At 69.7% G+C, this 221,649-nt stretch carries 218 protein-coding genes, 1 tRNA gene, 2 pseudogenes and 1 riboswitch (1 of these 222 cut by a window edge); of the genes and pseudogenes, 111 read left to right on the top strand and 110 right to left on the bottom strand.

Translation table 11 applies throughout. From position 1 onward, the window contains the following. From KOD61_RS02655 to KOD61_RS02630, 6 genes are all read right to left on the bottom strand, one after another. On the bottom strand, window positions 1-1,160 hold the 5' portion of the coding sequence (locus tag KOD61_RS02655; RefSeq protein ID WP_215219531.1) for an O-antigen ligase family protein. Its footprint begins 193 nt before the window's first position; 1,160 of the gene's 1,353 nt are visible here — the first part of the coding sequence; it begins with the start codon at window positions 1,158-1,160; its stop codon lies off the left edge, out of view. Continuing rightward, window positions 1,141-2,277, bottom strand: coding sequence for a glycosyltransferase (locus tag KOD61_RS02650; RefSeq protein WP_215219530.1), 1,137 nt, complete (start codon window positions 2,275-2,277; stop codon window positions 1,141-1,143). Before KOD61_RS02650 ends, KOD61_RS02655 begins: the two co-directional genes overlap by 20 nt. A 19-nt stretch (window positions 2,278-2,296) precedes the next feature. After that, complete coding sequence (locus tag KOD61_RS02645; RefSeq protein ID WP_215219529.1) at window positions 2,297-2,494, bottom strand: zinc-finger domain-containing protein; 198 nt, start codon at window positions 2,492-2,494, stop codon at window positions 2,297-2,299. Between the two features lie 95 nt (window positions 2,495-2,589). Further along, window positions 2,590-3,294, bottom strand: coding sequence for a pirin family protein (locus KOD61_RS02640; protein WP_215219528.1), 705 nt, complete (start codon window positions 3,292-3,294; stop codon window positions 2,590-2,592). A gap of 7 nt (window positions 3,295-3,301) precedes the next feature. Further along, window positions 3,302-3,883 carry a YceI family protein gene (locus KOD61_RS02635; RefSeq protein WP_215219527.1) on the bottom strand — a complete coding sequence of 194 codons (582 nt, stop codon included), beginning with the start codon at window positions 3,881-3,883 and terminating at the stop codon, window positions 3,302-3,304. Between the two features lie 30 nt (window positions 3,884-3,913). After that, window positions 3,914-4,522, bottom strand: coding sequence for a malonic semialdehyde reductase (locus tag KOD61_RS02630; RefSeq protein WP_215219526.1), 609 nt, complete (start codon window positions 4,520-4,522; stop codon window positions 3,914-3,916). A 107-nt stretch (window positions 4,523-4,629) separates the two neighbouring features. Here KOD61_RS02630 and KOD61_RS02625 point away from each other — a divergent pair, with 107 nt between their 5' ends. Next, window positions 4,630-5,592 carry a mitochondrial fission ELM1 family protein gene (locus KOD61_RS02625; protein ID WP_215219525.1) on the top strand — a complete coding sequence of 321 codons (963 nt, stop codon included), beginning with the start codon at window positions 4,630-4,632 and terminating at the stop codon, window positions 5,590-5,592. Between the two features lie 8 nt (window positions 5,593-5,600). On the opposite strand, the gene glnE is transcribed toward KOD61_RS02625, so the two are convergent. The 4 genes from glnE to groES form a co-directional block, all read right to left on the bottom strand. Next, window positions 5,601-8,441 (bottom strand): bifunctional [glutamate--ammonia ligase]-adenylyl-L-tyrosine phosphorylase/[glutamate--ammonia-ligase] adenylyltransferase, encoded by a 2,841-nt coding sequence (gene glnE, locus KOD61_RS02620; protein WP_251370631.1) that lies wholly within the window; start codon window positions 8,439-8,441, stop codon window positions 5,601-5,603. A 79-nt stretch (window positions 8,442-8,520) separates the two neighbouring features. Further along, complete coding sequence (locus KOD61_RS02615) at window positions 8,521-9,867, bottom strand: S8 family peptidase (RefSeq protein ID WP_215219523.1); 1,347 nt, start codon at window positions 9,865-9,867, stop codon at window positions 8,521-8,523. Window positions 9,868-10,245: 378 nt separating this feature from the next. Further along, the gene (groL, locus tag KOD61_RS02610; RefSeq protein ID WP_215219522.1) at window positions 10,246-11,886 is read right to left on the bottom strand and encodes a chaperonin GroEL; all 1,641 of its coding nucleotides are present in this window, start codon (window positions 11,884-11,886) and stop codon (window positions 10,246-10,248) included. Window positions 11,887-11,946: 60 nt separating this feature from the next. Further along, window positions 11,947-12,234, bottom strand: a complete 288-nt coding sequence (gene groES, locus KOD61_RS02605; RefSeq protein WP_036210755.1) for a co-chaperone GroES — start codon at window positions 12,232-12,234, stop codon at window positions 11,947-11,949. Between the two features lie 516 nt (window positions 12,235-12,750). On the opposite strand from groES, the gene KOD61_RS02600 reads away from it, so the two are divergent. The 11 genes from KOD61_RS02600 to purH all read left to right on the top strand — a co-directional run bounded on the left by KOD61_RS02600 (window position 12,751) and on the right by purH (window position 22,909). Then, window positions 12,751-13,140 carry a helix-turn-helix transcriptional regulator gene (locus KOD61_RS02600; RefSeq protein WP_215219521.1) on the top strand — a complete coding sequence of 130 codons (390 nt, stop codon included), beginning with the start codon at window positions 12,751-12,753 and terminating at the stop codon, window positions 13,138-13,140. A gap of 69 nt (window positions 13,141-13,209) precedes the next feature. Continuing rightward, the gene (gene cutA / locus KOD61_RS02595; protein ID WP_215219520.1) at window positions 13,210-13,533 is read left to right on the top strand and encodes a divalent-cation tolerance protein CutA; all 324 of its coding nucleotides are present in this window, start codon (window positions 13,210-13,212) and stop codon (window positions 13,531-13,533) included. Beyond that, window positions 13,526-15,994 (top strand): protein-disulfide reductase DsbD, encoded by a 2,469-nt coding sequence (gene dsbD, locus KOD61_RS02590; protein WP_215219519.1) that lies wholly within the window; start codon window positions 13,526-13,528, stop codon window positions 15,992-15,994. The genes cutA and dsbD overlap by 8 nt, the downstream gene beginning before the upstream one ends. Next, window positions 15,991-16,587 (top strand): TlpA family protein disulfide reductase, encoded by a 597-nt coding sequence (locus KOD61_RS02585; RefSeq protein WP_251370630.1) that lies wholly within the window; start codon window positions 15,991-15,993, stop codon window positions 16,585-16,587. Before dsbD ends, KOD61_RS02585 begins: the two co-directional genes overlap by 4 nt. A 117-nt stretch (window positions 16,588-16,704) precedes the next feature. Beyond that, window positions 16,705-17,154 (top strand): type II 3-dehydroquinate dehydratase, encoded by a 450-nt coding sequence (gene aroQ / locus KOD61_RS02580; protein WP_215219518.1) that lies wholly within the window; start codon window positions 16,705-16,707, stop codon window positions 17,152-17,154. Window positions 17,155-17,211: 57 nt separating this feature from the next. Continuing rightward, a complete protein-coding gene (gene accB / locus KOD61_RS02575; RefSeq protein WP_215219517.1) occupies window positions 17,212-17,691 on the top strand; it encodes an acetyl-CoA carboxylase biotin carboxyl carrier protein in 480 nt (159 codons plus the stop codon). Between the two features lie 3 nt (window positions 17,692-17,694). Then, a complete protein-coding gene (gene accC / locus KOD61_RS02570) occupies window positions 17,695-19,062 on the top strand; it encodes an acetyl-CoA carboxylase biotin carboxylase subunit (protein ID WP_215219516.1) in 1,368 nt (455 codons plus the stop codon). Window positions 19,063-19,072: 10 nt separating this feature from the next. Further along, window positions 19,073-20,002, top strand: a complete 930-nt coding sequence (gene prmA, locus KOD61_RS02565; RefSeq protein WP_215219515.1) for a 50S ribosomal protein L11 methyltransferase — start codon at window positions 19,073-19,075, stop codon at window positions 20,000-20,002. A gap of 83 nt (window positions 20,003-20,085) precedes the next feature. Then, entirely contained in the window at window positions 20,086-20,868 is a 783-nt protein-coding gene (locus KOD61_RS02560; protein WP_215219514.1) for a DUF3426 domain-containing protein, read from the top strand. A gap of 122 nt (window positions 20,869-20,990) precedes the next feature. After that, complete coding sequence (gene fis / locus KOD61_RS02555) at window positions 20,991-21,263, top strand: DNA-binding transcriptional regulator Fis (RefSeq protein ID WP_215219513.1); 273 nt, start codon at window positions 20,991-20,993, stop codon at window positions 21,261-21,263. 65 nt (window positions 21,264-21,328) lie between these two features. After that, the gene (purH, locus tag KOD61_RS02550; RefSeq protein WP_215219512.1) at window positions 21,329-22,909 is read left to right on the top strand and encodes a bifunctional phosphoribosylaminoimidazolecarboxamide formyltransferase/IMP cyclohydrolase; all 1,581 of its coding nucleotides are present in this window, start codon (window positions 21,329-21,331) and stop codon (window positions 22,907-22,909) included. A 264-nt stretch (window positions 22,910-23,173) separates the two neighbouring features. Here purH and KOD61_RS02545 read toward each other — a convergent pair whose 3' ends face one another. After that, the gene (locus KOD61_RS02545; protein WP_215219511.1) at window positions 23,174-24,619 is read right to left on the bottom strand and encodes an alanine/glycine:cation symporter family protein; all 1,446 of its coding nucleotides are present in this window, start codon (window positions 24,617-24,619) and stop codon (window positions 23,174-23,176) included. Between the two features lie 175 nt (window positions 24,620-24,794). On the opposite strand from KOD61_RS02545, the gene purD reads away from it, so the two are divergent. The 3 genes from purD (at window position 24,795) to KOD61_RS02530 (ending at window position 29,156) form a co-directional block, all read left to right on the top strand. After that, the gene (purD, locus tag KOD61_RS02540; protein ID WP_215219510.1) at window positions 24,795-26,108 is read left to right on the top strand and encodes a phosphoribosylamine--glycine ligase; all 1,314 of its coding nucleotides are present in this window, start codon (window positions 24,795-24,797) and stop codon (window positions 26,106-26,108) included. A gap of 78 nt (window positions 26,109-26,186) precedes the next feature. Continuing rightward, window positions 26,187-27,188 (top strand): LLM class flavin-dependent oxidoreductase, encoded by a 1,002-nt coding sequence (locus KOD61_RS02535; RefSeq protein WP_215219509.1) that lies wholly within the window; start codon window positions 26,187-26,189, stop codon window positions 27,186-27,188. 69 nt (window positions 27,189-27,257) lie between these two features. Further along, window positions 27,258-29,156, top strand: a complete 1,899-nt coding sequence (locus KOD61_RS02530) for an MFS transporter (RefSeq protein ID WP_215219508.1) — start codon at window positions 27,258-27,260, stop codon at window positions 29,154-29,156. Window positions 29,157-29,199: 43 nt separating this feature from the next. Here the strand turns inward: KOD61_RS02530 and KOD61_RS02525 are convergent, their stop codons facing one another. The 6 genes from KOD61_RS02525 to KOD61_RS02500 form a co-directional block, all read right to left on the bottom strand. Continuing rightward, on the bottom strand, window positions 29,200-30,090 hold the full coding sequence (locus tag KOD61_RS02525) for a cobalamin biosynthesis protein (protein ID WP_215219507.1): 891 nt from the start codon (window positions 30,088-30,090) through the stop codon (window positions 29,200-29,202). 91 nt (window positions 30,091-30,181) lie between these two features. Further along, the gene (nudC, locus tag KOD61_RS02520) at window positions 30,182-31,132 is read right to left on the bottom strand and encodes an NAD(+) diphosphatase (protein ID WP_215220250.1); all 951 of its coding nucleotides are present in this window, start codon (window positions 31,130-31,132) and stop codon (window positions 30,182-30,184) included. A gap of 50 nt (window positions 31,133-31,182) precedes the next feature. Then, window positions 31,183-31,572 (bottom strand): iron-sulfur cluster insertion protein ErpA, encoded by a 390-nt coding sequence (gene erpA, locus KOD61_RS02515; protein ID WP_215219506.1) that lies wholly within the window; start codon window positions 31,570-31,572, stop codon window positions 31,183-31,185. 55 nt (window positions 31,573-31,627) lie between these two features. Next, window positions 31,628-32,350 (bottom strand): ATG16 family protein, encoded by a 723-nt coding sequence (locus KOD61_RS02510; protein WP_251370629.1) that lies wholly within the window; start codon window positions 32,348-32,350, stop codon window positions 31,628-31,630. Between the two features lie 54 nt (window positions 32,351-32,404). Beyond that, window positions 32,405-32,830, bottom strand: a complete 426-nt coding sequence (locus KOD61_RS02505; protein ID WP_215219505.1) for a bactofilin family protein — start codon at window positions 32,828-32,830, stop codon at window positions 32,405-32,407. 3 nt (window positions 32,831-32,833) lie between these two features. Then, on the bottom strand, window positions 32,834-33,565 hold the full coding sequence (locus KOD61_RS02500; protein WP_215219504.1) for a DUF6776 family protein: 732 nt from the start codon (window positions 33,563-33,565) through the stop codon (window positions 32,834-32,836). A 67-nt stretch (window positions 33,566-33,632) separates the two neighbouring features. On the opposite strand from KOD61_RS02500, the gene KOD61_RS02495 reads away from it, so the two are divergent. Next, window positions 33,633-34,217 carry a DUF4126 domain-containing protein gene (locus tag KOD61_RS02495; protein ID WP_215219503.1) on the top strand — a complete coding sequence of 195 codons (585 nt, stop codon included), beginning with the start codon at window positions 33,633-33,635 and terminating at the stop codon, window positions 34,215-34,217. A gap of 48 nt (window positions 34,218-34,265) precedes the next feature. Here the strand turns inward: KOD61_RS02495 and bfr are convergent, their stop codons facing one another. Continuing rightward, on the bottom strand, window positions 34,266-34,736 hold the full coding sequence (gene bfr, locus KOD61_RS02490; protein WP_215219502.1) for a bacterioferritin: 471 nt from the start codon (window positions 34,734-34,736) through the stop codon (window positions 34,266-34,268). A gap of 105 nt (window positions 34,737-34,841) precedes the next feature. Then, on the bottom strand, window positions 34,842-35,021 hold the full coding sequence (locus KOD61_RS02485; RefSeq protein ID WP_251370628.1) for a (2Fe-2S)-binding protein: 180 nt from the start codon (window positions 35,019-35,021) through the stop codon (window positions 34,842-34,844). On the opposite strand from KOD61_RS02485, the gene KOD61_RS12950 reads away from it, so the two are divergent. Further along, on the top strand, window positions 34,957-35,100 hold the full coding sequence (locus KOD61_RS12950) for a hypothetical protein (RefSeq protein ID WP_251370737.1): 144 nt from the start codon (window positions 34,957-34,959) through the stop codon (window positions 35,098-35,100). The two genes, KOD61_RS02485 and KOD61_RS12950, sit on opposite strands and share 65 nt — an antisense overlap. Before the next feature lie 9 nt (window positions 35,101-35,109). Here KOD61_RS12950 and KOD61_RS02480 read toward each other — a convergent pair whose 3' ends face one another. Further along, a complete protein-coding gene (locus tag KOD61_RS02480) occupies window positions 35,110-35,706 on the bottom strand; it encodes an RNA pyrophosphohydrolase (RefSeq protein WP_215219500.1) in 597 nt (198 codons plus the stop codon). A 142-nt stretch (window positions 35,707-35,848) separates the two neighbouring features. Between KOD61_RS02480 and KOD61_RS02475 the strand changes: the two genes are divergently transcribed. From KOD61_RS02475 to KOD61_RS02465, 3 genes are all read left to right on the top strand, one after another. Next, window positions 35,849-35,925 (top strand) — tRNA-Met (locus tag KOD61_RS02475). Between the two features lie 174 nt (window positions 35,926-36,099). Next, complete coding sequence (locus KOD61_RS02470; RefSeq protein ID WP_215219499.1) at window positions 36,100-36,510, top strand: low affinity iron permease family protein; 411 nt, start codon at window positions 36,100-36,102, stop codon at window positions 36,508-36,510. Between the two features lie 341 nt (window positions 36,511-36,851). Then, window positions 36,852-37,913 (top strand): L,D-transpeptidase family protein, encoded by a 1,062-nt coding sequence (locus KOD61_RS02465; protein ID WP_215219498.1) that lies wholly within the window; start codon window positions 36,852-36,854, stop codon window positions 37,911-37,913. A gap of 83 nt (window positions 37,914-37,996) precedes the next feature. Here KOD61_RS02465 and KOD61_RS02460 read toward each other — a convergent pair whose 3' ends face one another. Genes KOD61_RS02460 through KOD61_RS02450 form a run of 3 tightly spaced genes read right to left on the bottom strand, consistent with a single transcriptional unit; the run spans window position 37,997 to window position 39,704 of the window. Beyond that, window positions 37,997-38,413, bottom strand: coding sequence for a DUF6691 family protein (locus KOD61_RS02460; RefSeq protein ID WP_215219497.1), 417 nt, complete (start codon window positions 38,411-38,413; stop codon window positions 37,997-37,999). Then, window positions 38,410-38,829 (bottom strand): YeeE/YedE family protein, encoded by a 420-nt coding sequence (locus KOD61_RS02455; RefSeq protein ID WP_407074556.1) that lies wholly within the window; start codon window positions 38,827-38,829, stop codon window positions 38,410-38,412. The genes KOD61_RS02460 and KOD61_RS02455 overlap by 4 nt, the downstream gene beginning before the upstream one ends. A gap of 2 nt (window positions 38,830-38,831) precedes the next feature. After that, window positions 38,832-39,704 (bottom strand): MBL fold metallo-hydrolase, encoded by an 873-nt coding sequence (locus KOD61_RS02450; protein ID WP_215219495.1) that lies wholly within the window; start codon window positions 39,702-39,704, stop codon window positions 38,832-38,834. A 139-nt stretch (window positions 39,705-39,843) separates the two neighbouring features. Between KOD61_RS02450 and KOD61_RS02445 the strand changes: the two genes are divergently transcribed. Genes KOD61_RS02445 through KOD61_RS02430 form a run of 4 tightly spaced genes read left to right on the top strand, consistent with a single transcriptional unit; the run spans window position 39,844 to window position 42,160 of the window. Then, window positions 39,844-40,140 (top strand): ArsR/SmtB family transcription factor, encoded by a 297-nt coding sequence (locus tag KOD61_RS02445; protein WP_251370627.1) that lies wholly within the window; start codon window positions 39,844-39,846, stop codon window positions 40,138-40,140. Between the two features lie 2 nt (window positions 40,141-40,142). Then, entirely contained in the window at window positions 40,143-40,922 is a 780-nt protein-coding gene (locus KOD61_RS02440) for a sulfite exporter TauE/SafE family protein (protein WP_215220249.1), read from the top strand. 36 nt (window positions 40,923-40,958) lie between these two features. Further along, window positions 40,959-41,399, top strand: coding sequence for a fused DSP-PTPase phosphatase/NAD kinase-like protein (locus KOD61_RS02435; RefSeq protein WP_215219493.1), 441 nt, complete (start codon window positions 40,959-40,961; stop codon window positions 41,397-41,399). Beyond that, entirely contained in the window at window positions 41,396-42,160 is a 765-nt protein-coding gene (locus KOD61_RS02430; RefSeq protein ID WP_215219492.1) for an MBL fold metallo-hydrolase, read from the top strand. The genes KOD61_RS02435 and KOD61_RS02430 overlap by 4 nt, the downstream gene beginning before the upstream one ends. Window positions 42,161-42,183: 23 nt before the next feature. Here the strand turns inward: KOD61_RS02430 and fdxA are convergent, their stop codons facing one another. Further along, complete coding sequence (fdxA, locus tag KOD61_RS02425) at window positions 42,184-42,546, bottom strand: ferredoxin FdxA (RefSeq protein ID WP_215219491.1); 363 nt, start codon at window positions 42,544-42,546, stop codon at window positions 42,184-42,186. 142 nt (window positions 42,547-42,688) lie between these two features. On the opposite strand from fdxA, the gene azu reads away from it, so the two are divergent. From azu to KOD61_RS02375, 10 genes are all read left to right on the top strand, one after another. Further along, window positions 42,689-43,159 (top strand): azurin, encoded by a 471-nt coding sequence (gene azu, locus KOD61_RS02420; protein WP_215219490.1) that lies wholly within the window; start codon window positions 42,689-42,691, stop codon window positions 43,157-43,159. 93 nt (window positions 43,160-43,252) lie between these two features. After that, the gene (locus KOD61_RS02415) at window positions 43,253-43,675 is read left to right on the top strand and encodes a group III truncated hemoglobin (RefSeq protein ID WP_215219489.1); all 423 of its coding nucleotides are present in this window, start codon (window positions 43,253-43,255) and stop codon (window positions 43,673-43,675) included. 44 nt (window positions 43,676-43,719) lie between these two features. Beyond that, on the top strand, window positions 43,720-45,123 hold the full coding sequence (hemN, locus tag KOD61_RS02410) for an oxygen-independent coproporphyrinogen III oxidase (RefSeq protein ID WP_215219488.1): 1,404 nt from the start codon (window positions 43,720-43,722) through the stop codon (window positions 45,121-45,123). A gap of 7 nt (window positions 45,124-45,130) precedes the next feature. Further along, a complete protein-coding gene (locus tag KOD61_RS02405; protein WP_215219487.1) occupies window positions 45,131-45,895 on the top strand; it encodes a helix-turn-helix domain-containing protein in 765 nt (254 codons plus the stop codon). A gap of 182 nt (window positions 45,896-46,077) precedes the next feature. After that, a complete protein-coding gene (locus tag KOD61_RS02400; RefSeq protein WP_215219486.1) occupies window positions 46,078-48,426 on the top strand; it encodes a nitric-oxide reductase large subunit in 2,349 nt (782 codons plus the stop codon). 109 nt (window positions 48,427-48,535) lie between these two features. Continuing rightward, window positions 48,536-49,765 carry an NnrS family protein gene (locus tag KOD61_RS02395; RefSeq protein ID WP_215219485.1) on the top strand — a complete coding sequence of 410 codons (1,230 nt, stop codon included), beginning with the start codon at window positions 48,536-48,538 and terminating at the stop codon, window positions 49,763-49,765. Window positions 49,766-49,787: 22 nt separating this feature from the next. Next, window positions 49,788-50,189: a SirB2 family protein gene (locus KOD61_RS02390; RefSeq protein WP_215219484.1), complete on the top strand. Its 402-nt coding sequence runs from the start codon at window positions 49,788-49,790 to the stop codon at window positions 50,187-50,189. Beyond that, window positions 50,173-52,131: a pyridoxal phosphate-dependent decarboxylase family protein gene (locus KOD61_RS02385; RefSeq protein WP_215219483.1), complete on the top strand. Its 1,959-nt coding sequence runs from the start codon at window positions 50,173-50,175 to the stop codon at window positions 52,129-52,131. Before KOD61_RS02390 ends, KOD61_RS02385 begins: the two co-directional genes overlap by 17 nt. Beyond that, window positions 52,128-53,207: a PLP-dependent cysteine synthase family protein gene (locus tag KOD61_RS02380; protein ID WP_215219482.1), complete on the top strand. Its 1,080-nt coding sequence runs from the start codon at window positions 52,128-52,130 to the stop codon at window positions 53,205-53,207. The genes KOD61_RS02385 and KOD61_RS02380 overlap by 4 nt, the downstream gene beginning before the upstream one ends. Window positions 53,208-53,598: 391 nt before the next feature. Beyond that, on the top strand, window positions 53,599-55,119 hold the full coding sequence (locus KOD61_RS02375; protein ID WP_215219481.1) for a UbiD family decarboxylase: 1,521 nt from the start codon (window positions 53,599-53,601) through the stop codon (window positions 55,117-55,119). Here KOD61_RS02375 and KOD61_RS02370 read toward each other — a convergent pair. After that, complete coding sequence (locus tag KOD61_RS02370; protein ID WP_215219480.1) at window positions 55,059-55,598, bottom strand: DnrO protein; 540 nt, start codon at window positions 55,596-55,598, stop codon at window positions 55,059-55,061. The two genes, KOD61_RS02375 and KOD61_RS02370, sit on opposite strands and share 61 nt — an antisense overlap. A gap of 148 nt (window positions 55,599-55,746) precedes the next feature. Here KOD61_RS02370 and ubiU point away from each other — a divergent pair, with 148 nt between their 5' ends. Both ubiU and KOD61_RS02360 read left to right on the top strand, forming a co-directional pair. Then, window positions 55,747-56,745, top strand: a complete 999-nt coding sequence (gene ubiU, locus KOD61_RS02365) for a ubiquinone anaerobic biosynthesis protein UbiU (RefSeq protein WP_215219479.1) — start codon at window positions 55,747-55,749, stop codon at window positions 56,743-56,745. 10 nt (window positions 56,746-56,755) lie between these two features. Continuing rightward, window positions 56,756-57,646 (top strand): U32 family peptidase, encoded by an 891-nt coding sequence (locus KOD61_RS02360; RefSeq protein WP_215219478.1) that lies wholly within the window; start codon window positions 56,756-56,758, stop codon window positions 57,644-57,646. Window positions 57,647-57,692: 46 nt separating this feature from the next. Here the strand turns inward: KOD61_RS02360 and KOD61_RS02355 are convergent, their stop codons facing one another. The 8 genes from KOD61_RS02355 to KOD61_RS02320 form a co-directional block, all read right to left on the bottom strand. Continuing rightward, window positions 57,693-57,992 (bottom strand): DUF2249 domain-containing protein, encoded by a 300-nt coding sequence (locus KOD61_RS02355; protein ID WP_215219477.1) that lies wholly within the window; start codon window positions 57,990-57,992, stop codon window positions 57,693-57,695. An 86-nt stretch (window positions 57,993-58,078) separates the two neighbouring features. After that, entirely contained in the window at window positions 58,079-58,528 is a 450-nt protein-coding gene (locus KOD61_RS02350) for a CopD family copper resistance protein (protein ID WP_215219476.1), read from the bottom strand. A gap of 154 nt (window positions 58,529-58,682) precedes the next feature. Beyond that, the gene (gene fabB, locus KOD61_RS02345) at window positions 58,683-59,936 is read right to left on the bottom strand and encodes a beta-ketoacyl-ACP synthase I (protein WP_215219475.1); all 1,254 of its coding nucleotides are present in this window, start codon (window positions 59,934-59,936) and stop codon (window positions 58,683-58,685) included. A 2-nt stretch (window positions 59,937-59,938) separates the two neighbouring features. Beyond that, window positions 59,939-60,454: a 3-hydroxyacyl-[acyl-carrier-protein] dehydratase FabA gene (gene fabA, locus KOD61_RS02340; protein ID WP_215219474.1), complete on the bottom strand. Its 516-nt coding sequence runs from the start codon at window positions 60,452-60,454 to the stop codon at window positions 59,939-59,941. Window positions 60,455-60,532: 78 nt separating this feature from the next. Beyond that, complete coding sequence (locus tag KOD61_RS02335; RefSeq protein WP_215219473.1) at window positions 60,533-62,020, bottom strand: L-aspartate oxidase; 1,488 nt, start codon at window positions 62,018-62,020, stop codon at window positions 60,533-60,535. Further along, window positions 62,020-63,057: a quinolinate synthase NadA gene (gene nadA, locus KOD61_RS02330; RefSeq protein WP_215219472.1), complete on the bottom strand. Its 1,038-nt coding sequence runs from the start codon at window positions 63,055-63,057 to the stop codon at window positions 62,020-62,022. Before nadA ends, KOD61_RS02335 begins: the two co-directional genes overlap by 1 nt. Before the next feature lie 57 nt (window positions 63,058-63,114). Further along, window positions 63,115-63,969 carry a ubiquinone anaerobic biosynthesis accessory factor UbiT gene (gene ubiT, locus KOD61_RS02325; protein WP_215219471.1) on the bottom strand — a complete coding sequence of 285 codons (855 nt, stop codon included), beginning with the start codon at window positions 63,967-63,969 and terminating at the stop codon, window positions 63,115-63,117. Further along, the gene (locus KOD61_RS02320) at window positions 63,966-64,196 is read right to left on the bottom strand and encodes a hypothetical protein (protein WP_215219470.1); all 231 of its coding nucleotides are present in this window, start codon (window positions 64,194-64,196) and stop codon (window positions 63,966-63,968) included. The genes ubiT and KOD61_RS02320 overlap by 4 nt, the downstream gene beginning before the upstream one ends. 271 nt (window positions 64,197-64,467) lie before the next feature. Here KOD61_RS02320 and nirK point away from each other — a divergent pair, with 271 nt between their 5' ends. Genes nirK through KOD61_RS02305 form a run of 3 tightly spaced genes read left to right on the top strand, consistent with a single transcriptional unit; the run spans window position 64,468 to window position 67,365 of the window. Continuing rightward, a complete protein-coding gene (nirK, locus tag KOD61_RS02315) occupies window positions 64,468-66,003 on the top strand; it encodes a copper-containing nitrite reductase (RefSeq protein ID WP_215219469.1) in 1,536 nt (511 codons plus the stop codon). Between the two features lie 10 nt (window positions 66,004-66,013). Beyond that, window positions 66,014-66,790, top strand: a complete 777-nt coding sequence (locus tag KOD61_RS02310) for a formylglycine-generating enzyme family protein (RefSeq protein ID WP_215220248.1) — start codon at window positions 66,014-66,016, stop codon at window positions 66,788-66,790. Continuing rightward, the gene (locus tag KOD61_RS02305) at window positions 66,787-67,365 is read left to right on the top strand and encodes an SCO family protein (RefSeq protein ID WP_215219468.1); all 579 of its coding nucleotides are present in this window, start codon (window positions 66,787-66,789) and stop codon (window positions 67,363-67,365) included. The genes KOD61_RS02310 and KOD61_RS02305 overlap by 4 nt, the downstream gene beginning before the upstream one ends. 82 nt (window positions 67,366-67,447) lie before the next feature. On the opposite strand, the gene KOD61_RS02300 is transcribed toward KOD61_RS02305, so the two are convergent. The 4 genes from KOD61_RS02300 to KOD61_RS02285 form a co-directional block, all read right to left on the bottom strand. Then, window positions 67,448-68,188 carry a DUF3618 domain-containing protein gene (locus KOD61_RS02300; RefSeq protein ID WP_215219467.1) on the bottom strand — a complete coding sequence of 247 codons (741 nt, stop codon included), beginning with the start codon at window positions 68,186-68,188 and terminating at the stop codon, window positions 67,448-67,450. After that, a complete protein-coding gene (locus KOD61_RS02295) occupies window positions 68,185-68,634 on the bottom strand; it encodes a phage holin family protein (protein ID WP_215219466.1) in 450 nt (149 codons plus the stop codon). Before KOD61_RS02295 ends, KOD61_RS02300 begins: the two co-directional genes overlap by 4 nt. Then, a complete protein-coding gene (locus tag KOD61_RS02290; protein WP_215219465.1) occupies window positions 68,634-69,293 on the bottom strand; it encodes a hypothetical protein in 660 nt (219 codons plus the stop codon). Before KOD61_RS02290 ends, KOD61_RS02295 begins: the two co-directional genes overlap by 1 nt. A gap of 241 nt (window positions 69,294-69,534) precedes the next feature. After that, window positions 69,535-70,953 carry an aminotransferase-like domain-containing protein gene (locus tag KOD61_RS02285; protein WP_215219464.1) on the bottom strand — a complete coding sequence of 473 codons (1,419 nt, stop codon included), beginning with the start codon at window positions 70,951-70,953 and terminating at the stop codon, window positions 69,535-69,537. Window positions 70,954-71,076: 123 nt separating this feature from the next. Here KOD61_RS02285 and KOD61_RS02280 point away from each other — a divergent pair, with 123 nt between their 5' ends. From KOD61_RS02280 to KOD61_RS02225, 12 genes are all read left to right on the top strand, one after another. Further along, the gene (locus KOD61_RS02280; protein ID WP_215219463.1) at window positions 71,077-71,430 is read left to right on the top strand and encodes a hypothetical protein; all 354 of its coding nucleotides are present in this window, start codon (window positions 71,077-71,079) and stop codon (window positions 71,428-71,430) included. Beyond that, window positions 71,427-71,633: a twin transmembrane helix small protein gene (locus tag KOD61_RS02275; protein ID WP_215219462.1), complete on the top strand. Its 207-nt coding sequence runs from the start codon at window positions 71,427-71,429 to the stop codon at window positions 71,631-71,633. Before KOD61_RS02280 ends, KOD61_RS02275 begins: the two co-directional genes overlap by 4 nt. A 239-nt stretch (window positions 71,634-71,872) precedes the next feature. After that, window positions 71,873-73,264: a cytochrome-c oxidase, cbb3-type subunit I gene (gene ccoN / locus KOD61_RS02270; RefSeq protein ID WP_251370681.1), complete on the top strand. Its 1,392-nt coding sequence runs from the start codon at window positions 71,873-71,875 to the stop codon at window positions 73,262-73,264. 10 nt (window positions 73,265-73,274) lie between these two features. Next, entirely contained in the window at window positions 73,275-73,889 is a 615-nt protein-coding gene (ccoO, locus tag KOD61_RS02265) for a cytochrome-c oxidase, cbb3-type subunit II (protein ID WP_215219460.1), read from the top strand. Window positions 73,890-73,892: 3 nt separating this feature from the next. Then, window positions 73,893-74,048: a cbb3-type cytochrome oxidase subunit 3 gene (locus KOD61_RS02260; RefSeq protein WP_215219459.1), complete on the top strand. Its 156-nt coding sequence runs from the start codon at window positions 73,893-73,895 to the stop codon at window positions 74,046-74,048. Then, the gene (gene ccoP, locus KOD61_RS02255; RefSeq protein WP_215219458.1) at window positions 74,045-75,007 is read left to right on the top strand and encodes a cytochrome-c oxidase, cbb3-type subunit III; all 963 of its coding nucleotides are present in this window, start codon (window positions 74,045-74,047) and stop codon (window positions 75,005-75,007) included. Before KOD61_RS02260 ends, ccoP begins: the two co-directional genes overlap by 4 nt. A gap of 41 nt (window positions 75,008-75,048) precedes the next feature. Further along, window positions 75,049-75,300, top strand: coding sequence for a hypothetical protein (locus tag KOD61_RS02250; protein ID WP_215220247.1), 252 nt, complete (start codon window positions 75,049-75,051; stop codon window positions 75,298-75,300). Between the two features lie 10 nt (window positions 75,301-75,310). Beyond that, the gene (locus KOD61_RS02245; RefSeq protein WP_215219457.1) at window positions 75,311-76,864 is read left to right on the top strand and encodes a 4Fe-4S dicluster domain-containing protein; all 1,554 of its coding nucleotides are present in this window, start codon (window positions 75,311-75,313) and stop codon (window positions 76,862-76,864) included. Beyond that, a complete protein-coding gene (locus KOD61_RS02240) occupies window positions 76,864-77,406 on the top strand; it encodes a FixH family protein (protein WP_215219456.1) in 543 nt (180 codons plus the stop codon). Before KOD61_RS02245 ends, KOD61_RS02240 begins: the two co-directional genes overlap by 1 nt. Before the next feature lie 11 nt (window positions 77,407-77,417). After that, complete coding sequence (locus KOD61_RS02235; RefSeq protein WP_251370626.1) at window positions 77,418-79,859, top strand: heavy metal translocating P-type ATPase; 2,442 nt, start codon at window positions 77,418-77,420, stop codon at window positions 79,857-79,859. Beyond that, complete coding sequence (gene ccoS / locus KOD61_RS02230) at window positions 79,856-80,104, top strand: cbb3-type cytochrome oxidase assembly protein CcoS (RefSeq protein WP_215219455.1); 249 nt, start codon at window positions 79,856-79,858, stop codon at window positions 80,102-80,104. The genes KOD61_RS02235 and ccoS overlap by 4 nt, the downstream gene beginning before the upstream one ends. Window positions 80,105-80,107: 3 nt before the next feature. Next, complete coding sequence (locus KOD61_RS02225) at window positions 80,108-80,833, top strand: sulfite exporter TauE/SafE family protein (RefSeq protein ID WP_215219454.1); 726 nt, start codon at window positions 80,108-80,110, stop codon at window positions 80,831-80,833. A 49-nt stretch (window positions 80,834-80,882) separates the two neighbouring features. Here KOD61_RS02225 and fnr read toward each other — a convergent pair whose 3' ends face one another. Further along, window positions 80,883-81,644 (bottom strand): fumarate/nitrate reduction transcriptional regulator Fnr, encoded by a 762-nt coding sequence (fnr, locus tag KOD61_RS02220; RefSeq protein ID WP_215219453.1) that lies wholly within the window; start codon window positions 81,642-81,644, stop codon window positions 80,883-80,885. A gap of 91 nt (window positions 81,645-81,735) precedes the next feature. Between fnr and queD the strand changes: the two genes are divergently transcribed. Both queD and KOD61_RS02210 read left to right on the top strand, forming a co-directional pair. Continuing rightward, entirely contained in the window at window positions 81,736-82,092 is a 357-nt protein-coding gene (queD, locus tag KOD61_RS02215; RefSeq protein ID WP_215219452.1) for a 6-carboxytetrahydropterin synthase QueD, read from the top strand. A gap of 119 nt (window positions 82,093-82,211) precedes the next feature. Continuing rightward, window positions 82,212-82,652 carry a phasin family protein gene (locus KOD61_RS02210; protein WP_215219451.1) on the top strand — a complete coding sequence of 147 codons (441 nt, stop codon included), beginning with the start codon at window positions 82,212-82,214 and terminating at the stop codon, window positions 82,650-82,652. 85 nt (window positions 82,653-82,737) lie between these two features. Here the strand turns inward: KOD61_RS02210 and KOD61_RS02205 are convergent, their stop codons facing one another. The 3 genes from KOD61_RS02205 to bioD all read right to left on the bottom strand — a co-directional run bounded on the left by KOD61_RS02205 (window position 82,738) and on the right by bioD (window position 87,810). Then, window positions 82,738-85,818: an efflux RND transporter permease subunit gene (locus KOD61_RS02205; protein WP_215219450.1), complete on the bottom strand. Its 3,081-nt coding sequence runs from the start codon at window positions 85,816-85,818 to the stop codon at window positions 82,738-82,740. A gap of 12 nt (window positions 85,819-85,830) precedes the next feature. After that, window positions 85,831-86,964: an efflux RND transporter periplasmic adaptor subunit gene (locus KOD61_RS02200; protein ID WP_215219449.1), complete on the bottom strand. Its 1,134-nt coding sequence runs from the start codon at window positions 86,962-86,964 to the stop codon at window positions 85,831-85,833. Window positions 86,965-87,105: 141 nt separating this feature from the next. Further along, entirely contained in the window at window positions 87,106-87,810 is a 705-nt protein-coding gene (gene bioD / locus KOD61_RS02195) for a dethiobiotin synthase (protein ID WP_215219448.1), read from the bottom strand. A 61-nt stretch (window positions 87,811-87,871) separates the two neighbouring features. Between bioD and KOD61_RS02190 the strand changes: the two genes are divergently transcribed. The 3 genes from KOD61_RS02190 to btuB all read left to right on the top strand — a co-directional run bounded on the left by KOD61_RS02190 (window position 87,872) and on the right by btuB (window position 90,988). Continuing rightward, complete coding sequence (locus tag KOD61_RS02190; protein ID WP_215219447.1) at window positions 87,872-88,354, top strand: GAF domain-containing protein; 483 nt, start codon at window positions 87,872-87,874, stop codon at window positions 88,352-88,354. Next, the gene (locus KOD61_RS02185; protein ID WP_215219446.1) at window positions 88,351-88,701 is read left to right on the top strand and encodes a TfoX/Sxy family protein; all 351 of its coding nucleotides are present in this window, start codon (window positions 88,351-88,353) and stop codon (window positions 88,699-88,701) included. The genes KOD61_RS02190 and KOD61_RS02185 overlap by 4 nt, the downstream gene beginning before the upstream one ends. 35 nt (window positions 88,702-88,736) lie before the next feature. Continuing rightward, window positions 88,737-88,982: riboswitch (cobalamin riboswitch) on the top strand. A gap of 137 nt (window positions 88,983-89,119) precedes the next feature. Continuing rightward, complete coding sequence (gene btuB / locus KOD61_RS02180) at window positions 89,120-90,988, top strand: TonB-dependent vitamin B12 receptor (RefSeq protein WP_215219445.1); 1,869 nt, start codon at window positions 89,120-89,122, stop codon at window positions 90,986-90,988. Between the two features lie 83 nt (window positions 90,989-91,071). Here btuB and glmS read toward each other — a convergent pair whose 3' ends face one another. After that, window positions 91,072-92,901, bottom strand: coding sequence for a glutamine--fructose-6-phosphate transaminase (isomerizing) (gene glmS / locus KOD61_RS02175; RefSeq protein ID WP_215219444.1), 1,830 nt, complete (start codon window positions 92,899-92,901; stop codon window positions 91,072-91,074). A gap of 114 nt (window positions 92,902-93,015) precedes the next feature. Continuing rightward, on the bottom strand, window positions 93,016-94,380 hold the full coding sequence (glmU, locus tag KOD61_RS02170; RefSeq protein WP_215219443.1) for a bifunctional UDP-N-acetylglucosamine diphosphorylase/glucosamine-1-phosphate N-acetyltransferase GlmU: 1,365 nt from the start codon (window positions 94,378-94,380) through the stop codon (window positions 93,016-93,018). Between the two features lie 64 nt (window positions 94,381-94,444). Here glmU and KOD61_RS02165 point away from each other — a divergent pair, with 64 nt between their 5' ends. Next, window positions 94,445-96,460: a hypothetical protein gene (locus KOD61_RS02165; protein ID WP_215219442.1), complete on the top strand. Its 2,016-nt coding sequence runs from the start codon at window positions 94,445-94,447 to the stop codon at window positions 96,458-96,460. After that, window positions 96,457-96,840 carry a GtrA family protein gene (locus tag KOD61_RS02160; RefSeq protein WP_215219441.1) on the top strand — a complete coding sequence of 128 codons (384 nt, stop codon included), beginning with the start codon at window positions 96,457-96,459 and terminating at the stop codon, window positions 96,838-96,840. Before KOD61_RS02165 ends, KOD61_RS02160 begins: the two co-directional genes overlap by 4 nt. 60 nt (window positions 96,841-96,900) lie before the next feature. Here the strand turns inward: KOD61_RS02160 and KOD61_RS02155 are convergent, their stop codons facing one another. The 12 genes from KOD61_RS02155 to KOD61_RS02100 all read right to left on the bottom strand — a co-directional run bounded on the left by KOD61_RS02155 (window position 96,901) and on the right by KOD61_RS02100 (window position 108,426). Continuing rightward, a complete protein-coding gene (locus KOD61_RS02155; protein ID WP_215219440.1) occupies window positions 96,901-97,326 on the bottom strand; it encodes a F0F1 ATP synthase subunit epsilon in 426 nt (141 codons plus the stop codon). A gap of 71 nt (window positions 97,327-97,397) precedes the next feature. Further along, window positions 97,398-98,807, bottom strand: coding sequence for a F0F1 ATP synthase subunit beta (gene atpD, locus KOD61_RS02150; protein ID WP_215219439.1), 1,410 nt, complete (start codon window positions 98,805-98,807; stop codon window positions 97,398-97,400). Between the two features lie 63 nt (window positions 98,808-98,870). After that, entirely contained in the window at window positions 98,871-99,734 is an 864-nt protein-coding gene (atpG, locus tag KOD61_RS02145; protein WP_215219438.1) for a F0F1 ATP synthase subunit gamma, read from the bottom strand. Window positions 99,735-99,747: 13 nt separating this feature from the next. Beyond that, on the bottom strand, window positions 99,748-101,298 hold the full coding sequence (gene atpA, locus KOD61_RS02140; RefSeq protein WP_215220245.1) for a F0F1 ATP synthase subunit alpha: 1,551 nt from the start codon (window positions 101,296-101,298) through the stop codon (window positions 99,748-99,750). 73 nt (window positions 101,299-101,371) lie between these two features. Further along, window positions 101,372-101,899 (bottom strand): F0F1 ATP synthase subunit delta, encoded by a 528-nt coding sequence (locus KOD61_RS02135; protein WP_215219437.1) that lies wholly within the window; start codon window positions 101,897-101,899, stop codon window positions 101,372-101,374. Window positions 101,900-101,940: 41 nt separating this feature from the next. Then, a complete protein-coding gene (locus KOD61_RS02130; protein WP_215219436.1) occupies window positions 101,941-102,411 on the bottom strand; it encodes a F0F1 ATP synthase subunit B in 471 nt (156 codons plus the stop codon). A gap of 91 nt (window positions 102,412-102,502) precedes the next feature. Then, window positions 102,503-102,769, bottom strand: coding sequence for a F0F1 ATP synthase subunit C (atpE, locus tag KOD61_RS02125; RefSeq protein WP_215219435.1), 267 nt, complete (start codon window positions 102,767-102,769; stop codon window positions 102,503-102,505). Between the two features lie 79 nt (window positions 102,770-102,848). Next, complete coding sequence (atpB, locus tag KOD61_RS02120; RefSeq protein WP_215219434.1) at window positions 102,849-103,673, bottom strand: F0F1 ATP synthase subunit A; 825 nt, start codon at window positions 103,671-103,673, stop codon at window positions 102,849-102,851. Window positions 103,674-103,683: 10 nt separating this feature from the next. After that, window positions 103,684-104,040: a hypothetical protein gene (locus KOD61_RS02115; protein WP_215219433.1), complete on the bottom strand. Its 357-nt coding sequence runs from the start codon at window positions 104,038-104,040 to the stop codon at window positions 103,684-103,686. Window positions 104,041-104,357: 317 nt separating this feature from the next. Further along, window positions 104,358-106,247 carry a dihydrolipoyl dehydrogenase gene (gene lpdA, locus KOD61_RS02110; RefSeq protein WP_215219432.1) on the bottom strand — a complete coding sequence of 630 codons (1,890 nt, stop codon included), beginning with the start codon at window positions 106,245-106,247 and terminating at the stop codon, window positions 104,358-104,360. Window positions 106,248-106,303: 56 nt separating this feature from the next. After that, window positions 106,304-106,942: a hypothetical protein gene (locus KOD61_RS02105; protein WP_215219431.1), complete on the bottom strand. Its 639-nt coding sequence runs from the start codon at window positions 106,940-106,942 to the stop codon at window positions 106,304-106,306. Then, a complete protein-coding gene (locus tag KOD61_RS02100) occupies window positions 106,939-108,426 on the bottom strand; it encodes a dihydrolipoyllysine-residue acetyltransferase (protein WP_215219430.1) in 1,488 nt (495 codons plus the stop codon). Before KOD61_RS02100 ends, KOD61_RS02105 begins: the two co-directional genes overlap by 4 nt. Before the next feature lie 291 nt (window positions 108,427-108,717). Between KOD61_RS02100 and KOD61_RS02095 the strand changes: the two genes are divergently transcribed. Then, complete coding sequence (locus KOD61_RS02095; protein WP_215219429.1) at window positions 108,718-109,350, top strand: OmpW/AlkL family protein; 633 nt, start codon at window positions 108,718-108,720, stop codon at window positions 109,348-109,350. A 126-nt stretch (window positions 109,351-109,476) separates the two neighbouring features. Further along, window positions 109,477-109,671 carry a hypothetical protein gene (locus KOD61_RS02090; RefSeq protein ID WP_215219428.1) on the top strand — a complete coding sequence of 65 codons (195 nt, stop codon included), beginning with the start codon at window positions 109,477-109,479 and terminating at the stop codon, window positions 109,669-109,671. Window positions 109,672-109,707: 36 nt separating this feature from the next. Here KOD61_RS02090 and KOD61_RS02085 read toward each other — a convergent pair whose 3' ends face one another. Together KOD61_RS02085 and KOD61_RS02080 are read right to left on the bottom strand one after the other, a co-directional pair. Further along, the gene (locus KOD61_RS02085) at window positions 109,708-110,628 is read right to left on the bottom strand and encodes a DMT family transporter (protein WP_251370625.1); all 921 of its coding nucleotides are present in this window, start codon (window positions 110,626-110,628) and stop codon (window positions 109,708-109,710) included. A 7-nt stretch (window positions 110,629-110,635) separates the two neighbouring features. Further along, window positions 110,636-111,217 (bottom strand): DUF1453 domain-containing protein, encoded by a 582-nt coding sequence (locus KOD61_RS02080; protein ID WP_215219427.1) that lies wholly within the window; start codon window positions 111,215-111,217, stop codon window positions 110,636-110,638. Between the two features lie 526 nt (window positions 111,218-111,743). On the opposite strand from KOD61_RS02080, the gene KOD61_RS02075 reads away from it, so the two are divergent. Further along, window positions 111,744-112,226 carry a YajQ family cyclic di-GMP-binding protein gene (locus KOD61_RS02075; protein ID WP_215219426.1) on the top strand — a complete coding sequence of 161 codons (483 nt, stop codon included), beginning with the start codon at window positions 111,744-111,746 and terminating at the stop codon, window positions 112,224-112,226. Window positions 112,227-112,239: 13 nt separating this feature from the next. Continuing rightward, window positions 112,240-112,782 carry a DUF1415 domain-containing protein gene (locus tag KOD61_RS02070; RefSeq protein ID WP_215219425.1) on the top strand — a complete coding sequence of 181 codons (543 nt, stop codon included), beginning with the start codon at window positions 112,240-112,242 and terminating at the stop codon, window positions 112,780-112,782. Here KOD61_RS02070 and KOD61_RS02065 read toward each other — a convergent pair. Continuing rightward, entirely contained in the window at window positions 112,779-113,486 is a 708-nt protein-coding gene (locus tag KOD61_RS02065; RefSeq protein ID WP_215219424.1) for a pseudouridine synthase, read from the bottom strand. The genes KOD61_RS02070 and KOD61_RS02065 overlap by 4 nt on opposite strands. Then, complete coding sequence (locus KOD61_RS02060; protein WP_215219423.1) at window positions 113,483-114,598, bottom strand: class I SAM-dependent methyltransferase; 1,116 nt, start codon at window positions 114,596-114,598, stop codon at window positions 113,483-113,485. Before KOD61_RS02060 ends, KOD61_RS02065 begins: the two co-directional genes overlap by 4 nt. Before the next feature lie 90 nt (window positions 114,599-114,688). On the opposite strand from KOD61_RS02060, the gene KOD61_RS02055 reads away from it, so the two are divergent. Together KOD61_RS02055 and KOD61_RS02050 are read left to right on the top strand one after the other, a co-directional pair. After that, a complete protein-coding gene (locus KOD61_RS02055) occupies window positions 114,689-115,426 on the top strand; it encodes a DNA-formamidopyrimidine glycosylase family protein (RefSeq protein ID WP_215219422.1) in 738 nt (245 codons plus the stop codon). A gap of 119 nt (window positions 115,427-115,545) precedes the next feature. Further along, entirely contained in the window at window positions 115,546-115,812 is a 267-nt protein-coding gene (locus tag KOD61_RS02050) for a hypothetical protein (RefSeq protein WP_215219421.1), read from the top strand. A gap of 40 nt (window positions 115,813-115,852) precedes the next feature. Here the strand turns inward: KOD61_RS02050 and KOD61_RS02045 are convergent, their stop codons facing one another. Both KOD61_RS02045 and KOD61_RS02040 read right to left on the bottom strand, forming a co-directional pair. Continuing rightward, a complete protein-coding gene (locus KOD61_RS02045) occupies window positions 115,853-118,435 on the bottom strand; it encodes an ABC transporter permease (RefSeq protein WP_251370624.1) in 2,583 nt (860 codons plus the stop codon). Then, window positions 118,432-119,211 carry an ABC transporter ATP-binding protein gene (locus KOD61_RS02040; protein WP_215219420.1) on the bottom strand — a complete coding sequence of 260 codons (780 nt, stop codon included), beginning with the start codon at window positions 119,209-119,211 and terminating at the stop codon, window positions 118,432-118,434. Before KOD61_RS02040 ends, KOD61_RS02045 begins: the two co-directional genes overlap by 4 nt. A gap of 125 nt (window positions 119,212-119,336) precedes the next feature. Between KOD61_RS02040 and KOD61_RS02035 the strand changes: the two genes are divergently transcribed. The 3 genes from KOD61_RS02035 (at window position 119,337) to KOD61_RS02025 (ending at window position 121,304) form a co-directional block, all read left to right on the top strand. Continuing rightward, on the top strand, window positions 119,337-119,966 hold the full coding sequence (locus KOD61_RS02035; protein WP_311195421.1) for an arylesterase: 630 nt from the start codon (window positions 119,337-119,339) through the stop codon (window positions 119,964-119,966). A 61-nt stretch (window positions 119,967-120,027) separates the two neighbouring features. Further along, window positions 120,028-120,609 (top strand): RNA polymerase sigma factor, encoded by a 582-nt coding sequence (locus tag KOD61_RS02030; RefSeq protein ID WP_215220242.1) that lies wholly within the window; start codon window positions 120,028-120,030, stop codon window positions 120,607-120,609. After that, complete coding sequence (locus KOD61_RS02025; RefSeq protein WP_215219418.1) at window positions 120,609-121,304, top strand: hypothetical protein; 696 nt, start codon at window positions 120,609-120,611, stop codon at window positions 121,302-121,304. The genes KOD61_RS02030 and KOD61_RS02025 overlap by 1 nt, the downstream gene beginning before the upstream one ends. A gap of 8 nt (window positions 121,305-121,312) precedes the next feature. On the opposite strand, the gene KOD61_RS02020 is transcribed toward KOD61_RS02025, so the two are convergent. From KOD61_RS02020 to ku, 5 genes are all read right to left on the bottom strand, one after another. Beyond that, window positions 121,313-122,047, bottom strand: a complete 735-nt coding sequence (locus tag KOD61_RS02020) for a M23 family metallopeptidase (protein WP_251370735.1) — start codon at window positions 122,045-122,047, stop codon at window positions 121,313-121,315. Window positions 122,048-122,111: 64 nt separating this feature from the next. Further along, window positions 122,112-123,122, bottom strand: a complete 1,011-nt coding sequence (locus KOD61_RS02015; RefSeq protein ID WP_215219417.1) for a L,D-transpeptidase family protein — start codon at window positions 123,120-123,122, stop codon at window positions 122,112-122,114. A 41-nt stretch (window positions 123,123-123,163) separates the two neighbouring features. Further along, a complete protein-coding gene (locus KOD61_RS02010; RefSeq protein WP_215219416.1) occupies window positions 123,164-123,985 on the bottom strand; it encodes a murein L,D-transpeptidase catalytic domain family protein in 822 nt (273 codons plus the stop codon). Window positions 123,986-124,094: 109 nt separating this feature from the next. Beyond that, on the bottom strand, window positions 124,095-126,575 hold the full coding sequence (gene ligD / locus KOD61_RS02005) for a DNA ligase D (RefSeq protein ID WP_215219415.1): 2,481 nt from the start codon (window positions 126,573-126,575) through the stop codon (window positions 124,095-124,097). A 21-nt stretch (window positions 126,576-126,596) separates the two neighbouring features. Further along, complete coding sequence (gene ku / locus KOD61_RS02000) at window positions 126,597-127,556, bottom strand: non-homologous end joining protein Ku (RefSeq protein ID WP_215219414.1); 960 nt, start codon at window positions 127,554-127,556, stop codon at window positions 126,597-126,599. Between the two features lie 162 nt (window positions 127,557-127,718). Here ku and KOD61_RS01995 point away from each other — a divergent pair, with 162 nt between their 5' ends. After that, the gene (locus KOD61_RS01995) at window positions 127,719-128,018 is read left to right on the top strand and encodes a DUF3247 family protein (RefSeq protein WP_215219413.1); all 300 of its coding nucleotides are present in this window, start codon (window positions 127,719-127,721) and stop codon (window positions 128,016-128,018) included. Window positions 128,019-128,021: 3 nt separating this feature from the next. On the opposite strand, the gene KOD61_RS01990 is transcribed toward KOD61_RS01995, so the two are convergent. From KOD61_RS01990 to KOD61_RS01980, 3 genes are all read right to left on the bottom strand, one after another. After that, the gene (locus tag KOD61_RS01990) at window positions 128,022-128,681 is read right to left on the bottom strand and encodes a DsbA family oxidoreductase (protein WP_215219412.1); all 660 of its coding nucleotides are present in this window, start codon (window positions 128,679-128,681) and stop codon (window positions 128,022-128,024) included. A 91-nt stretch (window positions 128,682-128,772) separates the two neighbouring features. Further along, a complete protein-coding gene (locus KOD61_RS01985) occupies window positions 128,773-128,961 on the bottom strand; it encodes a hypothetical protein (protein WP_215219411.1) in 189 nt (62 codons plus the stop codon). A 191-nt stretch (window positions 128,962-129,152) separates the two neighbouring features. Next, on the bottom strand, window positions 129,153-129,362 hold the full coding sequence (locus tag KOD61_RS01980; protein WP_036194962.1) for a cold-shock protein: 210 nt from the start codon (window positions 129,360-129,362) through the stop codon (window positions 129,153-129,155). Window positions 129,363-129,636: 274 nt separating this feature from the next. Here KOD61_RS01980 and KOD61_RS01975 point away from each other — a divergent pair, with 274 nt between their 5' ends. From KOD61_RS01975 to KOD61_RS01960, 4 genes are all read left to right on the top strand, one after another. Beyond that, window positions 129,637-129,903, top strand: a complete 267-nt coding sequence (locus KOD61_RS01975) for a DUF3297 family protein (protein ID WP_215219410.1) — start codon at window positions 129,637-129,639, stop codon at window positions 129,901-129,903. After that, window positions 129,900-131,510, top strand: a complete 1,611-nt coding sequence (locus KOD61_RS01970; protein WP_215219409.1) for an MFS transporter — start codon at window positions 129,900-129,902, stop codon at window positions 131,508-131,510. The genes KOD61_RS01975 and KOD61_RS01970 overlap by 4 nt, the downstream gene beginning before the upstream one ends. 126 nt (window positions 131,511-131,636) lie before the next feature. After that, window positions 131,637-133,199, top strand: a complete 1,563-nt coding sequence (locus KOD61_RS01965; RefSeq protein WP_215220240.1) for an SDR family NAD(P)-dependent oxidoreductase — start codon at window positions 131,637-131,639, stop codon at window positions 133,197-133,199. A 148-nt stretch (window positions 133,200-133,347) separates the two neighbouring features. After that, window positions 133,348-134,247, top strand: a complete 900-nt coding sequence (locus tag KOD61_RS01960) for a manganese catalase family protein (protein WP_215219408.1) — start codon at window positions 133,348-133,350, stop codon at window positions 134,245-134,247. Window positions 134,248-134,277: 30 nt separating this feature from the next. Here the strand turns inward: KOD61_RS01960 and KOD61_RS01955 are convergent, their stop codons facing one another. The 3 genes from KOD61_RS01955 to KOD61_RS01945 all read right to left on the bottom strand — a co-directional run bounded on the left by KOD61_RS01955 (window position 134,278) and on the right by KOD61_RS01945 (window position 136,848). Continuing rightward, window positions 134,278-135,069 carry a ZIP family metal transporter gene (locus KOD61_RS01955; RefSeq protein ID WP_251370623.1) on the bottom strand — a complete coding sequence of 264 codons (792 nt, stop codon included), beginning with the start codon at window positions 135,067-135,069 and terminating at the stop codon, window positions 134,278-134,280. Between the two features lie 82 nt (window positions 135,070-135,151). Further along, entirely contained in the window at window positions 135,152-135,913 is a 762-nt protein-coding gene (locus KOD61_RS01950) for an ABC transporter permease (RefSeq protein ID WP_215219407.1), read from the bottom strand. Then, complete coding sequence (locus KOD61_RS01945; RefSeq protein ID WP_215219406.1) at window positions 135,910-136,848, bottom strand: ABC transporter ATP-binding protein; 939 nt, start codon at window positions 136,846-136,848, stop codon at window positions 135,910-135,912. The genes KOD61_RS01950 and KOD61_RS01945 overlap by 4 nt, the downstream gene beginning before the upstream one ends. Before the next feature lie 161 nt (window positions 136,849-137,009). Here KOD61_RS01945 and KOD61_RS01940 point away from each other — a divergent pair, with 161 nt between their 5' ends. Further along, the gene (locus KOD61_RS01940) at window positions 137,010-137,576 is read left to right on the top strand and encodes an NADPH-dependent FMN reductase (protein ID WP_215219405.1); all 567 of its coding nucleotides are present in this window, start codon (window positions 137,010-137,012) and stop codon (window positions 137,574-137,576) included. Here the strand turns inward: KOD61_RS01940 and KOD61_RS01935 are convergent. Both KOD61_RS01935 and KOD61_RS01930 read right to left on the bottom strand, forming a co-directional pair. Continuing rightward, window positions 137,560-138,852, bottom strand: coding sequence for an RNA polymerase sigma factor (locus tag KOD61_RS01935; RefSeq protein WP_215220238.1), 1,293 nt, complete (start codon window positions 138,850-138,852; stop codon window positions 137,560-137,562). The genes KOD61_RS01940 and KOD61_RS01935 overlap by 17 nt on opposite strands. A gap of 62 nt (window positions 138,853-138,914) precedes the next feature. Next, entirely contained in the window at window positions 138,915-139,337 is a 423-nt protein-coding gene (locus KOD61_RS01930; protein ID WP_215219404.1) for a YciI family protein, read from the bottom strand. A 109-nt stretch (window positions 139,338-139,446) separates the two neighbouring features. On the opposite strand from KOD61_RS01930, the gene KOD61_RS01925 reads away from it, so the two are divergent. Further along, window positions 139,447-139,830, top strand: coding sequence for a YciI family protein (locus tag KOD61_RS01925; RefSeq protein WP_215219403.1), 384 nt, complete (start codon window positions 139,447-139,449; stop codon window positions 139,828-139,830). 15 nt (window positions 139,831-139,845) lie between these two features. Here KOD61_RS01925 and KOD61_RS01920 read toward each other — a convergent pair whose 3' ends face one another. The 4 genes from KOD61_RS01920 to KOD61_RS01905 all read right to left on the bottom strand — a co-directional run bounded on the left by KOD61_RS01920 (window position 139,846) and on the right by KOD61_RS01905 (window position 142,818). Then, a complete protein-coding gene (locus KOD61_RS01920; protein ID WP_215219402.1) occupies window positions 139,846-141,024 on the bottom strand; it encodes an HD-GYP domain-containing protein in 1,179 nt (392 codons plus the stop codon). Window positions 141,025-141,125: 101 nt separating this feature from the next. After that, window positions 141,126-141,395: a hypothetical protein gene (locus KOD61_RS01915; protein ID WP_215219401.1), complete on the bottom strand. Its 270-nt coding sequence runs from the start codon at window positions 141,393-141,395 to the stop codon at window positions 141,126-141,128. A 100-nt stretch (window positions 141,396-141,495) separates the two neighbouring features. Further along, complete coding sequence (locus KOD61_RS01910; RefSeq protein WP_251370622.1) at window positions 141,496-142,122, bottom strand: DUF6630 family protein; 627 nt, start codon at window positions 142,120-142,122, stop codon at window positions 141,496-141,498. A 24-nt stretch (window positions 142,123-142,146) separates the two neighbouring features. Further along, the gene (locus KOD61_RS01905) at window positions 142,147-142,818 is read right to left on the bottom strand and encodes an SDR family oxidoreductase (RefSeq protein WP_215219400.1); all 672 of its coding nucleotides are present in this window, start codon (window positions 142,816-142,818) and stop codon (window positions 142,147-142,149) included. A gap of 144 nt (window positions 142,819-142,962) precedes the next feature. Here KOD61_RS01905 and KOD61_RS01900 point away from each other — a divergent pair, with 144 nt between their 5' ends. After that, entirely contained in the window at window positions 142,963-143,778 is an 816-nt protein-coding gene (locus KOD61_RS01900; RefSeq protein WP_215219399.1) for an alpha/beta hydrolase, read from the top strand. Between the two features lie 54 nt (window positions 143,779-143,832). Here the strand turns inward: KOD61_RS01900 and KOD61_RS01895 are convergent, their stop codons facing one another. Both KOD61_RS01895 and KOD61_RS01890 read right to left on the bottom strand, forming a co-directional pair. Beyond that, window positions 143,833-144,363 carry a DUF3592 domain-containing protein gene (locus tag KOD61_RS01895; RefSeq protein ID WP_215219398.1) on the bottom strand — a complete coding sequence of 177 codons (531 nt, stop codon included), beginning with the start codon at window positions 144,361-144,363 and terminating at the stop codon, window positions 143,833-143,835. A gap of 140 nt (window positions 144,364-144,503) precedes the next feature. Then, entirely contained in the window at window positions 144,504-145,631 is a 1,128-nt protein-coding gene (locus tag KOD61_RS01890; RefSeq protein ID WP_215219397.1) for a DUF5671 domain-containing protein, read from the bottom strand. Window positions 145,632-145,807: 176 nt separating this feature from the next. On the opposite strand from KOD61_RS01890, the gene KOD61_RS01885 reads away from it, so the two are divergent. The 4 genes from KOD61_RS01885 to KOD61_RS01870 are packed head-to-tail and all read left to right on the top strand — an operon-like array spanning window position 145,808 to window position 148,986. Then, the gene (locus KOD61_RS01885) at window positions 145,808-147,064 is read left to right on the top strand and encodes a sensor histidine kinase (protein ID WP_251370621.1); all 1,257 of its coding nucleotides are present in this window, start codon (window positions 145,808-145,810) and stop codon (window positions 147,062-147,064) included. Then, a complete protein-coding gene (locus tag KOD61_RS01880; protein ID WP_215219396.1) occupies window positions 147,057-147,845 on the top strand; it encodes a LytR/AlgR family response regulator transcription factor in 789 nt (262 codons plus the stop codon). Before KOD61_RS01885 ends, KOD61_RS01880 begins: the two co-directional genes overlap by 8 nt. Before the next feature lie 22 nt (window positions 147,846-147,867). Beyond that, window positions 147,868-148,236: a hypothetical protein gene (locus tag KOD61_RS01875; protein WP_215219395.1), complete on the top strand. Its 369-nt coding sequence runs from the start codon at window positions 147,868-147,870 to the stop codon at window positions 148,234-148,236. Window positions 148,237-148,284: 48 nt separating this feature from the next. Further along, window positions 148,285-148,986: an ion channel gene (locus KOD61_RS01870; protein WP_215219394.1), complete on the top strand. Its 702-nt coding sequence runs from the start codon at window positions 148,285-148,287 to the stop codon at window positions 148,984-148,986. Window positions 148,987-148,998: 12 nt separating this feature from the next. On the opposite strand, the gene KOD61_RS01865 is transcribed toward KOD61_RS01870, so the two are convergent. Beyond that, window positions 148,999-149,436 (bottom strand): Lrp/AsnC family transcriptional regulator, encoded by a 438-nt coding sequence (locus KOD61_RS01865; protein ID WP_215219393.1) that lies wholly within the window; start codon window positions 149,434-149,436, stop codon window positions 148,999-149,001. Window positions 149,437-149,535: 99 nt separating this feature from the next. Here KOD61_RS01865 and KOD61_RS01860 point away from each other — a divergent pair, with 99 nt between their 5' ends. Together KOD61_RS01860 and KOD61_RS01855 are read left to right on the top strand one after the other, a co-directional pair. After that, window positions 149,536-150,102, top strand: coding sequence for a cysteine hydrolase family protein (locus KOD61_RS01860; protein WP_215219392.1), 567 nt, complete (start codon window positions 149,536-149,538; stop codon window positions 150,100-150,102). A 68-nt stretch (window positions 150,103-150,170) separates the two neighbouring features. Then, the gene (locus KOD61_RS01855; RefSeq protein WP_215219391.1) at window positions 150,171-150,578 is read left to right on the top strand and encodes an energy transducer TonB; all 408 of its coding nucleotides are present in this window, start codon (window positions 150,171-150,173) and stop codon (window positions 150,576-150,578) included. 17 nt (window positions 150,579-150,595) lie between these two features. On the opposite strand, the gene msrA is transcribed toward KOD61_RS01855, so the two are convergent. Then, window positions 150,596-151,102: a peptide-methionine (S)-S-oxide reductase MsrA gene (gene msrA / locus KOD61_RS01850; RefSeq protein ID WP_215219390.1), complete on the bottom strand. Its 507-nt coding sequence runs from the start codon at window positions 151,100-151,102 to the stop codon at window positions 150,596-150,598. Continuing rightward, complete coding sequence (msrB, locus tag KOD61_RS01845; protein WP_215219389.1) at window positions 151,099-151,551, bottom strand: peptide-methionine (R)-S-oxide reductase MsrB; 453 nt, start codon at window positions 151,549-151,551, stop codon at window positions 151,099-151,101. The genes msrA and msrB overlap by 4 nt, the downstream gene beginning before the upstream one ends. Before the next feature lie 153 nt (window positions 151,552-151,704). Here msrB and KOD61_RS01840 point away from each other — a divergent pair, with 153 nt between their 5' ends. Continuing rightward, window positions 151,705-152,172, top strand: a complete 468-nt coding sequence (locus KOD61_RS01840; RefSeq protein WP_215219388.1) for a DUF1203 domain-containing protein — start codon at window positions 151,705-151,707, stop codon at window positions 152,170-152,172. A gap of 1 nt (window position 152,173) precedes the next feature. Here the strand turns inward: KOD61_RS01840 and KOD61_RS01835 are convergent, their stop codons facing one another. The 6 genes from KOD61_RS01835 to KOD61_RS01810 form a co-directional block, all read right to left on the bottom strand. Next, the gene (locus KOD61_RS01835; RefSeq protein ID WP_215219387.1) at window positions 152,174-152,374 is read right to left on the bottom strand and encodes a hypothetical protein; all 201 of its coding nucleotides are present in this window, start codon (window positions 152,372-152,374) and stop codon (window positions 152,174-152,176) included. Further along, window positions 152,371-153,087, bottom strand: a complete 717-nt coding sequence (locus KOD61_RS01830; RefSeq protein WP_215219386.1) for a hypothetical protein — start codon at window positions 153,085-153,087, stop codon at window positions 152,371-152,373. The genes KOD61_RS01835 and KOD61_RS01830 overlap by 4 nt, the downstream gene beginning before the upstream one ends. Further along, a complete protein-coding gene (locus tag KOD61_RS01825; protein ID WP_215219385.1) occupies window positions 153,084-153,929 on the bottom strand; it encodes a DUF2167 domain-containing protein in 846 nt (281 codons plus the stop codon). The genes KOD61_RS01830 and KOD61_RS01825 overlap by 4 nt, the downstream gene beginning before the upstream one ends. 125 nt (window positions 153,930-154,054) lie before the next feature. Next, a complete protein-coding gene (locus KOD61_RS01820) occupies window positions 154,055-154,972 on the bottom strand; it encodes a DUF808 domain-containing protein (RefSeq protein ID WP_215219384.1) in 918 nt (305 codons plus the stop codon). Window positions 154,973-155,180: 208 nt separating this feature from the next. Next, window positions 155,181-157,214: a S9 family peptidase gene (locus tag KOD61_RS01815; RefSeq protein ID WP_407074601.1), complete on the bottom strand. Its 2,034-nt coding sequence runs from the start codon at window positions 157,212-157,214 to the stop codon at window positions 155,181-155,183. Between the two features lie 212 nt (window positions 157,215-157,426). After that, a complete protein-coding gene (locus tag KOD61_RS01810; RefSeq protein ID WP_215219382.1) occupies window positions 157,427-159,292 on the bottom strand; it encodes a DUF885 domain-containing protein in 1,866 nt (621 codons plus the stop codon). A 120-nt stretch (window positions 159,293-159,412) separates the two neighbouring features. Between KOD61_RS01810 and KOD61_RS01805 the strand changes: the two genes are divergently transcribed. Continuing rightward, the gene (locus KOD61_RS01805) at window positions 159,413-159,658 is read left to right on the top strand and encodes a hypothetical protein (RefSeq protein WP_215219381.1); all 246 of its coding nucleotides are present in this window, start codon (window positions 159,413-159,415) and stop codon (window positions 159,656-159,658) included. Between the two features lie 21 nt (window positions 159,659-159,679). Here KOD61_RS01805 and KOD61_RS01800 read toward each other — a convergent pair whose 3' ends face one another. Both KOD61_RS01800 and KOD61_RS01795 read right to left on the bottom strand, forming a co-directional pair. Next, complete coding sequence (locus KOD61_RS01800) at window positions 159,680-160,468, bottom strand: TSUP family transporter (protein WP_215219380.1); 789 nt, start codon at window positions 160,466-160,468, stop codon at window positions 159,680-159,682. A gap of 101 nt (window positions 160,469-160,569) precedes the next feature. After that, window positions 160,570-161,142, bottom strand: coding sequence for a hypothetical protein (locus KOD61_RS01795; protein WP_215219379.1), 573 nt, complete (start codon window positions 161,140-161,142; stop codon window positions 160,570-160,572). 299 nt (window positions 161,143-161,441) lie between these two features. Here KOD61_RS01795 and KOD61_RS01790 point away from each other — a divergent pair, with 299 nt between their 5' ends. The 5 genes from KOD61_RS01790 (at window position 161,442) to KOD61_RS01770 (ending at window position 166,136) form a co-directional block, all read left to right on the top strand. After that, window positions 161,442-162,392 carry an SOS response-associated peptidase family protein gene (locus tag KOD61_RS01790; protein ID WP_215219378.1) on the top strand — a complete coding sequence of 317 codons (951 nt, stop codon included), beginning with the start codon at window positions 161,442-161,444 and terminating at the stop codon, window positions 162,390-162,392. Window positions 162,393-162,514: 122 nt separating this feature from the next. Beyond that, window positions 162,515-163,219: a glycosyltransferase gene (locus KOD61_RS01785; protein ID WP_215219377.1), complete on the top strand. Its 705-nt coding sequence runs from the start codon at window positions 162,515-162,517 to the stop codon at window positions 163,217-163,219. A gap of 93 nt (window positions 163,220-163,312) precedes the next feature. Next, complete coding sequence (locus KOD61_RS01780; protein ID WP_215219376.1) at window positions 163,313-164,242, top strand: HNH endonuclease; 930 nt, start codon at window positions 163,313-163,315, stop codon at window positions 164,240-164,242. Between the two features lie 88 nt (window positions 164,243-164,330). Further along, window positions 164,331-165,452, top strand: a complete 1,122-nt coding sequence (locus KOD61_RS01775) for a nuclease-related domain-containing protein (RefSeq protein ID WP_215219375.1) — start codon at window positions 164,331-164,333, stop codon at window positions 165,450-165,452. A gap of 210 nt (window positions 165,453-165,662) precedes the next feature. Then, the gene (locus KOD61_RS01770; RefSeq protein WP_215219374.1) at window positions 165,663-166,136 is read left to right on the top strand and encodes a hypothetical protein; all 474 of its coding nucleotides are present in this window, start codon (window positions 165,663-165,665) and stop codon (window positions 166,134-166,136) included. A gap of 382 nt (window positions 166,137-166,518) precedes the next feature. On the opposite strand, the gene aceE is transcribed toward KOD61_RS01770, so the two are convergent. Beyond that, window positions 166,519-169,224 carry a pyruvate dehydrogenase (acetyl-transferring), homodimeric type gene (gene aceE, locus KOD61_RS01765; protein WP_215219373.1) on the bottom strand — a complete coding sequence of 902 codons (2,706 nt, stop codon included), beginning with the start codon at window positions 169,222-169,224 and terminating at the stop codon, window positions 166,519-166,521. Between the two features lie 290 nt (window positions 169,225-169,514). Between aceE and KOD61_RS01760 the strand changes: the two genes are divergently transcribed. Next, window positions 169,515-169,967 carry an REP-associated tyrosine transposase gene (locus KOD61_RS01760; RefSeq protein ID WP_215219372.1) on the top strand — a complete coding sequence of 151 codons (453 nt, stop codon included), beginning with the start codon at window positions 169,515-169,517 and terminating at the stop codon, window positions 169,965-169,967. A gap of 103 nt (window positions 169,968-170,070) precedes the next feature. On the opposite strand, the gene KOD61_RS01755 is transcribed toward KOD61_RS01760, so the two are convergent. The 3 genes from KOD61_RS01755 to rsgA form a co-directional block, all read right to left on the bottom strand. Continuing rightward, complete coding sequence (locus tag KOD61_RS01755; protein WP_215219371.1) at window positions 170,071-172,368, bottom strand: NADP-dependent malic enzyme; 2,298 nt, start codon at window positions 172,366-172,368, stop codon at window positions 170,071-170,073. An 82-nt stretch (window positions 172,369-172,450) separates the two neighbouring features. Further along, window positions 172,451-173,716, bottom strand: a complete 1,266-nt coding sequence (locus KOD61_RS01750; protein WP_215219370.1) for a flavohemoglobin expression-modulating QEGLA motif protein — start codon at window positions 173,714-173,716, stop codon at window positions 172,451-172,453. A gap of 184 nt (window positions 173,717-173,900) precedes the next feature. Beyond that, the gene (gene rsgA / locus KOD61_RS01745; protein WP_215219369.1) at window positions 173,901-175,019 is read right to left on the bottom strand and encodes a ribosome small subunit-dependent GTPase A; all 1,119 of its coding nucleotides are present in this window, start codon (window positions 175,017-175,019) and stop codon (window positions 173,901-173,903) included. A gap of 247 nt (window positions 175,020-175,266) precedes the next feature. Here rsgA and KOD61_RS01740 point away from each other — a divergent pair, with 247 nt between their 5' ends. Genes KOD61_RS01740 through KOD61_RS01730 form a run of 3 tightly spaced genes read left to right on the top strand, consistent with a single transcriptional unit; the run spans window position 175,267 to window position 177,940 of the window. Further along, window positions 175,267-176,517, top strand: coding sequence for a pyridoxal phosphate-dependent aminotransferase (locus KOD61_RS01740; protein ID WP_215219368.1), 1,251 nt, complete (start codon window positions 175,267-175,269; stop codon window positions 176,515-176,517). Between the two features lie 35 nt (window positions 176,518-176,552). Then, the gene (locus KOD61_RS01735) at window positions 176,553-177,185 is read left to right on the top strand and encodes an SGNH/GDSL hydrolase family protein (RefSeq protein WP_215219367.1); all 633 of its coding nucleotides are present in this window, start codon (window positions 176,553-176,555) and stop codon (window positions 177,183-177,185) included. A gap of 17 nt (window positions 177,186-177,202) precedes the next feature. After that, window positions 177,203-177,940, top strand: coding sequence for a methyltransferase domain-containing protein (locus KOD61_RS01730; RefSeq protein ID WP_215220235.1), 738 nt, complete (start codon window positions 177,203-177,205; stop codon window positions 177,938-177,940). Here the strand turns inward: KOD61_RS01730 and hemF are convergent. Both hemF and KOD61_RS01720 read right to left on the bottom strand, forming a co-directional pair. Continuing rightward, window positions 177,904-178,854 carry an oxygen-dependent coproporphyrinogen oxidase gene (gene hemF / locus KOD61_RS01725; protein WP_215219366.1) on the bottom strand — a complete coding sequence of 317 codons (951 nt, stop codon included), beginning with the start codon at window positions 178,852-178,854 and terminating at the stop codon, window positions 177,904-177,906. The genes KOD61_RS01730 and hemF overlap by 37 nt on opposite strands. A 263-nt stretch (window positions 178,855-179,117) precedes the next feature. Next, complete coding sequence (locus tag KOD61_RS01720; protein ID WP_215219365.1) at window positions 179,118-181,541, bottom strand: S9 family peptidase; 2,424 nt, start codon at window positions 181,539-181,541, stop codon at window positions 179,118-179,120. 185 nt (window positions 181,542-181,726) lie between these two features. Here KOD61_RS01720 and KOD61_RS01715 point away from each other — a divergent pair, with 185 nt between their 5' ends. The 5 genes from KOD61_RS01715 (at window position 181,727) to KOD61_RS01695 (ending at window position 188,891) form a co-directional block, all read left to right on the top strand. After that, on the top strand, window positions 181,727-183,193 hold the full coding sequence (locus KOD61_RS01715; protein ID WP_407074554.1) for a cytochrome ubiquinol oxidase subunit I: 1,467 nt from the start codon (window positions 181,727-181,729) through the stop codon (window positions 183,191-183,193). Beyond that, the gene (gene cydB / locus KOD61_RS01710; protein ID WP_215219364.1) at window positions 183,193-184,206 is read left to right on the top strand and encodes a cytochrome d ubiquinol oxidase subunit II; all 1,014 of its coding nucleotides are present in this window, start codon (window positions 183,193-183,195) and stop codon (window positions 184,204-184,206) included. Before KOD61_RS01715 ends, cydB begins: the two co-directional genes overlap by 1 nt. A 111-nt stretch (window positions 184,207-184,317) precedes the next feature. Continuing rightward, window positions 184,318-184,590, top strand: a complete 273-nt coding sequence (locus KOD61_RS01705; RefSeq protein WP_215219363.1) for a YcgL domain-containing protein — start codon at window positions 184,318-184,320, stop codon at window positions 184,588-184,590. A 280-nt stretch (window positions 184,591-184,870) separates the two neighbouring features. Continuing rightward, window positions 184,871-187,969 (top strand): ankyrin repeat domain-containing protein, encoded by a 3,099-nt coding sequence (locus KOD61_RS01700; protein ID WP_407074600.1) that lies wholly within the window; start codon window positions 184,871-184,873, stop codon window positions 187,967-187,969. A gap of 67 nt (window positions 187,970-188,036) precedes the next feature. Continuing rightward, window positions 188,037-188,891 (top strand): energy transducer TonB, encoded by an 855-nt coding sequence (locus tag KOD61_RS01695; protein WP_215219361.1) that lies wholly within the window; start codon window positions 188,037-188,039, stop codon window positions 188,889-188,891. Window positions 188,892-188,944: 53 nt separating this feature from the next. On the opposite strand, the gene KOD61_RS01690 is transcribed toward KOD61_RS01695, so the two are convergent. From KOD61_RS01690 to trxA, 5 genes and pseudogenes are all read right to left on the bottom strand, one after another. Continuing rightward, the gene (locus KOD61_RS01690) at window positions 188,945-190,765 is read right to left on the bottom strand and encodes a monovalent cation:proton antiporter-2 (CPA2) family protein (protein WP_215219360.1); all 1,821 of its coding nucleotides are present in this window, start codon (window positions 190,763-190,765) and stop codon (window positions 188,945-188,947) included. Between the two features lie 118 nt (window positions 190,766-190,883). Further along, window positions 190,884-191,068, bottom strand: a pseudogene (locus KOD61_RS01685) (transcription termination factor Rho); the annotation flags it as partial. A gap of 119 nt (window positions 191,069-191,187) precedes the next feature. After that, window positions 191,188-192,492 (bottom strand): DUF2254 domain-containing protein, encoded by a 1,305-nt coding sequence (locus KOD61_RS01680; RefSeq protein ID WP_215219359.1) that lies wholly within the window; start codon window positions 192,490-192,492, stop codon window positions 191,188-191,190. A 70-nt stretch (window positions 192,493-192,562) separates the two neighbouring features. Next, the gene (gene rho / locus KOD61_RS01675; RefSeq protein ID WP_215219358.1) at window positions 192,563-194,371 is read right to left on the bottom strand and encodes a transcription termination factor Rho; all 1,809 of its coding nucleotides are present in this window, start codon (window positions 194,369-194,371) and stop codon (window positions 192,563-192,565) included. 246 nt (window positions 194,372-194,617) lie between these two features. Next, complete coding sequence (trxA, locus tag KOD61_RS01670) at window positions 194,618-194,944, bottom strand: thioredoxin TrxA (RefSeq protein ID WP_215219357.1); 327 nt, start codon at window positions 194,942-194,944, stop codon at window positions 194,618-194,620. Window positions 194,945-195,186: 242 nt separating this feature from the next. Between trxA and rhlB the strand changes: the two genes are divergently transcribed. The 6 genes from rhlB to rpoH all read left to right on the top strand — a co-directional run bounded on the left by rhlB (window position 195,187) and on the right by rpoH (window position 201,420). Then, window positions 195,187-196,989, top strand: a complete 1,803-nt coding sequence (gene rhlB / locus KOD61_RS01665; RefSeq protein ID WP_215219356.1) for an ATP-dependent RNA helicase RhlB — start codon at window positions 195,187-195,189, stop codon at window positions 196,987-196,989. Window positions 196,990-197,132: 143 nt separating this feature from the next. Continuing rightward, on the top strand, window positions 197,133-197,819 hold the full coding sequence (gene ftsE, locus KOD61_RS01660) for a cell division ATP-binding protein FtsE (RefSeq protein ID WP_215219355.1): 687 nt from the start codon (window positions 197,133-197,135) through the stop codon (window positions 197,817-197,819). Then, window positions 197,816-198,796 (top strand): permease-like cell division protein FtsX, encoded by a 981-nt coding sequence (ftsX, locus tag KOD61_RS01655; RefSeq protein WP_215219354.1) that lies wholly within the window; start codon window positions 197,816-197,818, stop codon window positions 198,794-198,796. Before ftsE ends, ftsX begins: the two co-directional genes overlap by 4 nt. Then, window positions 198,793-199,620, top strand: coding sequence for a response regulator (locus KOD61_RS01650; RefSeq protein WP_215219353.1), 828 nt, complete (start codon window positions 198,793-198,795; stop codon window positions 199,618-199,620). Before ftsX ends, KOD61_RS01650 begins: the two co-directional genes overlap by 4 nt. 32 nt (window positions 199,621-199,652) lie before the next feature. Beyond that, the gene (gene ung / locus KOD61_RS01645) at window positions 199,653-200,345 is read left to right on the top strand and encodes a uracil-DNA glycosylase (RefSeq protein WP_215219352.1); all 693 of its coding nucleotides are present in this window, start codon (window positions 199,653-199,655) and stop codon (window positions 200,343-200,345) included. A gap of 184 nt (window positions 200,346-200,529) precedes the next feature. Continuing rightward, window positions 200,530-201,420: an RNA polymerase sigma factor RpoH gene (gene rpoH, locus KOD61_RS01640; RefSeq protein ID WP_215219351.1), complete on the top strand. Its 891-nt coding sequence runs from the start codon at window positions 200,530-200,532 to the stop codon at window positions 201,418-201,420. Between the two features lie 13 nt (window positions 201,421-201,433). On the opposite strand, the gene KOD61_RS01635 is transcribed toward rpoH, so the two are convergent. Continuing rightward, window positions 201,434-202,288 (bottom strand): polysaccharide deacetylase family protein, encoded by an 855-nt coding sequence (locus KOD61_RS01635; protein WP_215219350.1) that lies wholly within the window; start codon window positions 202,286-202,288, stop codon window positions 201,434-201,436. Between the two features lie 72 nt (window positions 202,289-202,360). On the opposite strand from KOD61_RS01635, the gene grxD reads away from it, so the two are divergent. Further along, entirely contained in the window at window positions 202,361-203,290 is a 930-nt protein-coding gene (gene grxD, locus KOD61_RS01630; protein WP_215219349.1) for a Grx4 family monothiol glutaredoxin, read from the top strand. Here grxD and KOD61_RS01625 read toward each other — a convergent pair whose 3' ends face one another. Together KOD61_RS01625 and KOD61_RS01620 are read right to left on the bottom strand one after the other, a co-directional pair. Beyond that, on the bottom strand, window positions 203,291-203,833 hold the full coding sequence (locus KOD61_RS01625; RefSeq protein ID WP_215219348.1) for a DUF924 family protein: 543 nt from the start codon (window positions 203,831-203,833) through the stop codon (window positions 203,291-203,293). An 82-nt stretch (window positions 203,834-203,915) separates the two neighbouring features. Next, a complete protein-coding gene (locus tag KOD61_RS01620; protein ID WP_215219347.1) occupies window positions 203,916-204,497 on the bottom strand; it encodes a lysozyme inhibitor LprI family protein in 582 nt (193 codons plus the stop codon). A gap of 234 nt (window positions 204,498-204,731) precedes the next feature. Here KOD61_RS01620 and KOD61_RS01615 point away from each other — a divergent pair, with 234 nt between their 5' ends. The 6 genes from KOD61_RS01615 (at window position 204,732) to KOD61_RS01590 (ending at window position 213,358) form a co-directional block, all read left to right on the top strand. Then, complete coding sequence (locus KOD61_RS01615) at window positions 204,732-206,174, top strand: amidohydrolase (RefSeq protein WP_215219346.1); 1,443 nt, start codon at window positions 204,732-204,734, stop codon at window positions 206,172-206,174. Beyond that, window positions 206,171-207,478 (top strand): amidohydrolase family protein, encoded by a 1,308-nt coding sequence (locus tag KOD61_RS01610; protein ID WP_215219345.1) that lies wholly within the window; start codon window positions 206,171-206,173, stop codon window positions 207,476-207,478. Before KOD61_RS01615 ends, KOD61_RS01610 begins: the two co-directional genes overlap by 4 nt. 193 nt (window positions 207,479-207,671) lie before the next feature. Then, the gene (locus tag KOD61_RS01605; protein ID WP_215219344.1) at window positions 207,672-208,619 is read left to right on the top strand and encodes a DegV family protein; all 948 of its coding nucleotides are present in this window, start codon (window positions 207,672-207,674) and stop codon (window positions 208,617-208,619) included. Window positions 208,620-208,717: 98 nt separating this feature from the next. After that, window positions 208,718-212,188, top strand: a complete 3,471-nt coding sequence (locus KOD61_RS01600; RefSeq protein ID WP_215219343.1) for an amidohydrolase family protein — start codon at window positions 208,718-208,720, stop codon at window positions 212,186-212,188. Between the two features lie 81 nt (window positions 212,189-212,269). Beyond that, window positions 212,270-212,614, top strand: a complete 345-nt coding sequence (locus KOD61_RS01595) for a hypothetical protein (RefSeq protein ID WP_215219342.1) — start codon at window positions 212,270-212,272, stop codon at window positions 212,612-212,614. Window positions 212,615-212,683: 69 nt separating this feature from the next. After that, the gene (locus tag KOD61_RS01590) at window positions 212,684-213,358 is read left to right on the top strand and encodes an adenine nucleotide alpha hydrolase (RefSeq protein WP_215219341.1); all 675 of its coding nucleotides are present in this window, start codon (window positions 212,684-212,686) and stop codon (window positions 213,356-213,358) included. A gap of 16 nt (window positions 213,359-213,374) precedes the next feature. Here KOD61_RS01590 and fghA read toward each other — a convergent pair whose 3' ends face one another. The 5 genes from fghA to yihA all read right to left on the bottom strand — a co-directional run bounded on the left by fghA (window position 213,375) and on the right by yihA (window position 220,493). Continuing rightward, window positions 213,375-214,205 carry an S-formylglutathione hydrolase gene (fghA, locus tag KOD61_RS01585; RefSeq protein WP_215219340.1) on the bottom strand — a complete coding sequence of 277 codons (831 nt, stop codon included), beginning with the start codon at window positions 214,203-214,205 and terminating at the stop codon, window positions 213,375-213,377. A gap of 15 nt (window positions 214,206-214,220) precedes the next feature. Next, complete coding sequence (locus tag KOD61_RS01580) at window positions 214,221-215,330, bottom strand: S-(hydroxymethyl)glutathione dehydrogenase/class III alcohol dehydrogenase (RefSeq protein WP_215219339.1); 1,110 nt, start codon at window positions 215,328-215,330, stop codon at window positions 214,221-214,223. 201 nt (window positions 215,331-215,531) lie between these two features. Next, window positions 215,532-218,279, bottom strand: coding sequence for a phosphoenolpyruvate carboxylase (gene ppc, locus KOD61_RS01575; protein WP_215219338.1), 2,748 nt, complete (start codon window positions 218,277-218,279; stop codon window positions 215,532-215,534). 68 nt (window positions 218,280-218,347) lie between these two features. Beyond that, entirely contained in the window at window positions 218,348-219,751 is a 1,404-nt protein-coding gene (locus tag KOD61_RS01570; protein ID WP_215219337.1) for a glutamate--cysteine ligase, read from the bottom strand. Between the two features lie 136 nt (window positions 219,752-219,887). Then, window positions 219,888-220,493 carry a ribosome biogenesis GTP-binding protein YihA/YsxC gene (gene yihA, locus KOD61_RS01565; RefSeq protein WP_215219336.1) on the bottom strand — a complete coding sequence of 202 codons (606 nt, stop codon included), beginning with the start codon at window positions 220,491-220,493 and terminating at the stop codon, window positions 219,888-219,890. Window positions 220,494-220,611: 118 nt separating this feature from the next. Here yihA and KOD61_RS01560 point away from each other — a divergent pair. After that, window positions 220,612-221,424 (top strand): annotated as a pseudogene (locus KOD61_RS01560) (c-type cytochrome); the annotation flags it as partial. Window positions 221,425-221,649 lie beyond the last annotated feature (225 nt).

Genomic DNA, 221,649 nt, shown 5'->3' with positions numbered 1-221,649 from the left:
TCGGCGTAGCGCCACGCGCGCCACGCCAGCGCCGCGCCAGCGAGCCACAGCAGCAGGCCGAACAGACCGGTCTCGCTGACCACCTCCAGCACGATCTGGTGCGCGTGCAGCGCGGGGCCTTCGCCCCACTCCGCCGGCTGGCCACTCTCGGGATCGCAGGCGGGAAACGCCTCGCGGAAGCCGCGCGCACCGACCCCGTTGAATGGATGCCGGCCCGCCATGCACACCGCTGCGCCCCAGATCCGGGTGCGGCCCGATAGCGCCACGTCGACGCCCTCCTCGTTCGCCGTCAGCACGTGGGTCGTGCGTACGATCCGGTCGCGCACCTGCGGCGAGGCGAGCGTCAGCACCGCGAGCATCACCGCGCCGAACGCGAACACGCCGGCAAGCTTCTTCCAGCCGAGCATCCGCCAGCCCGACAGCACCAGCACCAGCGCATAGGTGACCCACGACGCGCGCGAGCCGGCGAGCACGACGACCGCGCCCATCGCCGCCGCGGCCACCAGCCAGCCCGCAATGCGGAACCGCTGCCCGGCCGCGTGCAGGACGAACGGCGAGAGGCTCGCCAGGACGATGCCGAGCTTGAGGTTGCATGGCCCGAGCACGCCGCTGAGCCGGTCGAGCGCGGCGACTTCCTCGGCGCTGCACATGCCGCGGCCGCTGATCGCGTGCTTGATCGAGTCGATCCCGAAGAACAATGGACTCGTGCCGGTGAACGCCTGAAGCAGCGCATCCACCGTCCAGATGCCGATGATCACCGCCAGGCCGGTGAAAGTCGTCCGCCGACCGCGGCCGTTGGCGACCGCGGACGCGACCAGCCAGAGGAACGGCAGGTAGCGCAGGTCCACCGCAGCTTCACGCAGCGCCCGGCCCGGGTCGACCGAGTCGAACGCCGATACCAGTTCGGGCAGCCAGTAGGCGAAGAACAGCACGCTGGTCAGCGCCCAGGCCTGGTGGCTCAGCAACTGGCCGCCACCGCGGAACCGCGAAGTAACCAGCCGGATGATCGCGACCAGCGCCCCAAGCACCAGCACGCCCTCGGCATAGCCGGGTGCGGGCCACAGGGCGACGTAGGCGAGGATCCACGCCGGCGCCCAGCGCCAGCCGGGAACGGCGCCGTTGTGCGGCAGTGCGGTCGGTTCAGTCAGCGAGTTCGGCATAGACGGCCAGGGTGGCTTGCTGCATCGCGTGCAGGGTGTACCGCGCGAGCAGCGGATGGGACGAGACGGGCATCGTACCGGCTGGTACCGACGCGCGTTCGAGCAGCGCACGGCCGCGGACGGCGAGCGCGTCGCCGTCGAACGGCTCGACCGCACCGGCGGGCTGCAGCTCGCGCAGCAATTCGCCGACGCCACCGTGCGACCAGCCCAGCACCGGGCGGCCGCACGACAGCGCCTCGACCACGGTGCGCCCGAACGCCTCGGGCTTGCGCGAGAGTTGCAGGACCAGGTTGCAGGCGGCATAGGCCCGTGCGATCGCGTCGGTCGGCGGCGTGAAGGCGATGACACCCTCGATCCCCAACGCGCATGCATGCGTTTCGAGCTCGGTGATGTACGCCGCGCGACCGGCCTCGCGCGCGCCGGGGAGCCACAGCCGCGCGTCCAGGCCATCGGCACGCAGGCGCGCCAACAGCTCCAGCGCATCGACATGGCCCTTGAGCCGGGTGCCGCGTCCGGGCAGCAGCAGTAGCGGGCCGTCGCCGCCCAGCGCCGGGTGCTGGGCGACGGCCCATGCGCGTGCGGCAGGGTCCGGCGACGGTGCTGGCGGGAAGGACAGCGGGTCGATGCCGCGCGGGATCACGCGCAACTTGCCGGCGTCGGTGGCGGGGTAATGCCGGAGGACGTAATCGCGCACGGTCTCCGACACGCAGACGACGCGTTCGCCACGGGTCATCACCGCGCTGTAGCGCGACGGCGAATTCAGCCCGTGCACCGTGCTCACCAGCCGCGGTCTTGATGCGCCCATTCCGCGCAACGCCAGCACGCCGATCCATGCCGGCAGGCGCGAGCGTACGTGGAGGATGTCGGCGCGTTCGCGCCGCAACAGTGTCCGCAACGTGCTGACGTGGCGCAGGGTCGCCAGCGACTTGCGGCCGATGTCGAGGGTCACGTGCTCGGCCCCCATCGCCTGCAGGCGCGGCACCAGCCGGCCGCCCGCCGAGACCACGACGGCGCGATGGCCGGCCTGGACCAGCGCCTGCGCGATCTCCAGGGTGGAACGCTCGACCCCGCCGGATTCCAGCGCCGGCAGCAACTGGACGACGGTCAGCCGGCGCACCGGACCGGTCCGGCCGTCCTCAGCCTTCCAGCACGAAGTGCGCCCCGCAGTACGGGCAGTCGCACTCGCGCTCGGCCTCGATCGGCAGGTACACGCGCGGGTGCGAGTTCCACAGCGCCATCGAGGGCAGCGGGCAACTCAACGGCAGGTCAGCGCGGGTGACGGTGTAGCGGCGCTCGGTGTTGGCCTGGGTCGGGAGGTCGTGGGCTGCGGTCATGTCGATGGCAAGGCGGTGCGAGGGCCGCAGTCTACCAGTCGCCCGGGCAGCGGCGCCGTGCCTGTCCGGCTTCGGCCCGGCAGGCGTGCGTGTCCTCAGGCGGGCAGGTCGAACAGCAGCACGTCGGCGCCATTGCCCCGTGCGGTGACCTGCAACGGGCCCGACTCGCCTTCGAAACCGAGCGCATCGCCGGCGGCCAGCGCCCGCCCGTTGGCCTCGACCGTGCCCTGGGCCACGTGCAGCCAGTAACGCCGCCCCGGGTCGAGCACCAAGTCCACCGCGGTGTCGGCGGCCGGCCGCGCATTGCGCACCAGCGCGTCCTGCCGGATCGCCAGGCTGCCGTCGCGGCCGTCGGGAGACGCCAGCAGCTGCCAGCCATCGCCGCCGGTGGCGGCGCGCTGCGCGTATGCGGGGGTGGCATTGACCCGGTCCGGTTGCAGCCAGATCTGCAGGAAGTGCACCGGTTCGGTCCGGGAGCCGTTGAACTCGCTGTGGCGCACGCCGTGGCCGGCGCTCATCCACTGCAGCTCGCCCGGACGGATCACGCCGCCGCCTCCGGTGCTGTCCTCATGCGCGAGCGCGCCGTCGAGCACGTAGCTGAGGATCTCCATGTTGGCGTGTCCATGGGTGGGGAAGCCCGCGCCGGGGGCGACGCGGTCCTCGTTGATCACCCGCAGGACACCGAACCCCATCCACGCCGGATCGTAGTAATCGCCGAACGAGAACGTGTGGCGGCTGTCGAGCCAGGCGACGGTCGCGGGGCCGTGGCCCCGGCTGGCGGATGGGCGTTCGATGATCATCCCGGGGTTACTCCGCGCTCTTGGGCACGCCGGCTTCGGTGGTGATGCGGATCCGCACCTCGTCGCTGACCGCCGGCGCGTACATGCCGACGCCGAAGTCGGTGCGCTTGATGGTGGTGGTCGCGTCGAAGCCGATCGTCGGCTGGCCGCCCATGTTCTCGCCGACCTTGTTGAGCGTGACGTCGAGCACCACCGGCTTGCTGTTGTCCTTGATGGTCAGCACGCCGGCGACCTTGAGCTTGCCTTCGCCGACGGCCTCGACGCTGGTGCTCTTGAAGGTGGCGACCGGGAACGCGGCGGCGTCGAAGAAGTCGCTGCTGCGCAGGTGCTCGTCGAACTTGGCGGTGTAGCTGTTCATACCGGCCAGCGGCAGCGTGACTTCGACGCTGGAGGCGGCGACGTCGTCGGCGTCATAGACGATGGTCCCTTCGGCCTGGCCGAAGTGCGCGGTGGGGTTGGAGAAGCCGAAGTGGCTCCACTGGGCGATCACGTCGGTGTGGCTGGGGTCGATCGTGTAGCGGACCGGGTCGGCGAAAGCGGCGGTGCTGGCGGTGGCCAGGGCGGCGGCGAGGATGAGCTTGTTGAACATGGGAAGTACTCCGGAAAGGGGTATGGAGGGTCAGACGATGCGGGCGGCTTCGTCGAACGCGAGCCGCGGGGAACGCGGGAACAGCCTGGCGGGGTCGCCATGGCCAAGGTTGACCAGGAAGTTGGACTTGATCGCGGTGCCGGCGAAGAACAGCTCGTCGACCATGGCGTTGTTGAAGCCCGACATCGGGCCGGTGTCCAGCCCGAGCGCGCGGGCGGCCAGGATCAGGTAGGCCCCCTGCAGGCTGCCGTTGCGGAACGCGGCGACGCTGCGGCCCTCGCGCGGACCCTCGAACCAGCTCTTGGCGTCGGTGTGCGGGAACAGGTATGGCAGCTTCTCGTGGAAGTCCTCGTCATGGCCGACGATCACCGTCACCGGCGCCGCCATGGTCTTGGCGCGGTTGCCCTCGTCCAGCGCCGGCGCCAGCCTGGCCTTGGCTTCGGGCGACTTCACGAACACCAGGCGGGCCGGCCCCATGTTGGCGCTGGTCGGACCCCACTTGAGCAGGTCGTACAGCGCGCGCAGGGTCTCGTCGCTGACCTCGCCGCCCAACTCGTTGTGGGTGCGGGCGGTGCGGAAGAGCTGGTCCAGGGACGCGTCGTCGAGGGCGTGGCCAGGTGCGTGCGGGGTCGAAGGCATTCACTATCTCCGTCGGGAGCCGCGAGGGAGCCGCGGCGGATCGGGCAAGTGTAGAGTCTCGCGTATCCAGCAACACCCGGCCTTTTCGAAACGGATTAACGACACCAGTGGAACGATCACCCGCCACGTCCATCTGGACCGTCACCGACGGGCACGCCGGCAACCTGCGCCAGGCGCAGGCGCTGGCGGCGGCGCTGGGTGGACGTCCGCACCATTGCACGGTGCACCCGCGGGCGCCGTGGCGCTGGCTGGCACCCCGGCGCCTTCCGCTGGCGCGCGCCGGGCTGGGCAATGCACTGGGGCGCTTGCTCGACGAGCCACCGGCGCTGGCGATCGGCTGCGGCCGGCAGGCGGCGCTGGCCACCCGCGTGCTGCGTTCGCGCGGCAGCCGGGCCGTGCAGATCCTGGATCCGCGGCTGTCGACCCGGCACTGGGACCTGGTGATCGCGCCCGAGCACGACGGGCTGGACGGCGACAACGTGATCCGCCTGCTCGGCAGCCTGCACCCGGTGGACGACACCTGGTTGGCCACCGCGCGCGGGCATTTCGCCGCGCTCGGCACCCTGGCGCAGCCGCGCACCGCCCTGCTGCTGGGCGGCATCAGCGCGCACGCCCGGTTCGCACCGGCCATGATCGACGCGCTGGTCGAGCGCCTGCACCGCACGGTCGAGGCCGAGGGCGGGTGCCTGATGGTCACCACCTCGCGTCGAACGCCGGACGAGGTTGTCGCCCGGCTGCGCGGGCGGCTGCAGGGCAAGGCCCACGTGGTGCTCAACGGACCGGGCGACGGCGGCAACCTCTACCCCGGCATGCTCGCGTGGGCGGACCGCATCGTCTGCACCGCCGATTCGGTCAACATGGTGTCGGAGGCCTGCGCGACCCACGCGCCGGTGTTCGTCGCCGGCATCGATGAACTGCGCGGGCGGCCGCGCCGGTTCCTCGACAGCCTGCTCGGACTGGGACGGGTGCGGGGCGTCGACGACGTGCTGGCGCCGTTCGCGGCGACCCCGCTGCGCGAGACCGGGCGGGTCTCGGCCGAGGTGCGGCGAAGGCTCGATCTCGCCGGCTGAGCGCCGCGTCAGGCGCGCGCGTCGAAGACCAGGCCGTGCGCCCGCACCGCCTCGCGGATCGCCTCGCGCGCGGTCTCCACACGCGCGTCCGGCGGCACCCGGCGGGTACGCCGGTCGAGCGTGCATTCCAGCCCCAGCGCGAGCAGGGTCGAATGGGCCGACTGCAAGTCTTCGCGGCGCCGGGCATCGAACATGCCGGCGCGGTGCAGCGCGTCGACCAGCCCCGGCGTATCGCGCGGCTGCAGCAGCAACGGGTGCTCGTCGGCATGGTCCAGCACCAGCGCCTGCAGCAGGAACTCCAGGTCCACCAGCCCGCCCTCGCCCTGCTTGAGGTCGAACGCCGCCGCGTCGCTGCGGTCCAGCTCGGCACGCATGCGCGCGCGCATCTTCGAGACGTCCACGCGGACCTGTGCCGGGTCGCGCGGCCGTGCCAGGGTCTGCTCGCGCACCGCGCCGAAATCCGCGCACAGGCTGTCATCGCCCACCAGGCAGCGGGCGCGCACCAGTGCCTGGTGCTCCCAGTTCCAAGCCCGGTGGCGCTGGTAGTCGGCAAAACTGGCGAGCGATGACACGAGCAGGCCCTTGGCGCCGTCGGGACGCAGGCGCACGTCGACGTCGAACAGCCGGCCGGCCGCCGACGGCGCACCCAGCAGCGCGACGACCTTCTGCGCCAAGCGCGCGAACCAGCGCGAGGCATCAAGCGGCCGCGCACCGTCGGACTGGGCCTCGGCTGGCGCGTCGTAGAGGAAGACGAGGTCCAGGTCGGAACCGAAGCCGAGTTCTTCGCCACCCAGGCTGCCGTAGCCGAGCACCGCGAACCGGGCGTCCGGCACCCGGCCATGCGCGGCGGCGACCTCGCGCGCGGCCAGGGTCAGCACGCGGCGGACCACGCCATCGGCCAGCCAGGCCAGCTGGCGGGCACTGTCGACCGCCGGCTGGCGGCCGTCGCGGGTGGCCATCGCGATGCGGAAGCTCAGTGCCTGGCGCACCTCGTTGAGCGCGTTGAGCACCGCCTCGGTGTCGTCGGGTTCGGTGTCGTCGCGGTCGCTGGCCACCATCACGCACGCCTCGATCAGCGCCTCGCGGTCCGGGAGCGGCCCGGCGACGCGCGAGTCGAGCAGTTCGTCGAGCAACAGCGGGTGCAGCGCGAGCCGCTCCGCCAGCAAGGCGCTCTGGCCGACCACTTCCACCAGCCGCGACAGCGCCGCCGGTTGCTCGTCAAGCAACGCCAGGTAGGCGCTGCGGCGCAGGATGTTGTGGAGCAGCGCGACCATCCGCCGCAGCGCCAGCAGCGGCTGGCTTGAGCGGGCCGCGCCCTGCAGCAATGCCGGCAGCACGCGGTCCAGCCGCGCCCGGGTGCCATCCGACAACCCGCGCACGCCGGGGCTGCGGGCGAAATCCCGCAACAGCGCATCGGCCTCGCGCGACTCGGCGAAGCCGGCCTCGGCAAGCACCTCGCTGTCGGCCTCGCCGGCCGATTCGCCCGACGCGCCGACGTCGCGCCAGTACGCCGCAAGCGCATCGGCCGCCTGTGGTCGCCGGCGCGGTGCCAGCAATGCGGCAAATTCCCCGCTCACCAGCGCGCGGTGCGCATCGAGCGCGCTTCGCAGCGAAGACCAGTCCGCATGGCCCAGTGCCGTCGCGATCCGTGCGCGGTCGACATCGCTGTCGGGCAGCGAGTGGACCTGCGCATCGCGCAGCATCTGCAGCCTGTTTTCCAGCCGTCGCAGGAACCGGTACGCCTCGGCGAGTGCGGCGCCGGCCTCCGGCTCGACCTGGTTCGCCTCGACCAGCAGCGACAGCGCCGCGAGCAGGCCGCGCTCGCGCAGCTCGGGTTCGCGCCCGCCGCGGATCAGCTGCAGCGCCTGCACCAGGAACTCGATCTCGCGGATGCCGCCCGGCCCGCGCTTGATGTCGTCGGCCAGCTCCTTGCGCGCGACCTCGGCAGTGATCGCCGCCTTCATCGCGCGCAGGCCGTCGAGCGCGCCGAAGTCAAGGTAGCGGCGGTAGACGAACGGCCGCAGCACGTCGAGGAAGCGGCCGCCGGCATCGAGGTCGCCGGCCACCGGCCGCGCCTTCTGCCATGCATAGCGCTCCCAGTCGCGCCCCTCGTGCTGGAAGTACTGCTCCATCGCGGCGAATGACCAGGCCACACGGCCGGCGTTGCCGTACGGGCGCAGCCGCAGGTCGACCCGGTGGCAGAAGCCGTCCGCGGTGACTTCGTCCAGCAGTTTGGCCAGGTGCTGCCCGACGCGCGAGAACCACGCCTCGGCCGCGAGTGGCCGCGCGCCGTCGGACTCGCCGCCGTGCTCGTAGCCGTAGACCAGGTCCACGTCGGAGCTGAAGTTCAGTTCGCCGCCGCCGAGCTTGCCGAGACCGAATACGACCAGCCGCTGGGGCATGCCATCCGGATCACAGACGACGCCGTGGCGGCTGGCGACATCGTGTTCGACCGCGTCGAGTGCGAGCCGCAGGCAGGTCTCGGCCAGCGCGGTGCTGCCGGCGAGGGTCGCTTCCACGTCGTCCAGCCCGTGCACGTCGCGCCATATCAGCCGCGTCGAAGCCGCCACCCGGTAGCGGCGCAACAGCATCGGCCACGCATCACGGTTGCCCGGGTCCAGCACGGGGACGGGCAGTGGGGCGGTGCCATCGTCGGCCAGAAGGCGCGCGAGCAAGTCCGGCTGACGCACCAGCACGTCGACTGCGAAGTCGCTCGCCAGTGCGACCGGCCGCAGCCGCCCGGCGTGGCGCGCAGCGTCCGGCACGGATTCGGCCAGGCGGTCAAGCGAGCGCTGCACGGCGTCGGTGGCGACGGCGGGTACGGAGTCGGGTGCGGCGGACTGGGTCATCGCCGCGAATGATGGCATGCAACAAAAAAGCGCCGGCTGCCCGTGGGCCGCCGGCGCCGCGGTCATGTTGCCTGACCGGCTACAGGGACTTGTCGGCGTTCACCCGGCCCCGCCCGTACTGCGCGTCGAGCCCCGCCGCCCCCTTGTCGTCGGCCCCATGGGTCAGCGCCGACAGCACGGCACTCGGACTCATCGAACCGCCATTCGCCCCGATGATCAGCGCCGCCACGCCGGTCACGTGCGGCGCGGCCATGCTCGTACCGCTCGCCCAGCCCCACCCGTTGTTGCTCGTGCTGAACACGTAGTCGAACACCCAGCACGGGCGCAGCTGGCCGGCGATCAGGCAGACCTCGTTGCCTGGATAGTCCCAGTCGCCGCCCGGCGCGGCGAAGTTGACCACCACCTTGCCGAAGCTGCTGTAGTGCGACAGCAGGTCGAGGTCGGTCATCGGGCTCAGCGCCCAGCCTTCCGGCGCCGTGGCCGAAACCCCGATGACACCGTGCAGGCCGCCCGGGAACGCGATCAGCTTGTTGCCGAACCCGTCGGTCGCGGTGTCGAAGTCGATGCCGTCGTTGCCGGCCGAGGCGATCAGGGTGGTGCCGTTCTGGCGCGCGTAGGTCACCGCCCGCAGGACCGCACCGACGAGCGTGTGCGTGTCGGGCGTCACCGGCAGGCCGCCTTGGACGCCCAGGCTCATGTTGACCAGGTCGGCGTCGACGTCGGCCGCGTGCACGATGCCGCCGATGATGCTCGCGAAGCTGCCCGAGCCGGTGTAGGCCGACAGCACCTTGACCGCGACGATCTCCGCTTCCGGCGCGACCCCGATCGTGCCGTAGGCGTTGTCCGCCGCGGCCACCGTACCGGCGACGTGCGTGCCGTGGTTGAAGCCCGCCGGCAGGTCGCACAGCGCCTCGCCATCCACGAACGACGTGCTCAGGGCAAGGTTGAGGTTGGGCGCCAGGTCCGGGTGGTCGCAGTCGATGCCCGAATCCAGCACCGCGACGCGCACCCCTGCACCGCGCTCGCCGGTCCGCTCCCACGCCTCGGGCGCGTCGATCGCGTCGTGGCCCCACTGCAGGTCGAAAAAGAAGTCGTCGTCACCGCTGTCGGGCGGATTGGCGGCTGCCTCGGTCAGGTCGACCGTCGGTCCCGTCCGGGGCAGGCCGAACTCGAGCACGCGGTCCTCGGTCACCGACTGCAACGCCCGCACCCGGCGCGCGCGCGCGGGGAAGCCGGTGTCGGACTCCACGATCGCCACGCCGATCCCGGGATGGCGGGCGACCACCTGTCCGCCCAATGCCTCGACCTGCGCCGCCAGCGCGGCGTCGAAATCCAGGGCCCGGGCCTGCACCACGTAAGTGGCTGCGTGCGCACTGCCTGCCGCCGTCGCCGCGGCGATGGCCAGCACCAAGCTGAAACGTTTCATTAGCGCTCTCTCCGATAACGTGTGACTTGCGTCACGGTTATCCCCCGCGCGCCACGAAGATAGCAGAGCCGGACCGGCCCGCAACGCACGCAATCGGGCGATCGGGCCGGCCACGTCGCGGTGACCGCCGATCGGAAGCGCCCCTGGCTAGGCAAATAAAAAGCCCGCCCCGGACGAACCGGTTGCGGGCCTGCTCCCTCCCCCACGTCGGGATGCGGGTCGATCGTGAAGGAATCGTTACACCGATTGCACGCTGCAGTGCAAAAAAGAACTGGGCAGTCTGCTAATGCCTTCGCCGGGGACGAACGTCCGCGCAAAAGAAAACCCCGCCGTGCGGCGGGGTTTTCGCTTTTGCATCGGTGGAGCGTGATGGCTGGCTCAGAAGCCCATGCCACCCATGTCGCCCATGCCACCGCCCGGCGGCATCGCCGGCTCGTCCTTCTTCGGCAGTTCGCCGACCATCGCTTCGGTCGTGATCATCAGACCGGCGATCGAAGCGGCGTTCTGCAGCGCGGTGCGGGTCACCTTGGTCGGATCCAGGATGCCGGCCTCGAGCATGTCGACGTACTCGCCGGTGGCGGCGTTGTAACCGTAGCTGCCCTTGCCTTCCTTGACCGCGTTGACGATCACCGACGGCTCTTCGCCGGCATTGGTGACGATCTCGCGCAGCGGGGCTTCCATCGCACGGCGGGCGATCTGGATACCGTGGTTCTGGTCCTCGTTGTCGCCCTTAAGGTCGGCAACCGCGGCCAGCGCACGGATCAGGGCGACGCCGCCGCCCGGGACGATGCCCTCTTCGACGGCCGCGCGGGTCGCGTGCAGTGCGTCCTCGACGCGCGCCTTCTTCTCCTTCATCTCGATCTCGGTCGAGGCACCGACCTTGATCACCGCCACGCCGCCGGCCAGCTTGGCCACGCGCTCCTGCAGCTTCTCGCGGTCGTAGTCGGAGGAGGTCTCCTCGATCTGCGCCTTGATCTGCTTGATGCGGGCCTCGATCGAGCCGGTGTCGCCGGCGCCGTCGATGATGGTGGTGTTCTCCTTGGAGACCTGCACCTTCTTCGCGCGGCCGAGGTCGTTGATGGTCGCCTTCTCGAGCTGCAGGCCGACTTCCTCGGAGATCACGGTGCCGCCGGTCAGCACGGCCATGTCTTCCAGCATCGCCTTGCGACGGTCGCCGAAGCCCGGGGCCTTGACGGCGCAGACCTTGACGATCCCGCGGATGGTGTTGACCACCAGGGTGGCCAGGGCCTCGCCCTCGACGTCCTCGGCGACGATCAGCAGCGGCTTGCCGGCCTTGGCCACGCCCTCGAGGACGGGCAGCAGGTCACGCACGTTGGAGATCTTCTTGTCGTAGAGCAGGATGAACGGGTCGTCCAGCTCGGCCTGCATCGACTGCTGGTTGTTGATGAAGTACGGCGACAGGTAGCCGCGGTCGAACTGCATGCCCTCGACCACGTCCAGCTCGTTCTCCAGGCCCGAACCGTCCTCGACGGTGATCACGCCTTCCTTGCCGACCTTGTCCATCGCCTGCGCGATGAGGTCGCCGATCTGGGTGTCGGAGTTGGCCGAGATCGCGCCGACCTGGGCGATTTCCTTGCTCGTCGACGACGGCTTGGAGATGTTCTTCAGCTCGGCGACGGCGCCGGTCACGGCCTTGTCGATGCCGCGCTTGAGGTCCATCGGGTTCATGCCGGCGGCGACCGCCTTCATGCCCTCGCGGATCAGCGCCTGGGCCAGCACGGTCGCGGTGGTGGTGCCGTCACCGGCGTTGTCGGAGGTCCGGGAAGCGACTTCCTTGACCATCTGCGCGCCCATGTTCTCGAACTTGTCGGCCAGCTCGATCTCCTTGGCGACGGACACGCCGTCCTTGGTGATCGTCGGCGCGCCGAAGCTCTTGTCGAGCACGACGTTGCGGCCCTTCGGGCCCAGGGTGGCCTTGACGGCATTGGCGAGCGTGTTGACGCCGCGCAGCATCTTGGAGCGCGCGTCTTCGCCGAAACGGATTTCCTTGGCAGCCATTGCGGATTACCTCAAAAGAAGTTCAAAAAAAGGGAAATGGGGAACTGAAGCGCGCCGCGATCAGCCGAGGATCGCGAAGATGTCGTCTTCCTTCACCACCAGATAGTCGGTGCCGTCGAGCTTGACCTCGGTGCCGGAGTACTTGCCGAACAGGACCTTGTCGCCAGCCTTGACCTTCGGCGCGCGCACGCTGCCGTTGTCCAGGGCCTTGCCCTCGCCGACCGCGATGACCTCGCCCTTGATCGGCTTCTCGGTGGCCGAATCCGGAATGACGATGCCGCCGGCGGACATCTTTTCTTCTTCCATGCGCTTGATGACCACGCGGTCGAACAACGGCTTGATGTTCATGAGCTACAACCTCGTAAGTGGTTGAAAGGGTGGGGAAAGAACGCGAAATTTAGCAGTCGCCCCGCTTGAGTGCCAAGTCCGGGAGCGGCCGTGCCCGGCAAGCCGGGACTGCGCTGGAGATGGGGGGCGCCGGCAGGCTTTCAAGGGGCTGCGTCGGAACGGGCGCCGATGCCGGGCATGCACCGGAGGACACGCGCAAAAAAAGGACGCGCCCCCTGGTGGAGACGCGTCCTTCCGGTTTCGGGATTGGCTTTCCGAGCTCGGCGCGTCCCGCGCCTCTCCCCTGACCTGGACCCCCATGTCAGGTCGACGTCCTGTCGACCAGGGGCGATATTGGTCCAATCCAGTCACCTTGACCACTGTTTTCCATACGGCGAACCGTCTCCATCGGTGGCACAAAGTCGTGACGTGGCTCGAAGCAATCACTGGTTTCGGCGTTCATCGGTGATATTGCTACCGATAGCGCGCAGCTTCATGTTAATTTCGGGCGCTCCGTTACTCCGAGTAGCCACGCCAATGACACCCGCGCTTCGCATCCGTCTCGCCCGCCGCCACGGCGGTCTGTCGCAGGCCGCACTCGCCGCCGCGGTCGGCGTCCAGCGAAGCGCGGTCAGCCATTGGGAGGGCAACCCCGGCAAGTCGCCCAGCGCCGCGCACCTGCGCGAGATCGCGCTGGTCACCGGCGTCCAGTTCGAGTGGCTGGCCACCGGGCGCGGCAAGATGACGCTGACGACCGAGGTCGAGATGGACTCGATCGCGGCCGCGGACGCGCTGCTGGTCGACGACCCGCTCGAGCTTCGGTTGATCGGCGCATTCCGCGACAGCCCGGTACGCGCCCGCGCGCCGCTGGTCGAAGTGGTCGAACAGCTTGCGCAACGCCGGGTCGGGCGTCCGAGGAACACCTGACCGGCCGCTTCCGCCAAGCCCGGGCGACGCCGCTGGGCTAGGCTAATGCGCCCCACCCGAGCCTCCGTGATGCCTGTCCTGGTCTGCCTGTGCACGTGCCCCGACGACGCCAGCGCCCGCGTGATCGCCGACGCGCTGGTCGACGAGCGGCTGGCTGCTTGCGTCAGCCGCCTGCCCGGCCTGCACTCGACCTACCGCTGGGAGGACCGGGTGGAGCACGGCACGGAAGTGCTGTTGCTGATCAAGACCACCGCCGACCGGCTGGCGGCGATGACCGCGCGGGTGCAGGCGCTGCATCCGTATGAACTCCCGGAACTGGTCGCGGTCGAAGCCGCTGGCGGCCTCGCCCCGTACCTGGCCTGGGTGGCCGAGCAGACCCGACACGATGACTGATTCCCGGAAGGCCGGCCGCTGGCTGGCATTGCTGCTCGGCATGCTGGCCGGCACCACGCACGCGGCGATCGACCCGGACGACCTGCTGCCGGTCGACGAGGCCTTCGCGCTGCAGGCCGAAGCGACCCCCGACGGCGCGATCGGGATCCGATGGGACATCGCCGACGGCTACTACCTGTATCGCCACCGCACCAGCGTGGCGGCCGACGCGGGCTTTGCCGCCGGCGAGTTGCGCCTGCCGGCCGGCACGCCGTACGAGGACGAGTTCTTCGGGAAGGTCGAGACCTACCGGGGCCGGCTCATCGCGACGCTGCCGGGGCAGGCGCGCGCGGCCAGCACCACGCTGACCATCAAGTACCAGGGCTGCGCCGACGCGGGCATCTGCTACCCGCCGCAGACACGCAGGATCACCGTGGCCTTGACGGGCGCGCCGGCGGGCCCGGGGGCTGGCACCGGCCTGCTCGGCCGTGGTGGCGGCGCGGCCAACCCGGTCCGTCTGCCCGGCAACCCGCTGCTCGCCGCACCGGCCGGCTTCGACGAACCGCTGCCGCCCGAGCAGGCGTTCGGCTTCGAAGCCATCGCCGACGACGGTGACACCCTCCGGCTGCGCTTCTCACCCGCGCCCGGCTACTACCTGTATCGGGACCAGACCCGGCTGGTGCTGGCGGGCGACGGGGCCGGCGTTGCACTCGGCCGCGCACAATGGCCGCGCGGCCGGCAGCACCGCGACGAGTATTTCGGCGAGGTAGTGGTCTATTTCGACCCGGTCGAGGTCACGGTCCCGCTGCGCCGCGCGGCGGCTGCCGCGACCACGGTGCAGCTACGGGCCACCTTCCAGGGCTGCCAGACCGACGGTATCTGCTATCCGCCGATGACCCGGATGGTCGAGGTCGCCCTGCCGGCGGGCAACGTTTCGTCGCAGCCGACCGCGACCGCGGCGGCGCCTGTGCCCGGGGCGGACACCGCCAAGGCCATCGATTCAGCGATGCCACCGGGTGGCGACGTTGCACCGGCAAGCCCGGCGACTGGCCCAGCCGACACCGCGCAACCCGCCGGCGACGGCATCCCGGTGGCAGGTGGGTTCGATACCTCCCCCGCGGAAGGCGACCTGCCCGCATCGTCCGACATCGACGCCGGCAACCAGGCCGAGGACAGCCGGCTGGCGGCCGCGCTGTCGGGTCCGAACCGCTGGTGGGCACTGCTGAGCTTCTTCGGCTTTGGCCTGCTGCTGGCCTTCACTCCCTGCGTGCTGCCGATGATCCCGATCCTGTCGGGCCTTATCGCGGGTGCTTCGGCCGGCCACGAGCGCGGCCTCGGGGCCGGGCGCGCCCTTGGGCTGTCGTTCGTCTACGTGCTGGCCAATGCACTGGTGTTTACCGTGGCCGGCGTGGTCGCCGGCCTGGTCGGCGCCAACGTGCAGATCGCGTTCCAGAACCCGTGGGTGCTGGCGACGTTCGCTGCGTTGTTCGTGGCACTCGCCCTGTCGAGTTTCGGGTTGTACGAGTTGCAACTCCCGTCTGGCCTGCGCAACCGGCTGGGCGCGCTGAGCGATCGCCAGCGAGGCGGTTCGCTGGCCGGGGTGGCGGTGATGGGCGCGCTGTCGGCGTTGATCGTCGGTCCCTGCGTGGCACCGCCGCTCGCGGCCGCGGTTCTCTATATCGGCCAGACCCAGGACCCGGCGTTTGGCGGGGCGGCGTTGTTCCTGCTGGCGATGGGCATGGGCCTGCCGCTGCTGGCATTCGGCGTGGCCGCCGGCAAGGGGCTGCCCACCAGCGGGCCGTGGATGCTCGCGGTGCAGCGGCTGTTCGGTTTCGTGTTCCTCGGGCTGGCCGTGTGGATGCTTGCGCGGGTGCTGCCCGGCCCGGTGTCGCTGGCGCTGTGGGGTGCGCTGCTGCTCGGCGCGGCGGCAGCGCTGGCGCTGGGCACCGCCCGCTCGCGCTCGCGCGATGGCCTGAGGGTGCTGGGCTGGACCGCGGCCGGCCTGCTGGGCATCACCGGCGGGGTACAGGTGGTCGGGGCGCTGGCCGGCGGCGACGATCCCCTGCGCCCGCTCGCCGGACTGCGAGGAGCTGCCGCCGAACAGCGCGCGCTGCCGTTCCGGATGATCAAGTCGTCGGCCGACCTCGACCGCGAGGTGGCCGCCGCCGCCGCGGCCGGGCGGCCGCTGATGTTCGACTTCTATGCCGACTGGTGCGTGGCCTGCAAGGAAATGGAGAAGTACACCTTCCCCGAACCGGCGGTCCACGACGCCCTCGCCGACTTCGTCCTGCTGAAGGCCGACGTGACCGCCAACGACGCGGTCGACCAGGCCCTGATGAAGCGCCTCGGGATCATCGGCCCGCCGGCCACGCTGTATTACGTCGACGGTGTCGAGCGCCGCGAGCTGCGCCTGTACGGGTTCGAGCAACCGGAGCCTTTCGCCGCGCGCGCGGCCCGTGCGAGCGCGGGGACCGGTCAGTGAAGTCGACCACGAAGGTGCTGCTGGTCGCGCTCGGTGCCGGGCTGCTCGGCGCGGCCGCCGGCGTGCTGATGAACGGCCCCGGGCCGCTGCTGCGCAGCGAGGTCGGGCAACAGGCGCTGCAGCACGCGATGACCGCGACCGCCCCACCGCCGCCCGAGGGCCTGGCCGTGGCATCGCGCGGCGAGCCGATCCCGACCGTGCGCCTGCCCGACCTGCAGGGCCGCGAGGCTACCCTGCCTGCGGACTATGCGGGGCGGCCGGTGCTGGTGAACTTCTGGGCCAGCTGGTGCGGCCCGTGCATCGAGGAAATGCCGGAACTGGACCGGTTCGCCGCCAGCCAGGGCGGCACGGGCGTCCAGGTGGTCGGCATCGCGCTGGACGAGCCCGACGCGGTGCGCGAGTTCCTAACGCATACCCCGGTCGACTACCCGATCCTGCTCGACGTCGCCGGCCCGGCGGACTCGGGCGTGCAATTGGGCAATGTCCGCGGCGTGTTGCCGTTCACCGCCCTGGTCGACGCGCAGGGGCGGCTGGTGAAGCAGAAGATCGGCCCGTTCGAGCACGGTGAGGTCGACGCGTGGGCCGCGGACTGAGCCGAAATTTTCAAACAACCGATTAAATCGCGACAACTTCGGCGAAACAGCCGATAACTTCTGGACAGCGACCCCCTGCTCGGCCACACTGCCGGCCTTTCCACGTCCCGGTCCGCGATGGCGAAGTTGCTGCTCCTGCATGGCCCCAACCTCAACCTGCTCGGCATGCGCGAGCCGGAGGTCTACGGCCACACCACGCTGGAACAGATCGACGCTGCCCTGCGCGCAACCGCCGAGGCCGCCGGGCACACGCTGGAAACGCTGCAGTCGAACGCCGAGCACGTGCTGGTGGACCGCGTCCAGGCCGCCCGCACGGACGGCACCGCGCTGGTGCTGATCAACCCCGCCGCCTTCACCCACACCAGCGTGGCCCTGCGCGACGCCCTGGCGGCGACGGCACTGCCGTTCTACGAAATCCACCTGTCCAACCCGCATGCCCGCGAACCCTTCCGCCGCCAAAGCTATTTCAGCGACCTGGCCGTCGGCGTGGTCGCGGGCTTCGGCGCCGACAGCTACCGCTACGCCCTCGACGCCGCCATCGCGCGGCTCGACACCGCGCCCCGTTGACCTGCCCGGCCGCCGGCCCGGCGGCCTCCGACCACAAGACCACCAAGAGGCCCGCCCATGGACCTGCGCAAGATCAAGAAGCTCATCGACCTGCTCGAGGAATCCAATCTCAACGAGATCGAGATCAAGGAGGGCGAGGAGTCGGTCCGGCTGGCCCGGATGCCCAGCGGGGGCATGGTCGCCGCGCCGATGATGCACGCAGCGCCGGCGCACCCGGCCCCGGCCGCGCCGATGCCGATGCAGTCGCCGGTGGATGCCGCGACCGGCGGCGCGCCCGGCAAGGGCGGCCCGGAGCTGCCCGACGGCCACGTCGTGCGCGCGCCGATGGTCGGCACCTTCTACGCCAGCCCGGCGCCGGACAAGCCTGCGTTCGTCAGCGTCGGCCAGGCGGTCAAGGCCGGTGACACCCTCGGCATCATCGAGGCGATGAAGATGTTCAACCCGATCGAGGCGGACGTCTCCGGCACGGTGCTCAAGGTCGTCGCCGAAAACGGCCAGCCGGTCGAGTTCGACCAGCCGCTGTTCGTGATCGGGTGACCCATGCTCGATAAGGTCGTCATCGCCAACCGGGGCGAGATCGCGCTGCGCATCCTGCGCGCCTGCCACGCCCTCGGCATCCGCACGGTCGCGGTGCACTCCACCGTCGACCGCAACCTCAAGCACGTCGCGATGGCCGACGAGTCTGTCTGCATCGGGCCGGCGCCGTCGACCGACAGCTACCTCAACATGGCCCAGTTGATCGCCGCCGCCGAGGTCACCGACGCCCAGGCGATCCATCCGGGCTACGGCTTCCTCAGCGAGAACGCCGACTTCGCCGAGCGCGTCGAGGAGTCGGGCTTCATCTTCATCGGGCCCAAGGCCGAGACCATCCGCCTGATGGGCGACAAGGTCGAGGCGATCCGCGCGATGAAGGAGGCGGGCGTCCCCTGCGTGCCCGGCAGCGGCGGCCCGCTCGGCGACGACGCCGAGACCAACATCGCCATCGCGCGCGAGATCGGCTACCCGGTCATCGTCAAGGCGGCCGGTGGCGGCGGTGGACGCGGCATGCGCGTGGTCCACACCGAGGCCCACCTGGCCAACGCGGTCCAGACCACCAAGACCGAGGCCAAGGCCGCGTTCGGCAACGACATGGTCTACATGGAGAAGTTCCTGGAGAACCCGCGCCACGTGGAGATCCAGGTGCTCGCCGACGGCCAGGGCAACGCAATCCATCTGGGCGAGCGCGACTGTTCGATGCAGCGTCGCCACCAGAAGGTGGTCGAGGAGGCCCCTGCGCCCGGCATCACCGCCGAGCAGCGCGCGGAGATCGGCAAGGTCTGCACCGAGGCCTGCATCCGCATCGGGTACCGCGGCGCGGGCACGTTCGAGTTCCTGTACGAGAACGGCCGCTTCTACTTCATCGAGATGAACACCCGCATCCAGGTCGAGCATCCGGTCACCGAGATGGTCACCGGCATCGACCTGGTCCGCGAACAGCTCAATATCGCCGCTGGGCAGAAGCTCTCGATCCGGCAGGAGGACGTGGTGCTGGAAGGCCACGCGATCGAGTGCCGCATCAATGCCGAAGACCCGGAGACGTTCATGCCGAGCCCGGGCCTGATCCAGCACTTCCATGCGCCGGGCGGCCCCGGCGTGCGCGTCGACAGCCACATCTACGAGGGCTACCGCGTGCCGCCGAACTACGACTCGATGATCGGCAAGCTGATCGTCCACGGCCCCGACCGCGAGACCGCGATCTGCCGCATGCGCGTGGCGCTCAGCGAGATGGTGGTCGATGGCATCCGCACCAATATCCCGCTGCAGCAGCGGATCCTCGCCGACGTCGGCTTCCAGCAGGGTGGCCAGAACATCCATTACCTCGAGAAGCGGCTGAAGGAACAGAAGGAGAAGTCGCTGTCCATCGTGTAGCGCGCCCGCCATGCCTTTCCTCGAACTGACGATCCCCTGCCGCGAAGCCGACCAGCCGCGCCACGAGCGCGCGCTGGAAAGCGTCGGCGCGCTCGCGGTCACCCTGGCCGACGCCCATGCCGATGCACCCGACGAACAGGCGATCTTCGAGCCGGGGGTCGGCCAGACGCCGCTGTGGGACGAGATGGAACTGACCGCGCTCTTCGAAGGCGGCACTCCGCCGGAGTTGCTCCTGCACGCCCTGACGGCGGCCGACGAAGGCGTGGACTGGTCGCGCGCGCGGTTCCGCGAAGTCGCAGACCAGGACTGGGAACGCGCATGGATGGACCAGTACGAGCCGCTCAAGTTCGGCGAGCGCACCTGGATCGTGCCGTGGAACCACGCACTGCCCGACGGCGCCGACGCCCCGGGTTCGGCCATCGTGCGGCTCGACCCGGGCCTGGCGTTCGGCTCGGGCACCCACCCGACCACCGCGCTGTGCCTGCAATGGCTCGACCGGCTTGCCGGCGATGGCGCGCTGGACGATGTCACCGTGCTCGATTTCGGCTGCGGCTCCGGCATCCTCGCCTTGGCCGCGCTCAAACTGGGCGCGCGCGCCGCGGTCGGCGTCGACAACGATCCGCAGGCGCTGACCGCCACCGCCGACAACGCCGCCCGCAACGACGTCGGCGACCGCCTCGCCGTGTACCTGCCCGAAGACGAGCCGGTTGCCACCTACCCGGTGGTGGTTGCCAACATCCTGGCCTCGGCGCTGGTGGCGCTGGCGGCACCGCTGGCCGCGCGGGTCGCGCCCGGTGGGCGCATCGCGCTGTCGGGCATCCTCGTCGGGCAGGAAGACGAGGTGCTGGCGGCCTACTCCGACGCGTTCGAGGCGCTGGTGGTCGACCGGCTCGACGACTGGATCCGCATTACCGGCACGCGCCGGGCGACCGCCGCCTGACCGCGCGAAGCTTGATCGACGTCACGCGGCAGCGTGCCTCCGCGGCTGGCCGGGCGCCCGACCGGCTCGGCTAAACTGCGGCGATGTTCGTCCCCTGCCCGCACTGTGGCTTCCTGGTCGCGCTCATCGTCTCGCGCGACGGCGCGGCGCAGCACTGTCCGCGGTGCGAAGGGCTCATGCAACTCGACGAGGACGGACAGCTGCTGGACACCGGCGACGACGCCACCCCTGCAGACGTACCGCTTGAACCCGTCAATACAATCGACGCGACACCGGCGTCGACGCCCACTCCTGTGGCAGCACCCACGCCGGCGCCTGCATCCGAACCCGCCGCCGCACCCGCGAAGCCACGTCGACTGGCGCCGGCCTTCGCACGCACGCGTGCCCCGCGGCCGGCAAGCAGGCGGCGCAGGGCCGAATGGCTCGCGATCTGCGCGTTGGCGCTGGTGCTGGTCGTTCAACTGTTGATGTCCCAGCGCGCGGCGCTGGCGGCCAGCGCGTCGTGGCGGCCGGTCATCGTCGGCGCCTGCACCGTGCTCCGCTGCGAGGTGCCGGCCTGGGGCGAGCCGACGGCGTTCACGATGCTCGCGCGCAACGTCGAGCAGGCCGGCGCGCCCGGCGTGCTCGCGGTCACCGCCAGCTTCCGCAACGACGCACGCTGGCCGCAGCCGTGGCCGTCGCTGCGACTCGGGCTGTCGGACGTGGACGGCATCACGGTCGCCGCGCGCGTGTTCGCGCCGGTCGACTACCGTGGCGCGGACGCCGGCGGTGACGCGTTGATTGCGCCCGGGCAGAGCGCGAACGTGCGCTTCGAGGTGGTGGAGCCGGCGCCGGACATCGTGGCGTTCACCTTCGACTTCCGCTGAACCGGTTGGCCGCGGCGGTGTCGCTGTCGGCGCCCACGCGCTAGACTCGTCGCCCGTCGTCGCAGGACGCTTGCGGTGCAATGCCGCTCGACGGCCGTCTTGTGTCCTTGGGGGGACGACTCTTGAATGCTGCAGCCGACCGTACCGAATCCAGCCGCTCCGGACCAAAGGTGCCGTTGCGCGACCACGTCGCGACTTCCATCCGGCGTTACCTGGGCGACCTCGATGGCTGCGACAACGGCGACCTGTACGAGATCGCCCTGCGCGAACTGGAGATCCCGCTGTTCGCCGAGGTGCTGTCCCACTGCGAGGGCAACCAGAGCCGCGCCGCCGGGATGCTCGGCATCCACCGCGCGACGCTGCGCAAGAAGCTGCGCGAGTACGGCCTGGCCTGACCGGCGCGGGGCCGCATCGACGCGGCCGCTATAATCGCGGGCTTCCCCGAAGCCTGGACCACCCCATGACTGCCGCCTCCCTGCCGCCGGTGAAGATCCGCCGCGCGCTGCTGTCCGTCTCCGACAAGACCGGTCTGGTCGAACTGGCCCGGGCGCTGGCCGGGTACGGCGTCGAGCTGCTGTCGACCGGCGGTACCGCGCGCGCACTGCGCGACGCAGGGCTGGACGTGCGCGATGTAAGCGACTTCACCGGTTTCCCGGAAATGATGGACGGCCGGGTCAAGACGCTGCACCCGCTGGTGCACGGCGGCCTGCTCGGGCGCGCGGGCGTCGACGAGGCGGTGATGGAGGCGCACGGCATCGGCGCGATCGACCTGCTGGTACTCAACCTGTACCCGTTCGCTCGGGTCGCGGCCGATCCGTCGAGCAGCTTCGAGGATGTCATCGAGAACATCGACATCGGCGGCCCGGCCATGCTGCGCTCGGCCGCGAAGAATTTTGCCCGCGTCGCCGTCGCCACTGCACCTGCGCAGTACGACGGCCTGGTCGCCGAGCTGGGCGCCAACGACGGCGCGCTGTCGGGCCGCACCCGCTTCGCGCTCGCGGTCGCTGCGTTCAATGACGTCGCCCATTACGACGCGTGCATCAGCAACCACCTGTCCGCCCTGCAGGACGACGGCACCCAGGCGCTGTTCCCGGCGCAGAGCAACAGCAGTTTCGTGAAGATGATGGACCTGCGCTACGGCGAGAACCCGCATCAGCAGGGCGCCTTCTACCGCGACCTGTGGCCGGTGCCGGGCACGCTGGCGACGTTTACCCAGCTGCAGGGGAAGGAGTTGAGCTTCAACAACCTCGCCGACTCCGACGCGGCGTGGGAATGCGTACGCCAGTTCGATGCGCCCGCCTGTGTGATCGTCAAGCATGCCAACCCGTGCGGGGTCGCGGTCGGCGCCGGCAATGGCGAGGCCTACGAGGCGGCCTACGCGACCGACCCGACCTCCGCGTTCGGCGGGATCATTGCGTTCAACCGCCCCCTGGATGCGGCAACCGCCAAGGTCATCCTCGACCGCCAGTTCGTCGAGGTGCTGATCGCGCCCGACTACGAGCCGGCCGCGCTCGAGTACGCCAGGAAGAAAGCCAACGTGCGGGTGCTGAAGATCCCGCACGGCGAGGGCCGCAACAACTTCGACATCAAGCGGGTCGGGTCCGGCCTGCTGATGCAGACCAGCGACAACCGCGAGGTGGGGCGCGACGAGCTGAAGGTGGTGTCGAAGCTGGCCCCGACAGAAGCGCAGCTGTCGGACCTGCTGTTTGCCTGGCGGGTCGGCAAGTTCGTCAAGTCCAATGCGATCGTCTACGCGAAGGACCTGCGCACCATCGGCGTTGGCGCTGGCCAGATGAGCCGGGTGGTGTCTGCGAAGATCGCCGGGCTCAAGGCCGGGGAGGCCGGGCTGGTGGTGCTGGGCTCGGTGATGGCCAGCGACGCGTTCTTTCCGTTCCGCGACGGCATCGACGCCGCCGCCGCCGCCGGCATCAAGGCCGTCATCCAGCCCGGCGGCTCTATGCGCGACAACGAAGTGATCGCCGCCGCCGACGAGCACGGCATCGCGATGGTGTTCACCGGCGTGCGGCACTTCCGGCACTGACCGTTCGGCGCAACGCCAGGTGGTCCGGTGGCGCCGTCGCCGGATCGCGGCTGAAGCCGCTCCTACGGGAAGCCGACGCCCCACTCGGCTGGGATGAGCGACGCAAGTTGCGACCCGCCGAACGGACGGGGCCATGTACAGGTCGCGACTCACGTCGCTCCTACGGGAAGCCGCCCGCGTCCACCCGCCCCGTAGGAGCGGCTTCAGCCGCGATCGGCTACCACCAGCCCGCGCCTGGTCCCGCGCGCGCCGAGTCCCGCCCGCCTAATCGCGTTCGCGCCAGATCTCGTGGTCCACGCCATCCCCCAGCTCGGGGTAGTCGGCGATATGGAACACCGGCCAGCGCCCGGCATCGAGCTGCCGGTCGTAATCGCGGGTCAGCTTAACCACCACCCCCGACAGGCCCAGCAGGGCAGCAAGGTTGAGCGTGGCCATCATCGCCATCGCGGCGTCCGCCGCGCTCCACACCAGTGGCACCTGGGCGTGGACGCCCCAGACGATCACCGCCAGCGCCGCGGCGCGCAGCAGGAACAGGCCAACGTCGCCACCGCCCAGGTACAGCAGGCCGTTCTCGGCGTAGGCGTAGTTGCCCAGGATGGTGGTGAAGGCGAAGAAGAACAGTGCGATCGCGGCGAACCAGCTGCCCCACGGACCGAAGAACACCACCAGCGCGTTCTGGGTGATCACCACGCCGTCGCCGCCGTCGCCGAGCACGCCCGACAGCAGGATCATCAGCCCGGTCGCGGTGCAGATCAGCAGGGTGTCGATAAAGACACCGAGCGACTGCACCAGGCCCTGGCTGGCGGGATGGTGCGGCACCGGCGTGGCCGCCGCGGCGATGTTGGGCGCACTGCCCATGCCGGCCTCGTTGGAATACAGCCCGCGCTTGACGCCGTTGAGCATCGCCGCGGCCAGGCCACCCATCAGGCCACCGGCCGCCGGCTCCAGTCCGAACGCGCTTCGCACCACCAGCGCCAGCACCGCGGGCACCTCGGCGATGTGGGTGACCACCACCCAGACCGCCAGCCCGAGGTAGGCGAGCGCCATGAACGGCACCACCCACTCGGCCACGCGCGCGACCGAGCGCACCCCGCCGAAGATAATCAGCGCGGTCAGCAGCACCAGCGCCGTCGCGATCTGCGCCTCGCTGAAACCGAACGCGAGGTTGAGCGACTGCGCCATCGCGTTGGCGTGCACGCTGCTGAAGATCAACCCGTAGGAGAACACCAGGCAAACCGAGAACGCCACGCCCAGCCACGGCATCTTCAGCCCGCGGGACATGTAGTAGCCCGGTCCGCCGCGGTATTGGCCATCCTCGTCGCGGACCTTGTACAGCTGTGCCAGCGCACTCTCCGCATACGCGGTGGCCATGCCGACCGCGGCCACCACCCACATCCAGAACAGCGCGCCCGGCCCGCCCAGGCTCAGTGCGATCGCCACGCCGGCCAGGTTGCCGGTACCGACACGCGACGCCAGGCTGGTGCACAGCGCCTGGAACGGCGAAATGCCCGCTTCGTCGCCATCGGTGCCGCGGCCGATGACCCGCAGCATGTGCGGGAGCCGACGCACCTGTAGCACTTTCAAACGCACGGTAAAGAACAGGCCCACCGCAATGAGTCCGTACACCAGCACGTAGTCCCACAGCACGCTGTTGACCAGCGCGACGGCCGGGGCCAGGACGGATTCGATGGCTTGCAGCGGTGTTTGCATCGGCGGCGGGCTGGTGGGATGCGGCGATGCTAGCAGCCGGTCGCCCGGCCATCGGCGAGTCCGTAGAATCGTCCCGACACGCGCCTTCCGGGGTTCCGGGAAACCGCACGCCCGCACGCGGGCGCAGCCCCCCGGCGCCTGCCCCGGCTGACCATCAAAATCAGGATCACCCCCAATGAAAGTGCTTGTCATCGGCTCCGGCGGCCGCGAACACGCCCTCGCCTGGAAGCTCGCGCAGTCGCCCCGCACCAGCGAAGTGCTGGTCGCCCCCGGCAACGCTGGCACCGCCAACGAGCGCGGCTGCCGCAACGTCGCGGTCGAGGCGACCGATATCGACGGCCTGTTGGCGCTGGTGCGGCGCGAAGGGATCGCGGTGACCGTGGTCGGCCCGGAGGCGCCGTTGGTGGCGGGCGTGGTCGACCGCTTCCGCGCCGCCGGCCACCGCGTCTTCGGGCCGACCGCGGCGGCGGCCCAGCTGGAAGGCAGCAAGGCGTTCGCCAAGGATTTCCTGGCCCGCCACGGCATCCCCACCGCGCACTACGCGGTGCACACCGACCTGGCGCAGGCGCTCGCCCACGTGCGCACCACGCTCGAGGGCGCCGCCGACCAGCGCATCGTCATCAAGGCCGACGGCCTGGCCGCGGGCAAGGGCGTGATCGTCGCCACCAGCCTGGCCGAGGCCGAAGCGGCGGTCACCGACATGCTGGCGGGCAATGCGTTCGGGGCGGCCGGCGCGCGCGTGGTCATCGAGGAGTTCCTCGACGGCGAGGAGGCGAGCTTCATCTCGGTCGTCGACGGCAAGGTCGCGCTACCGATGGCGACCAGCCAGGACCACAAGCGCGCCTTCGACGGCGACACCGGCCCCAACACCGGCGGCATGGGTGCGTACTCGCCCGCACCGGTGGTGACCCCGGAGGTGCATGCGCGGATCATGCGCGAGGTGGTCGAGCCGACCGTGCGCGGCATGGCCGCCGACGGCGTCCCCTTCACCGGCTTCCTCTACGCCGGCCTGATGATCGACCGCGACGGCGCACCGAAGGTCATCGAGTTCAACGTCCGCTTCGGCGACCCCGAGACGCAGCCGGTGATGATGCGGCTGCAGTCGGACCTGCTCGACCTGGTCGAGGCAGCGATCGCCGGTCGGCTGGCGTCGGTGCAGGCGCGCTGGGACCCGCGGCCGGCGGTCGGCGTGGTGATGGCCGCGGAGAACTACCCCGGGACGCCGCGCACCGGCGACCCGATCGGCAGCTGGGACGTCCCCGAGGTCGGCGACAGCAAGGTCTTCCATGCGGGCACCGGGACGGTTGATGGCCAGGTCGTCACCACCGGCGGTCGCGTGCTGTGCGTGTGCGCGCTTGGCGCGACGGTCGGCGAGGCGCAGCGCCATGCCTACGAGGCGGTGGCCGGCATTTCCTGGCATGGCGAATTCCACCGCCACGACATCGGCTGGCGGGCGATCGAACGCGAGCAGGCCGGCCGGGACGACTGAGCGGCCGCGCACGGCAAGGCCCCGCTCACGCCCGATGGGCGATGCTGGGGCACCGTGTCGACCACAGGAACCGCCACCATGCCCCAGCTGTCCATCCTGGAACTCGGACGCGTCCGCGAAGGCGGCGACCGCCGCACGGCGCTGGATGAAGCCCGTGCACTGGCCCGCCACGCCGAAGGCTGGGGCTATCGGCGGTTCTGGATCGCCGAGCACCACAACATGCCGGCGGTCACCACCGCCGCGACGTCGCTGGTCATCGCCCATGTGGCCGCGGGGACCTCGACCATCCGCGTCGGCGCTGGCGGGATCATGCTGCCCAACCACGCGCCATACATCATCGCCGAGCAGTTCGGCACGCTGGCGACGCTGTTCCCGGGACGCATCGACCTTGGCCTGGGCCGCGCGCCCGGCACCGACCAGGCCACCGTGCGCGCATTGCGGCGCGACCCCGGCAGCGCCGACCGCTTCCCCCAGGACGTGCTCGAACTGCAGGCCTGGCTCGGCCCGGTCGCGCCGGGCCAGCGCATCGAGGCGGTACCCGGGTCGGGCACCGAAGTGCCGCTGTGGATCCTGGGCTCCAGCCTGTTCGGCGCGCAACTGGCGGCGGAACTCGGCCTGCCGTACGGCTTCGCCTCGCACTTCGCGCCGCAGATGCTCGACCAGGCGCTGAGCGTATACCGCTCGCGCTTCAGGCCCTCGGCGCAGCTGGATCGCCCCTACGTCCTGGCCGGCATCAACGTGATCGCCGCGCCGACCGACGACGAGGCGCGGTACCTGGCCACCTCCCAGCAGATGTCGTTCGCGGGCATCTTCCGTGGCGAGCGCAGGCTGACCCAGCCGCCGATCGACGACATCGAGCGCTACTGGACGCCGCAGGAGAAGCAGCAGGCCTCGCAGATGCTCGGCGGCAGCGTCGTCGGCAGCCCCGACACCGTGCGCGCCGGGTTGCGGGCGTTCGCCGAACGCACCGACGCCGACGAGCTGATGGTGGTGTCGGACGTGTTCGACTTCGGCCTGCGGCTGCGCTCGTTCGAGATGATCGCGGCCGCGAACGCTGCCAACACCGCGGACGCCGGCTGACCGGCCGCACCACCGCGCAGGCGGCAAAACCGTTCTGCTAGGCTCGCGCGGTCACCCCGGGGGCCGCGCATGTCGTCCAACCAGTACGCGCTGCTGCGCCAGCGCCGCTTCCTGCCGTTCTTCCTGACCCAGTCGCTGGGCGCGTTCAACGACAACGTCTACCGGCAGGCGATCATCGGCATGCTGTTCTGGCTGGGTGTGTCGAGCGCGGACAAGGCGCTGTACGCGAACCTCGCGCCGGCGCTGTTCATCCTGCCGTACTTCCTGTTCTCCGCGCTGGCGGGGCAGATCGCCGAGCGGACCGAGAAGGCCACGCTGATCCGGATCACCACCGCGATGGAAATCGCGATCATGTCGCTGGCGGCGTTCGGCTTTGCCACCACCAACATGGCCGTGCTGCTGGTCGCGCTGTTCCTGACCGGTGTCCAGTCGACCCTGTTCGGGCCGGTGAAGTATTCAATGCTGCCGGCAGTGCTGCAGCCGCGCGAGTTGACCGGCGGCAACGGCCTGGTCGAGATGGGCACCGCGCTGTCGATCCTGCTGGGCATGGTCGCGGGCGGCTCGGTGTTCGCCATCGCCGGCGACCACGGCCCCTGGGTGGCCGGAGGGGCCGTGGTTGCACTGGCCATCAGCGGCCATCTGGTCAGCCGGGCAATCCCGCCCGCCGGCGCCGGCATGCCGGAATTGCGGATCAACTGGAACCCGATCCCCGAATCGCTCGCGGTGCTGCGGCTGGCCAGGCGCCAGCTGGCGGTGCGCAACGCGGTGCTGGGCGTGTCGTGGTTCTGGTTTGTCGGCACGGTGATGACCAGCCAGCTGCCAGCCTATGCCGAGGTCAACCTGGGCGGCTCGGCGACGCTCTACATCTTCGCGCTGGCGCTGTTCTCGATCGGCACCGGCACGGGCTCGATGCTGTGCGAGCGGCTTTCGGCCCGCACGGTCGAGATAGGCCTGGTGCCGCTGGGCGCGTTTGGCATGAGCGCCTTCATGCTCGACCTGTACGTCGCCCGTCCCGGTGAAGCGCTGGTCTCCGGGCTGGACGTCGCCGGCTTCCTTGCACAGGACGGCAGCTGGCGGATCGTCATGGACTTGGTGGGTATCGGGCTGTTCACCGGCCTGTTTGTCGTGCCGCTGTTCGCCCTGATCCAGAGCCGTACCCCGAAGGCCGAGATGTCGCGCGTGTTCGCCGGCCTCAACATCCAGAACTCCGGCTTCATCGTCGCTGCGGCGCTGCTCGGGCTGGCCGCGCAACGCGTGCTGGGGTGGACGATTCCGCAGGTGTTCCTGGCGCTGGCGGTGGCCAACACGCTGGTGGCCGTATGGATCTTCACGATCGTGCCCGAGTTCCTGATGCGCTTTCTCAGCTGGGTGCTGGTGCGCACGCTCTACCGGCTGCGCGCGCGCGGGATCGACCACATTCCCGAGGAGGGTCCGGCCCTGGTGGTGTGCAACCACGTCAGCTACATGGACGCGCTGATCCTGGCCGCGAGCATTCCGCGGCCGGTGCGCTTCGTCATGTACTACCGGATCTTCGACATCCCGGTGATGCGCTGGATCTTCCGCACCGCCAAGGCGATCCCGATCGCCGGGGCTAGGGAGGATCCCGCGCTGATGCAGCGTGCGTTTGACGAGATCGATGCGGCATTGGCCGACGGCCAGGTCGTCGGAATCTTCCCCGAAGGCCGGCTGACGGCGGACGGCGACATCGCCGCGTTCAAGTCCGGGGTGGAGAAGATCCTGGCGCGTGCCGCCCAGGCGGGCCGGCCGGTGCCGGTGGTGCCGATGGCGCTGCGCGGGATGTGGGCGAGCATGTGGAGCCGGCGCGATTCGCGATTCGGCCGGATGCGGGTGCCGCGCCGGTTCCGGGCCCGTGTCGCGGTGGTGGCCGACGCGCCGGTGGACGGCGCGTCGGTCGATGCGGCGATGCTCGAGGCGCGGGTGCGCACCCTGCGCGGAGACGCCGCCTAGGAACGCGCAGTGGCGCCGGCAGCCAAGCCGCCGGCTATCGGGCTCAACTCACCCAGCCGGCGATCACGAACAGCGCCAGCACCGCCAGCCACACCAGCAGGCACCGCCATACCAGGCTCATGGCATCACGCAGCTCCGGCAACTCGCCGATGGCCACCTGCCCGTCGGCATAGTCGGCGTCCGCCGCGTCGGCCGCCATCTCGCTGCGCACGCTTGCGCGACCGGCCGCGAGCAGGAACCGGTGATCGGCACGGAACGAGGCGCCCCCGGCCTCGCGCCAGGCGCCCAGCACGCTGTCGAAATTGCCAACCAGCGCCAGAGCAAGCGTCATCAGCTGTGCGACCGGCCACTCCAGCACCGCCAGCAGGGTCCGCGCACCGCCGACGGTGCGCTGCGGTAGCGCGCGCGCGGCGTCGCCCGCCACCGACAGCACCAGCAGCCGGTACAGCAGCGCGCCGAACGGCCCGAGCAGCAGGAACCAGAAGAGCACGCCGAACCAGCGCCGCATCGCGTTGCGGAACACCGCCTCGACCAGTGCCGGTCCTTCCGGCACGGTCGCGCCATCGGTCGACAGCCGCGCCGCGGCCTCGCGACGGCTGGCCGGATCGCGCGCCTGCGCGATGGCCTCGACATCGACATCGAGGTCGCGCGGGCCCCAGGTGTAGAACAGCACCGCGACCCCGAACACCAGCTCGGCCAGGCCGAGCATGCGTGCATCCAGTGACAACTGGAACAGGCCGACCGCCACCAGCGGCGGCAGCAGCGCCAGGGCGATGCCCCAGCGGCCGCGCCAGAAGCTGCCATCGGGGAACTGGCCGTTGAGCCAGCCGATCCAGTCGCGGTACCAGCCGTAGCGGCGCACCGAAACGGCCAGCGACGGGGCCAGGTGTCCAAGCACGAGCGCGACGACGGCGGCGATCAGGGTGACTGACATGGGGGATGGTTCCTCCGCGCCCGGCATCGCCCGTGGCGACGCGGTGCCGTGACAGGTGCATGCATGCGGCCGGTCCGCATGCGCCACGATTCTAGCGCGAGCCGCCCCCGGCCCCGCACGCCTGCAGCGCGTCGCGGTCGAACGCGTCGAGCCACTGGCTCACCAACCAGCGCGAGATCGAGATCGACGTCGACAGCAGCGGGCCGCGACCATCGTCATCAGCGTCCCGCGCCATCGCCGCACGGACCTCGTCGGCCTCGAACCATGCCGCCGATTCGAGCTCGTCGCCGGTGACCGGCGTGTCGGGCTCGGCGATCGCGATGAAGCCGAGCATCAACTGCCCCGGGAACGGCCACGGCTGCGAACCCAGGTAGCGGCAGCCACGCACGCGCACGCCGGCTTCTTCCAACACCTCGCGGGCGACCGTCTGCTCGAGCGTTTCACCGGGTTCGACGAACCCCGCCAGCACTGAATGGCGGCGGGCCGGCCAGCCGCGTTGGCGACCCAGCAGCAGCCGCCGGCCGTCGGTCACCGCGACGATCACCGCCGGGTCGGTGCGCGGGTAATGGTCCGATCCGCAATCCTCGCAACGGCCCTGCCAGCCGCCACGGGTGAACGTGACCGCACCGCCGCACGCACCGCAATGGCGGTGACGCTGACGCCAGTGCTGCAGCGCGCGCGCCTGCGCGAAGATCCCGGCCTCGAAGGCCGGCCAGCGCGCGGCGGCGGTGCGCAGGTCCAGCCGACCGGCGCCGCCGGCCGCGGTCAGTTCCGCATCCAGCGCAAACCAGCCGGTACCGGCCGGGTCACGTCCGAGGAAGATCGCCGCGCCAGGGCCGCCCGGGCCCTCGCTCAGCTCGCGTCCGGTCGGGGCAAAGAGCGCACCTTCGTGGCCCACCGACGCGTTGCCCTCGGCGTCCAGCAGCACCACCCGTCCATCCGACCACAGCGCGGCCAGTGCCGCCGGGTCGTCGCGCAATGCGTCGGCGCGGTCGAGCACCCCGTGGCAGGCGGGCTCATCGGCGATCTCGAGCGAGGCCACGCCGGTGGCGTAGGCGCCGGCAGCGACGAACGCGAACGGCGCCCCGGCGCTCACGTGGTGAACGAAGAGCCGCAGCCGCAGGTGGTCTTGGCGTTGGGGTTGCGGATGACGAACTGCGCGCCGTGCAGGCTCTCGGTGTAGTCGACCTCGGCGCCCATCAGGTACTGCAGGCTCAGCGGATCGACCAGCAGTGTGACGCCGTCGGTGCGCACCGCGAGATCGTCTTCGCCCTGCTCCTCGTCGAATTCGAACCCGTACTGGAACCCCGAGCAGCCGCCGCCCTGGATGTACACCCGCAGCTTGAGGGCCGCATTACCCTCCTCCGCAACCAGCTCGCGCACCTTGGCCGCGGCGGCGGAAGTGAACTGCAACGGCCGGTCGAGCGACTGGTAGTCGGGCTCGGCGGGGAGTCCAGGAAGGGGCAGGATCGGATCGGTCATCCGCCCATCATGGGGACTTTGGCCGGGCAATCAAGCCGGCGCCGCACCCCGCCGCCTATTCCGTGGCGGTGGCCGACGGCGTCGACCCCGTCGCCTGCGCCCAGGTGAACGACTGCTCGACCGCGGCGCCCGAACGCGGCTGCAACCGCACCGTCACCCGCACCGGCTCGAACCCTTCCGGCAGGAACACGTCGCCCTGCACCTGCTGGAAATACTTGAACGAGTACTCGATGCCCGGCGCGTCCTCCTGCTGTCGCAGGGCATCCCAGTCGAGCTTCTGCAACCGTCCGCCGCGCGACCCCTCGACCGACAGGCTCAGGCGGCCGGTACTCACCGCGCCTCTGTTGAGATTCTGGGTCAGGGTCGACTGGAAATGCCACGCCGCGTCGCTCTGCGGCTGCAGGGTGATCGCATGCACGCTGAGCCCGCGGCGCTGCGCAGTGGCTCCGACCAGCCGTTCGTAGAAGGCCACGTCGGCCCGCAGGCCGGCGATCTCCTCGTCGCGCTCGGCCAGCGTGCCCTGCAGTTCGCGGTTCGCCTCGCGGCTGATCTGATCTGAGCGCGACAGGGTGGCGACACGCTGCTGCAGTTCCGCATGGTCGGCCTGCAGCGCCTTGCGGGCGTCCTCGCTGGCGGCCAGGCGTTGGTGCGCGTCACCCGGCGCCGGCGCCAACACGCGCCACACGCCCCACGCGCCGAACACCAGCGCCAGTGCCACCACGACGGTGATCGCCCGGCGGGTCCGTTGGGGTGCAGCTGCTGTCTCGGAAAGGGGCATCGCCGTCACCGCAGTAAAGTGGTGCGGCGAGCCTACAACGTCAGGGGTCGACGCTCAGCCAACGACCCGGACCAGGTCGACCCGGGCGTCGTCGTCCGGGAGCTCCGCGGGCTGCGCCACGGACTCCACGTGCAGCAGGCGCCCGCTCAGGCGCGAGCCGGCCGCCATCTCGACCACCTTGTAGTGCACGTTGCCGTCGACCCGGGCCTTGGCGGCCAGTTCGAGCCGCTCGCTGGAATGCACGTCGCCCTCCACCCGGCCGTTGATGACCACCACCGGCGCGCGGATCTCACCCTCGACGCTGCCGCCGTCGGCCAGCGTCATCACCGCCTTGGCGCCGTCCTCGGCATGCACCCGGCCGACTACCCGACCCTCGACGTACAGCCCGCCACTGAAGACCAGGTCGCCGTGGATCACGACCTGCGGGCCGATCAGCGTATCGACCTGCCCCTCGGGCAGGCTCGGCTTGTTCTTGAACATGGTTCAGGTTTCCCCGGTTTCTGAAGGTTGCACCCAGGCGACGGCCTGCTCGAGCGAGGCGTTCTCGCCGCGAAGGGAGACGCGCACGCGCTGCGGGACGAACCCGTCCGGCAGCATCACGCTGCCCTGGAGTTGCTGGAAATAGCGGAAGGAGTACGGCTGGGGCGGCGCGGCGTCGCGCTGGTGCAGGTCGGCCCAGTCGATAACCGCGAGCTTGCCGTCACGCACGCCCTCGATGTCGAACCGCAGCTTGCCGGCGGTTACCGCCCCGCGGTTGAGGCTCTGGGTGAGGACGATCCTGTACTGCCAGGTGCCGGCGGTTTCAGGCATGAAGTCCGCCGAGTGCACGCTCAGACCCTTCGGCTGCTTGGTGGCACCGGCCAGCCGCTCGTAGAAGGCCAGGTTGGCACGCAGGTCGGCAATCTGCCCGTCGCGTTCGGCCAGCGCCTGCTGGACCTCACGGTTGGCCGCGCGGCTGATCTGGTCGGACCGCTCCAGCGTGGCTTGGCGCTGGCGCAGCTCGGCCAGTTCGCGCTCGGCCTTTTGCAGGCGCCCATGAGCACTGTCCAGGGCCGTCGTGAGGTCGGGCAGTTGCGGCGCGGCCACCCGGCTGGCGGCGCTCCAGGCGACGGCCAGGGTCAGCACCCAGCCCAGCCCCAACACCACCCACCACAGGGGGCGGCGGTCGGGCCGACGCGGCACGATGACGTAGCGTGTTTGGGTATTCCGGCTCATTGCGATGCGGCGGTGGCAGGCACCGCCGGTCCCCTATACTCGGCCCGGAGTCTACGGGGATGACGCGATGTCGGATGCGCACCTGTTCGCAATTGGCGTAGTTCTGGCCTGGTTGGCCGGCGTTCGCGTCTACCTGACCGTGTTCGGGGTCGGCATCGCCGGCTTCTTCGGTTGGCTGGACCTGCCGCAGGCGCTGGAGGCGACCAGTTCGCCGTGGGTGCTGGGTGTCTCCGGCGTGCTGGCAGTGGCGGAGTTCTTCGCGGACAAGATCCCCGGGGTCGATTCGGGCTGGGACCTGCTGCATACCCTGCTGCGGGTGCCGACCGGCGCGTTCCTGGCCGCGGCAACGCTGTCACCGGACGGCGAGCTGGGCGCTGGCGCACTGGCGACCGGTGCCGGCGTGGCGCTGGCCAGCCATGCGCTCAAGGCCGGGTCACGCGCACTGCTCAATACCTCGCCCGAGCCCATCAGCAACTGGACCGCGTCGGTGGGCGAGGACGTGGCCGCCGTCGGCGGCCTGGCGCTGGTATTCACCTACCCGTGGATCGCGCTCGGCCTGGTGGTCGCGATCAGCCTCACCATGGCGACCGCGGTCTGGTGGCTGTGGCGGGTGCTGTTCCGGCGCCGACCGAAGCCGGTGCCGCCGCGGTAACAAACGCCCCGCAACCGATCCCCGGTGGGACCGGGGACCCGCGTTGCCTCAGCCTTCTATCTGGCGCGCCAGGTAGTTCTGCTCGCCGATCCGCTCGATCAACGACAGCTGGGTCTCGATCCAGTCGATGTGCTCTTCCTCGGACTCGAGGATCTCGGCGAACAGGTCGCGGCTGACGAAGTCGCTGACCTGCTCGCAATGGATGATCGCGTCGCGCAGCGTCTGCAGCCCTTCCAGCTCCAGCGCCAGGTCGCAGGCCAGCAGCTCGCGCGGGTTCTCGCCGATGCGCAGCTTGCCCAGCGCCTGGAAGTTCGGCAGGCCGTCGAGGAACAGGATGCGCTCCGACAGCTTGTCGGCATGCTTCATCTCGTCGATCGACTCGTGGTACTCGTGGTCGGCCAGTTCCTTCAGGCCCCAGTTCTTCAGCATCTTGGCGTGCAGGAAGTACTGGTTGATCGCGGTCAGCTCGTTGTAGAGCGCCTTGTTGAGGAATTCGATGACCTTGGCGTCGCCCTTCATCGCCATGCTCCTAGTGCGGGGATGGCGGTGACTCTAACGCGGCCGGGGGTGCCGGTGATGGAACGCGAATCAGGTGCATCCGCGGTCGCCGGTGCTGCAACCTGGTCAGGCGGCCTGCTGGAACATCGGCAGTGGCAGCTCGCGGCCCGCGCGGGCCTCGGTGAGCACCTGTGTCGCCAGCTCGACGCAACTACCACAACTGGCCCCGGCGCCGGTGCGCATGGTCAGCTCCGACATCGTCCTGCAGCCGGCCTCAGCCGCCTGGCGGATGTCGTTGTCGGTCACCCCGTTGCAGATGCAGACGTACACGTCGTCGAACCCGGCTGGCAGCCCTTCGCTGCAGGACGGATTCGACTACGAATGAGAATGATTGTCAATTAACAGGAGCCGACCCACCGTCGCCGCGACGTGCGGGGCGCGCCCGCTGGCGATGCCGGTTCCAGCCCCCATGGGCGCGTTGTTCCGGCCCGGGCAGTGGAACGGCCGTGGGCCCGGCGATCCGCTGGGCGAAGGGAGCCAAATGGCGCAGGGCGCGCGCATACACGCCGCGCTTGAACACCACCACGTGTTCCAGCGGATACCAGAAGTCGACCCAACGCCAGTGGTCGAACTCGGGGGTATCGGTCAGGTCCAGCCGCAGGTCGGTCTCGCGGCCGGTCAAGCGCAGCAGGAACCAGACCTGCTTCTGGCCGATGCAAACCAGGTGGTCGTTGCGGCGGATGGCACGCTGCGGCAGGCGGTAACGCAGCCAGCCCGGGGTCGCGCCCAGCACTTCGACGTGCTCGGGCAACAGCCCGGTCTCCTCGCGCAGCTCGCGGTACATCGCCTCCAGCGGTGTCTCGTCGCTGTTCATCCCGCCCTGCGGGAACTGCCAGCCATCACGCCGGACGCGGCGGGCCCAGAACAGGCGGCCGTCGGGATGCATCAGCACGATGCCGACGTTGGGTCTGAAACCGTCCGGATCGATCACGATGCGGACTCCTGAATCGACTGACTTGCGTCACTGTGCCCGACTCTGCCACGCGCCCCGTGGGACGACAAGCTCGACAGGGCCTTGCAGGCGAGGTCATTGACAAGCGAGCCGCGTACAGGAAAAATTCGCGGTTCCCCGAGGCTATGTAGCTCAGCCGGTTAGAGCACGTCACTCATAATGACGGGGTCGGTGGTTCGAGTCCACCCATAGCCACCAAATTCATCAACGTAATCAATGCGTTGCGCCAAAAAATCCCGCCCTTGGAGCGGGTTTTTTTTGTGCCTGTGGCCCGCCCCCGCCCCTGCCGCGCCGCCGCCGGCCTTGGTCGTTGGATCCGCCAGACAAATCGGCTTAACTCGGGTCCTTGACGCCAACCCGGAGGGTCTCGGAATGCGCAACGCATCTTGGTATTCCCGTTTCGCAAAGGCATCTTCGCGCTTTTGCGGTCACCCGCCTGTCTTCACGTTCGCGGTGGCGCTGATCCTCGGCTGGCTTATCACCGGCCCGCTGTTCGGCTTCAGCGACACCTGGCAGTTGGTGATCAACACCACCACCACAATCGTGACATTCCTGATCGTGTTCCTCATCCAGAACACCCAGAACCGGGACACCGAGGCCATCCAGATCAAGCTTGATGAGCTTATCCGCGCGACCCAGGGCGCCCACAATGCACTCCTGGACCTGGAGGACATCGAGGACAAAAACCTGGAAGCGTTTCGCTCGAAGTACCGCGCCCTTGCCGCTACAGCCCGGGCAGACCTGGCCGCGGGCAACCAGGACACGGGTACGCCAGAACCCTGAGTCACGCGGGTGCAGATGCGGTCAGTCCGCGATCAACACGACGTCCGGTCGCATGGCGGCGAACTGCAGGGCATAGGCGAGTTCCCCGCGTGAGTTCGCATGTACCTCGACAGCGGCTGCCCGTTGTCCACGATGTCCCCCGCCCGCAACGTGCACACGATGCCGGCTTCGGCATGCGTCGGCCCGATGCCGCGCCCCACCGGCTCGCTGCCGTCAGACAGGTGGATACCACTCGCAATCCCAGTTCCTCCGCGACGAATCCCAGTCGACGCGCTATGGAATTAGCGGCGGCCTGCGTTCGCATGCTTCGTCCCGGCACTGTGCCGGGAACAGGCGGCGGGATGTTGATCGACGTCAAGCCATGCGTCGGTAGTCAGGTGCATGCTGCAATGATGATGCGCTTCCCACTCCTGCCGACCCTCCTGCTACTGCTCGCTACGCTGGTGGCCAATGCCGCCGTGCCTTTACCAGCATCCGTAGCGGGAAGCGACGGCCTGCAACCCGGCGAGTTCCAATGGAGTCCGCAGCAGACGCCCGTCGGGCCGCTGGTGGTGTTCATCAGCCTCTCCGCCCAACGCGCCTATGTCTACAGCGACGGGGTTCGCATCGGGGTGTCGACGGTCAGCACCGGCAAGGCCGGTCACCAGACGCCGCCGGGGGTTTACACCATTCTGCAAAAGCGCCGCGAGCACTTTTCCAACCTTTACGACGATGCCCCGATGCCCTTCATGCAGCGGTTGTCGTGGGACGGCTTGGCGCTGCATGCAGGTTCCCTCCCGGGTCACCCCGCTTCCCACGGGTGCGTGAGACTGCCCCACGGTTTCGCTGAAATCCTGTTCGGTCAGACCCGCGTAGGCACCGTAGTGGTGATCGCGGAAGGCGGCACGCCACCCTCGGCGGCCGCGGCGCCGGGGGTCCTGGCGGCTTCCGGGATGGATGTGGCTGGCCAGGCGGCTCCGTCCGGCTTTTCATGGTCGCCGGAACGCGCTCCGGTGGGTCCTCTGACCGTAGTGCTCAGCCTCGCCGACAGCGCTGTCGTAGTCCGGCGCAACGCGGTGGAGATCGGCCGCGCCGCGGTCATGCTCGACGACCCTCCGGCCACGGGCACCCGAGCCTATGTCGTACTCGACACCAACGGCAGCGAGCCCGGAGCGGAAGCGCGGGCGGGCGTCGCGCCGCGCTGGCTGTCGGTCTATGCCTCTCCGGCGGCGGTGCCGGATACGACGATCCGCGAGGCGGTCGAATCCGGGCGCATCGCGGTTCCACCCCACTTCGCAGAGCTGGTCAGGAGCCAGTTGCGCCCGGGCAGCACGCTGGTGATCACGGATGGACCGTTGAACTCACCGACGCTTCCATCCGAACAGGTGCTCACCAGCGACCAGCCTGGCACGGACGAACGCTGAATCCCCACGCCGCGGAACTTGATCTCCGTCAATACAAGGCCACATCGTGCTGCCCGCCAACCCGTGAGGCAGTGCCGCCCCGGTCAGGGGCGGTTGACCAGCCGGTACAGCAGCAAGCCCCCGAGCATCGACGGCACGAACCAGAGCGCTTCGGTGGAACCCACGCCCAGCCCGGCCAGCGCCGGGCCCGGACAGTAGCCGGCGATTCCCCAGCCGATGCCGAACAGCGCGGCGCCGCCCAGCAGCCTGCGATCCACCCTGGTGACACCGGGCACCCGGAACGAATCGGCCAGCAACGGGCTACCCCGCCGCAGGACTGGCCGGAACAGCACCAGCGTCGTCATCACCGCGCCACCGAGCACGAACAGCAGCGTCGGGTCGAACTCGCCGGCCACGTCGAGGAAGCCGAGGATGATGCGGGCGTCGGTCATGCCCGACATCGCCAGGCCAAGCCCGAACAGTGCGCCGGACGCCAGCGCGGCGAAGGTGAACTTCTTCATGTCCAGCTCCCGAGGTGGTGCACGACGAAGGTGGTTGCGACGGCAGTGGCCATGAAGGTCACGACCGCCACGATGGAGCGCGTGGACAACCGGCCGATGCCGCACACGCCGTGGCCGCTGGTACAGCCGTTGCCCATGCTCGTGCCGAAGCCGACCAGCAGGCCCGCGGCCACAAGCGCCAGCGGTGGGAAGCCGGCACGCGGCTGCGGGGCGCCGGGTACCAGCGCCATGTACAACCCGGCGGCGAGCACCAGCCCGACCAGGAACGCGGCCCGCCACGCGACGTCGCCGCGGACCCGGAACACCACCCCGCCGATAATGCCGCTGACCCCGGCCACCCGGCCGTTGAGCCACAACAGCAACGTCGCCGACAGGCCGATCAGCACGCCACCCGCAAGGGCAGTCCACCAGGCCATGGTCATTGGGCACCTGCCAGCTGGTTGATTGGCAGTCGCAGGTAGCGGATGCCATTGGCGTCCGGGGGCGGCAGCTCGCCGGCGCGGATGTTGACCTGCAGCGCCGGCAGGATGAGCCTGGGGGCGGCCAGGCCCGCGTCACGCCCGGTGCGCAACTTCACGAAGCTCGCCTCGTCGGCATCGCCGCCGACATGCACGTTCTTCTGGCGCTGTTCGTCCAGCGAACTCTGCGCGCGCGCCTCGCGCTCGGCGGGCGGGTAGTCATGGCACAGGAACAGCCGGGTGTCGGCTGGCAGCTCGAACAAGCGCCGGATCGAACGGTAGAGCTTGCCCGCGTCGCCGCCCGGGAAGTCCGCGCGGGCGGTGCCGGTTTCCGGTGCGAACACGGTGTCGCCCACGAAGGCGGCATCGCCGACCACGTAGGTGAGGCTGTCATCGGTATGACCCGGCGTGGCGACCACCCGCGCCCGCAGCTCGCCGATGGCGAACTCGTCGCCGTCGGCGAAAAGCCGGTCGAACTGGCTGCCGTCGGTAGGGAAATCCGGCTCCAGCCCGAACAGGGTCTTGAAGCGGGCCTGCACCGCGGTGATGCCGCGGCCGATCGCGACCCGCGCGCCGGTTTCGCGCCGCAGCTGCGCGGCGGCCGTGAGGTGGTCGGCATGGGCGTGGGTTTCCAGGATCCAGTCGACCGTCAGCGCGTGCTCACGAACAAAACCGAGCACACGGTCGGCAGAGGCCGTCGAGATGCGAGCGGCCGCCGGATCGAAGTCCAGCACCGGATCGACGATCGCCGCGTGACCACCGTCCCGGTCGTACACCACGTAGGTGAACGTCGACGTGGCCGGGTCGTAGAAGCTTTGGACAAGCGGATTCATGCATGTCTCCTTGCCATTACCTTTAGCTATTGCTAAATTAGTGTCGTCATGATCTCTTGTCAAGCGATACCTAAACTACATGCCGATGAACACCGCCCCCGCATCCGTCCCCCGCCGCAGCCTGCCCTCGATTGAGGAAATGGCGCGTCATGCCGACCAGGCCGCAGCCCTGCTCAAGGCGCTCGCCCACCCCGCGCGCCTGCTCGTGCTGTGCCAGTTGGTCGAGGGCGAGCGCTCGGTCGGCGAGCTGCAGCCGATCACCGGGCTGAGCATGTCCGCGCTGTCGCAACACCTGGCCGTGCTGCGCGAGATGGCACTGGTGACGACCCGGCGCGAGGCACAGACCATCTTCTATTCAATGGCGCCCGGCCCCGCCGCCAGCGTGCTGGACGTGCTGTACGCCGCCTACTGCGGCCAGCAGGAGGTGGCGCAGTGACCATGCTGGAGTTCCTGCTGGGCGCACTGGCCGGCAGCGCGGTGGGTTTCACCCTCGGCCTGGTCGGTGGCGGCGGGTCGATCCTCGCGGTGCCGTTGATGGTCTACCTGGTTGGCGTGCAGGACCCGCACGTGGCGATCGGCACCAGCGCGCTGGCCGTCGCCGCCAATGCGCTCATCGGCCTGACCGGCCATGCCCGCAAGCGCAACGTGAAGTGGCGCTGCGCGGCCGTGTTCGCCACCGCCGGCGTCGTGGGCGCGTGGTTCGGTGCGATGCTCGGCAAGGCGATGGACGGACAGCGGCTGCTGGTGATGTTCGCGCTGCTGATGCTGGTGGTGGCCGGGTTGATGTTCCGCTCGCGCGGCCGCGAGGGCGACCCCGCAGTGGTGCTGAACCGGGGCAACGCGCCGCGGCTGCTCGGCTCGGGCGCGGCGACCGGCTTGTTGTCGGGTTTCTTCGGTATTGGCGGTGGCTTCCTGGTGGTGCCAGGGCTGATCGCCTCGACCGGCATGCCGATCCTGTTCGCGGTCGGCTCGTCGCTGGTCGCGGTCACCGCGTTCGGGCTGACCACCGCACTCAGCTACGCCAGCTCCGGGCTGGTTGCCTGGCCGCTGGCGGCCGTTTTCATCGGCGGCGGCGCAGTCGGGAGCCTGTTCGGCACCCGGCTGGCGACGCGTCTGGCTGACCGCAAGGGCGCGCTCAACACGGTGCTCGCGGCACTGATCGTTGTGGTCGCGCTGTACATGCTCTACCGCACTGCGACCGAACTGGGCTGGCTCTGACCGCCCGCTCCACCCCCCCCCACCAGGAGGCACGACATGTCCCAACCCAAGTGCTATGCCGACGACCATTACTCCGCAGGCCAACCCACGCCCGAGCAGCTGGCCGCACTGGCACGCGAGGGTGTGCGCACGGTGATAAACCTGCGCGCGCCGGACGAGGCGGTCGACTATGACGAGGCGGCCGAAGCCGAACGGCTGGGCCTGCGCTACGTTGCGCTGCCGGTGCGCGGGGCCGATGACCTCGACCGCGAACGCGTGCGCGAGTTCGGCCGCGAGCTGGATGCCGCACGCGCGCGCGGCCCCGTGCTGATCCACTGCGCCAGCGGCAACCGCGTCGGGGCGATGGTGGCCCTCGACGAAGCCCTCAACCGCGGTTGCGACCTCGACAGCGCGCTCGACCAGGGCCGCCGCGCCGGCCTCCAGGGACTGGAGCCGGCAGTGGTGGAACTGGCGGGCCGCGAGGGAGCTGCATCATGAAGACTGCTTCGATGATCTTCCGCCAGTTGTTCGAGCCGGTGTCCTCCACCTACACCTACCTGCTGGGCTGCGAGGAATCCGGCGAAGCGGTGCTGGTCGATCCGGTCATGCCGGCATGGCAACGCGACCTGGAGGCGGTCAGCGCACTCGGGCTGAAGCTGGTGATGACCATCGACACGCACATCCATGCCGACCACATCACCTCTGCATCGATGCTGCGCCGCGAGGCCGGCAGCCGCATCGCGACGCCGGCGCTGGACGGCCTGCCGTGCACGGACGTCGCCATGCATGACGCTGTCCCGCTGCAGGTCGGCGGCTTGCGGATCGACCCCATGCATACGCCCGGCCACACCGACAACCATTTCGCCCTGCTGGCGGGCGACCGCGTGTTCACTGGCGACGCCCTGCTGATCGACGGTTGCGGTCGGACCGACTTCCAGAGCGGTGATTCGCGTGCGCTGTACCACAGCGTGCGGGGCCGCCTGTTCGGGCTGCCCGACGACACACTGGTGTACCCGGCGCACGACTACAACGGCCGCCGCGTTTCCAGCATCGCCCAGGAACGCGCGCGCAACCCGCGGCTGGGCGGCGAGCGCAGCATCGAGGAATTCGTCGACCTGATGGCCAACCTCGACCTGCCGTACCCGAAGTTCATCGATTACGCGGTGCCGGGAAACCGTGCCTGCGGCGAGTGCCCGCAGGACCTGCCGCCGAGCCTCCGCGAGTACTGTCCGGAAATGGCCGAAAGCCCGCAGGGTTGAACCGCTGAAGACGCGCGGCGTGCTCAGGTGGCGTCGGGGTCGCGGGGGCCGGTTACCGTGGCATCGCGGATCAGCAGCGCCAGCTTGCCCGGCACGCCGTCCCATTTCGCGGCATCGGGCATGGCCGGGATGCGCTTGTCGATCACCGGCCACATCGGCGCCAGCTCGGCGTTGATCGCGATGAAGGGTTCCTGCCCGGCGGGGACATCGGCTTCCGGGTAGATCGCGCCCACCGGGCACTCGTCCACGCACAGCGTGCAGTCGATGCACTCGACCGGGTCGATGACGAGGAAATTGGGGCCTTCATGGAAGCAGTCGACCGGGCACACCTCGACACAGTCTGTGTGCTTGCAGTTGATGCAGTTTTCGGTGACGACGTGGGTCATTGGGGGTGTCGTCCTTGCTTGCTGAACGGTGTCCATGGTCGTGCCGGCGACATGGCGCGGCCCTGATCTGGGTCAAGTCGTACCGGCGCGTACGGAGCGAGACTGCGCCCAACGAAACGACCAACCCCCTGGAGCAAGAACCATGATCCGCAAGCTTTCCCTTGTCGCCGTGCTTGGTGCCGTGGCCATCCCGGCGATGTTCCTGGCCGGCCCGGCGGCGGCCGCGACCTGCAGCGCGACGGTCGAGAGCACCGACGCGATGAAGTTCACCACCGCAAGCCTGGTGGTGCCGAGCTCGTGCAAGGAGTTTACCGTCAACCTCAAGCACACCGGCAAGCTGCCCAAGACCGTGATGGGCCACAACTTCGTGGTCGGCAAGGCCTCCGACGTCGCCGGCATCAACACCGATGGCATGAAAGCCGGCGCCGATGCGAACTACGTCAAAGCCGGCGACGCGCGCGTCATCGCCGCCAGCAAGGTCATCGGCGGCGGCGAGTCCACCACCGTCAAGATCCCGGTCGCCAAGCTGAAGGCCGGCGAGCAGTACAACTTCATCTGCACCTTCCCGGGCCACTCGTCCATCATGAAGGGCACGCTGACCCTGGGCAGCTGACCGCTCCCCGACCCGGCCATCCGGCCGGCAGCGGCGGCCTCCGATGCGAACCATCGGCGGCCGCCGCGTTCGTTTTGGAGGTTTGACAGCACGATGGCTGCATCACACACGCTCACCGAGGCCGACCTGGCCGCACTGGTCGACCGCTTCTACGAAAAGGTCCAGCGCGACCCCGAGCTCGGACCGGTGTTCAACCCCGCCGTCCACGACTGGGACGAGCACAAGGCAACGTTGGTGGACTTCTGGTCCTCGGTGGTGCTGCGGACCGGCCGCTACCGCGGCAACCCGATGGCGATGCACCGGCCACACCCGATCGACGCCGCGCACTTCGACCACTGGCTGGCCCTCTGGCGCGAGACCGCCGTGGAGGTCACCGGCGAGGAGAACGCGGCCGTGCTGTGCGACTTTGCCCACCGTATCGCCGGCAGCCTGAAATACGGCCTCGGCCTGGATGGCCAACGTCGTCCGCTCGGCCTGCCCATCGCCGGGGATCCTGAAACCAAGAAGCGGAATTGACGACGGTCAAGGCGGCCGTTCCCGACCGGGCCTAGCCTGTCCCCATGCACACGAACCCATCCTTCGACGCCGACCTGCTGCGTCGCTACGACCGGCCCGGGCCGCGGTACACCTCCTACCCGACCGCGCCGCAGTTCAGCAGCGCATTCGGCGAGGCGCAGCTGCGCGACGCGGCGGCTGCCAGCAACGGCGACCCGATTCCGCGCCGGCTGTCGCTGTACGTGCACGTGCCGTTCTGCATGAGTCCGTGTTTCTACTGCGGCTGCAACCGCATCATCACCCGCGACCTGTCGCGCGGCGAGACCTACCTGGTCCGGCTGTACCGCGAGATCGCGATGATGTCGGAGTTGTTCGACCGCGACCGCGAGGTGATCCAGCTGCACTTCGGCGGCGGCACCCCCAACTTCCTTGCGCCGGCGCAACTGGCCGACGTGGTCGATACCCTTCGCAACCACTTCCGGTTCTCGGAAGCGCGCGAGCGCGACCTGTCGATCGAGCTGGACCCGCGCTTCGTGTCGCCGGCCGACGTGCTCGAGCTGGCCCGGATCGGTTTCAACCGCGCCAGCCTGGGCGTACAGGACTTCGACCCCGCCGTGCAGGCGGCGGTCAACCGCATCCAGTCGGTCGAAGAGACGGTTGCGATCATCGACGCCTGCCGCGAGGGCGGCATGCGCTCGGTCAATGTCGACCTGATCTACGGGCTGCCCAAGCAGAACCACGCCGGCTTCTCGCGCACGCTGGACACGGTGGTGGCCGCGCGCCCGGACCGGCTGGCGGTCTACAGCTATGCCCACCTGCCGGAGATGTTCAAGGCGCAGCGGCAGATCGACGCCGCCGACCTGCCGACGGCCACCGAGAAGCTCGGCCTGCTGCAGCTGGCGATCGAGAAGCTCACCGCCGCCGGTTACGTCTACATCGGCATGGACCACTTCGCGCTGCCCGACGACGAGCTGGCCACCGCCCAGCAGCGCGGCGGCCTGCACCGCAACTTCATGGGCTACACCACCCACGCCGACACCGACCTCGTCGGCCTGGGCGTGAGTGCGATCAGCCATATCGGCGACAGCTTCAGCCAGAACCCGCGCGACCTGCCGAGCTGGCAGATCGCGCTGGACGAGGGGCGCCTGCCGGTGTTCCGTGGGATGCGCCTGACCGAGGACGACCAGCTGCGCGCCGATCTGATCCAGCGCCTGATGTGCCAGGGCGAGATCCCGATCGGTGCGCTGGAGCGGCGCTACCTGATTGATTTCCGCGACTATTTCGCCTCGTCGCTGGAGCGCCTGCAGCCGCTGGTGGACGACGGGCTGGTCCGGATCGAACCCGACCGGATCGTCTCGACCTCGCGCGGACGGCTGCTGCTGCGTAACATTGCCATGTGCTTCGACCATTACCTCGACCAGCCGGCCCACGACCAGCCCGCCACGCCCCGCTTCTCGCGCGCGATCTGAGGGCTGCATGGAAAACCCGGTGAACCCGACCGCGTTCCCGCGGCAGGACACGCGCACGCTCGCCGACGACGGCGACGAGCTGCATTTCTGCTCAACCTGCGCGTTCTCGCAGGCCTGCCTGTCGGAAGGCATGGACAAGAGCGGACTGATGGACCTGCACATGCTGGTCGAGCACGTCGGTCCGTTCCGCGCCGGCGAGCACATCTTCCGCGAGGGCGACCCGTTCGAGGCGATCGCCGCGGTCCGCGCCGGCACGGTCAAGACCTACGTGATCGACCGCGAAGGACGCGAGCACGTGCTCGGCTTCCACCTGCCCGGCGAGGTGATCGGCCTCAACGCAATCGACGGCGAGCACTACCCGTGCAACGCGGTCGCGCTCGACACCGTGATGCTGTGCCGGTTCTCGTTCCCCAAGATCTCGGTGCTGGCCGCGCAACTGCCCGGCCTGCAGCGGCACCTGTTCCGCCTGCTCAGCCGCGACATCGGCCGGGCCGCACTTCTGGCGGGCGACTGGACCGCCGACCAGCGCATGGCGGCGTTCCTGATCGCGCTTTCCCGCCGGCTGGCCGCACGCGGCTTCTCGGCAACGCGCTTCCAGCTGACGATGGCACGCACCGACATCGCCAACTACCTGCGACTGGCGCCGGAAACGGTGAGCCGGGTCCTGCGGCGGTTCCAGCAGGACGGACTGCTGCAGGTCGACCGCCGCGAGCTCGAGCTTGCCGACCGCGACCGCCTCGAAGCCCTGGCCGAGCCCGTCCTGCGCGGTTGAGCGACCGCGTCCGGCACGTTCGGTGCACGGGCGTTCATGAATCGACAACATCCGGGCCGACACCATGGCGCCCGGGGTTCGCATGTGTCCGGCGGCGCGCTGGATCGCGCAGGTTGACCTGAATCAAGGTGCAATACGCTGGCACGGGCGAACATCTCGTCGACTGAATCGGGAGATCGTCAATGAGCAGTACCCGCAAACTATGGATTGCCCTCGCAATCCTGCTGGTCTCGTCGTTCGCCGTACTGCTGTGGTCAGGCTCGGAGATCTTCCGCGCCGCGCCACCGGTGCCCGAACGCGTCGTCACCGAACAGGGTGACGTGATCTACACCAAGGACGACATCCAGCGCGGCCGCCAGGTCTGGCAGTCGATTGGTGGCATGCAACTGGGCTCCATCTGGGGCCACGGCGGCTACGTCGCGCCGGACTGGAGCGCGGACTGGCTCCATCGCGAAGCGGTCGGCGTGCTCGACCTGTGGGCACGCGCCGATGGTGGCGCGGCGACCTACGCGCAGTTGCCGGGCGAGGAGCGCGCGCAGCTGCAGGGTCGCCTGCAGGAAATGATGCGGGCCAACACCTACGACCCGTCGACGCAGACGGTGACGCTTTCGCGCGACCGCGCGCTGGCGATCTCCAACGTGGCCGCGCACTACGAGAGCCTGTTCGGCAACGACCCGGCGACGGCCGAGTTGCGCGAAGCCTACGCGATGAAGAACGACACGATCCCGGACGCCGACCACCGGCGTGCGCTGACCGCGTTCTTCTGGTGGACCGCCTGGGCGGCCGCCACCGAGCGTCCGCTGGCGGAAGGCGAGACCCTCGCGCCCGAGCAGGCCGGCGTGCAGCCGCACCGCGTCACCTACACCAACAACTGGCCGAGCGAGCCGCTGATCGGCAACCGTCCGCCGCCGTCGATGTGGGTGTGGTCGGCCTTCAGCGTGCTGTTCCTCATCCTCGGCATCGCCGTACTGGGCTGGCACCACGCGGTCACCCACGGCCGCGGCGAAGAGGAGCACACGATCCCCGCGCGCGACCCGTTCGCGGCATTGCGCATCACTCCGTCGATGCGTGCCACCGCCAAGTACTTCTGGCTGGTGCTGGCGCTGTTCCTGACCCAGATCCTGCTCGGCGCGATCACCGCGCACTACCAGGTCGAAGGCCAGGAGGCATACGGCTTCGCGTTGTCGGATGTGCTCCCGTACTCGATCACCCGGACCTGGCATACCCAGCTCGCGGTGCTCTGGATCGCGGTGGCGTGGCTGGGCACCGGCCTGTACATCGCACCGGCGCTGTCGGGGCATGAGCCGAAGTTCCAGCGGTTCGGCGTCAACTTCCTCTTCATCAGCCTGATCGTGATCGTGGTCGGCTCGTTCGCCGGCCAGTGGTTCGCGGTGATGCAGAAGATGGGGCTGGAGAACAACTTCTGGTTTGGTCACCAGGGCTGGGAATACGCCGACATGGGTCGGTTCTGGCAGTGGTACCTGTTCATCGGCCTGCTGTTGTGGCTCACCCTGGTCGGGCGGTCGCTGTGGCCGATCCTGCGTGGTGACCGTGGCGCCGACGGCAAGGCCAGCGAGTCGCGGCACATCGTTGCCCTGCTGTTCCTGTCGACCGTCTGCATCGGGTTGTTCTTCGCCTCGGCCCTGATGTGGGGCGAGCACACCCATATCTCCGAGGTCGAGTACTGGCGCTGGTGGCTGGTGCACCTGTGGGTCGAGGGCTTCTTCGAGGTCTTCGCGACGGCGGTGATGGCGCTCATCTTCACCCGCCTGGGCCTGCTCAAGACCTCGACGGCGACGATCGCGGTGCTGTTCGCGACCATCGTGTTCATGGCCGGCGGCGTGCTGGGCACCCTGCACCACCTGTACTTCGTCGGCACGCCGACCTCGGTGGTGGCGCTGGGCGCGAGCTTCAGTGCGCTGGAAGTGGTGCCGCTGGCCTACATCGGCTTCGAGGCCTACCACACCTACAAGCTGGGCAAGGCAACACCGTGGATGGTCCGCTACAAGTGGCCGATCATGTTCTTCCTGTCGGTGTCGTTCTGGAACCTGATCGGTGCGGGCCTGTTCGGCTTCCTGATCAACCCGCCGCTGTCGCTGTACTTCATGCAGGGCCTCAACCTGACCCCGCTCCATGGCCACACCGCGCTGTTCGGCGTGTACGGCATGCTCGGTATCGCACTGGTACTGTTCTGCATGCGCGGCCTGCGCGGGCAGATGGTGTGGAACACCGGCGCGCTCAAGCTGTCGTTCTGGGCACTGAACATCGGCCTGGCACTGATGGCGGCGCTGACGTTGCTGCCGCTGGGCACGATGCAGCTGCTGGCGGCGATCGAGCACGGCTACGCGTACGCACGCTCGGCCGAGTTCATGCAGCAGCCGATTGTCGATCTGCTGGTGTGGATGCGTGTGCCGGGCGACACGATCTTCAGCGTTGGCGCAGTCGCGCTGGCCTGGTTCGTGCTGCGGCTGTGGATCGCGCCACGTCGCGCCGAAGTCGGCGATGCCGTGGTCGAGACGCGCGACCACTGACGGTCGCTATCGCTGGACCTTGGACGGGGCGCCTTGTGCGCCCCGTCCTGTTTGCGCAGTCTGACCTGGATCAATGCGCCCACCACCGCTGGAGCCCACCCTAGCCACCATGGATATTCGACCCACTCCCGCGCCCGGACTCTCGCCCCGCCAACTGGCCGAGGCACCGCACCGGCTGATGTTCTTCATCGGCGCCACCAACCTGCTTCTGGCGATGGCCTGGTGGGCCGCGTGGCTCGCATCGGCGCGCTGGGGCGCGCCATCGATGCCGCAGACCGACCCATACGCCGGCTGGCTGCACGCCTTCGTGATGCAGTACCAGATGCTCCCCAGCTTCTTCTTCGGCTTCCTGCTGACCACGTTCCCTAAGTGGATCGGGCTGCCCGACATCGACCGCTGGCGCTACCTGCCGGTCGGGGCCGGCCTGTTTGGCGGACAACTCGCCACGCTGCTCGGCGCCGCGGGTTGGGAGGCGGGCATCACCGTTGGCCTGCTGATGACCCTGGCCGGCTGGCTGGCCGGCCTGCTGATCCTGGGCCAGTTGCTGCTGCGCGACCGCAGCGGGAACTGGCATGCACGCTCGTGCTTCGCCGCACTTGCCCTCGGGTTCGTCGGCCTGGCGTGCTGGGCCGCATTCGTGCTCGGCGGCTCCCCGCTGCTGGCCTTCGCGAGCATCAAGATAGGCAGTTTCGGCTTGCTGCTGCCGGTGTACCTCACCGTCGCCCACCGGATGTTTCCGTTCTTCGCAAGCCGGGTGGTGCCGGGCTACCAGCCCTGGCGGCCGTTGTGGCTGCTGGCCGCTTTCTGGCCACTGGCGATCGGCCACCTGGTGCTGGAGCTGCTGCACGCGTACGGCTGGCTGTGGCTGGTCGATGCGCCGCTGCTGGTACTGACCGGGCTGATGCTGTGGCGCTGGTGGCCGCGCGGCGACAAGCCCGGGATCCTCTCGGTGCTGTTCATCGGGCTGGCCTGGCTGCCGTTGGCATTCGCGTTGTACCTGGGCCAGAGCATCGCCTACGAGCTCACCGGTGTTTACTGGCTCGGCCGCGGACCGGCACACGCGTTGTTCGTCGGTTTCTTCGGCAGCGTGCTGGTGGCGATGGTCACGCGCGTGACCCAGGGGCACTCGGGGCGGCCGCTGGTGATGCCGCCGGCAGCCTGGTTCGCGTTCATCGCGATCCAGGTGGTCGCGGCCATCCGCGTCGCCGCCGAGGTGCTGCCCGACATGATGACGTGGCATGCCATTGCGGCGATCGGCTGGCTGGTGGCCTTCGCGCCCTGGGTGATCCGGATCGGGCGCATCTACCTCGCTCCCCGTGCCGACGGCAAGCCCGGTTGACCCCCAACAAGGAAGGTTACGAATGATCGAGTTCTACCCCCAGATCAAGGCGGCCCACATCGGCCTTGCACTGCTCAGCGGCGGCCTGTTCGCGCTGCGCGGCGCCGGCGTGCTGGCCAACATGCGCTGGCCGCACTGGACCGTGGTGCGCTGGACCAGCTACACCATCGACACCTCGCTGCTGACCGCGGCGCTGATGCTGCTGACGATCCTGCCGGGCGCGCTGTTCTCCAACGGCTGGCTGACGGTCAAGATCGTGTTGCTCGTGGCCTACGTCGTGCTTGGCGTTTTCGCGATCAAGCGCGCCCGTACACGCATGACCCGGGCGGTGTGCTACGTCGCCGCGCTGGCGACCTTCGGGCTGGTCTATTCGATCGCGCGCGCCCACCACCCACTGGGGTTCCTGTATGGCCTCCTCGCCTGACGGCACGCTGCCAAGCGGCACCGCCGACGACCGGCCGTGGCTGGACGCGCTGTTCCTGGGTCCCTACGGCGAGAACGACGCGCTGCTGGAAAAGCTCGTCGTAGAGTTCCTGCGCGACCACGTCTACTGGCGCCGCAACTTCCACCCCGAGGACCCCCCGGCCATCTCCACCCACGCCGCGCTGCACCCCGAGTACCAGGCACTGGAGGCGCGCCTGCGTGGCGAACTGCACCAGCTGTCGGCCGCGCTCAAGCGCTCGGTGCCGTTCCACAGCCCGCGCTACATCGGCCACATGGCTTCCGACCTGCTGTTGCCGGGCCTGGCCGCGCAGATCCTGACATTGCCGTACAACCCCAACAACGTCAGCGAGGATGCGGCGCCCGTCACCATCGACCTGGAGGTCAAGGCCGGGCTGCAGCTGGCGCGGATGCTCGGCTATCCCGATGATCCGGCGCGGCCGGACTGCGCTTTCGGCCACCTGACTTCCGGTGGCACCGTCGCCAACTACCAGGCGCTGCGGCTGGCGCTGGCACTCAAGGCGTTCCCGGTGGCGTTGCGGGCCGCGGGCGTGCCCGACATCGGCGTGCCCGATGACGACTGGTCCGCGTTCAACCTGGGTCCCGATGCGGGCATCGCGCTGCTCGAACGCGCGAACGCCTGGCTGGCCGCGCAGCCGCCGCGCGAGCAGCGCCGTTGGGTGCGCGCGGTGCAGAAGGAACGCCTCGAGTTCCTCGGGATGATCGACTTCTTCGCCAGGCACCCCGAGCTCAAGGTGCCCAAGGTGCTGGCACCGATCACGGCGCACTACTCGTGGAGCAAGGGCCTGAAGCTGCTCGGTCTGGGGCGCAACCAGCTCGAGCTGCTGCCCGAGCGCGGCATGCGGCTGGACGCCGGGGCACTGGAGGATGTGCTGGCGCGGTTCGAGCGCGAGCGGCAACCGGTGCTGCTGGCCGTCGCCGTGCTGGGCACCACCGAATACGGCACGGTGGACCCGGTCGATGCGGTCGTCGACGCGCGCGAACGGTGGACGGCAAAGGGGATGGGTTTCAGCGTGCACGTCGACGGCGCGTGGGGCGGCTACCTCGCCACCCTGTTCCGCAACGAGGACGGCAGCCTGCGCACGATCGAAGAGGTCGGCGAAGGCTTCGCCCGCTTCCCGCTGCCGGAGGTGCACGCCGCGTTCGCCGCACTCGGCCGGACCGACTCGGTCACCGTCGATCCGCACAAGCTGGGCTACCTGCCCTATGGCGCCGGTGCGTTCATCTGCCGCGACCACCGCGCGGTCGCGCTGCTGGCCGAGGCTGCCGACTACGTCTTCCACGACACTCGCGACGACGACTACCACGCCCGCTATCGCCGGCTCGGCCAGTTCGTGCCCGAAGGCTCCAAGTCCGGCGCCGCCGCCGCCGCGGTGTACGTGACCCACAAGGTGCTGCCGCTCGACCACGCCCACTTCGGGCGGTTGCCGCGACAGACCGTGCTCGCGGCCGAAGCGTTCCACGCCGGCAGCGAGCGGCTGGCCGCGGCGCTGGAGGGCGTCGCCCGGGTGTCGGTGCCGTTCGCTCCCGACAGCAACCTGGTATGCCTGGCGATAAACCCGGCCGGCAACACCGACCTGGGCACGGCCAACGCTTTCGTGCGGCGCCTGCACGATGAACTGCGTGCCGACCCGCGCCAGCCACTCCAGCTCAAGCAGTTCTTCGGCTCGATGACGACGCTGCGGCCCGAGGCCGTCGGCGAGGTGGAGATGGCCCGCATCCTCGCCTCGATCGGCATCGATCCAGCCACGCTCGACGCCGACGGCGACGACAACGACAAGCTGGTGATCCTGCGCCACACCCTGATGAATCCGTACCTGATCGACCACACCAACGGCATCAGCTACATCGAGCGCTACCTGGACCACCTGGGCCGACGCATCGACGCGCTGCTGGCCTCATGAGCACGATCGACCTGCGCGACTGGACCAACGAGGCGCTTGCCAAGCTGCGGCGCGAAGCCGCGCGTTCGGCGGATACCCACCTGCTGCGGCTCGAGTTCGACGGATTCCCCGGGATCGACTTCTACTTCAAGGACGAAGCCGCCCACCCGACCGGCAGCCTGAAGCACCGGCTGGCGCGATCGCTGTACCTTTACGCGCTGTGCAACGGCCGCTTGCGTCCGGGCCAGGCGGTGGTCGACGCGTCGTCCGGCAGCACCGCGATATCGGAAGCCTGGTTTGCGCGCCTCCTCGGGCTCGAGTTCACCGCGGTGATGCCGGCATGCACCGCGCCGCGCAAGATCGCAGACGTGCAGGCGCTCGGTGGCCGCTGCGATCTCGTCGACGAGCCGTCGCAGGTCTACGAGCGGGCCGCCTGGCACGCCGCGCAGGGCGCCTGCCATCTCGACCAGTTCGGCCTGGCCGAGCGCGCGACCGACTGGCGCGGCAACAACAACATCGCCGAGTCGATCATCGGCCAGCTGGCCGGCGAGCCCCACCCGGAACCGGCGTGGGTGGTGTGCGGGGCCGGCACCGGCGGAACCTCGGCCACGATCGGCCGCTATTTGCGGTACCGCGGACTGCACACACGGCTGTGCGTGGCCGACCCGCTCGGCAGCGCGTTCGCCTCGGGCTGGCGCAGCCGTGATCGCACCGCCGTCGCCGACCACTCCACCGTGATCGAGGGCATCGGCCGCGCGCGGGTCGAACCGGGCTTCGTGTTCGAAGTCGTCGACGAGGTGATCGAAGTGCCCGACAGCGCCTCGGTCGCCGCGATGCGGCTGCTGGAAGAGCAGCTCGGCCGCCGCTACGGCGGCTCCTCGGGGACCAACCTGGTCGCCTGCCTGCAACTGGCGGCACGCATGCGCGAGGCCGGCCAGAGGGGCAGCATCGTCAGCCTGCTGTGCGACCCCGGCGAGCGCTACGACCGCACCCTCTACGACCCGCAATGGCTGGCCCGCAGCGGGATCGACCCCGTTCCCGCCGAAGCCGCCCTCCGCGCGACGCTGGCCAGTGGCGAGTGGCACCCGTACGCCTGATCCCGCGCAACAGGTTCTTGTAGGAGCGGCTTCAGCCGCGACCGGTGGCCATCTCGCCCGCGCCAACTCCGGATCGCGGCTGAAGCCGCTCCTACAGGCCGCGGGATGGCGCGGGGCTCCAGCGATCCGTAGGAGCGACGTAAGTCGCGACCGCGCAAACAAGTCGAACCCTCGCAACGACCACTTTTCGGTGTCCTATCGGAGCGGGCGCCACCGAGCGCCACCGCAGCCAGCGTGCATCGCCTCGTGCGACGACTGCGTGGTCGCGACTTACGTCGCTCCTACGGAAACCATGGGGATCGAACGGCTGCCGTGGTGACGCTTGACCGACATCAGGGCCTTGTTGCCTCGCGGGCAGGATGCTGTCGCGTCTCCCCAGCGCGATACCCCGATGGCCGACCACGACCTCCGCGCGTTCCTGTCCCGCCTCGAGCGCGGCGGCCAGCTGGCGCGCGTCGCCGCGCCGGTCGACCCCGACCTCGAATCGACCGCGCTGTGCCTGCGCGCGTTGCGTGAGGGCGGACCGGCGCTGCTGATGGAACACCCGGTCGGCAGTGACCACCCGCTGTTGGGCAACCTGTTCGGCCATCGCGACCGGATCGAGGCGGCGCTCGCGGGGCGACCGCTGGCCAGCCTGCGGGAGCTGGGTGAACTGCTCGCCGCCATCCGGGAACCGCGTTGGCCCTCGAGCCTGCGCCAGGCGCTGTCGAGTTGGCCCGAGCTTGCCCAGCTGGCGCACGTCGCGCCGCGGCGCGAGCCGGTCGCGGCCTTCTCCGACGAGGTGCTGGCCGGCGACGACATCGACCTGGCGCGACTGCCGATACAGCGCTGCTGGCCCGGCGATGCCGGAAGGCTGATCACGCTGGGGCTGGTGATCACCCGCGGCACGCGCAAGCCGAGGCAGAACATCGGCATCTACCGGATGCAGGTGATTGGCCGCGACCGGGTGATCATGCGCTGGCTGCCGCATCGCGGGGGCGCGCTCGACCATGTCGACTTCCGTGCCGCGCACCCGGACCGGCCGTTCCCGGTGCTGGTGGCGATCGGGGTCGACCCCGCCACCACCCTCGCCGCGGTCGCGCCGGTGCCGGACACGCTGTCGGAGTTCGAGTTCGCCGGCCTGCTGCGTGGTGAGCGGACCCGCGTCTGGCACAGCGAACGCACCGGGCTGGATGCACCCGTCGGTTCGGAGATCCTGATCGAGGGCGTGATCCATCCCGGCGACACCGCGCTGGAAGGTCCGTTCGGCGACCACACCGGCTACTACAACGCGGCCGACCATTTCCCGGTGCTGACCATCGAGCGCATGCACCTGCGGCGCGGGGCGATCTACCAGGGCAGTTACATGGGGCGTGCGCCGTTCGACGAGCCATCGGTGCTGGCCATGGCGCTCAACGACATCTTCGTGCCGCTGCTGCGCAAGGTGTTCCCGGAGATCGTGGACTTCTACCTGCCGCCCGAAGCCTGCTCCTACCGCATCGCGGTGGTGTCGATCCGCAAGCAATACCCCGGCCACGCCCGCCGGATGATGATGGGCGTGTGGTCCTACCTGCGGCAGTTCACCTACACCAAGTTCGTGATCGTGGTCGACGAGGACATCGACGCACGCGACTGGTCACAAGTGGTGTGGGCGATCTCGACCCGCGTCGATCCGGCGCGCGACACCATGCTGGTGGAGAACACGCCGATCGACTACCTCGATTTCGCCACGCCGGTAGCCGGCCTGGGCTCCAAGCTCGGGATGGACGCGACCAACAAATGGCCGGGCGAGACCACGCGCACCTGGAGCCGGCCGATCGTCCCCGACCCGGCGGTCGAACGCCGCGTCGATGCGCTGTGGTCGGCGCTGGCTCAGCCGCCCGCGTCGAGCGCGGGCTCCGCGAACTCGGGATCGTCGAACAGGCGGGGATAGTCGGCCAGCGCCTCGCGCATGCCGGTCACCGGGCCGGTGTCGGCCGGGTCGGCCGCCAGCGCGCGTGCGCCGCCGAGCAGGCGCGCCAGCACGCCGTGCAGGGCCGCGTCGGGTTCGGGCGCGAGCGTGCAGTTCTGGAACATGTAGCCGGCGGCGTCCTCGACGTTCTTTGCCAGCCGCTGCACCTGGGCCGGGTCGAGGTGGCCGTGCTCGCCGTGCGACAGCGCGTCCACCGCGGTGCGCATGCGCTGCATGCCCTCACGCAGTGGCGCGTCAGGCTCCCAGCGCTGGTGGTCGGCGGCGATGTCCGCGGCGGCGGCCGGGTGGGCGGCGTGCGCGGCGTGTGCATCGTGCTCGTCGACCTGGGCGTGCGCCACCTTGCGGCCGGCATCACCGTGGTCGATCGGGGTGTGGCCGGCAACCGCCGGGTGGGCGAACGCGAGCAGCGGAACAACGAGCAGGGCGGTCAATCGGGACATGGCGTGGTTCCTCGATGCAGCGCGCGCGGCGGGACGCCGCGGCCGTTGCCACGATGCTAGCCGCGATGGGTAGGCGCGGACCTGATCCAGGTCAACGACCGCGCCGCGCCCGCCGGTGACGATGCGGCTCCCCGTTCAGGAGTGGCCCATGCAACTGGTCTGTCCCGCCGGCAACCTGCCGGCCCTGCAGGCGGCGGTCGACGCCGGCGCCGACGCGGTCTACGCCGGCTTCCGCGACCAGACCAATGCGCGTGCTTTCCCGGGGCTGAATTTCAGCGACGACGAACTGCGCGCGGGCATCCGCTACGCGCATGCCAAGGGCGCCAAGGTCTACCTCGCGCTCAACACCTACCCTGACAGCGCGCGGCTGGCCCAGTGGCACGCCGCGATCGACAAGGCCGCGGAGTTGGGCTGCGACGCGATCATCGCGGCCGAGATGGCGGTGCTGGCCTACGCCGCGCGCCGCTACCCGGCACTGCCGCGGCACCTGTCGGTGCAGGGTTCGGCAACCACCGCCCCTGCGCTGCAGTTCGCCTACGAACGTTTCGGTATCGCCAGAGCGGTGCTGCCGCGGGTGCTGTCGATCCAGCAGGTCGAGCGACTGTGCGACAAGTCGCCGGTCGCGATCGAAGTCTTCGCCTTCGGCAGCCTGTGCATCATGGTCGAAGGCCGCTGCCAGCTGTCGAGCTACGTCACCGGCGCATCGCCCAACCGCCATGGCGTCTGCTCCCCGGCGAAGTTCGTGCGCTGGGACGAGTTCGACGACGGCAGCCGGACCGCCCGCCTCAACGAGGTGCTGATCGACCGCTTCCAGCCCGACGAGCCGGCGGGTTACCCCACCGTCTGCAAGGGCCGCTTCGAGGTCGGCGGGGAGACGTTCCACGCGCTGGAGGAGCCGACCAGCCTCAACACCCTCGAACTGCTGCCGCGATTGGCGCAGGCCGGGGTGGTGGCGCTGAAGATCGAAGGCCGGCAGCGCGGCGTCGCCTACGTGTCGTCGGTTACGCGCACCTGGCGCACGGCGATCGACCGCTACCGCCGTGAGGCAGGCGACTGGCATGTGCGCGCGGACTGGCAGGAAAACCTGTCGGCGCACGCCGAAGGGCACCAGACCACGCTTGGCCCCTACCACCGTGCCTGGCATTGAGGACGCATCGATGAAGCTCAGCCTTGGCCCCCTGCAGTATTTCTGGCCGCGCGAACAGACCTACGCGTTCTACCGCGAAGCCGTGGAATGGCCGCTGGACGTGGTCTACCTGGGCGAGACGGTGTGCAGCAAGCGCCGCGAGCTGGGCACTCGTGACTGGATCGAGTTGGGCCGCGAGCTCGTCGCCGGCGGCAAGCAGGTGGTGCTGTCGAGCCTGGCATTGATCGAGGCCGAATCCGAACTCGGCGTGCTCGCCCGCCTGGTCGAAGAGGGCGGCTGCTGGATCGAGGCCAACGATTTGTCGGCGGTGCAGTTGTGCCGCCAGGCGGGGTTGCCGTTCGTCGCCGGGCCGACGCTCAACGTCTACAACCACGAGGCGATGGCGATGCTGGTCGAGGACGGCCTTCGCCGCTGGGTGCCGGGCGTGGAACAGGGCGAGGTGCTGGTGCGGGAACTGCGCGAGGCGATGCTGGCGGCCGGCCACGCGATGCCCGAGCTGGAGGTGATCGCCTGGGGCCGGTTGCCGCTGGCGCTGTCGGCCCGCTGCTTCACCGCGCGCGCACTGGACGTACCCAAGGACCAGTGCGGTTTCCGCTGCATCGACTATCCCGACGGCATGCCGCTGGCGACGCGCGAGGGGCGGCCGTTCCTGCGCATCAATGGCATCCAGGTGCAGGGCGAGGAAGTGACCGATCTCGGTCCGGAACTGCCGTCGCTGCGGGCGCTCGGGGTCGACCTGCTGAGGATCTACCCGCAGGCCCGGGGTTGCCGCGAGGTGGTCGAACACTTCGACCTGGCACGCCAGTCGATGACACCGCCGCCGCGCATGGGCGCCCGCAACGGCTATTGGCACGGCGAACCCGGCATGCGCCCGGTCGAGCCGCAGGCCATGCCCGCCTGAGCACCCGGACGACAGGCGTCGTCCGGATGCCGTTACCGCACGGGACTCAGCAGCCGCCGCTACCGCAACCGCAACCGCCTTCGTCGCCGGCGACGCCGGTCACCGCGAAATCGATCACGATGGCGCCCGGCTCGCGCTGGCGGTACTCGATCGAGACCTGGTCGCCGTAGCGCTCGCGCAGCTGGCCCAGCAGCGGAAGCGGGTCGTGGTCGTTGACGAAGCGCATCGCCTCGCCGGGACGCAGCGCCTCGAGCGCGCCGAAGATGGCGGCGTGGCGGAAGCGCTTGCCGATGCCGCGGGCATCGAAGGGGTGGACCTGGATCGTCAGCGGGGTAATCGCGCTCATGGTGGACCTGCCTGTTGGGAGGCCCGCAGGATGACGCCCGCCCGCACGCACGCCATTGACCTGGATCAGCCAGGCCGCAGGTCGGGTCACCACTGCAGGTAGAACATCGCCTTGGCCAGCAGCACGATGCCGACCACGTGCGCGAAGACGCTCAGATGGATGTTCCGGAACACGTTCGACACCAACCGGCCGCGCCGCCGCAGCGCCATCGCCAGCAGGAAGTGGCCGAACACGCTGAGCGCCAGGGTGATCTTGAGCGTCAGCAGCAGGCCGAAGCTGCCTTGCAGCGGGTGCGCAAGTGCGGCCCGGTGGTGCCACGCCAGGCCGGCGCCGCTGCCGTACAGCACCAGCAGCACCCACGGGATCACCTGCCGCGCGCGCACGCCGATCCCGCCTTCGACCAGTGTCATCACCCGCGCCGGCACGCGCCGGCGGACGCCTTCCAGGATCAGCACCTCGAAGAAAACGGTGCCGCCGAACGCGATCGCACCGGACAGGTGCAGGAGCAACAGGTACGGGTAGGCGATCGTCGGCATGGAGGCATGGTCGCTGCTTCGAAGCAGCGCGCCCATGATTCACATCAAGGCCACTTGCACGCGAAGGCCAACGTAGGAGCGACGCAAGTCGCGACGATCTTGTCGAACAAGTACAGGTCGCGACCCGCGTCGCTCCTACGGCCGCCGGTATCGATCAGGCTTGCGCGAACACCAGCGTCGCATTGGTGCCGCCGAAGCCGAAGCTGTTGGACATCACGGTCTTGAGCGTTGCCTCGCGGCTCTCGCGCAGGATCGGGAACCCTTCGGCCTTCGGGTCCAGGTGCTCGATGTTGGCCGAGCCGGCGACGAAGCCGCCCTGCATCATCAGCAGGCAGTAGATCGCCTCGTGGACGCTGGCCGCACCAAGCGAGTGGCCGGTCAGCGCCTTGGTCGACGAGAGCGGCGGCACGTCCGTGCCGAACACCTCGCGCACCGCGCCCAGCTCGACCACGTCGCCAACCGGGGTCGAAGTGCCGTGGGTGTTGAGGTAGTCGATCGTGCCGACACCGCGGCCATCGAGGCCGGCCAGCGCCTGCTTCATGCAGCGCACCGCGCCTTCGCCCGACGGCGCCACCATGTCCACGCCGTCGGAAGTGACGCCATAGCCGACCAGCTCGGCGATGATCTCCGCGCCGCGCGCCTTGGCGTGCTCGTATTCCTCCAGCACCAGCATCCCGCCACCGCCGGCGATGACGAAGCCGTCGCGGTCGATGTCGTACGGGCGCGAGGCGGTCTCTGGAGTGTCGTTGTGCTTGGTCGACAGTGCGCCCATCGCGTCGAACTGCGAGGTCATGCCCCAGTGCAGCTCCTCGCCGCCACCGGCGAACATCACGTCCTTGACGCCGTGGCGGATCAGGTCGGCCGCTGCACCGATGCAGTGCGCCGACGTCGCGCATGCAGCGGAGATCGAGTAGCTCAGGCCGCGGATACCGAACGCGGTCGACAGCGCCGCCGACACGGTCGAACCCATCGTGCGCGGCACCATGTAGGGGCCTACCTTGCGCACGCCCTTCTCGCGCATGAGGTCGCCGGTGGCGATCTGCCATTCCGGCGAGCCACCGCCGGAGCCGGCGATCAACCCGCTGCGCTCGCCGCGGACCTGCTCGTCACCCAACCCGGCCTGCGCGATCGCATCGCGCATCGCCACGTAGGCGTAAGCCGCGGCGTCGCCCATGAAGCGCTTGAGCTTGCGGTCGATCTGCTCGACCAGGTCGATCTGCGGCGCGCCGGCGACATGGCTGCGCAGACCCATCTGCGCGTATTCGGGGATGAAGCGGATGCCCGACTTCAGCGCGCGCAGCGACTCGGTGACGCTCGCCGCCGCATTGCCGATGCACGACACCACGCCCATGCCGGTCACCACGATGCGGCGCGGGGCAGCCCCGGCGACGTTGCTTGCTGCGGCCATGTTCAGAAGCCCTCCGTCGAGGTGAACAGCCCGACCCGCAGGTCGGAGGCGGTGTAGATCTCGCGGCCGTCGACCAGCGTGCGGCCGTCGCCGATGACCAGCGCGAGCTTGCCGCGCATCACCCGGCGGATGTCGATCTCGTAGCTGACCACCTTCGCGTCCGGCAGCACCTGCCCGGTGAACTTGACCTGGCCGACGCCCAGCGCGCGACCGCGGCCGGGCTCGCCGAGCCACGGCAGGTAGAAACCGCAGAGCTGCCACATCGCGTCCACGCCGAGGCAGCCGGGCATCACCGGGTCGCCTTCGAAGTGGCACTGGAAGAACCACAGGTCGGGGCGGATATCGAGCTCGGCGCGGATCACGCCCTTGCCGTACTTGCCACCCTCGGTGGAAATCTCGGTGATGCGATCGAACATCAGCATCGGCGGCGCTGGCAGCTTGGCGTTGCCGGGGCCGAACATTTCGCCGCGGGCGCAGGCCAGCAACTGGTCGTAGTCGAAGGAGGAAGGACGGCTCATCGGGTCGGGCACAGGAATTCCGCGGTTTTCACAAACCCCGATTCTGCCGGTTTGTCGCGAAGCCTGCGTTGACAGCGGTCAATACGTGGCGCCGTACGCCAGCGCACGGCTACCCCCGCCGGGGTCAGCGAAGGCCCCGACCGGCTCGTCGTCGCGCCAATGGGCACCAATGCCGACGCGGCGGCGGGCCGCGGCCTCCAGCACCGCCAGGGCCAGCCGCCCTTGCCAGCCCGCAGCGGCCAGTGGGCGCATCGCGGCGATGGCCGCCGCCAGCCCGGGGCCATTGCGCTGGGGCCCGGCGGCCTGCCACATCAGGGTGCGCAGTTGCTGCAAACGCCCGGCCTCGAGCGCCGGCCCGCGTGCGGCCAGCGCGACCGGCCCGCCGCCGGCGATCGGACTCGGGAGGGAGGCCAACCGCGCGCCCAACCGGCGGCCGAACACCACTCCTTCGAGCAGCGAGTTACTGGCCAGCCGGTTGGCGCCGTGGACACCGGTGCATGCGACCTCGCCGACCGCGTGCAGTCCCGGCAAGCTGGTGCGCCCGAGTGCGTCGGTGGCCAGCCCGCCCATGTGGAAATGCGCGGCGGCCGTCACGGGCACCGGTTCGCGCGACGGGTCGATGCCGTGCAACTGGCAGGCCGCCAGCACGGTCGGGAATTCGACCCCCCATTCGATGCCACGCGCGGTGGCATCCAGCCACGCGCCGCCATCGCGGCCGGCCTGCCAGACGCGGCGGGCGACGATGTCGCGCGGGGCCAGGTCGGCCAACGGATGCAGGCCGGCCATCAGCGGCATCCCACGGGCGTCGACCAGCCGCGCGCCGCGCCCGCGCAGTGCTTCGGTGAGCAGCGGCAGCGAATGCGCCGGCAGGTCCAGCGCGGTCGGGTGGAACTGGACGAACTCCAGGTCGCGCGCCCGCGCGCCGGCGGCCATCGCCAGCGCCAGGCCGGAGCCCTCGGCACCGACCGGGTTGGTGGTGCGCGCGAACAGCGCGCCGATGCCGCCGGTGGCCAGCACCACCGCGTCGGTGGCCACGGTCTCCCCACCCCCCGCAGCCCCCAGGCGCACGCCGCAGACACGCTGCCCGCGCAGCTGCAGCGCATCGACGTCGATCCCGCCCCGCCACTGGATGTGCGGTGCCGATGCGGCCGCCGCCGACAGCACCGAGAGCACGTGGGCGCCGGTCGCATCGCCGCCGGCGTGGACGATCCGGCTGGCACGGTGGCCCCCTTCCCGACCCAGTCGCACGCCGGCGGCGTCGCGATCGAACGCCGCGCCAAGCCCCTGCAGCCACGCGATGGCGTCCGGCGCCGCGCCGACCAGCGCGCGCACCGCGGCACCGTCATTGCGGAAGGCACCGGCGACGAGGGTGTCGGTGACATGCGATTCGATGCTGTCGCCCGGCCCGATCGCGGCGGCGATGCCGCCCTGCGCCAGCGACGTCGCGCTGCCCTCCCCCTGGTGCCCACGGCCGAGCAGCAGCACCGGTCGGGGCGCCGCCGCGAGCGCGGTGCAAAGCCCGGCGACGCCGCTGCCCACCACCACCAGCGGCGTGCGATCACCCATCAGACGGTCTCGCGACGCCCCACCGCCAGCATCCGGTCGAGCGCGGCGCGTGCGCGCACGGACACCTCGGGCGAGACGTGCACCTCGTAGCGCAGGTCGCGCAGGCACGCATGGATGTTGGGCAGCGTGATCCGCTTCATGTGCGGGCACAGGTTGCAGGGCTTGATGAACTGCACCTGCGGGAACCTGTTCTTGAGGTTGTCGGCCATCGAGCACTCGGTGATCATCGCCACCCGCGTCGGCTTCTCCTTCTCCAGCCAGCGCCCCATCGCGCTGGTGGACCCGACGAAATCGGCCTCGGCCAGCACTTCCGGCGAGCACTCGGGGTGCGCGACCACCTTGGTGTCGAACTGCTCGCGGGTGTGTCGGACCTGTTGCGCGGTAAACGTCTCGTGCACCTCGCAGGTGCCGGTCCACAGCACCAGCTCGACATCGGTCTGGGTTGCGACCCAGCTGCCCAGATACCGGTCGGGCAGGAAGATCACCTTGCGCGAGCCGCTCTGGGCTGCGATCGCCTCGACCACCTGCACCGCGTTGGCCGAGGTGCAGCAGGCGTCGGAGGCGGCCTTCACCTCGGCCGAGGTGTTGACATAGCTGACCACCGGCACGCCCGGGTGCCTGGCCCGCAGCGCGCGTACGTCGGCGGCGGTGATCGAGGCGGCCAGCGAACAGCCCGCTTCCAGGTCGGGAATCAGCACGGTCTTGTCGGGCGCCAGGATCTTCGCGCTCTCGGCCATGAAGTGCACTCCGCACAACACGATCAGGTCGCTGTCGCAATCGGTCGCGGCCTGCGCGAGCGCGAGCGAATCACCGGTGATGTCGGCCACGCCGTGGAAGATCTCGGGCGACTGGTAACTGTGCGCCATGATCACCGCGCCACGCTGCTTCTTCAGCGTGTTGATCGCATCGATCCACGGCAGGTGCAGCGGCACCTCCATGCAGGGGATGAGTTGTTCGAGCGTCTCCACCAGCGGGGCGTAGTCGGACTCGAGGCCATCGCGCCAGCGCGGCGTGGCAAGGGCGGCGTTTGCAGTCATTCGGGTGTGTGCTTCAAAGGTGGTGGGGTCGTGCCGTGCCCGGTGCGGGACGCCGGGTCAGGCGGCGGCGCGGGCCCGATGGGCGTCTCGTGCGGTACGGGCCAGTCGCGCGCCGCGGTTCAGGCCGATCCGCAGGCCCAACGGCACCGATTCCCACGGCAGGCGTTCGAGCAGGTTGCGGGCGGTCAGCCCGAGCTCGGTATCGCCGGTCAGCACCAGCCGTCGCTGGAAGAACAGGGTGTCGGCGTCCTCCAGCCGGGCCGCCAGCAACAACAGGTCGGTGGCCGTGCCACGGACGCTGGCTTCGGCCGCGCCGTCATCGACATGCAACGCATCGCCACGGCGCTCGATCACCCAGCGCAGGCCCAGGTCGGTCACCTCGACGCCGAGGCGGCGGCCCTGCATGAAATCCAGGTCCCCGCGCGCGATCGACGGTGCCAGCACCCGGGTACAGGCGCGCTGGATGGCGCCGTGGCGGGCCTGGACGGGCATCACCCGCAACCAGCGGGCCAGCCGAACCGGTGGCGGCAGGCGACCCAGCAGGGCGTGGATACGGGAGGACCGCGACGTGGAATTGGGCATGGCGGGCATCGTGCCGGTGGCTGCCCACGCGGCGCCTTGATCCAGGTCAGCCGCCAGCCCCTGCCGGCGACGACCGTCGACGATCGCCACCTCCATCGCCGCCTGCGCGGTGTCGGCCGCCAGGCCCCAGCGGGCGGCCAGGCGCTGCGCGCGCGCGTGCACCTGCGCTTCGCGCGGGCCGTCATGCACGGGCCGGCACTGGCGGCGCTTGCAGCGCCCGGCGGCGGCGGCCAGACGGCCACGCACGGCCAGCAGCGCCAGCGCGCCGCCATCCACCAGGTCGATCGCGCGGCGCAGCTCGGCCAGCGCAACACCCGCCGCAACACTCACCGGCGCGCGCGCCCCAGGGTCCAACCGGGTGGGTCACTGGCCGGGAAGCTGTCATCCAGCGCGGCGTCGATTGCCTGTTCGCGCCGTTCCCGTTCAACGGCCTGGGCGCACTGGCGCGCCTCGGCCTGTCCGGCCAGCAGACTGGTCGGAATGCCGGCCGCATGCATGGCCTCGAACATCGCCGGCTGGGCCAGCTCGAAATCACCGATCTCGAAGTCGCTGCTCATGTCGCACCCTCGGTTCCAGACAACGCCATCAGGCGCCCTGTCGGGTTCGTCGGCATTGACGTGGGTCAAGGGACGGAGGGCTGGCCGCCTGCGGATGGTGCTCGGGCCGGGTTCACCCGATACTGACCGCGCGCTGTACACCATCGACGGGCATCGCCCGCGGCCGGATCCGCGTTTTTTGATCCGGATCAGAACCGCGCAGCCGCAATGCGGCACTCTGCAAACCTGGCCCGGGCATCGGCCAAGCCATCCAAAAAAAGGGGAAGTGCGCATGACCCGTCCCACACGCTACCTGGCCGCCGTACTGGCCTTGGCCGGCCTGCTGCTTGCCGGTTGCGACCGCGACAACGCCAGCAACGCCACCGACACCGACACCCCGCGCGCCAATGCCGGCGAAGGTGAAACCGGCGGCTCGCGCAAGGGCGACTTCGGCCCGCCGCAGGGCAAGCCGATCGACGCGGTGCTGACCAGCCCGCCGCTGGTGCCGCCGGCGACCGGCCGCGACTACCCGGCCAAGGTGGTGGTCTCGCTCGACGTGGTCGAGAAGGTCATGCCGATCTCCGAAGGCGTGGACTACACCTTCTGGACCTTCGGCGGCACCGTGCCCGGCAGCTTCATCCGCGTGCGCCAGGGCGACACGGTGGAATTCCACCTGCGCAACATGCCCGACAGCAAGATGCCCCACAACATCGACCTGCACGGCGTGACCGGCCCCGGCGGCGGCGCCACTTCGAGCTTCACCGCGCCGGGCCACGTCACCCGCTTCACCTTCAAGGCGCTCAACGCCGGCCTGTACGTCTACCACTGCGCGACCGCGCCGGTCGGCATGCACGTGGCCAACGGCATGTACGGCCTGATCCTGGTCGAGCCGCCGGAAGGCCTGCCGCCGGTCGACAAGGAGTACTACGTCATGCAGGGCGACTTCTACACCACCGGCAAGTACCGGGAGAAGGGCCTGCAGGGCTTCGACATGGAGAAGGCGATCGACGAGCACCCGACCTACGTGCTGTTCAACGGCTCGGAAGGCTCGCTGACCGGTGACAAGGTGCTGACCGCCAACACCGGCGAGAACGTGCGCCTGTACGTCGGCAACGGCGGCCCCAACCTGGTGTCGAGCTTCCACGTGATCGGCGAGATCTTCGACAAGGTCTGGTACGAAGGCGGCACCAAGTACCAGGAGAACGTGCAGACCACGCTGATCCCCTCGGGCGGTGCGGCGATGATGGAATTCCACATGGAAGTGCCGGGCAGCTACGTGCTGGTCGACCACAGCCTGTTCCGCGCCTTCAACAAGGGCGCGCTGGGCATCCTCCAGGCCAGTGGCCCGGAGAACAAGGAGATCTACTCCGGCCTTGAAGTCGACGCGGTCTATATCGGCGACCGTGCGCAGGCCAACATGGAAGCGGTGACGGTGGCGGCCGAATCGGCCAGCACCGGCGACCTGACGGTCGAGCAGCAGGTCAAGGCCGGCGAGGCGCTGTTCCTGGGCACCTGCTCCACCTGCCACCAGGCCAACGGCGCCGGCATGGAAGGCGTGTTCCCGCCGCTGGCGAACTCCGACTACATCGCCAAGGATCCGAGCGCGCTGCCGCGCGTGATCCTGCACGGCCTGGAAGGCCCGGTGACGGTCAACGGCACCGACTACAACTCGATCATGCCGCCGATGAGCCAGTTGACCGACGACGAGGTCGCCAACATCTCGACCTACGTGCTCAACAGCTGGGGCAACCCGGGTGGCCGCGTGACCAAGGACGAGGCGGCCGCGATCCGCAAGGTCAAGCCGGCCAACGCGTCCGCCGGTCACTGACGTGACCCGGATGCTGGCAACCGCGCTCGCCTCCGCGCTGCTGCTCGCAACCCCCACCGCCGGCCTGGTCGCCGGCGGTGGGGACTACGCCACCGTTCCGGGCGGCAGCTTCCGCAGCACGCTCAACTACGAGGACGTCGTCGGCAACGTCGACGTCGCGCCCTTCGCGCTGATGAAGCGACCGGTGACCAACGGCGAGTTCCTGGCGTTCGTGAAGTCCAATCCACAGTGGCAGCGCGGCCGCGTGGCGACCGTAATGGCCGAGCCGCGGTACCTGTCGCATTGGGCGGGGCCGACCGACCTCGGGCAGGCCAACCCGGCGCAGCCGGTGGTCCAGGTCAGCTGGTTCGCCGCCTCGGCCTATTGCGAGGCCCAGGGCGCACGGCTGCCGACATGGAACGAATGGGAGTACGCGGCCGCCGCCGACGAAACCCGTCGTGACGCGCGCAAGGACCCGGTGTGGCGCGAACGCATCCTGGCCTGGTACTCGCGCCCCTCCAACAGCGCCCTGCCCCGTGCCGGCCTGCAGACGCCCAACGTGTACGGCGTGCAGGACCTGCACGGTCTCGTGTGGGAATGGACAGACGATTTCTCCTCGCTGCTGGTCGACGCCGACAACCGCAACCAGGGTGACCCGGACAACGCCCGCTTCTGCGGCGCCGGCGCGCTGTCGATGGACGACCGCGACAACTATGCGGTGCTGATGCGGGTGGCGATGCTGTCATCGCTCAACGCCCCCGACACGACCGCCAACCTCGGCTTCCGTTGCGCCAGGGATTTGCCATGAACCGCCTGCTGATCGTCCTCCTCGCCGCCTGCACCATGCTGGTGGCGGGCCTCCCCGTGTCGGCCGCCGATACGCCGCCGCCGCGCGACTCGATCTACCAGCTGCCGGTGCAGCTGACCGACCAGGCCGGCGGCACCTACGGCTGGAAGACCCTGCGCGGCAAGCCGAGGCTGGTGGCGATGTTCTACACGTCGTGCCAGTACATCTGCCCGTTGATTGTCGACAGCGGCAAGGCGATCGAAAAGCAGCTGACCCCGGCCGAACGTAACCGGTTGGGCATCGTGCTGATCAGCATGGACCCTGCGCGCGACGATCCCGCCGCACTGAAGAAGGTGGCGGACCAGCGCAAGCTCGATACCGCCCGCTGGACCCTCGCCAGCCCCAAGGCCGATGACGTGCGCGGCGTGGCCGGTGTGCTCGGTATCCGCTACCGTGCGCTGGCCGACGGCGAGTTCAACCACACCAGCGCGCTGGTACTGGTCGACGCCGAAGGCCGCATTCTCGCGCGGACCGAGCAGATGGGCACCCGGCCGGATCCGGAGTTCGTAGTCGCAGTGAAGCAGGCGCTGCGGTAGCGCGGTCGCTCTGCGGCGCCGACACAGCATGCAAACCCCGGGACGCCACGGCGTGGCGTCCGGGTAATCGCAGGCTCCCCGGCTAGAGACCCGGTTGCGCCGACGGTGACGTGGACGTCGTCGATGCGGTGGATGTCGAACGCACCCCCGCCGTGTCGTGGTCGTGCTCGCCCGCGGTCACTTCGCGACCGGTCTCGGCCACGGCGTCATAACCGCTCCGGGCGGCATGCTTGGCGTCATCGGCAAACCGGTCGCGCACCGGCCCGAGCAATTCGTCCTCCTTGCGCGTAGGCGGGAGCATCGCGCCGAGCAACGCCCCGGCCGCAATCGCCATCGCGCCGATCGCCATCGGGTTGTCGTCGAGCATGTGCTCGAAGCCCTGCTTGCCACGGCGGGCGCGCGAGCGTGCCGAGTCCATCGCATGGTGGGCCGATTCGCCGACACGCTGCTTGGCCGAATGCATCTTGCCGGAAACCTGCTCGCGGGCCTGACCCACGCGCTCGCCGACGCCAGGCTTGTCCGAGGCGTTGGGGTCCGCGGCGCCGTCGTGGGCGCCGTCGTGGCTGCCCGCGTAGAGCCACGTGAGGCCGGCGACCGTGAGCAGCGTCGGCATCGGGTTGTCCTTTACCGTTCGGGCCAGGTTGCCGGCGAACTCGCGGCCATGGCCGTTTCCGAGCACGCGCTCGAACAAATCGCCCGGCGACAGCCGGTTCTCCAGCGCGTGGATGAGCTCGCCGATATGGTCGCGCTGCTGGTCGATCTCGTGCTCCAGCTGGGCGGGGTCCTTCCGGGACTGCGCCCGGACCGTGTCTGCGGTGTTCATGGGGTCCTCCCGCGGATGGTGTCCTTGTCCCGGCGAAGCGAATCGATCGTGCGGTCCGGCCGCAACGACTCGCTCTGCAGCTTTTTCTTGCCGGCCTGCACCATCGCGAAGCCGATCAGGGTCGCGACCGCGCCGACGATCAGTGCCGCCAGCCAGGGTGCAACCACGTTGCTGAGCGCATAGACGCCGGCCAGCAGCAGCATGACGAAGCCACCCATCAGCACCGCGCCGCCGGTGGCGACCGATGCCATGCCGGCCTTGGTCTGCTGCATGTTCTCGCGCATCTCGCTCTTGGCCAGCGCGATCTCGTTGGTGAGCAGCGCCGGCACCTCACGCATGAGCTGCTTCAGGAGGGTGCCGACGGAGGGTTCGATATGTGGGGCGTCCGTGGAAGCGCCCGCCGTGTGGGTTCCGGATGTCCCGGTGGGGTTGGGTTGCGCGCTCATCAGTGGATTCCTCCTCTCGTGCCTTCGGGGCGGGCCTGGCGGTCGCTGGCACCCGACGTGCCGCGGGCTTCCGTCGCGCCCGGGGCGCTGGTGTAGGTTGTGCCGCTGGCACTGGTCGACTGGCGTGACCGGTTGGCCGTGTCGTCAACGGGGACCGGATAATCGTGGGCCGAGTACACGTCCTCGGTGTCCTGCCGCGCACGCCGTTTCTCCGAGGCCCGCGCGAACCGCGCGAGGCCGAAACCAATGGCGACGCCGCCGGTCACGAACAGCGCCGGGTTGTCGCGGGCGAGCCGGCCGACGTCGCGCAGGACTTCGTCGCCGCTCTTTTCCCGCAGGGAGGTCGACAGGCGGGTCATGCTGTCGGCCAGGCTGGCGACGTACTCGGACAGATGGCCGATGTCGTCCTGCTGGAGCCGCGCGGCGGCCGCCTGGGTGCTGTCGGCCAGCGTGTCGACCTTGTCTGCGGCAGTGCGTCGCGCTTCGGCGACGCGTACCTTGCCTTCCGCCTTGGCCTGCTCGCCAAGCTCGTGTGCGGAATGTTTAAGTTTGGTGTCGCCCGCATGCCCGGTGCCGGACGGGGCGCCTGCGGCACCCGGCGTGTTGACGCCTTGGGGTTGTCGCGTGGATGGCGAGGGGGGTTGCTGGGATGTGCTCATGGGCCTCTCCTTTGGGGGATGGGCAGGCGGCCTGGCAACGGAGGTCCTCGCGTCATGCCGCACCGGAAGGTGGGCTTGCGGGGCGGGCGCTTCGACCGCGGGCGCCGCCCTCGGACGAGGGTGCGGCGACCGGGGATATGCGGATACCGCATCGCCGGGCCTTGGCCCGCATCTTCGGCGGTAACGCGTTACCCGGCCGTATAAGAGGCGTCGTGACGACCAACATGCCGGTCGCGCGCATTCAGCCGGCGTGCGCGGTGGCCAATCTCCCCAGCGTTGCAAGCGCCGCCTGCGTGCGCGCATCCAGGGGATGGCCGCAGTTGAGCCGCAGGCAATGGCCGAAGCCGCGGCTGGCCGAGAACATCGGACCGGGCGCGACGCTGATGCCCTGCGCGGCGGCCTGACGCTGGATCGCCAGCGCGTCGGTCCCGGCCGGGAGTTCCAGCCACAGGAAATACCCCCCTGCCGGCCGCGTCACCCGGGTGCCGCTCGGGAAGTACCGACCGACGGCGGCCAGGTATTCGGCCTGCTGCGCCGCTAGCGTCCTGCGCAGGCGCCGCAGGTGGCGGTCGAACCCGCCGCGCTCCAGGTAATGGGCGATCGCCATCTGCGAAGGCACGTTGGTGTTGAGGGTGGTGGTGAGCTTGTGCCGCGCGATCCGCCCGGCGAACCGCCCGCCGGCGACCCAGCCGATGCGGTGCCCCGGGGCCAGGCACTTGGAAAACGACGAGCAGTGCATCACCAGCCCCTCGCGGTCGAACGCCTTGGCCGGCACCGGCCGCTCACTGCCGAAATACAACTCGGCGTACACGTCGTCCTCGATCAGCGGGATCGCATGGCGGGCCAACAGTTCGACCAGCGCGCGCTTGCGCTCGGGCGGCATGCTGGCCCCCAGCGGGTTCTGGAAGGTGCCCATCACCCAGCAGGCCCTGGGCGCGTGGCGCGCGATGGCCGCCTCGACGGCATCCAGGTCGATGCCCTCGCGCGGATGGGTCGGCACCTCGATCGCGCGCAGGTTGCGCCGCTGCAGGATCTGTAGCGCCGCATAGAAGCACGGCGACTCCACCAGCACGGCGTCGCCCGGCGCGGTGACAACGCCGATCGCCAGGTTCAGCGCTTCCAGCGCGCCGTTGGTGACGACGATCGCCTCCGCATCGACCTGCATGCCGCCCAGCAGGTAGCGCAACGCGATCTGACGGCGCAGGCCGGCGTTGCCCGGCGTGAGGTCGTCGACCGTACTCCAGGGATCCAGCTGCGGCGCGGTGGCGGCCAGCGCGCGGCCGAGGCGGTCGAGCGGGAACAGCAACGGGCTGGGGAACGCCGATCCCAGCGGCACCACCTCGCGCGACATCGAGGCCTGCATGACCTCGAACACCAGGTCGCTGACATCGACACTGCGCGACTCGCCGTCCGGGCGCGAGGCCTGCTCGGGCTCGGGCGGCTGGGCGCCGGCCGCGCGGGTGACGTAATAGCCCGAGCGCGGTCGCGACTCGACCAGCCCGCGCGCTTCCAGCAGGTAGTAGGCCTGGAACACGGTCGAGGGGCTGACCCCACGCGCTGCGCTGGCCTGACGGACCGACGGCAACCGGTCGCCGGGCTTGAGCAGGCCGCGCCGGATCGATTCGGCCACTTCCTCGGCAAGGGCTTCGTAGCGCTTCATGGGTGCGTCGGACGCGCCTGAACGGTCCCAACTGATATGGTTTTCTGACGGATTTCTGAGTCTAGGCCGGCTGATCCGGTCGTCCTATCCTGCCAGTCGCCCCAATGGATCACCCGCCCGCCGATGAACCCGCTGGTCGAACTGAACCTCGCACTCATCCTGTTCATTCCCTGGTACGCCATCCTGGCCGTGCTGTTCTGGCTGTTTCCCCGCCAGCCGCGCACCTTTGCCCGCAAGGCGTTCGATACCGCCAGTCTGGTGCTGGCCACGTCGCTATCGGCGCTGGGCATGTACTGGAGCATCGACACCGCCGACCCCCAGCACCACATGTGGCAGCAGGTCCTGGCCACCACGGTGTCGTACGGGGTGTTTCTGGGCGTGATGACGCTCGCGATGGTGGTGCGCTGGCGCTGGCTGCGCGTGCACGCGGCCGCCGCGCGCCCTGCCGCGCTGGCCGCGGGCGAGGCGGCGCGATGAAGACGCTGTTGATCCTCGGATTCCTCGGCCTGATCGTCTACAACCTGGGCGCCGGGCTGTACTACATGCTGGTCGACACCGGCCGCAGCAAACGCACGGTCAACGCGCTGACCCGGCGCATCGTGCTTTCCATCGTGCTGGTCGGGCTGATCGCGGCCGGGATCTTCACGGGGGTGATCGACGCGCACGGCGTCGGTGCCTGACTTTGCTTACCATGGACTCCAAACCTGTCCGCCACCCCCTCCGCTCCCGGTGAATTGATCTGGATCAAGCCGGCGGGCGATGGCGGCCGCGAAAATATCCTCGACCGTAAAACCAAGGCCCTCCCATGACTGCGTTTGAAAGCGCCACGAAGGTCGGTGCGTCGGCACCCACCGTCGCGGGCAACCACGTGCGCGATGCCGCGCATGCCTTCTACAACGACAAGGTGGTCCACCAGTTCATGGTGGCGACCATGTTCTGGGGCATTGCCGGGATGCTGGTCGGGGTGCTCATCGCGGCCCAGCTGTACTGGCCGGCGCTGAACTTCGACACCGCGTGGCTCAGCTACGGCCGGTTGCGGCCGCTGCACACCAACGGCGTGATCTTCGGCTTCGGCGGTACCGCCCTGATCGGCACCAGCCTGTACGTGGTGCAGCGCACCTGCCATGCACGCCTCATCTCGGACCGCCTGTCGGCGTTCGTGTTCTGGGGCTGGCAGGCGGCGATGGTCGGCGCGCTGGTCACCCTGCCGATGGGCCTGACCCAGGGCAAGGAATACGCCGAGCTGGAGTGGCCGCTCGACATCCTGATCGCGATCGTCTGGGTCGCCTACGGCTGGCTGTTCTTCGGCACCGTGACCAAGCGCAAGGTGAAGCACATCTATGTCGCCAACTGGTTCTACGGCGCCTTCATCATCGGCGTCGGCCTGCTGCATATCGTCAACAACCTGGCCATCCCGGCCGGCATGTGGAAGTCCTACCCGGTCTACAGCGGCGCGGTCGATGCGATGGCGCAGTGGTGGTACGGCCACAACGCGGTGGCGTTCTTGCTGACCGTCGGCTTCCTGGCGATGATGTACTACTTCGTCCCCAAGCAGGCGCAGCGGCCGATCTACTCGTACCGCCTGTCGATCGTGCACTTCTGGGCGCTGATCTCGATCTACATGTGGGCCGGCCCGCACCACCTCCACTACACCGCGCTGCCGGACTGGGCGCAGTCGGTCGGCATGGTGTTCTCGGTGATCCTGCTGGCGCCGTCCTGGGGTGGCGCGATGAACGGCATCCTCACGCTCTCGGGCGTGTGGCACAAGCTGCGCACCGACCCGATCCTGAAGTTCCTGATCGTGGCGATCAGTTTCTACATGATCGCGACCTTCGAAGGCCCGCTGCTGTCGATCAAGACGGTCAACTCGCTGAGCCACTACACCGACTGGACCGTCGGCCACGTCCACGCCGGCACCCTGGGCTGGGTGGCGATGATCACCGTCGGCTCGATCTATTCGCTGTACCCGCGGCTGGTCGGCGTGGAGAAGATGTTCTCGACCAAGTGGATCGACGCGCACTTCTGGGTCCACACACTGGGCGTGGTGTTCTACATCGTCTCGATGTGGATCGCCGGCATCACCCAGGGCCTGATGTGGCGTGCCACCAACGCCGACGGCACGCTGACCTACAGCTTCGTCGAGTCGCTGGTCGCGACCTACCCGTACTACCTGGGCCGCCTGCTCGGCGGGCTGATGATCGTCGCCGGCATGTGCCTGATGGCGTGGAACCTGTACCGCACGTGGCAGTCGGCCAAGGAGCCGGTGCTGAATCCGGTGCTGGCACCGCACCCCGAGTCGGCGCGGGCCTGAGGAAAGACAGATGGCATTCGGACACGAAAAAATCGAGAAGAACATCGGCCTGATGGCCGTCCTGGTCGCGGTGGCGGTATCGCTGGGCGGCCTGGCGGAGATCGTCCCGCTGATGTACCAGGCCGAGGCGATCAAGCCGCTGCCGGGCGTCAAGCCGTACCCGGCGCTGGAGCTTGCCGGGCGCGACATCTACGTACGCGAGGGCTGCTACAACTGCCATTCGCAGATGGTCCGGACCCTGCGCTTCGAAACCGAGCGTTACGGCCACTATTCGCTCGCCGGCGAGTCGGTCTACGACCGGCCGTTCCAGTGGGGTTCCAAGCGCACCGGGCCTGACCTGGCCCGCGTGGGCGGCCGCTATTCCGACGACTGGCACCGGGTCCACCTGGTCGACCCGCGCGCGGTCGTCCCGGAATCCAACATGCCGGCCTTCCCGTGGCTGCAGGAAACCGCGGTCGACGCGGCGCAGGTCACCGTGAGCATGAAGGCGCTGCAGCGTCTGGGCGATCCGTACTCGGACGAGGAAATCGCCAGCGCCGCCGGCGATGTCGCCGGCAAGACCGAACTCGATGCCGTGGTCGCCTACCTGCAGGCGCTCGGCAAGCACGCACCGCGCGGGGGCTGAACCATGTTGTCGGGAATCATCACGATCGTACTGACGCTGCTGTTCGTGGCCATCTGGGCCTGGGCCTGGCAGCCGCGCCACAAGCAGAGCTTCGAGGAGACCGCGCGGCTGGCGCTGGACGACGCGCCGGACGCGGGTGAGCGGGAGTCGCGCGCATGAGCATGGGCTGGAACTGGTTCGTCGCCGCGCTGGCGGCGCTCAACATCCTCGGCGTGGCCTGGCTGCTGTGGTGGACGGCCAAGCGCCGCCCGGGCGATCCCAAGCCCGAGGAGACCAGCCACTACTGGGACGAGAACATCACCGAATACAACAAGCCGATGCCGCGCTGGTGGATCAACGGCTTCTACATCGCGATCGCGTTCGGCATCGGCTACCTGGTCTGGTACGGCGGCCTGGGCACGATCCCGGGTACCAGCGACTGGAGTTCGGCGCGCGAGCACGCGCTCGACAAGGCTGCCGCCGACGCACGCCTGGAAGAGACGTTCGCGCCCTACCGCAACGCGTCGCTGCCGGCCCTGGCGGCCGACGAGACCGCCTTGCAGCTGGGTCGCTCGATCTTCTCCAACACCTGCGCCACCTGCCACGGCTCCTCGGCGCAGGGCGCGATCGGCTACCCCAACCTGGCCGACGACATCTGGCACTGGGGCGGCGAGCCCGAGCAGGTCCTGCAGACGGTGCTCGATGGCCGCGACGGCATCATGCCCGAGTGGGGCACGGTGTTGACCGGCATGGGCGGCGAGCACGCGATCGACTACGTCATCGCCTATGTCCGCACCCTTGCACGCCCGGGCCAGTCGCTTGGCAACGACTACATGGCCGCGCGCGGCAAGACGCTGTACGACGGCGTCTGCGTCGCCTGCCACGGGGTCGACGGCAAGGGCAACCAGGCGATGGGCGCGCCGGACCTGACCGATGCGTACTGGATGTACGGCAGCAGCAAGGCCAGCCTGCACGAGACCATCGCCAACGGCCGCCACGGGGTCATGCCGGCCCACCGCGAGCTGCTGGGCGAGACCCGCGCACGGCTGGTGGCGGCCTACGTCTGGTCGCTGTCCAACCCGGCCGGCGCCGGCGGCAGCCCGGCGACCAGCGCCGCGGCGGCGGAGCCTGCCCGTTGAGTGTCCACGTGCCACCGCCGTTCGACCATCCGCCGCGCCCGATGGCGCAGCGGCTTGGCGCGATCCTGTGGCCGAGCTTCTTCGCAGCCGGCGTGGCGACGATGGTGTTCTTCGCCTTCGTCGACCCGCTGGCACTGCGTGACATGACCTTCCCGGAAGTCGCGATCACCCGTTCGATGGGCTACACGATCGGCTTCTTCATGTTCTGGCTGGCGACCGCGTCGGCCAGCCTGTTCACCTGGTTGCTGCTGCGCCCGGCGAGCCGTTTCAACAAATCATTGCCACTGGAGTAATCCCCCCGCGGTGAGCAAGAAGATCGACATCGAGCTGCTGGGTCAAAGCGACACCCCCGGCGGCGACTCGCTTTACGTCAGCGAACGCAAGGTCTACCCCCGCGACGTGTCCGGCCGCTTCGACCGGCTGCGCAAGGTGGCCGTGTTCTGGCTGCTGGGCATGTACTACCTGTTCCCATGGTTGAAGTGGGACGGGCGTCAGGCGGTGCTGTTCGACCTGCCGGCGCGCAAGTTCCACGTCTTCGGCCTGACCTTCTGGCCGCAGGACTTCAGCCTGCTGGCCGTGCTGCTGATCATCCTGGCGCTGACGCTGTTCTTCGTGACCGCGCTGGCCGGACGGCTGTGGTGCGGCTATGCCTGCCCGCAGACGGTCTGGACCGAGGTGTTCCTGTGGATGGAACGCTGGACCGAGGGCGACCGGCCCAAGCGGATGAAGCTCGACGCCGCCCCGTGGACCCGCGAGAAGGTGCTTCGCAAGGGTGCCAAGCACGTGCTGTGGCTGGTCTTCGCGCTGTGGACGGGCTTCACCTTCGTCGGCTTCTTTACCCCCATCACCGGGCTGGGCGCGCGGCTGTGGCCGTTCGACTGGAATGGCTGGGAGATCTTCTGGGTGCTGTTCTACGCGTTGGCCACCTGGGGCAACGCCGGCTTCCTGCGCGAGCAGGTGTGCAAGTACATGTGCCCGTACGCGCGCTTCCAGAGCGCGATGTTCGACCGCAACACGCTGATCATCGCCTACGACCCGATGCGCGGCGAACCGCGCGGCCCGCGCAAGCGAGGCCTGCCGAGCGTGCTGGAGCGGGCGCGCGGCCTGCTGGACGTGCGCAGCGCCTATGACTACGTGTTCCGCGCCAGCCGCCACCCGAGCGCGGCGCAGAACCGGCTGCAGGCGGCCGGCACGATCACCTTCGACGCCGGTGCCGAGGCTGCCCCGCTGCCCAGGTTCGCACCGGAGGAACTCGGCGACTGCATCGACTGCACGATGTGCGTGCAGGTCTGCCCGGTCGGCATCGACATCCGCAACGGCCTGCAGTACGAGTGCATCGCCTGTGGCGCCTGCATCGACGCCTGCGACGACGTGATGGACAAGATGGGCTATCCGCACGGCCTGATCCGCTACTCCACCCAGAACGCGATCGACGGCAAGCCGAGCCGGGTGTTGCGTCCGCGCATGTTCATCTATGGCGCGCTGTTGCTCGTGCTGGTGGCCGGCTGGGCCTGGGGCATCGCCGCGCGCAGCCCGCTGATCGTCGACGTTCTGCGCGACCGCAATGCGCTGTACCGGGTGGTCGAGGACGGCGTGGACAACGGCTATACGATCAAGCTCGTCAACAAGTCGCAGACGGCACAGGTGTATACGGTCGAACTGCAGGCCGACCCGGCGATCACGCTGCGTGGTGGCACGCGCACGGTCGAGGCCGCCGCCGGCGACGTGCTGTCGATCCCGGTGGAGCTCACCGCGCCGGCGACGGTGACCGGACGCCACGAAGTCGGCTTCGTGGTCGAGTCCGCCGACGGCTCGGTGCGCGAAGTCGCCGACAGCACCTTCTTCGGACCCATGTGATGACCCGCGAACCGAACACGCCCCGCACCGAGCCAACCGGCGAAGCCCCGTCGTCGCCGTGGCGGCAGCCGGTGGTGTGGCTGGTGATCGCGCTGGTGGCGGCGGCCGTCGTGGGCGGCATCAGCATGGTGGTCATCGCCAGTGGCGATGGCAGCACCGATGCGGTGCCCGACCAGGTAAGCCGCACCGCCCAGGTCCAGACCGCCGACCTCGGACCGGACGCGCTGGCGCAGGAGCGCAAGCTCAGCGCGATCGTGCGTATCGACGCCGAGCTGGGCATCGTCGAGGTACTGCCGGTCAGCGGCGACTTCGACCGGTCCGCGCCGTTGCGGCTGGACCTGCTGCACCCCACCCTGGCCGGCCAGGACCGCGTGCTCGAACTGCCGCCGACCGACACCGGTTGGCGGGTCGAGGCCGAGGTCACCGGCGACCACGACTGGAACGTGCGACTGGGCCCGGTCGACGGCCAGTGGCGGCTGCAGGGCCGCCTGCCCGGTGGCCAGCAGGCCGCGAGCCTGCGTCCGGCGCTGCAGGCGCCGTAGGTGATGGTCCGGTGGTCTCCCTGACCGATTCGATGGCGGACGCCGGCGGCACCCGCATGCCGGCAACGAGGACAGCAATCGCGGACGGCGCCTGCTACCACTGCGGCGAGGCGCTGCCGTCCGATCCGGTGCGTGTCATGTTCGAAGGCGAGCCGCGCGGCTTCTGCTGCGAAGGCTGCGCCGCCGCCGCGCAATGGATCGATGATGCCGACCTGGGCGACTACTACCGCCTGCGCAGTGAACGCGCGACCCGGGTCGGCACCGAGCCGGTGGACCTGGCGGTCTGGGATCGCGACGAGCTGCTCGCCGAGCACGCCCACGACGTCGACGGCGGGCGCGAGATCACGCTGCTGACCGACGGCATGCGCTGCGCGGCCTGCGCGTGGCTGATAGACCGCGCGCTCGCACGCCAGCCCGGCGTGCTCGAAGCGAGCGCCAACGCCGTGACCGGCCGGATCCGGCTGGCCTGGGATCCCGCCGGCACCGCCCTTTCGGGCGTGCTGCGGCAACTGGTCACCCTGGGTTACCGGCCCTACCTCGCCGGCGGCCAGGCGCGCGAGGCAGAGCGCCGGCGCGAGCGCAACCGCGACCTGATCCGCATCGGCATCGCCGGCCTGGGTTCGATGCAGGCGATGATGCTGGCCGAGGCGCTGTACCTGGATTTCGGCAACACCATGCCGTTGCCCACGCGCGACTTTTTCCGCTGGATCACCTTCCTGGTCTCCACGCCGGTCGTGTTCTACGCCGGCTGGCCGTTCATCGAGGGTGCCTGGCGGGAGCTTCGCCAGCGCCGGCTGGGGATGGACCTGCTGATCGCCGGTTCGACCCTGCTGGCATGGGGCGCGAGCGTGTTCGAGACCATGCGCGGCGGCGACCATGTCTGGTACGACGCGGCGGTCATGTTCGTCTTCCTGCTGCTGGCCGCGCGCATGCTGGAAAAGCGCGCGCGGGGGATCGCCAGCGCGCAGGTCGATGCCCTCGCCCGCGCACGGCCGGCGTTCGCAACGCGCGAGCGAAGCGACGGCAGCCGCGAGTCGGTGCCGCTGGCCGCGCTGGCGGTGGGCGATGTCGCCTGCGTCGCGGTGGGCGAGGTGGTGCCGGCCGACGGCGAGCTGCTGGTGGCTGCGCGGTTCGAGGAAGCACTGCTGACCGGCGAGCCGCACCCGGTGGCCAAGGACATCGGCGCGCCGGTGTATGCCGGCACGGTCTGTCGCGAGCAGCCGGCCCGCCTGCGGGTCACCGGGACAGGCAGCGGGACACGGCTGTCGCAGCTCACCCGGCTGGTCGAGCGCGCCCAGTCCGAGCGTCCGTCGCTGGCGATCGCGGCCGACCGGGTCGCGCACCGCTTCGTCGCCGGCCTGCTGCTGGCGACGCTGGTGGTGTTCATCGGCTGGCGCATCCATGACCCCTCGCGCGCATTCGAGGTCACCCTGGCGTTGCTCATCATCAGTTGCCCGTGCGCGCTGTCGCTCGCGGTCCCAGCCGCGCTGGCCGCCGCGCACGGCGCGCTGGCGCGGATCGGCGTGCTGGCCGTGCGCGACAACGCGCTCGACCGGCTCGCCCAGGCCACCGACGTGGTGTTCGACAAGACCGGGACGCTCAGTGACGGCCAGCCGGCGCTGGTGCGTGTCGAGCCGTTTGCCGGCTATTCGCAGGAACAGGTACTCGGCATCGCGGCGGCGCTCGAGCGCGACAGCGGCCATCCCATCGCACGTGCCTTCGCCGGCGTGGCGGCGGCGCCGGTAGCGAGCCGGCTCAAGGCCATCCCCGGCGAGGGCGTGGTCGGAACGGTCGACGGCGAGCGCTGGCGGCTGGGCCGGCCTGGCTTTGCCGCCAGCACCGGGGACGACGGGCGGCTCTGGCTGGGTGACGGCGAGCGGGCGATCGCTCGCTTCACCCTGCGCGAGTCCGAGCGGCCCGACGCACGCGACACCGTAACCGCCCTGCGCGATGCCGGCCTCACGGTGCACCTGTCCAGCGGCGACGCGGCCGGGCCGGTCGAACGGTTCGCGCAGACGGTCGGCATCGAACGCGCACACGCCCGGCAGAGTCCGGAGGACAAGCTGGCGTTTGCCCGCGGCCTGCAGCGCGACGGCCGGGTGGTGGCGATGGTCGGAGACGGCCTCAACGACGCCCCGGTGCTGGCCGGCGCCGACGTCTCGCTGGCGGTCGCCGATGGCGCGGCGCTGGCGCAGCGCGCCGCCGACCTGGTGCTCACCGGGCATTCGCTGTCGCGGATCCCGCAGGCGGTCGCGGTGGCGCGCCGGACCCGCCGGGTGATCCGCCAGAACCTCGCCTGGGCCGCCGGCTACAACGTCCTCGCGCTGCCGTTGGCCGCGGCCGGGCTGGTAACCCCCTGGATCGCCGCGCTCGGCATGGCGCTGTCCTCGCTGGTCGTCACCGCCAATGCGCTGCGACTGGCACGGGTGCCGGCGACGGGAGAAACCCCATGAACATCCTGCTGGTGATGATCCCGCTGAGCCTGCTGCTGCTTGCCGCAGCGGTGTGGGCCTTCGTGTGGGCCGTGCGACGCGGGCAGTTCGAGGACCTGGACACCCCGGCGATCGACATCCTGCGCGAGGACCCGCAAGAGCGCTCGCAGCGGCTGGACCGCGCCGCGCGCGCCGGTGGGGACACGCGCGAGGGCGAGGTTGATGGCGACGCCCCCGGCCACGACAGTGCCGGCGGCAGGGACTGAGCCGTGCCGGTCGATTGGCTGACCCTGGGGGCCGCGCTGCTCAGCGGCGTGCTGGGTGGCGCGCACTGCGCGGCGATGTGTGGCGGCATCGCCACCGGCTTTTCCGCCGCGGGCGGCCGCACCAGCTGGATCGCCGCGCTCGAGCCCAATGCCGGGCGCGTGCTGGGCTACACGCTGGCGGGCGCGATCGCCGGCGGGCTCGGCCATGGCATCGTCGACCTGGCCAGGCTCGACTGGCTCGCGATCGGCGTGCGCGCCGCCGTCGGCGTGGTCCTGGTCATCGTGGCCCTGCGGCTGCTCGATACGCGCGGCCGACTCGGCTTCCTGCCGCGACCGGGCGCCGGCCTGTGGCGCTGGCTGCGACCATTGCAGCGCCGGCTGTTGCCGGCTGACACGCCGGCCAAGCGAATCGGGCTGGGCATGCTGTGGGGCTGGATGCCGTGCGGGCTGAGCACGACCCTGCTTGCGGCGGCCTGGCTGCAGGCCGACGCGCGCAACGGTGCACTGACGATGGCGGCGTTCGGGCTCGGCACCCTGCCGCTGATGCTGCCGTTGACGTGGTCGGGCGCGCGCCTGGGCCAGCGCCTGCAACGCCGCGGCTGGCGCCACGCGGCGGCCGTGCTGGTCCTGCTGGCGGGCGTACTGACCATCGCCTCGCCGTGGCTGATGCAGGTACCGGCCGTGCACGGCTGGCTGGCCGCACTGGGCTGCCTGCCGCGGACGGTCTAGCCGCGCGGCAAGCGCGCCGGGCGGGAGGCTACCGGGATGGCGCGTTGGATCAGGACCGCGCGCGGCGCTGGACAGGCGGGGCCGGTTCGCCGCCATGCGCAAGGCGCGCGAGTTCGTCGGGCTGCAGGATCTCGATCCGCCGCCCGGTGACGGCGACCACGCCGTCCTCCTGCAGCCGGGTGAAACCGCGGCTCACCGTCTCCAGCGCAAGGCCGAGGTAGCGCGCGATGTCCTCGCGGCTCATCGGCAACCGGTAGCGGCTGCCCGACTCACCGATATTGCGCAATCGCTCGCCGAGGCCGTGCAGGAACAACGCGATGCGCTCATTGGCCTGCCGCCGCACCAGCATCCCCAGGTGGTCCTGGTCGCGACCCACGCTCTGGCCGATCACGCGCAGCAGTTGCTGCTGCAGGCTGGGGACCTGGGCCGCGACGGTGGCCAGCTGTTCGAACGGGACCTCGCAGACATTCGCCGTGGTCAGCGCCACCGCCTCGCAACGGTGGCGGCCGTGGCCCAGCGCATCCAGACCGATCAACTCGCCTGGCAGGTGGAAGCCGACCACCTGCTCGCCGCCGTCCTCGCTCGTGCTGACGGTCTTGAATGCGCCGTCGCGGGCCACGTAGACCGACGTCAGTGCATCGCCCGGGCGGAACAGGCGCTCCCCCGTGGCCACCGGGCGGCGACGCCTGACGATATCGTCGAGTTGCTGCAGATCCTGCTGCCCGATACCCGCGGGCAGGCACAGCTGCTGGAGGGAGCACTGCGCGCAACCGCGACGCAGCTGGGCCAGGTCGACCACGTTGGTTTCCATGCCGCCATCGTGCCACGCGACAGGCCGGCACCGGGGCGTTCCCGGGCCGATCGACCGGTGGTGTACAGCGGGCGGACGATAGAATGCGCGGATGGACATCTTCAAGATCTTCACCCTCGAAGCCGCGCACCGCCTGCCCAACGTCCCCGAGGGGCACAAGTGCGCGCGGCTGCACGGCCACTCGTTCCGGGTGGAGATCCACCTCAGCGGCGCGATCGGCGCCGACAGCGGCTGGGTGATGGACTTCGCCGACGTCAAGCAGGCGTTCCAGCCGCTGTACGAGCGCCTTGACCACCATTACCTCAACGACGTCGAGGGGCTGGAGAACCCGACCAGCGAGCGGCTTGCGGTGTGGATCTGGGAGCGGCTCAAGCCGGCCCTGCCGCTATTGAGCGAGGTGGTGGTGCATGAGACCTGCACCTCGGGGTGCCGCTACCGGGGTCAATGACCCCCGGGCGGCCGCCTGAACGGCCCCGAGCGCGGGATGTTGCATTGCAACAAAAACGGGTTTATGCTGCATCGCACAAACCGGCAAACCCTTTGTCGGCGCAGCAGCAGGAGCCCACCATGTACCAGCAGTTCAACGAACAGTTCGCCGCCGCGACGCGCCAGTTCGCCGAGACCGCGGCACAGGTCAACCGCCTCGCCCTCGACAACGCCGGGGCCGTGTTCGGCCTGCAGCTGGCGGCCATCGAGGACCGCGCCAACGCCACGTTTGCCTTCCTCGGCGAAGCCACCCAGGTCCGTGACGCCGAAGGCCTGAAGGACCTGTGGCCGAAGGCCGCGCAGGTCGCCCGCGAGAACATCGAGCGCGGCGTCGCCACCGGCCAGGAAGTGATTGGCCGCACGGTCAGCACCAACGAGCAGATCGCCAGCATCGCCAAGGCGCAGCTGGAGTCGACGGCCCGCACCACGCAGGCCAACGTCGAGCAGGCCGCCCGCAACGCGACGCAGAAGGCCGAAGCCTACGTCGACAGCGCGACCAAGGGCAGCAAGCCGGCGAAGTAAGCGCAGCCGCCACCGTCTCTCTCTCCGGCTTCGGCAGGAACACGAAACCCGGCAGCCCGCGCTGCCGGGTTTTTTGTGCGCGCGATCAGCCCGCGGGGTCGGCCGGCGCGGGTTCGGCTTCGCGCCGCGCCTGGCGGGCGGCAACCTTCTGGTGGTCGCGACCGATTAGCAGGTACATGACCGGCACCACGAACAGGGTGAAGAAGGTGCCGATGCCCATGCCGCCGACAACCACCCAGCCGATCTGGTTGCGTGCCTCGGCACCGGCACCACTGGCGATCGCCAGGGGCAGCGAGCCGAGCACCATCGCGCCGGTGGTCATCAGGATCGGGCGCAACCGCAGCGCCGCCGCCTCGACCACCGCGTCGAACTTCGTCCGGCCCTGCTCCTGCAACTGGTTGGAGAACTCCACGATCAGGATGCCGTGCTTGGCGATCAGGCCCACCAGTGTCACCAGTCCGATCTGCGAGTAGATGTTCCAGCTGCCGCCACTCAGCGTGAGCGCGAGGAACGCGCCGAACGCCGCCAGTGGCACCGCCAGCAGGATCACCATGGGGTCGACCCAGCTTTCGAACTGGGCGGCCAGCACCAGGAAGATGAATACCACCGCGAGCCCGAAGATCATCGCGAAGTCGCTGGACGACTCGCGGAACTCGCGGCTTTGCCCGGACAGGTCGTAGGTGGCCTCCGGCGCGACTTCCGCCAGCGCCGCCTCCATCCAGTCGAGCGCCTCGCCCATCGGGTAGCCCGGCGCGAGACCGGCACTGATGGTCGCCGCGCGCAGCTTGTTGAAGTGGTTGAGCTCCTTGGCCGCGACCGTCTCGCGCACGTCGACCAGGTTCGACAGTTGCACCATCTGGCCGTCGCCGCCGCGTACGTAGATGTTGGACAGGTCGCCCGGGGTACGGCGGTCGGCGTCCTCGACCTGCACGATCACGTCGTACTGCTCGCTCCCACGCTTGAAGCGGGTCACGTTGCGCCCGCCCAGCAACGACTCGAGCGTGCGCCCGACCGTCGCCACGTCGCTGCCCACCGCCGCCACCTTCTCGCGGTTGACGGTGATGCTCAGTTGCGGCTTGTTGAGTTTGAGGTCGCTGTCGGGGTTGGTGAGGTTCGGGTTCTCGGCCATCCTGGCCATCATCTTCTGCACGATGACGCCAAGCTCCTCCCAGGTGCCCGTGCTCTGCACCACGAAGTTGACCGGCTGGCCGAAGCCTTCCTGGCCCAGCGGCGGCGGCAGCGTCGGGAACGCCATGATCCCCGGGATGCCCATGAACTGCGGGAACAGCGCGCCCTGCACCTCCTGCACCGCGGCGTCGCGCTGGTCCCAGTCTTCGAGCATCACGAACCCGATGGTGTTGGTCACCGACGGGAAGCCGACCAGCTGGAAGTAACTCACCACGCCGGGCGCGCTCGCGAAGCCCTGCTCCATCATCCGCGCGTAGCGGTCGGTGTAGCCGACGGTCGAACCCTCCGGCGCCTGGCCGAAGCCGATGATGACGCCCTGGTCCTCCTGGGGTGCCAGCTCGCGCGGCAGTGTCATGAACAGCACGCCGGCCAGTGCGAACACCACCAGCCCGACGCCCACCACCGCCCAGCGCAGCTTGAGCGCCCGTGTCAGCACGGCGCGGTAACCGTCGTCGAGCCGCCGCAACACGCGCTCGCCGGCCTCGTAGAAGCGCCCATGCTTCTTCTCGTGGCGCAGCAGCTTGGACGACATCATCGGCGACAGCGTCAACGCGGTGAAACCCGAGACCAGCACGGCGCCGGCCAGGGTCATCGCGAACTCGACGAACAGCTTGCCGGTGCGACCGGTCGAGAACGCCAGCGGCACGTACACGGCCGCCAGCGTCAGGGTCATGGCCACGATGGCGAACCCGATCTCCTTGCTGCCCTTGAGCGCCGCCTGGAACGGCGGCATGCCTTCCTCGATGTGCCGGTAGATGTTCTCCAGCATCACGATCGCGTCGTCGACCACCAGGCCGATCGCAAGCACCATCGCCAGCAGCGTCAGCGTGTTGATGGTGAAGCCGAACGCCAGCATCAGCGCGAACGCGCCGATCAGCGAGACCGGGATCGTCACCAGCGGGATCAGCGTGGCGCGCCAGCTGCGAAGGAACAGGAAGATCACCACGACGACCAGCAGCACCGCCTCGATCACGGTCTTGTAGACCTCCTCGATCGACTTCTCGATGAAGATGGTCGAGTCGAACGCGATGTCCAGCTGCAGGCCCTCGGGCAGCGTGCGCTGGATCTGCGGGATCAGCACCTCCAGCGCTTCGGAGATCTCCAGCGGATTGGCCACGGCCTGCTTGGTGATGCCCAGCGGCACCGCGTTGACGCCGTTGTAGCGCGCCCGGAACCGCTCCTGCTGGGCGCCCAGCTCGATCCTGGCGACATCCTTGAGCCGCACCAGGTAGCCGTTGGACTCGCCGAGGATGACGTTGCCGAACTCCTCCGGGGTCTGCAGGTCGGTCTGCGGCAGCACGGTGAACTCGCGGTCGGTCCCTTCCACGCGGCCGGCCGGGATCTCCACGTTCTGGCTGCGCAGCGCCTGCTCGACATCGCCCGGCGTCAGGCCGAAGCCCGCCAGCCGCTGCGGCTGGATCCACACGCGCATCGCATAGGTGCTGGCGAACACCTGGGCCTGGGCGACGCCGGGGATCTGCTGGATGCGGTCCTTGACGAGGCGTTCGGCGTAGTCGGCGATCTCGACCTGCGAGTGCTGGTCGGAGGAGAACGCCAGGAAGATGATCGGCTCGGCGTCGGCCTCCTGCTTCTGCACGATCGGCTCATCGACCTCGTCCGGCAGCCGCTGGCGAGCCTGCGCAACACGGTCGCGGACGTCGCTGGCGGCACCGTCGGGGTCGCGGTCGAGCCGGAACCGGATGGTCACCTGGCTGGACTGCTCGCGGCTGACCGACTGCATGTACTCGATGCCCTCGACCCCGGACAGCGCGTCCTCGATCGGCTGGGTCACCTGCGACTCGATCACCTGCGCGCTCGCGCCGGGGTAGCTGGTGTTGACCGTCACCACCGGCGTGTCGACGTTGGGGATCTGCCGGACGGCCAGGCGGTCGTAGGCGATGATGCCCAGCAGCAGCACCACCAGGTTGATGACGGTGGCGAAGACCGGGCGGCGGATGGAGATGTCGGAGAGGACCATCGCGTGCTCCCGTCAGCCCTGGCCGGCGTCGTCGTCGGGCGCGTTCGCCGGTGCCGCGTCGGGTGCGGCGGGTGCCCCGGCGCCCTCGGCAGACATCACCATCACCGGCATCCCGTCCTGCATCATCGGCTTGCCCTGCCCGGCCACGATCACCACGTCGCCGGCCTGCAGCCCGTCGAGCACCTGCACCTTGCCCGGCACGCGACGCCCGGTGGTGACCTCGGTGCGGACGGCCTTGCCATCGACCACGGTGAACACGAAACGGGTTTCGCCCTCCTGCATCAGGGCCTGTTCGGGCACCAGGATCGCGTCGCCGCCGGTGCTGGTGTCGAGCGTGAGCTTGGCGAACTGGCCCGGGCGCAACCGTGCGTCGGGGTTGGCGATCTGCGCGCGCAGCTGGACGCTGCGGCTGTTGGGGTCGATCACCGGCGCGATCGCGACCACCTTGCCGCCGAACGTCTCGCCGGGGAACGCGTCGACGGTGATGCTGATCGACTGCCCCTGGCGCAGCTGCGGCAGCGCGCCCTCGGGCACGCTGAAGTCGACCTCGATCGGGTCCATCCGCACCAGCGTGACCAGGTCCTGGCCGATGCTGACGTAGTCGCCGACGCTGACCTCGCGCAGGCCGATCCGGCCCGAGAACGGCGCCCGCAGCGTCATCTTGTCGAGCGCGGTGCGGGCCGAGGCCACGCGGGCCTGGTCGACCGCGTAGTTGGCCCGGGTCTGGTCGTAGTCCGAGCGCGCGATCAACTGCTTCTCGGCCAGCTCGGCGGCACGCGCGTTGGCGCGCCGGCTGTTCTCGAGGTTGGCGGCTGCCTCGTTGAGGCTGGCACGCGCCAGGCTCGCGTCCAGGCTGAAGAGCGGCTGCCCGGCACGGACGCTGCCGCCCTCCTCGAAATGGATGCGCTCGATGCGGCCACCCACCTCCGGGCGTACCACGACGGACTCGTCCGCGCGCAGGCTGCCGACGGTCTGCAGCCCGCCCTCGAGCGGCTCGGGTTGCAGGGTCACGGTCTCGACCGGGAGCTGCATGCCGCCCGGCGGACCACCGGCAGCGGCGCCTTCGGCCGCGGGATCGTCGCCACACCCGCCAAGGGCGAGTGCGCCGGCGAGCAACAGTGCGGTGATCAGGGGGTTGCGGCGCATGGGGGCCTCGTCATCCATTTCGTGTACCGCGCAGTTTAGTGATGACGCTTGCCATGTCCCCATGCCGGAAGTCAGCCCGGCCCATGGCGCCCGTCGCAGTGGCGGAACGCTAACGCCGCAGGGTTACGCCGGCGCGAAAGTTCAGACCGCCTGCAGCTGCAGGTGGCAGGCAAGCCGGGCCGGGTCGGGCGTCGGGGCATGCGGCAGCCGCCCCCAGTAAGGTGCGGGCAGGCGCATGCGCAGGATCGCGACGTTTTCGTCCAGCCGCGGCATCGCCGGTTCCACCTCGTTGGCGATCCAGCCGGCAAGCCTGACGCCGTCCTCCGCCAGTGCGCGCACGGTCAGTCGCGCATGGTTGATGCATCCCAGCCGCATCCCGACCACCAGCACCACCGGCAGGTCCAGCGCGCGTACCAGGTCGAGCTGGTCGAGCGTCGCCGACAACGGGGCCATCCAGCCACCGACACCCTCGACCACGACCCGGTCGGCCTGCGCGGCAAGCCGCTCGTAGGCCTGGAGGATCCGCGCCAGCGACAGTTCGATGCCCTCGTCTCGCAGCGCCAGCTCGGGCGCCACCGGCGCACGCAATGCGTACGGGTTGACGTCTGCATACGCCGGCCGCGGGTCGCTGGCCGCCTGCAACAGCAGCGCGTCCTCGTTGCGCCAACCGCCCTCGACAACCTCGCAACCACTGGCGACCGGCTTCATCCCGACCACCCGGCCGCCACGCGCGCGCAGTGCATGCAGTAACGCCGCCGATGCGACCGACTTGCCTACACCCGTGTCGGTGCCGGTGACGTAGAAGCGCGCGGGAAGCCGGGGGGGAGTCGCGGGTGGGGAGATCATCCGCGCATCGTAGGGATTCGCGGGGCCGGAGTCGCGTGTGCACCGCTGCTACACTCGCGCGATGTTCACCGCCAGCGCCCTGTCCGGCAGCAAGCCGGAGCAATACGCCGAGCTCGCCGCGCAGGCCCGCGCGCTGCTGTCCGGCGAATCCGATCGCATCGCCAACGCCGCCAACCTGTCGGCGCTGGTCTACCACGCATTGCCGGACCTCAACTGGGTCGGCTTCTACTTCTTCGACGGCCGGGAGCTCGTCGTCGGGCCGTTCCAGGGGCAGCCGGCGTGCGTGCGGATCCCGCTCGACAAGGGCGTTTGCGGCGCCGCCGCCAGCAGTCGCCAGACCCAGCGCGTGGCCGACGTGGACGCCTTCCCCGGCCACATCGCCTGCGATTCGGCGTCGCGTTCGGAAGTGGTGGTGCCACTGGTGCACGGCGACAGCCTGGTCGGCGTGTTCGATATCGACAGTCCGCGCACCGGTCGCTTCGACGAGGACGACCAGCGCGGCATGGAAGCACTGGCCCGGGTCTACCTGGAGTCGCTCGCATGAACGAGGCCGCCAAGCTGCGCAACATCGGGCCCAAGTCGGCCGCCTGGCTGCGCCAGGTCGGTCTGCGCACGCGCGAGGACATCGCCGAGGCCGGGCCGGTGGAAGCCTTCATGCGGGTCAAGCGCGCGGGCTTCAAACCCACCCTCAACCTGCTGTACGCGATCGAAGGCGCCCTGCAGGACTGCCATTGGCAGGAAGTCCCCGATGCCCGCCGGACCGAGCTGGTGAGCGCGGCGGAAGCTGCGATCGCCGGCTTGCCGGCGCCGCGCCACAAGCCCCCGGCGGGGCCGGTACGCACCACCGTGCTGACCGCCGACACGGTGCCCGAGCGCCCGGACGAGGCGTAACGACCATCCCCGGCCCGCACCCGGTCCGATCGCGTACACTGCCCGCGCTTCGAGGTGACCCGGCGGCGTCCTGCCGGCGGGTTGAAACGGGAAGCCGGTGACGTCGGGTGCACAGCACCCGGACCATTCCGGCACTGCCCCCGCAACGGTAAGCGAGTGGATCCGCGCAGGCGGGTCCGGCCAAGGCTCACCGCCACTGTGCAATCGCATGGGAAGGCGCCACGGCTGTGTCGAACGACACCCTCGCGAGTCCGGAGACCGGCCGCGGAGCTGACTGGTTGCGATGCGGCGGGCATGGCGGCGGCGACGTCGGCGCCTGTCCGCCCTCCGAGTCCGTTCGACCACCCTCTCCACGCGACTTCCCGATACTGCACGGTCGATGCCGGGGACGGCCGCCGTGCGCCTGGAGACCTATCGAATGCGATTCCGCCTTGCCCCGCTCGCCGCCGCCGTGGCGCTGCTCATCCCGGCCCTGTCGGCCGCCCCCGCCCATGCCGAGGCCGCGGCGCCACCGCAGGCGAAGGACCTGGACCAAGTGGTCGTCACCGCCACCCGCACCCTGCTCGATGTCGACGCCGTGCTGGCGCCGGTGGAGGTGATCGACCGCGATGCGATCGAGCGCAGCCAGGCGCGTTCGCTGCCGGACCTGCTCGCCGGCCGCGCCGGCGTATCGCTGGCCAACCAGGGCGGCACCGGCAAGCTGACCACGCTGTTCCTGCGGGGCGCGGAGTCCGACCACATCGTGGTGCTGGTCGACGGCATCCGCGTGGGCTCGCCGACTTCCGGCCTGGTGTCGTTGCAGAACCTGCCGGTCGCGCTGATCGAGCGGATCGAGATTGTCCGCGGGCCGCGCTCGAGCCTGTACGGCAGCGAGGCGATCGGCGGGGTGATCCAGATCTTTACCCGCCGCGACGCCGCCGGCTGGGCGCCGCGCATGCACATCGGTGGCGGCAGCCACGGCGCGCACGAGTACGGCGTCGGCTTCGCCGGCCGCGAAGGGCGTGCCTGGTTCGGCGCCGACTACGCGTTCCAGCGCACCGAAGGATTCAACGCCTGCGACGTCGCCGAGCCCACCCCGTTCTCGGGCGGGTGCTTCATCAGCACCCCCGAACCCGACCTCGACGGCTACGTCCAGCACGCGCTCTCGTTGCGTACGGGCATCGACCTCGGCCATTGGCAACTGTCGGCCCAGGGGCTGCGCAGCGAGGGTGAGAACGACTTCGACGGCGACTACAGCAACCGCTCCGAGACCCTGCAGCAGGTGGTCGGCGGCAGCGTGCGCTGGCGACCATCCGACACCGCCCAGTTCAAGCTCACGGCCGGCCGCAACGTCGATGCCTCCGACCAGTTCAACCACGGCACCTACATCGGCTTCTTCGACACCGACCGCGACAGCGCCGGCCTGCAGGGCGACTTCGGCCTGGCCCGCGACCACCTGCTCAGCGTGGGCGTGGACTGGGTACGCGACCGTGTCGACGGCGACACCGTGTACGTCACCGACGAGCGCGACAACCGCGCCGCCTTCGCCCAGTACCAGGCGCGCGCGGGGCGCCATGGCCTGCAGGCGGCGGTGCGCCGCGATGACAACGAGCAGTTCGGCGGGCACACCACCGGCAGCCTCGCCTGGGGCCTCGATTTCGCCGGCGGTTGGCGGGTCAGTGCGGGCTGGGGGACCGCGTTCAAGGCGCCGACCTTCAACGAGCTGTACTACCCGTTCTTCGGCAACCCGGACCTGCGGCCGGAGGAGTCGGAGACGGCCGAGCTGGGCGTCGGCTGGAAGAACGGCACGGTCGACCTGCGCCTGGATGCATTCGACACGAGGGTCGAGGACCTGATCGCCTTCGACGCGGCGATCGGCTTGCCCAACAATGTCGAGCGTGCGCGCATGCGCGGCGCCGAGCTCGGCATCGCCACCGACGTCGCCGACTGGCAGGTGGCCGCCAGCCTGAGTTGGCTCGACACCCGTAACCGGACCTTCAATACCGACCTGGAACTGCCACGCCGCGCCCGCCACGGCGCGCGGGTCGAGCTCGACCGCGCCTTCGGCGACCTGCGCATTGGACTGACCGGCATCGCTGAAGGGCCGCGCTACGACGACGTCGCCAACACGATGCGGCTGGCCGGGCGTGCCACCCTGGATCTGCGCGCGGAATACGCGTTGACCCGCGCCCTCACCCTGCAGGGCCGCGTCGCCAACGTGTTCGATCGCGACTACGAGACCGTGGCGTTCTACAACCAGCCCGGACGCGAGTGGTTCGTGACCCTGCGATACGCCCCGGCGGACTGACCGGTCGCGGCATCGCAACCGCCATACACGAAGCCCGGCAAATGCCGGGCTTCGTACCTCCGCGGACGCCTGTCGGCCGGCGGCTATTCCACCGTCACCGACTTGGCCAGGTTACGCGGCTTGTCGACGTCGGTTCCGCGGGCCAGCGCCACGTGGTAGGCCAGCAGTTGCACGGGGATGGTGTGCATGATCGGGCTCAGCGCACCGACGTGGCGGGGCGCGCGGATCACGTGCACGCCCTCGGACGGACCGAACTGGCTGTCCTCGTCGGTGAACACGAACAGCTCGCCGCCGCGCGCACGCACTTCCTGCATGTTCGACTTCACCTTCTCCAGCAGGCTGTCGTTGGGGGCGATCACCACCACCGGCATGTCCTCGTCGACCAGCGCCAGCGGGCCGTGCTTGAGCTCGCCAGCCGGATACGCCTCGGCGTGGATGTAGGAGATCTCCTTGAGCTTGAGCGCGCCTTCCAGCGCGATCGGGTAGTGCACCCCGCGGCCCAGGAACAGCGCGTCGTCCTTCAACGCGAACCGCTCGGCCCAGGCCATGATCTGCGGTTCGAGGTTGAGCGCGTGCTGGACGCTGCCCGGCAGGTGGCGCAGCGCCTCCAGGTAATCGGCTTCCCGGGTTTCGTCGAGCCGCCCGTTGAGCTTGGCCAGCGTCGCGGTCAGGGTGAACAGCGCGACCAGCTGGGTGGTGAACGCCTTGGTCGAAGCGACACCGATCTCGGCACCGGCGCGGGTGTAATAGACCAGCCGGCTGGCGCGCGGGATGGCGCTCTCGGGCACGTTGCAGATCGACAGCGTCTTGTCGTGGCCGAGCGACTTGGCGTACTTGAGCGCCTCCATCGTGTCGAGCGTTTCACCCGACTGCGAAATGGTCACGACGAGATGGCGGGGGTTGGCGACCGCCGCGCGGTAGCGGTATTCGCTGGCGATCTCGACCGAACACGGCAGCCCGGCAATGGCTTCGATCCAGTAACGCGCGGTCAGGCCGGCGTAATAGCTGGTGCCGCAGGCCAGGATCTGCACACCTTCGACGCCCCGCAGCACGTCGGCGGCGTCGGCCCCGAACAGCTGTGGGGAGAACCCGGCGTTGTCGATCACCGCCTCGATGGTGTCGGCGATCGCGCGCGGCTGCTCGTGGATCTCCTTCTGCATGAAATGCCGGTACGGGCCGAGCTCGAGCGAGGCCAGCGACACGTCCGAGACGTGCACATCGCGCTCGACCGGGGCACCGGCCTCGTCGAACACGTTCACCGACTCACGGGTGATCTCGGCGGTGTCGCCCTCCTCCAGGAAGATCACCCGGCGCGTGGCCTGGATGATCGCGGAGACGTCACTGGCGACGAAGTTCTCGCCTTCCCCGAGGCCGACCAGCAGCGGGCAACCCATGCGCGCGGCGATCATCCGGCCCGGCTCCTTGCGGCTCACCACCGCCAGCGCATACGCGCCGTGCAGCTCGGCAACCGCGCGCTGGACCGCCGCGAGCAGGTTCAGGCCCTGCGTAAGAAAGGAATGGATCAGGTGCGCGATGACTTCGGTGTCGGTCTGCGACTCGAATGAGTACCCCATCGCGCGGAGTTTCTCGCGCTGCTGATCGTGGTTCTCGATGATGCCGTTGTGCACCAGCGCCACGCCGTGGCTGACGTGCGGGTGCGCGTTGGCTTCGGTCACGCCGCCGTGGGTGGCCCAGCGGGTGTGGCCGATGCCGACCTGCGCGTGGAAGCCTTCCGCCTGCGCCGCGCCCTCCATCTCCGAGACGCGCCCGGTACGGCGCACCCGGCGCACGTCCGCGCCGTCGAGCACGGCGATGCCGGCCGAGTCGTAGCCGCGGTACTCGAGCCGCTTGAGGCCCTCGATCAGGACGGGTACCACGTCGCGATCCGCGATCGCGCCAACGATTCCACACATGGGAAGCAGCTCCTGCAGGTATCCGCGCAGTCTAGCGGCGCAAACCCGCGGGCGCAGTATCGCCGGGGCCTGTGACCCCGCCGCCCGGGCGGGCTGCCAACCGCGGCGGGTGGCCTACTTCTTCTTTGGCCGCTGCCAGCCCTCGACCACGGCCTGCCGCGAGCGCGCCACTGTCAGCCGGCCGGCGGGCGCTTCACGGGTCACCACCGAACCGGCGGCGATGGTCGCTTCCTTACCGATCGTCACTGGCGCCACCAGCGAGCTGTTGGAGCCGATGAAGGCGCCGTCCTCGATGCGCGTGGTCGACTTGTTCACGCCGTCGTAGTTGCAGGTGATCGTGCCCGCACCGACGTTGACGCCGACCCCGATCAGCGCGTCGCCGACATAGCTGAGGTGGTTGATCTTGCTGGTCACGCCGACCTTGGCGTTCTTGGTCTCGACGAAGTTGCCGATGTGCACGCCATCGGCGAGCACCGTGCCGGGCCGGAGCCGTGCGAACGGGCCGATCGTCGCGGCGCCCTCGACCACCGCGCCATCCAGGTCGCAGTGCGCCCGCACCTCGGTCCCCGGGCCCAGCCTGACATTGCGTAACCGGCAGAACGGGCCGATCCGCACCCCGTCGGCGAGTTCCACCCGTCCCTCGAACACCACGTCGACATCGATTTCCACATCGCTGCCGACCGTCACCTCGCCGCGCACGTCGATCCGGGCCGGGTCCGCCAGCCGCGCCCCGGTGACGCACAGGGCGTGTGCGGCGCGGCGCTGGAACGCCCGCTCCAGCTGCGCCAGCTGCCACGCGTCGTTTGCGCCCTCGACTTCGACCGGGTCCTCGACATGCACCATCTCGGCCGCGCTGAACTCCGCCGCGGCGGCGGCGAACACGTCGGTGAGGTAGTACTCGCCCTGCGCGTTGTCGCTGTCCAGATGCGACAGCCAACGCCGCAGCGGTTCGCCGTCGGCGACCAGGATGCCGGTGTTGACCGTGCTGATCTCGCGCTGTTCCTCGTCGGCGTCCTTGTGCTCGACGATGCGGCCGACGTTGCCCTGTGCGTCCCTGACGATACGGCCGTACCCGGTGGGGTCCTCGAGGTCGGCGACGAGCACGGCGATCCGTCCCGGCGCGTCAAGCAGCCGCTGCAACGTATCGGCGGTGATCAATGGCACGTCGCCGTAGAGCACCAGGATGCGGGCGTCCTGTGGCACGTCCGGCATGGCCTGCTGCAACGCGTGGCCGGTGCCGAGCCGCTGGGCCTGCTCGCTCCAGTGCAGGTCGGGCTGGTCTGCAAAGGCATCGCGGACGCGCTCGCCATGGTGGCCGTAGACCACGTGGATCCCCGCCGGCCGCAACGCGCGCGCCGTCGCGATGACGTGGCCGAGCATCGGCTGCCCCGCGATCTTCTGCAGCACCTTGGGGAGCGCGGATTTCATCCGCTTGCCTTCGCCAGCGGCGAGGATGACGACGTGCAGTGGGGCGGGCATCGGAACTCCGGCGCGATCGGCTTCAGCGGCCAATTCTAACGTTGACGCCTGCTAGGATGCCGCGGTGCCGACCCTGTCACCGACCCACGCCACGCGTCGCCACATCCTCCTCGAAGGCCTGATCTGGAGTGGCCCGCTGGCCTGTCTCCTTGGCCTGGTCGCGCACCGGTCATGGCAGGTGCTGCCGTGGGGGCGCTTTGGCGAGAGCCTGTTGCTGGCCGGACTCGTGGCGCTGGTGGCCTGGCCGCTGCGCGCATGGCGGCAATGGCCGTGGGCCTATGCGCTGGCCGCGGTCTGGCTGTTGGTCTTCGTCGCCCTGACCGGACCGGTCCCGGCTCTGGCCGGCGTGCTCCTGTTCGTCGCCGCGATGGCGTTTGGCAGTCGGCTGGCGGGGACCGGCCATCCGGTGCTGGCCGTGTCGAGCGGGCTGGCGGTGCTATCGGCGGTACTCGGGTGGTTGATCTCTTTGCCGGTCCACCGGTGGTGGGTCTACCTGCCCGCCCTGTTGCTGGTCGTCTATCTGGGCCGGGGCGCGCTGCGGCTGCAGGCCGCGCAGTGCGCCGCCGCCTGGCGGGATGCGGTTGCGGCCAGTCCGCGCGCCGCGGGCTGGGCCGTCGTGGCGCTCGGCCTGGGGTCTGCCGCCGCGTGGCTGCCAACGATGCAGTACGACGACCTGGCCTATCACCTCGGCCTGCCGTGGCAGTTGCTGGTCAACGGACGGTACGCGTTGGACCCGACCCATCAGGTCTGGGCATTGGCGCCATGGGCCGGCGATGTCCTGCAGGCGGTCGCGCAGGTGGTGTCCGGCGCCGAGGCGCGCAGCGCGGTCAACCTGGGCTGGCTGCTGGCGACCGCCGCCGGACTGTGGCAGGTAGGCGCCCTGGTCGGGCTGCAGCCTTGGGCACGCTGGGCCACGCTGGCGCTGTTCGCCACGTTGCCGATGACCGCTGGCCTGCTCGGCGGGATGCAGACGGAAGGCCCTGCCACCGCCGCAATGGTGGCGCTCGCGGTCGTGGTGCTGGACCCCACCGTCAAGAGACGACTGCTGGTCGCGTCATTGCTGTTCGGACTGCTGGTCGCGTTGAAGCCGCTTCATGGCATTGCGGCCGCGCCGTTGCTGGCATGGGGCGTGGCGCGCGGAATCGGTCGCGGCGCCGGACCGGGCGGCTGGGCACTCGCGCTGCTTTCGATGCTCGTGGTCGCGTTGCCCAGCTACGCGCAGGCATGGTGGGTCAGCGGCAACCCGGTGCTGCCGCTGTTCAATGGCTGGTTCGAGTCCGGCTATTTCCCCGCGGTGGATTTCGATGATCCCCGCTGGCAGGCCGGGTTGTCGCCGTTGCTGCCGTGGCAACTGACCTTCGACACGGACCGCTACCTGGAAGGCTGGGACGGCGGCGCGGGCTTCGTGCTGATCGCGCTGGCCGGTGCGTGGCTGGCGGGCCTGTTGGAACGCCGCGGGCGCGGGCTGGCGATCTGCGCCGGGTTGGCGGTCGTGCTGCCATTGTTGCCGCTGCAGTACGCCCGCTACGTCCACCCGGGCATGGTGTTGCTCCTGCCGGCCGCCGCTTTGGCGGTGCAGGCGTGGCTCGTCCCCCGCCGGGCGGCCGCGCTGCTGGTCGGCCTGTGCGTGCTCGACCTAGCCTTCCAGGCCAATGCCCAGTGGCTGCTGCACACCGGCGGGGTCAAGCGCAGCCTGCTTGGCCTGGGTAACGACACCGCCCTGTTCGAGGAACGCGCGCCCGAGCGCGTGTTGATCGCGCGCATCCGCGAACAGGCGCCCCCCGATGCCGTGGTCCTGCTGTTGAGCAACCCGTTCCACGCCGAGCTCGCCGGGCGCGGACGCACCGTCGACTGGTACGCGCCCGTGCTGCAGGCCGATGCCGCGCGCGCGGACCAGGACCCGTCGGGCGCGGAGTGGCAGGCGTTGCTGCGACGCCACCGCATATCGGAAGTCGTGCTTGACCCCGCCACGACGTCGCCGGCACGGCACGCCGGCCTGCAACGGGCAGGCGCGGCGCCCAGGGCCAGCGCCGCCCCGCTGGAGTGGTGGCACGTCCCGGCAAGGAGCGGATCGGAATGAGCCTGACCCGGCAAGGCCGCACCTTCGTGCTGGTCGGCGCGCTGCAGTACCTGGTCGACTGGGGCGTGATGGTGTTGCTCAGCCACAACGGCCTGCCGGTTGAACCGGCAAACATCGCCGGCCGCGTCAGTGGGGCGCTGCTGGGGTTCTGGTTGAACGGCCGCTTCACCTTCGCCGGCGACGATACCGCCGTGGGCCGCCGCCAGTTCCTGCGCTTCATCCTCCTGTGGCTGCTGACCACCGCAATCAGCACCTGGTCGATGGGCGTCATCGACGACGTGGCCGGGCTGAAGTGGTCGTGGCTGGCGAAGCCCGCCATCGAGGTGCTGCTCGGGGGGTTCGGCTTCCTGGTGTCCCGGCACTGGATCTACCGGCGCTGACCGCAAAAAGCAAAACGCCGGCACGAAGCCGGCGTTTGCGGTACCCCGGAAAAACGGGGGTCAGTGCTTGACGTTCTTGCGCAGGCGCTCGAGTGCCGACAGCTGTGCCATGACCTCGGCCATCTTGGCCTGGGCTTCGGCGATCTCCATCGGCTCGGCGCGACGCGCGAGCACGCGTTCGGCTTCTTCCTTGGCGGCACGCACGGCCGCTTCGTCGATGTCCTGGGCGCGGATCGCGGTGTCGGCCAGCACGGTCACGACCTGCGGCTGCACCTCGAGGATGCCGCCGGACACCGCGAAGTCCAGCTGCTCGCCGTTGGGCAGGGTCACCACGACCTTGCCCGGCTTCAGGCGGGTGATCAGCGGCGCATGCTTGGGCGCGATGCCGAGCTCGCCGAGCTCGCCGGTGGCGACCAGCAGTACGGCCTCGCCGTGGAAGATCTCTTCCTCGGCACTGACGATGTCGCAACGGAACGTGGATGCCATCTGGTGTCTCGCTTTACTCGTAGGGGAAGACCGCTGCCGGCGTCACGCGGTGGCGCGGCGCCGGCGGGTGATCAGGCGGCTTCGCCGGTGATCTTCTTGCCCTTCTCGACCGCTTCCTCGATCGAACCGACCATGTAGAACGCCTGCTCAGGCAGGTGGTCGTACTCGCCTTCCACGATGCCCTTGAAGCCGCGGATCGTGTCCTTCAGCGGCACGTACTTGCCCGGCGAACCGGTGAACACTTCGGCGACGTGGAAGGGCTGGCTGAAGAAGCGCTCGATCTTGCGCGCGCGCGACACGGCCTGCTTGTCCTCTTCGCTCAGCTCGTCCATGCCGAGGATCGCGATGATGTCCTTCAGTTCCTTGTACTTCTGCAGGGTCGACTGGACCTTGCGGGCGACGTCGTAGTGCTCGTTGCCGATCACGTTCGGGTCGAGCTGGCGCGAGGTCGAATCGAGCGGGTCGACCGCCGGGTAGATACCCAGCGAGGCGATGTTTCGCGACAGCACGACGGTGGCGTCGAGGTGGGCGAAGGTGGTCGCCGGCGACGGGTCGGTCAGGTCGTCTGCGGGCACGTACACGGCCTGGATCGAGGTGATCGAGCCGGTCTTGGTCGAGGTGATGCGCTCCTGCAGCACGCCCATTTCCTCGGCCAGGGTCGGCTGGTAGCCCACCGCCGACGGCATGCGGCCAAGCAGCGCGGACACCTCGGTACCGGCCAGGGTGTAGCGGTAGATGTTGTCGACGAAGAACAGCACGTCGCGGCCCTTGCCCGATGCGTCCTTCTCGTCACGGAAGTACTCGGCCATGGTCAGGCCGGTAAGCGCGACGCGCAGGCGGTTGCCCGGCGGCTCGTTCATCTGGCCGTAGACCATCGCCACCTTGTCGAGGACGTTGGAGTCCTTCATCTCGTGGTAGAAGTCATTGCCCTCGCGGGTGCGCTCACCGACGCCGGCGAACACCGACAGGCCTTCGTGCGCCTTGGCGATGTTGTTGATCAGCTCCATCATGTTGACGGTCTTGCCGACACCGGCGCCGCCGAACAGGCCGACCTTGCCGCCCTTGGCGAACGGGCACATCAGGTCGATGACCTTGATGCCGGTCTCGAGCAGCTCGTTGGTCGCGGCCTGCTCTTCGTAGCTCGGCGCGTCGCGGTGGATTTCCCACTGGTCCTGCGCGTCCACCGGGCCGGCCTCGTCAATCGGGCGGCCAAGCACGTCCATGATGCGGCCCAGCGTGCCCTTGCCGACCGGCACCGAGATGCCGCGGCCGGTGTTGGTCGCCAGCAGGTTGCGCTTGAGGCCGTCGGTGGAACCCAGCGCGATCGCGCGGACCACGCCGTCGCCCAGCTGCTGCTGCACTTCCAGCGTGATGGCGGTGTTCTCGACCTTCAGCGCGTCATACACGTGCGGCACGGACTCGCGCGGGAACTCCACGTCGACGACGGCACCGATGATCTGAACGATCTTGCCCTGGCTCATGATGTTTCCTCGTAGCTCTAATTGCTGCTCTGCGGCCCGCACGGCGCGTCCGCAATGATGGGGTTAGACCGCCGCGGCGCCGCCGACGATTTCCGAGATTTCCTGGGTGATCGCCGCCTGCCGGGCCTTGTTGTAGACCAGCTGCAGGGTGTCGATCAGCTTGTTGGCGTTGTCGGACGCGGCCTTCATCGCGACCATGCGCGCGGCATGCTCGGAGGCGACGTTCTCGAGCACCGCCTGGTACACCAGCGACTCGACGTAGCGGGTCAGCACGTGGTCCAGCACGCCTTCGGCGTCGGGCTCGTAGATGTAATCCCAGTCGTGCCTGGCGATCTGCGCTTCCGGTGCCGGCAGCGGCAGCAACTGGTCGAAGGTGGCCTTCTGCGTCATCGTGTTGACGAAGCCGTTGTAGGCCAGGAACACGCGGTCGATGCCGCCGTTGCTGTACCCGTCCAGCATCACCTTGACCACGCCAACCAGCTGCTCCAGGTGAGGTGCATCGCCCAGGTGGCTGACCGAGCCGAGCATGTTGACCTTGATCCGGCGGAAGAACACCGAGGCCTTCTGGCCGATGGTAACGACGTCGACCTCGACGCCCTGCTCGTTCCACTGCCGGATCTCGCCCAGCAGCTTGCGGAACAGGTTGTTGTTGAGGCCGCCGGCCAACCCGCGGTCGGACGACACGATCAGGTAGCCGACCCGCTTGGGATCCTTGCGCTCGACCATGTACGGGTGCTGGTAATCGGAGTTGGCCTGGGCCAGGTGGCCGATCACCTGCTTCATCACCCGCGCATACGGACGCGAGGTCTTCATCCGATCCTGCGCCTTGCGGATCTTCGAGGCCGAGACCATCTCGAGCGCGCGCGTCACCTTGCGGGTGTTCTGCACGCTCTTGATCTTGGTTTTGATTTCGCGTCCGCCTGCCATCGTCGTGCCCGCCTTACCAGGTGCCGGTCTGCTTGAACTCTTCGATGCCCTTCTTGAACTGGGCCTCGATCTCGTCGTTCCAGTTGCCCGTGCTGTTGATCTTGCTCACCAGCTCGCCCTGGGTGTTGGCGAAGTGGGCGTGCAGGCCTTCCTCGAAGGCCATGATCTTGTTGACCGCGACGTCGTCGAGGTAACCCTCGTTGACGGCGTAGATCGACAGCGCCTGCATCGCGATCGACATCGGCGCGTACTGCTTCTGCTTCATCAGCTCGGTGACGCGCTGGCCGCGCTCGAGCTGCTTGCGGGTCGCTTCGTCCAGGTCCGAGGCGAACTGCGCGAACGCAGCCAGCTCACGGTACTGGGCGAGCGCGATGCGGATGCCGCCCGACAGCTTCTTGATGATCTTGGTCTGGGCCGCGCCACCCACGCGCGACACCGAGATGCCGGCGTTCACGGCCGGGCGGATGCCGGCGTTGAACAGGTCGGTCTCGAGGAAGATCTGGCCATCGGTGATCGAGATCACGTTGGTCGGCACGAACGCGGAGACGTCGCCGGCCTGGGTCTCGATCAGCGGCAGCGCGGTGAGCGAACCGGTCTGGCCCTTGACCTCGCCGTTGGTGAACTTCTCGACGTACTCCTCGGACACGCGCGCGGCGCGCTCGAGCAGGCGGCTGTGCAGGTAGAACACGTCACCCGGGTAGGCTTCGCGGCCCGGCGGGCGTTTGAGCAGCAGCGAGATCTGGCGGTAGGCCACGGCCTGCTTGGACAGGTCGTCGTACACGATCAGCGCGTCCTGGCCGCGGTCCATGAAGTACTCGCCCATGGTGCAGCCCGAGTAGGCGCTGATGTACTGCATCGCGGCCGACTCGGAGGCGGTTGCGGCGACCACGATGGTGTGGTCCAACGCGCCGTTCTGCTCGAGCTTGCGCACGATGTTCGCGACGGTCGAGGCCTTCTGGCCGATCGCGACGTACACGCACTTGATGCCGGTGCCCTTCTGGTTGATCACCGCGTCGATGGCCATCGCGGTCTTGCCGGTCTGGCGGTCGCCGATGATCAGCTCACGCTGGCCGCGACCGATCGGAATCATCGCGTCGACCGACTTGTAGCCGGTCTGAACCGGCTGGTCGACCGACTTGCGCCAGATCACGCCCGGGGCAACGCGCTCCACCGGCGCCGACAGCTTGGCGTCGATCGGACCCTTGCCGTCGATCGGCTCGCCCAGCGCGTTGACCACGCGGCCCAGCAGCTCGGGGCCGACCGGCACTTCGAGGATGCGGCCGGTGGTCTTGGCGACGTCGCCCTCGACCAGGTGCTCGTAGTCACCCAGGACCACGGCGCCGACCGAGTCGCGCTCCAGGTTGAGCGCGAGCGCGAACGTGTTGTTCGGCAGCTCGATCATCTCGCCCTGCATGACGTCGGCGAGGCCGTGGATGCGCACGATACCGTCGGACACGGAAGTGACCGAGCCTTCGTTGCGCGACTCCGCGGACAGCTTGACCTTCTCGATGCGGGTCTTGATCAGTTCGCTGATTTCGGACGGGTTGAGCTGGGTGGTTGCCATCTTCTTTTCCTGGTTGGGCGGGTCGGACCCGCCTTCGCGTTCGGCGGACATCGTCCGCCCACGTGTTGCCTTGTCAGTGGGCCAGTGCGCCCTGGAGCCGCTCGAGCTTGCCCTTGAGCGAACCATCGATCACCACGTCGCCCGCATCGATCACCGCGCCGCCGATCAGCGACGGATCAACCGCCGTCTCGATCTCGACCTCGCGGCCGAAGCGACGCTTGAGGCCGGCGCGGATCGACTCGAGCTCGGCCGCCGGCAGTTCGCTTGCGGCGGTGACGCGCGCCTTGACGATCTGCTCGGCCTCGGCCCGCAGCTGCTCGAACAGGCCCGCGATCTCCGGCAACAGCACCAGGCGGTGGTTGTCGGCGAGCAGGCCGATGAAGCGCTTCAGCTCCTCGTCGGCACCGTCGGTGGCGAGCAGGGCGACCGCGTCGTCGTTGGAGAGCTGCGGGTGCGACAGCAGCGCCTGCACGTGCGGGTCGGCCGCGACCTGCGCGGCGAACGCGAGCGCCTGCGACCACGACGCGGCACGGCCGTCGTTGCGCGAGGCCGCGAACGCGGCGCGCGCATACGGTCGGGCGAGGGTCAGGGACTGGCTCATTGCTTGGGGCTCATCGCTGTGGGCATCGGGTCAGTGCGCGGTCAGAGCTGCGCGGCGAGTTCGTCGAGCAGCGCCTTGTGGGCGTTGGCGTCGATCTCGCGGCGGAGCAGCTTCTCGGCACCGCTGACGGCCAGCACCGACACCTGCTTGCGCAGGTCCTCGCGGGCACGGTTCTGCGCCGCGACGATCTCGGCGTCGGCCATCGCCTTCTGGCGGGTGGCTTCCACCGCGGCATCGGTCTTGGCCTGGTCGACGATCTGATTGGCGCGCTGGTGCGCCTGCTCGATGATCTCGTTGGCCTTGACCCGTGCCTCGCGCAGCGCGGCGTCGGCGCTCTGCTGCGCCTGGGCGAGGTCCTTCTGGCTGCGCTCGGCAGCCGCCAGGCCCTCGGCGATTTTCTTCTGGCGCTCTTCGATGGCCGCATTCAGCGGCGGCCAGATGAACTTCATCGTGAACCAGACAAGGATCGCGAAGGAGATCATCTGACCGAAGAAAGTCATGTTGGGATTCATGACGGGTCCTCGACGTTACTGGCATGGACCGGCCTGGAGGGCCGGCCCGGGGGCACGACCCGTGCCGGGGCACGGGTCGCCGCGCGGATCATCAGCCCTGCAGGGCGCTGATCAGCGGGTTGGCGAAGCCGAAGAACAGGGCGACGGCCAGGCCGATGATGAACGCCGCGTCGATCAGGCCGGCGAGCAGGAACATGCGGCCCTGCAGCATCGGGACCAGCTCAGGCTGGCGGGCGGCCGACTCAAGGAACTTGGCACCCATGATCGCGATGCCGAGGCAGGCGCCGAGCGCGCCGAGGCCGATGATGATGCCGATCGCGATGGCGGTCAGACCCTGAACGTTGGCGATGAACTCCATGGTGCTTCTCCTGGGTAAAGGCTGTTGCTTGAAGTGGATGGAACGAAGGTTGGAACTGGAAACCGGTGTTGCGTCAGGACTAGTGACTCTCGCGGGCGCCGGCGATGTAGACGACCGTGAGGATCATGAAGATGAAGGCCTGCAGCAGGATGATCAGGATATGGAAGATCGCCCACGCCGCGTTGGCGATGATGCCCGGCACGAAGGTGATCCAGCTGGCGAACATGCCGGCGATCAGCATGAAAACGAGCTCGCCGCCGTACATGTTGCCGAACAGTCGCATCGCCAGCGAGATCGGCTTGACCAGCCACTCGATGATGTTCATCAGCAGGTTGACCGGCGCCAGCACGATGGCCATGAAGCCGCTGGCGTGGAACGGGGAGCTCAGCAGCTCCTTGCCGAAGCCGAAGCCACCCTTGGCCGACCAGGCGTGGCCGATCAGGATCAGGAACACCGAGGCGGAGATGCCGAAGGTGGTGTTGAGGTCGGCGGTCGGGACCAGGCGCCAGTAGGTGTGGGCGGCGGCCTCCTCACCGGCGACGGTGTGGATGCCCCAGCCGACCGCGTCCAGCGGGACCAGGTCCATCGTGTTCATGAACACGATCCAGACGAAGATCGTCAGCGCCAGCGGGGTCACCGAGCGGCGGTCGCCGTGGAAGGTGTCCTTGACCTGGCCGTCGACGAACTCGACGATGATCTCGACAAAGGCCTGTCCCTTGCTCGGGACGCCCGGCGTCGCGCGACGCGCGGCGAGTCCGAACCACAGGATGAACACCAACCCCAGCGCCAGGCCGACCAACCACGAATCGAGGTTGAACTGCCCGCCCAGCACCTCGACGGTGTTGTGGCCGAGATGGTGCTGGATGTATTCGTTCAGGCCGCCCGAACCGGTCTGTTCACTCACGAAAGACACCTTATCGTTTCAGAATCTGGGCCAGCACGAAGGCCAGCGTCGCAGCCAGCAAGCCGGCCAGCATCGGCAGCGGGGGCAACCCGAACCCGGCCAGGCCGAGGACGAACACCACAAGCACCACCACCCACTTCAACACCACTCCCGCCAGCAGTCGCGTGATTGCCGCGCCTGCGGGTCCAACCCCGCCACCGAGCGCCACCAGGGCGGCGATCGCACTCCCCGCCACCAGCGCGCCACCGCCGACCAGCGCCCCAAGCGCCGAAGGCAAGCCGTGGGGAAGGAAGGTCAGCGCGACCAGCGCCGTCGCACCCGCCTGGAAGACAGTCGCGCGCAACGCCAGCCGGCGGCCTGCGGACATGGGATCGTGCACGCGGGGTTCGTCGGTCCGGAGGGCTGGGCGACAAGCGCCCGATGGAGCCGCGGAATTATAGGCAGGACGGGCGCTGCGGGCAACCGCCGCGGTGGCTCGGGGGCGGGCGAACCCCGGAGCGGGAGCTGAACGGGACAGGGAGACGGGGAACCTTCCCCGCGGGGGTCGGTCAATGAAGCTGTACGTCCCGCCGCGTCTCTCTCCTCGTCAAGGCAAACAGCAGCGGTGGGAACAAAGAAGCCCCGGCCTGATCCGCCGGGGCTTCACTTTTCCAGGGCCCGCGCGCCGAGCGGGGTGGCCCCGCACTATTTCTTCTTCGGGATGTACAGGTCGGTGATGGTGCCGTCGAACACCTCCGCCGCCATCGCCACCGACTCGCTCAGTGTTGGGTGCGGGTGGATGGTGTGGCCGATGTCGGCGACCTCGCAGCCCATCTCGATGGCGAGTGCGATTTCCGCGACCAGGTCGCCGGCGTGCACGCCGACGATGCCGCCGCCGATGATGCGTTGGGTGGCCTCGTCGAACAGCAGCTTGGTGAAGCCCTCGGTGCGACCGATGCCGATCGCGCGGCCGGAGGCTGCCCACGGGAACCGGCCGACGCCGACCTTCAGGCCCTTCTCCTTAGCCTCGGTCTCGGTGACGCCGACCCAGGCGATCTCGGGGTCGGTATAGGCGACCGACGGGATCACCCGCGCGACCCATTCCTTCTTCTCGCCCGCAGCCACTTCCGCGGCGAGCTTGCCCTCGTGGGTGGCCTTGTGCGCGAGCATCGGCTGACCCACCAGGTCGCCGATGGCGAAGATGTGCGGCGCGCTGGTGCGCATCTGCCGGTCCACCGGGATGAAGCCGCGGTCGGTGACCGCCACGCCGGCTTTTTCCGCATCGAGCTTGCCGCCGTTGGGTGCGCGGCCCACCGCGACCAGCACGCGGTCGAAACGCTTGGTCTCCGGCTCGCTGGCGCCTTCGAACGTGCAGGCGATGCCGTTCTTCTGCGCCTTCGCCTCGACCACCTTGGTCTCCAGGTGCACGGCCACGCCCTGTTTGCGCAGGCGATCGGCAAGCGGCTTGACCAGGTCGCGGTCAGCGCCGGGCATCAGCTGGTCCATGAACTCGACCACCGTGACCTCGCTGCCGAGCGCACGGTAGACCGTCGCCATCTCCAGGCCAATGATGCCGCCGCCGACCACGAGCAGCTTCTTCGGCACTTCAGCCAGCTCGAGCGCGTCGGTGGAATCCATGACCCGCTCGTCATCCCACGGGAAGAACGGCAGCTTCACCGCCTGCGAGCCGGCGGCGATGATGCACTGCTCGAAGCGCAGCAGCTGGGTCTTGCCGTCGTGTTCGACTTCGACCTCGTTGGCGGAAATGAACCTGCCGGTGCCGGTTACCACGCGCACCTTGCGCTGCTTGGCCATGCCGGCCAGGCCCTTGGTCAACTGGCCGACGACCTTGTCCTTGTAGGCGCGCAACGCGTCGAGCGCGATCTTCGGCGCGCCGAAGTCGATGCCGAAGTCGCTGGCGTGCGCGGCTTCGTCGATCACCGCCGCGGCGTGCAGCAGGGCCTTGGAGGGGATGCAGCCCACGTTGAGGCAGACGCCGCCGAGGCTTTCGTATCGTTCCACCAGCACCGTGTCCAGGCCGAGGTCGGCGGCGCGGAACGCGGCGGTGTAGCCGCCCGGGCCGGCTCCAAGCACGAGCATCGCGCATTCAACATCGGGCGTTCGCCCCGACGCCGCTGCAGCATCCGGCGCATTGGCGGCCGGTTTGCGGGGCAGCGCACCCGCGGCAGGTGCAGGCGCGCTGCCGGCCCCGGCTGCCTGTGCGGCCGGCTCGGCCTTCGCGGCGGTCGGCGCCTTGGCATCGGCGGGCCCGGACGTCGATTTCCCGCCGTCCGAGCCCTGCTTGGCTGACGATTTGGCTTCAGCCGCCCCGCCGCCCTCGCCTTCGCCCTCACCCTCCGCTTCGAGGATCGCGATGACCGCGCCCTCGGCGACTTCGTCGCCGACCTTGACCTTCAGCTCGCGCACCACGCCGGCGGCGCTGGAGGGCACCTCCATCGTGGCCTTGTCGGATTCCAGCGTCACCAGACCCTGGTCGACCGCGACGGTGTCGCCGACCGCGACCAGCAGCTCGATCACCGGAACCGCGTCGAAGTCGCCGATGTCGGGAACCTTGATCTCGATGGTGTTGGCCATGTCTGTTCCTTGTTGTTCGTCGTGGATTGCGGCCGGCACTGCCGGCGCGCGCCCGGTCAACCGGCGGTGGCCAGTTCCCGGTCAAGCTCGTCGAGCAGGCGCCACAACGCATTCCACCGCTTGGGGAAATCGTCGGGATCGCGCTCACCCGCCGCGTCGATCAGCGCCTCGGCCTGTTCGATCAGCAACTCGCCCGCGCCACACCGTGGCTCGGGGCCGCTGAAGCGGTCGTCGCCGATCCGGAAACTCAGCACCTCACCGTCGTGGAAGCGGGCTTCCTGGTCGGCCGCCACGCCGGACCGGAGAGTGCGTGTCCAGCCTTCGACCAGGCGGCCGGCCAACGTTTCCGGTATCGGGACTTCGCGCACCTCGGGCTGCTGGTCGGTGAGCAGGACGCGGCGAACGCCGTTGGAGATCGACTCGCGGTGGTCGACACGCTGGGCCGGGGTCGCATGGCGCAACGTCCACGCGCCACCGTTGGCCGGCGGCACCAGCATCAGGGCGCTTTCGACGCCTCGCGTGGGCAACCAGGTGACCTGCAGTGCTGGCGGGGTCCCACTGGCAAGCAGTGCTTCGACCGCGTCGCCGTGGTTGCCGGTGGCCGGCGGCCAGCCGTGCCCGAGCCCGAGTTCGCACTCGGCCGCATGCGCCGCCGGCACCGCCAACAGCAGCAACAGCAGCGCGCGTGCCCTCACAACAGGACCCGGCGCATGTCGCCGAGGATCTGGCCGAGGTAGGTGGTGAAACGCGCCGCGGCTGCGCCGTCGATCACGCGGTGGTCGTAGCTCAGCGACAGCGGCAGCGACAGCCGCGGCTCGAACGCCTTGCCGTTCCAGACCGGCTTCATGTCCGACCGCGAGACGCCGAGGATGGCGACTTCCGGCGCGTTCACGATCGGAGTGAACGCGGTGCCGCCAATGCCGCCCAGCGAGCTGATCGAGAAGCAGCCGCCGCTCATCTGCGCCGGTCCGAGCTTGCCGTCGCGCGCCTTGGCGGCCAGTTCGGCGGTCTCGGCAGCGATCTCCATCACGCCCTTGGTGTCGCAGTCCCGCACGACCGGCACGACCAGACCGTTGGGCGTGTCGGCGGCGAAGCCGATGTGGAAGTACTGCTTGAGCACCAGGTTCTCGCCGGTGGCGTCCAGCGAGGCGTTGAAGTCGGGGAACTTCTTCAGCGCGGCCACCGAGGCCTTCATCAGGAAGGCGAGCATCGTGAGCTTGGTCGCTTTGCCCTTGGCGATCGCCTTCTCGTTTTCCTTGTTGAGCTGCACCCGCAGTGCTTCGAGCTCGGTGATGTCGGCGTCGTCGAACTGGGTGACGTGCGGGATCATCGCCCAGTTGCGCGCGAGGTTGGCGCCGGACAGCTTCTGGATCCGCGACAGCGCGCGGGTCTCGACCGGACCGAACTTGGCGAAGTCGACCTTCGGCCAGGGCAGCAGATCGAGTCCGCCACCGCCACCGCCGGCCTTCGCCGTCGCGCCGCCGCTGGACATCACGCCCTTGACGAACTTCTGCACGTCCTCGCGGCCGATCCGGCCGCCGCGCTGGCTGCCCGTCACGCGCGCCAGGTCGACGCCGAGTTCGCGCGCGAACAGGCGCACCGCCGGGCTCGCGTACGGCACCTTGTCGGGCAGCAGCTCGTCGGCATCGAACACCACCGGCGGCGAGCGCGGCGCGGCGGCGTCGCTGTCGCCGGCATCGGCGCCAGCACCCGCCTGGGCACGCGCGGCTTCGCGCTTTGCCAGGTTGTCGGGTTCACCCACGTTGGCCGGCTCGGTGGCTGTCGCCGTTTCGTTCGTGCGGACCTGCTGCCCGGGCGACGCCGGCTCGGCGCGACGCGCGTCGGCCTTGGCGGCGTCGGTGGCCTTGTCCGCCGCCCCGTCCGTGCCGGCGGAAGCGTCCGCGGCCTGCTTTTCGCCACCCTCGGCCGCCCCGTCGGAGGCCGGTTCGATCATCGCGACCACGGCGCCTTCGCCGATCTCGTCGCCGACCTTGACCTTCAGCTCGCGCACGACACCCGCGAACGGCGCCGGCACTTCCATCGTCGCCTTGTCGGACTCGAGCGTCACCAGCCCCTGGTCGACCGTGACGGTATCGCCCACCGCCACCAGCACCTCGATCACCGGCACGCCGTCGTAGCCGCCGATATCGGGGACGCGTGCTTCCTTCAACTCAGCCATGCTCGGCTCCGACCTGCGCGAAAGACCCTTATTGTGGCCGCAGTGGTGCAGGGGCGCCAATCACGCCGCGCCGGCCCGCCTTGCGGGAATGGCCGGCTCCGCACCCGGCCCGTCCAGCGCTTGTTCAGGAGCGCGGCCCGGCCACGTGCGCCGCGCGATAGCACGACCGCCGATGAAGGTTCCATTGAGGCCGCGTCCGCCGGGCAAGCGCGGTTCATGCGTCCCTCGCTAGGTTGGCCGCGCCTGCCAGGACACCGGCCGGCGCCCCCACAGAACGAGGAGACAACTCCCATGAAACGCATCCACACCTTGACCCTGGCCCTGCTTGCCATCGCCCCCGCCGCCGCGTTCGCACAGGACGCCACCGACACCAGCGACAAGCGCTGGGCCGTGGTCGGCGGCTATGCACTGGCCGAGCCCATCGGCGACACCACGGTCGCCGGCCAGCAGGCCGAGCTGGACGGTGACGGCGCCGCGACGCTCAGCGCGTCCTATTACGTGACCGACAACATCGCCGTCGAGGCCTGGGGCGCGGCTGACAAGTTCAGCCACCGCGTCAATACCGCCAACGGCAAGGCCGGCAGCGTCGAAGCCCAGCCGTATGCGGTCAGCGGCCAGTACCACTTCGGCACCAGCGCGCAAACCGTGCGGCCGTTCGTCGGCCTGGGTTACTACGAGAGCAACTACGACGGCGAGGAGGTCGAGCCGACGGGTGACCTCGCCGGCCAGCGCCTTGGCGTCGAGACCGCCAAGGGCGCCATGGCCACCGCCGGCGTCGACGTCAAGCTGAGCCCGAGCTGGTTCGCCCGGGCCGACCTGCGCTACCTGCATGGCAGCTCCGACGTGATGGTCGACGGCGAGACCGTCGGCGAGGCCGAACCGAGCCCGGTGGTGGTTGGCGTGGGCCTCGGTGCCCGCTTCTGACCGTGCGGGACCGATGACCTGGACGGCGGGCCTGCGGGTCCGCCGTCCGCTTTTCGGGTCACACCCGTTCATGAAACCCCCGACCCCGGCCGTTACGGTGGTCGACACTTGAGCCCGGAGAACGCTATGACGACCAAGCTCGACAAGCCCGTCCGCCGCGAAGTCACCGTCGGTGACGTCGCCTACACCCTCACCATCGATCCCGACGGCCTGAAGCTGGTCCAGAAGGGACACCGGAAGGGCCACGAGTTGCGCTGGCAGGACATCGTCAACGGCGATGCCGCGATTGCGGCCGCCCTCCAGGGCAGCCTGCAGGAATAGCGCACGCGGTGCCGGTCGCCGGGCCAGCGGCGATGGTCAGGGATGTTCGGCCTCGATGTGCACGCGTTCGCGGCGCAGCAGGTAGAGGCCGCTGGCAATGATGATGGCGGCGCCCAGCCAGGTGACCGCGTCAGGCAGTACGCCCCACAGGCTGATGTCGAGCAGCACGCCCCAGATAAGCGCGGTGTACTCGAGCGGGGCGATCTGCGATGCCTCGCCGATGCGGAAGGCCTCGGTAATGGCGTACTGGCCAAGCGCTCCGGCGATGCCGACCCCCAGGATCACCCAGGCGTCCGCCGACCTGATCGGTACCCACTGGGGCCACGCGAGCAGCCCGCCGCCGACGGCCAGCAAGGCCAGTAGCCAGACCATCATCGATGCGGTCGAGTCGGTGCGCCCGAGCACGCGCACGGTGATGGCGCTGACCGCGTAGCCCAGCGCCGCCACCAGCACCGCCAGCGCGGCCCAGCTGCGCAGCCCCTCGCCGGTCGGGCGCAGCAACACCAGCACCCCGAGCAGGCCGATCGCGATCGCCGCCCAGCGCCGCGGGCCGACCTTCTCGCCCAGCAGCGGCACCGACAGTGCGGTGATCAGCAGCGGGGCGACGAAAAAGATCGAATAGGCGGTCGTCAGCGGCAGCGTCTGCAACGCATACGCGAATGCCGCCATCATCCCGATGCCGATGCCACCGCGCAGCAGGTGCAGGGGCCAGCGCACGCGCAGCAATGGTGCCAGCCCGCTGGTGGCCATTACCCAGGCCAGCACGAACGGCAGCGACGCGGCGCCGCGCAGGGTCGCCACCTGCAACGGCGGGTAGGTCGCGGCCAGCGACTTCAGGCCGGCGTCCATCAGCGAGAACGCGGCGACCGCGAATAGCATGATCATCGCCGCCCGCATCGGGGAGCCCGAGGCGGCGGTGCGGGAGGGGTCGGTATCCAGTGGCGTCGTTCCGGTCATCGGGCGGTCAACGCGGCAGGCGCCGGCGCAGGCCCCAGGTATAGGCGAGATAGTGGCCCAGCAGGACCCCGGCGACCGCCAGCAAGCCACCCTGCTGCGCAAGCCACGCGTGCTCCGAACCGTCGACGCGCCAGAGCCGGCCCAGCTGCCAGAGCCCGAGCGCCACGCGGCCGGCCACCAGCAGGGTGAGCCCGAGCACCAGCCACCGGTTGGCGGTGTAGTACAGACGCAGCCCGGCGGGCACCGCCACCCCGCGGGGGAGCGCCCAGCCGGTTCGGACGAACCTGTCCGAGGCCTCGCGGTCGAACCGGGTCAACCAGAGGCCAACGATCCCGAGTGCAACGCCAGCGGCCAAGCCGACGGCCGCATGGGACAAGGCACCCTCTACCCAGAATCCGGCCACCCAGGCACCGGCCACGAACACGACCGTCGATACGAGCAGGGCCCAGGCATTGGCGCGCACCAGCCAGGGCGTGGCCCGCCGGCGCGCCCGGCCGCGCCGGTAGCGCTGCCACAGCGCGACCGGCAGCAGCAACGCCCACACCAGCACCATGACCAGTAGCAGTGCAGGCAGCAGCAGGACGGGCATGGTGGCGGACTCCATGAGGTCGCCGCCTGCATACGCGGGCGACGGCGGGGGACGCGCAGGATAGCCGGCCGTCGCGTCCGGCCCGGAATCCGTCCCCGCAACCCTCCGTTCCGCGTTTGCCCTGTTCAGGCCGATCCGATCTGACCGGCAGGACGTCGCGATGTCCGTTGCCTGCAGCCTCCACGTTCGCCTGCTCCTCCCGGCATGGGTCGCGGCCCTTGCCCTGCTGGTTGCAGGCGGCTGCAGCCCATCGGCCCCGAAACCGGCACTCGCCGCACCGGCAAACGGCCGGCCCGTGCCCACGTTGGGGCCGGACGACGCACTCCCCGGCGGTCTCGGGGCCCCGGCAGGCATGTCCCGCGATGCCCCGGCGAGGCCGGAGCCTGCCGATTCTCCGGTCCACCCCGAAGACCCGCCGCCGCGCGCGACCCGCCCGCGATGACGGGCGAAGGCTTCGCCTCCGCGCCGGGAATGCGTGCGGCGGCTCTGCGTTAACCTTTGACGCCCACGAACCACGGACATCGCCATGCCCTCCTTTGACGTCGTCTCCGAAGTCGACAGCCACGAACTCACCAACGCGGTCGACCAGGCCAACCGCGAGCTGGGCAACCGGTTCGACTTCAAGGGCGTGGATGCGAAGTTCGCGCTCGACGAACAGGTCATCACCCAGTCCGCGCCGAGCGACTTCCAGCTCCAGCAGATGACGGAGATCCTGCGCGCGCGGCTGATCGCGCGTGGCATCGACGTGCGCTGCCTGGAGTTCGGCGAGGTCGAGACCAACGTCGCCGGCGCGCGGCAGAAGGTCACCGTCAAGCAGGGCATCGAGCGCGAGCTCGCCAAGAAGATCCAGTCGTCGCTGAAGGACGCCAAGCTCAAGGTCGACAGCCAGATCAACGGCGACAAGCTGCGCGTCAACGGCAAGAAGCGCGACGACCTGCAGGCCGCGATCGCGCTGCTCAAGGGCGCCGAGTTCGAGTTGCCGCTGCAGTTCGACAACTTCCGCGACTGACCGGCCGGCGGCCATGGGCATGGACGAGGACCCGATCGCCGCCACCCGCCGCTGGCTGGAACGGGCGGTCATCGGCCTCAACCTGTGCCCGTTCGCCAAGGCCGTGCACGTCAAGGACCGCATCCGCTACGTGCTCAGCCCGGCCACCACGCCCGGGGATCTGCTGGAAGAGCTAGCCAGCGAGCTCGCCTGGCTGGCGGAAACCGACCCGGACGTGGTGGACACCACCCTGCTGGTCCATCCGCACGTGCTGCAGGAGTTCGACGACTACAACGACTTCCTCGACCAGGCCGATGCGGCGGTGGACGCACTCGGGCTGGAAGGCGAGATCCAGGTCGCCAGCTTCCACCCCGATTACCGGTTCGCCGGGACGTCCGCGGCGGACCCGGCCAACTGCACCAACCGTTCGCCGTACCCGATGCTCCACCTGCTGCGCGAGGAGAGCGTCGAACGCGCGGTGGAGGCATTCCCCGACCCCGATGCCATCGTCGACCGCAACATCGAGACCATGGAGCGGCTCGGGGTCGACGGGTATCTGAAGCTGCTGGAGCGCTAGGCGCCTGCGCCGAACAGGCGGTCCAGGTCGGTGGCGTCCAGCTGGCGCCACTCGCCCACCGGCAACCCGCCCAGGTCCAGCCCGCCGATCCGGCTGCGATGCAGCGCTTCCACGTGGTTGCCGACCGCGGCGAACATGCGCCGCACCTGGTGGTAGCGACCCTCGGTCAGGGTCAGGCGCGCATGGCGGGGGTCGACCACCTCCAGCGACGCCGGCGCCAGCGGGGTCTTCTCGTTCTCCAGCATCAGCGTCCCGCTGGCGAAGACCGCGCCCTCGTCGCCGCGCAGGTCCTGCGCCAGCGTCGCCTCGTACACCTTGGCGAGGTTGGCGCGGGGCGACACGATCCGGTGCAGCCGCTGGCCATCGTCGGTCATCAGCAGCAGGCCACTGGTATCGCGATCGAGCCGGCCGACCGTCGACAGCAACGGCGAGCGAAGGCGGAAGCGCGGTGGCAGCAGGTCATAGACGATCCGGCCGGGATCGCGGGTCGAGCAGGTATGGCCGACCGGCTTGTGCAGCATCAGCACCAACCCCGACGGCGGGTCGAGTGGTTCGCCATCGATGCGGACCGCGTCGTGCGTGACCTGGTCGTCGGCGTACAGCACCTCGCCTTCGGCATCGGTCACGCGGCCCTCGCGGAACATGAGCGCCACCTGCTTGCGGCTGCCGTAGCCGAGGTTGGCGATCAGCCGGACGAGCTTCATCGCCAATCCTCGCGTCCGCGGCGCGGCGGCCGCGGGGCTTGCACCGGACGAGCCTTCACCGCCTCGATGATCTTGAAGCCGTCGCGCTCGGCGACCGCCCGCGCCTGCCCGAAGCTCTCGACCAGCACCGACTCGTAGGGCAGGTGCCGGTTGGCGACCAGCCACAGGCGCCCACCCGGCTTGAGTGCATCGGCGGCGACGGCGATGAAGCGCCGGCCGATGTCGGGCCGGTTGGCACTGCCCTGGGTATGGAACGGCGGGTTGGTCACGATAACGTCGTACTGCGCCGGCAACCCGGTGGTCACGTCGTGCCAGTGGTAGCCAATCGCCACCTTCGACTCGAACGCCGCCAGGTTGTGCCGCGCCAGGTCGAGCGCGCGGCGGTCCGCCTCGAAAAGATCCAGCGCGGCGATCCCCGGGCAACGCTCGAGCAGTTCCGCCGACAGGTAGCCGAACCCGGCGCCGAGGTCGGCGGCCCGTCCGGCCAGGTCGGCCGGCAACTGCTCGACCAGCAGGGCGGACGCCGGATCGATCCGGTCCCACGCGAATACGCCCGGGCGGCTCCGGAACCGGCCACCGACAATCGCCCGGGGTGCGTCCAGGGCTTCCCATTCGGCCAGCAAGGCGTGGTCGATGACGGCCGCACTGTCGGCCACGTGCAGTGGCGCACTCCAGTAGCAGCGGCTCTTGTGCTTGAGCAGCCCGCCCAGCGGGCCGACCAGGCGACGCAGGTCTGCCTCGCCGGACTTGGCGCCCTCGTTGTTGGCCAGGCAGGCGACCACCCGCCCGCCGGGGGCGACCCGCGATACCGCGTGCGCGTACAGCGCGCGGGCCTCGTCGCGCTGGCGCGGCGGCAACACCAGCACCAGCGGATGGCGACTCCCGGCGGACCCTGCATCCGGGCTGTCCACGACGACCAGCCCGGCCTGCCGCAGCGCATCCGCCTCGGGCTTGAAGCCCTGTTCGCAGACCAGGCCCGGCCACGCGCCCCGGTGCAACGGCGCGCCGTCGCGAGCCCGCAGAAACAGCACGCCACCCGCCTCCGGCCAGGGCAGCAGGCCCTGTTCGAACGGCAGCATCAGCGCCTGCAGCGCGGGATCGTCGTGGGCCATCGGTTGGTTTTCGCGGGGGTCTGGGCGCGCAGTTTAGCGAGCATGGGTGCGTGCACGTCGCCATGACCGGGCCGATCGCAGGCTGCACCCATGCCCGAAGGTCCCTCCCTGGTGATCCTGCGCGAGGAGGCGGCGAAGTTTGCCGGCCGCCGGGTGAAGCACGTGGGTGGCAACAGCCGGCTCGACATCCAGCGGATGGCGGGCCAGCGCGTCCAGGCCCTGCGGACCTGGGGCAAGCACTTCCTGGTCGTGTTCGACGGCTTCACCCTGCGGGTCCACTTCCTGCTGTGGGGCAGTTACCGGATCGACGAACGTCGCGAGGGCAGCGCCGAGCGGCTGGCGCTCGGCTTTCCGAACGGCGAGCTGAACCTGTATTCGAGCTCGTTGAAGTTCCACGAGGGCGACCTCGACGACCTCTATGACTGGGGTGCGGACGTCATGTCCGACGCGTGGGACCCGAAGGCAGCGCGCCGCAAGCTGCGGGCGATGCCGGACACGCTGGTGGCCGACGCGCTGCTCGACCAGGACGTGTTTGCCGGAGTCGGCAACATCATCAAGAACGAGGTGCTGTTCCGGATCCGCGTGCATCCGGAAACGCCGGTGGGCGCGTTGTCGCCGCGAAAGCTCGGCGAACTCGTCACCCAGGCGCGCGAGTACAGCTTCGACTTCTATCGCTGGAAGAAGGACTACGTGCTCAAGAAGCACTACCAGGTCCACACCCGCACCGAGTGCCCGCGATGCGGGCGGCGGCTGGAGTTCCGCGCCAAGCTCGGACGCGCCCAGCGGCGCGCGTTCTTCTGCGGCCACTGCCAGAAGCGCTACGGCTAGCCTCCCGGGTTCATCTACGTGGCTCGCGCCCCAACGCAAAACGGTTGTTGGACGATCACTTCATCGCCTCCCAACACACCGGCGGCCAACCTGCCTGCACACCCGCAACGGAGAACGCCATGCGCGCCCTATTCGTCGGAGGCACGGTCGACAACAGCGAGCTGGACATGGATGGCGCCCCGCCCGCGCACTATCCGGAAAACACCGGCGGTGGGCGCCCCCGGTACCGGCTGCACCATGTCGGGCGCAACGACGGCACCACCGCGTACGCCGTCTATGCCGCACCGGAAACCCCGGACGATGAAGTCGAGCGGATCGCCAGCGAGCGCGACTATGCGCGCCGCTTCGGCGCCACCGAGGTGACCGACCGCCTGACCGCGCCCTGAAGCCAGGCGGGAGCCGTGCGCGGCATCGGCCCGCGCGGGATCAGCTTTGCAGCTCGCGCAGGACCACCGAGGGCGGCGCGTCCAGCACGCGGCGCGTCGCGAACAGGCCAGCCACCAGGGCGGCGACCATGCCGAGCGCGCCACCGGCGGCGGCCATCCCCCAGTTGGGTTCCCATGGCAGGTCGAAGGCCTGTTCGGCGACGACACCAGCCAATACCGACGCCGCGATCGCCGCGACCAGCCCGGACAACAGGCCGATCGCTGCGAACTCCGACGCTTGCGCAAGCCGCAACTGGCGCCGGCTGCCGCCGAGCGTTCGCATGACGCCGCCTTCCAGCAGTCGCTCGTCCTGGCTGGCGCTGACCGCCGCCATCAGCACCAGCACGCCCGCGCCCAGCGAGAACCAGAACACCACTTCGACCACGGTCGAGACCTGGTCGGCGGTCCCACGCACCTGGTCGAGCACCGCATCGATGTCGATCACGGTCAGGTTGGGAAAGCGCCCGACGAGGTCGGCGGTGAATCGCATCTGCTCCGGGGGTACCGTCACCGCCGTGATGTGGCTGGCGGGGAATCCATCGAGTGCCCCGGGCGAGGCGACCACGAAGAAGTTCGGCCGGAAACTCTCCCAGTCGACGTCGCGCAGGCTCGTGAGCGTCGCCACGAAGCGTTGCCCGGCGATGTCGAATGCGACCGTGTCGCCGATCTTCCAGCCCAGCGACTCCGCGTAGCCCTGCTCGACCGAGATCTCCGGTGTCACCGGCGGCGTCGCAGCGCTCCAGAAGTCGCCGGCGACCACCCGGTTGTCCTCGCGCAACGCCGCCGCCATGGACAGGTTGAACTCGCGGTCGGCGCGACGCCGCGCGCGGCGGGCCTCCTCGTCGTCCGCACTTTCGTCGGCGCTTGCGTAGTCGTCGCCGGTGACCGGTTCGCCGTTGTGCTCGACCAGCCGCGCGCGGACCATCGGATACAGCGTCGGCGCATCCAGGCCCTGCGCGGCGATGAAGCCGCGAACGTCGTCGACCTGGTCGTCCTGCACGTTGATGATGAAGCGGTTGGGTGCTTCGGCTGCGAGCTGCAGCTGCCAGCGGTCCAGCAGGTCGGTCCGCACGAAGGTCAGCAGCAGCAACGCCATCAGCCCCAGCCCGAGCGATGACACCTGGGCGATGCTCGTCGCTGGCCGGCGGCTGACGTTGGCCAGCCCGTAGCGCAGGCTCCCGCGCAGACGCGACCGCAGCCGGCGCAACACCACGATCAACCCCCAGGCCAGCGCCGCGAGCACCGCGAAGGTGGCCACGAGCCCGACCAGCATCGCCGTGCCGACCTCGACCGAACCGGACTTCCACCACAGCAGCGCGGCCAGGCCACCGAGTCCCGCCAGCGCCACGAGCCATGCGCTGGGCTCGGTCGGGTCGAGGTCGCGCCGCAGCACCCGCAGCGCCGGCACCCGCCGCAGCGCCAGCACCGGCGGCGCGCCGAACGCGAGCAGGACCAGCAGACCGACCCCGTATCCCTGCACGGCCGGCAGCCACCCCGCCGGCGGGATGGCCATGCCGAGCACCGGTTCCAGCCAGGCGCCGATGCCCCATTGCAGGACGAACGCGACCGCAACGCCGACGGTGCTTGCAAGCAGGCCCAGCAGCACCAGCTCGCCGATGTGGATGCCGGCCAGCGTCGACTGGCTCGCGCCGAGGCAGCGCATCACTGCGGTGCCCGAAAGATGCCGCTCGCTGTGCCGGCGCGCGGCCATCGCCACGGCCACCGCGGCCAGCACCACCGAGACCAGCGCCGCCAGCCCGAGGAACCGGCTGGCGCGGTCGAGTGCGGAGCGGACCTCGGGACGCGCGTCGGCGACCGTCTCCAGCCGCTGGCCCCGCGCGAGTGCCGGCCGGGTGGCGGCGACGAAGCGTTCAACCGATGCCGCCTCGCCCGCGACCACCAGCCGGTAGCGGATCCGGCTGCCTTCCTGCACCAGCCCGGTCGCCGGCAGGTCGTCGAGGTTGACGAACACCTTCGGCGCCACGTTGAAGTAGTCCAGCGCCGCGTCGGGTTCGGCGACCACCAGCGCCGCGAGTTGCAGCTGCAACTCGCCGACGGTGACCAGGTCGCCGATCCGAGCATCGAGCGTGTCCGCGCCGGCGCGGCTCAACCATGCGGTACCCGGCGCAGGCACCCCGCTTGCGACACGCTCAACACCCTGTGCGTCGGCAATCGTGAACGCACCGCGCAATGGGAACCCGTCACCCAGCGCGCGCAGGTCGCCGAGCTGCAGCCGCGGCTCGCCTGCCGCATTACCGGCACCCGCCGCCGCGCGCGCGACGCTGATCATCGTGTTGAGTTCGACCGTGTGCGTGCGCCGCAGCCCGGCCGATGCGGCCGCCTGCTCGATCTCCGCCGCAATCGGCGAGTCGCCACGCACCACCGCGTCGCCGCCGAGCAGGCGATTGGCCTCGATCGCGAGCGCGCGCTCGGCGCGGTCGGTGACGAACCCGACAGCGGTCACCGCCACCACGGCGAGTACCAGCGCGGCGAGGAGGATGCGCACATCGCCGGCCTTGAGGTCGCGGCGCATCTGCCGCCACGCCATCGCCAACACGTTGGCCGGTCCGATCCGCGCGCTCACGCGCCGGCCCGTCCGTCGGCCACCGGATGCATGCGCTCGTCGGCCACCAGCCGTCCGGCGTCGAGACGCAGGCGATGGCTGCAACGTTCGGCCAGGTGGTCATCGTGGGTCACCAGCACCAGCGTCGTGCCGGCCTCGGCATTGAGTGCGAACAGCAGTTCGATGATCGCCTGGCCGGTATGGCTGTCCAGGTTGCCGGTCGGCTCGTCGGCGAACAGCAGGGACGGCTCGGTCACGAATGCGCGCGCGAGGGCGACGCGTTGCTGCTCACCGCCCGACAACTGCCGCGGATAGTGGCCGAGCCGCTCGCCAAGGCCGACCTTGCCGAGGATCGCGCGTGCGGGCGCTTCCACCTCCGCGTCGCCGCGCAGTTCCAGCGGCAGCATCACGTTCTCCAGCGCCGTCAGCGAGGGCAGCAGCTGGAAGTTCTGGAACACGAAGCCGACCTTCTCCCCGCGCACGCGTGCCCGGCCATCTTCGTCGAGCGTCGACAGTGGCTCACCGTGGAGGACGACCCGGCCGTCGCTGGGAATGTCGAGCCCGGCCATCAGCGACAGCAGCGTGCTCTTGCCCGAGCCGGACGCGCCGACGATCGCCACGGTGTCCCCACGCGCGATGGTGAACCCGACGCCTTCGAGGATCGTCAGCGGTCCGGACGGCAGCGACACGCGCTTGCCGAGCGACTCCACCACCAGCGCGGGCGGGTGGGATGCGTTCGGGGCCGGGCGGGCGGCGGCGGAACGGACGTCGACCGGTGCGGTGGCGGAATGGGTCATCATGGATTCTTCGACAGGAAGGGGGTGGTGCCGTCCGGCGCGCCCGCGGATCGGAGCAACAGATGCAGCGGAACGACAACCATTCGGGCAGATATGCGGCATCGTCGCGCCCGGTTCAATGTGCCATTGGCTTGCTGTTGTGGGTGGTGGTCGCGATTCCATCGCTGCACGCCGCGCAACTGCAGTCCACGCCGGCACGCGAAGCGCCCGATGCAACCGTGCTGGTGATGGGCGATTCGCTCTCTGCCGGTTATGGCATGCCGGCGGCGCAGGGCTGGGTGGCGTTGCTCGACGAGCGCCTCGAAAAGCAGGACCCGGGCTGGGAAGTCGTCAATGCGAGCATCAGCGGCGAAACCACCGCCGGTGGCCGCGCGCGCATCGTGGGCGCCCTGGCGCGGCACCGCCCGCGGGTGGTGGTGGTCGCGTTGGGGGCCAACGACGGGCTGCGCGGACTGCCCACCGCCCAGGCCGCAGCCAACCTCGCCTACATGATCGGCGCCGCCCACGGCGCCGGTGCGAAGGTGCTGCTGGTCGGCATGCAGATGCCGCCCAACCTCGGCGCGGCCTATGCCGATGCGTTTGCCGGCAACTATTCCACGCTGGCCTCGCGGTTCGACGTGGCCCTGCTGCCGTTCCTGCTCGAGCCGATCGCGCTGGACCGGGCGGCCTTCCAGGCCGACAACCTGCACCCGGTGGCGGCGGCGCAACCGCGCCTGCTGGACCACGTGTGGACCGCGCTGGAGCCGCTCCTGTAGGAAATCCGCGGTCGCGTGTGATAACCGGCGCGCCCGTGCGAATCACCTTGGCATGGACACCATGACGGACCCTGCCGCCATCGACGCGCTCATCCCCGACGACTCGCTGCAGGCGCGTTTCACCGCCCTGCTCGACCAGCATCGCGGCATCGTCCTGAAGATCGCGCACGGGTACTGCCGGCACCCCGAGGACCGGCACGACCTGGTGCAGGACATCAGCATCCAGGCCTGGCGCGCATTCGGCCGCTTCGACCCGGCGCGCAGCCGATTCTCCACCTGGCTTTACCGGGTGGCGCTGAACGTCGCGATCTCGCACGTCCGCTCGGCCACCCTGCACGAGCGCCACCATGCCGGCCTCGACGACGAGGCCCTCGCCGCACTGCCCGACCCTGCCGCCGACACCGGCCAGGCAGACCGCCTGCGCACGTTGCGCGCCGTCATCGACCGGCTCGGCCCGCTCGACCGCGCATTGATGCTGCTCTACCTGGATGAACGCAGCCATCGCGAGATCGCCGAGGTGCTTGGCATCGGCGAGAGCAACGTAGCGACCCGGCTGCATCGGCTGCGGCAGCGCATCGCCGCGCAGTTCGCAGACGCGCCCGGCGGCACTGATACCCCCACCCCCACTCGCAGGACACGGTGATGGAACTCGACGAACTCAGGGCCGCCTGGCGCCAGCTCGACCGGGAATTGAACGCGGCATGGACGCAGGTCGACCTGCGTGCCGATGGCCTGGAGGCGTTGGCGCTGGAAGAGCGTCGCGCGCGCCGGATCGATCGCAGCCGCATGTCGCTGCGGCGGTTCGGTGTCTGGCAGCTGGTGGAGGCGCTGGTCTGGATTGCGATGGTGGTGGTCGCCGCGACGTTCTGGGTCGACCACCGGGATACTCCGCACCTGCTGGCCGCCGGACTGGTGTTGCACGCGTACGGCATCGCCGCGATCTGGGCCAGCGTCACCCGCGCGTTGCTTGCCGGCGGGGTGTATTACACCGGCCCGGTGCTGGACATCCAGCGTCGGCTGGCCCGCCTACAACGCTTCACGACCGTCAGCACCATCGCCCTCGGCCTCCCGTGGTGGTGCCTGTGGCTGGTTGCCACCCTGGTCGGCGCGAAGCTCTGGCTCGGGGTCGACCTGTACGCCGCCGCGCCGGGTTGGGTGGCGGCAACGCTCGGCTTTGGCGTGGTGGCGATGGCCGCCAGCGTCTGGCTGGCCATGCGCTGGTCACGCCATCCGCCGGCCAGCCCGTGGCTGCGCGGGATGATCGACGACCTGTCGGGCTGCAACCTGCAGCGCGCGCAACGCCAGCTGGGCGAGATCGAGCGCTTCGAACGCGCCTGACGCCGCCGCTACGGCGTCGGGCGGCCGGTGAGGAGCGGATACGGGTTGATCGCGGTGCCCTCCCACCAGCGCTTCTCCGGCCCGAGGGCGAAGATCCCGAAGTGCAGGTGCGGCGCGTCATCGCTGGCGTTGCCGGTGCTGCCGACGTAACCGACCACCTGCCCCTGTCGCAGCCGGTCGCCCTCGGCCAGCCCCGCGGCGTAGCGGTCGAGGTGAGCGTAGTAGTACGCGTAACGGCCGCTCGGCTCGAACTGGTAGATCGTCAGTCCACCCCGGTCGCTGGCGAAAAGCTTCTCGACCGTGCCATCGGCCACGGCGACCACCGGGGTGCCACGCGGCGCCATGATGTCGAGCGCCTCGTGCACCCGCCCTTGGCCGCGGGCGTCGTCGAAGGTGTTGGACAGTTGCGCTGGCGCGATGCCACTCACCGGCACGATCAATCCGCCTGCGCCGGCCGCCGGGACCGCGGTTCGCGGGCGCTCGACCGGCGCCGGTGTTCCGCTCGTGTGACCAGGCTCGGCCGGCAACGGGCCGAAGGCCGGGGCGGGTTTGTCCTGGGGCGGGGCTGGTGCCTCGACGCGCTCGGCGGGCGCCGCCGGGGTGTCGGCCGGCACGGCGTGCTGGCTGCGCTCGCGTTGGAACACCAGCGCCGCATCCGGGTCGGCCTGGCCGCGGGTCATCACGAAATACACCAGGTTTGCGCCCACCAGCAGGCCGGCGAGGAACACCAGCGCAAGCCTCAGCATCGCGGCCCCACGAGACCGCTGGTGCCGAAGCCGACAGCGCGGCGGCTTGGGTCAGGCGCGGTCATTCGCGCAGGACCGCACGCGTGCCCGGGCCGACCGCTTCGGCCAGCGTGCGCGCGCTCCAGTTGGTCATGCGGATGCAGCCGTGCGACTGGGTCTTGCCGATCGTCGACGGCTCCGGCGTCCCGTGGATGCCGTAGTGCTCCTTCGACAGGTCGATCCAGACCACGCCGACCGGATTGTTCGGGCCCGGGGCGATCTTGGCCTTGCTGTGGCTCGGATCCGCATCCCAGAACAAATCCGGGTTGTAGTGGAACACCGGATCGTTGGCCACGCCCTTGATCTCCCACTCGCCAATCGGCAGCGGGTCGTGCGAGCTGCCCATCGTCGCCGGCCACTGGGCGACGGTCGCGCCTTCGGCGTCGACCAGCATCACCACCGCATCGGACTTGTCGACCACCACATGGCCGCCTTCCGGCAAGGATGCTGCGGCGACGTTGGGTACCCGCCAGTTCGCGCCAGCCTCCAGCGCGACATCGGGATTCAGCCGCTTCAGAAGCGCCGGGCTGGCGTGGAACTTTTCGCCCAATGCCTCCAGCGCCGAGGAGTAGCCGAGCCGCTCGAGTTCGGCCTTGGCTTCCATGTCCGCCGGAATGGTGCTGAACGGTCCGGTCACGTCGGCATCGGTCAGGGTGTAGGAGACCAGCACATCGGCGGTGTCCAGGTCGAGCGCCTCCCAGGTCGCCGCGTCGACGGTGCCGGTGACCGGCAGGTCGCGGCTGCGCTGGAAGCCCTCGATCGCGCGGCGGGTGTTGCTGCCGTACGCACCATCAATCTCGCCGGGCGAGAAGTGCGCACGGTCCAGCAGCACCTGCGCGCGCAGCACAGCCGACCCGGAGTCGCCTGCCTCGACGGTGGTCGTCACCGCATCGTTGGCCGTGGCGCGATCGCCGGTGGCGTCCTGCGCCGACACTGCGTACGGGACCAGCGCCAGCGAACAGGCCAGCGCCAGCACGGCGACGCGCGAAGGAATGCCGGACGACGCGGCAGGGCTCGGGATGACAGGCTTCATGCGATCGATTCCATGGGGTTTGGATCGATGCTGCGCGAGGCTCATTCGGCGGCGCGTGAAACCCCGCGCGCAGCCTTGCTGGCGACTGAAGCGACAGCGCCTGCACCCGCGCTGTCGCACCCCAGGAAGCGTGAACCCTCCAGCCACTGGCTGTCCGGGTAGTAGGCGAACAGCAACTGCCCGTCCTTGAGCGTGTCGATCAGTTCCTGCGCGATCTCGCCGCGTACGGCCGGGCAACCGAAGCTGCGCCCCAGCCGGCCCTGCTGCAACGCCTGGCGCGGATCCACGTAGTCGGCGCCATGCATCACGATCAGCCGCTCGCGCGCACGGTCGTTGAAACCCGGCTCCAGCCCGTCCATGCGCAGCGAGTAGCCGTTGCCGCCCACGTAGGTCTCGGCGGTGCGGAACAGACCCAGGCTCGACATCAAGCTGCCCTCGCTATTGGAGAACTCCGTGGTCATGTTCCCGCCGCTGTACTTGCCGTGGGCCACGTGCTCGGAATACAGCAGGTCGGCGGCGGTGAGGTCGAACACCCACAGGCGCTGCTCGGTTGAAGGGCGCGAGTAGTCGATGACCGCCAAGCGCTCGACCGAGCCGATCTGGCCGTCCAGCGTCGCGCAGCGCTGCGCCTCGAGCGCCAACTCGATGACCTGCGGATCGGCGGATGGCGCGGCGAGGGCGAGCCGCTCGGCCAGCGTCGGCGCGTGCGGCCGCGGCACTTCGACAGTGCGGGTGGCCGGTACGGGCGCAGGCCGGACGGCCGCGTCGACCGGGTCAGGGGTGCTGCCGCAGCCGGCGATCGTGGCAACGGCCAGGACGACGGCGGCACGCGACAGGACGCGAAGGGGATGGGTGCGGACCATCCTCACATGTTATTGACACTGGAGCGCCGGCATCTGAATGCGATGAACGACGGCCGGGCCTGCGTTCACGTTGTCGACGGCCACGCCCGCCAGCACAAGGCCTTCCGCGTCAGTCGAAGCCGGCAAGCTTCTGCCGGGTGGCCTTGTCCCAACCCTCCCACGGGTCCTTGCGCAAGCCAGCGGCGCGCCGTAGCGCGCGGGTCAGGTCGTAGTCTGCGCCCGACCTGGTACGGCCAAGCTCGTCCCAGCGGAGCGGCACGGCCACGCCGGCGCCCGCCCGCGCGCGCAGCGACCAGCTGGCGACGCTGGTCGCGCCGCGGCCATTGCGCAGCCAGTCGATGAAGATCACGCCCTTGCGCTTGGCTTTCGACGCCGTGGCGACGTAGCGGTCCGGCGCCTGCGTCGCCAGTGCATCGGCAAAGGCCTCGCAGAAGGCCTTGGCTTCGCTCCAACTGGGCCCCGGCGCGATCGGCACCACCACGTGCAGGCCCTTGCCGCCGGACAGGCGCAGGAACCCGCGCATGCCGATCTCCTCCAGCCGCGCACGGATGTCGCGGGCGGCGGCCTTGAGCGCCGGCCATTCCACGCCCTCGCCCGGGTCCAGGTCGAACACCAGCCGGTCGGGGTGCTCGACGTCCTCCACCCGCGAGCCCCACGGATGCAGCTCGAGCACGTTCATCTGCACCAGGTCGAGCAGGCCCTCGACATCCTCGATGTAGACGTAGTCCTCCAGGCCGCCGACGCCCTTCTCCCGGATCGGCACCGCGTGCACGTTGGGACCGAGCGTGTCGGCATGGTGCTTCTGGAAGAAGCACTGGCCCTTGAGGCCGTCCGGACAACGCAGCATCGACAGCGGCCGCCGCGCCACCTCGGGCAACAGTTGCGGTGCGATCGCGCGGTAGTAGTCGGCGACCTGCTGCTTGGTGATCTTCTCGGCCGGGTAGATCAGCTTGTCCGGGCTGGTCAGCTTGAAAGTGTCCTGCTCGCCCACGTCGCTCGCCTCCTTGTCCTCGCGCAGGCGCTGGAAACTCGCCTGCCGCAAAAGCCCCTCCTTCCCCCAGCCGCGGAACGCCACCTCGGCCACCAGCCGAGGCTCGACCCAGGTCACGTCGCGCGGCGCGAACGGGATGTGCCCCGGCAGCACCAGGGTCGGTTCCTTGCGCGCGAGCTTTTGCAACCGTGTGGTCATCGAGCGCAGCCGCGCATCGTCGAAACCGGTGCCCACCCGACCGACGTACTTCAGGCGCCCGGCCTCCCGCGTGGCCATCAGCAACGCGCCAAAGCCCACCCGCGACCGCTTGGGTGCGGTGAAGCCGACCACGATAAACTCGTCGCTCTCGGCGTGCTTGATCTTCAGCCAGGTCCGCGAGCGCCCCGGGGTGTAGTGCGCGTCGACCGCCTTGCTGATGATCCCTTCCATCTCCTGGCCCTTGCTGGCCGCGAAGACCTGGTCGCCATGCCCGACGATGTGCTGGCTGTAGGCGAGCAAGTCGTCCCGGCCGACGTCGGCCAGCAGCGCTTCCAGCAGCGCCTTGCGCTCGTCGAGCCGGGTGCGCGTCAGGTCGACGCCGGCCAGCGTCGGCAGGTCGAACACGACATAGCGCAGGACCGCGCTCGCACTGCCCTCGATGGTGCGTTGCAGGTCGGCGAAGCTGTTGCGCCCCTTTGCATCGAGTGCGATCAGCTCGCCGTCCAGGCTCGCGTCACCGGCACCAAGCGATTCCAGTGCGGCCACGATATCGGGGTAGTCGGCGGTCCAGTCCAGTCCGTTGCGCGAGCGCAGGGTGGCCTTGCCGTCATCGATCCGCGCCAGCATCCGGTAGCCGTCCCATTTGAGTTCATGCAGCCAGCCCTCGCCGGCCGGCGGCGTCTCGCGCAGGGTGGCGAGCTGCGGGTCCACCTCGGTGGTTCCGCGCAATGGTTTGGCGCCGTCCAGCGCCATCGCCCGGGCCTTCCAGTCGATCCGGCGGCGGCGGGTCCTGGGGGCCGGTGCCGCGGCCTTGCGGGGCTTCGCCCGGGCGGCCGCCTTCTTCGCCGGCCCCGACGGCCGGCGGCCTTTCCATCCTTTCGGCGTGGGGGCATCGGTCAGTTCGTCGGCTTCGGTGTCGGCGGCATGCTCGTCATCGCGCTTGATCAGCAGCCATTGCGGCTTGCTGGCCGGCTTGGCCGTGCGCACCAGCTTCCAGCCACCGCCGAGCCTTTCGCCGTGCAGGACGAAGTCGATCTTGCCCGCGGCAAGTGACTCCAGCGGGTCGCCGTTGCAGCTCCACACCCCGCGGTCGAACAGGTCGACGTGGCCGGCGCCGTAATGGCCCTCGGGGATGTCACCCTCGAAGTCGGCATACGACAGCGGGTGGTCTTCCACCTCGACCGCGAGCCGTTTCTCGCCGACACGCAATGAAGGCCCCTTCGGCACCGACCAGCTCTTGAGCGCGCCGTCCATCTCGAGGCGGAAGTCGTAGTGCCGCACGCTCGCGTGGTGCAACTGGATGACGAAGATCGGCCGGTGCCCACGCCGGCCCGGGCTGTCGCTGGACGGCTCGGGCGTCTGGTCGAAGCGGCGCTTGCGGTCGTACTCGCGCAGGCTCATCGGTCAGTCCGGCGCGCCGCCTCAGGCCGCCTTCTTGCCGCCGGACTTCTTCTTGGCTGCGGCCTTCTTGGCGGGCTTCTTGGCCGCGGCCTTCTTGGCCGTTTTCTTCGCTGTCTTCCTGGGCTTGGCTTCCTTCCCGTCGTCGGCATCGGCCGCCTTGCCGGCCTTCTTGGCCGGGGTTCGCTTCTTCTTGGCGATGCTCTGCTGCAGCAGCTCCATGAAGTCGACCACGTTGGTGGCCGCGTGGTCGTGCACCGCCGGCTCCTCGTCGTCGTGCTTGACCACGCCCTTGTCCTTCATGCGCTTGGTGATGACGTCCTGCAGGCGCTGGCGGAACTCGTCCTGGTAGTTCCCCGGCTCCCACTCGCCCGACATCGTCTGGATCAGCTGTTCGGAGAACTCCAGCTCCTTGTCGGTGATGCGGTAGTCCGCGCTCTTGCCCTCGGGAATGCGGTACTCCTCGATGTCCACCAGCTCCTGGGGATACCGCATCATCATCAGCAGCAGCGCATTGTCCTGCGGCATGACCGCGCAGAGGCTCTCGCGCGTGCGGATGACGACCCGGGCGATGCCGATCTTGCCCGTGCGCGCCAGCGCCTCGCGCAGGAGCACGTAGCCCTTCTCGGCCTTCTTGGCCGGCACCAGCACATAGGGCTTCTCGAAGAACTGCGGACCGATCGACTCCACGTCGACGAAGGCCTCGACCTCGATCGCGTCGTGGCTCTCGGGCGCGGCCGACTTGATGTCGTCGGGCTCGAGCACGACGTAGCTGCCCTTGTCGTACTCGAACGCCTTGACGATGTCCTTCCAGGCGACTTCCTCGCCGGTCTCGGCGTTGACGCGCTCGTAGCGGATGGGCTGGTTGTTGCGCGAATCGAGCATCCGGAACGAGATGTCGGTCTTGCGCTCGCCCGACATCAGCGAGACCGGGATGTTGAGCAGGCCGAACGAGAGGGTGCCGGACCAGATCGGGCGGGCCATGGCGGGCTCCTGCGCAGTGCAGTGCGGGCCGTCGAGTATCAAAAGATGAATGTGACGCGCGCGTTGAATCGCCGGCGTTGCGCCCGCGCGGTCGCCTGCCGGGTTCACCGCGGCTTGCGGCTGCCCGCGCTAGCGTCCGGGCAAGCCACGCAGGAGACCCCCATGACCCGCAATGCCGAGCGCGTGCATACCGACCCGGACGCCATCGCCGCGATCCAGCGCAACATCGAGCGGCTGCCCAACGGCGCCCATGTCCTGCTGGGGCTGGAGGACGGCAGCGAGGTCACCGGCATCGTCGCCGCCCGGCCGATCGCGCAGATGTTCTTCGGCCCCGACGGGCGCGAAGGAATGAACGCGGTGGTGAGGATCGAGCAACCGGCGCTGGACCATCCCGAATCCGCCGGCTGGCGCGACCTGTGGGTCGACCGGATCCGCGAGGTGCGGCGGCTGGACCCGGAGTGACCGTCAACCGTTCGCTGGCCCTTCGGCGGCGATCTGCCGCAGCGCCTGCTCGAACAGTTCCACCGGCTGGCCGCCCTGGATCAGGTGGCGGTCGTTGATGATCACCGACGGCACCGCGCTGATCCCGCGCTGCTGATAGAGCTGCTCGCGCGCCCGCACGTCGTCGGCGTGGCGATCGGAACCGAGCACTTGCAATGCCTCGTCACGGTCCAGCCCGGCGGTGGCGGCCGCGTCGGCCAACACCTCATGCGAAGACACGTCCAGGTCGTCGGTGAAATACGCCCGCAGCAGCGCCTGCTTGAGCGCCAGTTCCTGGCTCCGGCCGAGGGTGCCTGCCCAGTGCAGCAGCCGGTGCGCGTCGAAGGTGTTGTAGACGCGGCTACGCCGGTTGAACTCGAAGCCCAGCGCGGCACCCCGCTGCCGGAGCACCTCGCGGTTCTGTGCGAGTTGCTCCGCGCTTGCGCCGTACTTGAGGGCGAGGTGCTCGTCACTGTCCTCGCCTTCCGGTGGCATCCGGGGGTTGAGCTCGAATGGCTGGAAGTGCAGCTCGACGTCCACCGCATCACCGACGCGGTCGATCGCCTGCTGCAGCGACTTGAGCCCGACTGCGCACCACGGGCAGGAGACGTCCGAGACAAAGTCGATGCGAACCGGCGTGGACATGGCGGGGCTCCCTGGAAGGTCGGTCAGTAGATGCGGCCGGCGGACCCTGTCCGCAATGCCGCCGCGCCACCGGGGCGCGTGGCCGGGCGGTTCACTCCTCGGGGCGTTCGGTTTGCAGCTCCTCCGGCGGCGGCGCGCCGTCGCCACGGCGCTGCTGCCATGCGGGCGTGAGGTTGGCGCCCTGGCCGGGCTGGTCGGCGCGGTCGTCGGGCTTGCGCAGTTCACCCTGGTCGGTGCGGACTTCGTCGGCGGGCGACGCCGGCGGATGGAACTTGCTCATCTCGGCTCCTGCTGATGCGGCGAGGCCGCGGGCACCGAGGTGTACCACTGTTGCCGGCCATGCGCGGTCAACGCGGGCGAAGCCGGGTGCCGGACGGTCACCCCTGGGGTCGGCCAAAAGAAAAGCCCGGCCTAAGCCGGGCTTTCCTGGATCACGTTGCGGCCGCCGAAGCGTCCGCTCCGATCGATGCCTTACAGCGCTTCGACGGCGTCAGCCTGCAGGCCCTTCTGGCCCTGGGTGACGGTGAAGCTGACCTTCTGGCCTTCCTGCAGGGACTTGAAGCCCTGACCCTGGATGGCGCGGAAGTGAACGAACACGTCCTCGCCATTCTCGCGGGAGATGAAGCCAAAGCCCTTGGCATCGTTGAACCACTTGACGGTACCGGTTTCACGGTTCGACATTTTCTTGCTCCTTGGAACAGTTTTTTTGGAATACCGCTTGCGCGGTGGTGTGCTGGTTGCAAGGAGTAAGCGAGGTGCAACGATGTAGCGGATCAGGGATCTACGGCATCGGGCCACGATTCACGGTGACCCTGGCAAGCAGCACGCGCACCCTAGCCCGGCCCGCGCAGGATTGCAACCGCCCCCGTGGAACGACCCCGAGTCCCTGTTCAGCCGGGGCCCGCGCCTTATCCTGTGCGCCCGTGGCCGGCGCCACCCCAACGAGACCCAGCCGATGACCGACACCCCGCCCGACCGCCTCGCCACCGATCCGCGCAGCCCGCATCACGACGCCGCCACCCTGGAACGCGGCATCGGCATCCGCTTCAACGGCGTGGAGCGCCATAACGTCGAGGAGTACTGCGTCAGCGAGGGATGGGTGAAGCTGCCCGTCGGCAAGTCGCTGGACCGCCGCGGCCAGCCGATGACGATGAAGGTCAAGGGCACCGTCGAACCCTATTTCCTCGATACGGCCGGCGACAGCGAAAGTCCCGCCGAGTGAAATCCAACGGCCTGTCATTCCACCACCCCGTCGCCTTCTGGGCCGGGTGCGCACTGCTGGTGGCCGGCGTGTTCTCGCACATGCCGATGTTCATGATGGGCCGGCACACCCACTGGCAGATGGTGGGCATGCCGATGGACGGCTGGATGCTGGCCGGCATGGCAATGATCCCGGCCGGCCTGCTGCTGGCCTTCTACGGGCTGATGCCGCGACTGTCGCAGATGCGGCAGGCGCTGGCCGGCGGCGACCACCTGCACTTCCACGTGGCCGACGGCGTGCCGCTCAACCGCGAGCACTGGAAGCTGGTGCTGGTGCTGGTGGTCGCGCTGACGGTCGACGTGATGAAGCCGGCCACGCTCGGCTTCGTGATCCCGGGGATGACCGACGAGTACGGGATCAGCGAGCGCTCGGCCGGATGGCTGGCGCTGGTCGCGCTGGTCGGCACCGCGATCGGCTCGGTGGTCTGGGGGCGGATGGCCGACCTGTTCGGCCGCCGCGCCGCCATCCTGCTGTCGGCGCTGATGTTCATGGGTACCGCGATTTGCGGGGCGATGCCGGCATTCGAGTGGAACCTGGCGATGTGCTTCCTGATGGGGGCGTCGGCCGGTGGCCTGCTGCCGATCACCTTCACCCTGATGGCCGAGACCATCCCGGCGGCGCAGCGCGGCTGGCTGCTGGTCGCGCTGGGGGGCATCGGCACCTCGGCCGGCTACCTTGCGGCCGCGGGCGCTGCGACGTGGCTGGAGCCGCTGCTGAGCTGGCGGGCGCTGTGGCTGCTCGGCCTGCCGACCGGCGCATTGATCATCGCGCTCAACCGGCTGATCCCCGAATCACCCCGCTTCCTGTCCAACGCCGGGCTGGAGCAGCAGGCGCGCGAGGTGCTGGCGAAGTTTTCCGGCACGGTCGGGGCCCAGCCCGACGATGACGCCCACCCGGGCGCGCCGGTGATCGACGAGCGCCACCCGCTCGCCACCTGGCGCCAGTTGCTGCGCGGCCGCCACGCGGCGATCAGCTGGGGCCTGGCGGCCTGTGGGGTGGGCTGGGGACTGGTGACGTTCGGGTTCGTGCTGTGGCTGCCGGTCAACCTGGTCCAGCTGGGCGTCGATTCCCGGGCAGCCAGTGCGCTGCTGGCCCAGTCGGCGCTGCTGGCACTGCCGGGCATCGGCGTGGTGGTCTGGCTCTACCACCGTTGGAGCACGATCCGCTCGCTGGTGCTGTTCATCGCCTTGACCGTCGTGTCACTGCTCGCATTCGCCGCGATCGAAATGGCGGCGCTGCGCTCGGCCGCCGCGACCACCGCCGCCACCGTCGCCCTGCTGGTGAGCAGCGGCGGGGTGATCGCGATGCTGATTCCCTACGCGGCCGAGATCTATCCGGTGCACCTGCGCGGCACCGGCGCCGGCGTGATCGCGGCCAGCTCGAAGTTCGGCGGCATACTGGGCGCCGGGCTCGGGGTGGCCGGGCTGTTCGCCCACCTGTCGCTGTCGGCCATTTTGATCGCGGTACCGATGGCGATCTCGGCGGCGATGCTGCTGCGCAGCGGCATCGAAACCCGCGGCCACCGGCTGGAGGACATCCAGCACGCGTTGGCCGGGCACTCGCCCTGAGCACGCGCGCCCTGCCCCTCCACTGACCGGAAGCGGACCGTCGCGGCCCGCTCCATTTCCTGACGCAGCCGGCTTGCCCCGCGGCAAACCATCGCACCAAACCCCACGGACCACCTGTTGACCACCATGACCGCCACGCCGCCGCCCGACGCACCGTCGGACACCCCGTTGCTCGACCGCATGCGCGCGGCCGCCGAACTGCTCGAACTGGTCGGGACCGACCACTCGGTGCTCGATGCCTTGCCCAAGGACGACCGCGAACGCCTGCAGCGCGCGATCGCCGGCGCCTACCATCCCGACCGGCAGGCCCGCCGCCAGCGCCAGAAGGCGGCGAAGAAGGAACAGCACGCCGCACGCGTCAGCCGCGAGGAAGCGCTGCTCAACCGCACCGGCATCCGTGAGCTGCGGCGCAAGCCGGTATTCACCACGCCCAACTATTTCCCGCCGCAGGACTTCCAGCCGCGCGACGTGGACGCCGACCAGCCGCCGCACGCGGAGGCGATCGAGCCGCAGCACTGCTACGTGTGCAAGAAGAAGTACAGCGTGATCCATCACTTCTACGACCAGCTGTGCCCGGAGTGCGCGGAGTTCAACTTCCACAAGCGCACCGAGCTGGCCGACCTGCGCGGCCGGGTCGCGCTGCTGACCGGCGGCCGGGTCAAGATCGGCTACCAGGCCGGGCTGAAGCTGCTGCGCGCCGGCGCCGAGCTGATCGTGACCACGCGCTTCCCGCGCGATTCTGCTGCCCGCTACGCCGCCGAGCCCGACTTCGACCAGTGGGGCCACCGGCTGGAGGTGTTCGGCCTGGACCTGCGCCACACCCCGAGTGTCGAGGCGTTCTGCGCGCAGTTGCTCAAGACCCGGTCGCGGCTGGACTTCATCGTCAACAACGCCTGCCAGACCGTGCGTCGCCCACCCGAGTTCTACGCCCACATGATGGAAGGCGAGACCGCGGCACTGGACGCGATGCCGGAGCAGGTGCGCGGCCTGCTTGGAAGCTACGAAGGGCTGCGCAGTGCCGAGATGCTGCCGGGCGATGCCGCGACGCCGGCAACGCGCGATGCCCTTGGCCATGCCCCGGGGCTCACCCGCGCCGCGGAGCTGTCGCAGCTGCCGCTGTTGCCGGAAGAGTTGCTCGCGCAGCAGCACCTGTTCCCGCAAGGCCGGCTCGACCAGGACCTGCAGCAGGTCGACCTGCGCGAGAAGAACTCCTGGCGGCTGCGCATGGCCGAGGTGCCGTCGGTGGAGCTGCTCGAAGTCCAGCTGGTCAACGCGATCGCGCCGTACCTGATCAACGCGCGACTGAAGCCGCTGATGCTGCGCACCCCCGGCCGCGACAAGCACATCGTCAACGTGTCGGCGGTGGAGGGGCAGTTCTACCGCAACTTCAAGACCACCCGGCACCCGCACACCAACATGGCCAAGGCGGCGCTCAACATGATGACGCGCACCGCGGCGGCCGATTACCACGGCGACGGCATCCACATGAACAGCGTCGACACCGGCTGGGTGACCGACGAGGATCCGGCCGGCCTGGCGGCGCGCAAGGTGGTGGAGGAGCGCTTCCACCCGCCGCTGGACATCGTCGACGGCGCCGCGCGGATCGTCGATCCGATCATCGACGGCATCAATACCGGCACCCACGTCTGGGGCCAGTTCCTGAAGGACTACCGCCCGACCGACTGGTAGCGGGCGGTCAGGACGTCGTCACGCGCAGCGCATGGTTCGTTCGCCGGTGCTTAACCGCCCGGCCGGATAGTCGGTGTGGACCGCATCGGCGGCCGGCTTCCCGGTCCCCACGCCGGGAGGCACTTCCAGACCCGCGGAGGAGCCATCCATGTTTGCCCACAACAAGCGCCTGCAGTACTCGGTCCACGTCTCGGAGGCCAATCCGGCCCTCGCCAACCTCATGCTCGAGCAGTTCGGCGGACCGCAGGGCGAGCTCGCCGCGGCGATGCGTTACTTCACCCAGGCCATGGCCGAGGATGATCCGGGCCGGAAGGACATGCTGCTCGATATCGCGACCGAGGAGCTCAGCCACCTGGAGGTGATCGGCACCATCGTGGCGATGCTCAACAAGGGCGCCAAGGGCGAGCTGGCCGAGGCGGTCGACGAGGAAGCCGAGCTGTTCCGGAAGCTGCAGGGCGCGGGCAACAGCTCGCACGTGACCCAGGTGCTGTTCGGCGGTGGCCCCGCGTTGATCAATTCCGGTGGCCAGCTGTGGACGGCGGGCTACGTCGACAGCATCGGCGAGCCGACCGCCGACCTTCGCTCCAACATCGCCGCCGAGGCGCGCGCCAAGATCGTCTACGAGCGCCTGATCAACGTCACCGACGACCCGGGCGTGAAGGATGCGCTGGGCTTCCTGATGACGCGCGAGATCGCCCACCAGCAGTCGTTCGAGAAGGCGCTGTACGCGATCCAGCCGAACTTCCCGCCGGGCAAGCTGCCGGGCAAGCCGGAGTTCGCCGACACCTACGTCAACACGTCCCAGGGCGACGGCGACATGCGCGGCTCGTGGAACAGCGACGAGAACTTCAACTACGTCACCGATCGCGAACAGCACCTGGCGATGGACGGCGGCGACGGCCTGTCCTCGGTGAAGCTGTCGGCAGGGCAGGTCGAAACCCTCAAGCAGATGGCCGCACGTACGAAGTCGGACCCGAAGTCGGACCCCACGACCGGTGCCGACCTGGGCGCCGCAGATGCGGACGCTGCCAAGAAAAAGAAGCGCTGAGGCACCGATGCGGGGATACGGCACCGGCCGTCAGGCCAGTGCCGTGTCCAGCAGCATCATCAGCACGAAGCCGATCATCAGGCCGGTGGTGGCGAACTTCTCGTGACCCTGCCGGTGCGACTCGGGGATGATCTCGTGGCTGACCACGAACAGCATCGCGCCGGCCGCGAACCCGAGCCCGACCGGCAACAGCATCGGCAGTGCCAGCACCACGCTGGCGCCCACCACCGCGCCGACCGGTTCCACCAGCCCCGAAGCCATCCCGACCAGCACCGCCGGCCCCCGCGCCATGCCCGCGGCAATCAGCGCGATGGCGACGACCAGGCCCTCGGGGACGTCCTGGATCGCGATGCCGGTCGCCAGTGCATGGCCCTGGTCGATGCCGGTCGCGTAGGCGACGCCGATCGCCAAGCCTTCGGGCAGGTTGTGCAGGGCGATCGCGAAGACGAACAGCCACGTGCGCCGCAGCCGCGGCGAAAAGAGCCCTTCGGGGCCCTTGATGAAATGCTCGTGCGGCAGCAGCCGGTCCATCGCCATCACCAGCGCCGCGCCAGACAGGATCGCCAGGCCCACCAGCAGGCCGGCGCTCCAGTCGCCGGCGCCCTGTGCGCGGGCCGCCTCGATGCCAGGCAACACCAGCGAGAACGCCGTCGCGGCGAGCATCACGCCGGCGCCAAAGCCCAGCAGGGTGTCCTGGGTACGGCGCTCGATGGTCCGCGCGAACAGGGCCGGCAGGGTCCCCGCCGCGGTCGCCAGGGCCGCCAGCGAGCCGCCCAGCAGCGCGGCCAGCACCGGCGAGGCATCAATCGCGGTCAGTGCCACGCACGGCTCCTGCGTTCATCCTGTCATCCCGGTTCGCCAGCCACGGTGGGGCGCAGTGTGCGGGAGCGCCGTCAACGCGCCGTCAGGCCTTGAGCTTCCAGCCGGTGCGGAAGATCCACCACACCGCCACCAGGCAGGCCAGCAGGAAGCCGACGATGGCCGCCACGCTGATACCGACGTTGACGTCGGACACGCCGTAGAAGCTCCAGCGGAACCCGCTGATCAGGTACACCACCGGATTGAACAGGGTGATCTTCTGCCACACCGGCGGCAGCATGTTGATCGAGTAGAACGCTCCGCCGAGGAACGTCAGCGGGGTGACGATCATCAGCGGGATCACCTGGAGCTTCTGGAAGTCGTCGGCCCACAACCCGATGATGAAACCGAACAGGCTGAAGGTGACCGCGGTCAGCACCAGGAAGCACAGCATCCACACCGGATGGGCGATCTCGTAGGGCACGAACACGCGCGCGGTCGCCAGGATCAGCAGCCCGAGGATCAGGGACTTGGTCGCCGCCGCACCGACGTAACCGACCACCACCTCGATGTACGACACCGGCGCCGACAGCAGCTCGTAGATCGTGCCCGACCACTTGGGCATGTAGATGCCGAACGAGGCGTTGGAGATGCTCTCGTTGAGCAGTGACAGCATGATCAGGCCCGGGATGATGAAGGCGCCGTAGCTGACGCCGTCGATCGCCCCCATGCGCGAGCCGATCGCCGCGCCGAACACCACGAAGTACAGCGACGTCGACAGCACCGGCGAGGCGATCGACTGGGTCAGCGTGCGGAACGTGCGCGCCATCTCGAACCGGTAGATGGCCCTGATGCCGTGGAGGTTCATGCCGCCTCCTCCCGCGCCGTCCGCACCAGGCTGACGAAGATCTCCTCCAGTGAGCTCTCGCTGGAGTGCAGGTCCTTGAAGTCCACGCCGTGGTCGGCCAACTGCCGCAACAGGGTGGCGATGCCGGTGCGCTCGCCCTGCACGTCGTACGTGTAGGTCAGCGCGGTACCGTCCGGCGACAGTTCCAATGGCAGTCCGCGCAGCGCGACCGGCAGGGACCCGAGCGGCTCCTGCAGGGTCAGCACCAGTTGCTTCTTGCCGAGCTTGCGCATCAGTTCGGCCTTGTCCTCCACCAGTACCAGCTCGCCCTTGTTGATCACCCCGATCCGATCGGCCATCTCCTCGGCCTCCTCGATGTAGTGGGTGGTCAGGATGATGGTGACTCCCCGTTCCCTGAGGCGGTGCACCATCTGCCACATGTCGTGGCGCAGTTCGACGTCGACGCCGGCGGTGGGTTCGTCGAGGAACAGGATGGTCGGCTCGTGCGACAGCGCCTTGGCGATCAGCACGCGCCGCTTCATGCCGCCCGACAGCGCGAGGATCTTGCTGTCGCGCTTGTCCCACAGCGACAGGTCGCGCAGCACCTGCTCCAGGTAGGCGTCGTCGGGCGCCTTGCCGAACAGCCCACGGCTGAAGCGCACGGTCGCCCACACGCTTTCGAACGCGTCGGTCGACAGCTCCTGCGGTACCAGCCCGATCTTCGACCGCGCGGCGCGGAACTCGCGCACGATGTCATGGCCATCGGCCAGCACGGTGCCGCTGGTCGCGTTGACGATGCCGCAGATGATGCTGATCAGCGTGGTCTTGCCAGCGCCGTTGGGTCCGAGCAGGGCGAAGATCTCGCCGCGGCGGATGTCCAGGTCGATGCCTTTGAGGGCACGGAAGCCGGAGGCGTAGGTCTTGGTGAGGTTCTGCACGGAGACGACGGGTTGCACGCGGAGATCCTTTTTCCTGGCAGCGGTTCACGCCCTAGCGTGGGGCCTGCGGCGATAGGGATAAAGGCCGCGATGGAGGAGGCAACGTCCCATTGACGGGACAGTAACCCGGGAGCGGCCAAGCTCATCCGTCCCACGCCATCCCTTCACCGGAGCCCTTTATGAGCCAGATCCTGGTTGTCGTCGGCAGCCTCCGCCGCGAATCGTTCAACCGCCAGCTCGCCGAGGCGCTCGTCAAGCTGGCGCCGTCCGACGTCACCTTCAAGTTCGCCGAGATCGCAGACCTGCCGCTGTACAACCAGGACGACGACGCCAACCAGGCCGAACCGGTCAAGCGGCTGAAGGCGGCCATCAGTGCCTCCGACGGCGTGCTGTTCGTGACGCCCGAATACAACCGTTCGGTGCCCGGCGTGCTCAAGAACGCCATCGACCACGCCTCGCGCCCGTACGGCCAGAGCGCATGGGCCGGCAAGCCAGCCGGGGTGATCGGCGCGTCGATCGGCTCGATCGGCAGCGCGCTGGCCCAGCAGCACCTGCGCAACATCCTGGCCTACCTCGACATGCCGACACTGGGGCAGCCGGAGGCCTTCATCCACGTCAAGGACGGGCTGTTCACCGAGGATGGCCAGGTTGGCGAAGGCAGCCGGGAGTTCCTGCAGGGCTGGATGGACGCGTTCCTGGCCTGGGTTAACAAGCACGTCAGCAAGCACGTCAGCAAGCACGGCTGACCGTCCCGTCCCCGCACTCGCGCGCGCGCTGCTCGAGCAGGGTGCGCTCGCGCTCGTTGCGGGTCATCCCCGCGGCGCGCTGGAACTCCCCGCGCGCCTCGTCCTGGCGGCCCAGCCGGTGCAAAAGGTCACCACGTACCGCCGGCAACAGGTGGTAGCCCGCCAGCGCCGGGTCGTCCTGCAACGCCTCCACCAGTGCCAGTCCGGCGGCCGGCCCCTCTGCCATCGACAGCGCCACCGCCCGGTTGAGCTCGACCACCGGTGATCCGGTCACCGCGGCGAGCCGGGCGTACAAAGCGGCGATGCGCGGCCAGTCGGTGTCGGCGGCGCGCAGCGCACGTGCATGGCAGGCCGCGATGGCCGCCTGCAACGCGTAGGGGCCGTCGGTACCCCCCAACTGCTCTGCACGCGCCAGCGATGCCAGTCCGCGGCCGATCAGGAGCCGGTCCCAGTGCGAACGGTCCTGGTCCAGCAGCAGGACTGGGGCGCCGTCCGGACCGGTGCGCGATCGCGCGCGCGAGGCCTGAATCTCCATCAGTGCCAGCAAGCCGTGCACTTCCGGCTCGCCCGGCGCCAGTCCGGCCAGCACCCGGCCCAGCCGCAAGGCCTCGTCGCATAGCGCGGGACGCATGAGGTCGTCGCCCGCGGTCGCGGCATAGCCCTCGTTGAAGACCAGGTAGACCACGCCGAGCACCGCCGCGAGCCGCTCGGGCAACTCCGCGCGGCGCGGCACCTCGTAGGCGACCTGCTTCCGCGCCAGCGTCTTCTTGGCCCGCACGATCCGCTGGGCGACGGTCGGCTCGGGCTGCAGGAACGCGCGCGCGATCTCGGCGGTGGTCAGCCCACCCAGCAGGCGCAAGGTCAGCGCAACCTGCGCCTCGACCGGCAGCGCCGGGTGGCAGGCGGTGAACATGAGCCGCAACAGGTCGTCGCCGATGTCGTCGTCCAGGCGCGCGGTGTTGTCGGGCGTGTCCATGGGGGCCGGCTCAAGCGCTTCGCCGAACTGCTCGTGGCGTTCGCGGACCAGAGTGTCGTGGCGGATGCGATCGATCGCGCGCCGCTGCGCGGTGGTCATCAACCAGGCACCGGGGTTGTCCGGCACCCCGTCGCGCGGCCAGTGCTCCAGCGCCGCCACCAGCGCGTCCTGGGCGAGATCCTCGGCCAGGCCGACGTCGCGCAGCATGCGCGCCAGGCGTGCGATGACCCGCGGCGATTCGATCCGCCAGATCGCGTCGATCGTGCGGTGGACGTCGCGGGATGCCGGGTCGGTTTCCATCGAAACCGATGACACCACCGTCGCCGTCCCGCCACAAGCCGGCGGCGCGACGCACGCCGCCGTCAACGCCGCTCCAGCCGCTCGCGCAGGCGCTGCTCCTGCTCGCGCAGCTCGGGCGTGAACTCGGCGCCGAAGTCCTCTTCCTCGAACACCGGCCGGATCTCGATCTCCGATTCGCCGGCGTGCGGATTGGGGCAGCGGCGCGCCCATTCGATCGCCTCGTCCATCGAGCGCACCTGCCACAGCCAGAATCCGGCGACGAGCTCGCGCGTCTCGGCGAACGGGCCATCGATGACGCTGCGCTCGCGGCCGGAAAAGCGCACCCGCACGCCACGCGAACTCGGGTGCAGGCCTTCACCCGCCAGCATGACCCCGGCGTTGACCAGCTCCTCGTTGAACCGCCCCATGTCGGCCAGCAGCTGCTCGCCGGGCATGACGCCGGCCTCCGAATCCGCCGTAGCCTTGACCATCACCATCACACGCATTTCGTTCTCCCGTTCGTGGCTGTTGACCGTTCGACGGACGGGGGCGTGCCAAATCGACATGCCGGCCGGGCTCGCGCATCATCGCGCCGACCCCACACCGGACACCGCGATGCAATTCCTGTTGCTGGTCTACACCGACGACGCGCTGCTGGACGCCCTGCCGCCGGGCGAGTTCGATACCCGGATGAAGGACTGCTTCGACAAGGCCGACGGGATGGCGCGCGAAGGCCGGCTGCTGCAATCGCAGCAACTCGAGTCCTACCGCAAGGCCCGCGCGGTGCGGGTGCGCGACGGACGCACCCAGGTGCTTGACGGTCCCTTCGCCGAAACCAAGGAAGTGCTGGCCGGCTTCAACCTGATCGAGGCCGACAGCATGGACGAGGCGGTGCGCATCGCCTCGGAGTTCCCGTGGGCGCAGACCGGCTGTATCGAGGTGCGCCCGGTGCGTGACATGCAGGCGGTGCGTGAGCGGGTCGGCGCCGCCGTCGCCTGAGCCGTTGCTGCGACGCTAGCGCCGCGGCATCGCTCGGTCGCTGCTCCACAACTCGCTCGCGCTGGCGACCAGCGCCTGGTACTTGTACGGCGGCACCGTCTCGGTGATCGCATATTCCGGCTGCGCGGTGTCGCGGTGCGCGGCGATCGCGGCGAGCGTGCCGTTGGCGTTGATCAGCCGCGCCACCACCGGCCGCGCTGCGTCACTGCCGCGACGCAGCACCACCCCGACTTCGCGGTTGGCGAGCCGCACCGGCGTACCCGGCGGGAACACGCCGATCTCGCGCACCAGCAGGCTGGCGAGCGGCCCGTCGACCGCCTTGCCACGCTCCAGGAAAAGGCTGCGCAGCGCGTGCCGGGCGTGGATGGCTTCGCGGTAGGCGCGCGGACGGACCATCGCCGAGTAGATGTCGACGATTGCCAGCATGCGCGCGCCCGGGCTGATCGCGTCGCCGTCCAGGCCGGACGGATAGCCGCTGCCGTCGAGCCGCTCATGGTGCTGCAGCACCGCCTCGAGCCAGACCTCGTCGTCCACGCCGGCGGCTTGCAGCAGCTCGACCCCGGCCAGCGGATGGGTGTCGATCATGAGCCGCTGGTCTTCGGTCAGCGCACCGGTCTGGCGATTGAGGACGGCCGCGACCGGGCCCAGCGCGACGTCGTAGGTCAGTGCCGCTGCGACCAGCGAGACACCCTCCTCCGGGTCCAGCTGCTGCGCTTGGACCAGCACCTGGCACAGGGTGGCGGCGTGCAGCACGCGGGCGACATCACCATCGTCGCCGACCTCCAGCTGCATCGCCGCAAGCGCCGCGTCGGCATCGCGCTCGACCAGCGCCTGCAGCCGCAGCGCGAGTTCGCGGGCCTGGCCGCCGAGCTCGTCGGATTCACAGGCCAGCAGGTCGTCGTGCAACTGGCGCAGCTCGCGCCGCAGCAGTTGCATCGCGCGGAACACCGGCACCTCGGGGACCCGCGGGGTGTCGTCGGCTTCTTCAGCCGCATCCGCGCCCTCGGCAAGCGCACCGGACGCGTCGATCACCGCTGCCGGGAGCACGACGCCCCCGCTGCTACGGCTTTCGGGAACCACCAGGCCGCGCTCGAGGATGATGTCCAGATGCGCCTGGCACACCAGCACCATGCCCTGGACGAACAGCAGCTTGCCGGCGCGGTCGTAGACCGACCACGCCAACGGTGCGCCCAACTCGATTTCGTCAGCAGTGACGGCCCGCACAACGCCTCCAGGCGACCAGACGGAAGGCCGCGCTTCCCAGCTATCGGCCGGAGGCGCCGTTCCTGAAGGCGTCAGGTATCACGTGGCGCGCGTGCGACTTCCGCGTCGCTGACCGGTCCGTCGCCGGCCTGCCCGTCGATCGAATCGTCATAACCACCGCGCACGCCGTTGCCGCGCTTGTCGCGCAGGCGGTCCTCGAGCGTGGCCGAACTGTCCTTCAGGCCGATGTTGTCGACCGCGTCCTCGGTGCGGTGGTCCTCGGCCGGCTGGCGCAGGCCCTGGTGCTTGCCGCTGGCCTCGCCGCCACCGGCACCGCCGGTACCTTGATTCGGGTTGTTCATCGCGTTCTCCTCGGGGGGAAGGGGAAGCGCCGGCACCACGGCCGACGCAGGGCCACCGTGGCACAGCCCGCGTTAGCGGTTCGCGAGAGGCCCGCGCGGATCAGGCGCCGGCGGGGCGCAGGTCCAGGCCGAGGGCGGCCGACAGCATCCGCATCCCCTCGTCGTCGCGGCTGAGCGTGATCCAGCCGGCGTAGCCGCCATCGGTCTCGCGGACCCAGACGGTGTAGCCGTACTCGCGCAGGCGGTCGAACGCGGTGTCCAGCAGCCCGGGCACCTCGGCCGCGGCAAGGAACGCCTCGTCGGTCGGGTCCTCCACGCCCCAGTCGATCCGCAGGCTCCAGCGGGCGGCCAGTTCATCCAGCGCCTGCACCATCCCGGCAGCGTCGGTTTCGGCAATCTCGAAGCCGGACCGCCAGTCACTGGCATCGTGCAGCAGGTCGGCCACGTCCGACTCGTCCGCACCCGCCTCGACCCAGGCTTCCTGGAAGACGCGGAACTGCTGCAGCGCAGCGTCCTCGTCGCCCGGATTGGCCAGCAGCAGCAACTGCCAGGCCAGCGCCTCGATCCCGGCGTCGGACTCGCCTTCGGCCGAGGCGTCGTCCGCGTCCTCGCCCCAGGCACCGGCGTCACGTGCATGCGCGAAGTTGTCGTCAGGGTCGTATTCGTCCGGAAGGTGCACAGGTCCTCGATCGGGCGTTGCCCGCAGCAGCGATGGGATGTCGAGCATACGACTCCGTCGGTCCCGTTCGCCCTACCAGGGCAACGGCGTGCCGTTGGCGTGCCAGAAGCTGCCACTGTCGGCGAGGCCGAGGCCGTCGAGCCGCTCGACCAGCTGCGCCGCCGACTCCGCAGGACTGACATCGCCGGTCCCGCCGACCATGTCCGTGGCGACATAGCCCGGGTGCAGCAGGAACACCGCGATGCCGCGTGGCCGCAGGTCGTTGGCCAGCGACTTGCCGATCGCATTGACCGCGGCCTTGGACGCCCGGTAACCGTAGTAGCCGCCCGAGCCGTTGTCGGCCACCGAACCCATCCGGCTGGTCACGATCCCGACCTTCGCGCCTTCGGCGAGGCGGCCTTCCAGGGCCTGCGCGACGCGCAGCGGCCCCAGCGCGTTGACTTCGAACTGCCGGCGCATGCTGTCGAACGCACTGGCATCCAGCGAACCGAATGCCTCGTTGCCAAGGATGCCGGCGTTGAGCACCAGAACGTCGATGCGGATGTCGCCCAGGCGCGCCGCAAGGTCGGCAAGCGCCGCGTCGTCGGTGACGTCGACGCCCGCCTCGACCCGCGCGCCGGTTGCCCGCAGCGCATCGCTGGCCTGTCGGCACACGGCGACAACGGTGTCGCCGCGGTCGGTGTAGTGGCGAGCGAGGGCGAGTCCGATGCCGCGGTTGGCACCGGTGATCAGGACGGTTTTCATGCGTGGTTTCCTCCGGGGGACAGTCCCCTTTCTTGGCGCCGCACCGGGCGACAATCAAGGCGGTGCAACTGCGCACCCCGGCCTCACCACGGCCTCACCACGGCCGATGCCGGACGATCGCGCCAGTCCACCGGCGGCACGCCCATGCAAGAGCGCATCACCAGCCAGCGCAAGCGCGACTACCTCGTCCAGTTGCACGTCCCGCAGGGGGACCCGCCGCGCAACGGTTATCCACTGGTGTGGTTGCTGGACGCGCCGACCACCTGGGCGCCGATGCAGCAGGCGTTGCGCGAGTCCGACGCCGCGCAGGCGGTGATCGTTGGCGTCGGCTGGGATGACACCGGCGGCGTCGACCCGAACCTGCGCCGACGCGACTTCACCCTGCCGGCCCGCACGACGCCGCCGCCACCACGCGGTGGCGGTGACGAGTGGGACGAGGACGGCGACGCCGCTGTGTTCCGCGCGTTCCTGCTCGACGAGCTGCAGCCGCGGATGCTGCGCGAGCTTCCGGCCGATCCCCGCCGCCAGTGCCTGGCCGGCCATTCGCTGAGCGGGCTGTTCGTGCTGCACACCCTGCTCGAGTGCCCGGACCGCTTCGAATGCTTCGTTGCCGCCAGCCCCTCCATCTGGTGGGACGGGGCGCGCATCCGTGACGAAGCCACCCGCAGCGGGCCGGATGCCACGACGGGGGCGCGGGTATTGATCACGGTGGGGTCGCGCGAGCAGAGCGTCGGACCGGAGAAGCCGCCGTCGGTCGCCGGCAACGACGAGCCGGCCCTCCTGGGCGAGGAGCACATGGTCGATAACGCCAGCGCGTTCGCCGCTCTGCTGCAGTCGCAAGGGGTCGATTGCCGATTCGAACTGTTCGAGGACGAAACCCACCATTCGGTGCTGGGGCCCGCGATGGCGGCCGCCCTGGCGTTCGCGGTATCGATCGACGATGCCGCCACGCACGAATGAAAAGCGCCGGGTCGCAGTTGCGCCCGGCGCCATGTGGCACTGCGTGAGCGAGCGTCAGGCCGCGGGTGCGGCTTCAACCGGGCGCGGGACGATGAGCTTGGCGACCAGCAACAGGTGCATCAGGCCGGCCAGAAGCGCCGCACCGGAGATCGCGACCAGCAACCGCATCATCAGGCTGCCGAACCCGGCCTGGCCCTGCAGCCGCTCCAGCCGGTCGAACCGCGACGGGTCGGCGTTGGTGTAGGCGACATCGATCGTCGCCAGGTCGGCAAGGTAGGGGTCCGCGTTGGACTCGGACGTGGTGAAGCTCCCTTCATACTCGCGGCCATCGGCCTCGAAAACGTAGCCGAAGTTGTACATGTTCCTGGTGCGACCCTTGCGTCCGCGTTCCTCGCTGACGTCGACGAGCACGACCGGCACCGTCACCACCGTGTGGTCGGCCAGGATCGAGTTTGCATAGCGGTAGCTTTCGACGCCCTTGTAGGCGAGCAGCGCCGCGCCGACCACGAACACGACCATGAAGAACTTCTTCGACAGGCGCGAAAGCTTCGCGTGGTTCTCGGGTGCCATCTTGAAACTGATCATCTTTCTTCCCCTGGTTCCGTCCTGCTCCGTGGGGCCGGGATGGCCGGCACGCGTGGACGCGGCCGGCGCTTTCCCCGGCGCCGGCCATACGCGAGCGTAGGCAGCCGCCGGCGCGAGCGTCAACAAAGATGAACGGGGCGCTAGTCCGGGCGCACCGCCGGATCGAGGCGACGCTCGAAACAATGCGGACCGGCCGGATGGTTCCAGTCCGCGGAATCCGCCGACGGGGCGCGGCCAATCGGCGCCTGCGGCTGCGCGGTGTCGGTGGAGAAGGTGGCGCACAGGCGGTATTGCCGCTCACCGACGGGTTCGTACCGGTAGGCCTGCCCGGACGCGGGGTCGGCGGTCGCCATCCGCTGTCCGGGTTGCCCGGCCAGGGTCGCGAGGTCGGTCGGCAGGGTGCCGTGCTCGCGCGCGTACAGCTCGACCAGTTGGCCGATCTGCTGCAGCTCGTGCACGCGGCGCTGGTCGATGCGCACCTCGCGTTGGGTTGTCGGCGACCCGATCAGGTACACCGAGACGGCTACCGTTGCCGCCGCCACCGCGACCGCGGCGAGCGCCAGCGTGCGACCGCCCGGGCCGGCCCGTCGCGCGGGCGCGGGCTGCGGCTGCTCCGCCTCGCCCGTACGCACCTGCTCCTCGCGCCGAAGGTCACCCAGGTAGAAGCCGAACACGGTTCCGGCAAGCACCCCGACCACCAGCACCTTCAGCAGGAACCGGACCGTGATCTCGCCACCCAGCACGTTGTAGACCAGCGCGATCAGGTCGCAGATCAGCACCGTCGCGGCCACGAACAGCGTCAGGTAAGTCAGCCAGCGCCGCACCGCCGACAGCCGGCGCGCGGGATTGGCCCGCTCCTCGCGAGCCAGCAGCCGGGCCACGAACAGGAAGACCGGCATCGCGATCACCAGCGACGCCACCGACCAGCGCATCGACTGCATCCGCCCGTCCACCATCCACGCCGCATCGGCCGCGTCGGGGAAGGCATGGTTGATCAGGTCGAACAGCAGGCTGCCCAGGTGCCAGGCCGACAGGTACAGCGCGGCGAACAGCAGCAGGTAGAGGAACGCGTCGCGCGGTGACAGGTACGGCTGCGGGCGTGGCACCGGCACCGGGAAGTCGATGTCCGCGTAGCCGGCGAGCACGCTGCGCACCTGCTCGGGTGCCCAGCCGGCCGAGGCGAGGGCCGCTTCGACCGCCTCGCGGCTGGCGCCACGGCCGAGCGCTTCGCGGACGAACAATTCGAGTTCCTGGGTGGCGGCGGCCATGGCGGTTCCTTCGATGGACTGTCTGTCTGCGGAAGCTAGCAAATCGCGCAGCGGCGGCGTGATTCGTCCGCCAACCTTCCGTTTCGTCGGCGCATCCCACGGTTCGTCACACCAGCCGCCATCCTCGCGTCCCTGCTCGCTATGCTCCGCCGCAATCACTCCCATCGGCCATTCCCGTGATCAAGAGCACCTTCTTCGTCCTGCGCCTTGCCATCGCCTGGATGCTGGCGATCTTCCTGGTCGCCGCGCTGTGGTCCAACCTGCCGCTCATCGGCTGGATCGAATGGCCGATCGTGCTCGCGGGCATGATCACGATGGCGCTGGTGGTGGCGGGCGCACTGTCGCACCTGGGCCGGGTCCGGCTGATCACGGGCCGCATCGACAAGTCGACCCTGGCCAACCGGCAGCGCCGCCAGATCGAGATCCCGTTCGAGGCCGGCGAGGCGTTCGACCTGCTCGACGCCGCCATCCGCGAACTGCCGCGCATCGAACACGTCGAGAGTGCACGCGACAGCCTGCAGGTGCGCGCCCGGGTGGGACGTCCGAAGACCTACGGCGAGCATTCGATGGGGCGTTGGAACCCGTTGCTGTGGTGGTTCGGCATCCCGCGCAACCAGATCCTGGCCACCGTCACCCCGAGCCACGACAGCGGCAGCGTCACCCTGATCTGCGAGCCCGAGAGTCCGGCGTGGAGTGACTGGTTCCTGGTGGACGACGCCACCAACTACGAGAACGCCGAGGCGATCACCCGCGCGATCAGCCGCCGGGTCGCCGAGCGCCGCCGCGGCGAGAAGGCCGACGCCGCGCAGACCGCCACCGAGAAGGAACTCACCGTGGCCCGGCTGAGCCTGCTGCACGCGCAGGTCGAGCCGCACTTCCTCTACAACACGCTGGCCAGCGCCCAGTTGCTGACGCGCAGCGACCCGGCCCGCGCCGACCAGATGCTCGGCCACCTGATCCAGTACCTGCGCCGCTCCCTGCCCAGCGCCGACGAATCCATGTCGACACTGGGCGCGGAGCTCGAGCGCGCGATCGCCTACCTGGAGATCCTCAAGATCCGGATGGGTGCGCGGCTGGCCGTGCAGGTGGACGTGCCTGAGCCGCTGCGCGCCACCCTGCTGCCGCCGATGATGCTGCAGACGCTGGTGGAGAACGCGATCAAGCACGGGCTGGAGCCGCGCACCGGCGGCGGCACCATCTGGATCCGCGCCCGCGCCACCGACGGCGACGTGGCGGTGACCGTGGCCGACGACGGCGACGGCTTCAACACCAAGACCAGCGGCACCGGGATCGGCCTGAAGAACGTGCGCGAGCGCCTGCGGCTGGCGTTCGGGGGCGCCGCCTCGCTGGCGGTGGTGGCCAACTTCCCGACCGGTGTCGCCGCCACGCTCTCGGTGCCGGCCCGCTACGAGCGCGAGGCGTCCCATGTCTGAGCATGTGCCCACCTGCATCGTCGCCGAGGACGAACCGCTGCTGCGGCGGGCCCTGCTCGACCAGCTCGCCGTCGCGTGGCCGCAACTGCAGGTCCTGGCCGAATGCGAGGACGGCGCCAGCGCGGTCGAGGCGCTGGCCGGGCACCGCCCCGACGTCGCTTTCCTCGACATCCGCATGCCCGGCCTGACCGGCCTGGACGTCGCCGCCGCCGCGGTCGATGCCAGCCCGGCGACCCAGATCGTGTTCGTCACCGCCTACGACCAGTACGCGGTGGATGCGTTCGAGCGCGGCGCGGTCGACTACCTGCTCAAGCCGATCAAGCCCGAGCGCCTGGCCGCCACGGTCGAGCGCCTGCAGTCGCGCACCGGCAACAACGAGGCCGCGGCGCTGGCGGGCCTGCTGGAACGCCTGGGCGCGCATGCCGGCATCAACCAGCACAACGACAACGCGGCGCCGCCGCTGACCTGGCTGACCGCGAGCGCCGGCCGCGAGACCCGCCTGATCCTGGTCGACGAGGTCGCGTACTTCCGCGCCGACAACAAGTACACCACCGTCGTGACCGCCGACGGCGAGGCGCTGCTGCGCACGCCGATCAAGGACCTGCTGGCCGCGCTGGACCCGACCACGTTCAAGCAGATCCACCGTTCGACCATCGTCAACCTGCGCGCGGTCGCCGGCGTGGTCCGCGACGACAGCGGCCGCGGCACCGTGCGGCTCAAGTCGCGCCCCGAGACCCTCGCCGTCAGTGCGCCGTTCATGGCGCTGTTCCGGCACATGTGAATCCGCTTTCCCGAGGTGATCCATGAACACGTTGCTTGCGTTGTGCGCTTTCGTGCTGTCCCTGGCCGGTGTCGACCTGGGCGCGGGCACGTTCGTCCACCAATTGCGCGAAGGGGGCGCCGAGATCCTCCACAGCCGTGCGGTGGTGCAGGCCGGCGTGGGCCATTTCGAGTGCGTGCGCAGTGCCAGCGGGCGTTGCCATTACACCGTCTACCCGCGGGGTTGCGAACCTTCGGCCGAGTGCGGCGAGCATCCGCTCCGGCGTTTCGCGCTCGACAGTGGCGACAGCCGGCAGGTGACGGGGTTGGCCCACGTGCGCCTGTGCGTCGGGCCCGACGACCCGGCGCCACAGCGGACCTGCAAGCCGCCACGCGCCCTCGCACAACGCTGACCGCGACCCTACCGCGCGGGTGGCCGCCGGATGCGGCATCCTTGCGCGATGCCACTGCATCCGCTGATCCGCTCGCCCCGGCGCCTGTTCCTCCTGGCCGCGTCGCACCCGTCTGCGATGCTGCTGGCGGCGCAGTTGCTCAGCCTGCTGCTGTACCCGGCCATGGATGCCACGCGCGACGGCCGGGTGGTGTTCGGCGCGGTTGCGCTGGTGGTGGTGCCGCTCACGGTCTGGGTGGTGCGCAGCAGCCGCTCGGTGAACTGGGTCGCCTGGGCGCTGGCGATCCCCGCGATCGTGCTGTCGCTGACGGCGATCGCGCTCGACCGCCCGGGCCTGGTGGCCGGCTCGGCGGCGCTGGAGTCGGCGCTGTACTTCTACGCGGCCGCCGCGCTGATCCGTTACATGCTCGACGACCACCGCGTCAGCGTCGACGAGCTGTTTGCCGCGGCGGCAACGTTCACCCTGCTCGCGTGGGGCTTCGCCTACGCGTTCCTCGTGTGCGAGGCGCTCTACCCCGGCAGCTTCACCGGCATGGTCGAACCCGAGCGGCCGCGCCGCTGGATCGAACTGCTGTTCCTGAGCTTCGCCACGCTGTCGGGGACCGGTAACGGCGACATCCTGCCGATCGGCGCACAGGCCCGGGCGTTGGTGATGCTCGAACAGTTCGCCGGCGTGGGCTACATCGCGGCGGTGGTCGGCCGGGTGATCGGCCTGACCCTGATCCGCGAGCAGCGCCGTCGCGACCGCTAGCGCGGCGCCGCCTTACCCGCCGCGATCCAGGGTCACACGCAGCACGGGCATCGTCGTGACGTCATCGATGCCCTTGAACGCCGCGATGCGCTCGCGCAGGTCGGCCAGCATCGATGGCGTGTCGGCCTGCACCAGCACCAGCATGTCGATCTCCCCGGCGACGCTGTGGCAGGTCCGCACCGCCGGCAGCTCGACCAGCAGCGGCATCACGTCGTCGCAGCTGAAGCCGTCGGCGTAACGCAGCAGCAACCAGGCCTGAAGCGGGTCGCCGCCGCTGCCCAGGCGCACGGTGTACTGCGCGATGACACCGGCCGATTCGAGCCGGTGCACGCGCTCCTGCACCGCGCTGCGCGACAGCCCGACCGCCTTCGCGAGCGCGACCGTCGACAACCGCGCGTTGTCCTGCAGCAATGCGATGAGCTTGCGGTCGGTGGCGTCGAGGGTCTTCATGGGCCGGCAGAGCGGTGGCGTCACCGGCATTCTGCCGGGTTGAGACCGGCGCGCGTAGCCGCGCATCGTGGCGGACCAACCAGAACGCGACTGATCCCGATGACCCTTGTCCTGGACGTACCCACCGCATTGATTCCGATCGACGTGCAACAGGCGTTCGACATGGAGGCCAGCAGCAACCCGGCGATGGAAGCCAACGGCCTGCGGCTGCTATCGGCGTGGCGCGACACCGGCCGGCCGCTGATCCACGTGCGCCATGACTCGGTGCAGCCGGGCTCGCCGTTCCAGCCAGGCCAGCCCGGCAACCGGTTGCGCCCGGGCTTCGAACCACGCGACGACGAGCCACTGGTGAGCAAGTCGGTCAATGCCGCCTTCATCGGCACCGACCTGGACCTGCGGCTGCGTCGCCTGGGCGTGCAGCAGGTCGTGTTGTTCGGCATGACCACCGACATGTGCGTTTCGACCAGCGCGCGCGTGGCCGCGAACCTCGGCTACCGCACCGTCATCGTCGGTGATGCGACCGCGTGCTTCGACCTGGCCGGCCCGGATGGCAGTACCGTTCCGGCGGCCGACCTCCATCGTGCGCACCTGGCCACGCTGCATGCCGAATTCGGCATCGTCGTCACCACCGACGATGTCATCGCGTCGATCACCGCAACCGATTGAGAGGGGCGCACGCCACCGCTGTCGACGCATCTTGTAGGCTTGCCGGTCCGCCATTCGCGAGACATCGCATGCGTCTGACCCGTACCGCCATCGCCGCGGCCGTGCTGGCATTGGCCGGCTGCGCAAGTGCACCGGTCCTGCAAGCACCCCCGGTCGAAATCACCGGAGAGCAGGTGACGGAGTACTGGACCCCGGTCCACGACACGATCATGCGCCCCATGGGCCAGTCCCGGCTGCGGTCGGGCGAAGTGCGGCCGCACGCGGACAAGGTCACGGTCACCTACCTGATCGATTCCAACGGCCGGGTGCACGACGCGCGCGTGGTCTCCGCTGAACCAGCGAACGCCTACGCCGGCTGGGCGGTGGACGCGATCAGTGCGTTCTCCTACCAGCCCGCGCCGGACAACCCGGGGCGGGTGCCGGTGAAGCCAACCCAGACGCTGACCCTGCTGCCTGGGCCGCCGCCGACACCCTGACGCAACAGCCGAAACGCTCAATCGCGCTTGTGCGCGGGCAGTACCCAGTCGGGCCGGATGAAGTGGCAGGTGTACCCCTCGGGGTAACGCTCGAGGTAGTCCTGGTGCTCGGGTTCGGCCTCCCAGAAGTCGCCGGCCGGTGCGAGCTCGGTAACCACCTTGCCCGGCCACAGGCCGGACGCCTCGACGTCGGCGATGGTGTCCTCGGCGATGCGCTGCTGCTCCGGCGAGGTGTAGTAGATCGCCGAGCGGTAGGACATGCCGCGGTCGTTGCCTTGCCGGTCCGGCGTGGTCGGGTCGTGGATCTGGAAGAAGAACTCCAGCAACCGGCGGAAACTCGTCCGCTGCGGGTCGAACACGATCTCGATCGCTTCGGCGTGGGTGCCATGGTTGCGGTAGGTCGCATTGGGCACGTCGCCGCCGCTGTACCCCACGCGCGTGGACACCACGCCTTCCTGCTTGCGGATCAGGTCCTGCATGCCCCAGAAGCATCCCCCGGCCAGCACGGCGCGCTCGGTGTTCATCCCTCGCCCTCCTGCACCTGGTCGAGGTAGGCGCCGTAGCCCTGCGCTTCCATCTCTTCGCGCGGGACGAACCGCAGGGACGCGGAATTGATGCAGTAGCGCAAGCCGCCGCGATCCATCGGGCCGTCCGGGAACACGTGGCCGAGGTGGCTGTCGCCATGGGTCGAGCGCACCTCGGTGCGGATCATCCCGTGCGAGGTGTCGCGGATCTCGTTGACGTGCGCCGGCTCGATCGGCCGGGTGAAGCTCGGCCAGCCGCAGCCGGATTCGAACTTGTCGCTGGAGGCGAACAGCGGCTCGCCCGAAACGATGTCGACATAAATGCCGGGCTTCTTGTTGGCGAGGTACTCGCCGGTGCCGGGGTGTTCGGTGCCACTCTGCTGGGTGACGCGGAATTGCTCCGGCGTCAGCCGGGCGATGGCGTCGGGGTCCTTGCGGTAGTCGGGCATGGCGTGATCCTGCAACGACGGGGGTCCTGGATGGATGGGGACCCGCCGCCGGAACTCAATGTCACCCGCCGGATGCCATGTCCGGAAACGGCGAGAACCACAGGCCCGCCGCGCATACCGTGGTCGCACCCCAACCCACGCGAACCGACGCACATGGACTACCGCATTACCGGTCTCTCCCCTGAACCCTTCGAGCCGCTGTTCGGCCTGTCCGACGCAGCGTTGATCCGGCATGGCGCGCAACGCTGGGTCGCCGGACCCGACTCGCGCCTGCCGGACCGCATCGGGATGCGCGACGCCGAGCCGGGCGAGACGCTGCTGCTGGTCAACCACGTGCACCAGCCGGCCGACACGCCGTACCGCGCCAGCCACGCGATCTTCGTGCGCGAGGGCGCGACGCAGGCCTACGACCGGGTCGGTGTCGTACCCGAGGTGATGCGCAGCCGCATGCTTTCGCTGCGTGCCTTCGACCGCGCGCACCTGATGGTCGATGCCGAACTGGTTGATGGCCGCGAGAGCGAAGCCGCGATCCGGCGCCTGCTGGCCGACGCGCGTGTCGAGTACCTGCAGGCGCACTACGCCACGCGGGGCTGCTACGCCGGGCACATCGCCCGCGCCTGACTCACATTTCCCGGCGGACCGTCGGCTCGTCGCCTTCGGTATCCGCGTCGAGGCCGGGCGCGTCGGCAGCTTCCTCCGACGCGCCGGCATCCTGGTTGCCAGCTTCGTCATCGGTGCGCCCGAGCATTGGCAGGACGACCGCAACGATCCAGTAGCCGACCACCAGTCCGCCGATGACCACGACGATCTCGGTCCCGGTCATGGGGCCGCCTCCAACTGCAGGCGCGCCCGCTGTTCGCCGAGGCGGCCGACCGTCGCGCCGTCCGGCGGCAGGTAGGACAGCATGTCGTCGATGCGGTGCGCCGCGGCCCGGCGCAGACGGCGGTGGCCTTCCTCGCCGAACACCCGCCGGGCATCGTGCAAGCGGACCCGCTCGATCCGCCCGCTCAGCTTGCGGACGATATTGATCGCGAACGGCGCACACAGCGCGCACTCCAGCGCGAGCGACGTGACCGCCGCCGTCGGCAGTTCCAGCACGTGCCGGTACCGCCACAACCGCCACGCGATCGAACCGATCACCGCATACACCGCCACCATCCATGCCAGCAGCTCGGCACCGGTGCCAAAGGTGCGGAGCACCAGCGGCAACCCGGGGAAGAACAGCATCAGCAGCACCGTCGCGCGCCGCCCGAACGGGCGCAGCGCGGCGAGGAAATGCCGGGTGTCGTTGCCGGGCGGCACGCGCTCACAAGCGAGCCGCTCGACCGAAACCGGCAGCAGCGCCCGCCACGGTCGCAGCAGGTCGGGCAGCAGCGGGCGGCGGCCGGAAACCAGCACGGCGGCGCCATCGCGTGCGCGCCACCGGTTGCCCCGGCCTTCCAGCATGAACTCGTCGGCATACAGCAGCCGGCCGGCGTCGAACGCGTACAGCGCGAACGCGCCCGCCACCAGCAGCAGCTCGCCGGCCGGGATCACCGTTGGTCTTTCTTCTTGAACAACGACTTGAGCCAGACGCCCAGCCCAACCAGACCGGCCAGCAGGAGTTTCCAGCTGGCCGCCAGGAACGCCGCGATCGCGCCGAAGAAGCCCTTCTTGCCCGCCACCGCGACCGCGCCGCCGGTGATCAGCGCGGCCAGTCCGTACTCGGCAACGCGGTCGCCGGGAACGTAGTCGGCGTAGCGCTCGCCGGCGTTGTAGGCAAAGCCGTCCATGCTCGACTTGAACTCGGCCAGGCCGGTCTCGAAGTTGTCCGGCCGTGCGACCACCTGCACGCTCATCGTGCCCTTCCGCCCCAGCACGCGCGTGTTGTAGTTGATGGTGACGTTGCCCGACGCCGGCTCGGTCAGCCGCGTCGCCCATTCCAGCGCGCGTGTCTCGGCGTTGTAACGCGGCGGCACCTGCCAGCCGTCGATATGCAGCTCCGGCCAGCCGCGGCTGCGGCGCTCCTCGTTGGAGGCTTCCTGGCCTTCGCGCAGCGTGGCGAGCAGCGCATCGGCATCGAGTGCTTCGGTGTCCTTGACGTAGCCTTCGTCGTAGAACGAAAAGTACGCCTCCCACTCGTCCGTGGTCGGCCCGAACAGGTACTCCTCGCCGGACGGGATGTTCTCGGTCCACTCGACGTAGCGACGCGTCTCGTCGGCATCGAGGAAGACATAGCCCTCCGGGATCTGGATCGCCGCGCGCTTGCCGATGGCACCGGTCGAGGGCCCGCGCTGCCAGTCGAACTCGACCGCCGGCGCGCCCCCTTCCTGCGCCTGCACCGTACCGCCCGTCCACAGCACTGCCAGCAGCCCTGCGGCCGCAAGAAACTTCTTCATTCCCCTTCCCCTGTCAGTCAGTCCGTCGATGTGCGGCGCGCCATCCCCATGGCGCCCGGCCGCACCGGATCATCGCCGCTCGCACCGGCACTTGTCACCTTGCCGCCCCCACGGCAGGCCGATCGTCAGTGCGCGGGCTGCGTGGAGCCGCCGCGCATCCGGCGCACCACGGCGACGATGGCGACCACCAGCGCTCCCACCGCCATGCCGACCACCGCATTGCCCAGCGAGGCAAGCAGGGTGCCGGCCAGCCCTTCGGGCACCAACGCTTCCAGCCAGTGGGCCAGCGCCGGGATCGAGTGGACCAGGATGCCGCCGCCCACCAGGAACATCGCGGCGGTGCCGGCGATGGACAGGAACTTCATCAACCAGGGCGCGCTGTACACCAGTGCCCGGCCAATCACTGCGCGCGCGCCGCCCTTCTCGGTCAAATGCACGCCGGCATCGTCCATCTTGACGATGCCGGCGACCAGTCCGTACACGCCGACGGTAATCGCCAGCGCGATGGCCACCAGCACCAGCGCCTGCTGCAGGAAGGGACGGCCTTCCACCACCCCCAGCGACAGCACGATGATCTCCGCCGAGAGGATGAAATCGGTGCGGATGGCGCCCTTGATCTTGTCCTTCTCGTACGCGACCAGGTCGACCTTCTCATCGGCGACCGCCTTGACCAGCTCGCCGTGCTTCTGGGCGTCCTCTTCCCTGGAGTGCAGGAAGCGGTGCGCCAGCTTTTCCATCCCCTCGTACACCAGGTAGGTGCCGCCGATCATCATCAACGGGGTGATCAGCACCGGCAGCCAGGCGCTGATCGCCAGTGCCGCCGGCACCAGGATCGCCTTGTTCTTGAACGAGCCCTTGGCCACCGCCCACACCACCGGCAACTCACGCGAGGCCTTCACCCCGGTCACCTGCTGGGCATTGAGCGCCAGGTCGTCGCCGAGGACACCCGCGGTCTTCTTGGCGGCGAGCTTGGTCAGGATGGCGACGTCGTCGAGGAGGGTGGCGATGTCGTCGAGAAGCGTGAACAGGGTGGCGCCGGCCATGCGGACTCCGTGGTGCGACGGGGCGGGCATTGTGCCCGGCGCGGGTGTCATCCCGGCGCGATGGCCGGATCAGCCCCGCGGGCAAGACTGTGCTGTAGCCGGCAACGACAAAGCCCGGGCGTCACCCGGGCCTTGTCCGGCAAAGCGGTCGAACCTCGACGGTCAGGCCTTGCCTGCGACCGCGATCCGTTGGCGATCCGGCGTCGGCCTACTTGCGGATCACCTGCTCATGCGCGTCCAGCGCTTCGGCCAGGCCCGGCACGCCATCGGCGCCGGTCGGCACGCTGATGCTGGAACCTTCGAAGTCGCTGCCGATCGGCTGTGCACGGCCGCCGAGGCACTGCGCCAGGAAGCCTTCGGCCACCGCATTGAACGCCTTGCTGTTCTCCGGCCGCGCGAAACCGTGGCCTTCGTCGGGGAACAGCACGTACGTCACCGGGATGTCGTTGGCGGTCATCGCCTTGACGATCTGGTCGGACTCGTCCTGCTTGACCCGCGGATCGTTGGCGCCCTGGCCGATCAGCAGCGGCTTGCTGATCCGGTCGGCCCGGGTCAGCGGCGAACGCTCGGTGAGCCACGCCTTGCCTTCCTCGGTGCGCGGGTCGCCCATGCGCTTGGTCAGCTGCTCGTAGAAGCTTGCCCAGTACGGCGGTACCGTGCCCAACAGGGTGTTGAGGTTGGAGGGGCCGACGATGTCGACGCCGCAAGCGAACGCGTCGGGGGTGAAGGTCAGCCCGGCCAGCGTCGCGTAGCCACCGTAGCTGCCGCCCATGATCGCGACCTGGTCGGCGGTGGTGACGCCGGCATCGACCGCCCATTGCACCGCGTCGATCAGGTCGTCGTGCATCTTGCCGGCCCACTCGCCGTTGCCGGCGTTGGTGAAGTCCTTGCCGAAGCCGGTGGAGCCGCGGAAGTTGACCGACAGCGTGGCGTAGCCGCGGTTGGCCAGCCACTGGTCGTAGCTGCTGTAGCCGTAGCTGTCGCGCGCCCACGGGCCACCGTGGACGAACAGCACCATCGGCACCGGCGCATCGGCCTTGCCGTCGCTGTCGGCGTCGGCGCTGCTGGGCAGCGACAGGTAGCTGACCAGCGTCTTGCCGTCGCGCGAGCGGATCTCCTGCGGCCACATCGGCACCAGCGGCTTGCCTTCCAGCTCGGGGCGCGCGGAGAACAGCTTGGTCAGCGTGCCGCCGGCGCCGCGGTCGTAGCGGTAGTACGACACCGGGTCCTCGGCCGCCGCGTAGGTCACGATCCAGGTGTTGTCGTCGTGGGTGCGGCTGTTGACGCCGATCTCGCCCGGCCCGATCGCCTGCAGCTTCTCCAGGTCGGCCTTGATGGCCGGGTCGACCGCCTGCCACTCCTCGCGCAGGTAGTTGACCGACACCGCCTGCACCTCGCCGGTGCGCGGGTGGGTCAGCGACTGGCCGACGTCGGCGCGCGCATCCTCGCGCACCAGCGTGCGCTCGCCGCTGGCGACGTCGACCGCGTACAGCGCGGCGGTGTCGCGGCCGCGCGAGTCGAGCATGTAGAGGGTGTCGCCGTCGGTGGTCAGGCCGGCCGGCGCGGTGGTGAGCGAGTCCTCGAACGGAATGTCGGACTGCACCTTCCAGCCGCCCTGGCCGTCGGGCTGCAGGATGTCGCTGCCGCCGTCGGGCCGTGCGCGGGTCGCGTAGCGCAGGGTGTAGCTGTCGTCGACGAGGTAGTTGCCGATCCTGTCGTCGTTCTTCTCCAGCAGGGTGCGCTCGCCGGTGGCCAGGTCGACCTTGTACAGGTCGTGCCAGGCCGGGTCGCGGTCGTTCATGCCGACCAGGATCGTGCCGGGCTGCGAGTGGCTGGCCGCCACCACCTGCGCGGTGGTCTTCGGGAACGGCGTGAGGTCGGTCTCCTCGCCGGTGGCGATGTTGACGCTGTAGAGGTGGAAGTCCTCGTCACCGCCGGTGTCGCGCAGGTACAGCAGCGTGTCGGGCTGGTAGGACCAGAAATAGCGGCGGATGCCGCGGGCATCGTCGTCGGTGACCGCACGCGCCTGCGCCGGATTGTCGGCCGGGGCGACCCAGACGTTCATGACGCCGTCGACCGGCGCGATCCAGCTCAGGGTCTTCCCGTCCGGGCTGATCATCACCAGCGCGCGCTCGGGGTTGCCGAACAGGGCATCGCGCGAGATCAGCTCGACATCGGCGACGCGCTCGGCAGCACTCGGCGCCGTCGGCGCGGTCTGGGCAAGCGCGGTGGAGATCGACATCGCCAGGACAAGTCCGGCGATCCGGGGCAATTGCTTTTGCATGTGCGGCTCCATGGGTGCGGCGGTCCCGGGATGGGACCTGTCAGGCAGTAGATACCTATCCCGACCCCGGTTCATCCCCCAGAGGTTGGGGCTCCGGTGGCACCCGGCGGCGCGTGGCATGCAAAAGGCCCGGGCTTCCACCCGGGCCTCCTGGTTCTGCTGAAGGCGGATCAGGCCTTCTTTTCGTCCGCGATCCACTGGTCGATCTTGCGCTCCAGCAGGGTCAGCGGCAGGGCGCCGCCGCCGAGCACGGCGTCGTGGAACTCACGGATGTCGAAGTCGTCACCCAGCTCCTTCTCGGCGCGCGCGCGCAGCTCCTGGATCTTGATCATGCCGATCTTGTAGCTGGTCGCCTGGCCCGGCCAGGTGATGTAGCGGCGCACCTCGGCCTCGACCGCTTCCAGCGGGATCGAGCTGTTGGCGGCGAAGTAGTCGACCGCCTGCTTCTGCGTCCAGCCCTTGGCGTGCAGGCCGGTGTCGACCACCAGCCGGATCGCGCGCCACATCTCCGAGGTCAGCCGGCCGTACTCGGAGTACGGGTCGGTGTAGGTGCCCGGCATCTCGCGTGCCAGCCACTCCGAGTACAGGCCCCAACCTTCCGAGTAGGCGCTGAAGCCGGCCTGCTTGCGGAACTCCGGCACGCCTTCCAGCTCCTGCGCGATGGCGATCTGCATGTGGTGGCCCGGCAGGCCCTCGTGGTAGGCGATGACCTCCAGCTCGGTCTTGGGCATCGCGTTCATGTCGGACAGGTGGGCGTAGTAGATGCCCGGGCGCGAGCCGTCCGGCGTGCTCGGGTAGTAGTGCTGCGCGGCGCCGGCCACCTCGCGGAACGGCTCGACCCGCTTGACCACCAGGTCGGCCTTGGGCAGCAGGCCGAAGTAGTTCGGCAGCTGCTTCTTGATCGTATCGATCGCCGCGGTGGCGTCGTCGATGTAGGCCTGGCGGCCGGCGTCGGTGTCGGGGTACTTGAACTGCGGGTCGGTGCGGATGAACTGGAAGAACGCCTTGAGATCACCCTTGAAGCCGACGCGGTCCTTCAGCGCCTCCATCTCGCCGCGGATGCGGGTCACCTCGTCCAGGCCGATCTGGTGGACCTGGTCGGGGGTGAGGTTGGTGGTGGTCGATGCGGCCAGCCGCTGGGCGTAGTACGCCTTGCCGTTGGGGTGGGTCGTGCCCACGCCGGACGGATTGACCAGCGTATTCGGCAGGTCGGCCTTGAACCATGCCAGCACCTCGTCGTAGGCCGGCTTGACCGCCTCCACCAGCGCGGCGCGGGCCTCTGCCTTCAGCTCGGTGGCGCGGGCGGCGTCGATCTTGCCGGCCTTGACCAGCGCATCGGCCTTGGCCTGCGCGTCGGCCCACAGCGCGCTGTCGGCGCCGTCGGTGAACGGCGCGCCGGTGATCACCTTGGTGCCCTGCTCGATCACGCCTTCATGGGCGAAGCGCGGCGGGCGGATGCCCTGCTCGGCCGAATCGCGCACGTGGTCCATCAGCTGGCCGAACGCACGCGGCACCTGGCGCAGGCGCGCGATGTAGGCGGTGTAGTCCGACTCGTCGTCAACCTTGTGGAAGCCGATCATGAAGGTCGGCATCTGCGACTGCATGCCGCCCATCTGCTCGAACGGGTAGCCGTGCGCGGTGAACTGGTCGGCGGCCTTCGCGTTCTGCACCTGGTACTCGAACAGGTCCCACGACAGCTTGGCGGTGTCGCCCAGCGCGTCGTAGTCGAAGGTCGACTTCATCTCGTCCAGCGCCGCCACCATCCAGGCCAGCTGCTTCTTGCCGGCCTCGCGCGACATGTCGTCGATCTCGGAATAGCGGTCCTTGCGGCCGAGGAAGGTCATCTGGATCGGGCTGAACTGCAGTTGCTCCTCGTACTTGCGCTCGAACCACGCATTGATGCGCGCGTCCTCGGACGTGGCGGCAGCCTGCGCGGTGGTGGTGGCCGGCGCAGTCTCGAGTGAGGACGGCGGGGTGCTGGCGCACGCGGCCAGCAGGGCCAGGGACAGGGCGGAAACGACAAGAACGCGGCGCATGGGCACTCCGTGGTCGGACGGGAGCCAGGCCCCCGGGAACGCCGATCATGCCGCAGGGTCGGGACGGGCGCAGCCTGCCGGAAGGCATGGTGCGGACGCGATGTGGGTCAGAATCCCCGCATGACCCGTCTACTGGAATCGCTGGACCTGCACGTCGTCGGTATCGCGGCGATGGTCCTGGTGCTCGCGCTGATCCTGCCGCTGGCGTGGGTGCCGTGGCTGGTGGCGGTGGTGCCGCTGGGCCGTGTAGCGACCCGCGCCGGCGACCTGCGCCGCTCGGGCACCTCGCCGGTGCCGCACCTGTTGGTCAACGGCGCGGTGGTGGCGCTGGCCACGGCGCTGGCGTTCCTGTTCTCGCCGGCGTGATGCGATGCCGCGCGCGGTGGGCTACGCGGCCGCGCCCATCACCCACGCCGTCAGCGAGTTACCCGGGTCGGCCAGCAGCTTGACCGTCAGCGCAAGCGCCATCACCACCAGCAGCGGCCGGATCACCCGGCCACCGACGCGCAATGCCAGGTGTGCCCCCACCTGGCCACCGGCGATGCTCGCCACCGCCATCAGCAGGCCGATCGCCCACAACACGTAGCCACCGATCACCAGCGTGATCAGCGCGGCGATGTTGCTGGCCAGGTTGAGGAACTTGGTGTGCGCCGTGGCCGAGACCAGCCCCATGCCGAACAGTGCGACCAGCGCGGTCGTCAGGAACGACCCGGTGCCCGGGCCGAAGAAGCCGTCGTAGAAGCCGATTGCCGTGGCGATGCCGACCAGCGCACCGGTGCCGAAGCGGCTGTGGCGGTCCTCTTCGGACGCCTTCGGCGCGACGGTGAAGTAGATCACCATCAGGACCAGCAGCACCGGGATCAAACCGGCCAAGAACGCGGGATCGATGCGCTGCAACGTCCACGCGCCGACCACCGAACCGACGAACGCGCCGATCGCCGGCCGCGCGAACCGCCGGAAGTCGATGCGCCCCTTGCGCGCAAAGGCGACCACCGCGCTGGCGGTGCCGAAGCTGCTCTGCAGCTTGTTGGTGGCGATCGCCTGCACCGGCGGCACGCCGACGGCCATCAGCGCGGGGATGGTGAGCAGCCCGCCGCCACCGGCAATCGCATCGATCACACCGGCGATGAAGGCCACCCCCATCAGCAGAACAATGACATCGACGCCAAATTCCATGGAGTCTGGTTCCGGTTCGGTCTAGGCGACCGGTACTACGCCGCGATATCGACGTACTCGAAAGTGCACCCCGACCCTGCTTTGCAGTGCCGGGCCCCGGCTCAGCGGTCGGAGCCTGGCGTGCGCAGTGCCTTCGGCGGAATGAGCGCGTTCAACTCGACCGCCATGTCCTTCAGGTCCTTCATCTGCGGACCCGCAAATGGTGGCTCCTGCACGCTTTCCGCAAGAGCGCTGAACCCTTCCGACCCGGGCACCGTGATCATGGCCGAGAGCCGCTTGCTCTTGGCGGTACTCTCGTCACGGGTCCAGATCGGATAGGCCACCCGTGCATCTGCCGAGCGCACCGCGCCGGTTCCTTCCAGGATCTCGTAGAACCTCTGCCGCGCCTCGCTGTCGCTGCTGCCTTCCAGCGTGGGCACGATCTTGACCGTCAGATGCTCGCTTCCATCCTTGGACCGCCACGAGCAGTTCGTGTTCCATCGCGTCGTCTGCATCGTGATCTCGAAGCCCGGCTCGCGCGCCAGCCAGTCACGGACGACACCCTGGATCTCCGGGGAATCGCATGCCAGCACCGGCACCCGGGACATCTGGCTGGGCCAATCGTCGGCCTGCGCCGGGCTGGCCATGAAGCTCATCGCAATGCCGAGGGTCAGAGCGGCTCGTATCGTGTTCATCACGTTCCATTGAGATCGGGTGTCGCGGCTGCAGTATCCCTGCCCTGCCCGGGGAGAACAATGTTGCGCCAACCGCAGCAGCGCGACATCGCCCTTCGCAGGACGTGGTCGGCGGTTCGACGTAGTGCACCTGCTGCTTCATTCACCATGCCGTTTCGGAGGTGGATGGCCTAGACCAACGCGAGGGCCGGCAGATCGGACGCCCGCCCCCGGGCACGCCTGCCCGCTCATGCCATTCGCGCTCCGTGATACCTCGGCGTCTTAACCTTCCCAGTTCCGCTACCCATGGAATTGCCGCCATGTGCTACTCGGCCCGGATCCGCGCTGACTACGCCAAGTTCGTCCGCCAGTACGACGCCTCGGTCAGCCTGGAAGACTTCTTCCAGCTGTACTGGCTGCGCCAGCAGGACGGCAAGGCCAAGGTGCCGCGGGCGCTGGACGCCGCGTTCCTGGACGACCCGGCCGCCTCGCGGCTGCACCCGCTGATCCACGCGCACGCCGCGGCCGAGGCCACCCGGCTGGAGCAGGAGCTGTTCGCCCAGCGCGCGCGGCTGGTCAAGGCAGAGCGCGTGCTGGCTACCAAACCGACCAAGAAGGCGGCCGACGACCAGCGCATCGCCACCAGCAAGATCGCGAAGGCACAGGCACGGATGGCTGAACTCAAGCGCCCGCCCGGCGACGACGACGCACGCATCTACCCCGGCTACTTCGCACCGGTGATGGTGGCCGAGCGCGGCCAGCGCGTGGTCAGGCCGATGCGCTACCAATGCCGCCCCTGCGGCAAGCCGGCCGATTACGACCGCAAGTACCCCGGCACCTACAACGCCCGGCGCGACAACCTGGAAGGCTTCTGGAAGGAACAGTTCGGCCGCACACACGGCGTCGCGGTGCTGACGGCCTTCCACGAACACGTGCCGCGGCACGCCGCCGAAGGCCGCGCCCTGGAGCCTGGCGAGAAGGAATCGACCGTGGTGCTGGAGTTCCGGCCCGACCCGCCGCAGGACATGCTGGTGGCCTGCCTGTGGTCACGCTGGACCGGCCCGGATGGCGAGGAGCTGCTGTCGTTCGCCGCCATCACCGACGACCCGCCGCCCGAAGTCGCCGCGGCCGGCCACGACCGCTGCGTGATCCCGATCAAGCCCGAGCACCTGGATGCGTGGCTCAACCCCGACCCGGCGCACCTGGCGGCGCAGTACGCGATCCTGGATGACCGCCAGCGGCCTTATTACGGGCACCGGATGGCGGCGTGATGAACCCACTCGCCCTATAGGGCATCGCCGCCGGCTTGGGATGTGAGTGATCCCATTTGGAAGCCCTTGGATCAGCCCGAGCTTGCCGCAGTGCTGACCACCCCACGTGCGATCCTGCGGCCATGCTCTCCATCATCATTCCCGCCCATGACGAGGCCGCGCTGATCGGTGCCACGCTCGACGCGCTGGCACGGGCGACCACAGCGCTTGAGCTGCCACACGAAGTGATCGTGGTCGACGACGCCTCATCCGACCGCACCGGCGACATCGCCGCGGAACGGGGCGCGCGAGTGTTGCGCGTCGAGCACCGGCAGATCGCGGCCACGCGAAATGCCGGCGCCGCCGTGGCGCGCGGGGATCGGCTGTTGTTCCTGGACGCGGACACGCTTGTGGATACCGAAGTGCTCGCCGCCGCCATGGCGGCCCTGGACCGCGGCGTGGTGGGCGGTGGCTGCGCCGTGCGGTTCGACGGCAAAGTGCGCTGGCACGAGCGCGTCTTCACCGCGGGCGTGATGCATATGTTCCGCTGGACCGCCATCGCCCCCGGCTGCTTTCTGTTCTGCACCCGCGACGCCTTCGACCGGGCCGGCGGCTTTGACGAACACTGGTACGCCGGCGAAGACGTCGCCATGAGCCGCGCCCTCGCCGCGCAGGGCACCTTCACCATCCTGCGCGAAGCCGTCCACACCTCAGACCGCAAGCTGCGGACCTTCGGGGTCCGCGAACACCTGCGTCTGGCCGGACGGTTCCTTCGACACGGACGCGGGATGCTGGCCTCGCGCCAGCACCTGTCGCTCTGGTATGCGAAGCGGCGGGATACGAAATAGCGCGAGCTGGCCTTGCCCGATGACGCTGGTCTGGCTCGAGATCCGCGACTGCGAATCTTCCTCGGGTACCCTGGCGCCAGCCGGGAGAAAGTCATGTCGAGCGACGTGGAAATTGATAGGGCCGTCAGAATCGCCGCATTCGAGTGGTTGAAGCTGCAGAAGGCACTGCACGGCGAGGTGCTTCCCCGCTCCGTTCTGGAGCAAGGTTTCGACTTTCAGGGTGTTCGGGTCCCGATCGTTGGGCCCAAGGGCATCTTCAAGCCAGGCCTACTCGCGGGTATGCCGCTTTCGTTAACGACGATCCCGGGCGGTCCATATGACGACGACCTGCGGGATGGTGCCTCAGTAATCCACTATCGCTACCGGGGAACCAACACCAACCACCCGGACAATGTCGGTGTCAGGCGGGCAATGGAAACCCGGACACCGCTCATCTACTGCTACCGGGTCATGCCCGGCAGGTACGCAGTCTCATTCCCCGTCTTCGTGTGCGGCGACAATCCAGGCAGCCTCACGTTCGACATCCAATTGGACGACGACCTTGGCCTTGCGCGCTATATGGCCGCAAAGCCGGAGCCTGCTGTCGCTGATGAGGCGGTGCTTCATCGTCGCTACGTGACGACTACCGCCAAGAGGCGTCTTCACCAGGTTGCGTTCCGGGAACGAGTACTTACCGCCTACGAAACTCGCTGCGCGCTATGCAGGCTTCGACATGGCGCGCTCCTGGATGCGGCCCACATCATCCCTGATGGTGAGCCCGGCGGTGAGCCCGAGGTCTCCAACGGCCTTGCCTTATGCAAGATTCACCATGCCGCGTTCGACTTAAATTATCTGGGCATTACGCCGGCCTTCCGCGTTGAAGTCCGGCAAGCACTTCTGGATGAGATCGACGGCCCGATGCTGCAGCACGGGATCAAGGCACTACACGGCGAGCAGATGGTGCTGCCCAAATCCCGCGCGAGTCGCCCGTCGATCCAGCGGTTGGAGGCCCGGTTCGAACGATTCCTTGGGGCGACCAAGTGAGTCGCCGGTTTGCGCTTTGAATTGCGCCCAAGGATGACCGTGGGTCATCCGATATCCTGCTCAAGCTCAAGGGAGACGGTGCGGAAGGATGTTGATCAAAGCGGCCGACGATCAAAAAAGTAGGCTCGAGGCACTCGAAGCACGTGCACGAGAGGGGGGACCAAACGCTCTACGCATTGAGCAGGAGCTTCGTGCGCGGCGCGCGGGCGAGCGGGCCGAACGCGAAGCCGCATACCTGATCGACTTTGACTACGCGGCGTCTCCCAACTGGGCGGTGATCCATGACCTTCGCATCGAGCACGCTGGCCGCGTGGCACAGATCGATCACCTGCTGATCAATCGATGGATGGACATATACGCGCTGGAAACGAAGTCGTTTCACTCAGGAGTGAAGATCAACGACGACGGCGAGTTCCTGCGTTGGAACAACTACCGCAAGACGTACGAAGGCATGGCCTCGCCCCTCCAACAGAGCGAACGCCACATTCAAGTGCTGCGAGACGTGGTGGCTGGGATCGCCCTGCCTACACGGCTTGGGGTCCGCATAGCCCCGGCATTCCACTCCTTTGTGTTGGTCAGCCCTAATGCAAAGATCTACCGGCCCAAGCGATTTGACACCTCGCGCGTGATCAAAGCCGACCAGCTCAAGAAAGCGATCTGGCGGGACATCGACAGCGAGAACGGACTCATAGCGCTCCTCAAGACCGCTGCCAAGATCGTGTCAGGCGACACGATTGAGTATGTCGCGCGACAGCTGGCGGCTCTTCATCAACCACAAGAAGAGAGCGGACAGCGTGCCGCTGGCAGGGAAGATGATGTGACCGGCCAGCCGCTTCGCGCTTCCGTGAGGCCCGACGGTCGAATCGAACCCACTATCGACTTTGCGAGTGGCTTTGCCACGGCGCGTGGCAGCTCGACGATTCCAAGCGGGGTTCAGTACGGTGCGACCAACAGCGGCACAGACGTTGCACAGTGCGCTTGCAAGAGCTGCCGTTCCAGCGAAGGGAGTGTGCTTTCGGGACGTTACGGCTACTACTTCAAGTGCGCAGCCTGCGGCACAAACACTGCAATCCGCTTTACGTGTGCGCCGGGGCACACGCCCCGCCTCAGAGGCGAGCGCGGCGCGTTCTACCGCGAGTGCGCTCAGTGCGGGAGCAGCGAGCTGTTCCATCGCAACGGTACGCCCGAGGCGCCCGGCTCACGTTCCTGACGTCGCTTCGCTTCGCTGGAAGCGGCAATTTCGGCGCGGCACAGCCAAGACGGTGGCGCACACCGCCACCTCTGCGAAACTCCGCGCCGCTCCATCGCCGACGTGTCGGCTTGTGGCAACCGCCCGCACGGAATTGCGGCGGAGCATGGACCGCCCGGCCCAGCCGTTCTGGCATTGCCGGGCTCGCAAATGGAACGTAAGGACACTGCAATGCAAAACCTCCTCTCCCTCACCCTGTCCGAGCAGGACCTGGCCGACCTTGATGGCGCGCTGGAGACCCTGCGTCGTGTGTTCGCGCCATTGATCGCGCTGCAGCCGGCGCAGCGTCGCGACCTGTACAAGATGGGCAGCAAATCAGAGACCTTCTGCCGGCAGACGCTGGCGTTGCTGGCGGCCAACCCGCAGATGGTGCCGCCCAACCTGGGGCTGGCCGAGGCGCAGGCCGACCTGGTGGCGCTGGACGCGCTTCGGCCGCGGCTGATCCAGCAGCGGCAGTTGCTGGAGCGCGGCGACGACACCGAGATGGCCCTGGGCAGCGACATCATCGGCGTCGCGCTGGAGGGCTACGCCCTGCTCAAGGTGTCCGGCAAGGGCGAAGCGCTGAAGGGCGCCCGCCGCGAGCTGTCTGCCCGCTTCGCCAAGGGCACCCGCGCCCCCGAACCGGAGGCCGCCTTGGCCGAATGAGTCACCCGCGACGCCCAAAGCGTCGCCGTTGAGTGTTGAAGCCTGGCGGGTGAGGTGCAACAGCCTCATCCGTCAGGCTCTTTGCTTCAGGGGTGAGGCTTTTTGCCTCGACGTTGGGGCTCGGAAGGTCTCGCGTGAGTCCAATCGTCTGAACGCCGAAGTAAACCAGCCTGACGGCCGAGCGTTAGAGCCAGACCGATGAGGCCAAGCGCCTCTGCGTAGAGCCTCGGCGCCTCATCAACGACGCCCGCACGCGCAGAGCCAAGTGCACGACCGTACCGAGGGTGTCGTCATCAAGGCGACGCAGCCAAAGTCGACTCTGACAAATTGCACAAAAAAGGGCGGCCATTTCGGCCGCCCCTTTGGTACTCGCGATCGTTGCTTAGATTGATATCGGGTTTGGCTTGTCCGTATCGATCTTGTACTGCTTCACCGCCCGCGTCACATCCTTCGCCGTCATCTTCCCTTCCGCCGCCAGCGCCGCGATCGCGGCGTGCGCGACGTGGTACCGGTCCACCTCGAAGTGGCTGCGCAGGTTCGCCCGGGTGTCGCTACGGCCGAAGCCGTCGGTGCCCAGCACGGTGTAGTGCATCGGCACGTAGGCGCGGACCTGCTCGGGGTAGGCGCGGATGTAGTCGGTCGAGACGATCGCCGGGCCCTGGCGGCCTTCCAGCAGGCTGGTGATGTACGGCTTGCGCGGGGCCTTCGACTCGGGGTTCATGCGGTTGTAGCGCTCGGCGTCCACGCCATCACGCGCCAGCTCGTTGAAGCTCGGGCAGGACCAGATGTCTGCCGTGACGCCAAAATCCTTCTCCAGCAGCTCGGCCGCTGCGATGACCTCGCGCAGGATGGTGCCGCTGCCCATCAGCTGCACGCGCTGCTCGCCCTTCTTGGCCTTGCCGGCGTCCTTCAGCAGGTACATGCCCTTGATGATCCCCTCGGCGCTGCCCTCGGGCATGTCCGGGTGGGTGTAGTTCTCGTTCATCAGGGTGATGTACCAGTACTCGTCGACCTGGTCTTCGAGCATGCGCTTCATGCCGTGCTGCAGCAGGGTGACCACCTCGTAGCTGAAGGTCGGGTCGTAGCTGCGCACGTTCGGAATCAGCCCGGCCTGCATCATGCTGTGGCCGTCTTCGTGCTGCAGGCCTTCGCCGTTGAGCGTGGTGCGGCCGGCGGTGGCGCCCAGCAGGAAGCCGCGCGCACGCATGTCGGCGGCCTGCCAGGCGGAGTCGCCGATGCGCTGGAAGCCGAACATCGAGTAGTAGATGTAGAACGGCAGCAGCTGCAGGTTGTTGGTGCTGTAGCTGGTGGCGCAGGCCATCCAGCTGGCGAAGGCGCCGGCCTCGGTGATGCCTTCCTCCAGCACCTGCCCGGCGACGTCCTCGCGGTAGTACATCAGCTGGTCACGGTCGACCGGCTTGTACTTCTGGCCGTGCGGCGAGTAGATGCCCAGCTGGCGGAACATGCCCTCCATGCCGAAGGTGCGCGCCTCGTCGGCGACGATCGGCACGCAGCGCGGGCCCACCTGCTTGTCGCGCAGGGTGATGCTGAGCGCCTGCACGAACGCCATGGTGGTGCTGATCTCGCGCTCGCCGGTGGACTTGAGCAGGCGCTCGAACACCTCGAGCTTGGGCGCGGCGAGCGACTCGCTCGACTTGCGCCGGCGCTGCGGCAGGAAGCCGTTGAGCGCGGCGCGGCGCTCCTTCATGTACTGCACTTCCTCGGAGTCTTCGCCGGGGTGGTAGAACGGCACCTTGCCTTCGGCCAGCTGCTCGTCGGTCACCGGCACGTTGAAGCGGTCGCGGAAAACCCGCACCGCCTCGTCGTCCATCTTCTTGGTGCCGTGGGTCGGGTTGAGCGACTCGCCGGCCAGGCCCATGCCGTAGCCCTTGACCGTCTTGGCCAGGATGACGGTGGGCATGCCGGTGTTGTTCACGGCCTGGTGGTAGGCGGCGTACACCTTGTGCGGGTCGTGGCCGCCACGGTTGAGGCGCCACACGTCCTCGTCGCTCATGTTGGCGACCAGCTTGGCGGTCTCCGGGTACTTGCCGAAGAAGTTCTCGCGGGTGTACTTGCCGCCGAACGCCTTGCAGTTCTGGTACTCGCCGTCGACGGTCTCCATCATCAGCTGGCGCAGCTTGCCGGACGTATCGCGGGCGAGCAGCGGATCCCAATAGCTACCCCAGATGGTCTTGATGACGTTCCAGCCGGCGCCGCGGAAGTTGCCTTCCAGCTCCTGGATGATCTTGCCGTTGCCGCGCACCGGCCCGTCCAGGCGCTGCAGGTTGCAGTTGATGACGAAGATCAGGTTGTCCAGGCCCTCGCGGCCGGCGATCGAGATCGCGCCCAGGCTCTCGGGCTCGTCGGTCTCGCCGTCGCCGAGGAAGCACCAGACCTTGCGGTCGGTCTTGGGCATCAGGCCGCGACCTTCCAGGTACTTCCAGTTGCGCGCCTGGTAGATCGCCGCCAGCGGGCCCAGGCCCATCGACACGGTCGGGGTCTGCCAGTAGTCGGGCATCAGCCACGGGTGCGGGTAGCTGCTCAGGCCCTTGCCGCCGGTCTCCATGCGGAAGCAGTCGAGCTGGTCCTCGCTGATGCGGCCTTCAAGGAACGAGCGGGCGTAGATGCCCGGCGAGCTGTGGCCCTGGATGTACAGCAGGTCGCCCGGGTGGTCTTCGGACGGGGCGCGCCAGAAGTGGTTGAAGCCGACGTCGTACAGCGTGGCGCCCGAGGCGAAGCTGGCGATGTGGCCGCCCAGGTCGCCCGGCTTGCGGTTGGCGCGCACCACCATCGCCATCGCGTTCCAGCGGATGATCGAGCGGATCTTCCACTCCATCGCGGCGTCGCCCGGGCTCTTGGCCTCCAGGTGCGGCGGGATGGTGTTGATGTACTCGGTGGTCGGCGCAAACGGCAGGTGCGCCCCGGCGCGTCGGCTGACTTCGACCATGCCCTCAAGCAGTGCGTGCGCCCGGTCGGTGCCGTCGCGCGCGATGACCGCCTCGATCGACTCGATCCACTCCTGGGTCTCGGTGGGGTCGGGATCGTCCTGCAGCAGGTCGGTGAACGGGCTTTCGTAGGTCGTGGTCATGCGCCTCGCGGCCCCTTGGCCGCGCCTCGTAATGGGGGTGGAGAGATTGCTTCGATTCTATCAGCGGGGGTCGCGGCGGGGCTGGCCGCGGCTGGCGGAATGGGGATGCGGGGGCGTATGGGGGCCCATCCTGTAGGAGCGGCTTCAGCCGCGATCAAACAGCCGCCGGCCCGCGCTTGACCAATTGATCGCGGCTGAAGCCGCTCCTACAACGGCGCGGGGGTTGGACCGATGGGGGGACGCGGGGATCCCCGCTTTTTGGCGGGCGCGTGGTTAACCACGCTTGCCGGATGGGACACGCCCGCCTGCGCATCGGCCGCCAATCGCTCACCGGCCAGGTTTACCTGATCACCTTTGCCACCGTTGATCGGGCCCGGACCTTCGCCGACTGGGCGGTCGCCGCAGAGGCCTGCCGGGTGATGTCGGCTACGCCGGCGTGGCAGCGCTCGCGGCTCCTCGCCTGGGTGTTGATGCCAGACCACTGGCATGGGCTGGTGGAACTGGGTGGCTTCGACTCGCTGCCGACCTGCGTCGGGCGACTGAAGGGCCGCAGCGCGCGACTGCTTCGCCAGGCCCATCCGGGCATAGGGCCGACCGTCTGGGCCCCCGCCTACCACGACCGGGCGTTGCGCGCGGAGGAGCGGTTGGTGGATGCCGCGCGGTACGTGGTGATGAATCCGGTGCGGGCGGGACTGGTGCGGCGGGTCGCGGATTACCCGTATTGGGATGCGGTGTGGGTTTGATGCGGCCCAGGTCTGTAGGAGCGGCTTCAGCCGCGATCGTCAATCGGCACAGGTTGCCGTTAGTTGGATCGCGGCTGAAGCCGCTCCTACAGGTACTGCGGCGTTACCGCTCTCGGGCGGCGCGGATCTGGGCGTCGACGGCGGCGATGGCGGTCAGGTTGACGATGCGGCGGGAGGTCGAGTCCGAGGTCAGGATGTGCGCTGGCTTGTCCAGGCCCATCAGGATCGGGCCGATGGCCACGCCGTCGGTCGCCACGCGGAACATGTTGTAGGTGATGTTGGCCGCGTCCAGGTTGGGCAGGACGAACAGGTTGGGCCGGCCGCGCAGGGTGGTGTTGGGGAAGATCCGCTTGCGCAGGGCTTCGCTCCACGCGGTGTCGGCCATCATCTCGCCGTCGACCTCAAGTTTGGGCACGCGCTGGGCGAGGATCTCGCGGACCTTGCGCATCTTCGCCGCCGACGGGTTGTCGTGGCTGCCGTAGTTGGAGTGCGACAGCAGCGCGACCTTGGGCTCCACGCCGAACAGCTTGAGCCGGTAGGTGGCCTGCATCGTCGCTTCGGCGATCTGCTCGGCGGTCGGGTCCAGCTGCACGTGGGTGTCCAGGAAGAACCACGCGCCGGCGTCGTTGATCACGCCGGTCATCGCCGCGGTGCCGGTGACGCCGCGGTCGAAGTCGAACACGCTGCGCAGGTAGCCCAGCTTCTTGTGGAAGCGCCCCACCACGCCGCAGATCAGCGCGTCGGCCTCGCCCCGCTCCACCATCAACGCGGCGATCAGGCTCGGGCGCGAGCGCAGCAGGCTCTTGGCGGCCTCCACGGTGACGCCGCGCCGCTCGGTGAGCGCGTGGTACTGCTGCCAGTACTCGTCGAAGCGCGGGTCGGAATGGATGTTGGTCAGCTCGAAGTCGACGCCCTCGCGCATGCGCAGGCCGAGTTTCTCGATGCGCGCGTTGATGACCTCGGGGCGGCCGATCAGGACCGGGAACGCCAGCCCTTCGTCGACCACCGTCTGCACGGCGCGCAGCACCACGTGCTCCTCGCCCTCGGCGTAGACCACGCGCTTGCGGGTGTGGCGGGCGCGGTCGTAGACCGGCTTCATCAGCAGGCCGGTGCGGTAGATGAACTGGCCGAGGGTTTCCTCGTAGGCGGCCATGTCGGTGATCGGCCGGGTCGCCATGCCCGAGTCCATCGCCGCCTTCGCCACCGCCGGCGCCAGCATGACCAGCAGGCGCGGGTCGAACGGGCGCGGGATCAGGTATTCCTCGCCAAAGGTCGGGATCTCGCTGCCGTATGCGGCGGCCAGGTCACCGGCCTCCATCCGCGCCAGCTGGGCGATCGCGTGCACGCAGGCCAGCTTCATCGCCTCGTTGATCTCGCGCGCGCCCACGTCCAGCGCGCCGCGGAAGATGTACGGGAAGCACAGTGCGTTGTTGACCTGGTTGGGGTAGTCCGAGCGCCCGGTGGCGATGATCGCGTCGGGTCGGACCGCCTTGGCCGCCTCGGGCAGGATTTCCGGGTACGGGTTGGCGAGCGCCAGGATGATCGGCCGCTCGGCCATGGTCGCGACCATCTCCGGCTTGAGGATGCCGCCGGCCGAGAGTCCGAGGAACACATCGGCGCCCGCCACGATCTCGGCCAGCTCGCGCTTGTCGGTGTCGGACGCGTAGCGCGCCTTGTCGGGGTCGAGGTTGGGGCGGCCCGTGTGGATCACGCCGTCGCGGTCGAACGCGATGATGTTTTCCTTGCGCACGCCCAGCGCGACCAGCATGTCCAGGCAGGCGATGCCGGCCGCGCCGGCACCGGTGGTGGCCAGGCGGATGTCGCCGATCGGCTTGCCGGCCACTTCCAGTGCGTTGAGCACGGCCGCGCCGACGATGATCGCGGTGCCGTGCTGGTCGTCGTGGAACACCGGGATGTTCATCCGCTCGCGCAGCTTGCGCTCGACGATGAAGCACTCCGGCGCCTTGATGTCTTCCAGGTTGATGCCGCCGAAGGTCGGTTCCAGCGACGCGATGATGTCGACCAGTTTGTCGGGGTCGCGCTCGTCGATCTCGATGTCGAACACGTCGATGCCTGCGAACTTCTGGAACAGCACGCCCTTGCCTTCCATCACCGGCTTGCCCGCCAGCGGGCCGATGTCGCCCAGCCCCAGCACCGCGGTGCCGTTGGACACCACCGCCACCAGGTTGCCGCGCGCGGTGTAGTCGAACGCGGTGGTCGGGTCGGCGGCGATCTCCTCGCAAGCGAACGCCACGCCCGGCGAGTACGCCAGCGCGAGGTCGCGCTGGGTCACCATCGGCTTGGTCGCGGTGACCTTGATCTTTCCGGGCGGGCTCAGGCGGTGGTAGTCGAGCGCGGCTTGGCGGAAATCGTCGGCGTGCTTGGAGTCGGTGTCTGACATTGCCTGGGGGTGCGACCGGAGGAACCAGCGATTCTAGCCACCGCGGGGTGCATGCGCCGGCACGGCAGTCGGCCTTTCGGTCTCAGATGTCGAAGAATCCGCTGTCGTCGACCGCGTCCAGCCGGATCTGGTTGGCGAACAGCGAAAACGCCAGGACTCCCGCCAGGCCGTTGGCGCGGGCCACCCAGCGCGGCATCCAGCGCGGCGGCAGCAGCACGCCGGCCTCGAACAGCGGGGCGAAGCGCTGCACGTCGGCCAGGGTCATCTTGCCGGCGAACAACCAGCGGCACAGGCGCAGCTGGCGCGTGCGCAGGGCCCAGCGGAAGAACGTATGCACCCCGATCAGGCCGCGCAGGTACACCGCGTCCTTGGTGAACGCCGCGCCGCCGGTCACCGGCACGCCGCGGAACACCCGCTGGGCCGAGGCGAAGCTCTCCTCGGGGCTCTGGCCGGCATCCAGGAAATAGCGGAACACCTCGATGAAGTCGGCGCCCTCCAGCGCCATTGCCACCGCCTCGATCCGCAGGCTCAGCCGCTTCATCCGGCTGATGTCGATGCTGCCGGTGATCTGCTCGGCAAACGTCGCCAGCCCTTCCTGGGTGGCGGTGGCGCGCGGCGACGACAGCGCCAGGCTGGCCAGCACCGGCTGCTCGCGGCCGTTGAGCGCGCTGAGCGAATGCACGAACGCCTCGTGCTGCAGCAGCTGGTCGCGGTCGTAGTCGCTGAACGATGCGGTGGTGCGCAGCCGGATGCGGGTGGCACCGGCGGCGGCCTTGGCGATCAGGTCGGGATCGAGCTCGACGTCGATCACCCGCTCGCCGAAGTAGTCGTCGAGGTCGCGCTGCAACTGCAACTGCAACGCGGTGGCGGAGATGGTGACGTGCTCGGACGGCGCCAGCAGCTCGCGGTCGAACTCGTCGGCGATGGACAGGAAGTGGCGGGCGGCGACGCGGGCGTCCGGGCCGTCGCCGGGCAGCGGATCGAACGGGCTGCCGTACAGTTGGATCGACAGGTCGGTAACCGCCGCGGTGCCGAGGTGTTCGCACACTTGGGCGGCGGTGTCCCAGCTGCGGCAGGCATCGATCAGGTACTGGCCGAGCGGGTGTTCGGGGTCTGCCTCGGCGGCGACCGCTGCGAGCTCGGACCGGGTCGCGGAAAAGTCGTGCCGCGGGTACTCGATGACCGGCAGGCGGACCACGCCGCGGGCGTACTGGGCGACGAAATCGGTCTCCATCCCGGCCGGCCAGCTGGCCAGGTTCAGCAGCCGCACGTCCCGCGCCGCCTCCACCATGCGCGCGTCGAGCGCGGCATGGTGGGTGACGTCGGGCGGGAAGGTCGCGTGGGTCATCCGGCGGGCGCTCGCTCTGCGTGGGTGCGCGTCGTCTGGAGCTTACCCCGGGCGGGCGTGCGGTGGCCTTGGTTTGTAGGAGCGGCTTCAGCCGCGATCGGATGGTCGTCCGCCCGCGCCGACTCCACGATCGCGGCTGAAGCCGCTCCTACCGATGCGTTGTCAGCGTTTGCCGTTACGGTTGTCAGCGCTTTCCGTTGCGGTTGTCGGGCTTGCCGGTGGGCGGCTTGCCGGGCGCCTTCTTGTCGACGCTCTGCGCGCGACGGTGGGCAAGCCGGTCGGCGGCGCCGGCCACCTCGTCACCCAACTTGAGGTAGTTGGCGAAGCGTTGCGGGTCGAGCCGGCCACCCTCGATCGCCGCTCGCACGGCGCAGCCCGGCTCCTTCAGGTGCCGGCAGTCGCGGAAGCGGCACTCGGCCGCCAATGCCTCAACGTCGCTGAAGTTCTCGGCGACATCCTCCTCGCCGGTGGGCTTGAGCTCGCGCATGCCGGGGGTATCGATCAGGCAGGCACCGGTCGGCAGCGGAATCAGCGCGCGGTGGGTGGTGGTGTGGCGACCGCGCGCGTCGGACTCGCGCACCTCGCCGGTCTTCATCCGCTCGATGCCGAGCAGCGTATTGGTCAGGGTCGACTTGCCGGCGCCGGAACTGCCCACCAGCACCGCGGTGCGGCCGGGCCTGAGCCATGGCTTTAGCGCGGCGACGCTGTCGGGGTCGCGCGCATTGACCGCGCGTACCGCGATGTCCTGCGCGGCCAGCTCCACCAGCGCCGCGAGCGAGCCGGGCACGTCGTCGACCTGGTCGGACTTGGTCAGCACCACCACCGGCTCGGCCCCGCTGCCCTGCACCAGCAGCAGGTAGCGCTCGATCCGGCGCGGGTTGAAGTCGGCGTCCAGGCCGCAGACCACGAACACGGTGTCGACGTTGGCGGCGATCAGCTGCTGGCGGTAATGTTCGCCGGCAGCGCCGCGCTTGATCGCGCTGCGGCGCGGCAGCAACGCGACGATCTGGTCCTTGCCGGTCGCCGGCTCGATCAACACCCAGTCGCCGACCGCGGCACGCTGCTCCGGCGGGACGCCTCCCTTCTTGTAACTCGGCGGGCGCTGCCACTCGGGCAGCGACTCCACGGTGAACCCGGTGTCGGGGCCGTCGGCGACGACATAGCCACTGCGGTGCTGCTCGATCACCCGGACCGGGCGGGCATCGGGGTGCTGCAACAGCGCTTCGCGCCATTCGGCGACCGCGGGCTGGCCGTCGTCGTCGAGCGGCCAGCCGATCGCCTGCAGGGCGAGTTCAGGGGTCATGTTTCCGGGCGCGGCGTGGTCATGGGGCGGATTCTAGCCGTGGCCGTGCGGCGCGTTGCGCACCGCCCGTTCATACGCGGCCGATAGTTGCCCCCCGAGGTAGGAGCGACGTAAGTCGCGACCTGTAGATCGTTTCCCCGGGATTCGGATCGCGACTTACGTCGCTCCTACAAGGGCCCGGCGCGAGGGGTCCGGATGCCGGGGCTTTTCCGCTAGGCTGGCGGCTCCCCCATTCGCCCCTGCACCGATGTCGCCGCCGACCCTCGCCACCCGCGCCCGCCTGTCCGAAGTCCGTTACGAAATCCGCGGCGAGCTCGCCCGCCGGGCACGCGAGCTGGAGGCCCAGGGCCGGACCCTGATCAAGCTCAATATCGGCAACCCGGGCGCATTCGGCTTCCGTGCACCCGAGCATCTGCAGCAGGCGATCGCCGGGCGCATCGCCGACACCGACCCCTACACCCACCAGCAGGGCCTGCCGGCCGCGCGCGAGGCCATTGCCACGTTCCACCACCAGCGCGGCACGCCCCATGCCAGCGCCGAACGGGTATTCATCGGCAACGGCGTCAGCGAGCTGATCGACCTGTCGCTGCGTGCGCTGCTGAACCCGGGCGACGAGGTGCTGCTGCCGTCGCCCGACTACCCGCTGTGGTCGGCCGCGACGATCCTCAACGACGGCCGGCCGGTGTACTACCGCTGCCACCCCGACAACGGCTTCCTGCCCGACCCGGACGAGATCGAGGCACTGGTGACCCCGCGCACGCGGGCGATCGTGCTCATCAACCCGAACAACCCGACCGGCGCGACCTACCCGCGCGCGCTCCTTGAGCGCATCGTCGCGATCGCCGCGCGCCACGGCCTGCTGCTGATGGCCGACGAGATCTACGACTCGATCCTGTATGACGGCGCCGGCTTCGAGCCGCTGGCACCGCTCGCCGGCGACGTACCGTGCCTGTCGTTCGGTGGCCTGTCGAAGGTGCACCGCGCCTGCGGCTGGCGGGTGGGCTGGGCGGTGCTGTCGGGCGACCCGATCGCCAGCGGCGAGTTCCACCACGCGATGGACCTGCTGGGCGCGCTGCGCCTGTGCGCCAACGTGCCGGGGCAGTTCGCGATCGAGGCCGCGCTCCACGGCGAGGACACGATCGCGCCGCTGTGCGCGCCTGGCGGACGGCTGTACGAGGCGCGCCGCGCGGTGGTGGAAAGCGTCGCCGCCAGCGAGCATCTGTCGCTGGTCGCACCAGCGGGAGCGCTCTACGCGTTCCCGGCGGTATGCGGCGAGGCGGCCCACGGTTTCGACGACCACGCGTTCGCGCTTGAGCTGATGGAGACCGAAGGGGTGCTGGTGGTGCCCGGCTCGAGCTTCAACGTGCCCTACCGCAACCACTTCCGCGTCACCCTGCTGCCGCAGCCCGACGAACTGCGCGAGGTGTTCGCGCGCATCGAGCGGGTACTGGCGCGGCGCGTCGAATCGTCCACCGGCGCGCGTACCGCCGTCGCCTGACAGACCGCGCACCCGCGCGTCCACCGGAGTTGCCCATGGCCACCGATCCCGCCGCCCTCACCTACCTCGCCCTCGGCGACAGCTACACGATCGGCGAAGGCGTCGCCTCGGGCGAGCGCTGGCCGGTGCGGCTGACGTTGGCACTGCGCGAGGAAGGCATTCCACTGGAGTTCCCTCGCACGCTGGCGACCACCGGCTGGACCACCGACGAGCTGTCGACCGCGATGGACGCCGCGCAGCCGCCGCTCGGCCGCTACGACTTCGTTTCGCTGCTGATCGGCGTCAACAACCAGTACCGCGGGCGCAGCACCGCCGAGTACCGCGGCGACTTCCACGAGCTGCTGGGCCGCTCGATCGCGCTGGCGCACGGGCGCGCCGACCGCGTGCTGGTGCTGTCCATTCCCGACTGGGGGGTGACACCCTTCTGCGCCGCCAGTGGCCGCGACCCGGCGACCGTCGGACGCGAGCTGGACGCCTACAACGCGATCGCCGCGGCGCTGTGCGCCGAGCACGGCGTCGCCTTCGTCGACATCACCGGCAGCAGCCGCGCGCAGGGTGGCGACGCCGCGATGGTGGTCGACGATGGCCTGCATCCGTCCGCCGCGATGTATGAGCTGTGGGCGCAGCAGGCGTTGCCGGTCGCACGCGCAATGCTCGCCACGCCGTGACGGCCGCCACCCGACCGATGGGCGCCGCGCCGGCACGCGCGATCGCCGCCGCGTTCGCCCCCGGCCATCCGCTGGGCAACCGCTGGGACTACTACTACAGCCGCACCAAGCTCGGCAGCGACCCGCTGTACCCCGGCGTCTGCGACGCACTGCGTGGCACGGCCGCGCCGCTGCTGGACCTCGGTTGCGGGCTGGGCTTGCTGGCGCATGCGCTGCGGGCCGACGCGATCGCACTGCCGTACCTCGGGGTCGACAACGACGCCGGCAAGATCGACCGCGCCCGGCGCGCGGCCGGACGTGCCGCCCTGGCGCAGGCGCGCTTCGAGCACGTCGACCTCGCCGATCCCGCGTTCGCATTCGACACGCTCGGCCACCGCGGCAGCGTGGCTATCCTGGACGTGCTGCAGTTCATCCCGCCCGCGGCGCAGGACCGCACGCTGCAGGCCGCGATCGCGATGCTCACGCCGGGCGCGAAGCTGGTGATCCGCACGGGGCTTGAAGACGGCGGCGGGCGGGCACGGGTCACCCGCGCGGTGGACGTGTTCTCTCGCGCGCTGGGCTGGATGAATGCCGGCCCCAGCCGCTACCCCGACGCCGATGCGTTGCGTGCGCGGTTCGACGCAGCCGGCCTGTCGTCGGAGTTCACCCCGCTGTACGGCAACACGCCATTCAACAACTGGCGCGTGGTGGCGACCCGGCCGGCGCGTAGACCGGCGCCTTACGGCTCGGCCAGCCACTCCCGCGGCTGCAGGTAGTCGCCCAGGCGCGATTCGGGGCTGCCCGGCTCGGGCTGGTAGCCGTATTCCCAGCGCGCCAGCGGCGGCAGGCTCATCAGGATCGACTCGGTGCGTCCGCCCGACTGCAGGCCGAAGTGGGTGCCGCGGTCGAGCACCAGGTTGAACTCGACGTAGCGCCCGCGCCGGTACAGCTGGAACTGGCGCTCGCGCTCGCCATATGGCGTGTCCTTGCGGCGTTCCACGATCGGCAGGTAGGCGACGAGGAAGCCATCGCCCACGGCGCGCATGTAACCGAAGTCGGTCTCGAAATCGCCCTGCAGGTCGTCGAAGAACAGCCCGCCAATGCCGCGGGTCTCGCCGCGGTGCTTGAGGAAGAAGTACTCGTCGCACCAGCGCTTGTGCGCGTCGTAGCGCGCCTGGCCGCCGAACGGTTCGCACAGCGCGCGCGCGGTGCGGTGCCAGTGCATCACGTCCTCGTCGACCGGATAGAACGGGGTCAGGTCGAAACCGCCGCCGAACCACCAGGCGACGGTCTTGCCGTCGCGTTCGGCGCGGAAGTGGCGGACGTTGGCGTGGGTGGTCGGCAGGTACGGGTTGCGCGGGTGGAACACCAGCGACACGCCGACCGCGCGCCACGAGGCGCCGACCAGTTCGGGGCGGTTGGCGGTGGCCGAGGGCGGCAGCCTGGTACCGGAGACGTCGGAAAAGCCGATGCCGGCCTGCTCGAACACCGCGCCATCGCGCAGGATGCGGGTCCGGCCGCCACCGCCGAGTCCGGCCGGGCCCGCCTCCCCGGGCGCACGCGTCCAGGCGTCCTCGACGAAGCGGGCCTGGCCGTCGGCCTGCTCTATCGCGGTGCAGATGCGGTCCTGCAGCCCGGTGAGGTAATCGCGGACGCGGATGAAGTCGGGGTCGGGGGAGTGCGCGGTCATGCGCGCATTCTAGGCGAGCGACGCAAACGATCCCGTAGGAGCGACGTCAGTCGCGACCCCACTGACAACCGGTTCCAGCGCGGTCGACGCGCTTTCGCGGCCATTTGATTGCCGGGACGCGTTGAGCGCGGCTTGGCCAGGCGTACGGCGGGTCGCGACTGACGTCGCTCCTACCGGGGGTGGCTTGCGCGGTGCAAAAGAAAAGCGCCTGCACACGGGGTGTGCAGGCGCGGGTGGGGAAACCTGGGGCCGGGCCGGGCGGGCTACTTCAGGTTGTCCTCGAACAACTCGTAGATCCGCCGGTACTCGTCGTACCAGCTGTCGGGGTGGACGAAGCCGTGGCGTTCGAGCGGGTACGAGGCCAGCTCCCAGTCGTCCTTGCGCAGCTCGATCAGGCGCTGGGCGAGCATCACCGAGTCCTTGTAGAACACGTTGTTGTCGATCATGCCGTGGGCGATCAGCAGGTTGTCCTGCAGGCCTTCGGCGAACTCGATGGGCGACGAGCGCAGGTACGCCTCGGGGTCGAGCTCGGGCGTGTTGAGGATGTTGGACGTGTACTCGTGGTTGTACTGCGACCAGTCCGTCACCGGGCGCAGCGCGGCGCCGGCCTTGAACGTGCCCGGCTCCTTGAACAGCGCCATGAAGGTCATGAAGCCACCGTAGCTGCCGCCGTAGATGCCGGCGCGGTCAACGTCGCCCTGCCGGTTGGCGCCGAGCCACGCCAGGCCGTCGAGGTAGTCCTGCAGCTCCGGCGTTCCCATCTGCCGGTAGATCGCGGTGCGCCAATCGCGCCCGTAGCCTTCCGATGCGCGGTAGTCCAGGTCGAGCACGATGTAGCCCTGCTGCACCAGCAGGTTGTGGAACATCTGCTCGCGGAAATACACCGGGTAACGGTCATGCACGTTCTGCAGGTAGCCGGCGCCATGCACGAACATCACCACCGGATACTCGCGCCCGGGCTGCATGTCGGCCGGCCCGTAGTACTTGCCCCAAATCGTGCCCGCCCCGTCGCTGGACGGAATCTGGACGATCTCGGGCTGCACCCACTGGCGCGCCTTGAACTCGGCGCTGCGGGTGTCGGTCAGCTGGGCGGTGCGCTCGCCGGTCGTGTCGACCACGGCCAGCTGGGTCGGCAGGTAGCTGTCGGAGTGGCGCACCAGCAGCCGGGAGCCGTCAGGCGAGAGCGCGAAGCTTTCCACGCCGTCGAGCGCGGTCACCTCGCGGACGGCGCCACCGTCGCGGTCGACCGCGCAGACCTCGTAGTCGCCCGGCCAGTTGCGGTTGCAGGTGAAGAAGAACGTGCGGCCGTCCGCGCCCAGCACCGGCGAGGATGCCTCCCAGTTGCCCGAGGTCAGCGCGCGCGGCTCGCCCGCACCGTCGGCAATGTAGAGATGCGAGTGCCCGGTCTGCTCCGACAGCAGCCACAGCGCACCGTCGCCGGTCCAGCCGAAGTCGTTGAAGCTCCAGTTGATCCAGGCGTCGTCGTGGAGGCGATGGCGCGTGGCAAGGGCAGCCTGGTCGACCTGCCCGGCCGCCGGGGACACGGTCGCGATCCAGCGGTCCTTGTTGTCGACCGCGCGCAGCAGCACGGCGGCGCTGCGGCCGTCGTCGCGCCAATGGATCGCCGGGCCGCTGCCGTCGCCGTCGGTTTCCACGCGCACCGGGCGGTCGCCTTCCAGCGGGGGCAGCTCAGCCTTCTCGCGCATCGTGGCGAGCGGGTCCGTGCCGATGCCGGGCAGGCCGTCGAACCCGAGCTCGGAGACCTTGCCGCTGGCGACCTCGACCAGCCACAGGCGATGCGGCAGCGGCGCGTTGCGACCGACCCGCACCCGCACTTCCTCGAACTCCTCGTAACCGGACTCGGTCACGTACTTGGGCATCTTGCCGGCCTGGCCTTCATCGGCGCCCTTGGCCTCGGTCACCACCAGCATCCACGCCGCGTCGGGCGACAGTGCGCTGTCGACGATCTCCAGGCCGTCGCCGAGGTAGGCCGGCAGCGGCGCGCGGGTCGGATCGACGGCGCGCCAGGCCTGCTCCTGCTCGCGCGCGGCCTCGCGCCGGGCGCGCTCGGTGGCGAGGGTTTCGATCAGCCGCAGCTGGCGGTCGCGCAGGTCGTCGGGCATCGGCTCGACCGCCGGATCCTTCTCGGCCTTGACGATCGCGGCCTGGCTGGTGCCGAGGCCGGCGTGCCACTGGAACCACTCGTTGCCGGCGCGGAACACGAGGTTGCCGCCACGGCTCCACTGCGGGCGCGACTCGGCGTCGTTGCTGCGGGTCACCTGGGTCAGTGCACCGCTGCGCAGGTCGCGCACGAAGATGTCGCCATTCCGCACGAAGGCCATGCGCGTGCGGCTGGCGTCGTAGGCCGGGTCGGCGGCATCGAGCTGCGCGCGCGCCGGGCCGTCCACCCGCACCGGCACGCCGCCGTCGACTCCGACTTCCCAGGTGTCGCGGATCGACTCGCCTGCGCGCTTGAGGTTGTACTGCGCGCGGGTGCCGTCCCACGACCACCACGCGCGTTCCACCGGCGGGCCGATCCAGTCCGGGTCGGCCATCGCCTGGTCGAGCGTGATCGGGGTCGAGGCGGTGGACGTGTCGTTGAGCGGTACGCCCTGGGCGGACGCGTGGCCCGGCAACAGCGAGGCGGACAACAACAGGGCGGCGGACAACGGCAGCAAGCGGAGCATCGGCAAGGGTCCCACGGACAAGTCGCCGAAGCGTATCAGCGACGTGCACGCGTGGGACCGGCCAGCGGTCATGGCCACGGTGACCGGCGTCGCGCTTCCGCCGGCCGCCGTGCCTTGGGGCGTCACGGGGCGGTGCGTACAATGGCCTGCGCGGCGCACCCCCGCGTGCCGCGGAGGTGCGATGCGTGGATGCCGACTGGTTCTCGCCGCTGTTCCTCTCACGGGTCCAGTTCGGCTTCGTGATCTCGTTCCACATCCTGTTCCCGGCCTTCACCATCGGCCTGGCGAGCTGGCTGGCATTCCTGGAATTCCGCTGGCTGCGCACGCGCGAAGACCTCTGGCGCGACCTCTACTTCTTCTGGCTCAAGATCTTCGCGATCTCGTTCGGCATGGGCGTGGTCAGCGGCATCGTCATGAGTTTCCAGTTCGGCACCAACTGGGCGGTGCTGAGCGAGCGCGCCGGCAACATCCTCGGGCCGCTGCTGTCCTACGAGGTACTGACCGCGTTCTTCCTGGAGGCGACCTTCCTCGGGGTGATGCTGTTCGGCTGGAAGCGCGTCTCCGACCGGCTGCATTTCTTCGCCACCTGCATGGTCGCGCTGGGCACGTTGATCTCGACGTTCTGGATCATCTCGGCCAACAGCTGGATGCAGACACCGCAAGGGCACGAGATCGTCGATGGCGTGTTCATGCCGGTCGACTGGTGGGCAATCATCTTCAATCCGTCGTTCCCGTACCGCCTGGCGCACATGGTGCTGGCCGCGTTCATCACCACCTGCTTCGTGATCGGCGGGGTCGGGGCGTGGTACCTGCGGCGTGGCGAGCACGTCGCGGCCGGCAAGCGGATGCTGGGGCTGGCCGTCGCGTTCGCGATCATCGCGGTGCCGCTGCAAGTGGGCGTGGGCGACCTGCACGGCCTCAACGTCGCCGAGCACCAGCCGACCAAGCTGGCGGCGATGGAGGGCCACTGGGAGGAAGGAGAAGCCGGCGCCGGCTTGCCGCTGGTGCTGTTCGGCTGGCCCAACGCGGCGGAGGAACGCAACGACTACGCGGTCGAGGTCCCGCGGCTGGGCAGCCTGGTGCTGACCCACAGCTGGGACGGCACGATCGAGCCCCTGAGTGCGGTGCCGCCGTCGGAGCGCCCGCCGGTGGCACCGGTGTTCTGGGGCTTCCGCATCATGGTCGGGATCGGCCTGGCGATGCTGGCGCTGGTGGTGGCCTCGGCCTGGGCCTGGCGTCGCCGGTGGCTGTACGACTCCAAGTGGCTGCTCAACGGCTGGCGCCTGATGGCGCCGTCGGGCTTCGTCGCGCTACTGGCCGGCTGGTACGTGGTCGAGATCGGCCGGCAACCCTACGTGGTCTATGGCCTGCTCCGTACCAGCGAGTCGGTCAGCCCCAACATCCAGGCGGCGGCGGTCCTGGGTTCGCTCATCACTTACGCGGTCGCCTACGCGGTGATCTTCGGTGCCGGCATCTGGTACCTGCTTGCGCTGATCCGGCGCGGGCCGTTGCCGCACGAGCCGGCACCGCAACATGACGAAGGCGAGCGCACGCCCGCGCGGCCGCTGTCGGTCGGCAACCGGCACGGCGAAGCCACTCCCGGCCCCGCCGGTACCGGCGACGATGCCGACGTGATCAGGGAGGCCCGCTGATGGACTTGCAGACGGTGTTGCCGGTGGTCTGGTTCGGCGTGATCGGCTTTGGCGTGCTGATGTACGTGCTGCTGGACGGCTTCGTGCTCGGCCTCGGCATCCTCGCGCCGTTCGCCGAGGACGAGGGCCAGCTGGACCACATGATGAATACCGCCGCGCCGATCTGGGACGGAAACGAGACCTGGCTGGTACTGGGTGGTGCCGGTTTACTGGCGGCGTTCCCGAAGGCGTACGCGCTGGTGCTGTCGGCACTGTACCTCCCGGTGCTGCTGATGCTGATCGCGTTGATCTTCCGTGGCGTTGCGTTCGAATTCCGGTTCAAGGCGCGGCGGGCCAAGCCGTTCTGGGGCGCGGCGTTCTCGCTGGGCTCGATGCTGGCCGCGTTCGCGCAGGGCGTCATCCTCGGCGCACTGGTCGAAGGGATGCCGCTGGAAGGGGGCCAGTACCTCGGCGGCGCGTTCGGCTGGTTCAGCCCGTTCTCGATGCTGACCGGCATCGCGGTGGTGTTCGGCTATGCGCTGCTCGGGTCCGGCTGGCTGATCCTCAAGACCGAAGGACCACTGCAGAAAGTCGCGCGCGTGCTGGCCCGGCCGCTGGTGCTCGTGGTCGCCGCGTTCATGGGACTGGTGAGTGCATGGCTGCCGTTCCTGGACTCGCGGATCATGGCGCGCTGGTTCGAGGACGGGAACTTCTGGTGGCTCGCACCGGTGCCGCTGCTGGTGCTCGCCAATGCGGTCGCGCTGTGGCGCGCAGCGATGCGCGAGGGGCGCGACGCACGCCCGTTCGTGCTCACGCTGTGCTTCTTCGCGCTTGGCTTCGCCGGGCTGGTGCTGGGTATCTGGCCCAACATCGTGCCGCCTGCCATGACCATCTGGGACGCGGCCTCGCCGCCGTCGTCGCAGGGGTTCGTACTGGCCGGGCTGGTGTTCCTGCTGCCGGCGATCCTGGGTTACACGTGGTGGTCCTACAGCGTGTTCAAGGGCAAGGTGGCGGCGGACGCCGGCTATCACTGAAGCGCTTGCGCGACGGGCATCGACCCCCGCTGAACGTTGGATTCGCGCCCCCGCGGGCTGCGGGTATGCTTGTCGCCAGCCCCCGTCGCGCAGCTTCCCCGGCCGCCGCCCATGCAAGCGCATATCTACAAGAGCCTCCGCAAGGACGACACCTACGTGTTCCTCGCCGCGCGCGACGATTTCGACCGCGTGCCCGCGCCCGTGCGCGACGCGCTGGGCCGGTTGCAGTTCGTCATGGAACTTGACGTCACGCCCGACCGCAAGCTGGCCCGCGGCGATGCGGCGACGGTCCGCGAGAACCTGGCGACCCGCGGGTTCCACCTGCAGATGCCGCCCAACGGCGCGGTGGACCCGATGACCGAGGACTGGGGCACCGATGCCTGAGTTGCCCGTGAAGCACGCCCCGCTGGCCGGCCTTGGTGCCGTCGCCGCGGTGCTGGCGCTGCTCGCCGGCATCGGTGGATGGGCCGGCGCCCTCGCGGGCACCCTCGCACAGCCGCTGTTCGCGCTGGCCGCGCGCCATTGGCGCACCCGCCAGCCGCTTGCGCTGGAGCGCCTGCGCCGCAGCGCGATGCCGCTGGTGGTGGTGTGGGCCGGCGTGGTGGCCGGCCTGGCGTTGGCGGTGGCCTGGCCGTTGACCGCGCTGCTCGACGGTGGCTCGTTGATGGCCGCATTCGCGCTGAGCGCGGTGGTCGGCGTGGCGCTGCTGGTGCTGTGGCGGCTGTGGCCGCTCTGGCAGGGACTGGAGCGCGACGACGGTGCGCTGGGCGACCACTGGCGCGCGCTGGCCGGGTTGGAGCCCGGTGCGTGGCGCGGACTTGGCGTGGCGGTCGCGATTGCCGCTGTCGCCGGCCTGGTGGTGCTGCTGGCCTGGCCGGCGTTGGTCGATGGCGCGTTGCGCTGGGTCGCCGCGGTGGCGTTGCTGCTGGCTTCGGCTGGCCTGCACGCCTGGCTGCAGCGCGTCGCACCGCCCGAGGCGCTGCGGTTCTTCGACGAGGACGAGTACGTCGACGAAGCGCTGCCCGAGCCACCCGCACCGGAGCCCGCGCTGGCAGCGGAACCGGCCCTGGCCGCGGCGCCGCTGGTGGACGACATCGTCATCGCGTCCCCGGTGGCCGCACCAACAGCACCACCGGCGGAACCGCTGGAGCCGGCCCTGTACGAGGCCGCCAGGGGTGGCCGGGTGGAACGCGCGCTCGAGCTGATCGAGGCCGGCGCTGATCCGCACGCTCCGCCGCCCTCCGACGACCGCGATCAGCGCAGCCTGGCCGTGCTGGCCGCGGTGCTGCCCGACCTGCGCCTGCTGCGCGAGCTCATTGCGCGCGGCGTCGACCTCAACGTCGCCCACGCCGGGATGACGCCGCTGCTGGCCGCCACCCGCGACAGCTGGCATGGACGCCCCGATGCGGTCATGACGCTGCTGGCCAACGGCGCCGATTCGCGCGTGACCGACGCCGAGGGCAACACCCCGCTGCATTTCGCCGCCCGCAGCTCCGACCCGGGCGTGGCCGCCCTGCTGCGCGACGCCGCGGCGGAACTGGAGGTGCTGAACCACGACGGCCTGTCGCCGCTGGGGGTCGCGTGCGCGGCCGGCAACTGGCGGCTCACCCGCTTCCTGCTCGAGCGTGGTGCCCGTCCGGAGCCCGTCGACGGCCAGCCCGCCCTGCTGTCGGCCGCCGGTGGCGAGGACGACGACGTCGCCGGGGTGCAACTGCTGCTCAAGCTCAAGGCCAAGGTCGACGCCCGTGGCCGCGACGGCCGCCGTGCCCTGCACGAGGCCGCACTGGCCGGGCACGAGGCGATCGTCGACGCCCTGCTGGCGGCCGGCGCCGACCCGATCGCCGCCGACGACCACGGCCGCACACCGCTGCACGAGGCTGCACGCGGTGGGCACCTGGCCCTGCTGGGTCGCCTGCTCGATGCGGTGCCGGCCGATCGCCACGACGCGGCCAGCGCCGCCGACGATCAGGGCCGCGACCTGCTGATGCTGGCCTGCATGGCCGAGGGCGGCAGCCCCGAACTGGTCCAGCGGCTGCTCGCGCTCGGCATCGATCCGGCCCGCACCGATGCCGACGGCAAGCGCGCGATCGAGCGCGCCGCGGCCGCCGGGCGCTGGTCGCTGGTCGCGGTGCTGGACCCCGCGCATGCCCTGCCGGCCAGTGTCGGCGGTGACCAGGCGGTACCCGACCGCGCGCCGGCCGCGCTGTTGCGCGAAGGCCTGGGCGAAGGTCGCGAACACCAGCTCGATGCGGTTGCTGCGCTGCTCGGCCCGGCCGAGCTCGGCGCGCTGCTGCACGACGGCGACGGCGTGGTGCCGCCACACCAGGTCGACTGGCTGCTGTCGCGCGGCGCCGACCCGGAAGTTCGCGACGGCCGCGGACGTACGCCACTGGTGCTCTTGCTCGACCGCGGCCCGTCCGCGCTCGCAACGCTGCAGGCGCTGTTGCGCCGGGGTGTTTCGCCTGCGGGCGCCGGCAACCTGGCCCGCTTCATGGCCGCCTGCGCCGCCGCCGAGCCGATGGCGCGCGAGCTGGAACCCACTGCCCTGGAGCTGCTGGACCGCGGCGCCGACCCCTTCGCGCCCAGCCCGGCCGGCGACCCGCCGCTGGCGCTCGCGGTGCGGTTGGGCTGGTCGCGCGTCCTGGACCGCCTGCTGCAGAGCGGCGCCGGCCTGGACGTGCGCGACAGCCACGGCATGAGCCCGCTGCACCTGGCGGCCGCGCTTGGCCGAGACGGAATGCTGCGCCAGCTGGTCGCGCATGGGGCTTCGCCCGACCTGCGCGCCGCCGATGGCCAGACGCCGCTCGGCGTGGCGCTGTCTGCCGGCCGGCGCGACCTGGCCGACTGGCTCGACTGGCGTGGCTGGCCGCTGCCGCGCCGTCGCCTTGGCCCGGCCGACGTCCCGGCGGCCGCGATCGTTGGCGATGCCGATGCGGTACGCCGGCTGCTGGACCTGGGCCTTCCCGTGGATGCGCTCGACAGCCAGGGCTGCAGCGCGTTGCTGCGCGCGGCTGGTGGCGGCCACCGCGCGGTGGTCGACCTGCTGCTGGCACGCGGGGCCGACCCCCAGCGCGCGGCGGGCTCGGGCGCGACGCCGCTGTCGGCGGCGGTCAGCATGCGCCACGCCGACATCGTCGACCGTCTGCTGGCCGCCGGCGCCGACATCGAACAGCGCCTGCCCGGCGACCTCACCGTCCTGATGGTTGCCTGCGCGCTCGGCCTGCCCGACCTCGCCGCGCGCCTGCTCGGCGCCGGCGCCGACGTGCATGCAGTCGACGCCCAGGGGCGGACCGCGATGCACTGCGCTGCGATGTTCGGTTTCAATGCGCGCGAGCGTACCCGCCTGGTGGCGCTGTTCGACACCCTGCTGCTGGCCAATGGCGAGGCCGACATCAACGCCGATGCCGGCGGCGCGACGCCGCTGCTGTTGTTGCTTGGCGCACGCGCCGAGCCCGGCAGCGCTGCCGACGAGGCCGTGCTTGTCGCCGCGCTGGAACAACTGACCGACCACGATGCGCGACTCGACGTGCAGGACCCGCGCGGCTTCGGCCCACTGCACCTGGCCGCGCTGCATGGCCTGTTGCAGGTGGTGCAGTGGCTGTTGCGCGCCGGCGCCGATCCGGACCTGCGCGATGGCCTCAACCGCAGCCCGCGCGAGATCGCCGTGATGCGCGGTTTCGTCGACATCGCCGCCGAGTTCGCGCCGCCCGGACCGCCCGGCGGCGATGTGTCGATGGCCCGTTTCCTGCGCGACCGCGGCTGACACCAGCCCGCCGGGGCCAGTCCCCGGCGCCGTCTATACTCCGGGCTTCGCCGACAGGAGACGATTCATGGAACGGAACTTCTTGCGATGGGGCCTGGCCCTGGTCGTGCTGCTGGCCGCGGGCAGCGTGCTGGCCACCGGCCCGCGCGGCGTGAGGGAGACGGCGGAGGCCAGCATGCTGGTCACCGGCACGGTCGACATCGAGCCCGACGGCCGCGTCAGCGGCTACCGGCTGGACCGCGTTGACGAACTGCCGCCGGCCGTGGTCGATCTCGTCACGAAGGCGGCCGGCGCGTGGCGCTTCGAACCGGTGCTGGTGGATGGCGTCGCCGCCCCGGCCCGAACCTCGATGAGCCTGCGGCTGGTCGCACGCCAGCTCGATGAGGACCAGTACGTTGCCGAAGTCCGCAGCGCGAAGTTCGGCGAGGTCCCCCCCGGCCAGATGCCACGCAATGGCGTGCGTACGCCGCCCCGCTACCCCGGCAGCATGCTGGTCGCGGGGGTATCGGGCACGGTCTATCTCGTGGCCCGGTTCGGCATCGACGGGACCGTCGAGGACGTCATTGCCGAGCAGGTCAACCTCAAGGTCGTGGCCGGCGAAAACCAGATGCGGCTCTACCGTCGGACCCTTGCGCAGGCCAGCATCGCTGCCGCACGGAGATGGACGTTCGTCCCGCCGACCGACGGACTGGCCGCCGGCGAGACCCACTGGTCGGTGCGGGTGCCGGTCAGTTTCAACATCGGACGCGGCAGCAAGCCGGAGTACGGCCAGTGGCAGGCCTATGTGCCGGGTCCGCGACAGGAAATCCCCTGGATCAGCGAGGACGAGCGCGGCTTCTCGCCGGACGCACTGGCGGCCGGCGGCATCTACCCGCTCGGGCAACACGGGCCACGGCTGCTGACGGGACCCAACGGGAGCTGACCTTCCGGCCCTGACGGTGTCCGCCCTGATCCTGCGGCGGACACCAACCGGGGTCAGGCGCGCGGTGCCGCTTCGCGGGTGATGCCGCCCAGCACGCCTTCGCCCCGGTCGGCATCGAACAGCTGTTCCAGCTCCCGCCGCGCGTCGCTGGACGCCTGCAGCACCGCGGCCTCGTCGTCGTGGACGAGGTACTGGGCGTTGAGCAGTCGTTGGTCGAGGGCCAGGAACCTCTGCGCATGCTCGTGGGCGACATCGGCCGGCACGCCGAGCGCGACGAGCACGTCCTCTCCCAGTTTGAGGCTTGAGAGCAGCATCTCGCGCAGCGCCTGCGCGCCCAGGTCCATCAGCGCCCAGGCGTGGCGCCGGTCGCGCGCCCGGGCGAGGACTTTTGCATCCGGGTACATCCGCCGGATCACCCGCACCGTGCGCAGGCTCGATTCGACGTCGTCGATCGCGACCACGAACACCCGCACGTGGGCCGCGCCGGCCGAGCGCAACAGCTCGGGCTTGGCCGGGTCGCCGTAAAACAGCGGATTGCCGAACCGGCGCATGAAATCGACCTGGTCTGCGCTGTGCTCGATCGCGATGAACGGGACTTTCTGGGCGACCAGCAACCGCGCGACGATCTGGCCGAAGCGGCCGAACCCGGCGATCAGTACCTGGGGATGACCGTCCTCCGGCAGCGGGTCGTAATCGCGCTCGGGCCGGGCGACCGGGTGCCCCCGCAACAGGCGCGCCACCCCGATCATCAACAACGGGGTCAGGGCCATCGACACGCCCACCGCGGCGACCAGCCGGTCGCGCATGACGTCGTCAAGCAGGCCCGCCCTGACCGCTTCGGAGAACACCACGAACGCGAACTCGCCGCCGACCGCGAGCACCGCGCCGAGCTGCAGTGATTCGCGCCCCGACAGACCGCCCGGCCGGATGCCGACGGCCCACAGGATGGCGAACTTCACCGTCAGCAACGCCAGCACCATCAGCTCGATCAGCAGTGGCTCCGCCATGACCCGCTTGAGGTCGACGTTCATGCCCACCGCCATGAAGAACAGGCCCAGCAACAGCCCCTTGAACGGCTCGATCTGCGCTTCAAGCTCGTGGCGGAACTCCGAGTCGGCCAGCAGCACGCCGGCCAGGAACGCGCCCAGCCCCGCCGAAAGCCCGGCCATCTGCATCAGCCACGCCGATCCCAGCACCGTCAGCAGCGCTGCGCCGGTGAACACCTCGGGCATCATCGATCGGGCGACCATCCGGAACACATGGCGCAGCAGCACCCGTCCGCCGACCACCAGCACCCCGATCGCCAGGACCGCCTTCAGCACGGCGTCCCAGCCCAGTCCGCCGGCGTCCACCGCCGCCGCCTTGCCGAGCAGGGGGATCGCGGCCAGCAACGGAATCGCGCACAGGTCCTGGAACAGCAGGATCGCGAAGGCCAGTCGGCCGTGCTCGCTGGTCAGGGTCTTGCGCTCGGACAGCAGCTGCAGTCCCACCGCGGTCGACGACAGCGCGAGCCCCGCACCGACCACCACCGCGGTCCGCCAGCCAAAACCGGCCAGGGTCGCCAGCAGGCCCAGCGCTACCGCGCTGACCAGCATCTGCGCGCCGCCGGCGCCGAACACTGGCCTGCGCATCACCTTCAACCGCGCCGGCGACAGCTCCAGGCCGATCACGAACAGCATCATCACCACGCCGATCTCAGACGCCGCCAGCACCGGCTCGGCATCGCGGATCACCCGGATCCCATAGGGCCCCAGCACCACGCCCGCGGCCAGGTAGCCCAGCACCGCGCCGAGCCCGAAGCGCCGGAACACGGGCACCGCGATCACCGCGGCGAGCAGGAAAACCAGGGCCAGCTCAAGTCCACCACCGTGCATCAGGCACCTCCGTCCCGGCGATTATGGCGCCGCGGGGACGTGGGCCGCGCCCGGCATTACACGATGAACCAAAAAAAAGCCCCGCGACCTGCGGGGCTTTTTTACGTCGAGGGGCGACTCAGCGCTTCATCGAGGCGAAGAACTCGTCATTGGACTTGGAGTTCTTCATCTTGTCGAGCAGGAACTCCATCGCGCCGATCTCGTCCATGCCGTGCAGCAGCTTGCGCAGGATCCAGATCTTCTGCAGCAGCGCTTTTCGGCGATGCGGCGGATAAGGTGGACCTCGGAGTTGCCGGATGCTCGCGCAGGGCGACGTGCAGCCACTGGACTCGCGCGTGAAAGCTCATTGACGACGTGATCGGCACGATGCTCTGGGCCATCAGGGGGCGCCTAGCATCATCGCGCCCCGCGGAATGACGCCCTCAGCCGTGGTCGGTGTCGAGCGTGCGCAGGAGCGCGCCCGCCGCTTCCAGCACGCTGCGCTGGTCGTCCGGATCGTCGAGTTCCCGGCCGGCGACGCCGTGGAGACGGCGCGCCTGTCGACTGAGTGCCAGGCGCCGCGCGCGGATCGAGGTCCTTGCTCCGAGGGATTCGAGCGACCAGAGCAGCCGATGCAGAACCGCGACGTTCCCGCGGCCGAAGTGGCGGATCTGGTCCATCGCCTGGTCGAGCAGGTCCTCGAACCGCGGATGGGGCGCGTCGATCCAGCGCGTGCCCCCTCGTTCGCAACCTTCGAACCGCAAGTCGCGGTGTGCCAGCTCCGCGAGGATCGCGGTGAGCGAATCGATGCACATGGTGGCCGTCGTCGTGTCGTTGACGCTGGGAGACAGCGCCTTGAGCGCGACGTCCACCAGTTGCCGGATGCCGTAGCCCACGTCCTGCTCCAACGTGCGCTGCCTGCCGATCGTGCAGGCGCCTGCCAGTTCGTCGCCCAGCCCTTCGGGCGGGGCGGGACACGTCGAGAGCAGGACTTGGCCGGGAAGGATGTAATCGCCGAGCCCGACGTGGACCTTCAGGCGCACGCCGTGGGCGCTGGCGAGGTCGCACAGCCGCTCGAACTCCACTACCTGCAGGTATCCCGTGGTGTCGGCGCGACGCACCTCGTGCCATCCGGAGCCGTCGGGCCAAGAGTCGGGGTCGTCGTCGGCGCCGGCTCGATCCGGGAACAACCGCTCGATCGCGCCGCAGGTCTCCCTCCGCACGGCCTCGAGGATCCGCGAGGCCTGGATCGACTCGGCGATGTGGTGGATGAAGAACACCAGCATGCCGATGCCGCCGAAGCCGAGCAGCAGGCCCAGGAACACAGCGACCGACGGGACGAAGGCTTCGTCGGCTTCGCCATGGATGGAGCGCAGGACCACCAGGCAATAAGCGAAGATGCCGACGAACACGCCCAGCACGGCCTGGTTGGTGCGATCGCGCATGAAGTTGCGAAGGACCCGCGAGCTGTACTGGCTGGAAGCGAGCGAAAGCGCGACCAGCGTGATCGAGAACACGGTGCCGGCGACCGTGATCATCGAGCCCGCCACCGCGGCGAGCATGCTGCGCGATGCGCTGGCGCCGGCCCCGAACAGTCGCGGCCAGGCCTCGAGGGCGCCAGCGGTGACGTACCGGGCATCGGCTTCGACCGTGCCGAATGCGAGCAGGACCGCGCCCGCCACGATCAGGGCGGGCGCGAACCAGAACGTCGACGTGACGCGGTACCACAGGCGGGAGAGGCGGCCCATCCGGACATCCTCCCAGAGCTGAGATGAAGGCGCCGCGCTCGCTGCCCGGAGGCCGGTGAGCCGGAGCGGTTCAGCGCTTCATCGAAGCGAAGAACTCGTCGTTGGACTTCGAGTTCTTCATCTTGTCGAGCAGGAACTCCATCGCGCCGATCTCGTCCATGCCGTGCAGCAGCTTGCGCAGGATCCAGATCTTCTGCAGCAGCTCGGGCTCGATCAGGTAGTCCTCGCGGCGGGTGCCGGAGCGGTTGATGTCGATCGCCGGGTAGACGCGCTTCTCGGCGATGCGGCGGTTGAGGTGGACCTCGGAGTTGCCGGTGCCCTTGAACTCCTCGTAGATCACCTCGTCCATCTTGCTGCCGGTGTCCACCAGCGCGGTGGCGATGATGGTCAGGGAGCCGCCTTCCTCGACGTTACGCGCGGCACCGAAGAAGCGCTTGGGACGGTGCAGGGCGTTGGCGTCGACGCCACCCGACAGCACCTTGCCCGAGCTCGGCACGACGTTGTTGTACGCGCGGGCCAGGCGGGTGATGGAGTCGAGCAGGATCACCACGTCCTTCTTGTGCTCGACCAGGCGCTTGGCGCGCTCGATCACCATCTCGGCGACCTGCACGTGGCGCGCGGCCGGCTCGTCGAAGGTCGAGCTGATGACCTCGCCCCGCACGGTGCGCTGCATCTCGGTGACTTCCTCGGGCCGCTCGTCGATGAGCAGCACGATCATGTGCACGTCGGGATGGTTGTGGGTGATGGCGGTGGCCACCTGCTGCATCATCATCGTCTTGCCGGCCTTGGGCGGGCTGACGATCAGGGCACGCTGGCCCTTGCCCTGCGGGGCCATGAGGTCGAGGATCCGGCCGGTGATGTCCTCGGTGCTGCCGTCGCCACGCTCGAGCTTGAACTTGCGGCGCGGGAACAGCGCGGTGAGGTTCTCGAACAGGACCTTGTTCTTGCTCGCTTCCAGCGGCTCGCCGTTGATCGTGTCGACGATCGACAGGGCGAAGTAGCGCTCGCCGTCCTTCGGGAAGCGGATGCGGCCGGACAGGTGGTCACCGGTGCGCAGGTTGAAGCGGCGGATCTGGCTGGGCGAGATGTAGGTGTCGTCCGGACCGGCCAGGTAGCTGGCCTCGGCCGCGCGCAGGAAGCCGAAGCCGTCGGGCAGGATTTCCAGCACGCCGTCGGCGGCGACGCCTTCGCCGTGGCGGGTCAGCACCTTCAGCACGGCGAAGATGACGTCCTGCTTGCGGGCGCGGGCGACGCCCTCGGAGATGTTCAGCTGCTCGGCGATGTCGAGCAGCTTCTGCGCCGGCATCCGCTTGAGGTCGCCCAGCGAGTAGCTCGGGAAGCCCTCCGGGACCTGCGGGTTGGGCCGCGGGACGAAGGTCTCGTTGCCGCCGTCGTCGCTGGGCAGGCCGTCGCGGTTGCGGTTGCGGTCGCGCTTGCTGCGGAAGCGGTCGCGCCGGTTGCCGCGGCCGCCTTCCTGGTCGCCGCCACGCGGCGCGTTGTCACTACGCTGGCCGTCGCGGGGGTGGCCGTCGCGGGGCTGCCCATCGCGCGGTGCGTTGTCGCCGCGCGGCGCGTTGTCGCTACGCGGTTCGCCACCGTTGCGCGGCGGGCGCTGGCCTTCGGCCTGCCCTTCGCCGGATGCGCCGGCGCTGCCCTGGTTGTCCTGGGCCGGCGCGGCGGGGGCCTCGGCCTTCACCGGGGCGGGCTTGGGCTCCGCGGCCGGGGCAGCTGCGGGGGCCGCCTTGGCCGGCGCCGGGCTGGCGTTGTCGGCGGCGGCCGACTCGGTCTTGCTGGCCGCCGAAGCGTCGGCCTTGCTGGCGCGCGGCTTGCGCACGCGCTTTTCGGCGGTGTCGCCGGCGTCGGGGGTGTTATCGGACAAGCGGGGATTCCTCGCTAAGCGGCGAGCGCCCGCGGCGGGCGGGCGGAGCGTCTGGGACGAAAGGTGTCGAGATGGGTGCGGCGGGGAGCGGGTCTGGCGAAACCAGCCGCGGCAGGTGCCGTGGGCAGGCCGTTGCAACCGTTCAGGCGCCGGGTGTTGCGAAACTAGCACCGCCGCCGGGGCGCCCGCAAGCGGGGGCGGGCGTCCGGTTCATGTCAGAGGCGCCGGCAGGGCCGGCGCCGGCGGTCAAAGCGCCTTGTCGATCATCTGGGCCAGCTGGCCCTTGCCGACCGCGCCGATCTGCGTCTGCTGCACCTGGCCGTCCTTGAACAGCAGCAGCATCGGGATCGAGCGAACGTGGTACTTCATCGCGGTGGCGCGGTTGTGGTCGACGTTGACCTTGGCGATCTTGACCTTGCCGTCGTACTCCTCGGCCAGCTGGTCCAGCGCCGGGGCGATCATCTTGCACGGGCCGCACCACTCCGCCCAGAAGTCGACCAGCACCGGTTCGGACGACTGCAGCACGGCGGTATCGAAATCGGCATCGCCGACCTGCATGATTTTGTCGCTCACAAGCTTCTCCTGCGGGGGGGCGGGTGCCGGCGGCAGCATGGCCGCCCGGCGAACGCCCGGGGTTACGCGTTAGACTGGGGTGTTTCGCGGCGGCTTCAAGGCCCCGCACGCTGCGGTCAGGGACGAAACTGGCCGACCCCGGCAGTCTGCTTGGCGGACGCCACCCACGCAAGGCGCTCCACCGCCACGGCCGGCAGGCCGGGCTGGACGCACGCAAGCCCTACCAGAGCACCCCGATCCGCATGAGCGACAAGCCCCTTACCGATATCTCCTTCTCATCGTTCGACCTGCACCCGAGCCTGCTGGCCGGGCTGGAGGCCGCCGGTTTCACCCGCTGCACCCCGATCCAGGCGCTGACCCTGCCGGTCGCGCTGCCCGGCGGCGACGTCGCCGGCCAGGCCCAGACCGGCACCGGCAAGACCCTGGCGTTCCTGGTCGCGGTGATGAACCGCCTGCTGACGCGCCCGGCACTGGCCGACCGCAAGCCCGAGGACCCGCGCGCGTTGATCCTCGCGCCGACCCGCGAGCTCGCGATCCAGATTCACAAGGACGCGGTGAAGTTCGGCAGCGACCTCGGCCTCAAGTTCGCGCTGGTCTACGGCGGCGTCGACTACGACAAGCAGCGTGAGCTGCTGCAGGCCGGCGCGGACGTGATCATCGCCACCCCCGGCCGCCTGATCGACTACGTGAAGCAGCACAAGGTGGTCAGCCTGCACGCCTGCGAGATCTGCGTGCTCGACGAAGCCGACCGCATGTTCGACCTGGGCTTCATCAAGGACATCCGCTTCCTGCTGCGGCGCATGCCGATCCGGACCGAGCGGCAGACGCTGCTGTTCTCGGCGACGCTGAGCCACCGCGTGCTCGAGCTCGCCTACGAGCACATGAACGAGCCCGAGAAGCTGGTGGTCGAGACCGAGACCATCACCGCGGCCAAGGTCCGCCAGGTGGTGTACTTCCCGGCCGACGAGGAAAAGATCCCGCTGCTGCTGGGCCTGCTCTCGCGCAGCGAGGGCGCCCGCACGATGGTGTTCGTCAACACGAAGGTGTGGGTCGAGCGGGTCGCGCGTGCGCTGGAGCGCGGCGGCTACCGGGTCGGCGTGCTCAGCGGCGACGTGCCGCAGAAGAAGCGCGAGTCGCTGCTCAACAAGTTCCAGAAGGGCCAGCTGGAGCTGCTGGTGGCGACCGACGTCGCCGCGCGCGGCCTGCACATCGACGGCGTGTCGCACGTCTACAACTACGACCTGCCCTTCGACGCCGAGGACTACGTCCACCGCATCGGCCGCACCGCCCGCCTGGGCGCCGAGGGCGACGCGATCAGCTTCGCCTGCGAGCGCTACGCGATGGGCCTGCCGGACATCGAGGCGTACATCGAACAGAAGCTCCCGACCGCGCCGGTGGAGTCCGACCTGCTGGTCGCCCTGCCACGCCCGGAGCGCAAGCCGGTCGAGGGTGACGACGGCGAACAGGAAAGCGTCAGCGCGATCTTCAAGGAGGCGCGCGAGCAGCGCGCGGCCGACGAGGAGCGCCGTGGCGGCGGTCGCGGACGCTCCGGCCCGGGCGGCCGCAGCGGTGGCGGCCGCAGTGAAGGCGGCCGTGGCGAGGGCAGCCGCGGTCCCCGTCGCCCGCGCCGCGAGGACGCGGCAGCCACCAACGCCGCGCCGGCCGCCGACGCCGCCGCCACGCCCCGCCCCGAGCGCGCCCCGCGTCCTCGGACCGAAGCGACCGCGACCGATGCCGTTCCCGGCATGGGCGAAGGCGACGCCGCACGGCCGCCGCGCAAGCGTCGCCGGCGCCGCGGTGGCCGGAAGCTGGCCGACGGCGAGACCGCATCCGCTGGCCCGCAGGCCGCTGCGCCGCAGCCGCCGCGCGAGGGGCCGCCACGCCCGGCGCAGCGCACGTCCGGTCCGACCCAGGTCGCCGCCGGCAAGCCCGCGCCGAAAACCCCGGCCGCCAATACGGCGTCCGCCGACAAGCCCGGCCTGATCGGGCGCATCGGCCGCGGCCTGAAGTCGCTGGTGACCCGCGGTCCGCGTTCGCAGCACTGAGCCGCGCACCGGAACCGGCTGAATGGCGATGGCGCGGGCGACCCCCGCGCCATCGTCGTCATGGGTAGTCGCGGCGACGCGATGCTGGTCATCACCGGCGCCCCCGCCGATACTTGGCGCCACCCTCATCGACAGGTGGCGCGATGACCGTCCTGCGCTTCGACAACGTCAGCAAGCTCTACAGCGGTGGCCGCCAGGCCCTGCGCGAGGTCAGCTTCGAAGTCGGCGAGGGCGAGATGCTGTTCGTCACCGGGCACTCCGGTGCCGGCAAGACCACCCTGCTCAAGCTCATCCACCTGGCCGAGCGCCCCAGCCGCGGAGCGGTGCTGTTCGGCGAGAAGAACCTGCTGCGCGTACGTGGCCGCAAGGTCGCGATGCACCGGCGCCAGGTCGGCGTGGTGTTCCAGGACCACCGGCTGCTGGCCGACCGCAACGTCGCCGACAACGTCGGCCTGCCGCTGCTGCTGCAGGGCATGCGGCGCGCCGAGATCAACAAGCGCGTGCGCGCGGTGCTGGACCGGGTCAGCCTCGGCACCCGTGCGCAGGCGCTGCCGGCGCAGCTGTCGGCCGGTGAGCAGCAGCGCGTGGGCATCGCCCGCGCCATCGTTGCCGAGCCGGCCCTGCTGGTCGCCGATGAGCCGACGGGCAACCTCGACCCGACCCTGTCGGCGGAGATCATGGCGCTGTTCGAATCGCTGCCCGAGCGCGGTACCAGTGTCCTGATCGCCAGCCACGACCTCGGCCTGGTCAAGCGCATGAAGAAGCGCGTGCTCGTGCTCAACCAGGGCGAGCTGGCCGACGACATCGCGCCGGAGGACCTGGCCGAATGAGCAGCACCGCCCGGAATCCCGCCGCCCCCGCCTCCGCCGATGCGCGCGCCCGCCCCGCCCGCTCGCGTTCGCGCGTCGGCACCTGGTCGGACCACCATGTCTACAGCCTGGTCGCGAGCTTCGGGCGGATGGTCCGCAAGCCCTGGTCGACCGCATTGACCATCGGGGTGATGGCGGTCGCGCTGGCGCTGCCGCTCGGTTTGTGGGCGGCGTTGTCCAACATCGAGCGTTTTGCCGGCGACGTGCAGCAGGCACGCCAGGTCAGCGTGTTCCTCAGGACCGACGTCGCGGTCGACGACGCCGGTGCACTGGCGGAACGGCTGCGCGCGCGCGATGACGTCGCCGCGGTCGAACACCGCACGCCCGAGCAGGGCCTGGCCGAACTGCGCGATACCGGCGGACTGGGCGACACCCTGTCCGGGCTGGACGGCAACCCGCTGCCGAGCCTGCTGATCGTGACCCCGACGGGCGACGAGGGCCTGCTGGCCGAAACACTGTCCGAGCTGCCCGAGGCCGAAATCGTCCAGCACGACGCGGCCTGGCGCGAGCGACTCGACGGCTGGCTGCGGTTCGGCGGACGGCTGGCCTGGGTGCTGGCGGCGATGCTCGGGTTCGGCGCGTTGCTGGTGGTCGGCAACACCGTGCGGCTGGACATCCAGCAACGCACCGAGGAGATCGGCGTGCTGCAGTTGCTGGGCGCCACCGACGGCTTCATCCGCCGGCCGTTCCTGTACCTTGGCCTGAGCTACGGGCTGGTGGCCGGTGCGCTGGCGCTGGCCCTCCTGACCGCAGCGGACCTGTCGCTGCGGGCGCCGCTGGCCGAGCTGGCCCGCTCCTACGGCAGCGACTTCGCCCTGCGCGGGTTCGGCCTGCAGCACGCGGCCGCGATCATCCTCGGCGCCGGCCTGCTTGGCTGGATCGGCGCCGGGCTGGTCACCGGCCACTACCTCCGACAGACCCGGCCGACCGATACATGACCACGCCCGAGAACAAGCTGCGCCACGTGGCCGCCGATGCCCCACGGGTGATGGTCGTGGACGGCTCGAAGCTGGTCCGCCGGCTGATCGGCGACGTGCTGGTGCGCGAGCTCGCCGGCGCCGAGGTCGTCGCCTGCGCGGGCATCGGCGAGGCCCGCGAAGCGCTGGCGGCCGGGCCGGTCGACCTGGTGACGACGTCGCTGGCGCTGCCCGACGGCGACGGCATCGCGCTCGCCCGCGCGGTGCGCGAGGCGGCTGGCCAGACCTACGTGCCGGTGATCGTGGTGTCGGGCGAGGCGCAGACCCACCTGGAGTCGCGCCGCTTCACCGAGGACGTGACCGACTACTTCGACAAATCCCTTGGCCACGCGGCGCTGGCGGCGTTCATCCGCGGCTACGTCCAACCCGAGCCGATCCCGGGTGCCCGGGTGCTGTATGTCGAGGACAGCCGCGTAGTGGCGCTGGCAACCAAGCGGATGCTGGAGCGCCAGCAACTGCAGGTGCTGCATTTCGTCGGCGTGGAGGAAGCGCTCGAGTACCTGGAGACGCACCGCGGGGCCGACGACCCGGGCGCCGACCTCGTGCTGACCGACGTCTACCTCAAGGGCGAGCTCGACGGCCACGACCTGCTCGAGCGCGTACGCGGCGACTTCGGCTACGGCAAGCGGCGCCTGCCGGTGCTGGTGATGACCGGCGACGCCAACCCCGAGAACCAGAGCGCGCTGCTGCGCGCCGGCGCCAACGACCTCGTGCTCAAGCCGATCGAGGAGCGCCTGCTGGTGACCAAGACACTGTTCCAGCTGCGGCTGGCCAAGCTGGCCTAGCCGGACCTGTCGCCGTACGCGTCGCCACCGCGATGACCGAAGACCGCATCAGGCTCGAGCCATCCTGGAAAGCCCGCGTCGGCGATTACCTGCAGCGTGACGATATGCAGGCGTTGTCGGCCTTCCTGCGTCAGCGCCAGGCGCAGGGTGCGCGGATCTTCCCGCCGGGACCGGACATCTTCGCCGCGTTCGAAGCGACCCCGTTCGATGCCACCCGGGTGGTGATCCTGGGCCAGGACCCCTACCACGGCCCCGGCCAGGCCCACGGGCTGTGCTTTTCGGTGCGCCCCGAGGTTCCCGTGCCGCCGTCGCTGCTCAATGTCTACAAGGAGCTCGAGCGGGACCTGGGCATCGCCCGGCCATCCCATGGCTGCCTGCTGCCGTGGGCGCGGCAGGGCGTCCTGCTGCTCAATGCGGTGCTGACGGTCGAGGCCGGCCAAGCCGGGGCGCATGCCGGCAAGGGCTGGGAGGGCTTCACCGACCACGTGGTCGACACCCTCAACCGCGAGCGCGAAGGCCTGGTGTTCATGCTCTGGGGCAGTTACGCGCAGAAAAAGGGCGCCGTGATCGACCGCGGCCGCCACCGGGTGCTGAAGGCTCCCCACCCGTCGCCGCTGTCGGCCCACCGCGGCTTCATCGGCTGCGGCCACTTTTCGGCGGCCAACCAGTACCTGGCCCGGCGCGGCGGTACGCCGATCGACTGGTCGCTGCCGTCACCGGAATGAGGCTCCTGGCATCGGCTGGCGAGTTGTTGGCCGCGATGGCCGCATGCACGGCGCGTTGACCCGGAACTTACGATCGGATCGGCAGTCTTACTGCTCGCATCCGTTCGATTGTTCCGTGAATGGGACGATAAAGCCCCGATTCCGGCCTTAGCACTCACCCTTGCCGACTGCTAACATCCTCCCCATGACCGAAATCACTGCCAACGCCCTGGTTTCCAACAGCCTGCCGGTGCCCGCGCTCAACGCGCTGACCCCGCTCGGCTCGCTCGATGCCTACATCGGTGCGGTCCACAAGATCCCGGTGCTGAGCGCCGAGGACGAGCAGCACCTGGCCCGCCGCTTCCGCGATGACGAGGACCTCGACGCCGCCCGCGAGCTGGTCCATTCCCACCTGCGTTTCGTGGTCCACGTGGCCCGCGGATACAACGGGTACGGCCTGCCGCTGGGCGATCTGATCCAGGAAGGCAACATCGGCCTGATGAAGGCGGTCAAGCGATTCGACCCCGAACAGGGCGTGCGCCTGGTCAGCTTCGCGGTGCACTGGATCCGCGCCGAGATGCACGAGTTCATCCTGAAGAACTGGCGCATCGTCAAGGTCGCCACGACAAAGGCCCAGCGCAAGCTGTTCTTCAACCTGCGCAAGAGCAAGAAGCGCCTGGGCTGGATGAACGATGCCGAGGTCACCGCCGTGGCCGCCGATCTCAACGTCTCCAAGCGCGAGGTGCTGGAGATGGAGTCGCGCCTGTCCGGCCGCGACATCGGCTTCGACGCCCCGGCCGACGAGGACGATGACCGCGCCCCGCCGTCGCCGGCCGCGTACCTGCGTGCCGACGCCGAGGACCCCTCGCAGATGTACGAGCGCGAGGACGAGGAAGACAGCCAACTGTCGCTGCTGCACGAAGGGCTGGCCAAGCTCGACGAGCGTTCGCGCGACATCGTCGCCCGCCGCTGGCTGGGCAACGAGAACAAGGTGACGCTGCAGGAGCTGGCCGACGAGTACGGTGTCAGCGCCGAGCGGATCCGTCAGATCGAGGCCAACGCGCTGAAGAAGATGCGCGCGCTGTTCGCGGCCTGACCGTCAACGCGTCTCACGGTGGCGGCCCGGGAAACCGGGCCGTTTCCATTTCCGCTTCCCGCGTTTTTTCGAGCCACTGGTCGGCCTCCGCGCCCGCTTCCGGCAATACGGTCCGGTAGCCGAGCGCATCGAGGCGCCGCAGCAGCAACGCCAGCACCTCGAGGTTTCGACCGTGGCGCGCACCCTCGTGCAACAGCACGATGGCACCTGGCGACAGGCCGCGCTCGATCCGGGTGACGACGGCATCAGGGTCGGCCGCCACCGCGTCGAAGCCGCGCGCGCTCCAGGCCACGCGCGCCAATCCGTGGGTGCGAAGCGGCGCCGACACGAACGGATTGGCCATGCCCACCACGGCCCGGAACCAGTGCGGGGCGGTCCCGGTGATGGCGGTGATCGCTGCCTGCGCGTCCGCGACCTGCCGCCGCATCGCTGCCGGGCCGAGCGCCCAGAACCAGGCCTGCGGGTGGCTGTGGCTGTGGTTGCCGATGCCGTGGCCGCGCCGGGCGATCTCGCGCAACAGTTCCGGTCGCGCCTGCGCGCGCTCACCGACCACGAAGAACGTCGCCTTCGCGCCGTGCGCGTCGAGCAGGTCGAGCACGGCCGGCGTCTGTTCCGACGGGCCGTCGTCGATCGTCAACCAGACCACCGGCTCGCTGGTCGGCAAACGCTTCAGTACCGGACTGAACAGGCCCGAGTCGGGCACCAGCACGCCCCACAGGAACACCGCGTGGGTGGCCAGCATCGCCGGCAGCCCGACCGGCCAGCCCAGGCGCCACCACAGCGCGGCCACCGCCAGTTGCGACAGCACCAGCACCACGGCCCAGGCGTGCGGGTGGCGTGGGACGCGGTGCAGGTCGGGCTTTGCCATGACCTGCATCATGCCAGTGCCCCGGGGCGCTGGTTACACTGCCCGCTTCCCCCCGCTCCACGGACCACCGCCATGCCGCTCGACCCCGCCCTGCACACGCGCATCCAGACCCTGCTCAACGACCACCAGGTCGTCCTGTTCATGAAGGGCGAGCCGCGCGCGCCGCAATGCGGTTTCTCGGCCAAGGCGGTTGCCGCGCTCGGCGCGACCGGCGTCGAGTACCAGCACGTCAACGTGCTGGCCGACCCCGAGATCCGCGAGGGCATCAAGGAATACGGCCAATGGCCGACCATCCCGCAGCTCTACATCGGCGGAGAACTGGTTGGTGGCAGCGACATCATCGAGCAGATGGCCAACTCGGGCGACCTGCACACCGCGCTGGGCATGCCCGCGCCCGACCGCACCCCGCCATCGATCACGATCACGCCGGCGGCGGCGCAGATGCTGGGTGACGCCGTCCGCAACGCCGGCGACGGCTACGCGCTTCAGGTCGAGGTCGACCCGCGCTTCAACGCCAAGCTGCAACTGGCCCCGGTCGACGCCGACGCGATCGCCACCGAGGCGGCCGGCCTGCGCGTGCAGTTCGACATCGCCGGCGCCCAGCGCGCGCGTGGCCTGACGATCGACTGGGTCGACGACGAGCGTGGCCGCGGGCTGGTGATCGAAAACCCCAACGCGCCGCCCAAGGTCGCCACCATCACCCCGGCGGAGGCCGCCGAGCGGACCGCGTCCGGCGACCTGACCCTGGTGGACGTGCGCCCGCCGGAAGAGCGCGCGGAGGCGTCGGTCAACGTGCCGTTCTCGGCGCTCGACGACGACGCGCGCCGGCACCTGGAAGCCCTGCCCAAGGACACCGCGCTGGCGTTCCTGTGCCACCACGGGCGCCGCAGCGCCGAGGTCGCCGAGCACTTCCGCAACCTCGGCTTCACCCGCCTGCACAACGTCCAGGGCGGCATCGATGCCTGGAGCGAGCAGGCCGACACTAAGGTGCCGAAGTACTGATCAGCCGCCGAAGCCGCCCTCGTCGAGCCACGCCTGCTCGGCCGGGGTGGTCGGCCGGCCCATCAGCCGGTTGCGGTGCGGGAAGTGGCCGAAGCGCTCGATGATGGCGCGATGGTGCACCGCCCACTTGTCGGCGCCGGGCGCCTCCAGCGACTGGTACAACTCGGTCGCGCGCTGCTGGTCGACCAGCGCTTCGGAGTGCATGAACGGCAGGTAGAAGAACGTGCGCAGGGCGACCTCGACCTCCATGTCGTGGCCGTGGCCGATCGCGCGGGTGGCAACGCTGCGTGCCAGCGGGTCGGTCGCGTAGACATGCGCGCTGCCGCGGAAGATGTTGCGCGGGATCTGGTCGAGCAACAGCACGAGCGCCAGCGCCCCCGTCGCGGTGTCTTCCCAGTGCCCGAGCTCGGCGCGCGAGGCGGTCATGTGGGCGTCGAAGAATCGCTCGCGGCAGCGCATGTCGAACGCGGGCCCTCCACCGAACCAGTTGTCGGGACCGGCTTCGCGCCAGAAGGCGACGACATCATCGGCGGTGACGTCCATGCAGGCACCTCGCGTAGGGAATGACGGGCCACGTTAGCAAGTGGCGCGACGCCCGCGGTCAAGACCCCGCACCCGGCGGGTGTCAGTCCGACTCGTCCTCGCCGTCGCTGTCGCCCAGCTGGGTCTCGATTTCAGTTACCCACGCGGCGGTGATGCTCTCCAGCGTCACCGCGTGGATCAGCGGCTGGATCGCACCGCCGGCATACGACTCCGCGATGAAGCGCGCGTAGCGCTCGCGGTAGCCAAGCCAGGCCATGTGTACGGCGTCGAATGCGGCCAGGCCCTCTTGGTCGAGCTCTCCGCGCAGGCGTGCCACGAGGGCGTCGAGCCGGTCGTCGATGCGCTGGAACGAGTCGATCGCCCGCCGGTTCATGGCCTCTTCGTCGAGCACGGGCTCCTCCCCCGCACGGGCAACTTCCTCGGCCTGGGCGACATAACGGTCGGCAATCCTGACGGCCGTCTCGGCCTTGCCGATCAGGCGGTGCTCGAAGCGGCGCAGCTCGTCCAGGCTCGTGTTGGCCTCGTCCATGCCCTGCTTGAGCGCCAGCAACTTCTGGTTGCGTTCGATCGCATCGACCGCGCCGCGGCGCTCGACCCGGCGCTGGACGAAATAGAACGCCCAGGTCAGGGCCGCGCCGGCCAGCAGGTAGATCAGTTGTTCCATCGTTCCTCCCCGGCGCGCCCCGTGGCGCGCCCCTCGATCGTCATTGGCAAGGACGCCAGTGTGCGGTGCGCGCATCGCAGGGTCTGCGAATCCCCGGCGCGGCTTTGCGCAATGTGTCACCAATCGTGACCATCGTCAGGGTTGGCACCGCCGATGGCCCCGGCTAGCGTGGCCATGACGTCCCGACCCTCGTCGCGACGCGGCTGCCCGGACCGGGCCACCAAGGGGATCACGATGCACGCACCACAGATTGCCGCACTCGCGGCCGCGCTCGGGCTGGCCGTTGCCGGTGGCGCCGCTAGCGCCGACGACGCCGCCACGCCGTCGCATTTCGCGCACGACCCGTACCCCAGCACCTACCAGCGCGTCGCCGCGCCGCCGGTACTGCTGGACAACGCGACCGTGCTGACCGGCACCGGCGCGCGACTGGAGAACGCCGACGTGCTGATGGCCGATGGCCGCATCGTCGCGGTCGGCGCCGGGCTGGAGCTGCCCGCCGGCGCCACCCGCGTCGACGCGACCGGCAAGTGGGTCACGCCCGGCATCATCGACGTGCACTCGCACCTGGGCGTGTATCCGAGTCCCGGCGTGCGCGCGCACAGCGACGGCAACGAAGCAACCTCACCAGTGACGGCCAACGTCTGGGCCGAACACTCCGTCTGGCCGCAGGACCCGGGCTTCGCCGCCGCGCTGGCCGGCGGCGTCACCTCGCTGCAGATCCTGCCCGGCTCGGCCAACCTGGTCGGCGGCCGCGGCGTCACCCTCAAGAACGTCCCGGCAACCAGCTACCAGGCGATGAAGTTCCCCGGCGCGCCGTGGGGGATGAAGATGGCCTGCGGCGAGAACCCCAAGCGCGTGTACGGCGAGAAGGGCGGCCCGTCCACCCGGATGGGCAACATCGCCGGCTACCGCGCGGCCTTCATCGACGCCGCCGAGTACCTCGCCAAGCACAAGCCCGACGCACCGAAGAAGCGCAGCTGGTTCGGCGCCGACGAGCCCGACAGCGCCAGCGACACCGGCGGCAAGCGCGACCTCAAGCTCGACACTTTGGCCGGCGCGATCAACGGCGACATCCTGGTCCACATCCACTGCTACCGCGCCGACGAGATGACCACGATGCTCGACCTGGCCGACGAGTTCGGCTTCAAGGTCGCCGCCTTCCATCACGGCGTGGAGGCCTACAAGCTGGCCGACCGGCTGGCCGAGGAAGGTACCTGCGCCGCCCTGTGGGCCGACTGGTGGGGCTTCAAGATGGAGGCCTTCGACGGCATCCAGGAGAACATCGCGCTGGTCGACCGCCCGGCTGGCAGCTGCGCGATCGTGCACAGTGACTCGGAGGAAGGCATCCAGCGCCTCAACCAGGAGGCGGCCAAGGTGATGGCGCACGCCCGCCTGGCCGGCATCGAGATCACCCCCGAACACGCGATCGGCTGGCTGACCGCCAACCCCGCCAAGTCGATGGGCATCCTCGAGCGGACCGGCACGCTCGAGCCGGGCAAGATGGCCGACGTGGTGGTCTGGAACGGCACGCCGTTCAGCGTCTACGCGCAGGCCGAACAGGTCTACATCGACGGCGCGCGGCTGTACGACCGCGCCGACCCGTCGCGGCAACCGGAGGCGGACTTCATGCTCGGCCAGTCCACCGGTGACGCGGTCCACGCAGGAGGTGTGCTGTGAGCCGCCTCCCGCTGAAGGCGCTGGCCGCCGCGGCGCTGTCGTTCGTGGCGCTTGCCGCCGGCGCGCAGGACCTGCTGATCCGCAACGCCACCGTCCACACCGCCGGTCCGCAGGGCACGCTCCAGGGCGCCGACGTGCTGGTCCGCGATGGCGTGATCGCCGCCGTCGGTACCGGGCTGCCGGCGCCGGCCGGGGTGCAGGTGGTCGACGCCCAGTCGCGGCCGCTGACCCCGACGCTGTTCGGCGGCATCACCGCGATCGGCCTGGAGGAAGTGTCCGGCGAGCGCTCAACCGTCGATGCGTCACTGGCGCTGGGTGCGGAGACCCACCTGATGACGGTGCGTCCGGAGTTCGACGTCACGCTGGCCTACAACCCGGCCTCGGTCCTCGTGCCGGTGACCCGGATCGAAGGCATCGGCTGGACCCTGCTGGAAGCGGGCAGCACCGAGGGCGGTTCGATCATCGGCGGCCAGGGCGCGGTGGTGCGGCTCGACGGCAGCGCCGACCCGGCCGGCCCCGACGTGCTGTTCATCGACCTGGGCAGCGACGCCGCCGAACTCAGCGGCCGCTCGCGCGCGGCGCAGTGGATGCTGCTCGACCAGCTGGTCGACGAAGTCCGCGGCCGTATCCCGGCCGGCTCGCATGCCGCGCTCCTGACCCCGGCCGGCCGCGACACGCTCAAGCGCTATCTCGACGCCGGTGGCCGGGTGGTGGTCAACGTCGACCGCGCCGCCGACATCCGCCAGTTGCTGCGCTGGTCGGACCGCCACGGGGTGGACATCGCGATCTCCGGTGGCGCCGAGGCGTGGAAGCTCGCGCCGGCGCTGGCCGAGGCCGGCGTGCCGGTGTTCGTCAATCCGCTGGCGAACCTGCCGGGTGGATTCGACCAGATCGGCGCCACCATGGAGAACGCCGCGCGGCTGGAGGCAGCGGGCGTGGCGGTCGGCTTCACCCAGGGCGGCGATACCCACAACGCGCGCAAGGTCAGGCAGCTCGCCGGCAACGCGGTCGCCAACGGGTTGCCGTGGGAAGACGGGCTGGCCGGGTTGACGTCGGTGCCCGCCAGGGCGTTCGGCGTGGCCGACCGGTTCGGCAGCATCGCCCCGGGCAAGCGCGCCGACCTGGTGCTCTGGAGCGGCGACCCGCTGGAGGTCAACGCGGTCGCGCTGCAGGTCTGGATGGACGGCGAGGCAATCCCGATGAGCAGCCGCCAGACCGAACTGCGCGACCGGTACCTGCGCACCCTGGTGCCACGCGACAGCGGCGGCCTGCCGCGGGCATATCCGGCCACCGACAGCCGCTGAGCCGCTTCGCTTGTCCCAGCACAGGGCCCGCCCCTGCGGGCCCGTTGCGCTCGGCCCGGAGTAAGCGCCGGCCACAGCCAGGATCGGCCCGCGCCCCGGGCCGAACCTGACAGGCACCCCCTTTAGTGCGACGCGGGTCACGGACGGATATGCTCCGGATCACGTTCCACAATCCAGCATCCTCGGGGGAGCCATGCGCATTGGACTTGTTGTCGACTCGGCCTGCGACCTGCCGTTGGAGTACCTGCAACGCAATGAGGTGACGATCCTGCCGATCACCGTGCGCATCGGCGAGGCGGTGCTGGCCGACCACCGCAACGAGGAGGCCACGCTGGAGTTCCTCCACGCCCACGTCGCCGAGCGCGGTGCGGAGGCGGAGACCACGCCCTACACCGTGCAGCAGATCCGCGACCTGTTCCTTGAGCGGCTGGTGATCGACTACGACTACGTGTTCTGCATGACGATCACCAAGTCGCGCAGTCCGATCCACGACAATGCGCAGCAGGCCAGCTTCGCCATCCTCAACGACTACAAGGCGGCGCGCGCGGCGGCCGGCAACACCACGCCGTTCGCGTTGCGGGTGATCGACACCCAGAACCTGTTCTCCGCGCAGGGCATCACCGCGGTGGAGGCGATCCGACTGCGCGCCGCCGGCGAAGGCGCCCCGAAGATCCGCGCGCGGCTCGAAAACCTCGCGCTGCACACGCACGGGTACCTGGTGCCGCCGGACCTCTACTACCTGCGTGCACGCGCCCGCAAGAAGGGCGACCGCAGCGTCGGCCTGCTCAGCGCCGCGCTCGGCAGCGCACTCGACATCAAGCCGGTACTGCACTGCCACCGCGGCGAGACCGGGCCAGTGGCCAAGATCAAGGGCTTCGAGCCGGCGGTGCAGAAACTGTTCGAGTTCACCGGCAAGCGCGTCCGCGAGGGCCTCATGACGCCGACGCTGTGCCTGAGCTACGGCGGCGAGCTGTCGGAGATGCGTGCCCTGCCGGGTTACCACGAACTGCGTGCGGTCTGCGACGAACACAACGTCGAGGTGTTCGAAAGCGTGATGAGCCTGACCGGAATGGTCAATGTCGGCAAGGGCGCGCTGGTGGTGGGCTTCGCCTCGGAAGGCACCGCGAAGTTCGAGGCCTGACGGCCACCATCGGCAAAGCCGTACCGGGACTTTCAGCCTAGGTGCGGCACCGGGGGCACGGGTAGGCTGCGGGATTCGTTCGTCATCCGTGCCCGCCCATGACCCGTCGCCTGCTTGCCGTCGCGCTCTCGTCCGCGCTGTCCGCTTCATTCGCCCTGCCCGCCTGGGCACAGGACCCGCCGCCGGCACCGCAGCCACCACCGCCGGTGGACCGCAACACCAGCGACACCGATCAGGATCCCGTGCAACTCGAGCAGGATGCGCTGGACCCGGTCGGCACCGATCCGGCGCAGGCCGCACCCGCGGTGGCCAAGGGCGTCAGCCGCCCCGGTGAGGACACCGAAGAAGCGCGATGGGACGTCAACGCCCCGCACGGGCCGACCCGCACGGTGCGATTCGACACCGACGAAGGCACGTGGATGGACGTCGACGTCTCGCCCGATGGCCGCGACCTGGTGTTCTCGCTGCTGGGTGACCTCTACCGGATGCCGGTGACCGGTGGCAACGCGCGGCGCATCGCCTCGGGCCCCGCCTGGGAAGTCCAGCCGCGCTGGTCGCCGGACGGCTCGCGGATCGCCTTCACCTCCGACCGTGGCGGCGGCAACAACCTGTGGACGGTCGACGCCAACGGCGGCAACCCGGTGCAGGTCACCAAGGAAGACTTCCGCCTGCTCAACAACCCCGCCTGGACGCCGGACGGCCGCTTCATCATCGGCCGCAAGCACTTCACCTCCGAGCGCTCGCTCGGCGCGGGCGAGTTGTGGATGTACCACGCCAGCGGCGGCGGCGCGGGCCTGCAACTGGTCGAGAAGAAGAACGACCAGCAGGACCTGGGCGAGCCGGCGTTGTCGCCCGACGGGCGGTACGTCTACTACTCCGAGGACGTCAGTGGCGGCGAGACGTTCGAGTACAACAAGAACCCCCACGACGTGATCTATGCGATCAAGCGGCTCGACCGCGAGACCGGCATGGTCGACACCGTCATCGCCACGCCCGGGGGCGCGGTGCGCCCGCAGCCGTCCCCCGACGGCCGGTCGCTCGCCTTCGTGAAGCGGGTGCGCGAAAAGTCCGTGCTGCACGTGCTGGACCTCGCCAGCGGCGCGGTGCGCCCGGTATGGGATGGCCTGAGCCACGACCAGCAGGAGGCGTGGGCGATCTTCGGGCCGTACACCGGCTTTGACTGGATGCCCGATTCCAGGTCCGTCGTGATCTGGGCGCAAGGCAAGCTGTGGCGGGTCGACATGGCCAGTGGCACGCCCACCCCGATCCCGTTCAACGCGCCGGTCGAGCAGACCGTTACCGAGGCGCTGCGCTTCGACCAGGACATCGACGAAGGCCGCTTCGCCCCGAAGATGATCCGCGACGTGGCGACCTCTGCCGACGGCGACACCCTCGTGTTCCATGCGGTCGGCAAGCTGTGGCGCAAGTCGCTCCCCGGTGGCGAGCCGCGGCGCCTGACCGGCAACGAAGGCCTGTACGAGTACGAGCCCAGCTTCAGCCCCGATGGCGGCAAGCTGCTCTACACGACCTGGTCGGACGAGGCGCTGGGCGCGATCTATGTGCGCAGCGCCAATGGCGGCGGCAAGGGCACGCGGCTGACCGACGAGAAGGGCTTCTATTACCACCCGCGGTTCTCGCCTGACGGCCGGCACATCGTCTACAGCAAGTCCGGCGGCGGCGGCCTGACCGGCAGCCTGTGGTCGGGCGACCGCGGCATCTACGTGATGCCGGCGCGCGGCGGCGAGGCGGTGCGGGTGGCCGACAATGGCTCGTCCCCGCAGTTCAACGCCGACGGGTCGCGCATCTACTACCTGACCGGCGGTGGGCTGGAGAAAAAGCTGATGTCGGTCGGGCTGCACGGGGAGGACCCGCGCGAGGTGTTCGACCTGAAGTACGTGGATTCCGTGCAGGTCAGCCCGGATGGCCAGTGGGTCGCTTTCACCGAGCTGTTCAACGCCTTTGTCGCGCCGATGGTGGAGACCGGCAAGGCGGTCGAGCTGTCGAAGGACAGCAAGGCGATCCCGGTCTCGCAGGTCAGCGCCGACGTCGGCAGCTACCTGCACTGGGCGGCGGATTCGAAGTCGTTGCACTGGATGGTCGGCGACCGCTACCACTCGCGCGCACTGGACGAGAGTTTCGCGTTCCTGCCGGGTGCGCCTGCCGAGATCGCCGACCCTGTCCACGGCGGCGGCATCGCGGTCGGGCTGACGGTGCCCGTCGACGCGCCCGACGCGGTGGTCGCGTTCACCAATGCGCGCATCGTCACCATGCGCGACGCGGAGAACACCGAGGAGGTGATCGAGGACGGCACGATCGTGCTGCGCGGCGACGAGATCGTCGCCGTCGGCCCGGCCGCCTCGGTCGAGGTCCCGGCCGGCGCAAACGTGATCGACGCCTCCGGCAAGACCATCCTGCCGGGCTACATCGACGTCCACGCCCACGCCGCGCACTTCGGCCAGGGCGTGGTGCCGCAGCAGAACTGGGCGTACTACACCAACCTCGCGTTCGGCATCACCACCATGCACGACCCGTCGGCGACGACCGAGTTCGTGTTCTCCGAGGCCGAACTGCAGAAGGCCGGACGGATGGTCGGGCCGCGGATCTTCTCGACCGGCACGATCCTCTACGGCGCCGACGGCGACTTCAAGGCCGAGGTCAATTCACTCGACGACGCCCGCAGCCATCTGCGCCGGATGCAAGCCAACGGTGCGTTCTCGGTCAAGAGCTACAACCAGCCCCGTCGCGAGCAGCGCCAGCAGATCAACCAGGCCGCACGCGAGCTGGGGATGCTGGTGGTGGAGGAAGGCGGCTCCACCTTCCACCACAACATGACGATGATCCTGGACGGCAGCACCGGCATCGAGCACAACATCCCGGTCGCGCCGCTCTACAGGGACGTGGTCAACCTGTGGAAGGAGACCGACGTACGCAACACCCCGACGCTGGTGGTGAGTTACGGCGGCCTGTCGGGCGAGTACTGGTGGTACGCCCGCGACAACGTCTGGGAAAACGACAAGCTCAACCGCTTCTTTCCACGCGAGACGCTGGATGCGCGCAGCATCCGCCGCGAGATCGCGCCGGACTGGGATTACTGGCACATCGAGGTGGCCAGGTCGCTCAAGACGATGCGCGATGCCGGCATCAAGGTGCAGGTCGGCGGCCACGGGCAGCTGCAGGGCCTTAGCCCGAACTGGGAGATCTGGATGCTGACCCAGGGCGGCTTCTCCAACTTCGAGGCGCTGCGCGCGGCGACCATCGACGGCGCCGACTACCTCGGCCTGGGCGACGAGATCGGTTCGCTCGAGGTCGGCAAGCAGGCCGACCTGGTGGTGCTGGACGGCAACCCGCTGGAGGAGATCCGCAACACCATCGAGACGCGCTACGTGATGGTCGATGGGCGCCTGTTCGACGTCGACGCCGACATGGCCGAAATCGGCAACGCCGCGGCCCCGGCGCCGGAGTTCTACTGGCAGCGCCACCGCGACGGCCAGACCTTCGGCCTGGAGTTCGGCCCGACCGCGGTCTGCCACTGTCCGAAGGCGCACGGCGCGCACGTTCACCTGGACTGATGTCGCCGTCCTGCAACGCCCCGTTCACGAAGTCCGCATGCGACGCTGCCTAGGCTGGCGGCGTCCCCAGGAGAACACCCGATGGCCACGCGCTACTACATCACCCTGCCCGACGGCCGCCGCGCGCGCGGCAGCGATCCGGACCTGTCGTTCACCGCGCAGAGCGGGCCCGGTTTTGCCGCCGAGCTGCAGGACGCGCTGCGCAGCGACCGGCTGTTCGAGCGTTGGCGGATGAAGCAGGACGAGCCCGACGAAGTCGACCCGTCCCTGGGCGCCACCGACCCCACTGCGACCGTGCACGGCGAGCAGGACGACCTGCACATCGACCTGGTCGTGACCTCGACCATCCCCGGCACCATCCTCAAGCAGCGCCTGCGCCTGCTCGCCGGGAGCGCGTGGGAGCTGCGCGACGTGACCGCGGCCTGAGCCCCCGTCGCCTGACGGCAGGTCTGCGCGGCGTGGTCCGCGCGCACCGCTGCCGGGCACAATGCGGGCATGAAAGATCTCCTGCTCGCGTGGAGCGGTGGAAAGGACGCCGCCTGGACCCTGCACACGCTGCGCCAACGCGACGATGTGCGGGTAGTCGGCCTGCTGACCACGGTCACCGTCGACTACGACCGCATCGCCATGCACGGCATCCGCCGCGACGTGCTGCACGCACAGGCACGTGCCGCCGGACTGCCGCTGATCGAATCGCCCATCCGGACAGGTTGCGACAACGCCGCCTACGAGGACGCGTTTTCCGGCGCGCTGCAACGCGCGCGGGCGCGTTGGCCGGAGCTGGACACCGTTGCCTTCGGCGACCTGCAACTGGCGGACGTGCGTGCGTGGCGCGAGGCCCTGTGTGACCGCCATGGCTGGTCGATCGAGACCCCGCTGTTCGGCCGTGACACCGCCGCGTTGGCGCGCGGGATGATCGCCGGCGGCCTGCAAACCCGACTGTGCTGCGTCGACACCACACAACTCGATGCCCGCTTCGCCGGCCAAGCGTTCGACCACGAACTGCTGGACGCGCTGCCGGCCGCCTGCGACCCGTGCGGGGAGAACGGCGAGTTCCACACGCTTGTCCATGCCGGCCCGATGTTCGGGCAGCCGGTGAACGTGGTGCCCGGTGAAACCGTGCTGCGTAACGGCCGCTTCGCCTTCACCGACTTCAAGCTGGCGGGCTGAGGACGCCAGCCAGCGGTCAGGCGTGCAACGCGCGTGCGTGGTGGGCGACGTGGTCGCCGATGAAGCTGGCGATGAAGTAGTAACTGTGGTCGTAGCCGGGCTGCATGCGCAGTTCCAGCGGATGGCCTGCGGCGGCGCAGGCGTCACGAAGCAGCTCAGGGCGCAACTGGCGCTGCAGGAACTCGTCGTCGCCGCCCTGATCCACCAGCAGCGGCAGCCGCTCGCGCGCGTCGCGCAGAAGCTCGCAGGCATCCCATTGCTTCCACACCGCGCGGTCGTCGCCCAGGTACGCCTCGAACGCACGCTCGCCCCAGGGAACGCGCGACGGCGCGACGATCGGCGAGAACGCCGACACACTGCGGTAGCGACCCGGGTTGCGCAGCGCGGTCACCAGCGCGCCGTGGCCGCCCATCGAGTGCCCACTGACGCCGCGCGCAGTCGTGGTCGGGAAGTGCGCGTCGACCAGCGCCGGCAACTCCTCGACGACGTAGTCGTGCATGCGGTAGTGCCGCGCCCAGGGGGCCCGGGTCGCGTTGACGTAGAACCCGGCGCCCTGGCCGAGGTCGTAGCCGTCGTCGTTGGTGATGTCCTCACCGCGCGGGCTGGTGTCGGGCGCGACCAGGATCACCCCGTGCTCGGCGGCGTACCGCTGCGCGCCGGCCTTGGTGATGAAGTTCTGCTCGGTGCAGGTCAACCCCGACAGCCAGTACAGCACCGGGCACGGGCCCTGCGCGGCCTGCGGCGGCAGGTAGACGCCGAAGCGCATCGCACAACCGAGGGTGCTCGAATCGTGTTGCCAGACTTCCTGGCGGCCGCCGAAGCAGGCGTGCTGTTCGATCCTGTGCATGGCTGGCTCCCGGCCTCAGTAATGGATCACGGCGCGGATCGACTTGCCTTCGTGCATCAGGTCGAAGGCCTCGTTGATGCGATCCAGCGGCAACGTATGGGTGACGAACGGGGCCAGCTGGATGTCGCCGCGCATCGCGTCCTCCACCATGCCCGGCAGCTGGCTGCGGCCCTTGACCCCGCCAAACGCGGTGCCCATCCACTTGCGACCGGTCACCAGCTGGAACGGCCGCGTGCTGATCTCCTGCCCGGCGCCGGCGACGCCGATGATCACGCCCTGGCCCCAGCCGCGATGCGCGCATTCGAGCGCAGCACGCATCACGTTGACGTTGCCGATGCACTCGAAGCTGTGGTCCACGCCCCAGCCGGTCATCTCGACGACGACCTGCTGCACCGGCTTGTCGAAATCCTTCGGATTGACGCAGTCGGTCGCGCCCATCTCCTTCGCCAGCGCGAACTTGTCGGGATTGGTGTCGATCGCGATGATGCGCCCGGCTTTCGCCTGCCTGGCGCCCTGGATCACCGCCAGCCCGATCGCCCCCAGGCCGAACACCGCGACGCTGTCGCCTTCCTGCACCTTGGCGGTGTTGTGCACCGCGCCGATGCCGGTGGTCACGCCGCAGCCCAGCAGGCAGACCTGCTCGGGATCGGCGTCGGGATTGACCTTGGCGAGTGAGACTTCGGCGACGACGGTGTACTCGCTGAAGGTCGAGCAACCCATGTAGTGGTAGACCGGTTCGCCGTTGTACGAAAAGCGCGTCGTGCCGTCGGGCATCACGCCCTTGCCCTGGGTGGCACGCACCGCCACGCACAGGTTGGTCTTGCCCGACCTGCAGAACAGGCACTCACCGCATTCGGCGGTGTACAGCGGAATCACGTGGTCGCCGGGGGCGACGCTGGTGACGCCTTCGCCGACTTCCACCACGATGCCCGCGCCCTCATGGCCCAGGACGGCCGGGAACACGCCTTCCGGATCATCGCCGGACAGGGTGAAGGCGTCGGTGTGGCACAGCGCGGTGTGGGTGATCCTTACCAGCACCTCGCCCTGCTTCGGCGGCGCGACGTCGAGCTCGACGATCTGCAGCGGTTGTCCGGGGGCGAAGGCGACGGCGGCGCGGGATTTCATCGGGGGAACTCCGGTGTACGGGGACTGGCTGAATAATAGGCCGACGACGCGGTGGTCGCTTTTCCACGACATGGCCGTTGGCGCACGGAGCGATGCACCTGTAGGAGCGGCTTCAGCCGCGAGGGCGTAACCGTCGTGCGGCGACGAAGCCCGCCCGATCGCGGCTGAAGCCGCTCCTACAGCGGGTCCGCTGCTTCGCGATCACCCGGTGTTCTGGATCCCCGCGGCAATCCCGTTCACTGTCGCCATCAGGGCCTGCAGCAGGGCGTCATCCTCGCGCCCGCCGTCGCGCCAGCGTGCCAGCAGGTCGACCTGCAGCAGGCTGATCGGGTCGACGTACGGATTGCGCAGCCGGATCGACTGGCGCAGCCGCGGGTCGTGCGCAAGCAGGTCGGCCTCGTCCTTGATCGCGAGGATCCCATCGCGGGTACGGGCGAACTCGGCGGCGATGCCGGGGTGCAGCCGCGCGTGCAGGTCGCCTTCGGGCAGCCCGGCGGCCAGCAGCGAGTAGCGCTCGAAGATCGCCGGGTCCGACTTGGCCAGCACCATCTCGACGTCGTCGACCAGGGTGCCGAAGAACGGCCAGTCGCGCGCCATCTCCGCCAGCAGTTCGCGGCCGTGGGTTTCCAGCGCGCGCTCGAGCGCGGTGCCGACGCCGTGCCATGCGGTCAGGCCGGAGCGGTTCTGCGACCACGAGAACACCCATGGAATCGCCCGCAGCGATTCCACTCCGCCCCTGCTGCCACGCTTGCTCGGCCGCGAGCCGATGCGCAGGCGCTCGATCACGTCGATGGGGGTCGCCGCGCGGAAGTACGCCGGGAAGTCGGGATGCTCGTGTACCAGCGCCCGGTAGTGCGCGCGGGCGTCGGCGGCCAGCTCGGCGGCCACCTCGCGCCAGCGGGCCTCGCGGGGCTCCGGCGGGCGCGGCCGCAGGCTCGCGCGCAAAACAGCGCCGGTGGTCTGCTCCAGGTTGCGCAACGCGATGGCGCGGATGCCGTACTTGCGGTGGATCACTTCGCCCTGCTCGGTCAGGCGCAGGTAGCCGTCGACCGATCCGCGCGGTGCGGCGATGACCGCCCGCTCGGTCTTGCCGCCACCGCGGCTGACCGAGCCGCCACGACCGTGGAAGAAGGCGATCCGTACTCCGCTTTCGCGCGCAAGCGCGGACAGCGCGATCTGGGTCTGCTGCAAGGCCCAGCGCGAGGCGATGATGCCGCCGTCCTTGGCGCTGTCGGAGTAGCCGAGCATCACGACCTGGCGATCACCGCGCGCGGCGAGGTGGCGCCGGTATGCCGGGTCGGCGAACAGCTCGCGCAAGGTCGCCTCCGCGGCCTCGAGGTCGGCGACGGTCTCGAACAGCGGGGCGACGTCGAGCGGGACTTCGTCATCCTCTACACAACCGGCCAGCCGAGCCAGTGCGAGCACTGCGAGCGCATCCGCGGCACTGCGGCTCATGCTGACGATGTACGGTCCGAACACGCGCTCGCCATACTGCGGTCGCAGCGCGGCGACGGTGCGGAACACATCCAGCACCGACCGCGCCGCCGCGGCTTCTGGCTGCGGCACTGTCGCGCGGTCCAGCAGCGCATGCAGCCGCGCCGCCCGGTCACCGGCCGCGCGTTCGGCCCAGCCCTCGTCGTCCAGCAGGGCCGCAAGCGCCGCGTCATGCATCGCCGAGTCCTGGCGCAGGTCGAGGCTGGCGAGGTGGAAGCCGAAGCAGCGGGCGCGCCGCTGCAGCCGCCGGACCGCGAAGCCACCGGCGTGTTCGCCGCCGTTCGCCTGGAGGCTGTCGGCAACCAGCGCCAGGTCGGCCTCGAACGCCGCCGCGTCCGGATAGGCTTCGGTTTCATCGTGGGTGGTGGCCCACAGGCGCGCAGTCACCAGCACCAGCAGGTTGCGATAGGGCATGTCCGCGTGGCGCGGATGCAGGCGCGCGGCCGCGGCCGGCAACAACGCCCGGTACTCGTCGACCCGCGCCAACACCGCATGATCGACCCCGACCCGGGTGGTCGACTGGCTCAGCAGCTCGGCCAATGCCTCGATGTCGCGGCGGTAGGCCGCCAGCACCATGCGCCGCTGGGCGGCAAGGGTCGCGGCGATCGTGTCCGCGCCGACGTTCGGGTTGCCATCCATGTCACCCCCGACCCAGCTGCCAAAGCCAAGCACGTCGGGCAAGTGCCAATCACCGCCGTGGTGCTCGCGCAGGGCTGCTTCGAACGTCTCGTGGAAGACCGGCAACACCCGGTACAGCACTTCGGAAAGGTAGAAGCCAACGTGTTCGAACTCGTCGCCAACGCTCGGCTTGGCGGTCGGTGCCTCGGCGGTCTGCCAGCTGGCGCCCAGCGCCAGGCGGATCCGCTGCAGCCCGGCGCTGCGCTCGGCCGGCGTGCGCGACCGGTCGATATCCTCGACCAGCGCGGCGACGATCTGTCGCTCCTTGTTGAGCAGCACCCGGCGCACCGCCTCGGTGGGATGCGCGGTGAAGACCGGCTCGATCCGCAGCCGCGGCAGCAGCGCGGCCAGCTCCGCGGCGTCGACACCGTCGCGTGCAAGCTCGCCGATCACCGCCCGCAGGCCGCCCGGCTGGGCGCCGTCGCCGGCTCGCTCGTGGTCGCGGCGGCGGCGGATGCGGTGCACCCGCTCGGCCAGGTTCACCGCCTGGAAATAGGTCGAGAACGCGCGCACCAGGTCGGCCGCTTCGGCCAACCCGGTGTCGGACAGCGCTTCGGCCAGCTCGGCGACGGGCGCGTCGGCCTCGCGTCGGGCAATGGCGGCACGGCGCAGGCGCTCGACACGTTCGAGGAAACCGTCACCACGCTGCTCGGCGAGGATCTCCCCCACGAGCGCTCCGAGGATTTTCACGTCTTCGCGCAGCAGCGCGTCGGTCGGTGCGAAGTCCAGCTGCTCGCGCAATGCGGAAGGGGAGGTCGGATCGGTGGTCGCAGTCATGCGCGCCAGCCTACAACGCAGCGTGTGGACACCGCGGCCCGGCGTTCGACCCCGCTACCTCCGGGCAATCAGTAGGCGAACTCCCGGAACACCGGGTCGACATTGCCGCCCCAGGCGCCGTGGAACAGTTCGAGCTTGCGTTCGGCCGGTGTGATGCCCGCCTCGACCAGCTCCATCAACGGTCCCAGGAAGATCGTCTCGTCGCTGCCGTTCTCATTGACCCTGGCGCGCCGGGCCAGGCCGCCAGCGGCGATCTGAAGCGCGCGGCGGGCGAGGTCGAGCACGGTACCGCGGGTGTTGCCGATGCGCGCGGGCAGCTTGAACGCGTGCCGCGGCACGCCGTCGCGCAGCGCATGGATCTCGTCGCGGGTGAAGTCGCGCACCAGGTCCCAGGCGGCGTCGAGCGCGGCGTCGTCGTACAGCAGGCCCGTCCAGAACGCGGGCAGCGCACAGATGCGGTTCCACGGCCCCGAGTCGGCGCCACGCATCTCCAGGTACTTCTTGAGCCGCACTTCCGGGAACGCGGTGGTGCTGTGGTCGGCCCAGTCCAGCAGCGTTGGCGTGTGGCCCGGCCAGGCCGGCAGGCGACCGTCGAGGAAGTCGCGGAACGACTGCCCGGCGGCGTCGATGTAGCGGCCGTCGCGGTAGACGAAGTACATCGGCACGTCGAGCAGGTAGTCGACATAGCGCTCGTAGCCGAAGCCGTCCTCGAACACGAAGTCCAGCAGGCCGGTACGGTGCGGATCCGTGTCCGTCCAGATGTGCGAGCGGTACGACAGGTAGCCGTTGGGCTTGCCTTCGGTAAACGGCGAGTCGGCAAACAGCGCGGTCGCCACCGACTGCAGCGCCAGCGAGACACGGAACTTCTTGACCATGTCCGCTTCGGACGCGACATCCAGGTTGACCTGCACGGTCGAGGTGCGGGTCATCATGTCCAGGCCGAGGTTGCCGACGGTCGGCATGTGGCGGCGCATGATCGCGTAGCGGCCCTTCGGCATCCACGGCATCTCCTCGCGCGTCCACTTGGGCTGGAAGCCCATGCCGAGGAACCCCAGGCCCATCGGCTCGGCCACGCTGCGCACCTCGCGCAGGTGGGTGGCGGCCTCGCGGCAGGTCTGGTGCAGGTTGTCGAGCGGCGCACCGGACAGTTCCAGCTGGCCGGCCGGCTCGAGCGACACCGACGCACCGTCGCGGGTCAGCGCGATGACCCGGGCGGGGCCGTCGCCGATGCGCTCCTCGACCGGGGTCCAGCCGAACCGTACGAGCCCCTTCAGCAGCGCCTCGATCCCGCGCTCGCCGTCGAACGTCGGCGGCCGCAGGTCGTCGGTGCGGAAACCGAACTTCTCGTGCTCGGTGCCTATCTTCCAGTCGTCGCGCGGGCGCACGCCCGACGCCAGGTACTCGACCAGCTGCGCGCGTCCGGCGGCACCGGACTCGATCGGAACATCCTTGACCTGGCTGGGACCGGACACGTGCACCTCGCTCGACGGGAGCCGGCGATATGCGGGCGGCAACGCCCATCGCAAGCGAGCCGGCAGTGTAGCGAGCGCGGCTGTGCCGGTTATGTCGCGTCGCGCAACGCAGCAGCCCGCCGGCGGGACGGTCGGGCTAGAGCTCGAGCCAGCCGGCGATGACCTCGCGTGCCTCGTCGACGCCCTGCTTCGACTCGCCGGAGAACAGCTGCACGCTGACCAGGTCGCCGTACTCGGCCTTCATCTCCTTGCGCACCGCCAGCATCGCATTGCCCTGTGCGCCGCGGCCCAGCTTGTCGGCCTTGGTCAGGATGGCGTGCGCCGGCAGGCCCCGGCTGACCGCGTAGCCGAGCATCTGGCGGTCGTAGTCCTTCAGCGGGTGTCGGATGTCCATCACCACCACCAGGCCCTTGAGTGCCTGGCGGGTGCGGAAATAGCCGTCGATGAATGCCTGCCAGTGCGCCTGCAGGTCCTTGGGCACCTTGGCGTAGCCATACCCGGGCAGGTCGACCAGGAACCGGTCGGTGGTCGGCGGCAGGTCGAAGAACACCAGTTGCTGGGTGCGTCCCGGGGTCTTGGAGACCCGCGCCAGCGCATTCTGCTGGCAGATCGCGTTCAGCGCGCTGGATTTGCCGGCGTTGGACCGGCCGGCGAAAGCGACCTCGAAGCCGCCGTCGGGGGGCAGCTGGGGCGGATTGTGCGCGGCCAGCATGTAGCGCGCGCGGGCAAAGGGATTGGCCATGCGGACAAGGATCGCATGGCTCGCGTTGACCCGGTTAGCCGTGACGACGATAATTCTTCGGTTCCGACGTCCGTTTTCATCGGCCGTCCTTCCAGCGTTTTCCCCGGAGCCCAGCCCAATGAGCCACGCCCGCGTCCTCGGCATCGTCGGCCTCACTGCCCTCGCGGCAGCCGCCGTCGCCTACGCCCAGACCACGGTCACCCCGATCCCCGAGACGCCGCCGGTGGAATCCGCGCCGCTGACCGAGGTGGCCACGGCGGCCGAGGCCACCCACTGGGGCGATGCCCAGAAGGGCGCGACGCTGGCCGGCACCTGTGCCGCCTGCCACGGCCTGGACGGCAATGCCACCGACCCGATGTACCCGAACCTGGCCGGCCAGAGCGAGCGCTACATCGCCCAGCAGCTGGCACTGTTCCGCAGCGGCGAGCGCAATACCGGCATGGCCGCGGTGATGAAGCCGTTCGCCGACATGCTGACCCCGCAGGACGCGCGCGACGTGGGCGCCTACTACGCGACCCAGACCGCCGGCGCCGGCGTCGCCGACGACACCCTGGTGGCGACCGGCCCGTACGCGGGCATGAAGTTCTTCCAGATCGGCCAGCAGCTGTACCGCTCGGGCGACGCGGCGCGTGGCATCCCGGCCTGCATGGCGTGCCACGGCCCCGACGGCACCGGCAACCCGGGCCCGTCCTACCCGCACGTGGCCGGCCAGCACGCCAGCTACAGCCAGCGCCGGCTCGAGGAATACCGCGCCGGCACCACCACCCAGAGCAACCCGAAGCTGTTCAACATCATGGCCGCGGTCACCGCCGAGCTGACCGACGAGGAGATCGGCGCGCTGTCGAGCTACCTGCAGGGCCTGCACCCGGCCGCGCACGATATCGCCGCGGCCAACCTCGCCGCCGCACCGGCGCCTGCCGCGGCCCCGGCTCCCGCTGCGGCACCGGCCCCCGCGGCCGAAGCGCCGGCCGAGCCGGCGGACACCACGACCGGGCCCGAGGCGACCGGCGTCGACGGGGCCGAGGTCGACGCGACCGGCACCGTGCCGGCCGAGAGCGAAGACGCTGCCAGCACGGCCGCCGAACCCGAACAGGGCTGACCGGGAACTTCCGGCGCGTGCGCCGGTCCCAACCGCTGCTCACTCCTGTTGGTCCTT

Origin of the sequence: Lysobacter luteus (assembly GCF_907164845.1) — a bacterium.
GTDB classification, from domain to species: domain Bacteria; phylum Pseudomonadota; class Gammaproteobacteria; order Xanthomonadales; family Xanthomonadaceae; genus Novilysobacter; species Novilysobacter luteus.
This window is presented reverse-complemented; position numbering and strand designations above follow the sequence as displayed.

Bases quoted from the DNA above. Each gene is read 5' to 3' on its own strand.
- KOD61_RS02040 (WP_215219420.1), bottom strand. From the start codon at position 119,211: ATGACCCATTCCGCCACCGCACCGGTCGACGTCCGTTCCGCCGCCGCC.
- KOD61_RS02205 (WP_215219450.1), bottom strand. From the start codon at position 85,818: ATGGTCCTCTCCGACATCTCCATCCGCCGCCCGGTCTTCGCCACCGTC.
- KOD61_RS01760 (WP_215219372.1), top strand. From the start codon at position 169,515: ATGGGACACGCCCGCCTGCGCATCGGCCGCCAATCGCTCACCGGCCAG.
- KOD61_RS01680 (WP_215219359.1), bottom strand. From the start codon at position 192,492: ATGGGCCGCCTCTCCCGCCTGTGGTACCGCGTCACGTCGACGTTCTGG.
- KOD61_RS02115 (WP_215219433.1), bottom strand. From the start codon at position 104,040: ATGTCCGCAGGCCGCCGGCTGGCGTTGCGCGCGACTGTCTTCCAGGCG.
- KOD61_RS02395 (WP_215219485.1), top strand. From the start codon at position 48,536: ATGGATATTCGACCCACTCCCGCGCCCGGACTCTCGCCCCGCCAACTG.
- KOD61_RS02310 (WP_215220248.1), top strand. From the start codon at position 66,014: ATGCTGGCAACCGCGCTCGCCTCCGCGCTGCTGCTCGCAACCCCCACC.
- groL (WP_215219522.1), bottom strand. From the start codon at position 11,886: ATGGCTGCCAAGGAAATCCGTTTCGGCGAAGACGCGCGCTCCAAGATG.
- KOD61_RS01840 (WP_215219388.1), top strand. From the start codon at position 151,705: ATGGACTACCGCATTACCGGTCTCTCCCCTGAACCCTTCGAGCCGCTG.
- KOD61_RS01700 (WP_407074600.1), top strand. From the start codon at position 184,871: ATGGCCGCATTCGCGCTGAGCGCGGTGGTCGGCGTGGCGCTGCTGGTG.
- KOD61_RS01825 (WP_215219385.1), bottom strand. From the start codon at position 153,929: ATGAAGAAGTTTCTTGCGGCCGCAGGGCTGCTGGCAGTGCTGTGGACG.
- purD (WP_215219510.1), top strand. From the start codon at position 24,795: ATGAAAGTGCTTGTCATCGGCTCCGGCGGCCGCGAACACGCCCTCGCC.
- atpD (WP_215219439.1), bottom strand. From the start codon at position 98,807: ATGAGCCAGGGCAAGATCGTTCAGATCATCGGTGCCGTCGTCGACGTG.
- KOD61_RS01750 (WP_215219370.1), bottom strand. From the start codon at position 173,716: ATGACCCACGCGACCTTCCCGCCCGACGTCACCCACCATGCCGCGCTC.
- KOD61_RS02560 (WP_215219514.1), top strand. From the start codon at position 20,086: ATGTTCGTCCCCTGCCCGCACTGTGGCTTCCTGGTCGCGCTCATCGTC.
- KOD61_RS02545 (WP_215219511.1), bottom strand. From the start codon at position 24,619: ATGCAAACACCGCTGCAAGCCATCGAATCCGTCCTGGCCCCGGCCGTC.
- dsbD (WP_215219519.1), top strand. From the start codon at position 13,526: ATGACTGATTCCCGGAAGGCCGGCCGCTGGCTGGCATTGCTGCTCGGC.
- KOD61_RS01965 (WP_215220240.1), top strand. From the start codon at position 131,637: ATGACCGCCACGCCGCCGCCCGACGCACCGTCGGACACCCCGTTGCTC.
- nirK (WP_215219469.1), top strand. From the start codon at position 64,468: ATGACCCGTCCCACACGCTACCTGGCCGCCGTACTGGCCTTGGCCGGC.
- KOD61_RS01595 (WP_215219342.1), top strand. From the start codon at position 212,270: ATGGCCACGCGCTACTACATCACCCTGCCCGACGGCCGCCGCGCGCGC.
- KOD61_RS01905 (WP_215219400.1), bottom strand. From the start codon at position 142,818: ATGAAAACCGTCCTGATCACCGGTGCCAACCGCGGCATCGGACTCGCC.
- queD (WP_215219452.1), top strand. From the start codon at position 81,736: ATGGACATCTTCAAGATCTTCACCCTCGAAGCCGCGCACCGCCTGCCC.
- KOD61_RS01910 (WP_251370622.1), bottom strand. From the start codon at position 142,122: ATGCTCGACATCCCATCGCTGCTGCGGGCAACGCCCGATCGAGGACCT.
- msrA (WP_215219390.1), bottom strand. From the start codon at position 151,102: ATGAACACCGAGCGCGCCGTGCTGGCCGGGGGATGCTTCTGGGGCATG.
- btuB (WP_215219445.1), top strand. From the start codon at position 89,120: ATGCGATTCCGCCTTGCCCCGCTCGCCGCCGCCGTGGCGCTGCTCATC.
- glnE (WP_251370631.1), bottom strand. From the start codon at position 8,441: ATGACCCAGTCCGCCGCACCCGACTCCGTACCCGCCGTCGCCACCGAC.
- KOD61_RS02295 (WP_215219466.1), bottom strand. From the start codon at position 68,634: ATGAGCGCGCAACCCAACCCCACCGGGACATCCGGAACCCACACGGCG.
- KOD61_RS02530 (WP_215219508.1), top strand. From the start codon at position 27,258: ATGTCGTCCAACCAGTACGCGCTGCTGCGCCAGCGCCGCTTCCTGCCG.
- KOD61_RS01925 (WP_215219403.1), top strand. From the start codon at position 139,447: ATGCAATTCCTGTTGCTGGTCTACACCGACGACGCGCTGCTGGACGCC.
- KOD61_RS02370 (WP_215219480.1), bottom strand. From the start codon at position 55,598: ATGTCCCGATTGACCGCCCTGCTCGTTGTTCCGCTGCTCGCGTTCGCC.
- rhlB (WP_215219356.1), top strand. From the start codon at position 195,187: ATGAGCGACAAGCCCCTTACCGATATCTCCTTCTCATCGTTCGACCTG.
- KOD61_RS02470 (WP_215219499.1), top strand. From the start codon at position 36,100: ATGCGCAACGCATCTTGGTATTCCCGTTTCGCAAAGGCATCTTCGCGC.
- KOD61_RS01980 (WP_036194962.1), bottom strand. From the start codon at position 129,362: ATGTCGAACCGTGAAACCGGTACCGTCAAGTGGTTCAACGATGCCAAG.
- KOD61_RS01795 (WP_215219379.1), bottom strand. From the start codon at position 161,142: ATGAACACGATACGAGCCGCTCTGACCCTCGGCATTGCGATGAGCTTC.
- grxD (WP_215219349.1), top strand. From the start codon at position 202,361: ATGCCGCTCGACCCCGCCCTGCACACGCGCATCCAGACCCTGCTCAAC.
- KOD61_RS02465 (WP_215219498.1), top strand. From the start codon at position 36,852: ATGTTGATCGACGTCAAGCCATGCGTCGGTAGTCAGGTGCATGCTGCA.
- KOD61_RS02320 (WP_215219470.1), bottom strand. From the start codon at position 64,196: ATGAGCAGCGACTTCGAGATCGGTGATTTCGAGCTGGCCCAGCCGGCG.
- KOD61_RS02090 (WP_215219428.1), top strand. From the start codon at position 109,477: ATGACGACCAAGCTCGACAAGCCCGTCCGCCGCGAAGTCACCGTCGGT.
- KOD61_RS02645 (WP_215219529.1), bottom strand. From the start codon at position 2,494: ATGACCGCAGCCCACGACCTCCCGACCCAGGCCAACACCGAGCGCCGC.
- rsgA (WP_215219369.1), bottom strand. From the start codon at position 175,019: ATGACCCCTGAACTCGCCCTGCAGGCGATCGGCTGGCCGCTCGACGAC.
- atpG (WP_215219438.1), bottom strand. From the start codon at position 99,734: ATGGCAGGCGGACGCGAAATCAAAACCAAGATCAAGAGCGTGCAGAAC.
- fabB (WP_215219475.1), bottom strand. From the start codon at position 59,936: ATGGCCGCAGCAAGCAACGTCGCCGGGGCTGCCCCGCGCCGCATCGTG.
- KOD61_RS01775 (WP_215219375.1), top strand. From the start codon at position 164,331: ATGTTGATCAAAGCGGCCGACGATCAAAAAAGTAGGCTCGAGGCACTC.
- KOD61_RS01915 (WP_215219401.1), bottom strand. From the start codon at position 141,395: ATGAACAACCCGAATCAAGGTACCGGCGGTGCCGGTGGCGGCGAGGCC.
- KOD61_RS02360 (WP_215219478.1), top strand. From the start codon at position 56,756: ATGAAGCTCAGCCTTGGCCCCCTGCAGTATTTCTGGCCGCGCGAACAG.
- KOD61_RS01960 (WP_215219408.1), top strand. From the start codon at position 133,348: ATGTTTGCCCACAACAAGCGCCTGCAGTACTCGGTCCACGTCTCGGAG.
- groES (WP_036210755.1), bottom strand. From the start codon at position 12,234: ATGAACATCAAGCCGTTGTTCGACCGCGTGGTCATCAAGCGCATGGAA.
- KOD61_RS01875 (WP_215219395.1), top strand. From the start codon at position 147,868: ATGAACACGTTGCTTGCGTTGTGCGCTTTCGTGCTGTCCCTGGCCGGT.
- ung (WP_215219352.1), top strand. From the start codon at position 199,653: ATGACCGAAGACCGCATCAGGCTCGAGCCATCCTGGAAAGCCCGCGTC.
- KOD61_RS12950 (WP_251370737.1), top strand. From the start codon at position 34,957: ATGGTCAGCTCCGACATCGTCCTGCAGCCGGCCTCAGCCGCCTGGCGG.
- KOD61_RS02350 (WP_215219476.1), bottom strand. From the start codon at position 58,528: ATGCCGACGATCGCCTACCCGTACCTGTTGCTCCTGCACCTGTCCGGT.
- purH (WP_215219512.1), top strand. From the start codon at position 21,329: ATGACTGCCGCCTCCCTGCCGCCGGTGAAGATCCGCCGCGCGCTGCTG.
- KOD61_RS01890 (WP_215219397.1), bottom strand. From the start codon at position 145,631: ATGGCCGCCGCCACCCAGGAACTCGAATTGTTCGTCCGCGAAGCGCTC.
- aroQ (WP_215219518.1), top strand. From the start codon at position 16,705: ATGGCGAAGTTGCTGCTCCTGCATGGCCCCAACCTCAACCTGCTCGGC.
- KOD61_RS02160 (WP_215219441.1), top strand. From the start codon at position 96,457: ATGAGCCTGACCCGGCAAGGCCGCACCTTCGTGCTGGTCGGCGCGCTG.
- ubiU (WP_215219479.1), top strand. From the start codon at position 55,747: ATGCAACTGGTCTGTCCCGCCGGCAACCTGCCGGCCCTGCAGGCGGCG.
- KOD61_RS02135 (WP_215219437.1), bottom strand. From the start codon at position 101,899: ATGAGCCAGTCCCTGACCCTCGCCCGACCGTATGCGCGCGCCGCGTTC.
- KOD61_RS02630 (WP_215219526.1), bottom strand. From the start codon at position 4,522: ATGCCTTCGACCCCGCACGCACCTGGCCACGCCCTCGACGACGCGTCC.
- ccoO (WP_215219460.1), top strand. From the start codon at position 73,275: ATGGCATTCGGACACGAAAAAATCGAGAAGAACATCGGCCTGATGGCC.
- KOD61_RS02065 (WP_215219424.1), bottom strand. From the start codon at position 113,486: ATGAAGCTCGTCCGGCTGATCGCCAACCTCGGCTACGGCAGCCGCAAG.
- KOD61_RS01620 (WP_215219347.1), bottom strand. From the start codon at position 204,497: ATGGAACAACTGATCTACCTGCTGGCCGGCGCGGCCCTGACCTGGGCG.
- KOD61_RS02280 (WP_215219463.1), top strand. From the start codon at position 71,077: ATGAACCCGCTGGTCGAACTGAACCTCGCACTCATCCTGTTCATTCCC.
- KOD61_RS02010 (WP_215219416.1), bottom strand. From the start codon at position 123,985: ATGGTCCGCACCCATCCCCTTCGCGTCCTGTCGCGTGCCGCCGTCGTC.
- KOD61_RS02440 (WP_215220249.1), top strand. From the start codon at position 40,143: ATGCTGGAGTTCCTGCTGGGCGCACTGGCCGGCAGCGCGGTGGGTTTC.
- azu (WP_215219490.1), top strand. From the start codon at position 42,689: ATGATCCGCAAGCTTTCCCTTGTCGCCGTGCTTGGTGCCGTGGCCATC.
- fabA (WP_215219474.1), bottom strand. From the start codon at position 60,454: ATGAGCCGTCCTTCCTCCTTCGACTACGACCAGTTGCTGGCCTGCGCC.
- glmS (WP_215219444.1), bottom strand. From the start codon at position 92,901: ATGTGTGGAATCGTTGGCGCGATCGCGGATCGCGACGTGGTACCCGTC.
- KOD61_RS01835 (WP_215219387.1), bottom strand. From the start codon at position 152,374: ATGACCGGGACCGAGATCGTCGTGGTCATCGGCGGACTGGTGGTCGGC.
- KOD61_RS02635 (WP_215219527.1), bottom strand. From the start codon at position 3,883: ATGTTCAACAAGCTCATCCTCGCCGCCGCCCTGGCCACCGCCAGCACC.
- KOD61_RS01600 (WP_215219343.1), top strand. From the start codon at position 208,718: ATGACCCGTCGCCTGCTTGCCGTCGCGCTCTCGTCCGCGCTGTCCGCT.
- KOD61_RS01650 (WP_215219353.1), top strand. From the start codon at position 198,793: ATGACCACGCCCGAGAACAAGCTGCGCCACGTGGCCGCCGATGCCCCA.
- KOD61_RS02505 (WP_215219505.1), bottom strand. From the start codon at position 32,830: ATGTTCAAGAACAAGCCGAGCCTGCCCGAGGGGCAGGTCGATACGCTG.
- KOD61_RS01730 (WP_215220235.1), top strand. From the start codon at position 177,203: ATGGGCGCCGCGCCGGCACGCGCGATCGCCGCCGCGTTCGCCCCCGGC.
- KOD61_RS02155 (WP_215219440.1), bottom strand. From the start codon at position 97,326: ATGGCATCCACGTTCCGTTGCGACATCGTCAGTGCCGAGGAAGAGATC.
- ftsX (WP_215219354.1), top strand. From the start codon at position 197,816: ATGAGCAGCACCGCCCGGAATCCCGCCGCCCCCGCCTCCGCCGATGCG.
- KOD61_RS02025 (WP_215219418.1), top strand. From the start codon at position 120,609: ATGGAACTCGACGAACTCAGGGCCGCCTGGCGCCAGCTCGACCGGGAA.
- KOD61_RS01865 (WP_215219393.1), bottom strand. From the start codon at position 149,436: ATGAAGACCCTCGACGCCACCGACCGCAAGCTCATCGCATTGCTGCAG.
- KOD61_RS02100 (WP_215219430.1), bottom strand. From the start codon at position 108,426: ATGGCTGAGTTGAAGGAAGCACGCGTCCCCGATATCGGCGGCTACGAC.
- KOD61_RS02535 (WP_215219509.1), top strand. From the start codon at position 26,187: ATGCCCCAGCTGTCCATCCTGGAACTCGGACGCGTCCGCGAAGGCGGC.
- cydB (WP_215219364.1), top strand. From the start codon at position 183,193: ATGGACTTGCAGACGGTGTTGCCGGTGGTCTGGTTCGGCGTGATCGGC.
- KOD61_RS02285 (WP_215219464.1), bottom strand. From the start codon at position 70,953: ATGAAGCGCTACGAAGCCCTTGCCGAGGAAGTGGCCGAATCGATCCGG.
- KOD61_RS02060 (WP_215219423.1), bottom strand. From the start codon at position 114,598: ATGGCCCACGACGATCCCGCGCTGCAGGCGCTGATGCTGCCGTTCGAA.
- bioD (WP_215219448.1), bottom strand. From the start codon at position 87,810: ATGATCTCCCCACCCGCGACTCCCCCCCGGCTTCCCGCGCGCTTCTAC.
- KOD61_RS01695 (WP_215219361.1), top strand. From the start codon at position 188,037: ATGGAACGGAACTTCTTGCGATGGGGCCTGGCCCTGGTCGTGCTGCTG.
- KOD61_RS01785 (WP_215219377.1), top strand. From the start codon at position 162,515: ATGCTCTCCATCATCATTCCCGCCCATGACGAGGCCGCGCTGATCGGT.
- KOD61_RS01770 (WP_215219374.1), top strand. From the start codon at position 165,663: ATGCAAAACCTCCTCTCCCTCACCCTGTCCGAGCAGGACCTGGCCGAC.
- KOD61_RS01930 (WP_215219404.1), bottom strand. From the start codon at position 139,337: ATGCGTGTGATGGTGATGGTCAAGGCTACGGCGGATTCGGAGGCCGGC.
- KOD61_RS02200 (WP_215219449.1), bottom strand. From the start codon at position 86,964: ATGCGCCGCAACCCCCTGATCACCGCACTGTTGCTCGCCGGCGCACTC.
- aceE (WP_215219373.1), bottom strand. From the start codon at position 169,224: ATGACCACGACCTACGAAAGCCCGTTCACCGACCTGCTGCAGGACGAT.
- nadA (WP_215219472.1), bottom strand. From the start codon at position 63,057: ATGACTGCAAACGCCGCCCTTGCCACGCCGCGCTGGCGCGATGGCCTC.
- KOD61_RS02415 (WP_215219489.1), top strand. From the start codon at position 43,253: ATGGCTGCATCACACACGCTCACCGAGGCCGACCTGGCCGCACTGGTC.
- accC (WP_215219516.1), top strand. From the start codon at position 17,695: ATGCTCGATAAGGTCGTCATCGCCAACCGGGGCGAGATCGCGCTGCGC.
- fnr (WP_215219453.1), bottom strand. From the start codon at position 81,644: ATGGAAACCAACGTGGTCGACCTGGCCCAGCTGCGTCGCGGTTGCGCG.
- KOD61_RS01950 (WP_215219407.1), bottom strand. From the start codon at position 135,913: ATGAACCTCCACGGCATCAGGGCCATCTACCGGTTCGAGATGGCGCGC.
- KOD61_RS02260 (WP_215219459.1), top strand. From the start codon at position 73,893: ATGTTGTCGGGAATCATCACGATCGTACTGACGCTGCTGTTCGTGGCC.
- KOD61_RS02615 (WP_215219523.1), bottom strand. From the start codon at position 9,867: ATGAAACGTTTCAGCTTGGTGCTGGCCATCGCCGCGGCGACGGCGGCA.
- KOD61_RS02455 (WP_407074556.1), bottom strand. From the start codon at position 38,829: ATGGCCTGGTGGACTGCCCTTGCGGGTGGCGTGCTGATCGGCCTGTCG.
- hemF (WP_215219366.1), bottom strand. From the start codon at position 178,854: ATGACCGCGCACTCCCCCGACCCCGACTTCATCCGCGTCCGCGATTAC.
- KOD61_RS01870 (WP_215219394.1), top strand. From the start codon at position 148,285: ATGCCACTGCATCCGCTGATCCGCTCGCCCCGGCGCCTGTTCCTCCTG.
- KOD61_RS01940 (WP_215219405.1), top strand. From the start codon at position 137,010: ATGAGCCAGATCCTGGTTGTCGTCGGCAGCCTCCGCCGCGAATCGTTC.
- KOD61_RS02435 (WP_215219493.1), top strand. From the start codon at position 40,959: ATGTCCCAACCCAAGTGCTATGCCGACGACCATTACTCCGCAGGCCAA.
- KOD61_RS02070 (WP_215219425.1), top strand. From the start codon at position 112,240: ATGGGCATGGACGAGGACCCGATCGCCGCCACCCGCCGCTGGCTGGAA.
- KOD61_RS02075 (WP_215219426.1), top strand. From the start codon at position 111,744: ATGCCCTCCTTTGACGTCGTCTCCGAAGTCGACAGCCACGAACTCACC.
- KOD61_RS02095 (WP_215219429.1), top strand. From the start codon at position 108,718: ATGAAACGCATCCACACCTTGACCCTGGCCCTGCTTGCCATCGCCCCC.
- KOD61_RS02275 (WP_215219462.1), top strand. From the start codon at position 71,427: ATGAAGACGCTGTTGATCCTCGGATTCCTCGGCCTGATCGTCTACAAC.
- KOD61_RS01590 (WP_215219341.1), top strand. From the start codon at position 212,684: ATGAAAGATCTCCTGCTCGCGTGGAGCGGTGGAAAGGACGCCGCCTGG.
- cutA (WP_215219520.1), top strand. From the start codon at position 13,210: ATGCCTGTCCTGGTCTGCCTGTGCACGTGCCCCGACGACGCCAGCGCC.
- KOD61_RS01705 (WP_215219363.1), top strand. From the start codon at position 184,318: ATGCAAGCGCATATCTACAAGAGCCTCCGCAAGGACGACACCTACGTG.
- KOD61_RS01985 (WP_215219411.1), bottom strand. From the start codon at position 128,961: ATGAGCAAGTTCCATCCGCCGGCGTCGCCCGCCGACGAAGTCCGCACC.
- KOD61_RS02390 (WP_215219484.1), top strand. From the start codon at position 49,788: ATGATCGAGTTCTACCCCCAGATCAAGGCGGCCCACATCGGCCTTGCA.
- yihA (WP_215219336.1), bottom strand. From the start codon at position 220,493: ATGGCCAATCCCTTTGCCCGCGCGCGCTACATGCTGGCCGCGCACAAT.
- KOD61_RS01880 (WP_215219396.1), top strand. From the start codon at position 147,057: ATGTCTGAGCATGTGCCCACCTGCATCGTCGCCGAGGACGAACCGCTG.
- KOD61_RS02030 (WP_215220242.1), top strand. From the start codon at position 120,028: ATGACGGACCCTGCCGCCATCGACGCGCTCATCCCCGACGACTCGCTG.
- prmA (WP_215219515.1), top strand. From the start codon at position 19,073: ATGCCTTTCCTCGAACTGACGATCCCCTGCCGCGAAGCCGACCAGCCG.
- KOD61_RS02130 (WP_215219436.1), bottom strand. From the start codon at position 102,411: ATGAATCCCAACATGACTTTCTTCGGTCAGATGATCTCCTTCGCGATC.
- KOD61_RS02450 (WP_215219495.1), bottom strand. From the start codon at position 39,704: ATGAATCCGCTTGTCCAAAGCTTCTACGACCCGGCCACGTCGACGTTC.
- accB (WP_215219517.1), top strand. From the start codon at position 17,212: ATGGACCTGCGCAAGATCAAGAAGCTCATCGACCTGCTCGAGGAATCC.
- KOD61_RS02355 (WP_215219477.1), bottom strand. From the start codon at position 57,992: ATGAGCGCGATTACCCCGCTGACGATCCAGGTCCACCCCTTCGATGCC.
- KOD61_RS02380 (WP_215219482.1), top strand. From the start codon at position 52,128: ATGAGCACGATCGACCTGCGCGACTGGACCAACGAGGCGCTTGCCAAG.
- fghA (WP_215219340.1), bottom strand. From the start codon at position 214,205: ATGCACAGGATCGAACAGCACGCCTGCTTCGGCGGCCGCCAGGAAGTC.
- KOD61_RS02190 (WP_215219447.1), top strand. From the start codon at position 87,872: ATGTTCACCGCCAGCGCCCTGTCCGGCAGCAAGCCGGAGCAATACGCC.
- KOD61_RS02405 (WP_215219487.1), top strand. From the start codon at position 45,131: ATGGAAAACCCGGTGAACCCGACCGCGTTCCCGCGGCAGGACACGCGC.
- KOD61_RS01780 (WP_215219376.1), top strand. From the start codon at position 163,313: ATGTCGAGCGACGTGGAAATTGATAGGGCCGTCAGAATCGCCGCATTC.
- KOD61_RS01580 (WP_215219339.1), bottom strand. From the start codon at position 215,330: ATGAAATCCCGCGCCGCCGTCGCCTTCGCCCCCGGACAACCGCTGCAG.
- KOD61_RS02015 (WP_215219417.1), bottom strand. From the start codon at position 123,122: ATGAAGCCTGTCATCCCGAGCCCTGCCGCGTCGTCCGGCATTCCTTCG.
- KOD61_RS01690 (WP_215219360.1), bottom strand. From the start codon at position 190,765: ATGCACGGTGGTGGACTTGAGCTGGCCCTGGTTTTCCTGCTCGCCGCG.
- ccoS (WP_215219455.1), top strand. From the start codon at position 79,856: ATGAACATCCTGCTGGTGATGATCCCGCTGAGCCTGCTGCTGCTTGCC.
- msrB (WP_215219389.1), bottom strand. From the start codon at position 151,551: ATGCCCGACTACCGCAAGGACCCCGACGCCATCGCCCGGCTGACGCCG.
- hemN (WP_215219488.1), top strand. From the start codon at position 43,720: ATGCACACGAACCCATCCTTCGACGCCGACCTGCTGCGTCGCTACGAC.
- KOD61_RS02210 (WP_215219451.1), top strand. From the start codon at position 82,212: ATGTACCAGCAGTTCAACGAACAGTTCGCCGCCGCGACGCGCCAGTTC.
- ku (WP_215219414.1), bottom strand. From the start codon at position 127,556: ATGGCCCGCCCGATCTGGTCCGGCACCCTCTCGTTCGGCCTGCTCAAC.
- KOD61_RS02305 (WP_215219468.1), top strand. From the start codon at position 66,787: ATGAACCGCCTGCTGATCGTCCTCCTCGCCGCCTGCACCATGCTGGTG.
- KOD61_RS02500 (WP_215219504.1), bottom strand. From the start codon at position 33,565: ATGAGCCGGAATACCCAAACACGCTACGTCATCGTGCCGCGTCGGCCC.
- KOD61_RS02055 (WP_215219422.1), top strand. From the start codon at position 114,689: ATGCCCGAAGGTCCCTCCCTGGTGATCCTGCGCGAGGAGGCGGCGAAG.
- KOD61_RS01635 (WP_215219350.1), bottom strand. From the start codon at position 202,288: ATGGCAAAGCCCGACCTGCACCGCGTCCCACGCCACCCGCACGCCTGG.
- KOD61_RS01995 (WP_215219413.1), top strand. From the start codon at position 127,719: ATGACCCGCAATGCCGAGCGCGTGCATACCGACCCGGACGCCATCGCC.
- erpA (WP_215219506.1), bottom strand. From the start codon at position 31,572: ATGACCGATCCGATCCTGCCCCTTCCTGGACTCCCCGCCGAGCCCGAC.
- KOD61_RS02460 (WP_215219497.1), bottom strand. From the start codon at position 38,413: ATGAAGAAGTTCACCTTCGCCGCGCTGGCGTCCGGCGCACTGTTCGGG.
- KOD61_RS02185 (WP_215219446.1), top strand. From the start codon at position 88,351: ATGAACGAGGCCGCCAAGCTGCGCAACATCGGGCCCAAGTCGGCCGCC.
- KOD61_RS01755 (WP_215219371.1), bottom strand. From the start codon at position 172,368: ATGTCAGACACCGACTCCAAGCACGCCGACGATTTCCGCCAAGCCGCG.
- KOD61_RS01855 (WP_215219391.1), top strand. From the start codon at position 150,171: ATGCGTCTGACCCGTACCGCCATCGCCGCGGCCGTGCTGGCATTGGCC.
- KOD61_RS02445 (WP_251370627.1), top strand. From the start codon at position 39,844: ATGGCGCGTCATGCCGACCAGGCCGCAGCCCTGCTCAAGGCGCTCGCC.
- ligD (WP_215219415.1), bottom strand. From the start codon at position 126,575: ATGAGCCTGCGCGAGTACGACCGCAAGCGCCGCTTCGACCAGACGCCC.
- KOD61_RS01810 (WP_215219382.1), bottom strand. From the start codon at position 159,292: ATGCGCCGCGTTCTTGTCGTTTCCGCCCTGTCCCTGGCCCTGCTGGCC.
- KOD61_RS01990 (WP_215219412.1), bottom strand. From the start codon at position 128,681: ATGTCCACGCCGGTTCGCATCGACTTTGTCTCGGACGTCTCCTGCCCG.
- ftsE (WP_215219355.1), top strand. From the start codon at position 197,133: ATGACCGTCCTGCGCTTCGACAACGTCAGCAAGCTCTACAGCGGTGGC.
- bfr (WP_215219502.1), bottom strand. From the start codon at position 34,736: ATGAAGGGCGACGCCAAGGTCATCGAATTCCTCAACAAGGCGCTCTAC.
- KOD61_RS01895 (WP_215219398.1), bottom strand. From the start codon at position 144,363: ATGATCAGTTTCAAGATGGCACCCGAGAACCACGCGAAGCTTTCGCGC.
- KOD61_RS02375 (WP_215219481.1), top strand. From the start codon at position 53,599: ATGGCCGACCACGACCTCCGCGCGTTCCTGTCCCGCCTCGAGCGCGGC.
- KOD61_RS01805 (WP_215219381.1), top strand. From the start codon at position 159,413: ATGACCCGTCTACTGGAATCGCTGGACCTGCACGTCGTCGGTATCGCG.
- KOD61_RS01735 (WP_215219367.1), top strand. From the start codon at position 176,553: ATGGCCACCGATCCCGCCGCCCTCACCTACCTCGCCCTCGGCGACAGC.
- KOD61_RS01740 (WP_215219368.1), top strand. From the start codon at position 175,267: ATGTCGCCGCCGACCCTCGCCACCCGCGCCCGCCTGTCCGAAGTCCGT.
- KOD61_RS02495 (WP_215219503.1), top strand. From the start codon at position 33,633: ATGTCGGATGCGCACCTGTTCGCAATTGGCGTAGTTCTGGCCTGGTTG.
- KOD61_RS01720 (WP_215219365.1), bottom strand. From the start codon at position 181,541: ATGCTCCGCTTGCTGCCGTTGTCCGCCGCCCTGTTGTTGTCCGCCTCG.
- KOD61_RS02290 (WP_215219465.1), bottom strand. From the start codon at position 69,293: ATGAGCACATCCCAGCAACCCCCCTCGCCATCCACGCGACAACCCCAA.
- KOD61_RS02300 (WP_215219467.1), bottom strand. From the start codon at position 68,188: ATGAACACCGCAGACACGGTCCGGGCGCAGTCCCGGAAGGACCCCGCC.
- KOD61_RS01815 (WP_407074601.1), bottom strand. From the start codon at position 157,214: ATGTCGATCTCCACCGCGCTTGCCCAGACCGCGCCGACGGCGCCGAGT.
- rpoH (WP_215219351.1), top strand. From the start codon at position 200,530: ATGACCGAAATCACTGCCAACGCCCTGGTTTCCAACAGCCTGCCGGTG.
- KOD61_RS02430 (WP_215219492.1), top strand. From the start codon at position 41,396: ATGAAGACTGCTTCGATGATCTTCCGCCAGTTGTTCGAGCCGGTGTCC.
- KOD61_RS01820 (WP_215219384.1), bottom strand. From the start codon at position 154,972: ATGGCCGGCGCCACCCTGTTCACGCTTCTCGACGACATCGCCACCCTC.
- ccoN (WP_251370681.1), top strand. From the start codon at position 71,873: ATGGTGGCGACCATGTTCTGGGGCATTGCCGGGATGCTGGTCGGGGTG.
- glmU (WP_215219443.1), bottom strand. From the start codon at position 94,380: ATGCCCGCCCCACTGCACGTCGTCATCCTCGCCGCTGGCGAAGGCAAG.
- KOD61_RS02640 (WP_215219528.1), bottom strand. From the start codon at position 3,294: ATGATCATCGAACGCCCATCCGCCAGCCGGGGCCACGGCCCCGCGACC.
- KOD61_RS01860 (WP_215219392.1), top strand. From the start codon at position 149,536: ATGACCCTTGTCCTGGACGTACCCACCGCATTGATTCCGATCGACGTG.
- KOD61_RS02335 (WP_215219473.1), bottom strand. From the start codon at position 62,020: ATGGGTGATCGCACGCCGCTGGTGGTGGTGGGCAGCGGCGTCGCCGGG.
- KOD61_RS01935 (WP_215220238.1), bottom strand. From the start codon at position 138,852: ATGGAAACCGACCCGGCATCCCGCGACGTCCACCGCACGATCGACGCG.
- fdxA (WP_215219491.1), bottom strand. From the start codon at position 42,546: ATGACCCACGTCGTCACCGAAAACTGCATCAACTGCAAGCACACAGAC.
- KOD61_RS01790 (WP_215219378.1), top strand. From the start codon at position 161,442: ATGTGCTACTCGGCCCGGATCCGCGCTGACTACGCCAAGTTCGTCCGC.
- KOD61_RS02525 (WP_215219507.1), bottom strand. From the start codon at position 30,090: ATGTCAGTCACCCTGATCGCCGCCGTCGTCGCGCTCGTGCTTGGACAC.
- KOD61_RS02085 (WP_251370625.1), bottom strand. From the start codon at position 110,628: ATGACCGGAACGACGCCACTGGATACCGACCCCTCCCGCACCGCCGCC.
- atpE (WP_215219435.1), bottom strand. From the start codon at position 102,769: ATGGAGTTCATCGCCAACGTTCAGGGTCTGACCGCCATCGCGATCGGC.
- KOD61_RS02050 (WP_215219421.1), top strand. From the start codon at position 115,546: ATGCGCGCCCTATTCGTCGGAGGCACGGTCGACAACAGCGAGCTGGAC.
- atpA (WP_215220245.1), bottom strand. From the start codon at position 101,298: ATGGCAACCACCCAGCTCAACCCGTCCGAAATCAGCGAACTGATCAAG.
- KOD61_RS01615 (WP_215219346.1), top strand. From the start codon at position 204,732: ATGCACGCACCACAGATTGCCGCACTCGCGGCCGCGCTCGGGCTGGCC.
- KOD61_RS01800 (WP_215219380.1), bottom strand. From the start codon at position 160,468: ATGGAATTTGGCGTCGATGTCATTGTTCTGCTGATGGGGGTGGCCTTC.
- lpdA (WP_215219432.1), bottom strand. From the start codon at position 106,247: ATGGCCAACACCATCGAGATCAAGGTTCCCGACATCGGCGACTTCGAC.
- KOD61_RS02600 (WP_215219521.1), top strand. From the start codon at position 12,751: ATGACACCCGCGCTTCGCATCCGTCTCGCCCGCCGCCACGGCGGTCTG.
- KOD61_RS01900 (WP_215219399.1), top strand. From the start codon at position 142,963: ATGCAAGAGCGCATCACCAGCCAGCGCAAGCGCGACTACCTCGTCCAG.
- KOD61_RS02080 (WP_215219427.1), bottom strand. From the start codon at position 111,217: ATGCCCGTCCTGCTGCTGCCTGCACTGCTACTGGTCATGGTGCTGGTG.
- KOD61_RS01605 (WP_215219344.1), top strand. From the start codon at position 207,672: ATGCGCATTGGACTTGTTGTCGACTCGGCCTGCGACCTGCCGTTGGAG.
- KOD61_RS01625 (WP_215219348.1), bottom strand. From the start codon at position 203,833: ATGGACGTCACCGCCGATGATGTCGTCGCCTTCTGGCGCGAAGCCGGT.
- KOD61_RS02510 (WP_251370629.1), bottom strand. From the start codon at position 32,350: ATGCCCCTTTCCGAGACAGCAGCTGCACCCCAACGGACCCGCCGGGCG.
- ppc (WP_215219338.1), bottom strand. From the start codon at position 218,279: ATGACTGCGACCACCGATCCGACCTCCCCTTCCGCATTGCGCGAGCAG.
- KOD61_RS02250 (WP_215220247.1), top strand. From the start codon at position 75,049: ATGGCGCAGCGGCTTGGCGCGATCCTGTGGCCGAGCTTCTTCGCAGCC.
- KOD61_RS02400 (WP_215219486.1), top strand. From the start codon at position 46,078: ATGAGCAGTACCCGCAAACTATGGATTGCCCTCGCAATCCTGCTGGTC.
- ccoP (WP_215219458.1), top strand. From the start codon at position 74,045: ATGAGCATGGGCTGGAACTGGTTCGTCGCCGCGCTGGCGGCGCTCAAC.
- KOD61_RS02385 (WP_215219483.1), top strand. From the start codon at position 50,173: ATGGCCTCCTCGCCTGACGGCACGCTGCCAAGCGGCACCGCCGACGAC.
- KOD61_RS01975 (WP_215219410.1), top strand. From the start codon at position 129,637: ATGACCGACACCCCGCCCGACCGCCTCGCCACCGATCCGCGCAGCCCG.
- KOD61_RS02240 (WP_215219456.1), top strand. From the start codon at position 76,864: ATGACCCGCGAACCGAACACGCCCCGCACCGAGCCAACCGGCGAAGCC.